Here is a 224,715-nt window from a genome sequence, read left to right as displayed (position 1 = left end):
GAAGCCGGCGCTGGCCAGCTATCTGGCGCGCATGAATCCCCATATCCAGGCGGGCCTGGGGGATTGGCCGGTGGGCGATACCTTCACTTTCTTCGACCGCATCAAGGCGCTGCTGCTGGACGTGGGGGCGCAGATCTTTTTCGGCCTGGACATGGGGCCGGAGGCGGACCGGGTGAACCGCTCCTTTATCGATGCGGCGGACGCCTCCCTGGCGGTGTTGCGGGTGCCGGTGCCGGGCACCCTGTGGCATCGCGGGCTGAGCGGGCGCCGCTATCTGGAGCGCTTCGTCACCGACCTGATTCCGGAGAAACGCCGGGCGGCCACGCCGGATTTCTTCAGCCAGCTTTGCCAGGCGGCGGCGGAGGAAGGCGGCCTGACCGACCAGGACGTGGCCAACCATATGATCTTCCTGCTGTTCGCCGCCCACGACACCACCACCAGCACGCTGTGCTCGCTGATCTATCTGCTGTGCCGGCACCCGGAGTGGCAAGCGCGGCTGAGTGCCGAGATGGAGCGGGTGGCGGCCACCCTGGAGGACGGCGAGGCACTGGGCTATGAGCATCTGGAGGCCATGGTCGAGACCGGCTGGGTGTTCCGCGAGACCCTGCGCATGCGGCCGGCGCTGACCACCTTTCCACGGCGTACGGTGGAGGACGTGGACTTTCAAGGTTACCGGATTCCGCGCAATACGCTGGTCAATCTGTCGCCGTTGTTCACCCATTACATGCCGGAGTACTGGAGCGAGCCGGAGCGGTTCGATCCGGAGCGTTTCAGTGAGGGGCGCGCCGAGCACAAGGGCCATCATTTCCAGTGGATTCCGTTCGGGGGCGGGCAGCATAAGTGTTTGGGGCTGAATTTCGCGGAGATTCAGGCGAAGGCGTTTCTGTTCCATTTCCTGCGGCGGTATCGGGTGTCGGTGCGGGAGGGGTATGAGATGCCGGTGCAGTTGGTGCCGTTGGCGATGCCGAAGGATGGGTTGCCGGTGCGGATTGAGCTGCGGTAGGTAAGTTTCTCTCCAGCTGGGGCGCGGAGCTGTGTTACGCCCTGCCTCCAGGGGCCCACCGCGCCTCCGGCCTCTGGAGCGTTGGCCGGGCTCAAGTGTTTGAGGGGGTGGGGGTTGGGGGTAGACTGGGCTCTTTTCTGAGTCTGGTTCGTTGTGATGTCCACGTTTCTGGTGAAGCTGTTGTTGTCCCTGGCGGTAGTGGTGGGGGCGTTGGTGTTGTCGTCGCTGTTGCGGGGGGTGACCCGGCGGCTGGCCGCCCGGCGCGGTTTGGCGCGGGGGCGGGTGTTCCAGGTGGCGGTGCTGATCAATGTGCTGTGCCTGGTGCTGGGCATGTTGCTGCTGGGCGTGATTTGGGGGCTGAGCGGCGACGGCTTCATGGTGTTCACCACTTCCCTGGTGGCGTTGCTGGGCGTGGCGCTGTTCGCCAGTTGGTCGATGCTGAGCAACGCCACGGCGGCGGTGATCCTGTTTTTCAGCGCGCCCTATCGAATCGGTGACCGCATCCGGTTCCTCGATGGCGACAATACGGTGACCGGCTGCATCCGCCATATGGGGCTGGTGTTCGTGGTGCTGGAGGACCAGGAGGGCCATCATTACACCCTGCCCAACAATCTGCTGCTGCAGAAGACGGTGATCCAGCTGCGCGGCGAGGGCATTCCCTCCGACCAGAAGCACTGCCGTTGAAGCGTTGCCATTGAACCCACCGGGACCCCCGCCATGCCGCCGATTCTGACCACCGTCTGTCTGCTCACCCTGAGCAATATTTTCATGACCTTCGCCTGGTACGGCCATCTGAAGAACATGGCGCACAAGCCGTGGATCGTGGCGGCGCTGGTCAGTTGGGGCATCGCCCTGTTCGAGTATTTGCTGCAGGTGCCGGCCAATCGCATCGGCCATCAGGTGCTGAGCGTGGGGCAGTTGAAGATCACCCAGGAGGTGATCACCCTGGCCGTGTTCGTGCCTTTTTCGGTTTTTTACCTGAAGGAAAAGCTCAGTTGGGACTACCTGTGGGCCGGGCTGTGCCTGATGGGCGCGGTGTTTTTCATCTTTCGCGGCCGTTTGATGGGCTGAGCCCGGACGCCGGGGCGGGTATAGTAAGCGGCGACCACCAAGGAGGAAGACGCATGCGCACGTTGATGATGGGGTTGCTGGCGGGATCGCTGGCGCTGACCGGCTGCCAGAGCGGCCGCACCGCTCACCCGCTACCCGACGCCTGTTTCCAGGCCCCGGACACCGGCCAGTGCCGGGCGGCGATACCGCGCTACTATTACGACGCGGACGCGGACCGTTGCGAGCAGTTCACCTGGGGCGGTTGCGAAGGCAGCGTTCCGTTCGAAACCCTGGATGCCTGCATGGCCACCTGCTACGCGCCGGCACCGGATTTGCAAGGTGATTCGCAACAAGGTGATTCGCAAGACGGAGACGGCCAGGGCGGTGAGATGCCGTGAACGAGCACAGCCGGCAAATGCTGAGGGTGGTGTACGCCCTGCTTTTGATCGGCCTGCTCACCGGCGGCCTGACCGCTCTGGTGGGCGCCGTGATCGCCCACCTGAACGCACCCGAGGCGGGGGAGCCGGAGCGCTCCCATTACCGTTTCCAGTACCGGACGTTCTGGATCGGCTTGCTGTATTACCTGATCGCCGGCGTCACCACCCTGGCGCTGATCGGCTGGTTGCTGCTGGTGATCATCGTGATCTGGTGGCTGGTGCGCTGCGTGCGCGGACTGCGCGACGTGGGCCGCGACCGGCCGCCGGCCAACCTGACCACCTGGGGGTTCTAGCCGACGGCGGCACCCGGGGACTTTGTCATAAAATCTTTATCGGAGCCGGTCACACTGCCGGGTCCGCCAATCGGGAGACCTTTCATGGCTTTACTGCGTTCGTTCGTATTGATTCTGGGTGCCACGCTGCTGCTCTCGGCCTGCGCCCGCAGCCCGGTGGTGCAGCTGTATGACGGCGCCGCGAAACCGGACGCCCAGGTGCTGACGGTGCGCGTGCCGTCGGATCTGGAGGTGTTCACCATCAACGGCCAGGAGGTGGACGGCGTGAACACCTTCTTCAGCAGCGGTTACAAGGACCTCAAGCTGGCTCCGGGCCGCTATGAAATCATGGCCTACTACAAGCGCCTGTGGGATCTGGACGCGGACAACCACGAAGTGCTCAAGTCCGATCCGGCCAGGTTCACCGTGGACGGCAACGCCGGTGAGTTCTATCGGCTGGCCTTCGAGCGTCCGGAAAACGTGGATCAGGCCCGCGTGCTGGCGGACGACTTTTCCGGCCGGGTGGAGAACGTGACCACCGGCGAGAGCACCCCGTCCGAGCCCAGCGGCCTGGTGCTGAACCGGGGCATTCTGGCGCCGATCACCGGCACCGAGGTGGAGCAAAAAAGCTCCCGGGCGATCACCCCGCAGGGCGGCGGCGGCACCGAGCAACCGGCCTTCGCCGGTCGCGCCAAGGTGACCACCGTGGCCCCCGCAGGCCAACCGCCGGCCACTCCGGCCCAGCCGGCACCGGCACCTGCGCCCGCGCCCGCCGGCAAGAGCGCCAGCTATCTGGACACCCTGAAGGCGCAATGGAACCAGGCCACCCAGGAAGAGCGCCGCCAATTCCTGCAGTGGATTTCTCAATAACGCTTTGAGCCGCAATCTGTAGGGGCGCCCCTATTCCCCCTGCAGCGTCGCCACGATCCGCCGGCCACCGGCGTGATCGCGGTGCTCGCAGAGATAAATGCCCTGCCAGGTGCCCAGCGCCGGTGCGCCGTCGCGGATGGGCACCGTCAGGCTCTCGCCGATCAGTACCGTCTTGATGTGCGCCGGCATGTCGTCCGGCCCTTCCAGGGTGTGCGCATAGTAGGGTGCGTTCTCCGGCACCATCACGTTGAAGTGCCGCTCCAGGTCACCGCGCACGTCCGGGTCCGCGTTTTCGTTGATCGCCAGGGACGCGGAGGTGTGCTGGATGAACAGGTGCAGCAGGCCCACGCTCAGCTCGCCCAGTTCCGGCAGTTCGCCGAGCAACTCCCGGCTGATCAGGTGAAAGCCCCGCGGGCGCGGGGCCAGGGTCACGATCCGTTGATGCCACATGGCCGCTTTCCTTTAACGCTCGTTCCTTTACGGTGATGGCCGTTCAGGCGCTGGTCAGGCCGTTGACCACGTTCCGTGGCTGGCCGTCGCGCCAGGCACGCAGATTGGCCACCACCCCGTCCAGCAGGCGCTGGCGGGATTCGGTGCTGACCCAGGCGCTGTGCGGCGTGATGATCAGGTTGGGCAGATCGTCCGCCAACAGCGGGTGGTCCGCCGGCGGCGGCTCCTGACTGAGCACGTCCAGGGCGGCGCCGCCCAGGGTGCCCTCGCGCAGCGCCCGGGCCAGGGCCGGCTCGTCCACCAGCCCGCCCCGGGCGGTGTTGATCAGGCCGGCGCCGGGCTTCATGGCGGCCAGAAAATCCGCGTTCACCAGCTTGTCGGTTTCCGCGGTCAGCGGGCAATGCAGGCTGACCAGATCGGAGCGGGCCAGCAGCTCGTTCAGGGGCACGCGCTCCGCCTGCGCGGCGGCGCCGGGGCGCAGCGATTGCGCCACCAGCACGGTCATGCCGAACGCCTTCGCCAGCGCCTCCACCCGGCGGCCCAGATCACCGTGGCCGATCAGCCCCAGGGTCTTGCCGTTGAGATCAAACACCGGATGGTCCATGCGGCAGAACATGGACGAACGCGGCCAGTCCCGGCGCGCCTCGCGGTCGTATTGGTGCCAGCGGGTGGCCAGGCCGAGCATCAGCGCCAGGGTGTGCTGGGCCACCGTTTCGGTGCCGTAGCCGCTGACGTTGCAGACCACCACGCCTTGCCGGCGGGCGGCCTCCAGGTCCACATTGTTGATGCCGGTGGCGGAGATGCAAATCAGCTTGAGATCCGGCGCCGCCGCCAGCGCTTCCGCATCGATCACCACCTTGTTGGTGACCGCCACGGTGGCGTCCCGCAAACGGTTTTTTACAGCGTCCGGGCCGGTTTGCTCGTAGTATGTCCAGTGTGACAGTTGGCGCTCCAGGGCGGAAAAATCCAGCTCTTCGAGCTTCAGGGTCTGACTGTCGAGAATGACGCCTTTCATGAAAATACCATCGCCGTCGGTGGTCAGCAGGGGAGACCCATGCTACCGGATTTGCTGCAGGAAATGGGCTTTCTCGCCCCCGGCCGTGACGCCGATCGGCCGGTGGTGGGAGTGAGTGCCTGCCTGATGGGCAAACCGGTGCGCCACGACGGCGGCCATCGGCGCCATGCGCGCGTGCACGATGAACTGGCCGGCCTGCTGCGGCTGGTGGAGGTGTGTCCGGAAGTGGCCGTGGGCCTGCCGGTACCGCGCCCGCCGATCCAGGTGGTGGAGATTGAAGGCGCCCGCCGGGTCCGTCACGTAACCGCGCCGCGCCGGGATCTCACCGAAGCGCTGGCCGACCAGGCCCGCGCCGTGCCCCCTGGCCTCAGCGGCTTCGTGGTAAAAAGCCGTTCGCCCAGCTGCGGGCTCGGCACCACCCCGGTGCACGATGAACAGGGCCGCCCCTTCGCCCTCGGCGACGGCGCCTTTGCCGGCACCCTGAGCCGGCACCACCCCCATCTGCCGATGGCCAACGACACCGACCTGGACGCGCCGCTGTTCACCCAGGCGTTTCTGTTGCGGGTGTTCTGTCACCACCATTGGCGTACCCATGGCGCGGACGGCCTGGCGGCCCTGCGCGCCCGCAGCGGTCGTCTTGACGAGCCGTTGCTGTCCGGTACGCAACGCTTTCTCGACCGGCTCGCCGCTATCGAAAAGCCATTAACGCCAGCGCGGTAATCAATCCAAAAAGCAAGGAAAGACCCACCAGCGTTTTCCACGGAAACGGCTTCTTCTCCTCCCGTCCCAGTTCGCGCAACAACTCCGCGCGCAGCAGGCGGGTGTTGCGGGTATTGGCTTTGTAGATGGCGTCGAAGGCGTCGCCCACCACCGGCACCAGACCGCCGACGAAATCGATCAGCATGTTACGCAACATGCGGCGCTGGGTGGTGCCGCTGGCGCCGGCCCGGCGCGCCTCCACCAGCACATAGCCGGACAGTACGAACCCGGCCAGGTCGCCGATCCCGGGGACCAGGCCGATCAGGGCTTCGGCGCCCAACTCAAAACGGGTGAACGGAATACGGATACTGGAATCGGTGAAGCGGCTGAAGCGGTCCAGGCGCCGCAGCACCGCCTCCTGTCGGGCCCGTCGTTGTTCATCCATGGTCTGTGTTTTCCGCCTTCATTCCAGATAGGTGTAGCCGGCGAGACCATCACGGATCTCACCGAGAAAACGCTGCCGCTCGTCGTCGCGCAGCTGCGAATGGTGACAGCGTTCCTCCAGGGTGGCGAGCAGCCGTTCCGGATCGAAGTTCACATAGCGCAGCACCGAGCTGACGGTGTCGCCCTGGATCGCGTGGGTCAGTTCGATCTCGCCGCGCGCGTTCAGGTTCACGTCCACGGAATCGGTGTCGCCGAACAGGTTGTGCATGTCGCCGAGAATTTCCTGGTAGGCGCCCACCATGAAAATGGCCAGATGGCCGTTCAGGGTCTCGGGCAGCGGCAGGGTGGCCTCCACGCCCTCGCCGTCCACGTACTGGTCGATGCGGCCGTCGGAGTCGCAGGTGATGTCCTGCAGAACGCCGCGCCGGGTGGCGGGCTGGTCGAGGCCGGACAGGGGCAGCACCGGAAACACCTGGTCGATGCCCCACACATCCGGCACCGACTGGAACACGGAGAAATTCACGAACAGTTTGTCCGCCAGCAATTCGTTGAGGCGGTCCAGCAGTTCCCGCTGCTGACGCCGGCGCGGGTCAAGCCGGTCGCGCAGGGCCAGCAGGCCGTTGATGTAGAGCTGTTCCCCGGCGGCGCGGCCGCGGATATCCAGCTCGCCGTTCAGGTAGCGCCGGTGCAGATCCTGCCAGGCGCCCACCAGCTCCGGATAGATCTCCAGCAGATTGACCCCGCCGCTCTCCAGCAGACCGTTGAGCCGCCACAGCTCGCGCAGCTCGATGCAGGCGTCCGCCGCCGGTTCCGCCACCGGCGCCGCCGCCATGCGTTCCTCGTCGGTGATATTGAGCAACAGCACGGCGTGGTGGGCGGTGAGGGCGCGCCCGGACTCGGAGATCAGATGCGGCTCCGGCAGGTCGTGGCGGGCGCATTGCTCGGCCAGGGTGTGCACGATGTGCCAGGCGTAATCCGCCAGGTTGTAGTTCATCGAGCAGTAGGAGCGGGAGTGGGTGCCTTCGTAGTCCACGCCCAGACCGCCGCCCACATCCACGGTGTCCAGCGCCGCGCCCAGGCCGCGCAGCTCGGTGTAATAGCGGGCCGCCTCGCGCATGCCGGCCTTGATATCCTGGATGTTGGCGATCTGCGAGCCCAGATGGAAATGCAGCATGCGCAGGCAGTCCAGCTTGCCGGCGCGGCGACAATGTTCCACCGCCTGCAGCAGCTGGGGCGCGCTCAGCCCGAACTTGGATTTCTCGCCGCCGGTGTTCTGCCAGTTGCCCTTGCCGATGCTCATCAACCGCACCCGCAGGCCGATGCGCGGCGCCACTTCCAGGGCTTCCGCCTCCTCCAGCAACATGGGCAGCTCGGACAGTTTCTCCACCACGATCTGCACCTGCAGGCCGAGCTTCTCGCCCATCAGCGCCAGGCGCAGATACTCCCGGTCCTTGTAGCCGTTGCAGACCACCGTGTCGCCCGGGTTGGAGAGCGCCAGCACCGCCAGCAGCTCCGGCTTGGAGCCGGCCTCCAGGCCGACCGGCTCGCCCTCCTCCCGGGCGCGCAGGATCTCATGCACCACCCGCCGCTGCTGGTTGACCTTGATCGGATAGACCGGCGTGTAATGACCCCGGTAGCCGTGGTCGGCGATGGCGTCGCGGAAGGCCCCGGCCAGGCGTCGCACGCGATCGCGCAGGATGCCCGAGAAGCGCGCCAGCACCGGCGTGCGCAGGCCCGCCGCGCGGCAGGCGGCGAGCACCGCTTCCAGGGTCGCCTCGCCGCCGTCCCCGCCCTGGGGCCGCACCCGCAGATGGCCATCGCCGCCGATCCTGAAATAGCCGTCGCCCCAGCGGTCCACATTGTAGATGGCATCGAACGGGGTGGGGGTCTCACTCATGGGCTTTCCTTCGGCGACGAATGACGGGCGGCTAACGCGGTTATCGGCATTATGCCTGGACGGGCGCTGGCAAATCATCCTTGCCGCCGTACAATGCCGGTCTTTGAGACTTTCACGCAGCGGACCCCGAGTTATGGCTACCCAAGACGACAACTGGTTCATCGAACGTTTCGACTCCGCCGGCACCGCCTTCGGCCTGCGCCTCAAGCGCAAGCTGGAAGAGGCGCGCACGCCCTACCAGCACATCGAGATGTGGGATACCGACACCTTCGGTTATCTGATGACCATCGACGGCGCCACCATGCTCACCACCCGGGATAACTTTCTCTACCACGAGATGATGTCCCACCCGGCGCTGTTCAGCCATGCCGGGGCCCGCAACGTGCTGATCATCGGCGGCGGCGACTGCGGCACCCTGCGCGAGGTGCTGCGCCACGGCGGCGTGGCCAGCGCCATCCAGATCGACATCGACGAGCAGGTGACCCGCTTCTCGGAGAAGTATTTCCCGGAGCTGTGCGAGTCCAACGACGACCCGCGCGCGGAGCTGCGCTTCGAGGACGGCGTCAAGTTCATGCAGGAGTGCGAAGCGGAGCGCTTCGATGTGATCATCGTCGATTCCACCGACCCGGTGGGCCCGGCGGAGGGCCTGTTCAAGGCCGAGTTCTTCCGCCACTGCCACCGCGCGCTGGCGGACGGCGGCGTGCTGGTGCAGCAATCCGAATCACCGCTGCTGCACAGCGACACCATCATCCGCGATCTGCACCACAACATGCGCGAGGCCGGCTTCAGCCACACCCGCACCCTGCCGTTCCCGCAGCCGGTCTATCCCAGCGGCTGGTGGAGCTGCACCCTGGCGGGCAAGAACCGGGATGTGGGCGCGTTTCGCGAGGGCGACGCCGCCGGCAAGGACTTCGCCACCCGCTACTACAGCGCCGACATCCACCGGGGCGCGCTGGTGCTGCCGCCGTTCATGCAGGACGCGCTGTCCTGATCGCGGCTTCAGCCGCGATCAGACCGGCTCACCGTTGAGGGCCGCCTCGACGAAGTCCAGGCGGTCCTGGCCGAAGAACATTTCCTCGCCGACAAAGAAGGTGGGCGCGCCGAACACGCCGCGCGCCACCGCCTCCTCGGTGGTCGCCTTGAGGGCGTCCTTGACCGCCGGTGTCTGGGCGCGGGCCACCCAGTCCGAGGCGTCCAGTCCGGCCTCCGCCAGGGTGCGGCCGAGCACCTCCGGATCCGACAGATCCCGCTCTTGCCGCCACAGCCCCTCGAACAGCGCGCGCAGCAGGGTGTCGTTCCGGTCGCTGTCCAGCGCCGCCGTGGCCAGCCGCATGCACATCAGGGTGTTCACCGGGAAATGCGGGTTCATGGTCAGGGTGACGCCATAGCGGCGGGCGAAACGCTGCATGTCGTGGCGGCTGTAGCGCCCCTTGGCGGGTACCGCCGCCGGTGACGCATTCCCGGTGGCCTTGAACACGCCGCCCAGCAGCATCGGCCGGTAGCGCAGGGTGGCGCCGGTGCGTGCCACCAGCGCCGGCGCCTGGGTCCAGGCCAGGTAGGAGGCGGGGCTGCCCACGTCGAAGAAGAATTCCAGGGTCTGGCTCATCCGTTGTCCTCGCGGTTCGCAATCGGGTTCAGAAGGTTTCCATCCAGGGCCGCAGATCCAGCTCGTGGGTCCAGGCGTCCCGAGGCTGGTTGTGCAGCATCCAGTACTGGTCGGCGATGTGCTCCGGATCGAGAATGCCGGCGCGGTCCTTGAGCGCGTAACGGTCCGGGAAGTTATCGCGGATAAAGGCGGTGTCGATGGCGCCATCGATCACCGGATGGGCCACATGGATGCCCTCCGGCCCCAGCTCCCGGGCCAGACTCTGGGCCAGCGCGCGCAGGGCGAACTTGGCGCCGGCAAAGGCGCTGAAGCCCTTGCCGCCGCGCAGGGACGCGGTGGCGCCGGTGAAGATCAGCGTGCCCCGCTGCCGTGGCACCATCACCCGCGCCGCCTCGCGGCCGGTAAGAAAGCCGGCGAAGGCGGCCATTTCCCAGACCTTGCGGTAGACCCGGGCGGTGGTGTCACGGATCGGAAAGTTCACGTTGGCGCCGATGTTGAAGACCACCGCCTCCAGCGGCCCCACCTGCTCCTCGATGGTGTCGAACAGCGCCACCATCTGCGTTTCGTCGCGGGCGTCGCAGCCGAAGCCGTGGGCCTGGCCGCCGTCCGCCCGGATGGTTTCCAGCAGAGGCGCCAGCTCCGCTTCGCGGCGCCGGGTCACGCAGGCGGTGTAACCCTCGCGGGCAAAGCGCCGGGCAATGGCGCCACCGGTGGCGTCGCCGGCCCCGATGACCAGCATGGCGGGATTGGGCATGGCGCTCTCCTTAATAGTGGGTTCTTTTTTAGAACTTATCGGTTCGCCCGATAGTGGGTTCTTTTTTGGAACCTGTCAAACTCGTACACTGAAGACGAATGGAACAATGGAGAAGCCCGTGCGCTGGCAAGAACTGGATCAGCAACCCTGCTCCCTGGCACGCAGCCTGGCGGTGATCGGTGACCGCTGGACTCTGATGGTGTTGCGCGACTGCTTTTTAGGGGTGCGCCGTTTCGAGCATTTCCAGAGCCGCCTGGGGGTGACCCGCCATGTGCTCAGCGACCGGCTGCGCAAACTGGTGGAAGAGGGCGTGCTCAAGAAAACGCCCTATCAGGAGCGACCCCGCCGCGAGGAATACCGACTCACGGACATGGGCCTGGCGCTGCATCCGGTGATCGTCCATCTGGTGCAGTGGGGCGACCGCTATCTGGCCGACTCGCGCGGCGCGCCGCTGATTCATGAGCATCGGCAATGTGGCGAGCGGTTACAGGCACGGCTCACCTGCGACGCCTGTGGCGAGGCGGTGGAGCCGTACGACGTGCGGGTACTGAGGAATCCGGCGTTCGACGACGACGGGTCGTTACCCGACGTCGCCTTTACCTGATGCGGCCTTTACCTGACGTGGTGGCGTCAGCCGCTGACGATGATCGCCAGGGAACAGGCGGCCACGCCGAGCACCACAATCAACAGGGCTCGCCGCGTCACCAGGTTCCAATCCACCAAGGCCAGTTCTTTGAACAGGCTCATTCTGTGTCCCCCCCGGGATCGTTTACGCATTGTTACGCACAACCAAAACTGTGATACAAATCACGTTCAGCGATGCTGCTCCGGGGGTCGCCTTCACGCAATACGGCGAAGGCGTGAAGAGCCCGTCAGGGCGCTACGAATAAAGAGCGAACACCGGGATCGGCGAGCTGCTGCTCCGCCAGCATGGCCATCACCCTTTGCCGCAGCCAACTGTGGCCCGGGTCCGCGCTCTGATCGCGGTGCCAGTACAGGTGCAGCTCCAGGCCAGGAACGTCCGCCGGCAGCGGTTCCAGGTGACTGCCGGCCGGCGCCAGCTGGCGGGCCAGCAGGCCGGGCAGCGTGAGCAGCAGATCGGTGCCCATCACCGTCGCCAGGGCCGCCATATGGTGCTGGCAGCGCAGGCGGATGTTGCGCCGGTAGCCGAGCCGCGACAGCCCGAAATCCTCCATGCCCGGCCCCTCCCGCCGGGACGACACCAGCACATGCTGGGCGGCCAGATAGGCGGGCAGATCCAGCTTGCCGGCCAGCGGGTGCCCCTCGCGCATCAACACCACCAGGGGGCCGCTCATCACCGGCCGGTGCTCGATGGACTCCGGCAGCGGCAGCAGCACGTCGGCGGCCATGTCCAGGCGCCCGCTGGCCAGCTCTGTGGCCAGTTGTCGGCGGGCCACCGTCATCGACTGCAGTTTCACCCCCGGCGCTTCGTCCACCAGGCCGGCCAGCAACGGCGGCAGCAAGCAGCCTTCCAGCCCGTCGCGCAGACCCAGCACGAAGGTGCGTTCCGCCTCGTCCACATCGAAGCCGCCCTCGTCACTCAGACAACGCTGCAGCCCGCCCAGGGCATGCCGCACCGGCGTGACCATGGCCCGCGCCCGGCTGGTCGGCACCATGCGCGCCCCCTGGCGCACGAACAACGGATCGTCGAGGCGATCGCGCAAGCGACCCAGAGCGTGGCTGACCGCCGGCTGGGTCAGGTTGAGCACCCGCGCCGCCCGAGTCAGGGACCCCTCGGTGTAGATGGCGTCGAAGACCACGAACAGGTTCAGATCGAAGCGCGATACATGCATGCGATTTATTCCAGATTATTTCCAAGATTCATTCGATTTATTCAAAACCGCTCCCTAGCATGAGGTCAAGCTGCGCTTCAGGAGGCTTGAATGCCCGTCGTTTACTTGATCCGCCATGGCCAGGCGAGCTTTGGCGCGGAGAACTATGACGCCCTGTCCGACCTGGGCTGGGAACAGAGCCGGGTGCTGGGGCGTCATCTTCGCGAGCAGAACCTGGGTGCCCCCCGGGTGCTGTGCGGCGCCATGCAGCGACACCGGGAAACCGCCGAGGCGGCGCTGGATGCCCTGACCCTGCCCCGCGAATGGCACACTGATCCCGGCTTCAATGAGTATGATCATCAGAGCCTGATGCGGGTGCACTGGCCGGAGTCCCAGGACCGCGCCGCCCTGGCCACCTGGATGGCCACCCAGAGCCAGCCCCGGCGTGCCTTCCAGGCGCGTTTCGAGGAGGCCCTGCGGCGCTGGCAGCGGGGCGAGGACGACTACCCGGAAACCTGGGTGGCGTTCCGCGAGCGCGTGCTGGCCTCGTTGTACAGCCTGGCCAATGGTCTGGAAAAGGGCGACAGCGCCCTGGTGTTCACCTCCGGCGGCGCCATCAGCGTGGCCATCCAGCATTTGCTGGGGCTGGACGACGAGGCGCTGATCACCTTCAACCGGGGGTTGATCAACACCAGCGTCACGCGGCTGCTGGTCAATACCGGGCGGCTGCGGCTGGCCACGCTCAACGAGCACCTGCATCTGAGCGGCGATCTGCTGACCTACCGCTGAACGAGGATTCGCGATGACCACCCGCTCCAACATTCTGATCACCGGCGCCAGTTCCGGCCTGGGCGCCGGCATGGCCCGCCTGTTCGCCGCCAAGGGCCGCAACCTGGCCCTGTGCGCCCGGCGCCTGGACCGGCTGGAGGCGCTGCGCGACGAACTGCTGGCGATCAACCCGGCCATCACCGTGGCCATCCAGCCTCTGGATGTGAACGATTACGACCGGGTGTTCGAGGTGTTCAGGGGGTTCCAGCGGGAACTGGGCCGCCTGGACCGGGTGATCGTCAACGCCGGCCTGGGCAAGGGCCAGCCGCTCGGCACCGGCTATTTCCACGCCAACCGGCAGACCGCCGAAACCAACTTCGTGGCGGCGCTGGCGCAGTGCGAAGCGGCCATGGAGATTTTCCGCGAGCAGAACAGCGGCCATCTGGTGATGATGTCGTCGATGAGCGCCATGCGTGGCATGCGCAAGAACATCAACACCTACGCCGCCACCAAGGCCGGCGTGGCCAGTCTCGCGGAAGGGCTGCGCATGGAGATGCTCGGCAAGCCGATCACCGTGAGCACGATCTTTCCGGGCTACATTCGTTCCGAGATCAACGAAAAGGTGGAAAAGGCGCCCTTCATGGTGGACACCGAGACCGGTTGCCGGGCCCTGGTGGCCGCCATCGAGAAGGAGCCGGCCAAGGCCTGTGTGCCGTCCTGGCCCTGGGCGCCGCTGGGCTTCGCCATGCGGGTGCTGCCGCTGTCCCTGGTGCGGCGCATGACCTGATCCGCGCGCCTCACTGCCAGCCGAGGATCGGCGCCCATTCGGTCCATTCGTCCTCGGCTTGCGAATTCAACTCGAAGCGCTGGCCGGCCCCGGCCAGCGGCCCGGCCTGATCCGGGGTGGCGAAGCTGACGCCGCCGCGCAGCAGGTTCTCCACCGAGCTGGCGCGGATATCGGCGCCGGTGAACAGGCCGAAGTCCACATCCAGCCCGGAGCTGTTCCAGAATTTCGAATTGGTGCGCACCAGCTTGGCGTAGCGAGGCTGGATCACCACCTCGATTTCCACATGGCGGGCGTCCCGGGACAGCTGGCTGTCGCCGATGGTGCCCACCGCCAGGTCCCGGTAGAACACCTGCCGTCCCGGCTTCAGGGAACCCAGGGTGTCGGCCACCAGGGTCAGCTTGAGGCCGGACTCCGGCTGCTGGTCCGGCGGCGCCGACAGGCCCTGGAAACGGCTCGCCGGTTCGCCCTCGCCGGGCTTCACGGCGATGTATTTGCCCTCCACCAGGGTGTCCAGATTGCGCGCCCCGGCCACGCCGATCTCCGGCTCCACGATCCAGAAGCGGCTGTTCTCCCGGGCCAGCGCCCGCGCATCCCGGTTCAGGCTGGCGTGCACCTCCACCTGATCAAGATCGTCGCTGAGGCGGATTTCATCGATCTGCCCCACCGGCACCCCCCGGTACTTCACCGGCACCCCGGGTTTCAGGCCACTGCCCTGTTCGAAGGTGATCACCACGGTCTGATCGCTGCTGAGAAATTCCTGATAGAGCAGCCAGCCGGCCAGCGCGATGCTGATCAACGGCACCAGCCAGATCGGCGAGGGCCAGCGGGTACTACGGGTTTGCACCTGATCCATGGTCGGGTTCCCAGAGTTGCGAAGTGACGAAGGCGTGGGCGGACAGCATGGTCAGCACCACGGCCAGGGCGAAGGCGGTAATGCCCGGCTCCGGCACCGCCCGGGCCAGCACGCCGAAACGCATCAGCCCGGCCAGCAGGGCCACCACGAACACGTCCAGCATCGACCAGCGGCCGATCCAGTAGACCAGCCGGTAGGCGCGGATGGCGCCGCGCGGGCGCGGGTGCGCCGGAGTGCGCCAGTAGATCACCGCCAGCACCAGAATCTTGAGAATCGGAATCAGCAGGCTGGCGGTGAACACCACCAGAGCCAGGCCCGGCATGCCCGATTGCAGCAGCCGCAACACGCCATCGGCGATGGTGCCGGCCTGCTCCCGGCCCAGGGTTTCAAAGGTCATGATCGGCAGCAGGTTGGCCGGTATCAGCCACACCGCGGCGGCCACCAGCAGCGCCCAGGCCAGCGGTCGCCGCCGGCCCGCCTTCGGCGGCTCAGCCACGGTGGTCATCGCCGGCCTCGCGCCGCCGTTGTTCCAGCAGCCGGTCCAGGGCCGCCGGGTCCGCCAGCCCCTCGGCGATCCAGCGGGTGACCACCAGACCGATCAGACAGAACAGGCCGGTGCCGAGCCGCAGGCTGGCGTTGCCGCCCAGTTCGGTGGTGGCGATCAGCGCGCCGAGCAAAAAGATCTCCGGCATCGCCCACTCACGGCCCTGGCGGTACCACCACAACCAGCGGCCCGGCCGCCCGCCGGCGCGCAGGCGCGCCATGGCCACCAGCAGCGCCAGCATCTGCGCCGGCGGCATCAGCACCAGGGTGACGAACACCACCGCCGCCACCAGCCCGTGGCGGTCCTGGAACAGCGCCGCCACGCTGGACAGGATCGACACCGAACCGCCCACGCCGAACTGGTCCACGTACACCAGCGGCAGACTCACGGCCGGCAGCCACAGCACCAGGGCGGTGGCGGCCAGGGCCAGCACCGTCTGGGTGCGCAGGCGATGACGCGAGCCCAGCCGGGCGCCGCACCGGGGGCAGTACCAGTGGCCCCGGGGGGCCGCCGGAGGCGCCAGACGCAGGGCGCAGTCGTGGCATATCAGCGCCGGCGCGGCGCGGGAAGGCGAAAGTGAATCGGACATCCAGGCACTCTAGCCAGCCGCGCCCCGCCGCTCCATGCACGGAACGTAACCAGGCGGTAAAAGAGCGCAAAAAAATCGTCAGGAACGATTTTTGGCGTCGCGCTAGCGACGGCCCGAAGGGTGACCGCCAGGGATGGTGGTCACAAAAACAAGTCAAAAAAAGGGCGCCCGAAGGCGCCCAGCAACGTTCCAAGGAAGGAAACAGAATCAGCTTTTCACGAATTCCGGGTAGGCTTCCATCCCGCAGTCGATCAGGTCCATGCCTTCGTACTCTTCCTCTTCGCTGACACGGATACCGACCACCGCCTTGAGCACACCCCAGACGATCAGGCTGGCCACGAACACCCACACGAAGATGGTGATGGCGCCGACGATCTGACCGAGGAAGGTGGAACCGTCGTTGGTGAAGGGCACCAGCAGCAGACCCAGCAGACCGACCACACCGTGCACGGAGATGGCGCCGACCGGATCGTCGATCTTCAGTTTGTCCAGGGCGATGATGCTGAACACCACCAGCACGCCACCCATGGCACCGAACAGCGTGGCGGTCAGGGCGGTGGGCGTGGACGGCTCGGCGGTGATGGTCACCAGACCGGCCAGGGCGCCGTTGAGCAGCATGGTCAGGTCGGCCTTGCCGAACAGGAAGCGACCGACGATCAGCGCGGCCACGGCACCACCGGCGGCGGCGGCGTTGGTGTTCAGGAACACCATGGCCACGGAGTGCGCGTTGGCGGCGTCGCCCAGTTTCAGCACGGAACCGCCGTTGAAGCCGAACCAGCCCATCCACAGGATGAAGGTACCCAGGGTGGCCAGCGGCAGGTTGGCGCCGGGGATCGCGTGGATCTGACCGTTGGGGCCGTATTTGCCTTTACGCGGGCCGAGCAGCAGCACACCGGCCAGGGCGGCGGACGCACCGGCCATGTGCACGATGCCGGAGCCGGCGAAGTCGGAGAAGCCCAGGTCGCCCAGGTTGTACATGCCGAACACGTCGGCACCGTTCCAGGTCCAGGAGCCTTCCATCGGGTAGATGAAACCGGTCATCACCACGGCGAAGGCCAGGAACGCCCACAGCTTCATGCGCTCGGCCACGGCACCGGAGACGATGGACATGGCGGTGGCCACGAACACCACCTGGAAGAAGAAGTCGGACGCGGCGGAGTACACGGAGTCGCCGTCAAAGCCGTTGGAGGCGGAGTCCGCCAGCACACCGGCCAGATCGAAGGACTCGATGCCGTTCAGGAAGATGCCGCCGTCGTACATGATGGCGTAGCCGCACACCAGATACATGATGCAGGCGATGGCATACAGCGCCACGTTCTTGGTAAGAATTTCCGTGGTGTTCTTGGCACGCACCAGACCTGCCTCAAGCATGGCGAAGCCGGCGGCCATCCACATTACCAGCGCGCCACACACCAGGAAGTAAAAGGTGTCGATGGCGTACTGAAGCTCGAAAATTTGATTTTCCACGTTGCAACCCTCCGAGAATTTGGAAGCGTGATCAGGACCTTGGCATGGGTCGTTTTACACGTTGCTTGACTTAGATCGCGTCCTCGCCGGTCTCGCCGGTGCGGATACGAATGGCCTGTTCCAGGGTGGTGACGAAAATTTTGCCGTCGCCAATCTTCCCGGTGTTGGCCGCCTTGGTGATGGCTTCGATCACCTGATCCAGGCTGGCTTCCGCGATGGCCACTTCAATCTTTACCTTGGGCAGGAAATCGACCACGTATTCCGCACCGCGGTAGAGCTCGGTGTGCCCTTTCTGACGCCCGAAGCCCTTCACCTCGGTGACGGTGATGCCCTGGACGCCGATCTCGGACAGTGCTTCACGCACGTCGTCCAATTTGAACGGCTTGATGATGGCTGTAACCAGTTTCATTTCTATCTCCTTCAAACGCTTATGCTGCGTCCGTTGACGCGTCCGCCGGGTTTCAGGCCCCGCTTTGGTTCCCGATCCGTCCACATGATCGAACGCTCTAGCCCGTTTTCTGCACGACCCATGCCAGTTTTAAAAAGTCACGCATTTTCAGAGGGTTGGAACCTGGATCCTGGCATCCTGCCGGGTCGGTAGCGGCTTTATGGTGCACCGCTTTGGAGCACACCCCAAAACGGTGCATGCCGATGCGGTGCTCCGCATCCCGGCCGCCATGCTACCATCGGACTCCTTTTCGCCCGACCCGCAAATAGTGGAGCTTCCGGCCATGCAAAGCCAAGCCTTTATCGACCGCCTGATGGCCGACATCAGCCGCCATCTGCCCGCCGACCTGGGCCGTCTGCGTCAGGACGTGGAGCACAGCGTGCGCGCGGTGCTGGGGGAGACCGTGACCCGCCTGGATCTGGTCAGCCGGGAGGAATTCGAGGTGCAGCGGCAGGTGCTGGAGCGCACCCGCGCCCGTCTGGAAGCGCTGGAGAAGCAGGTGGCGGCGCTGGAAAGCGCCGCCGACCCGTCTTGATCCAAGAAGGCATCAGGAAAGCAATCAGAACGACCAACCGAAGCGGGCCTGACCACCGTGGTCAGCCCGGCCATCGCCGGTCTCGCCCAGGTAACCCAGGGTCAGGGTGGCGCGCGGTGCCAGCAGCCAGCTGAAGCCGACCTCCATCACCAGGGTATCGCGGGCCAGCGGCGCCCCTTCCACCGTGAACGACTCGCCACCGGCAAAGCGCATTGACGCTTCCGGGGTGGTGTCGCCCAAGGCGTGCCGCCAGCCCAGGCTGCCGTACAGACGGGTGGTGGGCTCGCCGGCCAGGGTGGTGAACAGCCGCGTCCCCAGCGTGCTGAAGGTGGTGTCCAGGGTTTCCCGGGCCCCGTGCAGAGCGGCGTCGCCGCCCTTCTCGTCGCCACCGTGCAGCACCGTGCGCACCTGCGCCAGCCGCACGAACGGCTCCACGCCACGGGTGGCCCCGAAACGGTGCGCCGCCTCCACGAACGTCTGCCAGGTGTCCGCGTCCCGGTCGCCGGTCAGGGATTCATCAAGGCCCCCGAGTACCGCCCGGCGCCGGGTATCGATGCGGTGGTGGCTGTAGAACAGACCGCCGCGCAGGGCACCGGGCCCGTGGCGGTACTCGCCGAACAGGCCGGCGTGGACGCTGTCGATGTCGGCGCTGCCGCGCCGGTCCGCCAGGTTCAGGTCGGTACGCCCGGCGCCGAGCAGAACGCCGGCACGGCCGCCGCCGGTGAACACCCGATCCACGCCCAGCAGGGCGCCCTGGGTGTCACGGTCACGATCCGCGGTGCCGGGTTCGCCGTCGGTCTGACCCACGTTGCCGTAGGCGCGCAGCCAGGCGGTGATGCCCTGGCCCCGGGCCAGGGTGGTGCCGGCGGCCAGCCGGTCGTCGTCGCCGAAGCGCTCCAGGGCCGTGTCCCGCAGCAGCCGGCTGTCTTCCAGCAGCGCCCCGGCGGCACTGGCGTGCACCTCACCGCTGAGGCTGTCGTAGGCAGCGGCCAGCGCCGCCGGCGAGCCGGTCTGCAGCGCCACCGTATCGTGCAGGGCGTTGCCGGCACCCAGGCTCTGCACGCCGCCGGCCACCGCCCGCTGGTTGTCGGTGGTGGCGACGGCGGCGAAGTCCAGGTCGTTGCGGCGCAGTTCCAGGTCCACGTTATTGGCGTCATAGAGCAGCGCCGCGTCCAGGAACAGAAAATCCGAGGCCACCTGGTCGAAGCGGTCCACCAGACCGTCGTCGGCGGTGAGAATGCGGTAGCGGCTGATCGGCCGGTATTCACCGGCGTCGCCGATGTGCACCACGGAGCCGGCCAGGGTCGCCTGGCCGGTGACGTGCAGATGATCGGCGGCGCTGCCGGCCGGGTCCACCTCCACCTCGAACGCGGCACCGTCCAGCAGGGTCAGATCCCCGTCCACGGTCAGGGCGCCAATGGAATTGCCCGGTGCCAGGGTGCCGCCGGCGCGCACTTCGGTGCTGCCCACCCGGCCATTGCCCTGCAGGCGCCCGCCGCTGAACACGGTCAGTTCGCCACCGAGCGCGCCGTCCACCGCCAGCACGCCATCGCGTACTTCATGCAGGCCGGCGTAGGCGCTGGCATCGCCGAGCAGGGCCAGGCGGCCGCTGCCCACTTTCTCCAGGGCACCGGCGCCGGCGCTGATATCGCCCTGGAAGACGGTATCGCCGTCACCGTCCACGGTGAGCAGGTAATCGCCCAGGTCCAGGTCCCCGGTAAAGGTGGCGGTGCCCGCCCCGGCCCGCAGCGTGGTGTCGGCGAGCTGGCGCAGGGCGTTGCCCAGGGTCACGGTGCCCCGGGTGGCCAGGGTGCCACCGTCCAGTTCCAGGGTGCCGCTGCCCAGGGCCTGGTCGGCGGCCAGCGTCAGGGTGCCGCCGGTGAGCCGGGCGATGCCGCTGAAGCCGCCGGACTGGCCATTGAGAACGGTGTCGCCGGCCCGGTGTTCGATCAGCCCGTTGCCGTTGAACACCGGCAGGAACTCATAGCCCTGGTCGGTGTGGTTGAACACCAGGCCGCCGTCGCCGCCGGAGAAACGCACTTCCTGAACGTCCAGAAACCCCGCGCCGGTGGCGGTGGTCTCGCCACCCAGGTAGAGGCGCCCGCGGGCGTCCGGATCGCCGCCGATAATCACCAGCGACGGCGTCTGCCCCGCCGGGGCGATACGTACGGTGGCGCCGTTGGCCACGGTGGCCAGGCCCTCGCCCTGGTAGCCCACGAACAGATAGCCCTGGCCGGACCAGAGGGTGTCGGCGCCGGTCATATGAAGCTCGCCACGGGCGGTGCTTTCCCAGCCGAGCAGGCCCTGGGCGGTGTCCACCCGGGCGCCATTGCTCATGGTGATCACGCCCTCGCCGGCCTGGCCCACGGCGGCATAGAAGGCATTGCTCAGGCGGCCGCCGTCCAGGTGCACGGTGCCTTTCCCGGGGGCGTAGCGGCCCAGCACCAGATAACTGTCGGAGTGAACGTCGGCATCCTGGATGGTCAGGTCCGCCTGGCCGCGCAGGCCCACGGTCAGGGTGGCGGCCACGTCCCAATCGGTGTCCGCGCCTTCCACCCGCATCACCGCCTCGCCGCCTTCTTCCTGGCCCAGGGTGGAGCCGTTGGACGAGATGGTGGCGCCGTCGGCGAACAGCACATCGGCGGAGCCGAAGGTGCCGAATACCATGCCGTCGTCACTGGTGAACCGGGTTTGCGGCCCGGTCACCGTGAGAGTGCCCGCCGAATCCTCGAAGTTGCCGAGAATGGTAAAGCCGGCGTTGACCTCGGCGCCGCCGGCCACGGTCAGTTCGCCGGCGCCGTCAAAGCCGACGAACAGATGGCCGCCGGTGTCCCAGGGATCCGGTCGGTCGCCGGGCAGTTCGACCACCGCGCCGTTGTCGATCATGTAGTCCGCCGGAACCGCCAGCGCCGGGCCGGCCAGTGCCAGCCCGGCCATCAGCGTCAGAGCGCCCGCCCCCGGCCCGCGAGTATGGAATGGTTTCACCGCCTTCCCCTTATAACGCACAACAAAAGCGCACCGACTCTGGCATCGGTTTTGCGATCAATTTCACATCATTTTTGTGCATTATTACCGGGGAATCACTCCGGCGCTATCAGGCCATACTCGTAGTGGGCGGCGTGACGATGTCGAAGCCCGGGGCGAACTCGTCGAGCAGGCCGAACAGGCGCTCCAGAGCGCCGGCGTCGCCCTGCACCTGAATGGTGCCTTCCTCCAGGGCCGCTTCCAGGGTCAGGCGGCCCATGGCCACCCGGTCCAGATCGGTCTTGTTCATGGTCGCCGACACCCGGGGGCACGGGTGGTGGCGGCCGGCCAGGTGGGTGAGCACGCCGTTGCGCAGGGTCAACGCGAAGCGTTGCTGCTCCGGCGCGTCCAGGTCCGGGAAGGTCCAGTTCAGCGCCAGTTCCTCGCCCGCCGCGCGCTCGCCGTTCAGCCGTACCGCCAGGAACGAGAAAAACAGATCCGGCGTCATCGAGCGCACCAGATCCGGGGCCTGGCCGCCGCCCACCCGACGCACGCCCAGGCGCAGCTCCTGGGCACCGGTGAGGTAGGCGTTGCGCCAGGTGGTGTTTTCGCACTGATAACCGAGCTGTTCCAGGGCGTCGGCCTGCAGCTCACGGGCCGCCCGGTTGGCCGGTTCGGCGAACACCACCTTGTTGACCACCTCGGCCACCCAGCGGTACTCGCCGCGCTCGAACTCCGCCCGCGCTTTTTCCAGCACCGCCTCGGCGCCGCCCATCCAGTCCACCGTGCGGCGGGCGCTGTCCACCGGCGGCAGCGGGTTCAGGTGGGCCGGGTTGGCGTCGTAGAAGCCCATGAAGCGCTGGTAGACGGCGCGCACGTTATGGCTCACCGACCCGTAGTAGTCGCGGGCGTACCAGCGGCTGGCCAGGGGCTCCGGCAGGCGCTTGAGACGGTCGGCGATGTCCAGCGGGGTCAGGCCGTGGTTGAGCAGGCGCAGGGTTTCGTCGTTGAGGAAGGCGTACATATCGCGCTGGTCGGCCAGGAACTCGCGGATGTTGTCGCCGCCCCAGGTGGGCCAGTGGTGCTGGGCGAACAGCACATCGCTGCGGTCGCCATAGCGGTCCAGGGTTTCGCCCAGGTAGTAGGACCAGATGCGCGGATCGCGTACCAGGGCACCGCGAATGGTCAGCACGTTGTGCATGCACTGGCAGGCGTTCTCGGCCACGCACAGGGCGCGCAGGGTCGGGAAATACAGGTTCATTTCCGCCGGCGCCTCGGTGCCCGGGGTGAGCTGGAACTCGATCTCCAGGCCGTCGATCACATGAGTCTCGAACGGCTCGACGATGGAATCCGTGGGCGGGATCAGGGTCACGGTGCCCCGCGAGGTGCCCTTGCCCAGGCCGGCGTCCACCTGGCCCCGTGGGCCACGCGGCAGCAGGCCGCCGTACATGTACTGGGCGCGGCGCTGCATGGCCGGGCCGGCGAACACGTTTTCGCTGACGGTTTCTTCCATGAACCCTTCCGGCGCGTAGATGCGCACCCGGCCGGCGCGCACGTCCTCCTCGCTGGCCACGCCCTTGACGCCGCCGAAGTGGTCCACATGGCTGTGGGTGTAGATCACCGCCACCACCGGCTTGTGCGGCCGGTGCCGGTAGTAGGTCTCCAGGGCGGCGGCGGCCACCTCGGCGCTGACCAGGGGGTCCATGATGATCAGACCGGTATCGCCCTCGATCACGTTCATATTGGACAGGTCGAAGCCGCGGATCTGATAGATCCGCTCGCACACCTTGAACAGGCCCGCGTGGTTGTTGAGCCGGGCCAGCCGCCACAGGCTCGGGTGCACGGTGTCCGGCGCCACCTCGGTGTCCTGGAAATCGTAGGCCCGGAAGTCCCAGACCGCGCGGCCGTCCCGGTCGCGGCGAATCACATCGGCATGGAAGCCGTCGATAAAGCCGCGGGCGGCGTTGTCGTAATCGCGGCGGTCGTGGAACGGCAGGCTGTCGCAACAGCCCCGGTTGTGCGCCACGGTGGCGGGCTGGGCGGGTTTGGCGTGCTCTTGCATGGCGGGCTCCGTCGTCAGGATCAAACACCGGCCCGTTGTACGCCGCTGGCCGCCATGCTTCCAATGCATTAAATTCAGCTTTTCCATGCAATCGGTGCAATTATGAATCTGCGTCGCCTGGAGCACCTGGTCGCGCTCGCCGAGGAGGGCGCCTTCGCCGCCGCCGCGCGCCGCTGCCATCTCAGCCAGCCGGCGTTCAGCCGCAGCATCCAGGGCCTGGAAGAGGAACTGGGCGTGGCGCTGTTCGACCGCACCCGTCAGGGGGTGGTGGCCACCGCCGCCGGCCGCCATCTGGTGGACCGGGCCCGGCGGGTGCTGCGCGAGGCCCGCGGCCTGCGCCGGGACGCGGACCTGATCCGCCAGCAGGACCTGGGCGAGGTGCGTTTCGGCGCCGGCGCCTTTCCCTCGGCGGTGCTGTTGCCCGGGGTGCTCGCCGACCTGATGAACGCCCACCCGCGCCTGAAGGTGCGGGTGGAAGTGGGCGAATGGGCCGGCCTGCTGCGCAAAGTGGAGGCGGAACAGCTGGACTTCGCGGTGGTGGAACGGCGTACGGTGCCCCCGGAATCGGCGCTGGAAACCCGCCTGCTGGCGGTGGAGGCCGCCGGCTGGTACGTGCGCGGCGGCCATCCGCTGGCGGCGCGCCGAAGCCTGGCGGTGAGCGATCTGCGCGCCTACCCGCTGGTGTCGGTGCCGCTGCCGGCGGCGGCCCGGGAACGGCTGGGCCGGGAGCTGGGCCTGGCCCACGGCGAGGCCTTGCCGCTGGCCCTGGAGTGCAACGATCTGATCGCCCTGCGCGAGGTGGTGACGCGCACCGACGCGGTGCTCAGCGCCACCCCTTCGGTGTGCCGGGAGGAGGTGGCGCGCGGTCGCCTGGTGCGGCTGGACCTGGATCGGGTACGCCCCAAGGTGGAGTTCGCCGTGGCCCGGCTGGCCCAGCGCACCCTGTCGCCGGCGGCGGAGAAAGCCCTGGCCCTGATCGAGCGCAGCGTGGGGCGCCTTTAACCGCCGACGGGCAAAACACCTACAGCACGACAGGCACATCTCGCACAGGCCGACCCGGCCCGCCGCGCTAGGCTGGGCCCATGAACATCACCAGCCTCAACAGCCGCGCCGCCCGTGGCGTCGACGCCGTGCCGGTGCGCGTGGAAACCCACCTGGCCCCGGGCCTGCCCGGCTTCACCATCGTCGGCCTGCCGGACACCGCCGTGCGCGAAAGCCGCGACCGGGTACGCTCCGCCCTGGTCAACGCCGGCTTCGACTTTCCCCAGCGGCGCATCACCGTGAACCTGGCGCCGGCGGACCTGCCCAAGGACGGCGGCCGCTTCGACCTGCCCATCGCCCTGGGCATCCTGCTGGCCAGCGGTCAGTTGGGCCGGGTGGACACCGACGGCCTGGAATTCGTCGGCGAGCTGGCCCTGAGCGGCCGCCTCAATCCGGTGCCGGCATTGCTGCCGGCGGCCCTGGCCTGCGCCCGCGCCGGCCACACCCTGGTGGCGCCGCCGGACAACGCCGACGAAGCCGCCCTGGCCGGGGCCCACACCTTGGCGCCGGCCAGCCTGGCGGCACTGTGCGCGCACCTGCGCGGCGCCACGCCCCTGACACCGCACCCGGCCCCGGCGGTGCCGGACGCGCCCCTGGACACCCTGCCCTGCCTGGCCGACGTGCGCGGCCAGCCCGCCGGCAAGCGAGTGCTGGAGATCGCCGCCGCCGGCGGCCATTCGCTGTTGCTGTGCGGTCCGCCCGGCGCCGGCAAGAGCCTGCTGGCCTCGCGCCTGCCGGGCCTGCTGCCGCCGCTGAGCCGGGCCCAGGCGCTGGAGGTGGCGGCGGTGTATTCGCTGCGCGCGGCGCGGCCGGCGGCGGCCTTTCTGCAGCGCCCCTACCGCAGCCCGCACCACACCATTTCCGCCACCGCCCTGGTGGGCGGCGGCAGCCGCCCCCGGCCCGGGGAAATCTCCCTGGCTCACCACGGCGTGCTGTTTCTGGATGAACTGCCGGAGTTCGGCCGGCAGGTATTGGAGGTACTGCGCGAGCCGCTGGAAACCGGCGAGGTGCACATCGCGCGCACCGCCGAGCAGCTGCGTTTCCCGGCCCGCTTTCAACTGGTGGCGGCCATGAACCCCTGCCCCTGCGGGTATCTGGACGACCCGGAGCGGGGCTGCGGCTACCGCTGCGACAAGGCCCGCCGCTACCAGCAGCGGCTGTCCGGTCCGCTACTGGACCGCATCGACCTGCATCTGAACGTGCCGCCGGTGGCGGCGGACACTCTGCTGGGGGAACCGGACGGCGAGCCCAGCGCGGCGGTGCGCCCGCGGGTGGCGGCGGCGCGGGAGCGGCAGTGGCGGCGCCAGGGCCGGCTCAACCGGGAGCTGCCGGCGGACGCCCTCGGCGCCACCCTGCGCCCGCACCGGGACTGGTTGCGCACCGCCATGGAACGGCTCGATCTTACCGCCCGGGGCCTGCACCGCAGCCTGCGGGTGGCGCGCACCATCGCCGACCTGGCCGGCAGCGACGAGATCCAGCGCGCCCATCTGCGCGAGGCACTCAGCTATCGGGCGCCGCCGGAGTAGCGCGGCGGCGCCACAGCTCCGCCAGCATCACCCCGGTGAGGGTCAGCATCCCGCCGAACAGGTGGGCCAGGGTGAGCTGCTCGCGCAGCACCACCGAGGCGATGGCGGCGGTGAACAACGGCACCAGATTGAAGAACCGGCTGACCCGGCTGGGGTCGAGCCGGGTGATGCCGTTCATCCACAGCCACGGCGCCGCCAGGGACGCGGCCACGCCGGCGTAGAGCACCAGCGGCACCGCTTCGGCGCTGAGGCCCTGGCGCGGCGACAGCAGCATCAGCGGCAGCAGCACCACGATGCCGACCAGGATCTGCAGATACAGCATCAGCAGCGGCGACAGGGTGGGCTTCCAGCGTTTCAGCAGCACCCCGTAGGTAGCGTAGGCAAGGGTCGCCAGCAGCATCAGCAGGTCACCGAAGTTGACGCCGTGGGCGATCAGCGCCGCCGGGTCGCCGGACGACACCAGCACCACCACGCCGGCCAGGGAAATCACCGCGCCGACCACCGCCCCCAGGGTCAGCGGCTGGGCCAGCAGCACGGCGGACAGCAGCAGCACCAGCAGCGGCATCAGCGACAGGATGATGCCCATGTTGGTGGCGCTGGTGGTGGTGCCGGCGTAATAGGCCAGGGTCTGGTAGGCGACCATGCCGAGCAGGCCGAGCACCACGTTGTGCCAGAACCAGGGGCGCACCGCGCGGCGCTGGCGCCACAGCGGCACCAGCATCACCGGCGTCAGCAGAACGCCGGCCAGCAGCCAGCGGTAGAAGCCGATCTCCGCCGGGTAGAGCACCCCGGCCACCAGCTTGTTGACGACATTGTTGCCCGACCAAAGCATCACCGCGGCCAGCGGAAACAGGTAGGCCAAAACGGACTCCTTGTGGCGGACGCCGACGGCGCCCGCGGGATCAGGGAAAGCCTCAGAGGCTGTTGCAGAGGTGGGCGCCGTCCACCGGAATGGCGGCGCCGCTGATGTAGGACGAAGCGTCCGAGGCGAGCAGCAGCAGCGGGCCCACCAGCTCATCGATCTGGCCGAGCCGCCGGAACGGAATGCGCTTGATCAGCTTCGCGCCATGGGGGCCCTGGAAGAAGTCCCGGTTGATATCGGTTTCCACGTAGCCCGGGCAGATCGCGTTGCAGCGGATGCCGTGGCGGGCGTAGTCCAGGGCGATGGATTTGGTGAGCTGCACCACCGCCGCCTTGGAGGCGGTGTAGGGGGCCAGCAGCGCGCCCACCCGCAGGCCCAGGATGGAGGCGATATTGATAATGTTGCCGGGGCGCCCGTCGCGGCGCCATTGCTGGATGGCGAACTTGCTCACCGCCCAGACGCCGTTGAGGTTGGTGTCGATCACCGCGTTCCAGTCATCTTCGCTGAAGGTGTCCAGGGTGCCCTCACGGCTGATGCCGGCGTTGTTGACCACCACGTCCAGGGCCGGCATTTCCGCGAACGCCTTTTCCACGCTGGCCGGGTCGGACACGTCCATGGGCACCACCACCGCGTCGCGGCCCTGGGCGCGCACCGCCTCGGCGGTCTCCCGGAGCTTGTCCACCCGGCGCGCGGCCAGCACCAGGTCGGCGCCATGCTCCGCCAGCACCCGGGCGAAATGGGCGCCGAAGCCACTGGAGGCACCGGTGATCAGCACCCGTTTGCCGGTCATATCGAAACGCGAGTCACTCATGCTCTCTCCTCTTGCACCACCGCCTCTGGCGGGCGGCTGACGATTCAAAAAAGGGAAATTCAGTCAAAGGACTTTACTGTAACGGAAAGCGGGTCGGGCGGGGAGCCGGCGTTCCGCCATGGCGGGCCGGTCACCACGGGATCCGTGGTCAGTGCCGATAGAAGCTGGGCGGGTGCCCGGTCCAGCGCCGGAAGGCGCGGGTGAAGTTGCTGGGGTCGGCGTAACCGAGCAGATCGGCGACCTTCTGCACCGGCAGGTTGGCCTGCAGGTAGCGCACCGCCCGGGCCATGCGCACCTCCTCGAGAAGATGCCGATAGCTGACCCCCAGCGCCGCCAGATGCCGGCGCAGGGTGCGCGAGGTGAGGTGGAAGCTGGTGGCCAGCTGTTCCAGGGACGGCAGCATGCCCTCCGCCTGCATCAGGCGGGCACGCACCCGGGACGCCCAGTCCTGGTCCGCCTCCAGCCGCTGCAGTTCCTCTTCGCATTTCTGTGCGGCCATGCGCCGGGAGGCCGGGTCCGACAGGGCGAAGGGTTCGCGCATCAGCGCCGCCGGAAAACGCAGCGCCGCCACCTCGCCCCCGAACACCACCGGCATATCGAGCACGGCGGCGTAGCGGTCGGCATGGGCCGGCGCCGGGTACGGCAGAATCAGGGTGGCGTCACGGAAGCGATCGCCGAGCAGATACCGCAGCCCGCCCACCAGGGCGGCGGTGACCACCTCCAGATAGGGCACGCGGATGTCGCCCAGGTCGTAGGGCTCCGCCAGGCAGAAGCGCACCCAGGGGCCGTCCACCCGCAACCGGGGCAGGCACAGGCGGGTGCGGGTGCGGAAGTAGCGCTCCAGCAGCTCCAGGGCCTCGCCCAGGTCGGCGCTGCTGATCGCCGCGTAGCCGAGCAGGCCGTGGGCGGTGACCGTGAGCTGACGGCCCAGGGCCAGGCCGATGGCCGGGTCGCCGCCCATGGCGCGGGCGCCTTCCATGACACGGCGGAACTGGTCGAAACGCAGCGCCGGCTCCGGGCTGTACACGGCCGCCGCGTCCAGTCCGACACGGGCCAGCAGCCGGTCCGTATCGAGGCCGAAATCCTCGATCAGTTCCAGCAGATTGCGTACGTAGTTCACCGGCATCGGGGTGCGGTCGTCCACACACTGCCCCTGGCCGGTCCCGGTGGTGTCCATGGGGGGAGGATACGCCGGTTCCCGGTTGTGTCCGAAAATGACAGGCCGCCAGTCTACCCGCCGCGGCGCTGCAAAGCCCGCCGTGCTTCGGTACCATGGCCGCTTTCGTTCCGTTGGGAGCCGGCCATGGCCCGCGTTCAAGCCCTGTTTATCGCCGCCGAGAAGCGCGGCCCGGTGAGTCGCCATGAGGCGCTCAAGGTGGAAGCCGGTCGCGGCATCGTGGGCGACCGCCGTTATCGCCGCGACACCCCGCCGGCGGAACAGATCACCCTGATCGAAAGCGAACAGGTGGCGGCCTTTAACCGGGAATTCGGCCTGGCGGTGGACGCCGGCGCGCTGCGCCGCAACGTGATCACCGAAGGGGTGGACCTGAACGCCTTGGAAGGCCGCACCTTCCAGGTGGGCGGCATCCTGATGCGCGGCATCGAACTGTGCGAACCCTGCTCCGTGGTGGGCCATCTGCTGGCCGGCCCGGACCTGAGCCCGGCGCGGGTGGTGCGCGGCCTCACCGGCCGCGGCGGTCTGCGCGCCGAAGTGCTCGGCTCCGGGGTGCTGCGCGAGGGCGACCGGATCCGCACCCACCTGGAGGATCGATCCGCTTGAACGAACCGGAACGCCGCGTGCGCGCCTGGCTGGAAGGGGCGGTGCTGGGCCTGAAACTGTGTCCGTTCGCCGCCCGCCCCTACGCCGACGGCCAGGTGCGCCTGGTGATCAGCGAGGCCACCGCGCCGGAGGCGGTGCTGGACGCCCTGCAGCGGGAATTACAGTACCTGGACCGGACCCCGGCGGTGGAAACCACCCTGCTGGTGACGCCCCACGCGCTGGCCGACTTCCTGGACTACAACGACTTCCTGGACCCGGTGGACGCGCTGCTGGCCGAACACGGCGGCGGCGGGGTCTACCAGGTGGCCAGTTTCCATCCGCACTACCAGTTCGCCGGCACCCTGGCGGAGGACCCGGAGAACTACAGCAACCGGGCGCCCTACCCGATCCTCCATGTGCTGCGCGAGGACAGCCTGGAACGGGCGCTGGACGCCTACCCGGACGCCGAGGCGGTCCCGGAGCGTAACATCGACACCCTTAATCGCCTGGGTGCCGACCGTCTGCGCCGGCTGTTCGCCGACTGGTCCTGAGCTCGTCGTCGGTGAGCGGCCGGTACTGCCCCGGCCCCAGGGCCGGGTCCAGGCGGATCCCGGCCACGCTCTCCCGGTGCAGGGCCACCACCCGATTGTTGAAATGGCCGAACAGCCGCTTGATGTGATGGTAGCGGCCCTCGCGCAGGGTCACCCGCGCCTCCCGGGGGCCGAGAATTTCCAGCTCGGCGGGCCGCGTGGTCAGGTCCTCATAGCGAAAATACAGCCCCTCACGAAACACCGCCGCGTAATGCTCGCCGATGGGGTCCTCGGTGCGCACGTGATAGACCTTTTCGCCGCTGCCCGGATCGGTGAGCCGCCGTGACCAGCGGCCGTCGTTGGTGAGCAGCAGCAGGCCGGTGGAATTAAAGTCCAGCCGCCCGGCCAGATGCAGGTCGGCCTTGACCGGCTCCGGCTCGTCGATCAGGTCGAGCACGGTGGGGTGGCGGGGGTCGCGGGTGGCGCTGACGCACCCCGCCGGCTTGTGCAGCATCAGGTAACGGGGCACGTCGCGGCGCAGGGACACGCCGTCCAGGGTCACCGCGCTGAACGCATCCACCGGGTACAGGCCATCGCCCACCGGCTGCCCGTCCACGCGGACCCGGCCAGCGGCCAGGGCCAGACGCACGCCACGGCGGCCCAAGTCGGTCTCCCGGGCCAGAAAACGGTCCAGTCGCATCGCAGCCTCGTGCAGGAATCGCGGGGTTTCGCTGGTATGATACGCCTTTTCACGATCCCTTCGCCGGAGCCCTATGTCGACGCTCAATCCCCGTCAACAGGAAGCGGTGCTGTACACCGACGGCCCGCTGCTGGTGCTGGCCGGCGCCGGCTCCGGCAAGACCAGCGTGATCACCCGCAAGATCGCCTGGCTGATTCAGGAGCGCGGCGTGCCGGCGCGGCGCATCGCGGCGGTGACCTTCACCAACAAGGCCGCCCGGGAAATGAAGGAGCGGGTGCAGACCCTGGTGCAGCGCGGCCAGACCCGCGGCCTGATCGTTTCCACCTTCCACAACCTGGGCCTGCGCATCCTCAAGCAGGAGCTGGCCGCCAGCGGCCTGCGGCGCGGCTTCTCGATCCTCGACCAGGCCGACAGCAAGGAGCTGCTCAAGGAGATCCTGCGCCAGGGGGAGTCCGAGGACGACCTGAACGCGGTGGACGCGGTGCAGAAACGCATCTCCGACTGGAAGAACGAACTGATCCTGCCCCAGGAGGCGGTCAGCCACGCCGAGGACGCCGGCACCCTGCGCGCCGCCATGGCCTACGAGGGCTACAGCCGCATGCTGCGGGCCTGTAACGCGGTGGATTTCGACGATCTGATCCTGCTGCCGGCGGTGCTGTTCCGGGAGCAGCCGCGCATCCTGGAGAAATGGCGGCACCGCCTGCAATACCTGCTGGTGGACGAATACCAGGACACCAACGGCGCCCAGTACGAACTGGTGCGCATGCTGACCCAGCCCGAGGGGCGCTTCACCGTGGTCGGCGACGACGACCAGTCGATCTACGCCTGGCGGGGCGCCCGGCCGGAGAACCTGGCCCGGCTGCAGGAGGACTGGCCGGCCCTCAAGGTGATCAAGCTGGAGCAGAACTATCGCTCCACCGGCCGCATCCTGAAGGCCGCCAACACGGTGATCGCCAACAACCCCCACGTGTTCGAGAAAAGCCTGTGGTCGGACCACGGCTACGGCGAGGCGATCCGGGTGGCGGCGCTGCGCGACGAGGACGCCGAGACCGACTGGATCGCCGGCGACATCTTCCACCGGCGCCTGCAGGGCAACCGGCGCTGGAAGGATTTCGCGGTGCTCTACCGGGGCAACTTCCAGTCACGGATTCTGGAAATGAAGCTGCAGTCCCTGCAGATTCCCTACAAAGTGTCCGGCGGCACCAGCTTTTTCGCCCGGGGCGAGATCAAGGACCTGATGTGCTACCTGCGGCTGCTGGTCAATCCCGACGACGACAACGCCTTCCTGCGCGTGATCAACACGCCGCGCCGGGAGATCGGCCCGGCCACCCTGGAAAAGCTGGCCGGCTGGGCGGCGAAACGGGACCAGGGGCTGTACCACGTCTGCGACGACTTCGCCCTGGGCGAGGTAATGCCCGGCAAGGCGGCGGAAAAGCTGCGTGGCCTCAAGCAGTGGCTGGACGAAAAGCGCCGCGCCTGCTTCGGCCACAACAGCCTGCAGGCGATCCACGAACTGATCACCGAGATGGACTACGAGGGCTGGGTGATGCAGAACGCCTCCAGCCCGCGCATCGGCGAAAAGCGCATGGAAAACGTCTGGCAGCTGGTGCGCAACATCCAGCGCATGCTGGAAAAGCAGGAAGAGGAAGACGATGGCGCCTCCGACCTGGAAGCGGTGATCGGCAAGCTGGTGCTGATGGACATGCTCGAGCAGCAGGACGAGGAGGACGATTCCGACCGGGTCCAGCTGATGACCCTGCACGCCTCCAAGGGGCTGGAGTTCCCCCACGTCTACATGATGGGCGTGGAGGAGGAACTGCTGCCGCACCGGGCCAGCATCGAGGACGACAACATCGTCGAGGAACGGCGACTGATGTACGTGGGCATCACCCGCGCCCGGGAAAGCCTGTCGCTGACCCAGGCCCTGACCCGCAAGCAATACGGCGAGAAGGTGGACACCATCGCCAGCCGTTTTCTCGACGAACTGCCGCTGGACGACCTGCTACGCATCGGCGAGGGCGTGGAGAAGGACCAGGAAAAAGAGGATCAGGTGGCGGAAAACAGCATCGCCAATCTGAAGGCGCTGCTCGGCTGAACGCCGGCGCCCGGCTCGGGCCCGGGCGAACCCGGGCCGAAGGGGTGTTCGCTACGACTACTTGCTGTGGTCGACGATGTATTCCACGGCGGCGTGGATTTCGTCTTCCGAGCAGTTGGAGCACATGCCCTTGGCGGGCATGGCGTTGAAGCCCTCGTAGGCGTGCTTGACCAGGGTCTCGATGCCCTTGTCGATGCGCGGTGCCCAGGCGGCGGTGTCGCCCAGCTTGGGCGCGCCGGCGGCGCCGGAGGCGTGGCAGGCGGCACAGCCGGTGTTGTACACCTGTTCCCCGGAGCGGGGTTCGCCGGACCCTTCGGCGGCGGCCACCTGGCTGCCGCATTCCTCGCCTTCCACGCACACGCTGCCCACCGGCTTGAGGCGTTCGGCGGTGGCGCGGTCACTGAAGATGGAGCGTTGACCCAGGGGGTAGGAGGAATTCTCGGCGGCCGAAGCCATTCCGGCGAACAGGATAGCCAGAAGGACCAGGCTGGCGGACAGCATTTTCTTCACGATGACACCTCTTATAGCTGTGACTTGCCCCGGGGGCGGCGGGATTATACCCGTAGAGAACACGGGGAAAAAGGCACTCGCGCCCGGGGTCAAAGATGATCCACCTGAATCCGGGGCAGGGAGAGGATAAAACAGCTGCCTTCGCCGGGGGTGCTGCGCACCTCGATGTCGCCGCCGTGGCGCTCGGTGACCACCTTGACGAAGCGCAACCCCAGGCCGGCGCCACGGGTGCGGGCGCCGCCGCTGGTGCTGGCGCGGCTGAAGCGTTCGAACAGTTTGTCCTGGAATTCCTCGGGGATGCCCACCCCATGGTCGCGGACCTGGCAGACCACCTTGTCCTCCTGCGCGGACAGGACCACCTCCACGGCGCCGCCTTCCTGGCTGTATTTGATGGCATTGGTGAGCAGGTTGACCACCAGCCGCTCCAGCAGCTCGTTGTTGCCGCGCACCCACACGTCCACGTCCTGGTCGTAGTCGAAGCTCAGCCCGATGTCCCGGGTCTGGGCCTGGATCTGCACCTGGTCGATGGCCGACTCCACCACATCGAGCATGTCCTGCTCGATCATTTCCACCGCTTCCTCGGATTCCACCCGGGCCAGTTGCAGGAACTGCTCGGCGATGTTCAGGTTGCGCTGGGCGTAGTGCTCCACGTTGTCCAGAAAGTCGCGCAGGCGCTCGCCGTCCTCGCCGTGGCGCATCTTGCCGATCAGTGCCAGCACCGAGACCATCGGTGAGCGCAGATCGTGGGACAGGAAGTCCAGCATCTCGGTGCGGGTGCGCATCGCCTGCTTCACGTCCGAGATGTCCTTGAGACTGATGATCAACATGCGCCCGGGCTGGTCGCCGGCGTGCACCAGGATCATGTCCAGATACAGATCCATGCCGCGCCGGTTGCGGCATTCCTTCTGCACACGGCCGTCGGCGAGCACGTTCTGCACCAGTTCCACCCAGTGGCGGTCACCGCTGAATTCCAGCTCCCGGCCGATGTCCGCCAACCCCAGGGTGTCCTGGCCCACGCCTTCCAGGCTGAGCAGGTAGGCGGCCTGGGGATTGATGAACACCACCCCGCCGCAGGCGTCGCAAATCAGCACGCCCTCGCTCATCTGCGCCAACCCCACCTGGAAGAAGCGGGTCAGCGCCTGCTGGCGCTGTTCCTCGTTGCGCAGTTTCTCCACGTGCTTTTCGATCACTTCGTAGCGCGGGCCGGTATTGCGGGCCCGGGCCTCGGTGCGCGACAGCATGGCGCGGATCCAGTAATCGTAGGTGTCGGCGTCCAGACCCTGGCGCCAGGCCACCCACAGCTCGTAGCGCCGACCGTCATGGCGGAACGGGTAACGGCGCGCCAGCTGGCCGCGCCAGTCCACCGGCGCCAGCTGCTCGCCGCCGGTGACCGGCGAGCCGCCCTGGGTCTGCAGCCGCCAGGCACGCACCGGCAGCACCTGATCCAGCATGCGCAGCATGCGCGACATGGGCGCCGGCTCGGTGAGGCGCCGGTTGAGGTCGCTGTATTCCGCCAGCCGCGCCAGGGCGTTGCGCATATAGGCCATGGAGTATTCCAGGCGCCGCCAGGTCCACAGCGGGTAGGCAACGATGGCGGCCAGCAACGCCGCCGCCGGCGGGAACCACAGATTGAACAGCGCCAGCAGCCCGTAGCAGACCGCCAGGGTCAGCCCCAGGAAGCCGAGTACCACCGGAATGCTCCAGCGCGGCAGCACCAGGGGCAGGCACAGGGGCGCCAGCAGCGCCAGCACCACCCCCAGCAGCAGGGTCCAGACCTGACCCATGGCCTCGATCAGCTCGCCCCGGCGCAGGGCATCGAAGATATTGGCGTTGATCTCCACCCCGGCCATCAGTTCGCCCTGGCCGGCCAGCGGAGTGGGCAGCACGTCGCCCAGACCGGCGGCGGTGGCGCCGATCAGCACGAACTGATCCTTGACCAGCTGATCGGGCACCCGGCCTTCCAGCAGGTCCACCGCGGACACCTGGGGGTAGGTTCCGGCCGGACCGGCGAAGGGGATATAGCGTTGGTATTTACGCACGTTGGCGAGCCCGGAGAAGCCCTCGTCCTCGCCGGCGGGGTATTTGTCCGGGGACAACAGGCCCTCGCCTTCCAGCAGCGCCTGGGTGATGTGCGGCCACCAGGGCTGGCCGATGCCGGAGCGCATGTACACCGAGCGGGCCACGCCGTCGCCGTCCAGCTCCAGGTCCACATGGCCCAGGCCCTTGGCGGCGCGGGCAAAGAAGGAATGCGGCAGCACCTCGATCAGCTGGCCGCCGGAGCGCAGCTGCTCCACGTGCACCGGCAGATAGACGTTGCCGGCGTCCTGGATGGCCTGGACCAGGGCCTGGTCGGACTCCGGCCGGGCCCGGTCCGGCTCGGACAGGATCAGGTCCATGAGAATGGCCCGGGCGCCCTGCTTTTCCAGTTGCTGGATGATCTGGGCGTGGACGCGACGGTCCCAGGGCCAACGGCCGATCTCGCGCAGGCTGTATTCGTCGATACCCACGATCAGCACGTCGCCGGAGGGCTCCATGGGGAGCCACTGCATCATGCTGTCGTAGACGTAGCGATTGAAAAAGGAGAGCGAGCCGCTGATCGAGAGCAGTACACAGAGGCCCGCCACGACCAGCAGCACTGACAGATGTTCGACAAAGTAGCGTTTCTGCTCGGAACCCGAGTTCGCCATGGTGCCCCTAGAAATTTATTACTGCGCAGCCGTCAACCGTTTGTTATTCGCCCGCGCGGCGCGCGGGCACCCCTTGCCGGGGAAGCATCGACAATAAACGGACGGCCCGACCAGGCAGGCACCTCGGACTGGTCAGGCGGACAGGTCCACCCGGGTCGGCGACGGCTATTCGTCCACCGGTTCCAGGCGGTAGCCGTGCTGATACACCGTTTTAATCCGATAGCCCCGCTCGGGCCGGATTTGCAGACTACGACGAATACGGCTGATATGCACGTCCACCGTGCGGGATTCGATCGGGGTCATAATGCCCCAGACCTTTTCCAGCAAATGGGCACGGGACATCAGCTTGCCCACGTTCTGAAACAGATAGCAGGCCAGCTCGTAGTCCTTGTCGGTGAGCTTGACGGGTTCCTCGTCGAGAAAGATCTGGCGCCGACCGCGATCGATCGTCCAGGGTCCCACGGTCATCATTCCTTGATCGTCCATGTCGGCCACACCCGCCCGGCGCCCCAGCGCGGTAAGACGAGCCAGCAGTTCCGCTTGTTTCACAGGCTTAACCATATAGTCGTCGGCCCCCTGGCTCAGCGCACCGACGATGGAGGATTCATCGTCACGCTGGGTCGCGAACAGCACCGGCGTTTTGTTGCCGCTGGCGCGCACTTCGCCCAGGACGGCGTAGCCGCTCATGTCGGGAACCTCCCAATCGAGCACCAGCAAATCAAAGGTATCCCTGCGCAGCAGACTCATGAACTCCCGCCCACTGGAGAGATGCGTGCAGGTATGCCCGGCCTCGCGGAGCCAGTGCGTGACCAGCTCGGCCTGGGCGTGATCGTCTTCTAGGTAAGCAATACGCACCGTGTGTTCTCCATCCTTTGCCGCAGTGAGGGTAACCAAAGCGTGAGGGCTTGGCGGGAAAAGATTGTAAAATGCCGGATCCCGCCGGGTCCATGGACTCCCCCGGCACAACCCGGTATTATGCGCGTCCCGCATCGGGGCACCCCGTTCGGAACCACAAGTTTTGCGCCCGTAGCTCAGCTGGATAGAGCGTTGCCCTCCGGAGGCAAAGGTCAGAGGTTCGAATCCTCTCGGGCGTGCCAAATAAAAAGGGCCACCCTGTTTGGGGTGGCCCTTTTTATTTGGCCATGTCTGATCGGAAGCGAACCTCTCCAGGTTCGACCAACTCGCTTTAAAAGCGAGTTGGCGACGAGCGGCCAAAGGCCGCGAAGCCCCGCAGGGGTGGAAACGGCCAAAAGCCGTTTCCATCAATCCTCTCCCCCACACCCCCACCAAACCGTCACCATTTTTTGCCACAATAGCGTCATCGTTCATCGCCCCCGGGAAACCCGCATGTTCCGCCGTACCAAAATCGTCGCTACCCTTGGCCCCGCCTCCTCCGACGCCGACACCCTGGCCGCCCTGATCGACGCCGGCGTCAACGTCTTCCGACTCAATTTCTCCCACGGCAGCGCCGACGACCATCGCGCGGTGGCCGCCCGGGTCCGCCAGCAGGCCGATGCCCGTGGCCGCACCGTGGCCCTGCTGGGCGACCTGCAGGGCCCGAAGATCCGCGTGGCCCGCTTCCGTGACGGCCCGGTGATGCTGCGCGGCGGCGAGCCCTTCGCCATCGACACCGCCCTGGACAAGGACGCCGGCGACGCCACCGTGGTGGGCACCGACTACGCCGGCCTGGCGGACGACTGCCGCGAAGGCGACATCCTTCTGCTCAATGACGGCCTGATCCAGCTTGAGGTCACCGCCGTGGAGGGCAGCCGGGTGCAGTGCCGGGTCAAGGTGGGCGGCGAGCTGTCCAACAATAAAGGCATCAACCGCCTGGGCGGCGGCCTCAACGCCGAGGCCCTGACCGAAAAGGACCGCCGGGACGTGCGGCTGGCCGCCGAACTGGACCTGGATTTCCTGGCCCTGTCCTTTCCCCGCCACGCGGACGACATTCACCAGACCCGGGCGCTGTACCGGGAGGCCGGCGGCCAGGGCGCCATGGTGGCGAAGATCGAGCGGGCCGAGGCGGTAGCCGACCCGGACACCTTGGATGCCCTGATCGAGGCGTCCGACGGCGCCATGGTGGCCCGCGGCGACCTGGCGGTGGAAATCGGCGACGCGGAACTGGTGGGGGTGCAGAAACACATCATCCGTCGCGCCCGGGACCTGGACCGGTTCGTGATCACCGCCACCCAGATGATGGAGTCCATGATCCACAGCCCCCAGCCCACCCGCGCCGAGGTGTCGGACGTGGCCAATGCGGTGCTGGACGGCACCGACGCGGTGATGCTGTCGGCGGAAACCGCCGTGGGGGACTACCCGGTCGCCACCGTGGAGGCCATGGACCGCATCATTCGCGGCGCCGAACGCACCTATCAGAATCGCCCGCCGGCGCACCGGCAGGAACAGGCCATGGCGCGCACCGACGAGGCCATCGCCCGCGCCGCCATGCACGTGGCCAACCATCTCGAAGGGGTGCGCGCCATCATCGCCATGACCGAGACCGGAACCACCCCGCTGTTGATGTCACGGGTGCGGTCCGGGCTGCCGATCTTCGCCTTCACGCCCAATGCCCGCACCCTGCGGCGGGTGGCTCTCTACCGGGGGGTGGAGCCTCTGCTTTTCGACACCACCCTGCCCGCCGACCAGGCCAACCGGGCGGCGGTGGCCCACCTGAGCGAAGCCGGCGTGGTCGGCCCCGAGGATCGGGTGATCCTGACCAAGGGCGACGCGGTGCGCGAAGGCGGCGGCACCAATACGCTGAAAATCGTTACCGCCGGGCAGGTGTGAATGTTCCCGGCGGACATATCTTGCAACATTTTTCCCGTGGCACGGCCCCCGGCTCCGGGGGCGCCCCGCGCCAACCTGAATGTGTGAACATTTGTTTTCGTTCTGAAAAAGATCACTTTCTTTTTTTCGGTATTCGATTTCAAAAAATCACGCCCAGCGCTTGTATGGCGGATTCAGGGGGCCTCAAAGGGGCAGAAACAAAATCAGCTTTTCATGTATACCGCGAAAAGATCGCGGGCTCGGCGAATTAATTAACACCTGTTCACATTAGGCGGAAAAGCGGCTCGCGGGCACCAGCGGGCGCCGACATACCCCCCGGTATTTTGGTTCTTTGCAGTATTGCTTCGCCGACAAAAGGGGCTCTAAGATAGCTCGTGACGACCGGGTGAAGCCTGTATTTTCGCGGCCTTCGCCGAAAGTCTAGTGGACTTGTTCGATGCGAACGTGTCCGCTCGGGAGACGATGCCCTGGGAAGGGCATACGAGAGGGGTTCATCGTTCATCGCCCGAAACGGGTCTGTCACCCCGGGGGTGGTGGCCGGTTCCAGGGATGACCGGATTACGGCCCTCGCAATACCAAAACTTCGAAGAACAGGACAAAAACAATGGCACTTAAGTGGACCAAAAACGCTTCGGGAGCGCTGAACAGCAGTGCTGATCAACCCCAACTTTCCAAACTGACCAAAGCCATCGGCGTGGCCACCGTCTTCGGTGCCATGACCGCTCTGTCTCCGGCTGCCCAAGCACTGAAAACCGATTTCGGCATGGAATACCGCGCCACCGCCTTCGCCAACCAGATCGATGAAGATGGTCAGGCAAACGGCGGCACCTCGGACAGCGACACCGGCTTCGGCCACCTGATCCGCATCAAGGGCAACTTCCTGGACGAAGACACTGGCATCTCCGTTTACACCAGTGTGGAAGTGGCCGGCGACCGTTGGGTCGGCGACAACCACGGCGGCGCCAACAACGCCTCTTTCAACAGCACCAGCCGCGGCGACAATGTGCGTCTGGACCTGGGCTATGTGCAGATCCCGGTGGGCCACACCGTGTTCCGCGTGGGCCGTCAGGCCACCAGCTACAACAACTGCTTCCTGGTGTGTGACGACCGCCGTGACCGGATCCTGGTGGTTCAGCCGTTCAGCAAGACCACCAGCGTGGTAGCCGGTTACGACCGTCGCTCCGACACCAGCGGCTATCGCAATGAAGACAACGGCGACATGAGCCTGCTGGGTCTGACCACCAAGATCAGCGACTGGAGCGCTGGCGTGCTGTGGGTTCAGTGGTACAACAACTACGAAGGCGCGCGGAATGCCGGCACGAACCCCGATGCCTACCCGCTCTCCAACGTAAGCCTGTTCTCCGGTTACCTGGACGGCAGCCTGACCGAAGCGCTGGACATGGCCGTGGGCTTCAACCTGTTCACCAACGGCAATGTGGAAACCGGTGCCCCGGGCGACGACCGCTTCTTCCAGGAAGACGCGCCGTCCGCCTACCTGCGCCTCGGCACCAGCCTGGGCCTGGTTGATCTGGGCGTGCAGTACGCCGCCACCCGCGACGGCGGCCTGATCTCCCCCGGCTTCGACACCTGGTCCAGCCTGATCAACTCCAACCCGGAATCCACCCAGAGCGCCAGCAGCATGTACCGCATGGGCGGCACCCTGGGCCTGAAGGACTTCGATGAGGATCTGCTGATCGCGCGCGCCAAGTTCAACGTGACGCCGAAGTTCTCCATCACCGGCGCCGTCGGCCAGCTGTCCATCGACAACGGCACCAACGACGACGACAGCATGGTCTACGACCTGCAGTTCGCCTACCAGGCCAACAAAGCACTGCGCACCTGGCTGTCCGTGGGCATGATCGAAGAAAACGAAGTGGGCACCCTGGCCGGTAACGACCTGGTCGGTGGCGGCCTCGGCACCTTCGCCAACGACGACGTGAAAGCCGCCAGCCTGAACATGACCGTGAACTTCTAAGTTCACCAGGCTGTCACTTTCCGACGTGGATAACGGGGCGACCTTGGTCGCCCCGTTTTCTTTTGGCGATCCGTTTTTTCGAAGCGTCGTACGGTACTGGACAAGGTCTCCCTTCCTTGCCCACACTCTTTTGTCCGCGCTACCGGTTCTTCTGATACGGAAACCCTTTCATGATCAAGTTTAATTCCCGCACCGTTTTGCTGTTCGGCGCCCTCGCCGGATTCGGTCTGAGCGGCTGCGCGCTCACCGACACCGAGGCGCAGCAGGCACTCGACATCGCCGATGGTCCCGCCGCTCTCAACACGCCGCAAGCCGACTGGGACACGCCGTTCTGGGAACAGGGCAACCGCGCCGCCCCGGCCGGCGAGGAGCGGCAGGCACCCAGCTTTACCCGCCGTGACGCGCCCCTGGCGAACGTGGCCATCACTCTGGGCGACGCGGTCGACGACACTCTGCCGGAGGCACTGGCGGCCCGCGGCTCGGACCACGGCTTGCTGGTACTGCCCAAGGGCATGGTCCAGGACGCCCTCACTCACACCCCCGGCTGCGACGACCTGGCCGGCGAAACCTGCCGCTCGGCGCTGGCGGTCTATCCCGGCGCGCGCCTGGTGGTGAAAATCGACGCCGCCGGTGGCGACCAGGTGGCGGTGCGCGTGTGGGACACCGCGCTCAACAAGGAACTGCAAGAGCGCGTCGCCAATAACGACCAGGGCGCCGCCCGATTGCTGGAAAGCCTGGGCAATCAGGTGTCCGCCGCGGAGTGGTCGGTGCGCCCGTTCGTGGGCGAGGGCGATGCCCTGTACATCGCCACCGGCCGGGTCAACGGGCTGGCGGAAGGCACCGAACTGGAAGTGCGTGAACCCGGTCGCGCGGTGCGCACCCCCACCGGTCAGGTGGTGGGCTGGCGGGCCGGCGAGGTGATCGGCAAGGCACGGGTGGCCGAGTGGGTGGGCGCCACCCTGTCCCGGGTGGAGCCGGTCAGCGGCACCGCGCCGACCCCGAACCACCGCCTGTCCCTGGCGCCCTGAGCGGCTAACGCCCGGCGCCGGGCAACTGCTCCAGCCGGGCCAGCCAGCGCTGGCCCCGGTTGGACGCCAGGCCGTCCGCCCAGCGGGTGGTTTCCGGCAGCCGGTAACGGGTGGTGCAGTGCATCACCCGTTCCAGGGCCCCATCCAGATCCATCCGATGCCCCGGTGATATGAACAGCGGCTTGAAGCCCGGTCGCGTGCGCAGCACCGCCCCCAGGGTTTCATTACCCTTACCCGCCACCAGGGGCGTCCATTCGCCGCGCCCTTCCGGCACCGGCCCATGGCGCCCGTACAGTTTCTTCTTGGCCACCCCCACCGTGGGCAGACCGGTGAGCACGCCCAGGTGGGCGGCAATGCCGAGCCGGCGCGGGTGGGCCACGCCATGGCCGTCGCACAGCAGCAGGTCCGGCGGCGTCCGCAATTGCTCCAGGGCCTTGAGAATCACCGGGCACTCGCGGAACGACAGCAGGCCCGGCACATAGGGAAAGCGCACCGGCAGGCGCGCCAGGGCATAGTCCACCGGCTCCAGGTCCGCGTAGCGCAGCACCACGATGGCGGCGCGGGCGGTGTCGCGGTTCTCGAAGCCCACGTCCACCCCGGCCACGGTCACCGGCGCCGGGCCGTCCGGTTGCAACCGCACCTGGCGGGCGGTCTCCACTTGCAGGGCTTTGGCGCGGGCCGGCGTCATCGCCGCCCAGTCACGCTCCAACTGCTCCGAGCTGAGGGTCATCGGCACACTCCTTTGCCCCCTCGCCTTTGCCGTTAGCGGTGGCGGGGGAAGACACCAGCCTAACACGGGACGCCGGCGGCGCCCGTCAGGCCGGGTCCGGATCCGCCCCGGCCGGTGCCCGGGCGGCGGACCGCACGGTGCCGGTCCACAGCGGATGGGGCGCGGCTCGCCGCAGGCGGCGCACGCGCAGCCGCTCCACCAGCAGCAGGCCGGCGGCCACCGCCCACAGCGAGCCGTTGACCAGCAGGATGTCCGGCTCCCGCCAGGTGGCGAAGCCTTCGTAGGCACCCTGCACCAGCGGCGCCGCCCCATAGAGCAGCGCGCACAGGGTCGGCCACAGCCGCGCGGTGGTCAGCGGCGGCGCGCGGAAGGCGGCGGCCAGGGCGATCAGCAAGGTAATCAGAAAAGCGATCTTCTCCGCCGGCGCGGTCCAGGCGGACCAGGGTGAATGGAGCACCGGCTTGCTGACCAGGAAACTCACCGCCAGACCGGCGATCACGCCGAAGGTCACGCCCAGAGTCAGCCTCAGCATGACGGCGGCGGCGCGGCTCGGGCCCTGGCGGTCGGTACGCCGCTCGCACCAGAGAATGTTCCCCGAGAAAAACAGCAGGCAGCCCAGCAACGCCAGCACGAAATACAGCACGCGCACCAACAGGCCGCCGTAGTCACCGAAGTGCAGCGAATAGACCGGCGTCAGGAAAGCGTCGTTGAGGGTGCGGTTGCCCGGCCCGGTGGTGGTCAGCAGGGCCGCGTCGTCGCCGCGCATCACCACATGGGCGTAGTGGCCCACATTGCCGTGCACCGAGCCGCCCACGTCCACCACGGCGTTTTCGTCGCCGTACTGCTGCAGCTCGATCCAGCCCACCTCCAGTTCCGGCAGGGCCTGTTCGGCCCGCGCCAGGTAACGGTCCACCCCGGCCATGGCCACCGGGTTGCCGCTGGCCTGGGGCGCCGGCCAGGCTTCCGTGGCATCGGTGAAGGCACTCTGAAACTGTGGCCCGAACACCAGCCCGCTCATCACCACCGTCAGCAACGCCAGACAGCACATGGCGGCGCCGGTCCAGGCGAAGATCACATGGAAGGGGTAGCTGAGCACACCCACCAGATTGTGCAGGTTCTTCCAGTAGCGGCGCAGGTTGCCCTGGTGCTTGAGCGCGAAAAACTCTTTTCTGAGCCGCGACCAGTGGATCACCAGGCCGCCGATCAGGGCGGCGCCGTAGAGCACCGAGACGATGCCCATCAGATGGATACCGACCTTGGGCAGGGCCAGTTCGTAGTGCAGCTCGTTGACGAACTCGGACAGCCCCGAGCCCGCCGCCGCCACGTTCTCGCCGGCGTCGTTGAAGTCGGCGGCGTGTTCGGTGTTCCAGACCGGCTTGCCGTCGACCATTTCCTGCCAGATCGCCGAGGGGTCGTCGCCGGGAATCAGGAACATCCAGTTGCCGGCCTCGGGATGGTTGGCCAGCACCGTGTCCAGCAGCGCCTGCAGGTTGGCGTCCGGCGCCGCGCCCGCCTCATGGGCGGGCTCCTGCCAGTGATGCAGTTCATGGTGGAACATGTTCAGGGCGCCGGCGAAGAACGCCACGAACAGCGCCAGCCCGGCGAGGATCCCCACCCAGGCGTGCAGATCGATGTGTCGCTTCAGGGTCGCGGCGCGCATCAGGCTCCCCCGTAAAGATGGGTGGTTTGCAGCAGCAGCCAGGCCAGGCCGTTGGCCGCCAGCAGACCGGCGCCGAGCCGCCAGGGCCGCCGCGCCAGGCCCGCCAGCACGATCAGCGCCGCCCAGATCACCAGCGACAGCAGCATCAGCGGCACCAGCCACTGGCGCCAGTCCACCGGCACCGCCGCCGCCAGCAGGCCGCACAGCATCATCGCCAGGGGCAACCCCAACAGCGTGCCCAGCAACCCCCTCATGAACGGCCTCCCGTGCCCTGGCGGCGGCCGGGACGGTAGCCGTCCACCCAGTGACCGACGATCAGGGCCGGCACCATGGCGCCCAGGGCGAACAGCCACAGCGCGGTGAACAGCCCGACCCCGGTGCCCAGCAACCAGGCCCAGCCGGCGGCGGCGCCGGCCACCAGCACCCAGCCGGCCAGGCGGGCCGCCGGCGGCAGCGCACGCCGCAGCAGCCGCTGCTGGCGATCGGAGAAGTACAACAGGAAGCAGCCGGCAAGCTGCACCACGAACAACAGAAAAGGCATGAGGGCGCGCACATAACGAGATTGACAACGATTCGCATTTATACGCGCCCGGCCGGGCCCGGTCAATGCGGGGGCGTCGCGCTCAGGGGTCTTCGCGCAGGGTGGCCAGCTGTGCCTGGGCGGCGGCCACGCCTTCCGCCGCCAGGCGATCCGGATCCAGATGCTCCCGGTCCGGGACCCAGACATCGGCGAACAGGGCGGCGTCGGCCACCGCCATCTCGGCGCTGAGCAGAGGCAATTGATGCAGGTGGCCGCGCAGGCCGCCGGCGCGGGACACCGCTTCCAGCCAGCCGGCGGGCCGCCGGTGCAGGCGCACGCCGGGCAGCGAGCAGCCGTCCACCGACTCCGCCACCGCGCAATGCAGCAGGGCGTCGCGCTGCCGGCTGACGCCCTGGCGCCACAGCGCCGAGCCACCCACCACCACCACCGACGGGAAGGTGCGTGCCAGCGCCAGGCACAGCTGGGCCTCGTCGGGGGGCTCGGCGCCATTGAGACGAATGAACACCGGCCGGGGCGGCGCCACCTGGCGCACCTGGCCGCTCTCCAGCCAGCGGCCGGCCAGTTCCATGGCGGCCTGCTCGTCGCCGTTCAGTTGCTGCTTGAGGTCGGCCAGGGTAAAGACGGCGGGAAGCGGGGCGTGCCCGGGAGGGGCGTTCATGGGTCCATGATCCCGGCGCGCGGCTCGCTGAGTCCCAGCCAGCCGCGCACCAGCACCACCCGGCTCAGCACCCAGCAGACCACCGCCACGCGACCGGCGTCGGCGGCCAGCAGGCGGCGCTCCTGCTGCAGACGTTCCACGCTGCCCTGCAAGCGCTGGCGGGTGATCAGCAGCTCGTCGACCAACGGTCCGCGCGCCAGGCTCAGGGTCAGCAGGCGCCCCTGGTAATCCTCCAACTGCGCCGCATAGGCGCGATCCACCACGCTGAAGGCACTGAGACGCCGCACGCCGGCGCGATGGGGCCGGCGACGTCCCGGGCGGGCGTGCCGTTCCCCGCCGAACCACACCCCCAGGCGCCGCAGCAGGCGCCACCACAGCGGGCGCCGGACGGCGCCACGCAGGTAATGACTCCAGGCGCGCAGCCGTGCGATGTCGTGACGCAGCTCGCGGATGCGCTGGTGCCGGGCCCGGCCCGGCGAGCCGGCGCCGGCACGGTATACCGTCAGGTACTCGTTGAGCGCCAGGATGCGATTGTCCACCGCCTCCAGGGCCAGCCGTGACGGCGCTGCCGGGCCTGACCACTTCGCCTGCGAACCCATCGAACGACTCCTTCATTCATTGCCTCGGCGGGTCGGGCGGGTGCCGCCGGCTCGGACCTTCTACTCTAGCCAGCCAGCGGCCAGGGCCCAAAGAGGCAATGCGTCAAATTTGAGTGAACGGATGTAGTGGAATGTATCAGCCGGCCGGCGGGAACATGGGTCATTCGGCCGCGCAATAAAAAGGCCGCCGGGCGTATTACCCCCGGCGGCCTTTTCCCATCGTCCCTGATTTCGCTCGCCGTCCCTGACGAGAGTCCTTCAGCCGGCGTTACCGGCGTGGACCATGTCCCTATGGTCCCGTGGCGAACCGCCTTCCGTGGCGGTATGCGGAAGCAACAAGGATTACTTGTTGTCGCCGTCCATGGCTTCGCCCATTTCGTTACCGGCGTCCTTGGTGTCTTCCCAGGCGTCATCCACGTTTTCGCCCGCTTCTTCCATGGGTCCCTGACCGGTCACTTCGTCGACGGCTTCATCCGCCTTCTCACCGGCTTTCTCCATCGGTCCCTGCTGATCACAGCCTGCCAAGCCAAGCATGGCGCCAAACAGAAGTACCACAAGTCCTTTGCTGAACGTACGCATAGTCACTCCTCGACGTGTCGTGAACGTTGGAGTGAAATCTATCGTCGTCAGCGCCGCCTGACCAGAGTGTGCCCCCTTGATTTTCCTCTATTTTACGAACCACATCGGAGCACGGGGGCGTCATTTCACGTCGGCTTCGCCGATCACTTAGTGGATAGGTGTTCGCGCCCGGACTTGCTATGATCGGGTGAAAAAACAAGGAGCGGCCGTGAAAACAATCAGCCGGACATCGGGGGGACTGGCCCGTTTGCTCACCCTGCTGGGCGGGGAAATCACCGACACCGTGCAGGAAATGCACGGCGCCATCGCCCACCCTCTCGACCGCGGCCGCCTGCCGGCCACGCTGGTCTATGACATGATCCGCTACGGCTTCCGCCAGGCCGGCAACGCCGTGCATCTGACCCGGCACGCCCTGCGCGACGAGCCGTCACCGGCCGAGCATCCGGACCTGCAAAGCATCGTCAACGGCGTGTTCGGCCAGCTGCTGGCGGCCCGCGACAGCCACTACGCACTGCCCATGACCCTGTTGCCCGGGCCGCCCTCCCTGGAGCGCGGCACCCTGGTGCTGATGGTGCACGGCCTGTGCCTCAACGAAGCCTGTTGGGACAACCCGGCCGCCGAGGCCTTCCGCCAGTGGGCGGGGCCGGCACTGGACGCGCACACCCGCACGCTGCGCTACAATACCGGCCTGCACATTTCCGAGAACGGCCGCGACCTGGCGGACCTGCTGGCCGCCACCGCCCTGCCGGAGCGGGTGGTGCTGGTGGGCCACAGCATGGGCGGCCTGGTGGCCCGCAGCGCCCTGCACCAGGGCCGCGCCCGGGGCGACGCCTGGGTGAACCGGGTCAGCCATCTGGCCTGCCTGGGATCGCCCCACCAGGGCGCCATGCTGGAACGGCTGGGCAACCAGGCCAACCGGCTGTTGGGGCTGACGCCCTACTCCCGGCCGCTGATGCGCCTGGGCAACCTGCGCTCCGACGGCATCCGCGACCTGCGCTTCGGCTATGTGGTCGAGGACCAATGGCGGGACCGGCCCCTGGACGAAGCCCGCCCCAGCCTCAAGGTGCCGCTGGACGACCGGGTGCGGCAGCTGTTCCTGGCCGGCAGCCTCAGCGACGAGGGCAGCGGCGCCCCGGTGGGGGACTGGCTGGTGCGGGTGGACAGCGCCCTGGCCGAACGGCTTTACCCGGACGCCGCCAATCTGAGCCGGCGGCTGCTGTACCGGCTCGGCCATATGGCCATGCTGGAGGACCCGCGGACCTACGACTGCCTCAAGGAGTGGCTGCTCGCCCGATGACTGTTTGCTGTTTGTGCGGCCACGCCGGCGTGAGCCTGTTCGCCACCGTGGAAGGGCAGCGTTATCTGCGCTGCCCGCAATGCCGGCTGACCTTTCTCAGCCGCCCGCAGTTGCCCGCCCGCGACGAGGAAAAACGTCAGTACGACCTGCACGAGAACGACCCGGACGACCCGGGCTACCGGCGTTTTCTGGAGCAGCTGGCGGCGCCGCTGAAGGCACGGCTGGAAAGCGGCGCGCGGGGGCTGGACTTCGGCTGCGGTCCGGGGCCGGCGCTGGCCCGCATGATGGAGGAGGCGGGGTTTTCCATGCGTGTGTGGGACCCGATCTACGCCGCCGACACGGAGGTACTGGCGGAGCGCTATGACTTCGTCACCTGCACGGAGGTGCTGGAGCATCTGCACCAGCCGCAGCGCGAGTGGGCGCGCTTCCAGTCGCTGGTGGCGCCGGGCGGCTGGCTGGCGGTGATGACCCGGTTTCTGACCGACGACGGGCACTTTCCGCGCTGGCATTATCGCCGCGATCCCACCCATGTGTGCTTCTGGCAGCCGCACACCTTCCGGTGGCTGGCGCAACGGGACGGCTGGCAGGTGGTGTTACTGGATAATCCGGTGGCTCTGCTGCGCCGGCTCTGAACGCCGGGCGCCGGCCACCAACCTATCCGGCCACCAAAAGGGCCACCGCCACGGCCAGCAGGGCGAGGGGAATCACGATCAATAAGCCGCGCAGCATGCGGCCCAACCAATAGCCACAGTCCATCGTCAACAACGGTCCGTCGGTAGCTCAGCGAGCCCCCACTGTAGACCGGTCTTCACACGCTCTTCATGAGCCGAACGGCGTAAAAGACGACCTATTTTGCGGACCGCATCACGGGTCTTCGACGGTGGTCACATCGCGCAACCAGAACTGCATGGTTTTTTCGGTCTGCTGCTCATCGCCCAGGTCGCGCCATGGGAAGCAGGTGGTCAGGGCCGGATCGGGGCGGTATCCCCGTTTTTGCCAGAACGGTTCCAGGGAGCGGTAGTCCCGCGGCCGTTGCGGGTGGTTGTCGTCGCGCACCACGGCGCAGAAGGCGGTGTAATCGAACCCGAAATCCCTGGCGTACAGTTCGCGCAGATCGAAGAACCGGTGGCCGACGCCCTCGCCCCGGTACGCCGGCAACAGCACCGACTCACCGAAGTAGAACACCCGCTCGGCATCGGGCCCGTGCTCGGCGAACGGAACCCGGAACTCCGGGTCGGCGTCGAGCAGCGGCAAGGCGGTGGCGGCGCCGATCAGGCGGTTGTATTCCAGCGCCAGCACGAACAGGCTTTGCTCGGAGCGGGCATAGCGGTCCAGGTAGTCGCGCTCGTAGGAAGGGGAGCCGTCGTAGAGATAGGGATAGTCGCGGAACACCTGAATGCGCAGGTCCGCCAGTTCATCCAGCCAGGGCTCCACCGCGATGCCGCTGACCGGTCGAATTTCCACTGCCGACATGATGTTCTCCCGGAACCCGCCGATGATGATGGCCCGATGCTAGCCGGATCGCCGGGCGCGGTCACCCATCCAGGTCAACCTTTAGCGAACCGGCGGGCTTCAGCGAACCCGCTCGCATCAACGAACCAGCTCGCATTAACGAACCAACAGGGCCACCCCGGCCAGCAGCAGCACCGAGAACACCACCTGACGAAAGCGGTGCTCGTCCACCCGATGATGCAGCGCCTCGCCGAGCACGATGCCCACCAGCACCACCGGCACCAGCGCCAGCAGGTGCGGCCATTGCGCCCGCAGCGCCCCGTTCAGTAAAAACCCCACGGTCAACAGCAGATTGAGGCTGAACCAGACCAGCACCAGGGTGGCGCGAAAGCGGCTCTTATCCAGCTCCACCCCGCCCAGGGCGTACACCAGCAGCGGCCCCCCGGACGCGAACAGCCCGTGGGTGAGGCCCGCCATCAACATCCAGAAGCGACTCCACAGCGGACCGTGGGCGACCGCCGGCGTAGCCCGCCGCAGCCGCCACAGCTCACGGACGCTGAAAGCCACCACCAGAGCACCGAACAGCCGTTGCGCGCCCGGCCCCAGGTCGGAGCGCAGCACGAACCCGGCCAGGGTGCCCAGCGCCATCATCGGCAGAATGCCGGTGAGCAGCAGCCGCCAGTGCACCCGCCGCCAATAACGCAGGGTCAGGTAGCCGCTGAGCACCAGATTGAGCGGCACCAGCACCGGCATCAGCACCTCCAGCGGCAGCACCAGGGCGCTCAGGGACAGGGCGATGACGATGGAGCCGAAACCAGTCATCGCCTCGGTGGTGTAGGCCAGCAACACGAACAGGGCCACCAGGGCCCAGGGCGAGCTCAGAACATCCAGCATTCAGTGATCCAGTTCCCCGGCGAAACGACGACGCATCAGGCGATGATACAGGTCCGGCGCCAGCCGCCACAGCAGACTGGCGAACAGGGTGAAGCGGTCCGGAAACAGGCGCCGCCGGCCGGCGGCTTGGGCATCGAGAATGCGTTCCGCCATCCAGTCGGCGTCACGCACCCGGCCTACCGAAGAGCGCGCGTGGGCGGCGGGCCGACCGTCAAAGCCCAGCGCATTGCGCTCGATGGGGGTGGCCAGAAAGCTGGGGTAGACCATCAGCACGCCCACCCCGTCGTCGGCCAGTTCGCCGCGCAGCACTTCGAAGAATTGCGCCAGCGCCGCCTTGGCGCTGCAGTAACCGGCGCGGCCCAGCACCGGCATCCAGCCCGCCATGGAACCGATGTTGACCAGGGTGCCACGGCGGGCGCGCAGCGCCGGCAGCAGGGCCAGGGTCAACGCCACCGGCGCGTCCCAGTCCACCGCCATGACCTTGCGGAACACCGCCAGGTCGGTGCGCGCCACCGAGGAACGGTGGGTGATGCCGGCGTTGTTGATCAGCACGTCCAGCGGCTCGTCGCGCAGGGCCGCCACCAACCCGTCGCGGGCCGCGTCGTCGGTGAGATCGAGGGCGAAGTGGCGCACCCGCTCGGTATCGACGCCGGCCAGGCGCGCCGCCTTGTCCGCCAGGGCCTCCCCGTCCCGGTCCACCAGAATCAGGCGCCAGCCGCGTTGCCAGGCGGCCCGGGCCAGGGCCCAACCCAGCCCGGACGCGGCCCCGGTGATCAGCATGGTCTTCATAATTGCCCTTGCGCCCGCGCCTGTTCGATGAAAAAGCGAAAGGTCTCCTCGGAGGTTTTTCTCGGCCGGTAGCCGAATTCCTCCTTGAGACGCCGATTGTCGAGCACCGGCCGGTAGCGCAGAAAGTTCACCTTCTCCGGCGCGTGGGCGGTGAGGCCCAGGCGTTTGCCCAGCGCCAGGGCGCCGGTCAACAGACCCGCCGGCACCACCAGGACGCGCTTGCCGAGCAGTTCCGCCACCCGCCGGATCGGCAGCGCGCCGTCACCGGCCAGGTTGTAGATGCCCCGGGCGTCGGTCTCGATGCCGTGCAGAATGGCGCCCACCACGTCCTGGTCCCAGATGAACACGAACGGCGAATCGGAGCCGGCGATGGCCAGCACCCGGCGGCCCTCGAACAGGGCGGTGATCTGATTGCGGGTGGTGGCGCCCAGCACCGTGCCCGGCCGCAGGATCAGCTGCCCGAGCCCGGGCGCCTCCTGACGATAGCGGGCCAGCAGTTCCTCCACCTGCCGCTTGTGGTCGGAATAGGCGAACTCCGGGTTGCCGCGCAGCGGCGCGTCCTCGTCGAGCCAGGCCGGGTTGTCCGCGTGGTAGCCGTAGGCGGCGCCGGAACTGGTGACGATCAGCTGGCGCACGCCGCCGGCCACGCAGGCGGCCAGCACATTGGCGGTGCCGTTCACGTCGATATCGTGGTCGCGGGCCCGGTCTCCGGAGTCCTCCAGCACGGCGGCCAGATGCACCACCACCTCGGTGCCATGGTCGGCCACCCAGCGGGCCAGGGCCGGGTCGCGGATATCGCCCTGCCGGCACTCGAACGGCAGGCCGTCCGGCACCCGCACATCCAGCCCCAGCACGTGGTGATCGGCGGCCAGCCGCTCGGCCAGCTGACGACCGATATAGCCGGCGGCGCCGGTGATCAGGATGCGGCTCATGGCGCGCCCTCCCCCGGCCGCGCGGGTCGCCCGGCGCTACGGGCCCAGATCAGCGACAGCAGCAGGCCGCTGACCAGATGCCAGACACCCCAGAAGCCGGCGATCAGAATCATGCCGGCGGCCTGCGGAAAGAAGGTGAACAGAATCGACAACCCCAGCCCGGAATTCTGGATGCCCACCTCCAGGGTCACCGCGCGCCGGTCGGCGCGGCTGAGTCCCACCGCCAGGCCGGCCAGGGCGCCCAGGGCCAGGGCCAGGGCGTTCTGCCCGATCACCAGGGCGACGATGCGATCCGCGTTGGCCAGGAACACGTCCATGTTGTTGCCAAAGGCGATGCCCACGAAGGCCAGCAGCACCAGCAGGGTGAACACCCGCATGGGCTTCTGGGCGGCGTCGGCGAAGCGGGGAAAATGCCGCCCCACCACCATGCCCAACAGCAGCGGCACCGCCAGCACCGCCACCACCAGCAGCAGGATGTTGGTGCTGTCCAGGGCGATGTCGGTGACCAGGCCACGGGTGTTCGGGTTGAGCCAGCCGTAGAACGCGAAATTGAACGGCGTGAGCACCGTGGCGGCCAGGCTCGACACCGCCGTCATGCTCACCGACACCGCCACATTGGCGCGGGCCAGCCAGGTCATGATGTTGGAGAAGGTGCCCCCGGGGCAGGAGGCCACCAGAATCATGCCCAGCGCCAGTTGCGGGTCCACGTCCAGCCACCAGGTGGTGGCGCAGGTGAGCGCCGGCAGCAGCAGGAACTGGGCCAGCAGGCCCGCCGCCGGGGCCGCCGGTTTGACCAGCACCCGTTTGAAATCGTCGACGCGCAGCGACAGGGACACGCCGAACATCATGCAGGCCAGGATCGCGTTGAGCGCGATCAGGCTGCCGGTATTGAAGTCGATGGTGGTCTGCATGTCGCCTCCTTACCCTTGCCCGGCCAGGTCGCGCCGGCGCGCGGCCAGTTCCGCCCGGTAGCTGTCCTTGTGCACGTAGTAGGCCATGCGCGCCAGCTTCAGATAGCGGTAGCCGCCGTCCGGGTTCACACCCGCCCGTTCCCGTTTGAGACGGCGCAGGGTATCGGCGGAGGGATGACCCTCTCGCACCCGGCGCAGGTACAACGCCGCCAGCGCCGCCTGTTCGTTGCGCCCTTCCCAGCCCAGGCCGGCGGCCTCGATCATGCCCATCATCAACAGGTCGTCGCGCTCCGGGTGAAACATATTCAGGTACAGCGACGGGGCGTCGCCGCGCCAGTTCAGGTGGGCCGGGTCGATGAACGGATAATCCAGACGGTAGCCGGTGGCCAGCAGAATCAGGTCGTAATCGGCCCGTTCGCCATCGGTGAAGGTGACGGTGTGGCCCTGGACGGCGGCGACGTCCGGGCGCGGGCGGATATCCCCGTGGCCGAGATGATGCAGCACCAGGGAATTGACCACCGGGTGGGATTCGTACATCCGGTAATCCGGGTCCGGCAGGCCGTAGTCACTGGGCCGGCCCACGATCAGACGGATCAGCCGCGCGTCCAGCCACTGCTTGAGGCGGCGCGGCAGTTTCAGCTTGCCGCCCAGGGTGTCCGCGGGCCGGCCGCCGATGAACTTGGGCAGGAAGTAGTAACCCCGGCGCACGGACAGGTCCACCCGGGCGGCCTGATGCACCGCGTCCACCGCCATGTCGCAGGCGGAGTTGCCGCACCCGACGATCAGCACCCGCTGGTCGCGGAACTGCCCGGCCTCGCGGTACTGGCTGGCGTGCAGCACCTGGCCGGCGAACCGGCCGGGCAGCGCGGGCAGATTGGGGGTGTGCAAGGTACCGCTGGCGATCAGCACCGCGTCGAAATGCCGGGTATCGGCGACCCCATCAGTTTCGGCGGTGAGCAGCCAGCCGCCGTCCGGCGCCGGCTCCAGCGCCGTGACCCGGGTGCCGAAGCGGTAGTGCCGGCGCAGATCGAAGCGGTCGGCGTAGGCGCGGAAGTAGCGTTTCAGTTCCGAGTGGTGCGGGTAGCTGGCCACCGCCTCGTCCATGGGGAATTCGCGAAACTCGGTCATTCGCTTGGAGGAGATCAGGTGGGCGCTCTGGTAGACGGTGCTGTGCGGGTTGTCGATGTCCCACAGGCCGCCCACGTCGTCGTGCAGCTCATAGCCGACGAAGGGCAGGCCCTGCTTGTCCAGATTGCGGGCGGTGGCCAGGCCCATGGGGCCGGCGCCGATCACTGCGTACATATGCGGGTTCCTTTCTTGTTATGCTCCTTACGCTAACCGCCGGGCCCGCCGCCGGCACGGCTGATTCGCGACCCGCCACCGGTTAATTCAGGACCCGGACCACAGACCATGACCCACACCCCCACGGTGACCGTGCATTTTTCCCAGGCCATCCTCCAGGCGGCCCAACGCCTGGGCCTGCGCCTGCCGGAGGAATGGGCGGCGCCGACACACCGGGACCGGGTGGATCTGGCGCAGCAGGATCGGCTCTGGGAGCACTTTTGCCGGGCCGCCGACGATCCGCTGGTGGGGCTGGAATTGGGGCTCGCTTTGCAGGTGGGCCATCTGGATACCGCCGGCATGATCCTGATGAGCTGCGAGACCGTGGGCGAGGCGCTGGAAAGCCTGCTGGATTACCACCCCATCGTCGGCGAGGGCGGCGACTTTCTGGTGGCCGACGACGGCCCGCGGGTGGCGGTGCGTTACCGGCCCCACTATGCCACCCGCCGCCCGGAGCGGGTGGAGGCGGTGCTCGCCAGCCTGCTCAACCTGACCCGCTGGAGCACCGGCGATGCCTTCCGGGCGCAGTCGCTGACCCTGCGCCACGCCGCTCTGGGCGCGCCGGAACGTTACCGGGAACGGCTCGGCGTGCCGGTGGTGTTCGAGGCACCGCACAACGCCCTGGTGTTCGACGCGGACCAGCTGCGTGTGCCGCTGGTGCACGCCAACCCGGCGCTTTGCCGGCACCTGCGCGGCCTGGCCGATGAACTGCTGGCGCGGCTCGACCACCGCGCCTTGAGTGCCCGGGTGGGCGCGCTGATCCGGGAGCACCCCGGCTGGGGCAAAGAGCGCATCGCCGAACGGTTGGGCATGAGCGGCCGGCACCTGATCCGCCGGCTGGCCGACGAAGGCACCAGCTTCAAGCTGCTGCGCGATACGTTGCTGCGGGAACGGGCTGAACAGGCCCTGCGCGACGGCCGCCGGGTGGCGGACCTGGCCGCGGAGCTGGGGTTTTCCGACGAAAGCGCCTTTACCAAGGCGTTCAAACGCTGGACCGGCGAAACGCCGGCCCGTTTTCGCGGTGATCGCGCCGGTTAAACCGCCGCCAACGCCTGTTCGATATCCGCCAGAATGTCGTCGATGTGCTCAATGCCGATGGACAGCCGCACCAGGTCGGCGCTGACGCCGGCGGTGCGCAGTTCGTCGTCGTTGAGCTGACGGTGGGTGGTGGTGGCCGGGTGGCAAGCCAGGGACTTGGCGTCGCCGATGTTCACCAGCCGCTTGATCATGCCCAGGGCATCGATAAAGCGGGCGCCGGCCTCGCGGCCCCCGTTAATGCCAAAGCTGAGAATCGACGCCGGCATGCCGCCGTCCATGTAACGCTGGGCCAGGGCATGGTCCCGGTCGCTTTCCAGCCCGGCGAAATTGACCCAGGCCACCTTGGCGTGCCCTTTCAGATAAGTCGCCACCTTCATGGCGTTCTCGCAATGCCGCTCCATGCGCAGGCTGAGGGTCTCGATGCCCTGCAGCAGCAGGAAGGCGTTCATCGGCGACAGGGCGCCGCCGGTGTTGCGCAGCGGCACCACCCGGGCCCGGCCGATAAAGGCCGCTTCGCCCATGGCCTCGGTGTAGACCACGCCGTGGTAGCTGGGGTCGGGCTCGTTGAAGGCCTTGAAGCGCGGGTTGTCCTTCCACGGGAAGCGGCCGGAGTCGACGATGGCGCCGCCCACGGTGGTGCCGTGGCCGCCCATGTATTTGGTCAGCGAATGCACCACGATGTCGGCGCCGTGCTCAAACGGCCGGCACAGAGCCGGGGTGGCCACGGTATTGTCGACGATCAGCGGCACGCCGGCGTCGTGGGCCACCTTGGCCAGGCCGGCCAGGTCCACGATGTTGCCCGCCGGGTTGCCCACGGACTCGCAGAACACCGCCTTGGTGTCGTCGTCGATGGCGGCGGCGATGGCGTCCAGATCACGGCCGTCGGCCATGTGTACGGTGATGCCCATGTTGGGCAGAGTGTGGGCGAACAGATTGTAGGTGCCGCCGTACAGCTGGCTCACCGAAACGATGTTGTCGCCGGTCCGCGCCAGGGTTTGAATGGCGGCGGTGATGGCGGCCATGCCCGAGGCCATGGCCAGGGCGCCGATGCCGCCTTCCAACTGCGCCACCCGCTCCTCCAGCACCGCGTTGGTGGGGTTCATGATGCGGGTGTAGATGTTGCCCGGCACTTTCAGGTCGAACAGGTCGGCGCCGTGCTGGGTGTCGTCGAAATAGTAGCTGGTGGTCTGATAGACCGGCACCGCCACGGCATGGGTTTCCGGGTCGCCGGCGAAGCCGCCGTGGATGGCGATGGTTTCTTTTTTCATGAGGTCCTCGTCCTGTTGTTATTTGAGCGGGGGCTCCGGCCAGAAGCCGAAGTCGCGGGGCAGATCGTTGAGATCGGTGTCGAACACCGGGTCGCGCTTTTCCAGAAAGGCGGGGAAGCCGTCCTTGCCGTCCCAGAACTCATTGGACCGGTAGATCAGGCGGGTTTCCACCGCGTGGGCACGCATCGGGTGCTCGAAAACCGGGTTGCGCCACAGCATCTGTTTGGCCAGGGCCACCGACACCGGGGAGCTTTTGGCCACCAGCTTGTGGGCCAGTTCGCGGGCGGCGTCGAGCACCGTTTCCTTGTCGTGCAGGCTGCTGAACAGGCCCGCGTCCAGGCCTTCCTCGGCCAGGAAAATATCGCCGCTGTAGACCCACTCCAGCGCCTTGTGCATGGGCACCAGGCGCGGCAGGAACCAGGACGAGCAGGCCTCCGGGGTGAGCCCCCGCTGGCTGAACACGAAGCCGATCTTGGCGCCGTGGGCGGCCAGCCGGAAGTCCATCGGCAGGGTCATGGTGATGCCGACGCCCACGGCGGCGCCGTTCAGGGCGCCGATCACCGGCTTGCGGCAGTTGAAGATGGCCAGGGAGACCTCGCCACCGGAATCGCGGATGGTGTCCAGGGGCGGGGTCTCGCCCTCGGCGTCGTCGTAGCCGAATACGTGACCGCCGTCTTCCGGCTGCATTTCCATGCCGGCGCAAAAGGCGCGGCCCGCTCCGGTAACGATCACCGCGCGAACGTCGTTGTCGCGGTCCGCCTCACCGAAAGCGTGCACCAGCTCGTCCTTCATGCGCAGGGTAAAGGCATTGAGGCGGTCCGGGCGGTTCAAGGTAATGGTGAGAAGGGGCGCCGCCCGCTCCACACGGATGTGCTGATACTCCATGATGAGTCCCGAGTCTGCTTTTGTTATGCCCGGTCCAGGTGCTCCACCTGGACCGGGAAGGCCCTAGCATAGCGGGAAGGCAGGGTGTCGAACATGGCACGCAGGGTGCGATTGAGATGCGGCTGGTCATAGAAGCCGGCCGCCAGCGCCAGGTCGGTCAGGCTCATGCCGTCCCGCCACAGGGTCAGCGCGCGCTGACATTTGAGGTGCAGTTGGAAGCGTTTCAGATTGACGCCCAGTTCCTGCCGGAACAGGTGGCGGAAGCGGGATTCGGACAGACCCACCGCCGCCGCCAGCTCGGCGCCGCCTACCTCGCCGTCGCCACGCCGCAGGCTCAGACAGGCGGCACGCACCCGATCGTCCAGCGGGCGCGGCTCGCCGGCTTGCAGGGCGTCACGCAGGGCCAGGGCACCCGGCACCGACGGCGCCGCCGCCAGGGCCCGCAGGGCCGCCGCGAAATCCGGGTGGGCGGCGAGCGGGAATTCGCCCCCCGGGCCTTGCAGGCGCAGCGCCCGCCAGGCGCGGTGGTCCGGGTCCAGATGCAGCACCGCCACCGGGCCGTCGCTGCTCAGGGCCTGGTCCACGTCCGGCGCCGCCCACACCGCGTCGGCGGTCACGCCGTGCCCGGCCAGCTGCACCTGAATCGGCGCCGCCAGCCCCACCAGCAGCGAGGCGGCCACATGGCGGTGGGGCCGGTTGTGCAGGTGCGGCGCCAGCATGCACCACCCACCTTCCCACAGGTACAGCGGCGAGCGGGGAACCGGCTTGCTCATCGGCTCAGGACGGCCGGCCGTGGCCCGGCGTGCGGCTGAACCCCAGTTTGTAGCGCACCTCCAGGCTGACGAAGATCGGCCCCACCAGCAGGAACACCAGATCGTCCACGAAGGAGGGTTTCTTGCCTTCCACCTTGTGACCCCAGACCTGCACCGCCCAGGCCACCAGCCACAGGGTCAGGGCGGTCCAGCCCAGCGGCAGCGGGCCCCGGTCCAGGGCCACGATCAGCGCCATGGACACCAGCAACCACCCCAGCATCAGCAGCGACACCCCCAGGGACAGGCGCAGGTAGAAGGGCATGCAAAGCAGCGCCAGCAGGGTGCCGCCGTTGACCCAGTAGGCGGCGGCGCCGTCCAGGCCCAGCCAGTGGCCGATGGGGATCAACCAGAACAGCCCCAGCGTGGAAAAGAAAATCACCGGCACACAAACGATGTGCACCCACTGATTGATCGGGTGGCGATGGCTTTCGCCGTAGTCGCCAAGAAAGGTGGCCAGATCACGCATGGCGGTCACTCCTTTTTTATTCTTCAGGGAAACCAACACTAGCGTGCCGGGTGCCCGCAAACTTGTACGAAGCGGTCAGTTCCAATGGCTGTCGTTGAGCGCGCGCAATACCATGCGCCGTGTCAGCATGCCCACCAGCCGGCCGCCGTCCCGGTCGAGCACCGGGTAGATCTTGGGCTTCTGCTTGATCATCATTTCCGCGATGTCCACCACCGAATCGCTTTCCCGCACGATCAGGGGCTGATCGTGCATCAGTTCCTCCACCCGCACCGAGCCTTCCTGGTGGTAACTGGACACCAGCAGACGGCGCAGGCAGTCCTGTTCGGAAACGAAGCCGATCACCCGGCGTTCCCGGTCCACCACCGGCAACCCGGAATAGCGGCTCTGCAGCAGCGTCGCCACCACCGTGCTCAGATCGGTGCCCGCCTGGATCGCCATGGGATGGCGCACCATCAGATCCTTTACCAACAACGAAGCCATTGCCGCTCTCCTGATTTTTCCGCCCGGGTTTCAATTCCTATACGATTTTGACTATAGCACCGGCGCCGCGCCGGGTGACGCTCCGCTGTTCGATTCATACAATAACGCCTTTGCCTGGCAAGGAACGCAACATGGGGTTTTCCTGGCCGCGGGCGCCGCGGGAACTGGCCGAGGCCCTGCTTGCCGTTTACGGGGCACCGGAGACCACCGGCCATCTGGCCGGCAACCTGCTGTCGTTGCTGGCCGCCGGGCTGGTGTTCTGGCTGGCGGCGCGCCTGGGCCGCCGCGCCCGCGCCGGCCTGCTGGCACTGCACGACCGGGTGCTGCGCCTGGGCAGCGAGAAACGCTGGCTGTGGAACCTGAGCCGGCTGGTGGCCGGCCTGGCGCCGCTGCTGCCGTGGCTGATCCTGGCCGCGCTGCTGGCCCTGGCCACCCCGCTACTGGCCACCTCCCCTGCCACCCGCTGGGTGTTCCTGGCCCTGCCTCTGGCCTGGCTGTACGTGTTGTTCGGCGTGCAGTGGCTGGCCGGGGAATGGCTGGTGCTGCGCGTGGCCCAGGCCGCCGGCGAGTACGTGCAGGGCGACCAGGCGCAAACCGCCGGCCTGCGCGCCCGGCGGCTGTCGCAATTGCTGCTGGTGCCCTGGGCTCTGTTTCTGGTGGCCGCCCAGGCTCAACCGCAAGGTGCCATGCACACCGTGCTGGCGGCCCTGGTGGCGGTGTCCCTGTACGCCGCCGTGGCCCGCCTGCTGGCGCCGCGGGCCCGTGAATACGTGCTGTGTCTGCAGTCCATTCTGCCGTCCTCCCTGGACCCGCTGGCCGAGCGCCTGCTGCGCCCGCGCTGGTTCCACTGGACCGCGCCGCTGCTGCTGCCGGTGGCGCTGGTGTACTTCGTTACCCGCTACCTGGACCGGCTGTTCGCCGGCTTCGACGGCTACCTGCGCCTCAAGGCGCGCTGGTTCCGGCTGCGCAATCGCGGTGACGAGGACGAGGACGGCGCACCGCTGGACGAAAGCGAGGCGGCCCGGGCCTACCAGTCCTGGTTCGCGGCGGAGCTGCCCGGCGACGAACCGGCGCCGTTCATCGACACCGGCCTGGAGGAGGCCATCGCCAAGGCGGTGCAACGCTGGCGGGACGACCGCAGCGACGACAACACCCTGCTGGTCACCGGCGAGAAAGGCAGCGGCAAGAGCCTGACGGTGGCGCATCTGAGCGAGCGCCTGGCCGAATCGGATCCGGCCTTGCGGGTGGTGCGTCTGGCGGTGCCGCCGCGCACCGTGGCGCCCCAGGCGGTCACCGCCCTGGTCGCCGAGGCCCTGAACGAGGCACTCGACGAAGGCCCCGCCAGTCTGGTCCGCAATGATAGTGAACGCCCACCCACGCTGCTGGTGCTGGACGAATGCCAGAACACCTTCCTGTCGCGCATCGGCGGACTGGACGGCTGGCGCGCCTTGCTGCGGCTGACCAATGCGCGGCTGGACAACCTGTTCTGGCTGGTGCTGATCAACAACCAGAGCTGGGCCTATCTGTGCAATGTGTTCGGCCGGGAATACCAGTTCCGCAACATGGTGCGGGTGAAGCGCTGGAGCCCCACGGAAATCCGTTCACTGATCCTCTCCCGCCACCATCGCAGCGGCCTGAAGCTGCGCTATGACGAGGTGCTGCTGTCATCCCGGGGCCCGGAAGCGGGCAACGTGCGCAACGCGGAACAGCGCTATTTCAGCCTGCTGTGGGACGCCTGCCGGGGCAACCCGATGACCGCGCTGAAACTGTGGCTGAGCTCGGTGAAGGTGGGCCGCCGCGAGGTGCTGGTGGGGCTGCCGTCGCTGCCGCCGTCGGCGGCGGTGGAGAAATCCGGCGAGAATCTGCTGTTCGTGTACGCCGCCATCGCCACCCACGAAAACCTGTCCGGCGATGAAATCGTCACCGTCACCAACCTGCCGGAGAACGTGGTGCGCTATGCGCTCAAGGCCGGCTTCGACGCCGGCTTTATCCGCTCCAGCGAGGACGACGGCCGCTATCGGCTGGTGCCGCTGTGGTACCACACGGTGATCCACCTTCTGACCAGGAAGAATCTGCTCCATGAGTGACAGCGGCGACCTCGTCAACGACCTGGCCACGGTCATGGATCTGTTCGACGTCTATGTGATCCTGCTCCTGATCGTCGGCATCACGGTGCTGTGGGCGCTCAATTGGGGCGTGCAGCGGCTGGGCCGCAATCTGATGGAGCGGGTACCGGCCCGACGCTTTCTGATTCTGCAGTTCACCACCCTGGTCGGTTTCGCCATCTACACCCTGGGCACCGGCGCCCTGCTGATCGGCGTGCTCAATCCGCCCCGCGAGTTCGTGCTGGCCGCCGCCGGCTCCCTGGCGGTGGCCCTGGGTTTCGCGCTCAAGGACGTGGTGGCCTCGCTGGTGGCCGGCCTGCTGCTGCTGTTCGACCGGCCGTTTCAGGTGGGCGACCGCATCACCTTCGGCGACACCTACGGGGAGATCGTTTCCATCGGTCTCCGCGCGGTGCGGGTGCAGACGCTGGACGACAATCTGGTGACCATTCCCAACGCCCTGTTCATCACCGACGTGGTCGCCTCCGGCAACGCCGGGGAGCTGGACATGATGGTGGTCACCGATTTCCATGTGGGTCTGGACGCGGACCTGCAGGCGGCCCGGGACATCATCGAGGAGGTGATCGTGACCAGCCGCTTCGCGTTCCTGAAAAAGCCGGTCACCTTCGCCATCGAGGAGGTGCCGGTGGCGGAATACCTGGCGGTGCGGCTGCGCGCCAAGGCCTATGTGCTGGACGTGCGTTACGAGAAAGCGTTCCAAAGCGACGTGGTGCTGCGTGTCACCGGGCTGTTCCGGGAGCGGGGCATCGCCCGCCCCCGGGAACTGCGCGGCGGAGAGTGATCCGCCTCAGGCGGCTTCGGCCAGCTCCGGCCGGTCCAGCATCACCGCCAGTTTCGCCAGCGCCCGCTGACGCACCGCGCGGCTGTCTTTCTTCTCCGGGTGAAAGCCGGGTTTGTAGTAGGCCAGATAGGAGCCGCCCAGGCGGCGCAGCCAGCCGGGCTTGCCGAGCAGCCAGTTGACGCCGTTGAGCACCGAGCGCAGGTCGCGCTTGTCGTCCATGCCCTGGCGCAGCTGGATGTAGTGGAAGATGGTGAAGCCGATGAACTCCACCGTGGTGAGCGCCATCTCCGAGGTGCGCACCCAGTAGCTGTCCACCTGATCACGGTAGACGTCGAACGCCACCGCCTTATGCTCGCTTTCCTCCACCGCGTGCCACAGCCACAGCGGCAGCATGCGCTCGTCCATGCCTTCCAGGAATTCCGGCTCCTCGAGCATCAGCTCGGCCAGCATGGCGGTGAAATGCTCCAGCGCGCAGGTCTTGGCCAGTTGCCGCTCCGGAGAAAATTTCTTGGCGATCCACTTCATCCCTTCGTGCACATAGTCGTGAACCTTCTGGGTCGGCACGCCCTTGCTTTCCATGAAGGTGTTGAAGTGTTCGTGCTCGTTGCCGTGGTGCGCTTCCTGACCGATGAAGCCCTTCACCCGTTCACGCAGGTCCGGATCAGTGATGTTCTTCTGGTAGTGGCGCACGGACCGCACGAAAAAGCGCTCACCTTCCGGGAAGGTGCAGGACAGGGCGGTCAGCAGCAGCGTCTTGAACTGGTCGTTGGCGAACCAGTAACGGGGCATGTCCGGATCAAAGGTGAAATCCATCCGGCGCGGTTGGATGTCGCTGCGGTTGGTGCGGCGCAGCGTGGCCTTGGCGTTCATAAAGCACTCTCCTGGTCATGGAGCGGCGGAATATGAGCGTCAATATGGGCCACGCCGGTTCGCACAGGCCAGTTCCGGCTGTGCCATTTTGCGCGCCGGGACTGGCCCCGCGGGCCGCCGGTTCAGTCGCCCAGATGGGCGGACAGCATCCAGGCGGCTTTTTCGTGCAGCTCGATGCGGTCGCTGGCGATGGCGGCGGTGCCCTCGTCCTCATGCTGGCCGGCCAGCTTCAGTACCTTGTTGGCACGTTCAGCCACGGCGCGATGGTCGGCGGTCAGGGTCTTGAGCATTTCCACGGCGTCCGGGTCGCCTTCCGCGTCCTTCACGGTGGACAGTTTCGCGAAGGCGGCATAGCTGCCCGGTGCCTTGCTGCCCAGGGCGCGAATACGCTCGGCGATGGTGTCCACGGCGGTGGCCAGCTCCGTGTACTGCTCCTCGAACAGAAGATGCAGGCTGTGGAACATGGGGCCGGTCACGTTCCAATGGTAATTGTGGGTCTTCAGGTACAGGGTGTAGCTCTCGGCGAGCAGTTTGCTCAGCTCGTCGGCCACTTCTTTACTGTGTTCGATCATCGCGATACCTCCTTCAGCGGTTAAGCGTATACCCGAATAGAATGCCTCCGTTTTCGGATTAAACAAGACCCGGGTCCGGCTATCGCAACGATACCTTGATCTCATGACGGACGGCGGCTTTACAAGCCGGCGGGCACCGGCAATGATGCGCCCTTCGGAGCATCCCCCCAGGGTCGACCAACAAGGAGCGATCATTGACCTCACAGCAGGCCGCCGCGGTTGCCGACTATTCGCCGTTCGAGGAATTCCTCAACAGCCTGACCCATGGCATCGGTCTGGTACTCAGCGTGGCCGGCACGGTGTTGCTGGTGGTCACCGCCAGCCTGCTGGGCGACCCCTGGAAGATCGTCAGCTTCAGTGTGTTCGGCGCCACCCTGGCGCTGCTCTACGCGGCCAGCATGCTCTATCACGCCAGCCGCGCGCCGCGCTGGCGGGCGATTTACAAGATGCTCGACCATTGCGCCATCTTCGCGCTGATCGCCGGCACCTACACCCCCTTCCTGCTGGTCAACATGCGCGGCCCGGTGGGCTGGACCCTGTTCGGCGTGATCTGGGCGCTGGCGGCCACCGGTATCGCCCTCAAACTGATTTTCGGCAATCGCTACAAACTGGCCCGGGTGGGCATTTATCTGGCCATGGGCTGGCTGGTGCTGTTTGCTTCCCGTGAGCTGCTGAACAGCATCGACCCGCTCGGCTTCCGCCTGATCCTGGCCGGCGGCATCACCTACACCGCCGGCGTGGTGTTCTATCTGGCCGACCGGCTGCCTTACAATCACGCCATCTGGCACCTGTTCGTGGTGGGCGGCAGCGTGTGCCACTTCTGTGCGGTTTACTTCAGCGTTTTGCCCGCCTGATTGCTTGCTTGCGGAGGCCTGGCAGTGAACGTGGACTGGTCTGTTTTCACCCCCTGGAGCGCCCTGGCCGGCGGTTTGCTGATCGGCGCCGCCGCCGGCGGTCTGTGGTTATTGATGGGCCGCATCGCCGGCATCAGCGGCATTCTCGGCGGCCTGCTGACCCCGGTTCCGGGAGACCGGCGCTGGCGGTTGGCGTTCCTCGCCGGCCTGCTGCTCTCTCCCTGGCTGTATCTGGCGGTGGCCGGCCCGGCGCCGGTGCGGGTCAGCGCCTCCTTGCCGGTACTGATCCTGGCCGGCCTGCTGGTCGGCTACGGCACCCGGCTGGGCTCCGGCTGCACCAGCGGCCACGGTGTCTGCGGCCTGTCGCGCTGGTCGCTCCGCTCGCTGGTGGCCACCGTGCTGTTCATGGGCGCCGGCTTCGCCACGGTCTATGTGACCCGGCATCTGCTGGGAGCGGCCTGATGAAAACCCTGGTGGCGTTTCTGGTGGGGCTGGTGTTCGGCCTGGGGTTGCTGATCTCACAGATGGCCAACCCGGCCAAGGTGCTGGGTTTTCTGGATCTGGCCGGCGCCTGGGACCCGTCCCTGGCCCTGGTCATGGGCGGCGCCGTGGCGGTGGGGGTGGTGGCGTTCGGGGTCTCCCGACGCTGGCGGCAATCGCTGCTCGGCGAGCCCATGCGCGGCCCCACCGCCACCCGCCCGGACCGGCGCCTGGTGATCGGTGCCCTGCTGTTCGGCGCCGGCTGGGGGCTGGCGGGCTTCTGCCCGGGCCCGGCCCTGGTGGCCGCCGGCGCCGGCCACGGCGAAGCGCTGATCTTCGTGGCCGCCATGCTGGCCGGCATGGGCCTGTTCAGGCTGCTCGGGCCCCGCTGACCGCTACCGGCCTCAACCGCTTCTACAGCAGCGCCTCGATGTCATCGGCCAGCTTTTCCGGCTTGTCCTTGGGCGCGTAGCGCTTCACCACCCGGCCGTCCCGGTCCACCAGGAACTTGGTGAAGTTCCACTTGATGCCCTCCGTGCCCAGCACGCCGGGGGCCTCCGCCTTCAGGTACCGGAACAGCGGATGGGCGTGTTCGCCGTTGACGTCGATCTTCTCGAACACCGGGAAACGCACGCCGTAATTCTTCTCGCAGAAGGCGCCGATCTCTCCGGAATCACCGGGTTCCTGATGGCCGAACTGGTTGCAGGGGAAACCGAGCACTTCCAGGCCCCGGTCGGCGAAGTTGTCGTACAGCTTCTGCAGCCCCTGGTACTGGGGCGTGAAGCCACACTTGCTGGCGGTGTTGACGATCAACAGCACCTTGCCCTTGAAGTCGGACAAGGGCCGCGGCTGGCCGTCCAGGGTCCGGGCTTCGAAATCGTACAGGGTGGTCATGGCAGGCTCCTTAATGGGTCGAATCCGAGTATAGCCCGGCGCCGGTGCTACCGGCCTACTCCGAATACAGCACCTCGACCAGGGCCTCGGCGGTGACCTTGCTGGACGGCGGGTTCTGGCCGGTGACCAGGCGCCCGTCGGTAACCGCGTGGGCTTCGAACTTGCCTTTGTTTTCGATGCGCGCGCCGAGCTCGGAAAGGCGGGTTTCGAGCAGGAAGGGCATTACTTCTTCCAGGCCCACTTCGCGCTCTTCCTCGTTGGTGAAGCAGGCCACCTTACGGTCCTTGACCAGCGGCACGCCGTCTTCATCGCGGGCACCGACCAGCGCCGCCGGCCCGTGACACACCGCGCCGACCACGCCGCCCTGGGCCCAGGTGCGCTGCAGCACGCCGGCCACCAGCGGGTTATCGGGCATATCGAACATGGCACCGTGGCCACCGGGCACGAACACCGCCACGAAGCCGTCTTCCCAGATTTCTTCCAGCGGGCGGGTGTCCTGCAGCGCCTCGATGGCCTCCTGCCAGGCCGCCTTCTGATCATCGTCGGGCACCGAGCGCGGGTCGATGGGAATCTTGCCGCCGGACGGGCTCGCCACCCGCACCGGAATGTTGTTGTCCTTGAACACCTGCCAGGGCACGGCGAACTCCTCCAGCCACAGGCCGGTCTGCTGCCCCTGCCCCATTTGCGATGCGCTGGTCACCAGCATCAGTAGCGGTTTATCCAGATTCATAACAACTCCTTGAGCGATCTCGATGGCCGTGACGGCGCCCGGCCAGCTTTAACTTGACGCTGACAGATTCGGCATCAAGATGGGATCAATACCCACAGCGTTGGGGGCGGCGGTGCTGATTTCAACCGGCCCGCCTTGTGAAGACCGGCCACGAACCAGGGACGCCGATGAACTGGGAACAACTGCTCAACAAGGCCCGCCTGGGCGGGCGCGATGCCAAGGACGAAACCGGCCGCACCGCCTTTCTCCGCGATCACGACAAGATCATTTTCTCCGGCGCCTTCCGACGGCTGGCCCGCAAAACCCAGGTGCACCCGCTGGCCACCAACGACCATGTGCACAACCGCCTGACCCACTCCCTGGAGGTGTCCTGCGTGGGCCGCACCCTGGGCATCCGCGCCGGCGAGCGGCTGGCCGGGCTGGGCCACCTGCCGGACAGCGCCAACGCCACCGACCTGGGTGACATCGTGCAGTCCGCCTGCCTGGCCCACGACATCGGCAATCCGCCGTTCGGACACACCGGCGAGCGCGCCATCCGTGCCTGGTTCCAGGAACGCGGCCAGCGCTATCTGGAACTGCTGTCGCCGGAGCAACAGAGCGATCTGATCGACTTCGAGGGCAACGCCCAAGGCTTTCGCATTCTCACCAAGAGCGAGTACCACCAGTACGACGACGGCATGCGTCTGACCTACGCCACCCTGGCCACCTTTCTCAAGTACCCGTGGCTGTCGTCCCGGGCCGGGGAAAGCGGCACCAAGCCGGGCAAGTACAGCGCCTTTCTGTCCGAGGCGGCGGCCTTCGACGAAGTGTGCCGGGCCACCGGCCTGCGCGAGCTGGCCCCGGGCCGCCATTGCCGGCACCCGCTGGCCTATCTGATGGAGGCGGCGGACGACTTCTGCTACGCCATCATCGATCTGGAAGACGGCCTGGAAATGGACCTGCTGCATTGGGACGAGGTCTACGCCCTGCTGCTGCCGGCCCTGCCGGACAGCGCCGAGGTGCGGCGGCTGGTGCAGTCGGAGATGCGCGACGGCCGCAAGGCGGCGCTGCTGCGCGGCAAGATCATCGAGCGGTTCATCGAGGCCGGCGTGGAGGCCTTCGTGGCCAATCACGAGGCACTGCTGGCCGGACAGATGGAGGGCGACCTGCTGCACCATTGCGAACCGGCGGTGCACGATGTGGTGGAAAACGCCAAGCAGCTGGCCCGGGGCAAGGTGTTCGAGCACCCGCGCAAGATCGAGCTGGAGATCGGCGCCTTCGAGGTGATGGGCGCGCTGCTCGATGGCCTGGTGGAAGCCGCCCTGTCCCACGCCCGCGGCACCGTGCGCAACTACCGCCACGAGCGCATTATCGACCTGATCGGCCGGCACAGTTTTCCGGATGGACTGGACCGGCTGGATGATCGGGAACGGGTCTATCAGTGCATCATGCGGGCGCTGGATTTTCTGTCCGGCATGACCGACAACTACGCCACCTATCTGGCCAAGCAGTTCTCCGGCATGGCCGAGACCCGCTACTGAACCCGCCACAGGATGAAGGTGCCGTCCAGGGCGCGATTGTGCGCTTCCAGCATCGCCCCTCCCATGCGGCGGAGGCCCGTCATCGGGGGGTATCGGAATGTTAACCGGCGCTGACGGCGCGTAGCGTTTTGCTACCCGGCTCTCGTGGCGACGATCATTTCGTGACATAGTCGACACTGGGGAACGAGGCAATATCGGGGATTTCATGGAAGCGTCAAGACTCCTTCCATATAGCGGCGCGGCTTACGACGAACTGCTGGACACCCTCTATGCCACACCGCTGAACCAGGAATGCTGGCCCGCATTCCTGGAACAGCTGGTGCGCATCAGTCGCTCTCGCTCGGCGCGCATGCTGGTGCTGGACCGGGCGGCCGAGCAGGTCACCTCCAGCGCCAAGGTGAACATCGACGACGGTTACCACCGCCAGTATGTGGACTACTTCGTCAACGCCTGCCCGTGGCGACCGGAACTGCGTGAAAAAGCACCCGGGCGCCTGTACTCAACCTATCTCGATTTTTCCTGCCACCAGAAACGCTTTTACCGCACCGAATTCTACAACGACTGGGCGCGGCAGCTGGATATTCACCACGGCGTGTGCGGCACCGTCTATCAGGGCAGCGACCACACCATTCAACTGCTGGTACAGCGCACCGGCGGCCAGGGGCCCTACGATCAGCCGGATACCGTCTGGTTCAACCATCTGGTCCCCCACGTGCGCCGCGCCATCGAACTCAACCGCCACGGTGAACGGCTGCGCTGGCGCGGCGAGGCCGGTTCGGTGGCCGGCAGCCGTCCCTACGCGGTGGTGGGCGCGGCGGGCCGAGTGGACTATCTGTGCGAGCGAGCGCAAATCCTGATCGCTCACGAGCCGGCGCTGAGTCACCACCACGGCCGGCTGATCCTGCGCTCGACCGAGCTGCGTGGCCGCTTCCAGCAGCTACTCGACAGCGTACTGGCCAGCGCCGGCCGGGGCTGGGAGCATGCCGGCGGCGCCCTGGCGGTGCCACGCCCCGGAAAGCGACCGCTGGTGTGCGTGGTCAGCCCGCTGGCGCCGGAAGTGGCTCGCGCCCTGCTACCCGGCGGTGGCCGGGCGCTGGTCTATTTCCACCTGCCAGAACAGGAGGGGCGGGTGGACGAATCCCAGGTGGCCATGCTGTTCGACCTCACCCCGGCGGAAGCCCGCGTGGCCCGTGGCGTGGCGGAGGGCCGCGACCTGGCCTCCCTGGCCGGGGACCAGGGCGTCTCGGTGCAAACCGTGCGCGGCCAGCTCAAGGCGGTGTTCCGCAAGACCGACACCTCGCGTCAGAACGAGCTGGCCGCGCTCATCCTCAAATCACCGGCCCTGCGGCCCGCCGAACCGGCACCGATCACCCTTGGCCTGCCACTCTAGCCACTTTGCTGCTTGGCCAGATGGGGACAGTGAGAGCCGGCATGGGAGGCCGGCCATGCTCTCCAACAGAAAATGGCGCCGTTACATGAAGAATCCGTAAACGCTCTTACTCAATCAGGGGGAGACGGTGTTCCAGGGTGGCAGCCCGCACCGCGTCGGGGATACGGATCTCGGTGGCCAGCGGCAGATGATCGGACAGGCGGCAATCGGTGAGCACGCGGGTGTGGCGCACCTCCAGGCCGGGGGACACCAGAATATGATCGATGTGCCGGTCCGGCGCCCAGCTCGGGAAGGTGAACAGCTCGCCTTCCAGGGGCCGCAGCTCCAGCTCCGCCATGGGCGAATGGGTGAGGTGCTCCAGCCGGCAGTTGAAGTCCCCCATCACCACCGTATAGCGGTAGGGGCGCAACAGGGCGCCCACATAGGCCAGCTGGGTGTTGCGGATCTTCTCGCCCAGGGCCAGATGCACCACCGCCACCACCAGGGGTTCCACCGGGTGTCCGAACTTGATCAGGATGGCACCCCGGCCGGGCAGGCCCGGCAGGGTGTGGTCCTCCACCGCGAACGGCGTGAGGCGGCTCAGGAAGCCGTTGCTGAACTGGCCCAGACGACCCAGATTACGGTTCAGCTGCTGATGCCAGAACGGGAAGTCCGCCAGCGACGCCAGGTGCACCAGCTGGTTCACATTGCGTGAGCGCAGGCTGCCGCCGTCCACCTCCTGCAGGCCGACCACATCGAAATGACGCACCACATCGGCGATCTGTTCGATGGTCTCGACGCTGCGCGGGTGCGCCACCAGGTGCTTCCAGCTGCCGGTCACATAGTCGCGGAAACGACTGGTGCCGATGCCCGCCTGGATGTTGAAACTGAGCAGCTTGATGCTGTCGTCCGGCAGCGTCACCTCGCGGATACGGCGGGTGCGCCGGTGGCCCTGACGGGCGAAGGAGAAGCCCGCCGGGCGGGCTCTCCAGCTTTGGTAGGCGATACGGGCGCGGTCCAGCAACATCGGGGTTGGCTGCCTATTTGCTCTCTTTCGCAACCAGATAATCGATGACGTCGAACATTTCCGCGTTGCTCTTCAGGCCTTCGCGCAGCACCAGGTACTTGCCGTTGACCACGAAGGACGGCACGCCGCGAATCTCGTGATCGCGGGCCAGGGCGTCGCCCTGACGCAGCTTGGTGGAAACGCCGAAGGAGCCGTACAGCTGATTGAATTCATCTTTGTCGACGCCGTACTTGGCGAAGAAATCCGCCAGCGCGGTGGGGGTGAACAGCGGCTCCCGGTGCTTGTGGATGGCGTCGAAGATCGGCTTGTGCACCTCGCCCACCATGTCCAGCACCTCGGCCACGTAGTAGGCCCGGGCCAGCGGCTCGGCATTACGCAGGAAGGTCACCGGGGTACGCACGTAGTCCACGTTTTCCGGCTTGTTCTCCAGCCAGTCGTCCACCAGCGGTTCCAGAGCGTAGCAATGGGGGCAAATGTAGGAGAAGAACTCCCGCACTTCCACCTTGCCGGGCTCGGCCACGTTACCCTGGGTGTCGAGCACCTTGTAATGGGTCCCTTCCGCGTAGCGAGCGTGATCGCCACCGGATTCCGCCGCCACGGACGTACCGGCCAGAACCAGCCCCACCAGCAGCGCCATCGCCGTCATCAGCTTACGCAGCATGCAATTCTCCTTGTTGTCCACTTGGTCCACTCTGTGACCGCGCGGGGCGGCAAACGCTCCCGGCGGCACGATCTTTCATTATGACGCCATAGGCGGGCTCTTGCCCACGGCGGGTTTTCGTAAAAATCGTGCAAAAAAAAGGCAGCCATCGGCTGCCTTCTTTCGATCGGACCAGCGCCGCGATTACTCCGCCGCGGCCTGATCCTCGGACAGACCCGCCACGAAGCTGGCCACCGCCTTGATCTGAGCGTCGCTCATCTTGCCGGCCACGGTGCGCATCATCGCCTGCGGATCATTGTCACGTTTGGCCATATCGCCGATGGACTCGTTGCCGGCGGCGCGGAACGCCTTCAGCTGCGCTTCCACATAGTCGGCGTGCTGGCCGGCCAGGGCCGGGAAGCCGGCGGCGTCGATGCCCTGACCCGCCGGGCCGTGACAGCCGGCGCAAGCAGGGACGTCCTTGCTCACGTCACCGCCCCGGTAGAGGCGCTCGCCCTGCTCCACCCAGTCGGCGCTGGCCTGACCGGTGGTGATCTCCTGCTCGGCGAAATAGGCCGCCAGGTCCTGCATGTCCTGGTCGCTCAGGTTCGCCACCTGGCCCTGCATGATGGCGTTCTCGCGGGCACCGGATTTGAAGGCGTGGAGCTGTTCCACCAGGTATTTTTCACCCTGGCCCGCCAGGCTCGGGTACATGCCGGACGGAGAATTGCCGTCGGGGCCGTGGCAGGCGGCGCAGGGCTGGGATTTTTCCTTGCCGGCTTCCGGATTACCCTGCGCCAGCGACAACGGAGCGACCGCCAGGGCGGTCAGCAGCACGATCAGCTTGAAACACTTCATGGCCTTTCCTTCAAAAACAGCGACTTACTTCGACATGTATTCGATAAGAGCGCGGTATTCCTCGTCGGAGCAGTCCCCGCACATGCCACCGGGCGGCATGGCGTTGTAGCCCTCTTTGACATGCTTGACCAGCGTGTCCATGCCTTTCTCGAGGCGCGGTTTCCAGGCGGCCTGGTCACCGGTCTTGGGGGCGCCGGCGGCACCGCTGGAATGGCAGTAGGTACAACTTTGATCGTACCGTTCCTTGACGGCGTCGGCCTGGACGCCGGAGGTCAGGCTCAAGGTAAACACCAGGGCAAGCCCTGCGATCAAACCTTTCATGCGGTATCTCCCCGTGGAGCTGGCGACATGCTGGCTTTTATTCTGCGTTGAGTTCCTGTAGAACGTCGGCCACGCGGCGAACGCGCGACGGCGCGCATTATATACCAGAGGTCCGCTCCCGTCATATGCCTTATTAAGGGTGCGGGTTTTCCGCCCTCCCGGACCATAGCGAGACCACCATGCCCCAGGATCCCACCCAGCGCCTGCTGCACCAGGCCCAGTTTCTGAAGAGCGCCCAGACCGTCGAGCAATGCCCGCCGGACGAGGGGTTCGAGGTGGCCTTTGCCGGGCGCTCCAATGCCGGCAAGTCCAGCGCCATCAACCGGCTCACCGGACAGCGCTCCCTGGCGCGCACCTCCAAGACCCCCGGTCGCACCCAGCTGCTCAACTTCTTTGAGCTGGACGAACAGCGCCGCCTGGTGGATCTGCCCGGCTACGGTTACGCCAAGGTGGACAAGCAGACGCGGATGCAGTGGCAGCGCCACCTGGACGACTATCTGGCCCGCCGCCGCTGCCTCACCGGGCTGGTGCTGCTGATGGACATCCGCCACCCGCTCAAGGAATTCGACCGGCTGATCCTGGACTGGTCCGCCCAGGCCGGCATGCCCCTGCATCTACTGGTCACCAAGGCGGACAAGCTCAAGTTCGGCGCCGCCAAAAGCACCCTGCTGCAGATCCGGAAGACCCTCAAGGACCACCCGGCGCCGCTCACGGCCCAGCTGTTCTCCGCCACCGCCGGCACCGGCTGCGACGAAGCCTGGGCCCGCCTGGGCGACTGGCTGCGGGTGCCGCCGGACGAAAACCCCTCCGCCTGACCCGTTCTGTCACACGTTCGACGTTTTTCGGCACTATATTGATGCCCGTCAACTCGCCCCCGCATCGAACCGGGACAATGCAAACCATTGATTCCAGGGCACTTTCGTTCGATGTGCGCCTTGATGCCGGGCGATGACCGAATAACGGCACGGCCTTTGCACTACTCATTACGTAAGAAAGAAGGAAAGGGGAAAAGCCCGGCCCGGAGCCGGCACCTGCTTTTCAGCAGGCAAAAAAAATCCCTGGCAGCAAGTGGGGGGAAGGGAACGACTGCGCTGCCAGGGAGGCTTGCCGCCCCGGCCTCCTGGGGGAGAGGCCGGGGTGTCCAGAAGCTACGAACCGGTGAGGGTACTGGGGGATCGGGGGTACCGGTCCGTAGCCATTAGTTAGGACTGGCCGCCATTCAAAAAAGTTTCCCGGTGGTTTCACCTTTTACAAATTTGATCTTTCTACTCAATTTACGCCTCGGCGCGCTTCCGCGCCATCCTTTCCGTGGACCGGCCCCGAGGGCCGGTTTTACTGTTTCCTTCACTGCTTCCAGGGCCGACCGCGGGTGTCTTCCCGGCGACGCAGCTGCCGGTGCATGGCCGCCTTGGCCAGCATATGGGCGGACACCGGCGCGGTGATGAACAGGAACAGCACGATCAGCAGCTCCTGGAGCTGCAGGGCCTGCTCCTGCCAGGAAAAGAACAGCAGGGAGGCGAAGATGGTGCCGCCCACGCCCAGGGTCGACGCCTTGGTGGGGCCGTGCAGGCGCAGATAGAAGTCGGGCAACCGCGCCAGCCCGAACGAGCCCACCAGGGCGAACACGCCGCCCACCAGAATGGCGGCGCTGACCAGAAACTCAACCAGAGTGTCCATAATCTCCTCCCGCCTACTCGATGATGTCGCCACGGGTCATGTATTTGGCCACCGCCACGGTGCTGACGAAGCCGATCAGGGCGATCAGCATGCCCGCCTCGAAATACAGCTTGCTGTCGTTGGCGATGCCGTACAGAACGATCAGGGCGATGGCATTGATGTACATGGTGTCCAGGGCCAGGGCCCGGTCCGGCAGGGTGGGGCCACGCAGCAGCCGGTACAGATTAAGCACCAGGGCCACCACGATCAGGCCGAAGCCGATGGGCAAAGCGATCTCTAGCATTCGAAAATCTCCTTCAGTGGCCGCTCGTAGCGCTGTTTGATCTGCGCCACCAGCTCCGCTTCGTCGTCCATGTCCAGGGCATGGATCAGCAGCGTGCGGCGGTCCTCGCTGACGTCGGCGCTGACCGTGCCCGGCGTCAGGGAAATGGTGCTGGCCAGCAAGGTGATGGCGAAATCGTCCTCCAGCTCCAGCGGCATCTCCACGAACGCGGGCCGCAGCTTGCGCGGCGAGCCCAGGATCAGCCGCGCCACCGCCAGATTGGCGGTGAGGATGTCCCAATGCACGACCAGCACGAACCGCACCAGCTTGGGAAAATTGCGCAGGTGCGGCACGTTCGGCCAGAACGGCCGGGTGCCCAGCGGCAGCACCACCGCCAGCACCAGCCCCAGCAGCCCGTGGCCCCAGGAGAAACCGTTCAGCAGCAGCCAGGTGAGCCACAGAAACAGGCTCAGCAACGGAAACGGCAACAGTTTTCTCATGCCCCACCTCCCAGCACCGCATCGATATAAAGCTGCGGCTGAGCCCATTGCGCCGCCACCGCCACGGTGGCCTCCAGTACCGGTTCCGCCCAGATCGCCAGCGCCGGCGCGGCGGCCAGCAACAGCACCGTGGCCAGCAGCCGGACCCGGTCCAGGCGCCGTTCCGCGCCGTCGCCGGTGGCGCGCCAGAACAGGGTGGAGCCGGCCCGGCTCAACCCCACCAGGGCAAGCAGGCCGCCGCTCAGCAGGAACAACCAATAGAGCGGCGCCGGCACGGTTTGCAGCAACGCCACCTTACCCATGAACCCGGACAGCGGCGGCAGGCCGATCACCGCCACCGCGCCGACAAAGAACAACAGGCCCAGACCGGCGCGCCCGGTGGGGGCCGGGCCGGCCACCAGCTGGTCGCCGAGCTTGCCGCGCCCGCGCGCCACCAGATCGGCCAGCAGGAACAGGCCGCCGCTGACCAGGGTGGTGTGAATCAGGTAGTACAGCATGGCGCCGAACGACTCCGGCGAGCTCCAGGCCAGCCCGGCCATCAGGGTGCCCACCGACATCACCACCATGTAAGCCACCATCTCACCGAGGCGGCGGGCGCCGAGCACGCCGATGGAGGCCAACGCCAGGGTCAGCAGCGCCATCACCCACAGGGCGTCGCGGCCCAGGCCGGCCAGGGCACCCTGCTCGAAAGCCAGCCCATAGATCCGGGCCACCGAGTAAACGCCCACCTTGGTCATGATCGCGAACAACGCCGCCACCCCGGCGGTGGCGTTGGCATAGGTGGCCGGCAGCCAGAAATAAAGCGGGAACAGCGCCGCCTTGAGCCCGAACACCACCCACATCAGCAGGCCGGCGACCCGGGCCAGCTCCAGCGCGCCACCGTCCAGCTGGTTCACCTTGACGGCGAAGTCGGCCATGTTGAGGGTGCCGGTGGTGCCGTACACCAAGCCCAGCGCCACCAGAAACAGGGCGGAGCCGATCAGGTTGAGCACCACGTAGTGGATGCCGGCGCGCACCCGCGCCGGGCCCCGGCCGTGCAGCGCCAGCCCGTAGGAGGCGATCAGCAGCACCTCGAAGAACACGAACAGGTTGAACAGATCGCCGGTCAGGAAGGCGCCGTTGATGCCCATCAGCTGCAACTGGAACAAGCCGTGGAAATTGGCGCCTTTCTTATCGTCGGCGCGACAGGCATAGAGCAGCGCCGGCACCGCCAGCACCGCGCACAGCAGCACCATCAGGGCGCTGAGTTTATCGAGCACCAGCACGATGCCGAACGGCGCCGCCCAGTCGCCCAGGCGGTAGACCTGGATCTCGCCGCCGGCGGCCTGCTGGTACAGCGCCCAGGCCACCGGCAACAGCGCCAGCACCGAAAGCATGCCGGTAAAGCGACGCAGCGGCTGACGCTCGCGCACTTCCAGCAACAACAACATGCCAGCGAAGGCGGGGATCAGAATCGGCGCGATGATCAGATGTTCCATCAGGCCTTCCCTCCGTCGTCGCGCTTGCCGTCCACGTGGTCGGTGCCGGTTTCACCCTGGCCGCGCAGGGCCAGCACCACCAGGAAGGCGGTCATGGCGAAGCCGATGACGATGGCGGTCAACACCAGCGCCTGGGGCAGCGGGTCGGAGGCCGGCCCGTTACCGACAATGGGCGGCTGGTTCAGCGCCAGCCGGCCGGAGATGAACACGAACAGATTGACCCCGTAGCTGAGCAGAGTGATGCCCAGAATCACCGGGAAGGTGCGCGCGCGCAGCACCAGGTAGACGCCGGTGCCCACCAGCACCGCGATCATGACGGCGACCATGGCTTCCATCAGGCACCCTCCTTCGCTTTGTCATCCAGCAGGGACAGCTTGCCCAGATTGGCCAGCATCAGCAGGGTGGCGCCGACCACGGTGAGGAACACGCCGATGTCGAACAGCAGCGCGCTGGCCACCTCGAATTTGCCCACCAGCGGCCAGTGCAGGTAATCGAAGGTGCTGGTCAGGAACGGGTGGCCGAAGAACCAGGAGGCCACGCCGGTGATCCCGGCCAACAGCAGCCCCACCGCCACCACCGGGTGGTAATCGCCGGGCATGCGCCGGTGCACCCAGGCCACCCCGGACGCCACGTACTGCAGCAATAGCGCCACCGAGGTGATCAGCCCGGCGATAAAGCCGCCGCCGGGCAGGTTGTGCCCGCGCAGGAAGATGTACACCGAGATCAGCAGCGCCAGCGGCAACAGCGGCCGGGAAATGGTCACCAGCACCAGGGGGTGGGCGTCCCGGGCCCAGGGCCGGCCCAGCGAATCGCTGGGCGCGGAGCGCAGGTCCAGGTCGCGCAGCATGGCATAGATGCCCATGGCGGCGATGCCCAGCACGGTAATCTCGCCGAAGGTGTCGAAGCCACGGAAGTCCACCAGGATCACGTTGACCACATTGGTGCCGCCACCACCGGGCTTGGCGTTTTCCAGGAAGTAGCCGCTGATCGATTGGAAGTCGCTGGTCATCATGGCGAACGCCATCACCCCGACGCCACCGCCGATGATCACCGACAGCAGCAGGTCACGGAGGATTCGTGGCCAGCCGGACTCCATGCGCGTGCGCACCGGCAGAAAGTACATGGCCAGCATCAGCAGCAACAGGGTGACGACTTCCACCGACAGCTGGGTCAGCGCCAGGTCCGGCGCCGACAGCCGCACGAACGCCAGCGACACCACCAGGCCGACCACGCTCAGGGACATGATCGCGGTCATCCGATGGCGGTGCAGAATAGCGGTGATCAGCGCCGCCACCACCAGCATTACGCCGGCCAGCAGCGACACGCCGTCCAGCGGCAACAGGGCCCGCTGCCCGTCCAGCACCGCCGGCGACAGATGGACCAGCAGCACCAGCGCCACCAGCGTCAGCAGCCAGGCCGCGTAGCTTTGCAGGGAGCCGTTGCGCAGAAAGTCACTGAGCGTCGCAGCGGCACGGGCCAGGCCCTGGATACGGCGCTCGAAAATCAGGTTGGCGTTGATCTCCGGCAGGCGTGCGTACTGTCTGAACAGCCAGTTCCGGGAGCTGTAGACCAGCACGCCACCCACCAGCGCCACCACGCTCATCATCAACGGCAGATTAAAGCCGTGCCAGATCGACAGGTGATACTCGGGCAGCTCGCCGCCCAGGGTGGCGGTCGCCGCCACCGCCAGCAGGCCGGCCACGGTGATCGAGGGCAGCACGCCCACCGCCACGCACAACGCCACCAGAATCTCCACCGGCACCTTCATATAACGGGGCGGCTCATGGGGCGGAAACTTAGGCAGATTGACCGGCTCGCCGTTGAAGAACACGTCGTGGATAAAACGCGCCGAGTAGGCCACCGAGAACACCCCACCCAGGGTGGCGCCCAGCGGCAGCACCCAGCTCATGGCGCCAAGCCGGCTGGACTCCAGGGTCTCGGCGAAGAACATTTCCTTGGACAGGAAGCCGTTGAGCAGCGGTACCCCGGCCATGGCCGCCGACGCCACCATGGCCAGCACCGCAGTGTAGGGCATGTATTTCCACAGCCCGTTGATGCGGCGCATGTCGCGGGTGCCGGTCTCGTGATCGATGATGCCGGCGGCCATGAACAGGCTGGCCTTGAAGGTGGCGTGGTTGATGATGTGGAACACCGCCGCCACCGCCGCCAGTTCGCTGTTGAGACCGAACAGCAGGGTGATCAGGCCGAGATGGCTGATGGTGGAATAGGCCAGCAGCCCCTTCAGGTCGTGCTGGAACAGGGCGGCCGCCGCCCCCCACAGCAGGGTGGTCATGCCGGCCAGGGTGACCACGTCGAACCACAGATTGGTGCCGGCCAGCATGGGATAGAAGCGGGCCAGCAGGAAGACCCCGGCCTTGACCATGGTGGCGGAATGTAAGTAAGCGCTCACAGGCGTGGGCGCCGCCATGGCATGCGGCAACCAGAAGTGGAACGGGAACTGGGCGCTCTTGGTGAAGATGCCCAGCAGCACCAGGCCCAGAATCAGCGGGTACAGCTCGCTGGCGCGGATCAGATCACCGCTGGCCAGGGCGTCGCCGAGGGAATAGCTGCCCACGATCTGGCCAATCAGCAGCACCCCGGCGAGCAGCGCCAGCCCGCCCATGCCGGTGATGGTCAGCGCCATGCGCGCGCCCTTGCGGGCGGCGCTCTGGTGCGACCAGAAGCCGATCAGCAAAAAGGAACTGAGGCTGGTGAGCTCCCAGAACAACACCAGCAGCAGCAGGTTGTCGCTGGTGACCACCCCCAGCATGGCGCCCATGAACAGCAGCAGGAAGGCGAAGAAACGGCCCGCCTTCTCCTTGGCGGACAGATAATAGCGGGCGTACAGAATCACCAGCAGCCCGATGCCCAGCACCAGCAGGGCGAACAGCAGCGCCAGGCCATCCAGACGGAACGACAGGGCCAGCCCCAGGCTCGGCACCCAGGGCAGCGAGGCGTGGACCGTCTGGCCATCGAACACCTGCCCCGCCGGAGCGATCAACAACACCAGGGCCAGGGCCGGCATCAGGGCGGCGCTCAGCGACAGCACCGTGCGCGACGCGCGCAGGCGTTCGGCCAGGAGGGGCAGTGCCGCGCCGACAAAGGGCAGCAGTACCAGAACAGCGAGAGTCATAGAATTTCCGTTATCCGTCGCGGCAAAGCCGCTTTGAGCTTAACAGGTCGAGGCTCAGCGACAACGGGGCGGATCGGGGAAATAGGGGCGACGCCCGCGGCGGGGACAGTGCGCGGGCGTGATCATCATCCGGTTGTGGGGCGAACGGCGCTCCATGGATGGGACTCTGACGAAATGAACCGGCAGTATGCCACGAGTGCCGCGCCGTGTCAGAACTCGCCGATGAACTGGTTGTAAAACTGGCGCGCGGTACGCCCGGACCGCACGCCCCGCTCCATGGAGAAGCGGCGCGCGCGAATGTGCAGTTCATGACGGTCGGCCACCGGGCCGAACAGGTGGTCCACCATCTCGAAGTAGCGTTCCTCGTTGATCGGGTAGAAGCTCAGCGACAGCCCGAAACGGTCCGCCAGGGAGATCTTCTCCTCGACCACGTCGCCGTGGTGGATCTCGGTGCCCACCACCCGGCTCTGGTCGTTGTCCGACAGGTATTCGCTGACCAGATGGCGACGGTTGCTGGTGGCGTAGAGTTTGACGTTGGCCGGCGGCAGCTCCAGGGAGCCTTCCAGCACGCTTTTCAGGTGCTTGTACTGGTTGTCGCCGTCCTCGAAGGCCAGGTCGTCGCAGTAGATCACGAAGCGCTGGGCGCGCTCGCGGATGTCGTCGACGATTTCCGGCAGGTCGATCAGGTCGTGCTTTTCCACCTCGATCACGCGCAGGCCCTTGGGCGCGTAAGCATTGAGCAACGCCTTCACCAGCGAGGATTTGCCCGTGCCACGGCTGCCCCACAGCAAGGCGTGGTTGGCGGGCTTGCCGGCCAGAAAGCGTTCCGTGTTCTGGATCAGCTTGGCTTTCTGCGTGTCGATGCCGAGCAGATCGTCCAGGCGCACCGGATCCAGGTTGCGCACCGGCCGCAGCCGCTGCTGGCGTGGCCGCCAGATGGCCGCCACTTCGCTTCGCCAATCCACCTCGTTCATGATCCGCAATCCTCTTTGCCTGGGTATCGGGGCCCAATGATAAGGTCAACGGGCTTGTCTTGGCACCCGGGCGCAAACGGTGGCCCCAAACGTCCGCCCACGCGGTACCATGGATGCCTGATCGCAATAAGGAGAGTTCGATGCCCCGTTTCATGCCCCCGCTGCTGCTCGCACTGGCCGCCCTGGCCAGCGGCTGTGCCCAACAGCCCGCCGCTCAGTTGCCCGAGGAAGCCCGGGTCTGCCCGGATTCACGCCCGCAGATGTGCACCATGGAATACCGCCCGGTGATCGGCTACGACCGCACCGGCGAACCGGTGGGCAAATTCGGCAATGCCTGCCACGCCTGTGGCCAGGAAAACGTTCACTACACCCTGCCCGAGGGCAAGGAGCCGCGCTAATTGTCCTCGTCACCGCTGCGTCTGCTGCTGGACTTCGACGCCCAATACCGCCGTGATCGCGACCAGACGCCGGCGTTTCTGCATCGCCGGGACCGGCGCCTGGCGCTGGTGCGCGAGCAGGCCGGCGCCACGCCGCCGTCGCTGGCGGAATGGCTGCACGCGGTGGGCGACGGTCGCCACCACACCGCGCCCCTGCGCCACTGGCGCCGCCTCAACGGCGGCCTGGTGCTGGCCGGCGGTGTGCTCGGCGTGCTGACCATGCTCGGCCTGCTCTACGTGACCGGGCCGGCGCGCATCAATGTCACCCTGTTTCTGGCCCTGGTGCTGGTGCAACTGCTGCTGGCCCTGCTCACCGCCGGTCAGGCCCTGGCCGGCTGGCGCCCCTGGGGCGCGCTGTTGGACCGGTCCGACCCGGAGCAACCGGCGCCGGCGCTGCGGCCCCTGCAGCCGCAGCTGGCCGGACGGGCCGCCCAGGCCGGCGGCCTGGCCTTCGCCATCACCGCCCTGCTCACCCTGCTGGCGCAGATTCTGGTGCGCGACCTGGCGTTCGGCTGGAGCACCACCCTGCAAACCTCGGCGCCCGCCTACCATGGGCTGGTGGAGGCCCTGGCCTGGCCATGGCGCGACTGGCTGCCCGCCGCCGTGCCGGACCTGAATCTGGTGGCCCAGTCCCGCTATTTCCGCCTGGAAAACGGCCAGCCGGCGGACCCTGCCCTGCTCGGCGGCTGGTGGCCGTTCCTGGTGATGACCTGGCTCTGCTATGTGGTGCTGCCTCGCTTGGTCCTGCTGATGCTGGCCCAGGCCCACCTGCGCCACCGGGCCCGGCGCCTGCTCCGTGACCACCCCGGCGTGGCCGCCCTGCGCGAACGGTTCGTCACCCCCTGGGTGGACAGCGGCGACGACGCCCCCGCCGGCGTGCCGCTGACCACCCCGGCGCCATGCCCGGCCCCGGAACCGCCGCCGGATACCGGCACCCTGATCCGCTGGGCCGGCGCCGACGATCAAGGCCGGCTGCGCCCCCGGCTCGGCGAGGTCAGGGTGCTGGACGCCGGCGGCGCCGCCAGCCTGGAGCAGGACCGGGATACCCTGAACCGCGCCGACCGCGCCCGGCCGGTGGTGATCCTGGTGCGCGCCTGGGAACCGCCCACCGGCGATCTGGCCGACTTTCTCGACGACGCTCGTGCCCACTGGGGCGCGACCACGCCGATCCTGCTGCAGCCGCTGGCCACCGACGACCACGGCCTGGCGCCCTGGCAGCGCTTCGTGGCGCGCCGCCAGGACCCGGCGCTGCAACTGTGTCCGCCGCTGACCCCGGACCGGGAGCCCGCCGCGCCATGACCACCCCGCCCCGCTTCGCCGTGGTCGGCCACCCCAACAAGGGCAAGTCGAGCATCGTCGCCACCCTGGCCCAGAACGACGGCATCGCCATCGCCCTGGAACCGGGCACCACCCGGGACAGCCACCGCTATCCGCTGAGCGTGGACGGCCACGCTCTCTACGAGCTGATCGACACCCCCGGCTTCCAACGCCCGCGCAAGGTGCTGGCCTGGCTGCAGGCGCACAGCGCCAGCGCCTCGGACCGGGCCGACACGGTGCGCGCCTTCGTCACCCAGCACCGGGACGACCCGCGCTTCCACGACGAGTGCGAACTGCTCACGCCGATCCTGGACGGCGCCGGCATTCTCTATGTGGTGGACGGCGCCGTGCCCTACAGCCCGGAGCAGGAAGCGGAAATGGAAATTTTGCGCTGGACCGGCCGGCCCAGCCTGGCGCTGATCAACCGCATCGGCGAGGGCGATCATCTGGCCGATTGGCGCGCCGCCCTGGGCCAGTACTTTCAGATCGTGCGCGACTTCGACGCGGTCAACGCGCCCTTCGACACGCATCTGAGTCTGCTGCGCGGCTTCGGCCAGCTGGCGCCGGACTGGGAAGCGCCGCTGGAAGAAGCGGTGAACCACCTGCGCGACCAGCGCCGCCACCGCCAGCACCGCGCCCTGGGCCTGATCGCCGAAGCCCTGGCGGACATGCTCACCCACGCGGAAAGCGCCCGCTTCAACGAACACGACAACCGCGACGCCCTGGAGCACGACCTGGCCCGCCGCTGGCGGGACCGTCAGCGGCAACGCGAACAACGCCTGCGCCGGGACGTGGAAGCCCTCTACCGCCACCGCCACCTGCACCGCCGCGAACAGCAACTGGACTGGGACGCCGGCCACGACCTGTTCAGCGAACAGGCGCGCCGCGCCTGGGGCGTAAGCCGCACCTACCTGGCCACCGCCGGCTTCGGCGCCGGCGCGCTCGGCGGTGCCGGCATCGACGCCCTGGCCGCCGGCCATTCCCTGGGCACCGGCGCCCTGATCGGCGGCGTGCTGGGCGCCGCCGGCAGCCTCTATTACGGCGGCAAGTACGCCGACAAACTGGGCACCATGAAGCTGCTGGCGCCGCTGGCCGGCGGCGGCCGCCGGGCGGAATTCGGTCCGGTGCGCGACCCCCAGTTCGGCTATGTGGTGCTGGGCCGCGCCCTGGAGCACTGGTTTCAGGTCAGCCACCGCAACCACGCCGGCCGCGACCCGCTGACCCTGGACCACGGCGACCGCCACTGGCTCGAACAGCTGCCCCGCGGCGACCGCCAGCGCCTGCAAAAAGCCCTGCAAAACCCGCCCCGCCACCCCAGCGACGGCAAACGCCGCCAGGCCCTGGAACAGGCCGTGGAAAACGCCGGCGGCGCCTTTCTGGAATGGCGGGAAGGTGCGCCAACCTGACGCCGGCGTTTTCTAAAGGTAGTCGCGAAGCAGCCGGTACAATTCCGGGTGTTTTTTGCTGAACCCGGGGGCTTGAATATGGCGAATCTGATCCGGTTCAGGTCGATACCCCAATGCGAGCAGGGCGCGAACCGTGGGCGCGTTCCGGTCGGTTCGAAAGCCCTTCCAGTAGCGGTCGGAAACCGGCCTGACTCCCCGGGCATCCAGATAGTAAAGCACCTGATCCAGTCCGAGCATCGCGGCGCGATCAAAAACACCCTCATTGCCTTCCAGGCCACCGGCCGTCACGTCCGGCCGGTACGCCCTGGTGGCGTGTAGCGAATAACCCGCCGCCGACAGCAGAGTAATTTTATTGATCAATTCCGTCTGATCGATGCGCGATTCCGGCCCATCGGCACGCCGCAACACATCCACGATCACCGACTCCTGCAATGCAAAACGACCAGACTCGACCAACCGCTTAAGCTCATCCGGCGAGGACACCATCACCAGAAACCGTGTCATCCGGCGCCGCCCATCCGGCGTCATGGTCGCGAACGGTAAATCGCCACGGTCAATCGCATCCAGCACACCATCCACTCGCCCCTCACGAAGGAACGCCGCCATCCGGCTCAGAATATCGTGGTCGTTTCTGTCGATCGGTGGCCGTCCGGAAACCGGTTCTTCCTCCGGCGCCACCGTTATCGGATCCGCCAGCGCAACCGCCTCCGCGGCCGTGTCGAGCGGATTCCCGGCTATCACTGGAGGGACATCATTGGCCGCCTTGTGCGCCGGCGCCCGCGACCATCCGGCCCAGATCACGGCCACCAGGACAACAATACTTAAAAGCCAAGCGCTCCATTTCGTCGTTTTTTTCATCCTTGTTTTCCTCATCGCTTCTATCGCGGCAAATCCGGAATCTTGAAGTACGGTGTTTTTTGGTTGTCCAGGCTGTGCAGAAACGCTTCCAGGTCGGCCAGGTCCGCCTGACTCAGGCGGAGCGGTTTGAGCAATGGGCTGGTCACCGGAAACAAGGGGTCGTTTTGCTGCGCCCCCTTCGGACGTGGACGGGGGCCACCGGCGTTGTAGATAGAGAGGACGCCGTGCATCTTTCCGAACTTGCCGCTGTGCATCCAGGGGCCCGTTTCCATCACATTGCGCAGGCCCGGAGTTCTGAACGCACCCACATCTTCTGAGCGACCGGTCACGGTATAACGCCCCAGGTCCTCGTTCTTGCCGCCGTAAAAATGCAGGCCCAGATTGTGGAATTCGCCGTCGGTGAACAACGGGCCATGGTGGCAGTTCATGCAACCGGCGCGGGTGCGGAACAGATCCAGGCCGCGAATCTCCGCCTCGCTGAGCGCATCGGGGTTGCCTTGCAGGAAAAGGTCGAAGCGGGTGGTGCCGGTGACGATGGTGGTGAGATAGGCACCCAGGGCATCGGCCAGGCGTTGTGGATCGAGCGTGGCGGTGCCGAAGGCATCACGGATCAAGCCGGCGTAGCCGGGCACGGCGTTGACCGCCGCCACCGCTTCGTCCGGGCTGCCGTGCATCTCTTCCGGGTTGGCGATGGGCATCAGCACCTGGTCTCGCAGGGTGGCGGCGCGGCCGTCCCAGAACTGGGCACCCTGGAAGGCCGCGTTGGCGACGCTGGGCGTGTTACGCCGGCCACGCTGGCGATTGTGTCCGTAGGGCACCTCGCGGCCGTCGGCCCAGCCCCATTCCGGATCGTGGCAGGACGCGCAGGCGATCTGTCCGGAACCGGACAGCCGCGGATCAAAAAACAGGGTTTCGCCCAGATCGCGCAGCGCTTGATCCACTTTGGGTGTCGGCGGCAACGGCCCCAGCGGCCGCGCGTCCACGCTGTCGTCCACCTGGAACGCCGGCCAGCAGGCCGGCCCGGCGCGGTAACGATCCAGCCGATCCGCGTTGGCATCGGGGCAGGCGCCGCCGGCCAACGCCGATGCCGGCAACGCGACGCAGAGCAGAACGCCCACCGCCATCCAGCGCAACGTCACAGCCGCACCTTCATGCCGAGCCAGTAATTGCGGCCGATTTCGATGCCGGAATCGTAGGTATCCGGGTTGCCGTCGTCGGCGGTGTAGGTACGCGCGTTGAAGACGTTATTGATCTGCGCGTCCAGCACCAGACCCGGCTCGCGGGTCACCTGCCAGGTCAGTTTCAGGTTGCTGATCCAGGTGGCGGGCCGGTCCCGGTCCTCGTACACCGGCAGGGATTCCGTCACCGTCTGCCCGTTCGGCAAGGTGATGGTTTCGCCCTCTTCGGAGCGGCCGGAGTTGGCGATGTAGCGTTGCTCGTCCCGCCAGGTGGTAACCAGGCTGGCGCGCAGGTTGCGATGCAGATCCGCCGCCAGGCTCACGGTGGCCACCAGAGGGCGGTTGTAGTCATAGCGCACCTGCTCCAGTTCGCCCTGGCGCATGCGCTTGCCCTGGTAGTAGATGTACTCATCGGCCAGCGGGTTGTCGGCGCTGACGTCGTAGTCCGAGTTGGAGGTTTCCGCCTCCGACCAGGTGGTACTGAGCCCCAGATGGTAACGGCCGAAGGTGCGGTACCAGGCTAGGGAAATGCCCTGGTAACGACTGCTGCCGTCGTTGGTGAGCCGGTACTGTTCGAAACCGTCCTGCTGAATCTCGGTTCGTTGCTGGGAGAGTTCGTCGTGCCCTTCCCGGTGGATGTAGCGAACATCCAGAATGCCGCCCAGGAAGCTCTGTTTAACGCCCACGGTAAGCTCGTCGCTGTAGGGCGTATTCAGGTCCGAGAACACATAGCGGGTGCGGGCGCCGCCGGAATCGCTTTCCCAGTCGCCCACCACATTGGCCACCGAACCCCGGTATTCCGTGTAGTGGGGGATGCGCGCCTCGCGCAGCTTGTAGGAAAGCAGCGGCGCGCTGTGATAGCGGTTGGCACCAAAGGTCAGATGCGTGCGGCCGTTGCCGAATACATCGAAGGCGCCGCGAAAACGGGGTGACAGGTTCAGGTTGCCGAGGAAATCATCGTAATCGTAACGCGCCCCGAACACGGTCTTGACCCGCCCCCAATAGGTGGAGACTTCGGTATAGGCGGCGGCCTGGGCCAGACCCACGTCCAGGTCATGGGCCTGGTACACGTTACGGGTGGAGAAGAACTGTTCGCCTTCCACGCAATCCAGGCCGATGCCCCGGCACTCGATGTCGGTGTTGACGATGCCGTTCTGATAGATGTACGAAGTGGCGGGCCGGTCCTCCAGCACCCGCACGTAACTCAGGTCCAGACCGTATTCCAGATTCCAGCCGCGCCCCAGCCACTGGAACGGTTGGCGCTGGGCGTCCAACCCGAAGGTGTAACGACGCTGCTGGCGATCCAGGTCGCCGAAACCGCCCTGGCGGCTGAACGCCAGATCGTTCTCGATGCCCCAGTGGCGGCTCGGACTGTTTTGCCAGTTGAAAAAATGCTGCGGGGAACGGCGGCTGTTTTCGCTCAATGACACGGCCAGACGGGCGGTGATGTCGTGCCGGTCGGTGAGCCAGGACAGTTTGCCGTTGCCGGTCAGGCCGCCGCCCCGCACGCTGAATTCGCTGTCCTTGGCGTCCTTGATAAAGTACTCGCCCTCATAGGGCGCCACCGCCAGGCCCAGGTCCAGCCAGCCCTGGTCCCACACCGGCGTGTAGAAGCGGCCATTAAGGCCCAGATTTTCCTGTTCCTGATCCTTGATCTCGCCCAGGGACACGTCCGGATTACGCGAATAGGAACGACTGGCGCCCAGATAGACGCCGCGCCCGCCGGCCAGCGGCTGGTCCACACTGATGCCCATGCGCTCGCGCTTGAAGGAATCCGGCTCCGGCGGCGCCGAGGGGTTCTCCGCATCGTCCGGCACGTGGTGGAATACCCGGTAGTCCACCCAATCGGATCGGGTGGTGCTGTAGGACAGATTGACCCGGCGTGGCCCCTGGCCGGCGCGCCGGGTTTTCATGTCCACCACGCCACCGGTGAAATTACCGAAGCGCGCCGGCACATTGCTGTCGTAAACCGTTACCGATTCCAACATGTCCTCGTCGATGAACAGCGACTGCTCATGGCCGGGTACATCGGTGATCGAGTTGGGATTGTCCGCCAGCGGGTCGAGCCGGCTGTTGATGTCCACGCCGTCGAGCTGGAAGTTGTTTTCGTAGGCGCGCCCTCCGGAAATGGAAATCGACGCCGGCTTCAGGTCGTACAGACTCTCCGGTTCATAGCGATCCTCGCTGAACTGGATATTGGGCAGCACCTCCAGGGCTTCGGTGACACTGCCGTTGGCGCTGCCGTAATCGTCCAGCATGTGCCGGTCCAGGCGATAGCTGCCTTCCGGTTCGGTGGTCACCGGCTGGGCCGCGCCGTCGCCGTGCACATAGACCGGGTTGAGGGTTTCCACGTCGTCCTCGGCGTGGGCCGCGAGCACACAAAAAAAGAGGCCGACGGTCAGTGCCGCCGGCCAAAGAGGGTAGTCAGTCATGATCAGCCATCACAGGACGCGCAGAAAGGCGTGGAATCCTCATCGTCCGTGATGCCATCTCCGTCCAGGTCGTCGTCCAGTTGCAGGGCGCTGGCCGCGATGTCCTCCGCGTCGACCCCGAGATTGAAGAAGTCCGGGCGGCCATCGCCATCCGTATCGCGGACCGCGACGGCACCCTTGGCGAAATCGTTTTCGCCGGTCATTACCGTGGCGATGCTTTGCAGCATCAGATTGCGGTCGTTGTTGGAGAGGCCATCCTTCTCGGTGAGCGCCACCGCCTCGTCGTAGTAACGGGCACCCGCCAGCACCAGTACGGACTGGTTCAGATAGGTCAGCCGCGAGCTGTCGGACAGCTGCGCGTCCGCCAGGTTGGCCACGCCCAGCTGGTTACCGTTACCCAGAATCAGATCCCGCGCCGCCGCCCGGGCGTCCGCCACGTTCTGCTGGTCGGTAACGGTCAGCGCACCGGTTTGCAGCGCCATGTGCCCGGCCTGTTGGGCCACCTGATTGAGGCTGGTGGCCAGCGACAGGCCACCGGACATGGCCGCGCTGCGCGTGCTGTCGTTGATGGCGCCCGCCGCTTCCTGGAAGTAGCGCGTTTGCGCTTCGCGGCCGTAGTCGAGTGCCAGGCTCAGGTTGTCGTTGCCCAGCGCCAGGGAGACCAGATCTCGTAACGCACCGTCGTACTCGTCATCCTGTATGCCACCGGCTTCGCTTTCCGCACGGGCGATGGTGATGCCACTCTCGGCGGTGAGCCCCAAGCGACTCTGGGCGCCGGCGATGCGAGAAAGAAGTTCGAATCGTTCATCGGTGTCCGTGACACTTTGGAGAATTTCGTCCGCGATTGACGCACAATCGCCCATCCAGCCGCGTGCCGTATCAATGTCGCCCCAATCTTCCGCGAACTGAACCAACCTTAAACAGCCGCTACCAAGCAAAGCGTCGGCGTCGTTGGCATATGCGCCCTGATATTCATCGGAAAGGTAAAAGTTCCAGGCTGCGTCTCTTACCTGATCACCAAGCAGTGCATAGCCATTGCTGTATAGAGCCTCCGAAAGCCCAGGCACTGTGTCCGACTGATCGATCAGATACGCCAGATACTCCTCCGGCTCCGGATAGTTCTGCCGTAAGCCGTCGAGTGCCTCTTGCATCTCGCCGTTCACGACGTCCTGGAACGCTATTCCGACATTGATATTCTGCAAAGCATCTTCAATCTCTCGGGGATCGGTAATGGTTTCATCTACCTGCTGAAGATAACGGTCCACCTGATTGGTCGCGACATAGTACGCAGCCATCCGCTCCACATAGACATCCGTCTGCTCCAGGTTACAGGGCGTCAAAGCTCTGGTTTGCTCGAAGAGATCAATGACGTTGCTGAGTTCCTGGTCCGCGCCCAACGCGTAGTAGTAGCCGGCTGAATAGGTGAGATAGAAAGCGCGTAGCTTATAGTGCGTGCAACCACTGCTGGTCTGGTATCCGGTGCCAAGGACAAATCGGGTAAAAAGATCAACGCTTTGTATGGCGTCACCCAGGAAAGGCTCTACCCGATTTTCTTCAAGCGCTACTTCTACCGATAATTCCGCGTTATCACGTATCGCCGTCAGCAACTTCCCGTATACCGACTGGTAGGGGCGTCCCTCATAGAGAGAGACATAATCGATCACGTTATCGATGGCCCTCTGCGACGCTTCTATCTCCCCCAACCGCCGATAGTCGAGCACCAGCGAGTTGTACAGGTCCGCTTCCTGCGCCGTCATGTTTTCCAGGCCCTTTGCCTCGATAATGCTGTCCAACTCGGAAAGGGAAGTATCAACCAGTGCTTTCGCTTCGTTATGCGACCCCGTGTCGATAAGCCTGTACGCGATCCCTTGAGCCGTCTTGGCGCGCAATAACGGTTGGAACACACGCGTTCGTAGAATGATCTTTGCCTCGTCAACCTGACCGGCAAAGGCCAATCCTTCAGCAATGTCTTCATAAACCGGATCCAGAATCAGATCGTCGAGCACATCATCGAACAACCGTTCGGCGCGGTAGAACGGCGACAGGTCGGAGGCGTAGAAGTATTCGCGGCGGGCGTCGCTGTCCATGCCGAGCTTTTCCGCGTCGGTCAGTGGAATGCGGTGGTCCAGGGCGCGCAGGCCGGTGAGGCGGGCGATGTCGTTGTCCGCGCCGAGGCCGGCGGGCACGGTGAAGTCGCTTTGTGCCAGCGTGGCCGGGTCCAGATCGTAGCTTTGCAGCACATAGCGCATCAGGTTACGAATCTGCGCACTGCCGGCGGGGACGCCGGCGCCGCCGTTGGCGCTGATCAAGGTGTCGGCCAGGGCGGCGATGTTGGTCTGGCTGGTCTCATCCTCCGCTTTTTGTCCGAACGCATCGCGCAGGTAGAGTGCGATGCCCCGGCGCACCGCGATGCGGTTGGCGGCGCCCACCACCGCGTCCGCGCCCTGGTCGGTGGCGACCCCGGCCACCGCCTGGAATTCCGGCTCCAGTTCATTGATGCGCTGACGGCTGGCGTCGGTGAGAGCGGGGTCGGTGGCCAGCCATTCGCGGGCGGCGTCCAGGTCGCCGGTGTCGCGCAGGGCGTCGACCAGCCAGGTCATCGGCCCGCTTTCCCGATTGAGCGCCACGCCCAGCAGGGTCAGCCGCAGGGATTGGCGCTGCAGGTCGCCGTCCGTGGCGGGATCGTCCAGCACCCGATCGGCGTCCAGGCCCAGCCAGCCGGCCACCGTCTGCCGGGCGTCGTCCAGGTCGGCGCCGTCGTCCACCAGGGCCATCACCAGGGTACTCACCGGTGTGGCCAGACCGCTGCCGCCGGACACGGGCCCCACCAGGGTCAGCCCGGTGAAGTCCTGCCCGGTTTGCGAATCCACGCCGCCCTGTGCCACCACCCGGGCGCCGATCAGATTGGCACCGGACGACACCGCGAAGCGAAAGCCCCCATCCGCGTCGCTGCGCACCGGCACCGCCAGGGCGTTGCCGTTGGCGTTTTGCAGTTTGACCAGGGCACCGGCGATGCCCGGGTCGGTGACCCGGCCGGACACGGCGCCACCGCCGCCGCTGCCTCCGTCACCACCACTACCGCCACCGCCTCCGCCGCCACAGGCGGCCAGCAGGCCAACAAAAAGAGCCACGGCCACGGGCCGTGCCCAGCGTGTGCATCGCTGATACATGACGGGTTCCCCCAGATTCGCTTCGGTGTAAGGACGCCGGGGAAGATAATCTAAGTGATAATGATTCGCAATATTATGTAGGAAGTTGACCGCCGGCCAGATGCTCCCGCCGGTAGTCCCGGGGCGCCATGCCCATCACTTTCTTGAACATCCTGGAGAAGTAGTAAGGGTCGTCGAAGCCCAGTTGCTGGGCGATGTCGACCACGCTCAGATCGGTGATGTCGAGCAGGTAGCAGGCGCGGCTGATCTTCAGGTGCTGGAACGCCTGCATCGGGGTCTGGCCGGTCTGGCGCTTGTAGGCGCGAATGAAGTGGTAGCGCGACAGGTCGCTGGTGGCCGCCACCAGGGTGTCCAGGTCCACCCGCTGATGGAGCCGGGCGCGCAGCCAGGCCTGCACCCGGGCCACGTCCAGGGCGTCGTTGCGGTCCTCGCGCTGGCGGCGCATCAGGGCCATGTAGCTGAGCAGGCTTTTCAGCAGGTTGGCGGCGTAGATCAGGTGGTGGCCGCGAAAGCGGGTGACCGTGGCCAGCAGGGCGTCCAGGTCCTCGGTGAGGCGGGGATGGCGACCCACCGGCGCCACGAAGGCGTCCGGCCCGTCCAGCACCGCGTCGAAATAGTCGTCCACCCGGTCGCCGCCCAGGTGCGCCCAGTAGATGGTCCAGGGGTCGTCCGGGTTGGCCCGGTAGCGGTGGGGTCGGCCCTCGCGGAACAGCAGCACGTCGCCGGCGCCCACCGGTTGGCGCCGGCCCTCCAGTTCCGCGTCGCCGGAGCCCGCCAGGCAGTAGATCAGCAGGTGGTCCCGGGGGGCGCTCCGGTCCATATGGTGGCCGGCGGCGCTGGGGTAGAACCCGGCCCCGTGGGGCAGGCAATCCCGGCACAGCGGGTGCGCCGCCAATTCCGTCACCAGTGCCGGCGGAATCACCACCCGCCGGCCGCTTTCCGGCAACGGCCACTGGGAGGTTTCCACCTGTGATCCGGTTCCGCGCATCGCAATTTTGTCCATCATCTATCAATTAAAGCCATCTTATCCGCCAAAAGCCTGTGGTACACCATAGCAATAATTGAAAAACACGCTGGCGTCGATGTGGGCGCCACCGTCAAAACAACAACACAAGAAACAGGGAGAGCTCATGCTTGTAGCCAGCTTCCTCGGGCTGTTCGCCGGCCTGGCCTTACTGGTGGTGCTGACCATGCGCGGCGTTAACATCATCATCTCCGCGGTGCTGTGCGCCATGCTGGTGGCGGTGTGCAGTGGCCTGCCGTTAAGCGACGCCATGCTGGACAGTTACATGGCCGGCTTCACCGGCTTTTTCACCTCCTGGTTCCCGGCGATTCTGCTGGGTGCCCTGTTCGGTCAGTTGATGGACGACAGCGGCGCCGCCAAGGCCATCGCCCGCCAGTCCAGCCGCTGGTTCGGCGAGAAGCGCGCCATCATGGCGGTGGTGGGGGCCTCGGCGATCCTCACCTACGGTGGCGTCAGCGTGTTCGTGGTCGGCTTCAGCGTGTACCCGATCGCCTTCGAGCTGTTCAAGCACGCCAACCTGCCGCACCGCTTTATTCCCGGCGCCATGGTGTTCGGGTCGATCTCGTTCACCATGACCTCGCCGGGGTCGCCGGAGGTGCAGAATCTGATCCCCACCGAGCATTTCGGCACCACGGCGGTGGCCGGTGGGATGATCGGGGTGATCTGCGCGCTCACCATTCTGGTGCTGGGTGCCTGGGCGATCCGCCGCTGCGTGCGCCGGGCGGTGGACGCCGGCGAAACCTTCGACCCGCCGGCGGCGGCGGCGCGCCAGCACGACCGGGACGACGGCGCGCCGGTGCCCACCTGGGCGGCGCTGTTGCCCCTGCTGGTGCTGGTGGGCGGTTTCAACGTGCTGTCCCTGGCCCTGGGCATGCGCCCGGTGGAGGCGCTGCTGGTGGCCATGGGCGCCAGCCTGGTGCTCGGCTTCGTCCTGTTCCATCGCCATCTGCACGAGCGCGTGCGCACCCTGGGCACCGGCGCGGACAACGCCCTGGTGGCCACCGCCAACACCTGCGCGGTGGTGGGCTTCGGGGCGGTGGCGGCGCTGACGCCCGCGTTCAAGGAAATCGTGGCGGTGCTCACCGACCTGCCCGGGCTGGAATACGCCGGCCTGGCCATGGCGGTGACGGTGATCGCCGGCATCACCGGCTCCGCCTCCGGCGGCCTGGGCATCGCCCTGCCGATCCTGGCACCGATCTATCAGGGCATGGGTCTGGACAACGGCGCCATGCACCGGATTTCGGCGCTCGCCTCCGGCGGTCTGGATTCGCTGCCGCACAACGGCTATGTGGTCACCACCATCCGCGCCATCTGCAAGGAAACCCACCAACGGGCCTACCCGACGGTGTTCATCGCCAGCGTGCTGGTACCTTCGGTGGTGCTGGTAATGGCGGTGGTTCTGTATACGCTGGTGTAACGACGCCGGCATCCGAATAGGGCTAACAATTTTAGGGAGAAAGCGTTATGAGCAATCGACTGCCCCAACTGATTCAGGGCGAGTTCCGGCAAAGCGGCACCGACACCTGGATTCCGGTGACCAACCCGGCCACCGGCGAGGTGCTGTGCGAGGCGCCGGCGGCCACCGCCGAGGAAATGGAACGCGCCATCGCCGCCGCCAAGGCCGCCTTTCTGGAGTGGCGCGAGGTGCCGGTGTCGGAGCGGGCCCGCTTGATGCTGCGCTATCAGCATCTGCTCAAGGAACGCCACGACGACATCGCCCGGGTGCTGGCGAAGGAAACCGGCAAGGTGTTCGCCGACGCCAAGGGCGACGTGTGGCGGGGCATCGAGGTGGTGGAGCACGCCGCCAACATCGCCTCTCTGATGATGGGCGAAACCGTGGAGAACGTGGCCCGCGGCATCGACAGCCATTCCTGGACGCAGCCGCTGGGCGTGTGCGCCGGCATCACGCCGTTCAACTTTCCGGCGATGATTCCGCTGTGGATGTTCCCCATGGCCATCGCCTGCGGCAACAGCTTCGTGCTCAAGCCTTCCGAACAGGATCCGATGACCCCCAACCTGCTCGCCGAGCTGTTCCTGGAGGCCGGCGCGCCCAAGAATCTGCTGCAGGTGGTGCACGGCGGCAAGACCCAGGTGGACACCCTGCTCACCCATCCGGAGATCAAGGCGGTGTCGTTCGTCGGCTCGGTGCCGGTGGGCCAGCACGTGTACCGCACCGCCACCGACCATCTGAAACGCGCCCAGTGTTTCGCCGGCGCCAAGAACCACATGGTGGTGATGCCCGACGCCCGCAAGGATCAGGTGCTCAGCAACCTGGTGGGCTCCGCCTGCGGTGCCGCCGGGCAGCGTTGCATGGCGATCAGCGTGGCGGTGTTCGTGGGTGACTCGAAACAGTGGCTGGACGAACTCAAGGACCAGTTCGCGGCGGTGCGCCCGGGCGCCTGGGACGACGACCAGGCCGCCTATGGCCCGCAGATCAGCGCCAAGGCCCGGGAGCGCGTTCTCACCCTGATCCAACAGGGCAAGGAAGAAGGCGCCACCTGCCTGCTGGACGGCTCCGAGTGCACCGTGGACGGCCTGCCGGATGGCCACTGGGTGGGCCCCACCCTGTTCTCCGATGTGACGCCACAAATGGCGCTGTATCGGGAGGAGATCTTCGGCCCGGTGCTGTGCTGCCTGTGCGTGGACACCCTCGACGAAGCCATCGAGCTGGTCAACAACAGCCCCTACGGCAACGGCACCTCGATCTTCACCGCCAACGGCGCGGCGGCGCGCAAGTTCCGTCATGAAATCGAAGTGGGCCAGGTGGGCATCAATGTGCCAATCCCGGTGCCGCTGCCGTTCTTCAGCTTCACCGGCTGGAAGGGCTCGTTCTACGGCGACCAGCACGCCTACGGCAAACAGGCGGTGCGCTTCTACACCGAGACCAAGACGGTCACCAGCCGCTGGTTCGACGACGATATCCCGGACGCCACCCACGGCGGGCCGAACATGACCATCAACCTGAAATAAGTATCGCGGCTGAGCGAGGATCAAACGTGGATTTCGCCCTCAATGACGAGCAGCAGGCGTTCCGCGATACGGCGCGCCAGTTCGCCGACAAGGAACTGGCGCCGTTCGCCGCGGAATGGGACGCCGGCAGCGTGTTTCCCAAGGACACCATTCGCCGTGCCGGCGAGCTGGGGTTCTGCGCGCTGTACTGCGACGAGGAACACGGCGGCCTGGGCCTGAGCCGGCTGGACGCGGCGCTGGTGTTCGAACAACTGGCCGCCGGCTGCACCTCCACCACCGCCTTCATCACCATCCACAACATGGCCACCTGGATGCTGACCCGCTTCGGCGGCGACGCGGTGCGCGCGCGTTGGGCGGCGCCGCTGATCAGCGGCGAGGCGCTGGCTTCCTACTGCCTCACCGAGCCCAACGCCGGCTCCGACGCCGCCTCGCTGAGCACCACCGCCAAGCGGGACGGCGACAATTATGTGATCAACGGCGCCAAGGTATTCATCTCCGGCGCCGGCGACACCGACGTGTTGGTGTTGATGGCGCGCACCGGCGGGCCGGGGGCCGGCGGCATTTCCTGCTTCGCGATCCCGGCGGACGCGGCCGGCGTCAGCTATGGCCGCAACGAGGAGAAGATGGGTTGGAAGAGCCAGCCCACCCGGGCCATCACCCTGGAGGACGTGCGGGTGCCGGCGGATCAGCGCATCGGCGACGAGGGCCAGGGCTTTCGTATCGCCATGGCCGGCCTGGACGGCGGGCGCATCAATATCGCCAGCTGCTCCCTGGGCGCCGCCACCGCCGCGCTCAAACAGGCACAGGGTTACGTGGGCGAGCGCAAACAGTTCGGCCAGGCCATCGCCGAGTTCCAGAACACCCAGTTCAGCCTGGCGGACATGGCCACCCATCTGGTGGCGGCCCAGCAGATGGTGCGTCTGGCGGCCTGGAAGCTGGACCAGGGCGACGCGGACAAAAGCACCTACTGCGCCATGGCCAAGCGGCTCGCCACCGACCTCTGTTTCGACGTCTGCAACCAGGCGCTGCAATTGCACGGTGGCTACGGCTACATCAAGGAATACCCGCTGGAACGCTATGTGCGCGACAGCCGGGTGCATCAGATTCTGGAAGGCACCAACGAGATCATGCGGGTGATCATCGCCCGCCGCGTGCTCAAGGATTTGTCGTTTTTATAAGGAGAAGAACATGAAGATCGGCTTTTTCGGCGTCGGCAACATGGGCGGCCCCATGGCCGCCAACCTGGCCGCCGCCGGCCACAAGGTGACCGCCTTCGACCTGGTGCCCGCCCTGCGGGTGGCCGCCGAGGAAAGCGGCGTGCACACCACTGACACGCCGGCGGACGCCCTGGCCGGCGCAGAAGTGGTGATCAGCATGCTGCCCTCGGCGGCGGCGGTCATCGGCCTGTACCTGGGCGACGACGGCATCCTGCCGGGTATTGAGCCGAACGCCTTGATCATCGACTGCTCCACCATCGATGCGGCCACCAGCCGGCGGGTGGCGGAGGCCGCCGCCGAAACCGGTCTCGCAATGATCGACGCGCCGGTGTCCGGCGGCGTGGGCGGCGCCCGCGCCGGCACCCTGACGTTCATTTGTGGCGGCAGCGAAGAGGCGGTGGAACGGGCCCGGCCGATTCTCGACGTGATGGGCAAGAACGTGTTGCGCGCCGGCCCGCCGGGGGCCGGCCAGGTGGCGAAAATCTGCAACAACATGCTGCTCGCCGTGCACATGATCGGCACCGCCGAAGCGCTGCAGATGGGCGCCGACCATGGCCTGGACCCGAAGGTGCTGTCCGAGATCATGCGCGTCAGTTCCGGCGGCAACTGGTCCCTGGAAGTCTACAATCCGTGGCCGGGTGTGATGCCCAACGTGCCCGCGTCGAACAACTACGACGGCGGCTTTGGCGTCAACCTGATGAACAAGGATCTGGGCCTGGCCCTGGAGGCGGCCCTGGCCACGCGCTCGGCCACGCCCATGGGGGCGCTGGCGCGCAGCCTTTACGCCAGCCACGCCAACCAGGGCTACGGAAACAAGGACTTCTCCAGCATCCTGGCCCAGTTCAAACGCAAGGACGGGGCCTGATCAACCGTCCTGAATGCGCCGCCAGGGACGGGCGGCCTCCAGCTCGAAGGCCAATTCCAGCAGGGTGCGTTCGCCGCCCTGCACCGCCGCCAGCTGCACGCCGATGGGCAGCCCCTCGGCGCTGACCCCCAGCGGCAACGAGATCGCCGGACTGCCGGAGGCGTTGTTGGCCGGCGTGAAGCTGGCGTACTTGATCAGCCGGTCGATCAGCGTCTCGAACGGCAGGGTCGGGCTCAGATAACCCAGTTCCGGTACGGTGCGCGCCAGCACCGGCGACAGCACCACGTCGTAGTGGCGGAAGCTGTCCGCGTACTCCTGCCAGGTGCGGCGCAAACGGTAGAGCACCGCCGGCGTCTTCCACAGGCGGCGCCGGTAATAGCCGGCCAGCCCCACGGTCAGGTCATCCAGCCGCTCCGCGTGAAAGCCCGGCCCGAACAGCCGGGCGCCGAAGCGGCTGACCATGAACGCCATCATCCCGTAGTAGGTCACGAAGTCGTCGATGAACGAGGGCTTCAGCGGGATCGGCGCTTCTTCCACGTGGTGGCCCAGGTCCGCCAGCAACCGGGCGGTGTCCTCCACCGCCGCGCGGGTATCCCGGTCGGTGGCGCTGCCGGTGATGGAATCCACCACCAGCCCCACTTTCAGGCGCCGCCGCCTGGGGCCGGTGACCTCGCCCAGGGCCGGCAGTTTGGGGTTGCGGTAATAGCGCTCGGCGGCGGCGAAAAAGCGGGCGGTGTCGCGCACGCTGCGGGTCAGCACGCCCTCGCTGATCAGGTCCACCGGCAGCGCCTGGGAGGCTTCCGACTTCACCAGCCGACCGCGGGTGGGCTTGAGCCCCACCAGACCGCAACAGGCGGCGGGGATGCGGATCGAGCCGCCGCCGTCATTGCCGTGGGCGATGGGCAGCGCGCCGGCGGCCACCAGGGCGGCGGCGCCGCCGGAGGAGGCGCCGGAGGAATAGCCGGTGTGCCAGGGGTTGCAGGTGGGCGGCTGGTCCATGAATTCGGTGCTGGCGCTGAAGCCGAAGTCCGGCAGCCGGCTCTTGCCCAGCAGGGTGAAACCCTGGGCGAGAAACTGGCGGGCGAAGTCGCTGTCTTTTTCCGCCGGCCGCGTGTGCACCGCCGCCGAACCGTGGCCGGTGGCCAGGCCGGCCACGTCGATGTTGTCCTTGATCAGGGTCGGCACGCCGGCGAAGGCGCCGCCGCCGGGCCGGGCGGCCTCGCCGCGTCCCCGCTCGAAGGCCGCCAGGGCCACGGCGTGCAATTGTGGGTCGACCCGGCCGATGCGCTCGATGGCGGCTTCGGTCACTTCGGCGGCGCTCAGCGCCCGCTGTTCGATCAGCGTGGCCAGGCCGGTGGCATCGTGATCGCCCAGGGCGTCGTCGGTAAAGGCGTGCAGGCGGCGGCGCGGATCGCTTATCGGGGTGCCCATGATGGCCCTCCTGTTGTTCTGTAGCGGCAGCTGTTCTGTAGCGGCAACGACACGAATGTACCATGGTGCCATATTCAGCACGGGCCAATCCCGGGCTGCCGGCGGTTCCGGTTAGGGGTAAAGTCGGGCTTTCTTGGAACGGGAGAGATCTGATGAACTTCGACTTCAACGGTCGGCGGGTGATCGTCGCCGGCGGCAGCAAGGGCATCGGCCGCGCCATCGCCCTGGGCTTTGCCCGGGCCGGCGCCCGGGTGTCGGTGTGCGCCCGCGGCCAGACCGCCCTGGATTCGCTGCGCGAGGACGCCGCCGGCGACGGCCTGGCCCTGCACACCGCGCCCTGCGACATCGGCGATAAAGCGTCCCTGGAAAGCTACCTGGAGGCCGCGCTGGCGGAACTGGGCGGCGTCGACGTGCTGGTCAATTGCGCCTCCGCGTTCGGTCGCGACGACAACGAGGACGGCTGGATGCGCAGCGTGGAAGTGGACCTGATGGGCACCGTGCGCGCCGCCCACTATTGCCTGTCCCATCTGAAACAGACGCCGGGGGCCTCGATCATCAACATCGCCTCCATCGCCGCCCTGCACGCCTCCACCCGCACCGCGCCCTACGCCGCCATCAAGGCGGCGGTGGCCCATTACACCGGCAGCCTGGCGGTATCCATGGCGGCCCACGGGGTGCGCGTCAACGGCCTGGCGCCGGGGTCCATCGAGTTTCCCGGCGGCGTCTGGGATCAGGCCCGCCAGCACAACCCGGACCTCTACCAGCGAATACGCGGCGGCATTCCGTTCGGGCGGCTCGGCACCCCGGAGGAGGTGGCCAACGTGGCGCTGTTCCTGGCTTCCGATCTGGCCAGTTGGATCACCGGCCAGACCCTGGTGGTGGACGGCGGCCAGGTTCTGTCCTGAGCCCCGCCCCGGGGCGCAATATTCCGCTTAACAGGCCGTCCGCTTTACGGCACCATGGCGGCTCTTGAAGGGGAGTATCCCCCGGCGACCACGGTCGCCGGACCCGCCGTCGTCAGCACGGGCCCAACGGCCCCGGCGGCGGGCAGCGCCCCGGGCGCGGGAGAGACCTTCGGGTGTGATCCGATCATCAACCCGGAGGTTTTCCCGTGCACGTTCCCGTCTGGATCTGGCTGGCCACCATCGCCGGCATCATCGCCCTGTTCCTGTTCGACTTCGTCGCCCATGTGCGCAAACCCCACGAGCCCACCTTCAAGGAAGCGGCCTGGTGGTCGGCGTTCTTTATCGCCATCGCGCTGCTGTTCGGCGCCGGCCTTTGGTGGGTCTGGGGGCATCAGCACGGCGCCGAGTACTTCGCCGGCTTCGTCACCGAAAAGAGCCTGTCGGTGGACAACCTGTTCGTGTTCGTCACCATCATGGCGCGCTTCGCGGTGCCGCCGGTCTACCAGCAAAAGGCGCTGCTGATCGGCATCGCCATCGCGCTGATTCTGCGCGGCCTGTTCATCGCCGTGGGCGCGGCGGCCATCGCCCAGTTCAGCTGGGTGTTCTACATTTTCGGCGCCTTTCTGCTGTACACCGCCGCCCATCTGACCTGGGAGTTTTTCAACAAGGATGAGGACGAGGGGTACAAGCCCGGGCCCGGCGTTCGACTGCTGCAACGGCTGCTGCCGACCACCGACGACTACCATGGCCAGCGGTTGTTCGCCCGCCAGGGCGGTCGCTGGATGGTGACGCCGTTGTTCATCGCGGTGGCGGCCCTGGGCTTCACCGATGTGCTGTTCGCGTTGGATTCCATTCCGGCCATCTACGGCCTGACCAAGGAGCCCTACATCGTGTTCACCACCAACGCCTTCGCCCTGCTCGGTCTGTTGCAGCTGTACTTTCTGCTCGGCGGGCTGCTCGACCGACTGGTGTTTCTGGGGCTGGGGCTGTCGGCGATTCTCGGCTTTATCGGCGTGAAGCTGGTGCTGGAGGCACTGCACGAAAACAGCCTGCCGTTCATCAACGGCGGCCAGCCGCTGCACGGCATTCCGGAGGTGCCGATCTGGCTGTCGATCTCGATCATTCTCGGGGTGCTGGTGGTGACCACGGTGGCCAGCCTGATTCACAGCGGCTTCCAGGACCGCAACGCGCGGCTCTAGACAAACAGACGGCGGGGGCCGGCTCAGGCCCGCGCCCGTTCCACCCGTTTGCCATTGGCCAGCATGCGCCGGGCCAGCCGGGTCAGCCCGCCAATGCTCTCCACCACCGCGTCCGGCCGGTGCGGGTGGCTGACGGTGCCGGGGAAGATTTTGTCCAGCCAGCTTTGCGACCAATGGGCGCCGTTGTAGAAGATGGCGGTGACGCCGGCGTCCTTGGCGGCGATCACGTCGGTGGTGCTGTCGCCGGCGTACCAGCAATGTTCCCCGGGCGTCAGACCCAGCTGGTCGAGGGCCTTGAGCAGCATGTCCGGCGCCGGCTTGCGGTTCTCCACGTCGTCCCCGCACACGGTGACATCAAACAGATCTTCCCAGCCGGTGCCGTCGACGATGCGCAGCTCATGCTCGAAGAAATCCCGTTTGCGGTTGGAGATCACCCCCACCGGCACACCGGCGGCGCGCAGCCGCTCCAGCTGCGGGCGAATGTCCGGCTCCAGCGGGTGGACCTCGTCCACGTAATTCTTGTAGCAGGCGTCGAACGCCTGATGGACGCGCCGCTTGGCGTCGCCGTCGGCGCCGAACAGCACCTCGAAAATATCGGTGCGCGAAATCTTGCGCTGGGCGGTGATCTTGGGGTGCAGCTTGTGATGCTCGCGGACGTACTTGACCAGCTTGGCGTCCTCCAGGGTCTTGGACGCTTCCGGTTCCAGCAGCCGGTCCCACAGGCCCAGCTCCTCCAGGCGCGGCAGCACGTCGTCCACGGCGTGGTACATGGCGTCGTGGGTGTCCACCAGGGTGGCGTGCCAGTCGATCAGCACCGCCGACGGCGGCGCATGGGGCAGTTGCAGAATGCTCACGGTAGCGCGTCTCCTCGCTGTCCCTCACTCGAATGACCTTAACGCAAACCGGCGGGCGGCGCGCGGGATTGAAAATTTTTTACGCTTGGCCGCTGATTCCCTCGCCGCGCCGGCGCTATGCTGGAGATTCCGCCCTGGACCGGGAGGCACCATTGGTCATGAGTAAGGACACGCTCGGCGACTACCGCCGCAAACGGAACCTGGATGCCAGCCGCGAACCCTCCGGTGGCGAGGACACGCGGCCCGTTTTCGTGATCCAGAAACACGACGCCAGCCGGCTGCATTACGATTTCCGGCTGGCCTTCGGCGGCACCCTGAAATCCTGGGCGGTGCCCAAGGGGCCGTCCACCGATCCCCGGGACAAGCGTCTGGCGGTGCAGGTGGAGGACCACCCCCTGGACTACGCGGACTTCGAGGGCGTGATCCCGGAGGGCCACTACGGCGCCGGCACCGTGATGGTCTGGGACCGGGGCGGGTACCGCAATCTGCGCGCCGACAAGGACCCGCCGGTAAGCATGGCCGACGCCTGGCGGGAGGGCCTGCTGGAGGTCTGGCTGGACGGCGAAAAACTGCAAGGCGGCTACGCCCTGAAGCGGTTCCGCGACGGCGACAAGCCCCAATGGCTGTTGATCAAAATGAACGACGAACATGCCGACGCCCGCCGCAATCCCACCTCGACCCAGAACCGGTCGGCGAAGAGTGGCCGCACTCTGGCGCGCATCGCCCGCGACGAGAAGGCGGCCGGCCATGAATGATGCGGTGCTGAAGGTGGACGGCGAACACATCGCCCTCTCCCACCCGGACAAGGTGCTGTTCCCGGACGACGGCCTGACCAAGGCGGATCTGGCCGATTACTACCAGCGGGTGGCGCCGCTGATGCTGCCCCACCTGCGCGGCCGGGCGCTGACCCTGCACCGTTTTCCCGACGGCATCGGCGAGAGCGGTTTCTACCAGCAGAATCGCGGCGACTATTTCCCGGACTGGTTGCCGGCGCGGCGCATCGACCACGGCGGCGACACCGGCGAGGTGACGCACATCTTTTGCGAGCGGGCCGCGGATCTGGTGTATCTCGCCGGCCAGGCCACGCTGACGCTGCACGCCTGGTTGAGCCAGGCCGCCCGGCCGCACCATCCGGACCGGCTGGTGTTCGACCTGGACCCGCCCGACGATGATTTCGCGCCGGTGCGCCGGGCCGCCCATCAGGTGGGCGACGCCCTGCGCGAGGCGGGGCTGACACCGTTCGTGAAGACCACCGGCTCCCGGGGCCTGCACGTGGTGGCGCCGCTTGAACCGAGCGCCGATTTTGATCGGGTGCGCCGGGCGTGCCGGCGGCTGGCCGATCATCTGGCCACGCGCCACCCGGACGCGCTGACCACCGAGCAGCGCAAGAACAAGCGCCGGGGTCGGCTTTATCTGGACATCATGCGCAACGCCTTCGGCCAGACCGCGGTGGCGCCCTACGCGGTGCGCGCCAAACCGGGCGCGCCGGTGGCCATGCCGCTGGATTGGGACGAGGTGAACGATAGCGCCATTGGCCCGCGCCGTTACACTCTGCAGAACGCCTTCCGCCGCCTGGGGCAGAAGCACGACCCCTGGGCGGAGATGGACCGCGCGGCGGCGGACATCGGCAAACTGGAGGCGGCCCTGGAAGCGTGGGAGCAGGGCTGACCCCGGCCCCACGCCAGGCTCACCGGCGGCGTTATTTGGCGGCCGCCATCTCCTCCCGGTAGGTACCGGCCAGGCGCGTCTTGTCCTGCTCGTTCAGCGCGCGGCCGGCAAGCTGGAACACTTCCTGTTCTTCTTCATCCAGATGGTGGGTGACCAGTTCCTTCAACTTTTTGGCGGTGGCCAGCCAGCCCGGTGAGCTGAAGTCGGTGCTTTCCAGCTCCTCCACCAGTTCATCGATCTCATGGTGTTCGGCCACGCTGTGGCGGGCTTTTTCCTGGGTCAGGTCCTGCTCCATCATCGGCACGTACAGGGCCCGCTCCTCGGCGGCGGCGTGGGCGGTGAGTTCCTGCTTCACCTTGGCGAACAGCTCTTCACGGCCTTCACTGTCGCCGTGGGTTTTGACCAGCAGGTCCAACAGGGTCCGCTGGGTGTCGTGGTCCTGGCGCAGCGCTTCGAACAGATTCATGGTCGGGCTCTCCTTGATCTTGCGTTCCGGTGGTTCCTTGGGGGTATTACACCTTACCGCCAAACCGGAAGTTTGCCGCCGGTGCTTTACCGGAATTTACCCTTCTCCGTCGCCCTCCCAGCGGCGCGCCCCGGCACCGGTTTCCGCCAGGGTGTCGCCGGGGTTGCGCAGCCGGCAGGCGGTGAGCGACAGACAACCGCAGCCGATGCAGTCGTCGAGCTGGTCACGCAGCTGGCTCAGATGGAGGATGCGCCCATCCAGATCCTGCCGCCAGCGCGCCGACAGGCGCGACCAGTCCCGGGCGGTGGGGCTGCGCCCGGACGGCAGCGACGCCAGCGCGCCCGCCACCTCCGCCAGCGGAATACCGATGCGCTGCGCCACCTTGATCACCGCCACGCGGCGCAGCACATCCCGGTGGTAGCGGCGCTGGTTGCCGGCGCTGCGGTGACTTTTGATCAGGCCCTTGCGTTCATAAAAATGCAGCGCGGACACCGCCACGCCGCTGCGTCTGGCCACCTCGCCCACGGTCAGGGCCTTGCCAATATCGATGGAGGGTACCGGGTCCATGATTACCTCTATTGACCTTAAGCTTGGTTGAGCTTTTATGCTGCCTTCCCCTTTTCCCCGGCACAAGTCGTAGAATGGCGTTTTCGCGGTTCGCGCCGCCGTTTCCAGCAAGGAGCCTTCGTGTCCGACATCATCGCCATCGACGGACTCAGCAAGACCTACGAGTCCGGTTTCACCGCCCTGCGCGATGTGAACCTGCACATCCGCAAGGGCGAGATCTTCGCGCTGCTGGGGCCGAACGGCGCCGGCAAAACCACCTTGATCAGCATCGTCTGCGGCATCGTCAACCCGGGACCGGGCACGGTGGTCGTGGACGGGTGCGACATTCGGCGCGATTACCGGGCGGCCCGTTCGCGCATCGGGCTGGTGCCCCAGGAGCTGTCCACCGACGCGTTCGAGACGGTCTGGGCCACGGTGAATTTCAGCCGTGGTCTGTTCGGCAAGCCGGCCAATCCGGCCTACGTGGAAAAGGTGCTGCGTGACCTTTCCCTGTGGGACAAGCGCAAGGACAAGATCATGGCGCTGTCCGGCGGCATGAAACGCCGGGTGATGATCGCCAAGGCACTGGCCCACGAACCGGACATTCTGTTTCTCGACGAGCCCACCGCCGGCGTCGACGTGGAGTTGCGCCGGGACATGTGGAATCTGGTGCGCGGCCTGCGCGAGCGGGGCGTGACCATTATCCTCACCACTCACTATATCGAGGAGGCGGAGGAAATGGCCGACCGGGTCGGCGTGATCAGCGGCGGCGAGATCATTCTGGTGGAGCACACCCGCACCCTGATGGAAAAACTGGGCCGCAAGGAACTGCGGCTGCAACTGGCCGCGCCCCTGGACAGCGTGCCCGCGGGCCTGGCGGATCTGAATCTGGTGCTGGAGGGCGACGGCCACGAGCTGGTGTACGGCTTCGACGCCCGCCACGATCAGGCCGACGTGGCCGGCCTGCTGCGACGCCTGGCCGAGCAGGGTATCGAGTTCCGTGACCTGCGTACCCGCGAGAGCTCGCTGGAAGATATTTTCGTGGACCTGGTCCACCACCGTCGCACGGGAGAGCAATGATGAATCTTCATGGCGTAAAGGCCATCTACCTGTTCGAGATGGCACGCACCTGGCGCACTCTTTTGCAGAGCATCGCCTCGCCGGTGATTTCCACGTCGCTTTATTTCGTGGTGTTCGGCTCGGCGATCGGCTCGCGGATGGTGGAGATCGACGGCATCAGCTACGGCGCCTTTATCATTCCCGGGCTGATCATGCTGATGTTGCTCAACGAGAGCATTTCCAACGCTTCGTTCGGCATCTACATGCCCAAGTTCACCGGTACCATCTACGAGGTGCTGTCGGCACCGATTTCGCCGTTGGAAATCGTCTTGGGCTATGTGGGCGCGGCGGCCAGTAAATCGATCATCCTCGGGCTTTTGATTCTGGCGACGTCAAGGCTGTTCGTGGACTTCAGCATCGCCCATCCGTTCGCCATGATCGGCTTTCTGGCGCTCACCGCGGTGACCTTCAGCCTGTTCGGTTTCATTATCGGGGTGTGGGCGGACGGCTTTGAAAAACTGCAGATCATACCGATGATGATCGTGACACCGCTGACGTTTCTGGGCGGGACTTTTTACTCGGTGAACATGCTGCCGCCGGTGTGGCAGACGGTGACCCTGTTCAATCCGGTGGTGTACCTGGTGAGTGGCTTTCGCTGGAGTTTCTACGGCGTGGCCGACGTGCATGTGGCGGTCAGCCTGGGCATGACGCTGGTGTTCATGCTGGTGTGCGTGGGGCTGATCACCTGGATCTTCAAAACCGGCTACCGGCTGCGGACCTGAGCCCGCCGTCACACCGCGCCCGGCCGGGCGCGGTGTTCGGTGCGTGGCTGAACAGGTCGCTTACTTCTTCTCGGCGCGCACCTTTTCCTCGATGCGCTTGCCGATGGTTTCGTCCACGTTGCGCCAGTATTCGAACACCCGGGACAGCACCGGCTCTTCCACGCCGTCCAGCACGTGGCCGGCCACGTTGTTCACCAGCCGGTCGCGGGCGGCGTCGTCCATCACCTTGTTGACCAGATCATTGGCCTGGTTGAAGTCGCCGTCGTCCGGGCGCAGTGTGTAGGCGGCGCGCACGAACTCGCCGTCTGCGGCCCACACCGCCTGCTCCGGGTAACGTTCCGGGTCCGCCGCCGGACCACCCTTGGAGTTCAGGGCGTAGACCGGATCGCTGGCGTTACGCATGCGCATGGCGCCGCCCTTGCTGTAGCTGTGCACCGGACACTTGGGTTCGTTGACCGGAATCTGACGATAGTTCACGCCCAGCCGGGCACGGTGCGCATCCGCGTAGGAAATGGCCCGCGCCAGCAGCATCTTGTCCGGCGACAGGCCGGTGCCCGGCACGAAGTTATTGGGTTCGAAGGCGGCCTGCTCGATCTCGCTGTGGAAATCGCTGGGGTTGCGATCCAGGGTCAGCTTGCCCACTTCGTGCAGCGGGTAATCGTCGTGGGGCCACACCTTGGTCAGGTCGAACGGATTGATGCGGTAGGTCTTGGCGTCCTCGAACGGCATGATCTGCACGTGCAGGGTCCAGCTGGGGTGCTCACCGCGTTTGATCGCCTGGAACAGATCACGGCGATGGTAATCGGCGTCGCTGCCGGCCATCTCGTCGGCCTGTTCCTGGGTCATGCACTTGATGCCCTGGTCGGTTTTGAAGTGGTACTTCACCCAGAACCGCTCACCGCCCTCGTTCACCCACATGTAGGTGTGGCTGGAGTAGCCGTTCATGTGCCGCCAGGTGGCGGGCACGCCCCGGTCGCCCATCAGCCAGGTGACCTGGTGGGCGGACTCCGGCGCGTTGGTCCAGAAATCCCACTGCATGTCATTGTCACGCAGACCATTGTCGGCCCGGCGTTTCTGGGAATGGATGAAGTGCTGAAACTTCATCGGATCGCGGACAAAGAACACCGGCGTGTTGTTGCCCACCATGTCGAAGTTGCCCTGCTCGGTGTAGAACTTCACCGCGAAACCGCGCGGGTCACGCCAGGTATCCGGGCTGCCGGCCTCGCCGGCCACGGTGGAGAAGCGAATCAGCACGTCGGTCTTCTTGCCCGTCTGCAAAAAATCCGCCTTGGTGTATCGGCTCACGTCCTGGGTCACCTGGAAATGACCGAAGGCGCCGCCGCCCTTGGCGTGGGGCTGGCGGTCCGGAATCATCTCCCGGTTGAACGCCGCCATCTGCTCCATCAGATAATGATCGTGCAGGACGATCGGGCCGTCGGGCCCGACCGACAGGGAATGTTCATCGCTGGCGACCGGAATCCCGGCATCGGTGGTGGTTGGCTTGCGATTGTCGCTCATTGCTGGCTCTCCCTCCTGGTGTCCGCGGGCCGGCGTCGTCAGGCGGCGCGGAACGAAAAAACGGTCAAGGCGCGCTCCCAGGGGTTGGGGGCCCGCTCCGATACCGTCGCTCTTTGCCGTTACAGTCGCAGGGTGCGGCCACCACGGATAGACACCGGTGGGCGAACTTTACAAAAATTGATGGAAGGGCGATGGCGCTCCGTGACGCCGGCGTGAAACGGCGGGCTGGCCGGCGCCGATGGCCAACCGGCGCGGCGCCGCTTACCATGACCGGACCTTTGAACGGAACGAAGACCCTGGCTTTGAACCTCGCTCTCACCGACCTTCTGCTGCTGGCCGCCCTGGTGCTCGGCGCGGCCCTGTTCTGGCGGGCCCAGCGCATCCGCGAGACCGCCCTGCGCGTGACCCGCCGGCACTGCGAGCGCGAGGAGGTGCTGTTGCTGGACCAGACCGTGGGTCTGCGCCGCCTGCGGCTGCGCCGGGACCACGGCGGCCGGTTGCGCCTTTGGCGCCTCTATGAGTTCGAGTTCACGGTCACCGGCGGCGAGCGTTACAAGGGCGAAACGGAAATGCTCGGCGAGCGGGTTCAGCGCGTGGTGCTGCCACCGCACCGCTTCACCCGGGAACCGGATCAGCTGCACTGACCCCACAAGATCAGCCCGGCGACACCGGTACAACGTCCTCAAAAAAAAGCCCCGGCAAAGCCGGGGCACTGGCACTTACGGAAGAAAAGAGGTGCGCTCAGGTCCAGCCGAACAGACCGTCCAGCAGACCGCCGAGCAGATCGCCCAGGCCGGGGATGCCTTCCAGCACGTCGGCCACCGGGGCCAGGATGCTTTCCAGCAGACCGTCGTCGCCGGCCACGGTGTCCAGCACCATCACCAGCGGTTCGCCCAGGGCGGGAATCTGTTCCAGCAGATCGCCCACCGCCGGGATCAGCGCGAAGTCCTGATCGAGCAGACCGCCGAGCAGATTTTCCAGGCCGGCTTCGCCGTCCAGGGGGCCGCCGCTGAGCAGGCCGCCGAGCAGTTCGTTGGTCAGGTCGCCGAGCACCGGTACTTCATCAAGCAGGCCCAGAGCCGGGTTGAGCAGGTCGCCCGGGTTGCTCGGGTCGACACCGCCTTCGCCGCCCAGCAGGGTGCCCAGCACTTCGTTGAGCAGCTCACCGGCCACCGGCAGCTGGTCCAGCGCGCCGGTCAGGTTGGCCAGCGGGTCGCCGCCTTCACCCCCCTCGACCGCGCCCATCAGGGTGCCGATCAGCGGGTTGAGCAGGTCACCCAGCACCGGCACTTCGCCGAGCAGGTCGGAGAACTGGCCAAGCTGGTCACTGGCGGAGGTCAGGCACTGCAGCGGGTCACCGGATTCGCAGTTCACGGCGCCCAGCAGCTGACCCACCAGCGGGCCCAGTACCGGCACCTGGTCCAGCACTTCCTGCACCGGCGCGCTCAGTTGTGACAGGTCGCCACTGGTCAGTGCTTCGGACAGGGCTTCCAGGTCCAGGGCATCCAGGGGCAGGCCACCGGCGTCGCCACCGGCCAGGCCGTTGAGCAGGTCGCCCAGCACCGGCACTTCGGCCACCATCTCCGGCAGACCTTGCAGTTGTTCCAGCAGGGCGAACAGCGGGTTGGCGTCTTCGCCGCCGCCGTTTTCCAGCGCCTCGCCGATCAGGTCACCCACCACCGGGATGCCGGCCAGCAATTGCGGCAGGGTTTCCAGCAGGTCCAGGTTGCCCGGATCGCTTTCGATGGCGCCCAGCAGGCTGTTCACCAGCTCGCCCACCACCGGCACGCCGCCCAGGGCGTCGGTCACCGGGGACAGCAGGTCGCCGGCTTCCAACAGACAGGTCAGCGGGTCCGCCTGATCGCCACAGATTTCGCCCACGCCCGGCAGGCCGGCCACGTTGAGCACGCTGCCCACGCCGGTGAGCACTTCGGTGAGGCAGTCCTGCGGGTTGAAGTCGCCGGCGTTGGAGGCCACCGGGCAGACCGCGGTGGACAGGGTGTTCAGGGTGCCGATCAGCAGTTCGCCGCTGGCCAGATTATTGGCCACGCCGGTGAGACAGGTCTGCGGATTCAGCGCGTCCTCGCAGCCCAGCACGGTGAGTGCGCTCTGCAGGGTGTCCGGGGTGGTTTTCAGCACGTCCACCACGCACAGCACCGGGTTGTCCGCGTCCGGGCACAGTTCCTGGGTGATCGGGCTGGTGCCGTCCAGCAGGCCGGTGATGGTGTCGCGCAGGTAAACGGTGCTTTCCATCACGCAGTTGGGCAGGAATTCCACGTCGGACAGGCTTTCCACCAGGGCGGTGTCGGTGCCGGCCACCGTATCGGCGCACACCAGGCCGAGCAGGTTGTCATTGCCCAGGGAAATGTTGGTGAGCGCTTCGTTTTCACAGGTCACCACGTCGATGGCGTTGCCCAGCGGTACGTTCAGCACGGTGCTCGGGCATACGGAAGCGGTGAAATGGTTGTTGGTGTCGATCAGGCCGAGGGTCGCTTCACGCTCCTCGTCGTCCATGTCGTCACCGGGGTTACCGGGTTCGTCCGGGTTATCCGGATCGTCCGGGTCACCCGGGTTGTCCGGGTTGCCGGGTTCATCCGGATCGCCGGGGTTATCCGGGTTGTTCGGCGTTTCCGCGCCGCCATTGCCGGACGGGCCGCCGCTGCTGCCACCGCCGCCGCCACAGGCGGCCAGCGCCGCCAACATCATCATCAATACCAGTGTTTTCGCCAGGGACCGGAACATGATCCACCCTCCTTGAGTTTTATCCGCATCAGTCGCTGCCCCCTCCCCCCACAACCGGAATCGAAGGGCGGCAGTGCACAGATGGAATGTACAAAGGGTGGCAATGAAAAAATGTCGGCCTTGCTTTAAGAGCTGTTACGGCAGCACTCAAACGCAACCGGGGCGCTTCAGAATGTGTGCGGCCTGTAACGAATTCGTGATCTTTTACGTTCCGGACGGGCCAAAAGAGCGGAATGTGCTGAATGTCTTGTTATTTATAACCAAAAGCATGCTATGCGCGCATGGGTGGCCAGCACCCGCCGCGTGTCGCAAAAAGACAACCCGAAATAAACCGGGGCGCACCGGCCTGCTGGCCGGCGCGCCCCGTAAAGTCCCGCGCGTGGCACGGGCCGGTGGCCTCAGAGGTGCTTGAGCACGGTCTCGGCGCTGCTTTCCTCCACGCCCTTGGCGTCCACGCCCAGGTATTCCACCACGCCATCGTTGGCGATCAGCGCGAAGCGCTTGCTGCGGATGCCCAGGCCGGCGCCACTGGCGTCCAGTTCCAGCCCCAGCGCCTTGGTGAACTCGGCGTTGCCGTCGGCCAGCATGGTGATCTTTTCGGCATTCTGGTTTTCCTGCCAGGCGCCCATCACGAAGGCGTCGTTCACCGCCATGCAGCCGATGGCGTCGGCTTTCTCAAGAATCTCGTCCGCGTTCACCACGAAGCCCGGCATGTGGGTGTTGGAACAGCCCGGCGTGAACGCGCCCGGCACCGCGAACAACACCACCTTGCGGCCTTTGAAGAAGTCGCCGGTGGACAGGTCCTCGGGGCCTTTGGCGCCGTTGGTCTTGATGGTGACGTCGGGCAGCTTGTCGCCTACGGCAATGGTCATGATCGTATCCTGTGGGTGTTGAAAAGGACCTCGAATGTACCAGACCCGGCGGCACGGCGCCGAGCGCAACGGTACCCATCCAGGACACCGGCAACGTAAAAGAGTGTTGCCATTGCCGCCGCCGGTTTGATCCCGCCGGCGCGGGTCCCCAGGCTGGATGGCCAGCAACGTCGATCAAGACCATCCACTGACACGAAGAAGGAGATTCGTCATGAGTCAGACCATCGTCATTACCGGCGCCAATCGCGGTATCGGCTATCACATGGCACGGCTGTGGAAGGAACGCGGCAACCAGGTGATCGCCGTGTGTCGTAGCTCGGCCACCCGGGAAGGCCGCGAGGATCTGCACGACCTGGGCATCCGCGTGCTGGAAGGCTACGACGTGAGCAAGGACCAGGATGTGGCGGCGCTCAAGAAGGAACTGGGCGACACCCCGGTGGACGTGCTCTACAACAACGCCGGCATGATGGAAAACGAGACCCTGGATGACCTGAACCTGGACACCATGCGCCAGCAGTTCGAGGTGAACACCCTGGGCCCGTTGCGCGTCACCCACGCGCTGCTCGACAATATGCGCGAGGGCAGCCGGGTGGGCCTGATGACCTCGCGCATGGGGTCCATCGAGGACAACGACTCCGGCGGTCGCTACGGTTACCGGGTCAGCAAGGCCGGCCTCAACGCCGCCGGCAAATCCCTGGCCGTGGACCTGAAGGACCAGGGCATCCCGGTGGCGATCCTGCACCCGGGCTTCGTGAAAACCGACATGACCGGCAACAACGGCGACATCACCGCCGAGCAGGCCGCCCACCGCCTGGTGCAGCGCATGGACGAGCTGAACCTGGACAACACCGGCACCTTCTGGCACTCCGACGGCAGCGTGCTGCCCTGGTAAGCGATGATACCGATCGGGAAGATTATGTACCTGCCAAGCGCTGACGCTTAAATTCTTCCCGTTCGGTAATTTTTCTTGGGTGGCGGCTCTTTTTTGACCATAATATTCCCGATCAGGAATATCCGGAGCAAACAATGTCGCCCTCCCTCTCACCCTACGTCGTGGAAAGCGCGAACGAATTGGGCGCTCGCATTAGAGCGGCACGCAAAGCCCAAGGCCTGACTCAGGTGGATTTGGCGGAAATCGCCGGGGTCGGTCCGCGTTTCGTGTCGGAGTTGGAGCGCGGCAAGCCTACCGCCCGACTGGAGCTGACCTTTCGTATCACCCGGTTGCTCGGCCTGGATCTTTTCGCCATACCACGAGGTGTCCGGCCATGAGCCGCGACCTCAATGTCTGGTATCAGGGCCGTCTGGTCGGTCGCCTCCTGGACAGCGGCGCGGGGCGGATGGCCTTTCTTTATGGCGGGGATTGGCTGTCTCACGGCTGGGCGATTTCCTGCAGTCTGCCTTTGAATGAGACCGGAGATTTCCTGCCCCCCGATCTTCGGGGTCACCATTTTTTCGCCAATCTGCTGCCCGAAGGCAACGCCAGGGACCGACTGGTCCGGCAATTGGCCGTCGCCGACGACGATCTTTCCCTGTTGGCAAAGCTGGGCGGCGATTGCGCCGGCGCGTTGCAGTTGCTGCCCTCGCAAGAGTCGCCGGCCACGGAAGATGCTCCAAAAACGTCGCGGGTTCTCGACGAATCAACCTTGATCACCGCCATCGAACAGGGCCGCTCGGCCTGGCTGGACGGCGATACCGCGCCGCGCCTTTCTCTTGCCGGGGCACAGGATAAGATACCGGTCCTGGCCACTCCGACCGGCGAAGGCGGCTGGTGTTTCGATCTGCCTGAAGGCAACGCGCCGTCCACGCACATTCTCAAGCTGCCGGTTCGGGATCTGAAGCAGGTTCCCTTGCTGGAAATCTATACCACACATATTGCAGCGCAACTGGGCTTGCCGGTGGCACCGGTGAAACTGGTAAAAATCGGCGAGCATATTGCGTCGCTGGCGGAGCGCTATGATCGCCATGTGCAACCCGGAAGGGTACGGCGTCTGCATCAGGAAGACTTCTGCCAGGCCCAAGGGCTTTCACACCGACAGAAGTACGACCTCAACGACGGCGGCTTTGCCCCGCTGGCGACAATTATAAAAAACCATTGCCGGCAGCCGGCTGCGGATCTACAGGCGCTGGCCCAATGGCAAATCTTCAATGCACTGGCGGGTAACGCGGACGGCCATATCAAGAACCTGTCCCTGCTATCAGAAGGCGAAGGGGTATGGACACTGGCGCCTTTCTACGATCTGGTTTGTACACTTGCCATCGACCAGGTCAGCCATAAACTGGCGTTGCCGGTGGGCAAACAGATCGACCCCGGCAATCTGCACCACACCCATTGGGCGGCATTCGCAAGACAGCTCGGTATGGCGCCCAAACGGGTTCAACGGCTTATCAAGATCCAGGTGACGCACCTGGAAGCCCATCTGGACGACCTGCATCAAGCCTTTATTGAACAACACCGCCTCGGCCACGAACTGGATAAGGCCAAGGCGGTGATCAAGCAGCAGGTTAAACGCGCGAGACAGAACTGGCTCGCCTAGCGCGCAGCAGACCGGCCGCGAACAGGATCAGGAACGGCAGCAGTGACCAGGGGCCGAGGGCACCGCCGCTGCCGCCCCCACCACCGCCCATGGACGGGCGCGCTTGCTGGAACATGGGCTGGCCCTGGTCGGCGCGGTGGGACGCCGGGGCTTGCGACTCCCGTTGCGCCTTGGCCAGTTTTTCCAGGTCGCGGCGGTCCGCGTTACGGCGGTCGATGCCGTATTTCTCGAACATTTCCTCACGCAGCACCACCATGGAGGTGTAGTCGGTGACCAGGCCGTATTCCAGGGCCAGGTCGGTGATGCCCTCCTCCAGGTCCGCGTCGGCGCCGAAATTGTCGCGCTGGCGCTGCAGGTCCTGGATGGTGGCATAGGCCCACAGCCGTTCCAGTTCCGGGTTGGCGCCGCCCTCGGCGGGGAACGGGAAGCGGGTTTGATAGCGGCGGGTTTCGCCGCCCACCTTGGCGCTCAGGGTCACGTCCGCCGGACCGTCGCCCCAGTAATGGCCCAGCACCACGATGCGCCCGCCCCGGTAGATCGTGCCGAGGCGCCCGGGGGTCAGATCGGCGGTTTTCACGCCGTCGATGTCCAGGGTCACGTCGTTCATGGCCCGGTGGGTGAGCTTGCCGGTGGCCTGCATCAGCCGGCCGACGATGTCGTCGCTGTTGGAGACGCTCAGGGCGAAGCCGTTGCTGGCGTCGGTGAGGGCCGTGAGCAGCGGCCGGTTGGCGCTGTTGCCCATGATGAAAGTGAACAGCCGCACGTCATAACGGTCCAGCAATTCCAGAAAGCGTTTCTGCTCGGTGACGCCCACGTTGGCCACCCCGTCGGTGACCAGGGCGATGCCGGTGGGGCGGTCCGTGTCCAGGGACTTCAGACCGGTTTTCAGACCGTCGTAGAGGTTGGTGCCGCCGCTGGATTGCAGCGTCGCCACGCGGTTCACGTAGTCACTCACCGCCTCCGGGGTCACCGCCACGAAGCCGGAGGTCAGCTCCCGGGCGCCGTCGTTGAACAGCACGATGCGGAAGCGGTCCTCCGGTTGCAGCCGGCCCAGGGCCTTGCCGACGCCGTCCGCCAGGGTCGCCAGCTTGCCGGCCATGGAGCCGGACACGTCGAGCACGAACACCCAGTCGCGGCCGCCGGTCACCGCCGGCAGGTCATCGCCGGGGGTCAGGCTCATCATGAAGGTGCCCCGGTCGCTGCCCGGCGCCTTGTAGGCCACCAGGTCCACGCTGCCGGGCAGGTCCGGCGGGTAACGCCAGTACACCGCGATGTCCTGGTTCAGCTGGAACGCCGGCTGCCCGCCGGTGGTACCCGGGCGTTCCGCTTCGCCGCCACCCTGGTTGTCGCCGTGCGGCTGACCGCCGGCCCGGTTATCCAGTACCACCCGCCACTGGGTGGGGCTGGTTTGCGTCACCGCCGCGCCGGGCTGGTCCGGCACCCGCACCGCCGCCACCGGATAACCGGTACGCAGATTCAGGGTAAAGGTGAAATGCTCCTCGACCCGTTCGTTGGCGGTCCAGAAATCCAGCTGGCGCTGGTCCACCCCGCCCTCTTCCAACGGGTACAGATAGCGGCCCACGCCGGTGTCCTCGTCCACCGGCTGCATGTACACCAACCGCACGCGGGTGTCCTGGCCGGCCCGCACCGGGCTCACCTGTACATCGAAAGCTTTGTAGCCGTCCTGCTCGGTCAGACCGGCCTCCCGGCCGGCCGCCTTCTCCTGCTCGTAGACCTGGCGGGCCTTCTGCTTCTCCAGTACCTCACCCACCACCGGCTTGCCGTCGATCCAGACGGTGAATTCCGCCACGCTGCCCTTCTCCGGCACCGGGAAGCGGTAATGGGCCTCCAGATCGCGGTCGTGGGGATTGTGGAAAACCTGCTCCACCTCGGTGATGGCGTACCCGTCTTCCACGTCCACGGTGACGTGTTGCTGGTTCAGCGAGAGCGGCGGCAGGCCGCCGTCCGTGGGGGTCATCAGCCCGGCCGCCCGGGCACCGGTGGCGGCCAGCGCCAGCATCAGCGCGCCGGCCAGCCAGCGGCTTCGGCAAATCAGGGAAGTCATGTCGTTCTCCTGTCTCTTATTGGAACGTCCTTTAAACGCCGTTCAATAGATACAGGAGAAGCGCCGGATTATTAAACGCTGTTCATTAACAAGACTTTTCCGGGGGTGTTCAATAGCGCCGCGCACGGCGGCTCAGAGATCGCAGCTCAACCCGAATACCGCCAGCCCCTCCACCAGATACTCCGCCAGCAACGGGTGACCGAGCAGGTAGTCCGCGGTCTCCGGGGTCCACTCGTCCCGGGCCAGCCGCAGGGCGCCCTCCCAATCGTCTTCCTGGAAATCGCCGCGCCCCAGCCACATCAGCGCCACCACCTCGGTCTGCTGGTCCGGCTCCAGGTCGGCGATGATGGTGCGGAACTCAGCCTGGGAAGGCTCACCGGCACCGGTGGCCGGCATCGGCGCGTCGCCGGGCTGGTCGATGGGATTGCTGCCGTCGTCCGGCAGAATAATGGCTTCCTGGGACTGGAACGCCTGGGCCAACTCCACCAGCCGGCACACGGTCTCGCCGCTCACATTGAGCATGGGATTCTCCTTCTCCGGGTCGGTTACCGCCGGCCGCGGCCGGCGTTCTCTGTATAGGAAAAGGGTGGCATGCCCGGCCGGGATCACAAGGTGAAGGACGTAAAAGAGGGTCTCAGTGTGGAAGGAGTTTCCAGGCGACCTGCACGAAGGCGGTGACGCCGGCGTCCTTGAAGCGGTCCTGGCTGTCGATCACATCCTGGCGGGACAGCTCTTCCAGGGTATAGCGGTCGCCGTACAGCCGCTGGATCTCGTCGGGCCGCACCGGGAACGGCGGGCCGTCCATTTCGGCCGGGTCGTATTCGAAGCTGATCAGCAGTTGCGGGGCGTTGCCGGTGAGGGTGGCGACGTGGGGGGCGTAGCGGGCGCGCAGCGCTTCCGGCAGCGCCACCAGGGCGGCGCGGTCGTAAACCCGGTCAACCGGGCCCGGGTCGGCGGCGGTGAGCGCGAACAGGTCGCCCTGGAACACGGTCAGGTCGCCGTGGCGCCAGCGGTGGCCGCCGTCCCAGGACGTTACCTCGGGCTCGAATCCGAGTTCCTCGAACAGCTCCCGCACCGCCCGTTCGCTCAGTTCCGCGCCCACCACCTTGAAGCCCTGTTCCAGCAGCCAGCGGATGTCCAGGGTCTTGCCGCACAGCGGCACGAACACCCGGGCGCCGGGGGCCGGATTGAGGGCCGGCAGGTTGCGTTTGAGCACCGGGTTAACGAACGGCAGGTGCCAGCCCAGCTCCTGGTTCTGCCATCTTTCCCGCCAGAATTGCTTTTCCATGTTTGCCTCCCGGGCTCACTGGCCGCGCCGCAGAATCTGCTCGGTCTGTTGCAGAAGATGGGAAAAATCCGGTTTCGCCACCACCGCCAGCACCAGGGTATAAACGCCGTTGAGCAGGCCCAGGGCGGCGTCGGCGTGCATAAAACTGAGCGCCACGATCATGAACGCCACCGCGTCCAGCATTCCCAGAAACGCGAACATGGAGGTCTGGGTTTTGACCGCGGCCAGGGCCGCCGGGCCCTCCGGCGCCACGCGACCGGCCAGCGAGCGGCGGGCCACCGCTTCCGGTTTCATGATCAGGTTGCGCAGCGGACGCGCCATCAGCAGAGTCAGGGCCATGGCCCCCAGCGACAGCTGCCAGAGGGTTTCCTGGGGCAGCAGCTCGGCGACGGGCAGGAAGGCCCCGAACCGTACCGCCAGCCACAGGGCCACGCCGATGAACATGGGCGCGGACAGGGTCACGAACCACAGCAGGTTCAGGGTTTTGGGGGACGGTACGCGCGCGCCGGCTGCCTGGCCCATAAACGGTTTCCTTTTTAGTGTGCTTCTTCCCAGTTGTCACCGATGCCCACGTCCACGATCAGCGGCACCTTCAGGTCGGCGGCGGCTTCCATGCGTTGTTTCACTTCCCGGATCAGGGCGTCCACCTGGCCTTCCGCCACTTCGAACACCAGTTCGTCGTGGACCTGCATGATCATCAGGGCGTCGAAGTCGCTGTCGGTGAGCCAGGCGTCCACGTCGACCATGGCTTTCTTGATGATGTCCGCGGCGGTGCCCTGCATGGGCGCGTTGATGGCGGTGCGTTCGGCGGCCTGGCGGCGCTGGCCGTTGCTGCTTTTGATTTCCGGCAGGTAGAGGCGGCGGCCGAACAGGGTTTCCACGTAGCCGTTTTCGGCGGCGTCGGCGCGGGTGCGGTCCATGTAGCGTTTCACGCCCGGGTAGCGGTCGAAGTAGCGGTCGATGTATTGCTGGGCTTCGCCACGGGGGATGCCGAGCTGGCGGGCCAGGCCGAAGGCGCTCATGCCGTAGATCAGGCCGAAGTTGATGGCCTTGGCGTTGCGGCGTTCGTTGTCGGAGACCTGGTCCAGGTCCTTGTCCCAGACTTCCGCGGCGGTGGCGCGGTGAATGTCCAGATTATTGGCGAAGGCGTGCAGCAGGCCTTCGTCACCGGACAGGTGCGCCATGATGCGCAGCTCGATCTGCGAGTAGTCGCAGGCCACGATCTTGCGACCTTCAGGCGCCGAGAAGGCGAGCCGGATCTTGCGGCCCTCTTCGCTGCGCACCGGAATGTTCTGCAGGTTCGGGTCGCTGGACGACAGCCGGCCGGTGGCGGCCACCGCCTGGTGATAGGAGGTGTGCACGCGGCCGGTGCGGCGGTTGATCAGTTCCGGCAGCTTGTCGGTGTAGGTGTTCTTGAGTTTGGAGACACCCCGGTACTGCATGATCACTTCCGGCAGGGCGTGGCCGTCCAGGGCCAGTTCCTGCAGCACCGCCTCGGCGGTGGAGGGCGCGCCCTTGGGGGTTTTCTTGATCACCGGAATGTCCAGTTTTTCGTAGAGGATTTCGCCCAGTTGCTTGGGCGACCCCAGATTGAATTCCTGACCGGCGACTTTGTAGGCTTCTTCCTGTAATTCCATCATGCGCTTGGCCAGGGACTGGCTTTGCTTGCGCAGCATATCGGCGTCCACGTAGGTGCCGTTGCGTTCGATGCGGCTGAGCACCGGCAGCAGCGGCAGCTCGATGTCCTCGAACACTTTTTTCAGGCCGTCGATGCCTTCCAGTTGCGGCCACAGGGTCTGGTGCAGGCGCAGGGTGATGTCGGCGTCTTCCGCGGCGTATTCGGCGGCTTCGTCCAGGCCCACCTGATTGAAGGTAAGCTGCTTGGCGCCCTTGCCGGCGATCTCCTCGAAGCTGACGGTTTTGTGGCCCAGGTATTTGAGCGCCAGGGAATCCATGTCGTGGCGGGTGGCCACCGAGTCCAGCACATAGGATTCCAGCATGGTGTCGAACTGAACGCCGCGCAGGGTGATGCCGGCGTTGGCCAGCACGCTCATGTCGTACTTCAGATTCTGGCCCACTTTTTTCACCGCCTCGTCTTCCAGCAGCGGCTTGAGTTTTTCCAGTACCAGGGCCTCGGGCAGCTGCTCCGGGGCACCGGCGTAGTCGTGGCCGAAGGGGATGTAGGCGGCTTCGCCGGCGGCGGTGGCGACGCTGACGCCCACCAGGGCGGCGTCCATGTAGTTGAGGCTGGTGGTCTCGGTGTCGAAGGCGAACAACGCCACCGCCCGCAGCTTCTCCACCCAGGCATCGAGGTGCGCTTCATCGAGCACCATTTCGTAGCTGTCGCGGGCGATGGGTTGCTCCGGGCTCAGGTCCACGGCGCCGTCGGCGGCCGGGTCCTGGCCGTCCAGCAGCTCCACCAGCCAGCCTTTGAATTCCAGGTCGCGGTAGTATTCGGCGAGCTTTTCCACTTCCGGCGGGCGCAGCTTGAGTTCATCCAGACCTTCGTGGAGTTCGCAGTCCACCTTGATGGTGGCCAGCTGATAGGAAAGAAACGCCTGGTCCCGGTGCTCCTCCAGTTTCTTGCCCATGGTCTTGGCGCCCCGGAATTCCAGCTCCGCCACTTTATCCAGGTTGTCGTAGATGTTTTGCAGCGAGCCCAGGCCGGTGAGCAGGGCCAGGGCGGTTTTCTCGCCGACGCCGGGCACGCCGGGGATGTTGTCCACCTTGTCGCCCATCAGTGCCAGGAAATCGATGATCAGTTCCGGGCCGACGCCGAATTTTTTCTGTACGCCTTCGATGTCGTAGAGGGCGTCGTTCATGGTGTTGATCAGGGTGACGTGCGGGTTGACCAGCTGGGCCATGTCCTTGTCACCGGTGGAGATCAGCACCGCCTTGTTCTCGGCGCTGAACACCCGGGCGAAGGTGCCGATCACGTCGTCCGCCTCCACCCCGTCCTCGATGATCAGTGGCAGGCCCATGGCGCGGATCAGGTCGTGCAGCGGCTGCACCTGGGCACGCAGGTCGTCGGGCATGGGCGGGCGGTTGGCCTTGTACTGCTCGAACAGTTCGTCGCGGAAGGTCTTGCCCTTGGCGTCGAACACCACCGCCATGTACTCCGGGTCATAGTCCTTGATCAGCTTGCGCAGCATGGCGGCCACGCCGCGCACCGCGCCGGTGGGCCGGCCGTCGGAGGTGGTCAGCGGCGGCAGGGCGTGGAAGGCGCGGTACAGGTAGGAGGAACCGTCGACAAGAATGATCGGTTTGCGGTCGGCCATGGGGGTCCTTGGTCGGAGCGTGTTCGGGAGGACATAGTGTAGCGCCAGGAAGGGGCGGGGTCAGGGGGCGAACCAAGCTGCAAGCCACAAGCTACAAGACACGCCCTCCAGCGCCCCGATCGTGCCGCCGCTTGTGGCTTGTAGCTTGCAGTTTGAAGCTGTTAAAGCCGCTCGCGGGCGTGGGCGAGGATTTCGTCCACCGCCCGCCGCGCGGCGGGCAGGGCCCCGCCCATGGTGATAAAGCCGTGCACCAGCTTCGGGTAGTCCAGGTTGGTCACCGGCACGCCCGCTTCGCGCAGCCGCTCACCGTAGGCCAGGCCCTCGTCGCGGAGCGGATCGGTGGCGGTGATCAGCAGGGTGGCCGGGTGGCCGGCCAGATCCGGGTTGCGCAGCGGCGATACCCGGAAGTCCGCCACCAGACTTTCGTCCTGCATGTAGTGGTTGTGGAACCAGTCGATCATGTCCCGGTCGAGACCGCCCTGGCCGCCGCCGAGCACGGTGGCGGAGGGCATTTCGTTGGCGCCGTCGGTTTTCGGGTACACCGCCACCACCAGTTTCGGCACCGGCAGGGCGTGCAGCGCCGCCTGCTGGGCGGTCACCAGGCTCAGGTTGCCGCCGGCACTGTCGCCCATCACCGCCAGCCGGTCGCGGTCGATGCCCAGGTCGCCGGCCTGTTCGGTGAGCCAGCGCCAGGCGGCCAGCACGTCCTCGGCGGCGGTGGGCGCGGGGTGCTCCGGCGCCAGCCGGTAGTCCACGTTGACCACCACGGCACCGGTCTGGTTGGCGATGTGGCGGCAAAGGCGGTCGTACTGCCTGGCACTGCCGATGGTGAAGCCACCGCCATGGGCGAACAGAATCGCCGGGGCGCCGCCCGCCGGCGCCGGGCCGACCCGTCTGGCGGGGCGGTACAGCCGCACCAGGATGTCATCCCCCTCCACCGGGACGCGGATATCGCGCACCTCGGACACCGCTTCCTCGGACACGTCGAGCATGCGGATCATCTGACCGTACAGGGAGCGGCCCCGGGGCAGCGGCAGTTCATGGAAGCCCTTGCGGCCGTCGGAAAGCGCCAGCAACAGGCGCAGCTTCGGGTCCAGGGTGGAACGGTCCACCTTTTCCAGCAGCCCGGCCAGGCGGCCGGCGACACCGGCGGGCAGGGCCATCAGGGCGCGCACCGACGTGCGCTCGATCTTTTCTTGCAGCGACATGGGATTCCTCGAGAAACGGCCTGTTCAGCGAATCCCCGGGGTTATACCATCGCCGGAAGTTTCAGGCCCGGTCATCCCCGGCCTTTTTTCCACTCAGGGTGGATGCATGTCCGTTTATACCCGCCTCGACGACAGCGAGCTGGCCTCGCTGCTGGACGAGTACGATCTGCGTCTGGAGTCCGCGCAAGCGGCCCCCCACGGCATCGAGAACAGCACCTGGCTGATTCAGGCGCGGGATCGTTACCAGTATCCGCGAGCGGTGGTACTGACGGTGTTCGAGCGCTTCTCCGAGGCCACGCTTTCCCCCTACCTGACATTGCTCTCCACGCTGGCACAGGGCGGCCTGCCGGTGCCGGCGCCGCTGCTGGACCGGGCCGGGCGCTCTCTGCGGAAGGTGGCCGGCAAACCGGCTGTGCTGGTGCCCCGGTTGCCCGGCCAGCATTGCTTTCGGCCCGATTCGGAACATTGCCGCCAGGTCGGCGCCCTGCTCGCCGCCCTGCACCGGCAGCCGTCGGCGCCGGCGCGCACGCTGCCGGACGAACGGGCGCGGCTTGCCGGCTTCGCCGAGCACCTGTGCCGGCTCGGCGATGACGATCGGCGCCACGCCCGGCGCCTGCTGCAGCACTGGCGCAAGGTGCCCCCCGGCGAGGTGCTGATCCACGGCGATCTGTTCCGTGACAATGCCCTGTTCAACGACAGCGGCCGGCTGACCGGGGTGCTGGACTTCTACAACGCTTGCCTGGAACGGCCGGAGTACGACCTGGCGGTGGCGCTTAACGATTGGGCGGTGTCCGCCGAAGGGCGCCCGGTGCCACGCCGCGAAGCGGCGTTGCTGGCCGGCTACCGGGAGGCCGACGGGGTCTACGAGCCGGCGGTGCTGGAACTGGCGCTGGCGGTGGCGGCGCTGCGTTTCTGGCTGTCCCGGCTGATCGGCCCGGTGTCCGGCGATGCCGAAGGCCAGGGCAGCAAGGATCCCGCCGAGTACTCCCGCATCTTCGGCTACCGCTTCGAGGCGCTCAGCCAACGCTACGACGTATGAACCGCTAGCGGCCCGGGCCGGTGAGAATCAGATGGTTGAGGTGGGCCAGCCAGTCGCTTTCCGCCCACAGCCAGGGATGATGGGGGTTGGCCAGGCTGGTGGGCGTCAGCGCCTGCACGCCGTCCGCCACCGCCCGCGCCACCAGGGCCTCATTGAATCGGGCCCAGCCCGCCGGTAACCCCTCCGGCTCGCCGGCGGGCGTCAGCCAGCCCTCCCCGAGCACCGGCTGCAGCCGCCGCACCCGGGCAAACGCCAGCCGCCGATTGAGCAGGTCGTACAGGCGTCCGCGCCAGTGGTCGCCGGTGGCGTTCAGCAGGGCACCGCGCAGCGGCCCCAGCCGCCGCTCGAGCAGCCCCGGCACCGGCAGGTCGGCGCCGGTGGCCAGCCGGAAGCGCGGGTCGTCGTCCAGCCACAGCCCGTAATCGAGAAAATCCAGTTCACTGGTGTCCAGCTGGCGCAGGTATTCGCTGTGGCCGGCGGCGGCGCTCAGCCCCACCCGCAGGGACGGAAAATGGGCGCGCAGCGCGCGCGGCACCTCCAGCAGATAGCGTTCCACCTCCGCCTCCTGCTCCGGGCGCCAGCGGTCGGGCAGCGGCCGGTGGGGCGCCTGGCCGAACACCCGCCTCAAGGCCCCGTGGCTCCAGGGAGGAAACGGAAAATGGTGGCAGAAATCCAGCGCCACCACCCGTTCCAGGTGGCCCCACTGGCGCACCAGATCCAGGGTCTCCGCCCAGACGTCGACGAAGTCGCCGGGGCGGCGTACGAAGGAGCGGCGGGCGCGGCTGTCGGGGACGAAAAAGCCGGAGAACCAGAGGCTCAGGTCGCGCTCGGCGGCGGCGTCCAGGAAACGCCGCAGGGCCTTGCGGATGGGCACGGTGTGGGCACCGCCGGGCAGCCCCCGGCGCGGGTCCGGCTCGGCGAGAATGTCACAACGGTCCAGGTGCACGCTGTTGGCCGGGGTGGCCACCAGATGCGGATAGGGGTCCAGGCGCACGGCGTTGAAGCCCCGCGCCACGGCCTCGTCAAGACGGGCTTCCACGGCGCCGGGCACGGCGCCGTAGTCCCGGCCCAGCGGCCAGGCATAATCCCAACAGGTGATGGCGAGTCGCTGGGTCTCTCCCTGACGCTGCCCCATGAAAGCACCTCAACCCGATAAACGACTCAGGATAACGGTTTCGGCCCATGTCTCAATGGGACCGGGGGACAATAATGTCGGTGGACCGGCCAATCAGGGGCTCAGGCAGCGCTCGAAGCCGGCGGCCACCACCTGGTCCAGCCAGGCCGGGTAGTCCAGGTCCGGGTGGTCCCGGCCCAGCGGGTCCAGGGCCACCGCGCGGCAATCCGGGCACAGCCGCTGGATCAGACCGCGCTGCGCCTCCGGCTCCAGCACCGCGCAGGTCACGTCCCCCCGGGCCACCTGTTCCGCCAGGACCACGAAGCGGCGGCTGCCCGGCCCGGCACCCAGCTGGGCGCTGACGGTCACCGGCGCACTGAGGCCCAGGCGCTGTTGAAAATAACCCCAGGGGTTGTGGTAGCTGAGCCAGGGGCGATCGGCCAGGGGCGCCAGCCGCTGGGCGGCCGCCTGCCGGGCGATGTCCAGCGCTTCCAGGAAACGTCCCGGCTCACCGTCCGGCAGGTGATCGCCGTCGCGGGCCGCCACACCCCGGGCCAGCACCGCCATGTTGTCCGGGTCCAGCCATAGATGGGGATCGAGGGCACCGGCGTGATCGTGCTCATGGCTATGGTCATGGTCATGCTCGTGGCCGCCCTCGCGGCGGGTCACGCCGGGCAGCGACAGCAGCGCCACCGACGGCCCATCGCGGCGTGCCATCAGGTCCGCCACCGCCGGCTCCGCCTCGGCACCCAGCCACACCACCAGGTCCGCCTGGCGCAGGGTGAGCATCTGGCGCGGCGACAGCATCGGGTTGTGGGGGCTCTGATTGGGGGCCAGCAGCGTGACCACCTCGGCCTGCTCGCCATAGAGGGCACGCAGGGTCATGGCCACCGGCTCCACGCTGGCCACCACCACCCGGGCGGCGGCCGGGGCGGACCACAGCACGCTGGACATCAGCAGCAGGGCAAACATCATCGGGCGCATGGCGTCTCCGCGACTATCAGGCAAAAAAATCACGCCCGGAGCGGCGTTACCCCGGGCGTTGGACGAACGATATAGTATATCATTACTCTTTTGCTCCGAACCGGATTTCTCCTGCTATGACTGACGCGCTGGTGGCGGTGGACCACGCCGCCCTCACCCTGGGTGGCCAGGCGGTGCTCGAAGACGTGTCGCTGACCCTGGCACCGGGCCGCATTACCACCCTGATCGGACCCAACGGCGCCGGCAAAAGCACCCTGGCCCGGCTGGTGCTGGGCCTGGCCCGGCCGGACCGGGGCCGGGTGGTGCGCCGGCCGGGCCTGACCCTGGGTTACATGCCCCAGCATCTGCGCGTGGACGAAAGCCTGCCGCTCACCGTGGACCGCTTTCTGTGGCTGGCGGCGCCGGGCCGCACCGGCGCCCGCCGCGACGCCCTGCAGCGCACCGGGGTGGCCCATCTGCGGCGGCGCGCGGTGCGCCAGCTGTCCGGCGGCGAAATGCAGCGGGTGCTGCTGGCCCGGGCGCTGCTGCGCCGGCCCGACCTGCTGGTGCTCGACGAGCCGGCCCAGGGCGTGGACGTGGCCGGCCAGGATGCCCTCTACGGATTGCTGGGCCAGGTCCGCGACGAAACCGGCTGCGGCATCCTGCTGATCTCCCACGACCTGCATCTGGTGATGGCGCGCACTGATGAAGTGGTCTGCCTGCATCACCACGTGTGCTGCTCCGGCACCCCGGAAGCGGTCAGCCGCGACCCGGCCTACCAGCGCCTGTTCGGCACCCATGGCATGGCCAACCTGGCGCTCTACACCCACCAGCACGATCACGACCACGACCTCAGCGGCGATGTGCACGGCGGCCATGCCCATGACGGCCATCACCCGGGAGGCCACCACCATGATTGAACTGCTCGCGCCGGCGCTGCTGGCCGGTCTGGCGGTGGCGGTGGTCGCCGGCCCCATGGGTGCCTTCGTGGTGTGGCGGCGGATGGCGTTCTTCGGCGACACCATGGCCAACAGCGCCCTGCTCGGCGCCGCCCTGGCGCTGGCCCTGCAGGTCAATCTGTACCTGGCGGTGAGCGCCGCCTGCCTGACCGTGGCGGTGGTGCTGGTGGGCCTGCAGCGCCAGCGGCAGATCGCCGACGACACCCTGCTGGGCATCGTCGCCCACATCACCCTGGCCCTGGGCGTGATCGCCCTGAGCCTGCAGGACAGCGTGCAGGTGGACCTGTTCGCCTACCTGTTCGGCGACCTGCTGGCGGTGGGCTGGGCCGACGTGCTGGCGCTGTGGGCCGGCGCGGTGCTGATTCTGGCGCTGCTGGTCTGGCAATGGCGGCCGCTGCTGAGCATCACCGTCAACGAGGACCTGGCCCGGGTGGAAGGCGTGGCGGTGACCCGCACCCGCCTGCTGCTGATGCTGCTGCTGGCATTGCTGATCACCGGCGCCATCCGCACCGTGGGCGTGCTGCTGATCACCTCCCTGCTGGTGATGCCCGCCGCCGGCGCCCGCCGGCTGGCGCACACCCCGGAGCAGATGGCCCTGTTCGCCAGCCTGATCGGCCTGGCGGCGGTGACCCTGGGGCTGACCCTGAGCTGGTACGCCAACACCCCGGTGGGCCCGTCCATCGTGGTCACCGCCGCGCTGCTGTTCGGCCTGACGCTGCTGCGCCGGCCCGCGTCCTAGCCGCCCCTTCGTTCCGCTTTCCCTTGTCTTCCACGCCATCGGCGGGGCCATGCCCGCCGGTGGCGGCTCCGTGGCTCTAACCATGATCGTATACGATTTGATGTTTTAGAAACATTATCGTATTTTATATATCAGATTTCCCCGGGAATGCAGTTCCAATGCAGCCCCGATGCAGCCTTAATGCACCGCCCGTGCCAGAAAAATGGAGCCAACGTGACTCAATCCGAAGGCAGTTTCTTTGCCCTGCCCCAACCCTCCCTGCCGGTAGCCGGCGACCGACGTCGCTTCCCGGTGCGCCGCATCTACTGCGTCGGCCGCAACTACGTGGCCCACATTCGCGAGATGGAAGAAGGCGATGAACGGGATCCGCCGTTTTTCTTCCAGAAGCCCACCGACGCCATCGTCACCGACGGTGCCGCCGTGCCCTACCCGCAGGACACCGACGACTTTCAGCACGAGGTGGAACTGGTGGTGGCGATCGGCGGGGGCGGCCGCGATCTGAGCCGGGAGCAGGCGCTTGAGCAGGTGTTCGGCTACGCCGTCGGCCTGGACATGACCCGTCGCGATCGCCAGTTCGAGGCGCGGGATATGCGGCGCCCCTGGGAAATGGGCAAGTCGTTCGACCACTCCGCCCCCTGCGGTACCCTGCGCCCGGCCGCCGAAGGCCACGTGCTTTCCGGGGCCATTTCCGTGGAGGTGAACGGTACGCCGCGCCAGACCGGTGAACTGGAGCTGATGATCTGGAACGTGGATGAAATCATCGCCAACTTGTCCACGCAGTACGAACTGAAACCCGGCGATCTGATCTTCACCGGCACGCCGGCCGGCGTCGCCGCGGTGTCCCCGGGCGATCAACTGGTGGCGCGCATAGACGGTCTCGATGATCTGCGCGTACGCATCGACCCGCCTCTCAGCCAAGGAGCCTGACATGGAGCCGAAACAACGCATCGAGTATTCCGCCATCACCGACCGTCCGCGCCTGTCGCTGCCCGATGGCAAACGAATGGCGGTCTGGGTGATCGTCAACATCGAGGAGTGGGACATCAACTCACCGATGCCGCGCACCGTGCTGACGCCGCCCGCCGGCGGCGCGCCCTCGCCGGACATTCCCAACTGGGCGTGGCACGAATACGGCAACCGGGTGGGTTTCTGGCGCCTTCTCAAGACCCTGGACCGGCTGTCGATCCGTGCCGTACTGGCCATCAACGGCACCGCCGTGGGCAGCTACGCGCCGATCAGCCAGGCGGCGCTGGATCGCGACTGGGAATTCATGGGCCATGGGTACACCCAGCGCAACATGCAGAAGGTGGAGAACGAACACGAGGACATTCGTAAAACCACCCGGGCCATCGAGGATTTCACCGGCAAGCGGCCACGGGGCTGGCTCGGCCCCGGCCTGACCGAAACCTGGGAGACACCGGATCTGCTGGTGGAAGAAGGCTACGACTACGTGTGCGACTGGGTGCTCGACGACCAGCCGGTGGTGTTGAAGACCCGCACCGCCCCCATCGTCAACGTACCGTACACCCAGGAATGCAACGACGTGGCGATGATGCTGATCCAGCACCACCCGGCGTCGGAGTATGCCCAGCGGGCCATCGACCAGTTCGAACAGATCTACGAAGACGCCGAGGACGGCGCCCGTGTGATGGCACTGGTGGTGCACCCGTACATCATGGGCGCGCCGCACCGAGCACCCTACTTCCGCAAGGCGCTGGAGCACATCGCTGCTCGCGAGGACGTGTGCTTTATGACCGGCGAGGAGATTTTCGACTGGTACCAGCAGCAACGCTGAGGTCTGGTCCGCTGAGTCCCCTGAACAAGCCCTTCCTCTGGAAGGGCTTTTTTTTGGGGTTTTCGCGCCCCGCAACGGGGCAGAAATCGGCCATGGGATGCAATCCGGCACCACAATAACGCAAGCGGATACGAGGCGTGCTACTTGGCCTCAAACTGTATTCAATAAAACTTTACAGGCCATCCTGTCGCTGCTATTACTTGAAACACCACCAAAACGTATACAATTTACGTTTTTCTGAAATGAATGTAATACAGTCAATGCACGCAAAAGGGGGATAACCCGTGAATCGCGATTGTTTGCTTCGCACCGCCCGCATCCTGCTCGCCACTCTGCCCGTCTGGGCCTGCCTGTCCGGTACCGCTCAGGCGGCCACGCCGATGAAGATCGCCCACCTGGTGCCCGGCGAGGCGCCGCGCGGCCAGGGTGCCACCTTGATGGCCAAGGAAGTCAGCAGCGATGACCGTTGCAATATCGATGCCCGGGTGTTCCCCAACTCCCAATTGGGTGGCACCACGGATCTGATCGAGAATCTGCAAACCGGGGCGCTCGAGGTGGCGATTCTGCCCGGCTCGTTCCTGGTCGGCTTTCAGCCACTGATCGGCATCATGGACTTCCCGTACTTCTGGCCCACGGATTACAACGACCTGAAGACCGTGATCGAAAGCGATGCCATGCGCGCGCTGCTCGACACCACCGAGGAGAAAGGCGTGGTGTCCCTGTCGGTATGGCACACCGGTTACAAATCCTGGACCGCCAACAAGCCCCTGGACACGGTGGCGGCCTACAAGGGGCTCAAGGCCCGGGTGATGCCCTCCGCCATCATTCGTGAACAGGACAAACTGCTGGGCATGCAACCGGTGGCCATGCCGTTCTCCGAAACCTATGTGGCCCTGCAGAACGGTGCCATCGACACCCAGGAAAATCCGGTGGTCACCAACTATCTGATGCGGTTTCAGGAGGTTCAGGATTACCTGACCCTCAGCAACCACGGCACGCTGGACCAGGTGATCATGGTGTCCAAGCTGTGGTGGGACAAGCTGGACGAGGGTTGCCAGACCGCGGTGCGCGAAGCGGTGGCCGACGGTGGCGACCTGACCGCCGAGCTGGTCTACAAGATGATCGACGAGAAGGCCCTGCCGGCGATTCGTGAATCCGGCACTGAAGTGGTGGAGGTCAGCGACGAGAATTTCGCGGCCATGCGCGATCAGGTGCTGCCCGGCGTCAAGCAATTCTATATCCAACAGAACGGCGATCGGGGCAAGGCCATCGTCGACGCTTTCGAAGACACCTTCTCCAACCTGTAAAGGCGCGCCATGAGTGCTCTGGTCCGAACCCGCCGCGCCTTTGGCATTGCCGCCCAAGCCCTGGACACGCCACTCACCCTGATTGATCGGGTGCTGGGCGTGGCCATGGCCCTGGCCTTGTTGCTGGTGGCGGCGATTCTGTTCTTCAACGCCCTGGGCCGGACCTTGGGCTTCTCCTATGAAGGCGGCTCTTCGCTGGCCCGCCTGCTGGTGATCTGGCTGACCTTCGTCGGCAGCTATCTGACCGCCCGCTCGGGCAGTCACATCGTCGTCGACATGGTGCCCCGGCTGGTGCCGGCGCGCTGGTACGGCGCGCTGATGGCCGTGTCGGGCACGCTCTCCATGGTCACCACCGGCTATCTCGCCTGGCTCGGCTACACCTATACGGTGCTGCGCTTTCAGTCCGGCCAGATGGACCAGCTGCTGCCCATCAAAACCGCTCATTTTTACCTGCCGGTACCGGTGGGTTGCGGCCTGATCACGCTGGCCTTCGCGTGCGCCACGCTGCGCGCGCTGGCCGGCGACGAACACGCCCCGGAGCGGGAAAACGACAACAATGAGGGAACGCTCTGATGCCGTTCGTACTTCTGATCGGCGCCGCCGTATTGCTGGCCGTGGGCGTACCGGTTTTCGTCGCCATTCTGGCGCCCACCCTGCTCACCTTCGATCTGTTCGGCCCGGGCCTGCCGGCTTTTACCCTGGTTCAGAAAATGGTTCAGGGCATCAACAAGTTCAGTCTGCTGGCGGTGCCCCTGTTCATCTACGCGGCCTCGATTATCTCCAACGGGCAGATTGGCAAACGGCTGGTGGCGCTGGTGGAAAGCTGCCTTGGCCACCTTACCGGCGGGGTGGCCATCGCCACCATCGTCAGCTGCGGTCTGTTCGGCGCGCTCTCCGGCATCGGCCAGGCCGCCATCGTCAGCATCGGCCCGATCGTTTATCCGCTGCTGATTCGCCAGGGCTACAGCCCGGGCTTCTCGGTGGGTCTGCTGCTTTGCGCGTCGACCTTGTCGATGCTGATCCCCCCGGGCATCGCCATGATTCTTTATTCGCTGCAATCCATGAGTTCGGTGGGCGATGTGTTTCTGGCGGGGCTGGCCGCCGGCCTGATCTTTATCCTGGTGATGTCGCTGTACGCGTACGGCTACGCCCGCTTCAAGGGGCTGCGCGGCGCCGAACGGCAAAGCTGGGGGCAACGCCTGGAGGCCTTGCGACGTTCCGGCTGGGCGCTGGGGTTGCCGCTGATTATCTTCGGCGGCATTTATTCCGGCGTGTTCACCCCCACCGAGGCCGCCGCCAGCGCCTGCGTGTACGCCATCTTCGTGGAGTGCGTGGTATACCGGAACCTGGACCTGAAAAGCCTGCTGAACGTCTCCACCGGGTCCGCCGGCATTATCGCCGGCATCATGATTCTGCTGACCGCCGGCGCGGCGCTCAGCTACTACCTGACGCTGGAGAATATTCCGGGGCTGGTGGCCGATCTGCTGGCCGGCCGGTCGCCCTTCGAGGTGATGCTCTATCTCAATCTGGTGTTCCTGGTCACCGGCATGTTCATCGACCCCAACTCCACGGTGATCGTGCTCACCCCGATCGTCTATCCGGCGGCCATGCAGTTGGGCATGGACCCGGTGCATCTGGGCGCGGTGGTCACCATGACCATCGCCATCGGCATGATCACGCCCCCCTTTGGCATCAATATTTTTGTTGGCATGGTGACCTTCAACGTGAGTTATATGGAAGTGGTGAAAAGCGCCTTGCCGTTCATCCTGCTGGCTCTGGTCACGCTGCTGATCATCAACCTCAGCCCCGGCCTGATTTTGTGGCTGCCCGCGCATTTGGGGTGAGCGAAGGGGCAGGCCCGGTGATCGAATCTTGGCCGTGCTTCCATTATCATTCGCCCGGCGCAAAGGGACGGCCCCGCCACCGGCGCCGTCCCGACCACCATGGAGAGCAACCGCATGACCAAGGAGCCGAACAATCTCCCCTCAGTACCCGCGCGGCGTGACCGCCGGTCCGGCATGGGCGAGCTCCCCAACGATCATGTGATTGAAACCATTCGCAATGCCATTCTGGATGGCGACATCGCCGCCGGATCGCGCATCAACGAGGGCCAGCTGGCGCAACGCCTGGCGGTATCGCGCACTCCCATCCGGGCGGCCTTGCATGTGCTGGCCGGTGAGGGCCTGATCACCTATATCCGCAATCGCGGCTATTTTGTGCGCGAGTTCGACCTGTCCGAGGTGCTGGACGCCTTCGAGATGCGCGCGCTGGCGGAGGCGTTTTCGGCTCGCCTGGCCGCCGAGCGCGGTCTCTCCGCCCACCAGGAGGTGGAACTGGATGAGTCGCTCCAGCTCACCGAGGAGGCCCTGCAATGCACCGACATCGAGCAGGCCCGCCACCTCTACAGCCGCTCCAACGAGCTTTTTCACACCGTCATTCAGTCCGCCGCCGGGTCGCGGCTGGTGTCCGATGTGATCGCCCTGTGCCACCGCATTCCCCAGACCCTGACCCGCAACGTGATGGCCTTCACCTTGGAGGACGTGCGCAAACGCGGCCAGGAGCACCGCCTGATCTATGAGGCGATTCTGGCCCGCCGTCCCAAGGAAGCGGAGGAGCGCATGTTCGATCACGTGATCGGCGTGCGGAAAGGCATCGTCCGGGCCCTGGCCGCCAAGGACCAGCCGCCGCGCGACGGCCGCCCGCTCTGACCGGGCTTTGCCCGTGCACACCCACCCCACCCTGAACCGCCGCATCTGGGCCCTGGCCTGGCCGCTGCTGTTGTCCAATATCACCGCGCCCCTGCTGGGCCTGGTGGACACCGCCGTGGTGGGGCATTTGGATTCGCCGGTCTATCTGGCGGCGGTGGCGCTGGGCGCCAACTTCTTCATGTTCCTGTATTTCTCGTTCAACTTTCTGCGCATGGGCACCACCGGGTTCACCGCCCAGGCGCGGGGGGCCGGCGAGGCCACCCTGGTGGTGGTACTGCGGGCATTGCTGCTGTCCACGGTGCTGGGCGGGCTGCTGATTCTGCTGCAGCCGGCGCTGCGCGAGGCCGGGCTGTGGCTGCTGGGGGGCAGCGCTGAGGTCCAGGATCTGGCGCGGGACTACATCGCCATCCGCGTGCTGGGGGCGCCGGCGGCGCTGGGCAATTTCGCGCTGATCGGCTTCGCCATCGGCCTGCACCGCACCAGCGTGCCGCTGAAAATGACGGTGCTGATGCACGCCAGCAACGCGCTGCTGGATTTTCTGCTGGTGCAGGTGTGGCATTTCGACGTGCGCGGCGTGGCCACCGCCAGCGCCCTGGCCGAGTACCTGGGGCTGGCCGGCGGGCTGTTCTGGCTGCGCCGGGAGATTTTCGGCGACGCCTGGCGGGCCCTGCCGGCCGGCGCCCTGCGCCAGGTGGCGCCGATGCTGCGGCTGCTGGCGGTGAACCGGGACATCTTTCTGCGCAGCCTGGCCCTGCTCAGCGTGTTTTTCTTCTTCACCGCCCAGGGCGCCCGGCTGGGCGACACGGTGCTGGCCGCCAACGCGGTGCTGATTACCTTCCTGCTGCTGCTCAGCAATACCCTGGACGGCTTCGCCAACGCCGCCGAGGCGCTGGTGGGCGACGCCACCGGGCGCCACGACCGCCGGCAGCTGGACGCGGCGGTGCGCGCCACCGGCCGCTGGACCCTGGTGGTGGCGCTTTTGGCGCTGGCCGGCTTCGCGCTGGGCGGCGCGCCGCTGATCCGCCTGCTCACCGACCTGCCGGCGGTGCGTGACACCGCCATCCACTACCTGCCCTGGATGCTGCTGCTGCCGCTCACCGCCAGCGCCGGCTTCTGGCTGGACGGGGTGTTCGTGGGCGCCACCCTGGCGCCGCAAATGCGCAACACCATGATCCTGGCCACGGTGCTGTTCTTCCCCGTGTGGTGGCTGACCCGGGACTGGGACAACCATGGCCTGTGGCTGGCCATGAACGTGTGGATGGCCAGCCGGGGGGTGCTGATGGCGCTGGTGTGGCGGCGGGTTCGCGGCTAACCGGGACGGTGATAACCTGACCGGGCATTGATCCTCACCACGGACTTCGGAGTCGCCCATGGACAAGGCCCTTACCCGTTTCTCCCTGCTTACCCTGGTCGCCGCGATCACCGCCGGCGCGGCGTGCACCACCATGGCTTCCAGCGAACAGGCCTGGCAAACCTTCCGCGCCGACGTGGAACGCGGCTGCCGGGCCGCCGCCGAAGAAGGCGGCTTTGAGGTGGAGACGGTGACGGTGGACCCGTTCGGCTCACAAAGTTATGGCCTGGCCCGGCTTATCGGTCACGAGAACGGCCAGGACCGCCAGCAGCTGCTGTGCGCCTATGACAAGCAGCGCCGGCAAGCGGAAGTGGGCACGCCCATGGCGATCGACCCCGGCGCCTAGCTCTTTGCCCCGGCACCTTGCCGGCTATGGACCGGCGCGGGCGGGCGCCTCTGCCGCCTGCCAGCCGGCTCAGCGGCTCAGCGGCTCAGCGGCTCAGGGCGCCGTCTTCCTGCAGCCGTTTGGCCAGGTCGCCGGCGAAGCCGCGCACCGCGTTGGCCAGGCTGGTGGGGTTGATCACCCGGGACTGGGCCTGCCACACCGGGCTGTCCCGGCCCACCTGATAGAGCGTGCTTTGCAGGTAGTAGTCGCGGTTTTCCACGTAGTAGCCGGGGGAATAGACGGTGTCGTAGCCGGCGCCCAGGGACGGGCCGTAGCCCTGATTGAGGCGGGGCGGCACATAGTCGGCGCGCACTTCGGCCTTCAGGAAGGACACTGCCAGCACGCCGTCGGCGCCGCTGCGGTCCACCGCCTTTTCCACGCGCCGGCGCAGGTCGTCGCCGTCGGCGGCGCCTTCCAACCGGCGGTGGGCCAGGTACACATGGCGCACCCGGTCGCGCAGGGCCTCGCCCAGGGCGTTCTCCACCGCCACCCGGTCCTGGTCATCGTTGATCAGGGCGATCACGAACAGGCTTTCGAAGCGCGGCTGCGCGGCGTCCGGCGTGTTCCAGCCGGACACCACCTCGGTGGGGGTGGCGCAGCCGGCCAGGGCGAGAGCGAGGGCCAGGGAGAAAAGTATCGAAACGGTGCGTCGCGGCGCGGTCATGGGGCATCCTTTCGGTTGGCGGGGGAAAATCCGTATCCCCATGCTAACCGGCCCGGCCGGTGACGCAACCGACACGGATCAAGACCCGGGGCGGTCAGGCCTTGCCGGCGATGAATTTCATCAGCGTCATGAACCACATCAGGTGGCCCGGGTCGCCCTCCACCTTGATGTCACCGGCCTGCATGCCTTCCATGAAGGCCATCTGGTTCTTGCCGGACGCCTTGAGGGTACGAAACGCGTAGTCCGCGTCCTTGAAGTTGAGCGTCACCGACGGGGTCGGGTGCAGGCCACCCTTGCTGGCCACATGCCCCGGCCGGAAGTGGTACCAGCGGGCGGCGCGCCCGTTGAAGGTGCGCCACTGCATCACCACGTCACGATGCTCGAGCTGTTTGCGAAAGCCCGGGTGGCGGCGGGCCAGCCAGGCCAGCCGCCAACCCAAAACCAGCAGGATCAAACGGAATTTCATCGGGTCTCCAGCCGGCCGCCGTCAGGGCATCAGCGCGGGCAGTTCCTTGTTGAGTTTGAGCTTTTCCTTAACCGCTTCGCCGGTGAGGGCGTAGCCGCGCAGGGCGCCTTCCTGATCGCGGAACAGGGCCTGCACGTCGTTGCCGTCGGCCTGGATGTCCCATTCACCGTCCAGTTCTTCCGGCGGCGGGCACACCACCACCGGGCAGGCCGGGGTCTTGATGGTCACCGGCATCACGCCGTAGCTCACCGGGGTGGGCTCGCCGGCCAGGGTTTTGGCCAGGGCCCGGGCGCCGGCCATCAGCGGCAGCACGTAGGGCAGCACATGGCCTTCCACCTCGGCGCAGTCACCCAGGGCATAGACGTTGTCGGCGCTGGTGCGCAGGGTACGGTCGGTGAGGATGCCACGGTTGGTGCGCAGGCCGGCGTCCTTGGCGATGTCGATGCGCGGCCGCAGGCCGATGGCGGACAGCACCAGGTCGGATTTCAGGTGGGTGCCGTCGGACAGCTCGGTGACCAGGCCGGCGCCGTCCCGGTCGTGGTGCACCGCTTTGGCCAGCGGGCCGAAATGAAACGTCACGCCCAGGCTTTCCAGGCCGCGCCCCACGGCGGCGGAGGCCGGCTCCGGCAACAGCATGGGCAGGCAGCGGCCCAGGGGTTCCACCAGGTTTACCTGGAAGCCGCCGTTGGACAGGTCGTTGGCGAACTCGCAGCCAATCAGGCCGCCGCCCAGAATGGTGACGCTCTTCTTGCCGTCCAGGGCCTGGCGGAAGCGGGCGTAATCCATCAGGTCGTTGACCGAGAACACCTCGCCCACCGCGTCGCCTTCCAGCGGCGGCGTCCAGGTGTCGGCACCCAGGGCCAGCACCAGGGCGCTGTAATCCAGGTGGTCGTCCGGCAGCAGCACCCGTTGCTTGTCGGTGTCGATGCCGGCCACGTGGACGCCGGTGCGCACGGTAACGTTGAACTGCTCGGCCACCTGCTCCGGCGTGGCCATGGCCAGGTCGTCGGCGCTTTTTTCCTTGGTGAAGCCGGTGGAGAGCATGGGCTTGGAGTAGTTGCGCCCGTCGTCGGCGGTGAGCACCACCACCGGCGTTTCCTTGTCCAGCTTGCGGAATTCCTTGACCGTGTTGAAACCGGCCAGGCCGGATCCGATAACGACGATGGGGTTCATGGCGGGTCCTGGGTCATCTTGCGGTGAGTGGCGAACAGAAAAACGGGCCGGGGTGGTTCAGATTTCGATCATCTCGAAGTCTTCCTTGCCCACGCCGCAGTCCGGGCACACCCAGTCTTCCGGCACATCTTCCCATTTGGTACCGGGCTCGATGCCTTCCTCGGGCAGGCCTTCTTCTTCATCGTAGATGAAGCCGCACACCACGCATTCCCATTTCTTCATGCTTAAACCTCGTTTCGTCGGAAGCCGGGCCCGGGTAGACGGGCCGTTCCAGGGGCCCGCTAACGTAGCCACGGCCGCCGTAAAAATCAATGACAGTGGATAATGGCACCTTTGCCGGGCGGCCATGCCGCGCCGCCCCGTGGGGGTAAGCAGGGTTCGTGCCGACCCTTGATCGAACGGTCATCCTGGGCCATAGTCCCCGCGCCCGCCGCGATTGAGCGAACACCATGCCCGATACCGCCCTGCGCGCCGATACCCGCTGGCGCGCCCAGGAACGCCTTGTTCTGCCTCCCCTGATCCGTGATTGGCTGGCGGACCCCGGTTCGCTGACCGCCCGGCTGCGCCGCCACGGTCCATTCCGGGTAGCCCCGCGTGATGGCGCCATCGAACGCCCGACCCTGGAAGAGCAGGCCCAGCTGGGGCGCATCGGTCGCCAGTACGCCCTGATCCGCGAAGTGACTCTGTATGTCCACGAGCAGCCGGTGGTGGAAGCGCGCAGCGTGCTGCCGCTGGCCACCCTGGCCAACGCCAACCGCAGCCTGGGCCATATGGGCAGCCGTTCCCTGGGCAGCGAGCTGTACCGCCGGCCCCTGGCGCACCGCGATCAGGTGTGGGTGCGCTTCGGCCTCAGCCCCACTGGCCAGGGGCCCTGTTGGGGGCGACAATCCCGGTTCGTGAAGCGTGGCCGGCCGCTGCTGGTGGCCGAGCACTTTCTGCCCGCGCTGTGGGAACTGATAAGGGACTGACCTATGCTCGCCTTCGTGGAGCACCGCTGGCCCTCGCTGTGGCCCTGGATTCAGCTGATGCGGCTGGACCGGCCGATCGGCAGCATGCTGCTGATGTGGCCCACGCTGTGGGCCCTGTGGATCGCCGGCGACGGGACCCCCAGCCTCAAGCACATCGTGATTTTCGTGCTCGGTGTCTATGTGATGCGCGCCGCCGGCTGCGTGATCAACGATTTCGCCGACCGCGACTTCGACGGCCACGTGACGCGCACCCGGGAGCGGCCGCTGGCCACCGGCGCACTGAGCGTCAAACAGGCGCTGCTGCTGTTCTGCGGCCTGGGCCTGCTGGCCTTCGTGCTGGTGCTGTTCCTGAACCGCTTCACCCTGCTGCTGTCGTTCGGCGGCCTGGCCCTGGCCATGCTCTATCCCTTCACCAAGCGCTTCACCTATCTGCCACAACTGTTTTTGGGCGCCGCCTTCAGCTGGGCGATTCCCATGGCGTTCGCGGCGGAGACCGGCGCCGTGCCCGAGATCGCCTGGCTGCTGTTCGTCACCAACCTGCTGTGGACGGTGGGCTACGACACCGAGTACGCCATGTGCGACCGGGAGGACGACCTCAAGATCGGCGTGAAGAGCACCGCCATCCTGTTCGGCGACCTGGACCGGCTGATGGTGGGCGTGCTGCAGGCGCTGACCCTGGTGGCGCTGTGGCTGGTGGGCCAGCGGCTGGGGCTGAGCGGGCCCTGGTACCTGGGCCTGGCCGGCATGGCGGCCGGATTCGTGCACCAGCAGTGGCGCATCCGCTACCGCCAGCCGGGGCCGTGCTTTCAGGCGTTTCTCAGCAACCACTGGGCCGGCGCCAGTGTGTTCGCCGGCCTTTATTTTCATTACCTGATCAGCGCCTGAAAAGGTGCTAATTTGTCATCAGGATGTCATAAAAAGGCAATCTAATAGGGGCACTTCAACGGGAAAACCCAGAGAACGCCAATATGTCCCGCAACCGCATTCTGATCGTCGACGATGAACCCGCCATCCGCGAAATGGTGGCGGTGGCCCTGGAATTGGCCGATTTCGATGTGCTGGAGGCCGAGAACGCCCAGCGCGCCCATGAACGCATCGTCGATGAACGCCCCGACCTGGTCCTGCTGGACTGGATGCTGCCCTCGGTGAGCGGTATCGAGCTGGCGCGTCGCCTCAAGCGCGAGGACGCCACCGCCGAGGTGCCGATCATCATGCTCACGGCCAAGAGCGAGGAAGACAACAAGATCCAGGGCCTGGACGTGGGCGCCGACGATTACATCACCAAGCCGTTTTCCACCCGCGAGCTGATTTCGCGGATCAAGGCGGTGCTGCGCCGGTCCTCGGCGGCGGCGGCGGAGAAGGCCATCGATGTGGAGGGGCTGTGTCTGGATCCGGTGAGCCATCGCATCAGCGCCCATGGCGATCCGGTGGACATGGGCCCCACCGAGTACCGGCTGCTGGAGTTCTTCATGAGCCATCAGGAGCGCGCCTATTCCCGGACCCAGTTGCTGGATCAGGTGTGGGGGGCGAACGTGTACGTGGAGGATCGCACCATCGATGTGCATATCCGGCGGTTGCGCAAGGCGTTGGCGCCGCATGGGTTTGACGGGTTTATTCAGACGGTGCGGGGGACGGGTTATCGGTTCTCGGTGAAGACCAGCCAGGCTTCGTAACTCCAGATTGAGGGGCGCGGGAAGAGCAGGCCCGGTCCCGGACACGCCGCGAGTACATCCTTGTAGGCTCGAGCTGGCCATCCCTGGCCAGCTACGGTCCGGGACCGGGCCTGCTCTTCCCGCTTCGCGTTAACCGCCGTGACGCCTTGCTGGTTTGGGGTTAGTGTGCGGTTAGGTATTTTGAGACGTTTTTCATGAAGCATCCCTCCGGTATGCGGGCCAGTCTGGCCAAGGAAGTGAATCGGATTCTGATTCTGGTGGCGGCCGGGGTGGCGTTGTGTGTGTTGTGGCGCAGTGTGTGGCCGTTGGTGGCGGTGCTGGGGTTGTACATTGTGTGGAGCACGCGGCAGTTGTTCGCGTTGTACGTGTGGCTGGTGCGCGAGGAGCATACCGATCCGCCGGACAGCGTGGGGCTGTGGGGCGAGTTCTATACCCGGCTGGAGCATCTGTTCCGCCAGGAGCGGCGGGCGCAGGACAACCTGCAGGGCATCATCCAGCGGGCCCAGGCGTCGGTGAACGCCCTGGAGGACGTGGTGGTGATGATCGACCGCCATGGTCATCTGGAGTATTGGAACCACGCCGCCGAGCGGCATCTGGGGTTTCGGCCGGATAAGGATCTGGGCCAGCCGCTGACCAACCTGATGCGCCATCCGCGCTTTACCGATTACCTCAGCCAGGGGCGCTTCAACGAGCCGCTGGAAATTCCTTCCCCGGTCAACGACAGCCGCATTCTGCAGTTCCGGATCACCGAGTTCGGCGAGGGGGATCAGTTGATCCTGGCGCGGGATATGACCCGGCTTCATCACCTGGAAGAGATGCGCAAGGACTTCGTGGCCAACGTGAGCCACGAACTGAAAACGCCGCTGACCGTGCTCAAGGGGTATCTGGAGACGCTGCAGGATACGGTGCCGGAGGAGCAGACCCGGTTACGCCGGGCGCTGCAGCAGATGAGTACGCAAAGCCACCGCATGGAGGCGCTGGTCAACGATCTGCTGCTGCTGTCACGGTTGGAGAACACCAAGGCGGACAACACCGGTCAGGCGGTGGCGGTGCACGGCATGCTGCACCGCATGCGCGAGAGTGCCCTGGCGCTGATGCCGGAGAAACACCACCGGATCACGCTGACCGTACCGGAGGACGCGCGGCTGCTGGCCAATCCGGCGGAGCTGGAAAGCGCCTTCGGCAATCTGATCACCAACGCGGTGAAGTACACCCCGGCGGAGGGCCACATTCATATCCAGTGGTGGCGCGACGACCAGGGCGGGCATTTGTCGGTGACCGACGACGGCGTGGGCATCGACCCGCAGCACATTCCGCGCCTTACCGAGCGCTTCTACCGGCCGGACAACAGCCGCGTCACCCAGACCGGCGGTACCGGGCTGGGGCTGGCCATCGTCAAACACGTGATGCTGCGCCACGACGGCAAGCTGGAAATCCAGAGCGCCCTGGGCAAGGGCAGCACTTTCACCTGCCACTTTCCGCCGGCCCGGCTGGTGGACAAGCCCGCCGTGGCGAACACCTGACGCACCCGATCATCGACCACCGCCGTAGCAGCGGCCGGGCGGCATTCCGCTTAAGCCGCGATCAGTAGTGCGGGGGCGGCGCGTCCTGGATGCGCAGGGCCGCCAGCTCTTCACCCTGTTCCACCACCCGGTCGACCAGTTTGCGGCAGGCGGTTTCCAGCTCGTCCAGCTTGCGCTGCTGGTCGGCGACCACCTGGTTAAGGCTGGCCACCAGATCTTCCTGGTAGGCCAGCTTGGTTTCGATATCGAGAAAACGGTCTTCGCTCATGGCACCTCCTGAACCGGAGCGGCAGTATAGCGCTCCACCGCCTGGCGCTACACGGCGCCGGCCAGCACCGACTGCGCCAAATCCAGCGGGTCCTCTTCCAGCCAGTCCAGCTGCCCGTCCAGCGACAGTTGCGACAGGCCATGGACCAGCGCCCAGGCGCGCAGGGCCGCGCGGGTGACCCGGGCCGGCTCCGGCGCCTCGCCGGGCCAGCCCCGCACCACCGCCTGACGCAGGGCCTCGAAGGACGCCCGGGACGCCTCGCTCAATTCATCACCGCGCCGGTGCGGCGGAATCACGCTGAACATCAGCCCGAACAGAGCCGGATGCTGGTGGGCGAAGCGGATATAGCTGCGCCCGGCGGCCAGCAGCTGGTCACCGTCGGCGGCGCGGGCCTCCGCGTCCTGCTGGGCGGCGCTGAGGCGCCGGAACCCTTCCGACGCCAGCGCCTGCAGCAGCGCCTCCTTGTTGGCGAAATGCCGGTAACTGGCATTGGCGGTGACGCCCACCCGACGGGCCAGTTCGCGGAGACTGAAGCCGTTGTCGCCATTCTCCGACAGCAGCGCCAGGCCTTCTTCCACCAGGGCGCGGCGCAGGTCGCCGTGGTGATAGCGGGCGGCTGGCATTTTCGTTGATGAGGGCACCGTGCAACTTCCTTCCGTTCGTATGTTTACAACATACACATGAGGTCACGGGGAGCCCAGCGTTGCGCGCTTGATTTAAGCCCCTGCCGCCGCTAAGGTTATCGCCGTCTTGGGGGAGTAGTCGCCGGGCCACCCCGCCCTGACGGTCGTCAACATATTTGCGCCTCAATGCGCATGGCGGCCGTGTCCCGCACGCGAAGCCTTTCGCGCCGCGGTATCGACGAGACCTGAGGCATTGTCCGTATTCCGCGGGGGCGGGATCGACGGGCGATGTCTCTGGTTATTGGTCGATCCCGCCCCCCTAAGGAACTCCGTTGGACGCTTTTCTCTCTTCCACCCTGCTGGTCGCCCTGGGCGAAATCGGCGATAAAACCCAATTGCTGTCCCTGGCCCTGGTGGTGCGCTATCGCAAGCCCTGGCCGATCCTCGCCGGCGTGATCGTCGCCACCCTGGTCAACCACGGCATCAGCGTCTGGTTCGGCGACTGGCTGGCCGGCGCCATTCCGACCCACTGGCTGCGGTGGATTCTGGGTTTGAGCTTTATCGCCCTGGGCCTGTGGATGCTGATTCCCGACAAGGACGAGGAAGTCGGGGATAAGTACCGCTTCGGCCCCTTCCTGACCAGCCTGGTGCTGTTCTTCATCGCCGAGATCGGCGACAAGACCCAGGTGGCCACGGTGGCCCTGGCGGTGCGTTTCCAGGAATTCTGGCCGGTGCTTCTGGGCACCACCACGGGTATGATCGCCGCCAATCTGCCGGTGATCTGGGTGGCCCACCGTCTCGCCAGCGAGCGTTTCGAGGTGTGGGCCCACCGGATCAGCGCCGCCCTGTTCATCGCCTTCGGTGTCTGGGCACTGATCTGACCTGGGGAGAAACCCGCATGGCGCTGACCGCCACCATCCACAAAGCGGAACTGACCGTCTCGGACATGGACCGGGATTACTACGCCACCCACAACCTGACGGTGGCGTTGCACCCCTCCGAAACCGAGGCGCGCATGATGCTGCGGCTGATGGCGTTCGCCCTGAATGCCCACCAGGATCTGTCCTTTACCCGTGGGCTTTCCAGCACCGAGGAACCGGACCTGTGGCAGCACGAGCCGGATCAAACACTGACACACTGGATTGAACTGGGCATGCCCGACGAAAAGCGGCTGCGTAAAGCCTGCGGCCTCGCCCGCCGTGTCACCGTTTACGTCTACGGGCAACGCGGCCCCCAGGTTTGGTGGGAAGGCATGCGCGACAAGGTTCGGCGTTTTGGGAATCTGCGCATTATCAACGTGGACCCGGCCAGCGAGGCCGCTCTGGCCGAATGCTGCCAACGCCAGATGCAATTGCAGGCGATGATCCAGGACGGGCAGCTCTGGCTCGGGGATACCGGCCACTCCGTCGAGATCCGACTGACTGCCTGGCATGTGGGCGACGCGTTCTAAAAAACGGCTACAAGCTTCAAGCGGCAAGCTACAAGCGAAAACCTGTCCGCTCCGCCGGACCTGCTTGCGGCTTGTAGCTTGAAGCTTGCAACTATTCTTCCTCGAACCAGCCCCGGGTGCGATTAACGATCGCCACCAACGACAACATCACCGGCACTTCCACCAGCACGCCCACCACCGTGGCGAGAGCGGCGCCCGAGGACAACCCGAACAGGCTGATCGCCACCGCCACCGCCAGTTCGAAAAAGTTGGAGGTGCCGATCAGGCAGGCCGGGCCGGCCACGTTATGCGGCAGGCGCAGCCAGCGGGCGGCGACGAAGGCGATCACAAAGATGCCGTAGGTCTGGATCAGCAGCGGAATAGCGATCAGCACGATGGCCTGGGGCTTGGCGAGAATGGTCTCGGCCTGGAAGCCGAACAGCAGCACCACCGTGGCCAGCAGGCCCAGCACGCTCACCGGCTTGAGGGTATGGACGAAATCATCCACCGCCTGTTCGCCGCCGCGACCGCTCAGCCAGCGCCGGGTGAACGCCCCGGCCATCAGAGGCAGCAGCACGTACAGCACGGTGGACAGCACCAGCGTGTCCCAGGGCACGGTGATGTCGCTGACCCCAAGCAGCAGCGCCGCGATGGGCGCGAAGGCGAACACCATGATCACGTCGTTCACCGACACCTGCACCAGGGTGTAGTTGGCGTCGCCCTTGGTGAGGTGGCTCCATACGAACACCATGGCGGTGCACGGCGCCACGCCCAGCAGGATCATGCCGGCGATGTACTCGCTGCCGGTCTGCGGGTCCACCAGATCGGCGAACAGCACCTTGAAGAACAGCCAGCCCAGGGCCGCCATGGTGAACGGCTTGATCAGCCAGTTCACCACCAGGGTGAGCAGCAGGCCCTTGGGCTTGTCGCCCACCCGCTTCATGGCGGCGAAGTCGATCTGGATCATCATCGGGTAGATCATCACCCAGATGAACACCGCCACCGCCAGGTTCACATGGGCCACCTCGAAGGCGGCCACCGCCTGGAACAGGCCCGGTGCCGCCAGCCCCAGGGCGACGCCCGCGACGATCGCCAGCCCCACCCAGACACTCAAGAAGCGCTCGAAGAATGGCATCAGTGGTCGCCCTGGTCCCGGTGAATCTTTTGCAGCGCCGCGGTCAGGCCGAGCGGGTTAAGGGATTCAAGGTCCAGCGCCACCACGTCCTCCAGGCGCGCCCGCAACCGCGCGTAGGTGTCCTCGAACACCGCCTGGATGTGCGCCTCGTCGCCCTCCGCGGCGGCCGGGTCCGGAATCCCCCAGTGCACCTTGGCGGACTCGGACAGCCACACCGGACAGGCTTCGCCGGCGGCGGCGTCGCACACCGTGATGACCACGTCGAACCATGGGTCTTCCAGGTCGTCCATGGATTTGGAGGTGGGCCGGCCCACCGGCACGCCGTGGCGCTCAAGCACCGCCAGGGCGTGGGCGTTGACCCGGCCGGAGGGGTGGCTGCCGGCGCTGCGGGCCACCAGGCGGCCCTCGCCCAAATGATTGGCCAGCGCCTCACCGAGGATCGAGCGGCAGGAATTGGCGGTGCACAGAAACAGCAGTTTCAGCGGCATTTTCACGGTCGTCTCTCCGGTGAACGTTCGGCGGTTAGCAGCATTGTCCTTGCAGAGGTCGCAGGCCCAATTGGCGCCGGCCCTGCCGCACAAGGCTTTCAATGATAGTAAGCGCCCACTCTGGCAGGGCGCCGTTGATCCTGTAATGCATCCAGGTGCCCTGGCGCCGGGCCACCACCAAGCCGCACTGGCGCAACTGGGCCAGATGGCGGGAGATGGTGGACTGGGGCGCGTCCAGGGCCGCCACCAGGTCGCACACACAGACCTCCCGGTCCGTCTCCATCAGGCACACCAGGCTGAGTCGCAGCTCATCGCCCAGGCACTTGCACAGGCTGGCGACGGACACTTCGGCGGGGGCGGTCTGGACAGCGTGCATGGCGGTTCCTCGCGGTCGCACTCTTGATCGGGGGTCGGACTTTGATTTCGTATATCCGGATTTACGGATATATTAGCGTGAAAAAAGCCCGGCGCAAGGCCGGGCCCATGAAGGTTTTATGGCAGAAAACCAAGCCCAGGGTACGGATCCCTCAGGGTTTTTTCACCTCTTTCTCCATCTGGTCGATGGAGATGTGCCGTACATCGGTGCCCTTGACCAGGAAGATCACCTGCTCGCCGATATTGCGGGCGTGGTCGCCGATGCGCTCCAGGGCGCGCAGCGACCAGATGATGTTGAGCACCCGGGAAATGGCCCGCGGGTCCTCCATCATGAAGGTCACCAGAGCACGCATGGCGGAGCGGTATTCCATGTCCACCTCGGTGTCCTCGGCGGCCACTTCCACCGCCTTGTCGGCGTCGAAGCGGGCGAAGGCGTCCAGGGTGTCGCGCAGCATATTGCGCACATGGTTGCCGATGTGGCGCACCTCCACGTAGCCGCGCGGGGATTCGCCTTCCTCGGCCAGTTGCAGGGCCATGGCGGCGATCTTGGCGGACTCATCACCGATCCGTTCCAGGTCGGACACCGCCTTGGACACGGCGATGATCAGACGCAGGTCGGAGGCCGCCGGGTGGCGCAGGGCCAGTACCCGGGCGCATTCCTCATCGATCTGGATTTCCTGCTGGTCGACCTTTTCCTCGGTCTGCAGCACCTTCTCGGCCAGGCCGGAGTCGGCGCGCAGCAGAGCTTCCAGGGCGTCGACCACCTGCTTTTCCACCAGGCCACCCATTTCCATCAGGTGGTTGCGAATCGACTCCAACGCTTCGTTGAACTGCGAGGAGCTGTGCTGACCAAAATGCATGCGATCCATGTTTGTTCTCCTTGGACCTCTGGCCTTAGCCGAAGCGGCCGGTGATGTAGGCTTCGGTGAGTTCGTTTTCGGGTTTGGTGAACACCGTCTCGGTGTCGTTCACCTCGACCAGTTCGCCCAGATGGAAGTAGGCGGTGCGATGGGACACCCGCGCCGCCTGCTGCATGGAGTGGGTAACGATGACGATGGTGTAGGCCTCGGTGAGCTCATCGATCAACTCCTCGATCTTGGCGGTGGCGATCGGGTCCAGCGCCGAGCAGGGCTCGTCCATCAGAATCACTTCCGGGCTCACGGCGATGGCCCGGGCGATGCACAGCCGCTGCTGCTGGCCGCCGGACAGGCCGGTGCCCGGCTTGTCGAGACGGTCCTTCACCTCGTCCCACAGACCGGCCTTGCGCAGGCTGGTCTCGACGATCTCGTCCAGGTCGTACTTGCGCCTGGCCAGGCCGTGCAGGCGCGGGCCATAGGCGATGTTGTCGTAGATCGACTTGGGGAACGGGTTGGGCTTCTGGAACACCATGCCCACCTTGGCGCGCAGCAGCACCACGTCCAGGGACGGATCGTAGATGTCCTCGCCATCCAGGGTCACGGTGCCTTCCAGGCGGCAGCCCTCGATGGTGTCGTTCATGCGATTAAGCGCGCGCAGGAAGGTGGACTTGCCACACCCGGACGGGCCGATGAACGAGATCACCTCGTTTTCCATGATGTCCAGATCGATGCCCTTGATCGCCTGCGTCTCGCCGTAATAGATCTTGACGTCCCGGGCATTGATCTTGACGGCTTGCGACGCCGGCGACTGGGATTGCCGGTCGTCCCTGTGCTGGACCATCACTTCCGGATCAACCATCTTCATTGTCACCACCTTCTCTCGAATTTCTTGCGCAGCCAAATGGCGAATGCGTTGAGGGTGATCATCATCAACAACAGCACGATGATCGCCGCCGAGGTGCGCGCTTCGAAGAAGTTGCGCATCTCATTTCCCTGCCAGAGATAGATCTGGACCGGCAGGGCCGTGGATTGTTCAAACGGCGTGGTCGGGATGTTGGCCACGAAGGCGTTCATGCCGATCAGCAGCAGCGGCGCCGTTTCCCCCAGGGCCTGGGCCACGCCGATGATGGCCCCGGTCAGGATGCCCGGAATCGCCAGCGGCAGCACCTGCTGGAACACCGTCTGCACCCGCGAGGCGCCCAGGGCCAGCGCCGCCTGACGGATCGACGGCGGCACCGCCTTGAGCGCGGAACGGGTGGTGATGATCACCGTGGGCAGGGTCATCAGGCTGAGCACCAGCCCCCCCACCAGCGGCGCCGACAGCGGCAGCCGGAACCAGTTGATGAAGATCGAGGCGCCCAACAGGCCGAACACGATGGACGGCACCGCCGCCAGGTTATTGATGTTCACCTCGATCAAGTCGACCAATCTGTTCTTGGGCGCGAACTCTTCCAGGTAAATGGCGCTGGCCACGCCCACCGGCACCGCCAGCACGATCACCACCAGCATCATGAACAGCGAGCCCATGAAGGCGCCGGCCAGGCCGGCGGAGGCCGGCGAGCTGCGCGAGTCCGAGTTGGTGAACAGCGTGGTGCTGAAGGTCACGTCGAGCAGGCCGTCCTCGTGCAGTTCATCGGCGATGCGGCGCAGCTCCGGGCTGAGCTGAAGGCGCGCGTCCGGCAGACTGCGGTCGATATTGCCGCGAATCCAGACGTCCACCTCCGCGTCGGCGAGCAGCGTCACTTCGCGGCTCTGGCCAATCAGGGACGGGTTCTCCGCCACCATGTCGCGCAGCCGGTATTTGGCGCCGCTGGTGAACAGCTTGCGCAGCTGCCGGCGGTGCTCTTCCAGCGCCGGCTTCTCGGCGATCAGGGCGTCTTCCAGAATGGTGTTCCAGCTCGCCATGGTGAGCTGGAAGTTCCAGGCGTTGAGGCGCTGCTGGAAGTCCCGGGGCGACTCCTCGGGCTGCTGTTGCGGCGGCGGGCCCATGTTCAGCACCGCCGGATCAAAACGCACGTCCAGGGTCAGGGTGGACTGCCAGAAAGCCGGCAGCCCCCGGGAGAAGATGCTCACGAACAGCACCGCCACGAACGCCAGCCCCAGCATCACCGCGGTGAGGCCGAACCGGCGGAAGCGCTTTTCCCTGGCGTGGCGGCGGCGCAGGCTTTGCTCCACCTGACTCTGGATCCGCGCACGCGGGTCGACACCGGACTCCATCGTACTGTTGGCCATCAGTCGTATTGCTCCCGGTATTTACGGACGATGTACAGGGCCACCACGTTCAGGCCCAGGGTGATCACGAACAGGGTCAGACCCAGCGCGAACGCCACCAGGGATTGCGGGCTGGCGAAGTCGGTGTCACCGGTGAGCTGGTTGACGATGGTCACCGTCACCGTGGACACCGCCTCGAACGGATTGGCGTGCAGCACCGGGCTGTTGCCGGCGGCCAGCACCACGATCATGGTTTCGCCGATGGCGCGGCTGGCGGCCAGCAGAAAGGCGCCGACGATGCCCGGCAGCGCCGCCGGCAGCACCACCTGGCGGATGGTTTCCGACTTGGTGGCGCCCATGCCCAGGGAGCCGTCGCGCAGCGACTGGGGCACCTGGGAAATGATGTCGTCGGACAGCGACGATACGAACGGGATGATCATCACGCCCATCACGAAACCGGCGGTGAGGGCGCTGGTGGAGCGAATCTGGATGCCGACCAGGTCACCCACACTGGAGAAGAACGGGCCCACCACCATCAAGGCGAACACGCCGTAGACGATGGTGGGGATGCCGGCGAGCACTTCGATCACCGGCTTGGCGAAGGAACGCAGCCAGGAGGGCGCGTACTCCGACATGTAAATGGCGGTCATCAAACCCACCGGCACCGCCACCAGCAACGCGATGATGCTGATCATCAGCGTGCCCCAGAGCAACGGCAGCAGACCGAAATCGCCGTAGTTGCTGTGGCCGGTACTGCTGAAACGTGGGTTCCAGTTCAGACCGAAAAAGAAGTCCAGTGGATTGACGAACGAAAAGAAGCGCATCGCTTCCCCGAACATGGAGAACACGATGCCCACGGTGGTGAGGATCGCCACGCCGGAACACAGCAGCAGGCCGACGTTGACCACCTTCTCCACATGATTGCGTGCCCGCAGTTGCGGGCGGATCCGGCCACGGGCGATGAACAGCCCGCCCAGGGCCAGGGACGCCATCACCGCGATCTTGGCCAGCTCGCCGATGCCGCGCAGCCGCGCCAGCGTTTCCGCCGCCGCCACCTCGTAGGGCGCCGGCTCCCCGGAGACGCCATAGCCACTGGCGATATCGCCGAGCCGCTGCATCAGGTTGCCGACCTGCTGCGACGACAGGTTGGACATTTCCGGCGGCAGTTGCGAGAACACCACCGAGCGGATCACCGCGGGTTCCAGCAGGGTCCAGAGCACGAACACCAGTAACGCCGGCAGACCGCACCACAGCGCCACCAGCCAACCGTAGTAGCCGGGCCGGGAGTTCATGCGCCCGGTGGTGGTGGTGGCGACCGAGCGGCTCCGGGTGAGACCCAGTTGATAGGCCACGCCCATCAGGATCAGGAGCAGAACGATCAGCGTCATGTTGTCCATCGTGACTCCATTTGAGCGTACCCGTTGACCGTATTTAAACAACGACCCCCGAAGGCGTGGGACCGACGGGGGCCGTGGTTGGCAATGGCTGCCTATGTTACTTGCTGACGACCTTGCGGTCTTTGAAATCAGCGATCGCCTGCTCGCGCTCTTCGTCGTTCAGCGGAATCAGACCGATCTCTTCCAGCTGGCTGCCGAAGCCGGACACGTCTTCGCTCAGGAAGTACTGCACGTATTCCTCGATGCCCGGGATGGAACCGATGTGCTCGCCCTTCACGTAGAAGAACAGCGGGCGGGATACCGGGTATTCGCCGGAGCCGATGGTTTCCAGGGTCGGGGTGATGCCGTTGATGGTGGCCACTTTCAGGCGGTCACGGTTCTGCTCGTAGAAGCCCAGGCCGAACACACCCACCGCGTCGGCTTGCGCCTGCAGACGGGCCAGGGTTTCGGTGTAGTCACCGGAGATCTCGATCACGCGGCCGTCCTGACGGAACTTCAGGCAGGCTTCCTCGTCGTCCGCCTTGCAGCCGTCCAGCACCACTTTCTCTTCGAACACTTCACGGGTGCCGTGGTTGGAGGCCGGGATCACCAGCACGATTTCCTGGTCCGGCAGGGACTTATCGATCTGCGACCACTTGGTGTAGGGGTTGGCCACCATTTTGCCGTCCTTCGGTACCTGGGCGGCGATCGCCTTGTAGACGTGCTCCGGCTTCAGCTTGAAGGTGCCCTTGCTGGCGTTGGAGGCGAACACGATGCCGTCGTAGCCGAAGCGCACTTCCAGGATTTCCTTCACGCCGGCCTTGCCGCAGCTCTCGATCTCGCTGGATTTGATGGCGCGGGAGGCGTTGGCGATGTCGATGGTGTTCTCACCGACGCCCTGGCAGAACTGGCGCAGGCCGCCGCTGGAGCCGCCGGAGCCGACCACCGGGGTGTTGAACGGGAAGGCGTTGCCGAACTGCTCGGCCACGATGCTGGCGTAGGGCAGCACGGTGGAAGAACCGGCGATCTGAATGGTGTCACGGGCCATGGCCGGCGCCGCGGCGGCGGTCATGGAAACGGCGGCGAAGGCCAAACCAAGAGCTTTCTTGAAACGCATTGTTGAATCCTCGTCTGCATCTGCGAATGGAGCGACATCGCCCTCGATGCCGCCCTTGCCCGGGCTCGCTGATCCGGATCCCCCGACGGTGCCCGGGCCAGGGGAGGTCGATTGTGGGCAAGGACCATTGCAACAATGTGACACGTTGGAACTGTGACACGGTTCGCGACGGCCCGCCGCCCGGTTTTCCAGTCGCGAGGCAGTATGAAACCGCTAAATGACACTAAGATGACAAATTCACCCCGAACCGCCGCCGGGCGCCGAAAGGGGCACGAAAAAGTGATACAAAAAGGCCGCGCAGCCCGCGTGTTTGCTGACCTGACGGCCCATCATCCGTATAATTCGCGCCGGACCCGGGATCCGGCGAGGCAATTTTGATTTCACGACAACAACAGGCGCTGATGCGCTGGCAGCGGCGGCTCACCGCCTTTACCTGCGGAGTGGGCCACTGCTGCGCCTGGTTCGCCATCGCCATGGTGCTGCTGATGGTGCTGGTGGTGGTGCTGCGCTACGGCTTCGGCATCGGCAATATCGCCCTCCAGGAGAGCATCACCTACCTGCACGGGGCCCTGTTCATGCTCGGCGCCGCCTACACCCTGGCCCTCGACGAGCACGTCCGCGTCGACGTCTTCTATCAGCATTTCAGCCCCCGCCGTAAGGCCCTGGTCAATCTGCTCGGCACCCTGTTGCTGCTGCTGCCACTGTGCGTCGCCATCTTCACGCTCTGCCTGCATTACGTGCTGAACAGCTGGGCCGGCCTGGAGGCCTCCGACAACGGCGGCCTGCCGCTGGTGTTCGTGCTCAAGAGCCTGCTGCTGGCGCTGCCGGCGCTGCTTACCGTGCAGGCGGTGGCCGAGCTGATCCACGCCGGCCTGACCCTGGCCGGCGCCCACGCGCCGGAGCCGGTGCAGCACGATGAGGGGGACGCATGGAGCTGATCCAGCTGATCCCGCTGCTGATGTTCCTGGCGGTGGGCGTGGTGCTGCTGAGCGGCTACCCGGTGGCCTTCTGCCTGGGCGGCGTGGCCCTGATGTTCGGCCTCGGCGGCCTGCTCACCGGCGCCGTGGAGATGTCCGAGCTGACCTTTCTGCCCGGGCGCCTGTTCGGCATCATCGAGAACACCAGCCTGATGGCGGTGCCGTTGTTCGTGTTCATGGGCGTGATGCTGGAGAAATCGCGGGTGGCGGAGCGCCTGCTGGCCAGCATGGGCCGGCTGCTGGCGGTGTTTCCCGGCGGCCTGGGGCTGGCCATCGTACTGGTGGGCGCGCTGCTGGCGGCCAGCACCGGCATCGTCGGCGCCACCGTGGTGACCATGGGCCTGCTGTCGCTGCCCACCATGCTGCGCCACGGTTACGACCCGCGCCTGGCCACCGGCCTGATCTGCGCCACCGGCACCCTGGGCCAGATCATCCCGCCGTCCATCGCCCTGGTGCTGCTGGGCGACGTGCTCTCCACCGCCTATCAGGAAGCGCAGCTGGCCCAGGGCCGCTGGGCCCTGGACACGGTGTCCGTGGGCGACCTGTTCGTGGGCGCCCTGGTGCCCGGCCTGGTGCTGGTGGCCATGTATCTGATCTATGTGCTGGTGATTTCCAAGCTGCGCCCGGAGATGGCGCCGGCCATGCGCGCGGAGGACGCCCGGGTGGACGGCGTGGACGACAGCTCCCTGCTGCGCGGGCTGCTGGCACCGCTGCTGCTGATCGCCGCGGTGATGGGCTCGATCCTGGCCGGTTTCGCCACCCCCACCGAGGCCGCCGGCGTGGGCGCCTTCGGCTCGCTGCTGCTGGCCGCCATCAACCGCCACCTGGACCTGCACATTCTGCGCGAGACGGTGCGTGGCACCACCCGCGTCACCGCCATGGTGTTCATGATCCTGATCGGCGCCAGCCTGTTCTCACTGGTGTTCCGCGCCTACGGTGGCGACGAGACCGTGGCGCACCTGTTCGACGCCCTGCCCGGCGGCGTGGTCGGCGCCATGCTGGTGGTGATGCTGATCGTGTTCCTGCTGGGCTTTATTCTCGATTTCATGGAGATCACCTTCGTGGTGGTCCCCATCGTCGGGCCGGTGCTGCTGGCCATGGGCGTGGACCCGATCTGGCTGGGGGTGATGATCGCCCTGAACCTGCAGACCTCGTTCCTGACGCCGCCGTTCGGCTTTGCCCTGTTCTATCTGCGGGGCGTCACACCCCCGGAGGTACGCACCGCGCATATCTACACAGGCGTGATACCCTTTATTCTGATTCAACTGACCATGCTCGGCATCCTGGCCCTGTTTCCCGACCTGGCCACCTGGTTGCCCGGGCTCCTTAATGGATAAGGATTTTCGGATTCCAATAACATGACCAACGACGACACTCCCCGGCCGCAAGGCACCCTGGCACTGCAGACCATCGCCATGCCCGAGAACGCCAACTGGAACGGCGACATCTTCGGCGGCTGGCTGGTCTCGCAGATGGACCTGGCCGGCGCCGTCACTGCCCGGGCCCGGGCCCGCGGCCGGGTGGCCACGGTGGCCATTGATTCCATGGCGTTCCTGCGCCCGGTGCCGGTGGGCGCCGTGGTGAGCTGCTACACCCGCATGCAGGACATCGGCCGCAGTTCCATGCAGATTCTGGTGGAGGTGTGGATCGTGGAGGACAGCGGTGCCCTGGCCAAGGTCACCGAGGGGCACTTCACCTTCGTGGCCATCGACGAGAATGGCCGCACCCGGTCAGTGCCGCGGGACTGAAAAGGCGCCCGAAGGGCGCCTGCTCTTCAGGACGTTTTCTGGCCCAGCACCATGGAGCGGACGTTGAGCGCGGACTGTTCGGCCACCGCCACGTAGGGCACCACGGAATCGCGGAAGTCCCGGTAGGATTCATAGATCCGCCGGGCCTGGTCGTTGCCGGCCACCAGATCCTGGATCACCTGCTCGCTGGTTTCGTGCAGCTTCATCAGCACCTCGTCCGGGAACCGGCGCAGCTGGGTGCCGTGCTCGTCCACCAGTTGCTTGAGGGCCTCCGCGTTGCGCGCGGTGAACTCATCGTAGATGTGCTGGTTCTCCGCCTCGGCGGCGTTCTTGACGATCTCCTGGAGGTCGTCGGGCAGCGATTCCCACTTCTCCTTGTTGATCATCATTTCCAGCATGGCACCCGGCTCCGCCCAGCCCGGGTAGTAGTAGTAGTCGGCCACCTTGTGCAGGCCGAAGGCCAGGTCGTTGTAGGGGCCGACCCAGTCGGCGGCGTCCAGGGCGCCGGTCTGCATGGAGGTGAACACCTCGCCGCCGGGCATCTGCACCGGGGTGGCGCCGATCCGCTGCATGATCTCGCCGGCCAGGCCCGGGGCCCGGATCTTGAGGCCCTTGATGTCCGCCAGGCTGTTGATTTCCTTACGGAACCAGCCACCCATCTGGGTGCCGCTGTTGCCGCAGGGCAGCGGTTTGATGCCGAAGCCGCCGTACAGCTCGTCCCACAGTTCCTGGCCGCCGCCGAAGTTCATCCAGCTGTTGATTTCCTGGGCGGTGAGGCCGAAGGGCACGGCGGTGAAGAACGGGGTGGCCGGGTGCTTGCCCTTCCAGTAATAGGAGGCGGAGTGGCCCATGTCCGCGCTGCCGTCGCGCACCGCGTCGAACACGCCCATCGCCGGCACCAGCTCACCGGCGCCGTAGACCTTCACGGTCAGGCGGCCGCCGGACATGGCGGTGACCCGCTCGGCGAAGCGGTTGGCGCCGGTGCCCAGGCCCGGGTAGTTCTTCGGCCAGGCGGTGACCAGCTTCCATTCCAGGGTTTTCGCCGGTTTTTTGGCGGCGGTATCGGCCTGGGCCGCGCCGGCGGCCTCACCGGATTGAGCGTTGTTGCCGTTGTCCTGGCCACAGCCGGCCAGAGCGACGCCGCCGAGCCCCAGACCCAGGGCGGAAACGAATTTACGACGATCCATTGAAATCTCCCGATCGTGTTGTTGTTGTGCACGGATTAACAAAGTGCGATTCATCGCGCAGTTTATTCAGATCACTTCCAGGCGCGCGTACTGGCTCACCAGCCATTTGGTGCCGGCGCCGTCGAAATTGATCTGCAGGCGGGCGTTGGGCCCCTGGCCCTCGAAATGCAGCACCGTCCCCTCGCCGAACTTGGGATGCAACACCCGCGCCCCCAGCACAATACCATTGGCGTCTTCCTGGCGCAGCGTCCCGCCGCCGCCCACCGGGCGGGTGACGCCGGCGCGGGCGCGCACCTCCTCCAGCAGTTCGCCGGGGATCTCGCGCAGAAAGCGGCTCGGCGGGTTGAACGTCTCGTTGCCGTAGAGCCGGCGGCTCTCCGCGTGGGTCAGGTACAGCTCGCGCATGGCGCGGGTCACACCCACGTAGCACAGGCGCCGTTCCTCGGCGAGCCGGCCCGGTTCCTCGGAGGACATCTGGTGCGGGAACAGGCCCTCTTCCAGGCCGGTGATGAACACCACCGGAAACTCCAACCCCTTGGCGGAATGCAGCGTCATCATCTGCACCGCGTCTTCATGGGCGTCGGCCTGGCCTTCGCCGGCCTCCAGGGCGGCGTGGTCGAGGAAGGCGGCGAGCGGGTCGTCCTCGCCGTCCTCGTCGCCGAACTGGCGGGTGGCGGAGATCAGCTCGCGCAGGTTTTCCTGCCGCTGCTGGCCCTTTTCGCCCTTCTCCTGGCCGTGGAAATCGAGCAGGCCGCTGGCGGCGATCACGTGCTCGGCGGTTTCCGCCAGATCCAGGTCGGCGGTTTCCTCCGCCAGCCGGTCCACCAGCTGCAGGAACGCCAGCAGGGCGTTGCCGGCGCGGGCGCTGAGCAGCCGCTCGTTGATCATCGCCGCCGCCGCGTCCCACAACGGCAGGCCGCGCTCCCGGGCGATCTGGCGCAGGGCTTCCAGGGTCTTGGCGCCGATCCCCCGGGTCGGGGTGTTGACCACCCGCTCGAAGGCGGAGTCCGCGCGCCGGTTGCTGAGCAAGCGCAGGTAGGACAGCGCGTTCTTGATCTCGGCGCGCTCGAAGAAGCGCTGGCCGCCGTAGATGCGGTAGGGAATGCCGGCCTGCAGAAAGGCTTCCTCCAGCACCCGGGACTGGGCGTTGGAGCGGTACAGCACCGCCACCTCCCGGCGCAGGCCACCCTGCTGCACCAGGTTCTCCACCTTGCCGGCGATAAAGCGCGCTTCGTCCACCTCGTTGAAGCCCGCGTACAGCCGGATCGGGTCGCCGTGGCCGCCGTCGGTCCACAGTTCCTTGCCGAGCCGGTCGCTGTTGTTGCCGATCACCGCGTTGGCCGCCTGCAGGATGGTGCCGGTGGAGCGGTAGTTCTGCTCCAGGCGCACGGTGCGGGTGTCCGGGAAGTCGCGGCTGAACTTGTGGATGTTCTCGATTTTGGCGCCGCGCCAGCCGTAGATGGACTGGTCGTCGTCGCCGACGATGGTGACCGCGTTGTCGTCGCTGGCCAGCAACCGCAGCCAGGCGTATTGAATGGCGTTGGTGTCCTGGAACTCATCCACCAGCAGGTGCCGGAAGCGGCGCTGGTAATGGCCGCGCAGGCCGTCGTTGTCGCGGAACAGCTCCAGCACCCGCAGCAGCATTTCGTTGAAATCCACCAGGCCGCCGCGCCCGCAGGCTTCCTCATAGGCCAGATAGATCGTCTGCATGGTCTTAAGAAAGAGGTCGCCCTCGCCGATATCCATGTGAGCGGCGCGCAACCCCTCGTCTTTCTGGCCATTGATGAACCAGGTGGCCTGGCGGGCCGGCCAGCGCTGCTCGTCGAGCCCCAGCTCGCGGATCACCCGCCGAACCAGCCGCTGCTGGTCCTCGGCGTCGATGATTTCGAAGTTCTGGGGCAGGCCGGTCTCCTGCCAGTGGGCGCGCAGCAGTCGGTGGGCAATATTGTGGAAGGTGCCCACCCACATGCCGCCGGCGGGCATCTCGAGGAGCTGTTCGATGCGGCCGCGCATTTCGGCGGCCGCCTTGTTGGTGAAGGTCACCGCCAGCACGCCGAACGGCGAGGCCTGGCCGGTGGCGATCTGCCAGGCGATGCGGTGCACCAGCACACGGGTTTTGCCCGAGCCGGCGCCGGCCAGCACCAGCAGGTGGCGGTCCTCGGCGGTCACGGCGTCGCGTTGGGCGGCATTGAGGCCTTCGATCAGGGGGGTGATGTCATCCATGGCGGCGAAGTTTATCAGAACCGCCGGCCGGACGCGGTAGATGTGAACGGCAACGCGCTATCCGGTTTCCCTATTCCGTGGGGCTGGGTAAACTGCCAAACAAAAAGCCGGGCGACCCACGCGACGGCGCCCGAGGCCCAGAGCCTGGAACGAACCTGTGTCGACTTCATCCGAGCCACATACCAGCAAGCAGCAGACGGCGGTGATCCGCGCCCAGTGCCAACACCTCACCAGTGGGGTGAAGAGCATGAACGTGCTGGAAGCCCTGGCCGCGATTGCCGCCCTGTGGGCCTATTGGAGCACGCCCACGCCGCGCCCCTGGCTGGTGGGCTGGGTGCTGGTGGTGCTGACCGTCCTGGTGGCGCGGCTGGCCTGGCTGCTGACCGCGCGGGCCGGCTACGGCGGCGGCCGCCGCGACCTGTGGCGGGTGTCCCTGTCGATCCTGCTGTCCGCGGTGTGCATGGGCGCCGCCGGTTTTCTGTTCAATCCCGCCGACAGCCTGCTCTCCGATTCCATGCTTTATGCCCAGCTCACCATGAGCTGCCTGGGTATCGGCCTGAGTATTCTGGCGCTGGCCGCCTACAGCAGCCACCTGCCCACCGTGGTGCTCTACCAGGCCTGCCTGCTGGGGCCGGCCTGCGCGCAGCTGGTGGTGACCCACGACAGTGAGCCGGCGCTGGCGGCCATGCTGGTGGCCACCCTGGGCTTTCTGATCATCGCCGCGCGGCGCATCAACCAGACCACCCACCAGGCCCTGGATCTGCAGACCAGCAACACCGCCCTGATCGATTACCTGGACCGGGCCCGGGCCAACGCCGAGGCGCTCAACGAGAAACTCGCCGAGGAGATCATGGAGCGCAAGGAAGCCCGCCGCCGCCTCCAGGAGGCCAACGACCGGCTGGAGTCCATGGTCAGCGACCGCACCCATGCCCTGGAGCAGGCCAACAAGGAACTGAGCGCCGCCGGCGAGCGCCTGCAGCTGGCGCTGGACGCCAGCAACATCGGCCTGTGGGACTGGGACCTGCAGAGCGGCACCAACTACCACACCAATTTCGACCGCATCCTCGGCTACGAGAGCGAGTACTTCCGCAACTTCTTCGGCGACCTGCAGCAACTGGTCCACCCGGACGATTTTCCCGCCATCCGCCGCGCCATGGTGGGCCACTTCAAAGGCGAAACCGACCGCTACCACGCCCTCTACCGGCTGCGCCACGCCAACGGGCCCTGGTGCTGGATCGAGGACGAGGGCCGCGTGGTGGAGTGGAGCGACAACGGTCGCGCCCTGCGCATGATCGGCACCCGCCGGGACATCACCGCCACCCGCGAGGCCCAGGAGCAACAACGGCTGGCGGCCACCGTGTTCGAGAACGCCCCGGAGGGCATCTTTATTCTCGACCGCCATTTCCGCTTCCTGGCGGTGAACGCCCGCTTCGAGCAGATCACCGGCTTCCGCGAGTCCGAGGTGCTCGGCGAGAGCATGACCGACAACCCCCATGTGGAGCGCAACCGGGACATCTACCGCAGCATCACCCTGGCGCTGCGCCGTACCGGTTTCTGGGAGGGCGAGATCAGCGAGCGCCGGCGCAATGGCGAGCCGTTCCCGGAGTGGCTGCAGATCAGCAGCGTGCTGGACGAGAAGCAGCGGGTGATCCGCTATGTGGGCATGCTCTCGGACCTGACCTCGCGCAAGGAAACCGAGGAGCGGGTCCAGTTCCTGTCCAACTATGACCGCCTCACCGGCCTGCCCAACCGCACCCTGTTCCGGGAGCGGCTGCAGCGCGCCCTGACCCTGGCGCGGCTGAATCGGGAAAAGGCCGCCCTGCTGATGATCGACCTGGACCGCTTCAAGCCGATCAACGAAAGCCTGGGCCACGAGATCGGCGACCGGCTGCTCAAGCAGGCCGCCGAGCGCATCTGCTCCTGCGGCGTCAACGACGAGAACCTGGCCCGAGTGGGCGGCGACGAATTCACCCTGGTGCTGGAGGACTGCGGCGGCGAGTCCCAGATCGGCGTGCTCTGCCAGAAGCTGATCAACATGATGAAAAAGCCGTTCCTGATCGATGGCCATGAATTGCTGCTCGGCGCCAGCATCGGCATCAGCGTGTTCCCGAGCACCGCCCAGGAAGCCCAGGCGATGATCAACCAGGCGGAAATGGCGGTGCACCAGGCCAAGCGCGGCGGCGGCAACAACTTCCAGTTCTACCGCATGGGCATGCAAATGGCGTCGGTGGAGCAGCTGGCCCTGGAAACCAGCCTGCGCAAGGCGATCTTCAAGAACGAATTCGTGGTGCACTACCAACCGAAGATGGACCTGGCCAGCGACACCATCTCCTCGGTGGAAGCGCTGGTGCGCTGGCAGCATCCCACCATGGGCCTGCTGGCGCCGTCCGAATTCATTCCCCTGGCGGAGGAGTCCGGGCTGATTTCCGCAATCGGCGAGCTGGTGCTGGAACGCTCCTGCCGGCAGGCCCGGCAATGGCACCGGCGCGGCCTGGGCGACATCCGCGTGTCGGTGAACCTGTCCGCCCACCAGTTCCGCAAGGGCAATCTGGCGGACGTGGTGGACCGCATCCTGCACCTCACCGAGCTGCCCGCCCATCTGCTGGAGCTGGAGCTCACCGAAAGCCTGATCATGGAAGACATGGACCAGAACATCGCGCTGCTGGAACGCTTACGGGAGCGGGGCGTGGGGCTGTCCCTGGACGATTTCGGCACCGGTTATTCGTCGCTGAACTACCTGAAACGCTTCCCGGTGGACACCCTCAAGATCGACCGCACCTTTATCACCGACCTGCACAAGAGCGAGGAAGACGCGGCCATCACCCGGGCCATCATCGACATGGCGCACAACCTGAACATGAGCGTGGTGGCGGAAGGGGTGGAAACCGAGCAGCACCTGGAGATTCTGCGCGATATGGATTGCGACAGCATCCAGGGCTATCTGATCAGCCGGCCGGTGGCCGAGGATCAGCTGCTCGCGCTGCTCAAGCGGCAGCACAACCGGGCCGGCGACGGCCCGGCGTAGGCCGCTACTCGTCGAGGATCGCCAACGTCTCCGGCTTGGCGAAGAAGGGTTCCAACTGCCGGCGCAGCCACGCCTCGAGCATGCCCCGTTCTTTCAGCAGCTGTACCGCCGGCGGGCCGAAGCGCAGGGCGTCGTCCAGCAGATGCTCGCGGGTCAGGCCCACCTCGTCGATCAGCTCACGCAGGGTCAGCTCGGCGTATTTGTCGAAGAAGGCGTCCACGCCGGCATCCAGCAGTGCGGCGAAGTAGTCGCTGTGGCGGAACTCCCGCCAGAAGTCGTAGCCGATCACGAACAGTTCCTGGATGTCCTCGCTGTCCAGCAGATCGCGCAGATCTTCCAGGGGGCGCTCGGCGAACTCCTGCCAGGCCACCAGCACCAGCTCGCGCAGGGCCCCCAGATTGTCGTCGCTGTACAGCCACGGGTCCGCCAGCAACGCCGCCATGCGCTCCTGCAGCCAGTCCTGCACGCGCAGCTCCAACCCGGCCCGCCAGCGCGGCGGCACGCGGCGGTCGATCAGCCCGCGCACCGGCCCGGGCATGCCCTGGTGCAGCCAGGTCTTCAGGCCCAGTTGGGTGCCGCCGGCCAGCACCGCCAGCAGCACCGGATTACGGCTCAACCAGCCGATGCCCTGCCGCGACAGGGGCACTTCCAGCAGCTTGTCCACCAGCGCCACCACGGTGGCCTCGTCGACCACCTCGCCCACCCGGCGCCGGGTCTGGATGCCGTGCTCGTAGAAGCGCTCCACCATTTCGCCCACCAGCTCGGGGATGCCGCCCCCCAGCTCCACCTCGATGGCGTACTTGCGGGCGGTGATCCGCACCTGTTCGGCACTGACCACCTCGCCCAGGGTCAGGCGCTCCGCCTGGTCCAGCAGGAAATCCAGCTCCCCTTCCAGCCAGGCGTCGATACGGCCGGGCTCCAGGGTTTCATGGACATGGGCCACCAGGGCATCGAGTAAACGATCCGCCTTCTCTTGTTTATTCGCCATCACGACATCCGTTCCTTCCTGTAAAGCCAACCGCGTTTGGCGGGCAGAATGTATCATCGGTCAATGTAACAATCATCAGAGGTACATCGCCATGGCGATCAACATTCTGCCCACGCGCCGTAATCTGCGTTTCCACCTGAACGCCGACAAGGCCCTGTCCTGGCATCGGGACGGGCGCAACGTGAGCCAGTTCCTGAACACTCTGAGCCTGTTCTTTCCGGTGGGCGAACGCTTCTTCATCGATAGCGTGCGTCACTATCGCGACCTCGTCCAGGACCCGGACCTGAAAGCGGCGGTGACCGCGTTCATCGGTCAGGAAGCCATGCACGGCCGCGAGCACGAAGAGTACAACGAATTCGTCAACCAGGCCGGGGTGCCGGTGGCCGCCCAGGAAAAAATCGTGGCCGCGCTGCTGGCGCGCCTGCAGAAGACCACGCCCAAGGCCTTCCAGCTGTCCGGCACCGTGGCCCTGGAGCATCTGACCGCGATCCTCGCCGACGGCCTGCTGAGCCTGCCGGAGATCCTGGAAGGCGCCGATGACGACTACAAGGCGATCTGGAACTGGCACGCCCTGGAGGAAACCGAGCACAAGGCGGTGGCCTTCGACGTCTATCAGCTGGCGGTGGGCAGCGACGACCAGGCTTCCGCCTACGCGCTGCGCTGCTTCGCCCTGGTGCTCTCCACCAGCGTGTTCTTCGCCCTGTTCCTGCCCTTCTATCTGCACAATGTGCGGGTCAGTGGTGGCCTGTTCGACCGCCGGGGCTGGCGCGCGGTGTGGCGCCACAGCCTGGGCCGCAAGGGCATTTTCCGCTACACCGCCAAGGCCTGGCTGGACTGGTTCAAGCCCGGCTTCCATCCCTGGGACCACGACAACCGGGAATACCTGGAACAATTCGAAGCGCTGTTGGGCGACGCCCTCAAGAAGGCGGCCTGAGCGCCCCTTCCCGATCCCCCGGAGATCGTCCCCCCCGGCGATCCCGCTTTCAGGCCGGCAACCCCTTGCCGGCCTTTTTTTATGGTTCATCGCGCCCTGAGCCGCGCCCCGGCTGAAGGGAACAACCCCACCACCATAAAAAAGGCCCCGCGAGCGGGGCCTTTCGGGTCGATGGAGGCAGGCGCCGGCGTCAGCCGGCGGGGTCGTTGCCCTTGCCATCCTGGGTGTCCACCACCCGGTCGTCGTTGAGCACCTTGATGTAGGCCGGCGGTGCCTTGCCGTCCTTGTCCTCGCCGAAGTACAGCGTGGTATGCGGGAACGGAATCTCGATGCCGGCCTGGTCGAAGTACTTCTTGACCAGACGGTTGTAGGCACGGCCCACCGCCCACTGCATCCCCGGGGACGCCTTGATCACCACCCGGATGTTCACCGAGCTGTCCGCCAGGGCGGTCACCCCGGCCACCGTCATCGGCGCCAGGATGTTGTCCTTCATGGGACCTTCCTTGAGTTCCTCGAAGGCCGCTTCCAGCTGGGTGATGGCATCGTCGATGCTCTCGCGATAGGCAATGCCGTACTCGCCCACGTGGTTGCCGAACTCGCGGGTGTAGTTGGACACCGCGCCCACCGCCGAGAACGGCACGATGTGGTAGGTGCCGGACAGGTCGCGCATGGCCACGGAGCGAATGCCGACCCGCTCCACGGTGCCGGAGTTGCCGCCGGCGCTGACGAAGTCGCCGGTGTTGATGGCGTTTTCCAGCTGGATGAAGACCCCGGTGATCACGTCCTGCACCAGCTTCTGGGCACCGAAACCGATGGCCAGACCCAGCACCCCGGCGCCGGCGATCAGCGGCGCGATGTCGATGCCGATCTCCGACAGCACGATCATCGTGGTCATGATGATCAGGGCGATGGCCAGGGCGGTATGGAACAGCCCCAGCAGGGTCTCGGCCCGGGCGGCGGCGGCCGGATCGGCGCCTTCGCGGGGGCTGAATTTGTGCTCCAGCAGGCTCGCCAGGCCGATCCAGACGGCCGCGGCCACCAGCAGGATCAGCAGGATATCGACGATCGCGCTGACCACGCTGACGCCGGCTTCGGTGGCGTACCAGGCGGCCAGGTCGTAGACCTCCCAGGCGTCCAGCGACAGCACCACCACCAGAATCAGGATCATGGCGCGGATCACCTTCAGGCCGGTGGGCACGTAGGTATTGACCCGCGACTGCAGCCTCGGCATGGAGTGATTGAGCCGCTCGGAGAAGCGGATCTCCTTACCGATCAGCTGGGTCAGAATCACCGACACCAGCATGCCCACCCCGGCGTACACTACCGTCAGCAGGGTGGCGGAAGCGACGAACGGCAGGGCCGTGTCCGGGTTGATCACGGTGACCGCGAATACCAGGAACGCATAGGCCAGGGCCAGCACGTGCCAGAGGCGACCGAGCAGGCGCATCAGCACCCGGCCGGGCCCGCTGGTCTGCTCGGCCCGGGCGAACAGGCGGTCGCGCACCACGGTGCGCTTCTTGAGAATCACGATCGCCGCGTAGATCAGGGCCAGCAGCATGATGATGGTGCCCACCGCGGAGCCCAGCGACGGTGACAGGTTGAAGTTCAGCACCGGCACCAGCACCAGCATGCCGTAGCCGATGAACCCGGCCAGGTTGGCCAGGAAGCGGTTGCAGTAGCCGGCCTGATCGGCGCCCACCGGCACCAGCCGCAGACCTTCGTAGCCGGAGGAAAACAGCATGCGCAGGCCGGCCTTGAACAGCTCCACCACCAGGAAGGCGTTCAGGAACAGGGCCAGGCGGGTGGCGTCGGCGTCCACGTTGTTGACCAGCGCCGAGGACACGGCGCCACCGGCCAGATAGGCCAGCGCCACCACCACCACGTCGACGAAGGCGGCCACCGCCACCGCCACCACGGTGCGCAGCATGGCGAATTTTTCCGAGCCGCGCAGGGCCCAGCCGCTCAGCGCCCGAAACGACGGTTTGGCGATGGCGCGCAGAATAAAGAACACCACGAAGGTGGCGATCACCAGGATGGCGAGGTTGATCGCCGCGGCGCCCAGGGCCTGGCTGTCCACGCTGGCCATGCCGCCGGTGTCCGCCTCGGCGGCATCGACGCCGAAAATACCGCCCAGGGCCACGCCCAGGGCGGTGAACTGGTCACCCACATTGCTCAGCATATGGCCGGTGGTGGCGGCCATGCGCCGGGCGAAGGACACCTGCTCCGGGCGCTGGCCACTGGGGGCTTCCGCCGCGATCTGTTCCGGCGGCGGAGCGCCTTCCACCGGCGCCGGTTCCGTCGTTTTCTCGTCGGCGGCGGCGGCATCACCGGCGCGGGCCGCTTCCAGACCGCGCAATTCCTCGATGAGGGCGTTTCGCGAACTCTCGTTTTCGAGCAGATCCGCCAAAGTGCCGTAGGCGGGCTCGCCGCTGGCTGCGGTGTTTTCCTGGGCCAGCGCGGGAGGCGCGAACAGCATAACCAGCAAGGTCAGCAGGCCGGCCAGACCCGAATACGCAAAACGTTGTTTAGGCACTCTACCCTCCTTTCTTTATTCATCACGCCATCCAGACGCGGCGATGCCGCGCACCCTAAGCAGGGGCACGAGATTAACGGGTGAAGACTACGGCAAGAAAGTCGCGGACTCCACCGGCCATCACCCTGCATAACAAGAACATACCGGCGGTAACGACGCCGCCGTCGTGGCGTAAAAAAGCGCAAAATTGACAGTGCCCAATGGCTTCTTCACGGAACCCCGGGGGCGCCGGGGCGAATGGTGGTTCGCCGGCCAGCGCGCACAATGCGGGTTCGCGATAACGTTCGTTCGCTCAATCGGCAGAGGGTTTCTCATGAACCAGTGGCAACACCGCACCGTGGTCCGCGAGGGCGTCAACCTGGCCACCCGTCGCCGCGGCGACCCGGACGCCCCCACGGTGCTGTGCGTGCACGGCTACCCGGACAACGGCGAGGTCTGGGACGGTCTGGCCGAGGCCCTCGGCGATGGCTACCAGGTGATCACCTACGACGTGCGCGGCGCCGGCGCCTCCTCGGCGCCCACCGCCCTGGCCGCCTACCGGCTGGCGGAGCTGCGCGATGACCTGTTCGCCGTGATCGACGCGCTCAGCCCGCACCGGCCGGTGCATCTGGTGGCCCACGACTGGGGCTCGATTCAGAGCTGGGAGCCGGTCACCGAACCCGGCGCCGAACGCCGCATCGCTTCCTACACCACCCTCTCCGGCCCGTGCCTGGACCATGTGGGCCAGTCCCTGCGCCGGCGCGGCGCCGGCGATCTGGCGGCCAGCCTGCGGCAGCTGGCGAAGAGCTGGTACATCGGCGCCTTCCATCTGCCCGGTCTGGCGCCCCTGGCCTGGAAGCTGGGGCTGGGCGACGCCTGGCCCGGGGTGCTGCGTCGCACCGAGGGCCTGCGGGTGGCCCCCAGCGCCACGCAAAGCCGCGACGGCGCCCAGGGCGTGGCCCTGTACCGCGCCAATATGCTGCCTTGCCTGCTGCACCCCCGCGAGCGCCGCACCACCATTCCGGTGCAGCTGATCGTGGCCACCCGCGATCGCTATGTGGGGCCCGGCCTGCTGGAAGGGCTGGAGCAATGGACCGGGGCCCTGTGGCGCCGGGAGATGAACACCGGGCACTGGGGCCCGCTGCTGGGTCATGCCGCCGTCACCGCCGACTACCTGCGCGAATTCATCGACCACATCGAGGGGGGCCCGGAGACCCCGCGGCTGGCCCGCGCCCGGGTACGCGCCGACGCCGGCCCGGACGCCGGCAAGCTGGTGGTGATCACCGGCGCCGGCTCCGGCATCGGCCGGGAGACCGCCCTGGCGTTCGGCGCGCGCGGCGCCACCGTGCTGTGCACCGACATCGATCCGGAGTCCGCGGCCACCACCGCCGAGGCGGTGCGCGCCGCCGGCGGCGACGCCCTGAGCCGCAAGACCGACGTGGCCAACGCCCGCTCCATGGAGGCCCTGGCCCGTTATCTGGACAAGGAACTGGGCGCCCCGGACGTGGTGGTCAACAACGCCGGCATCGGCCTGGCCGGCCCGCTGCTGGACACCAGCGTGCAGGACTGGAAGCAGGTGCTGGACGTGAACCTGTGGGGGGTGATCCACGGCTGCCGGTTGTTCGCCCGGCAAATGATCGACCAGGTCAAGGCCGGCCATATCGTCAATGTGTCCTCGGCCTCCGCCTATCTGCCGTCCCGGGCGCTGCCCGCCTACGCCACCAGCAAGTCCGCGGTGCTGATGCTCACCGAATGCCTGCGCGCGGAACTGGCCGACCAGGGCATCGGCGTCTCGGCGATTTGCCCGGGGCTGATCGATACGCCGATCACCGGCCGGGCCCGCTTCGTGGGGGTGGACGAGGACGAGCAGAACCGCCGCCGGGCGGCGGCGCAGCGCCTTTATCATCGGCGCGGCTTCACCCCGGACCGGGTGGCGCGGGCCATTGTCGGCGCGGTGCGGGACAACCTGGCGGAAGTTCCGGTCAGCGCGGAGGCCAGCGGCATGCGCTGGCTGGGCCGGCTGGCGCCACCGCTGGCGCGGCGCCTGGCGCGGCTGGACGTGACGCCCTGAGCGGCCGCCGCGCATGGCGCGTGAACACGAACCGGACTATGATTCCGTCATGAGTGCTTCCCGCAAATCCCCGGCGGCGCTGCTGCGCCGCCTGACCCAGAACGCCCCCGACGCGCCCGAGCTGGACCCCGCCCTGCGGGCCCGTCAGGAGTTCACCATCGACAAGCTGGCCCGCGAGGCCGGCTCGACGGTGCGCAACGTGCGTGCCTACCAGGACCGTGGCCTGCTGCCGCCGCCGGAAAAACGGGGCCGTACCGGCATCTACACCGACGTGCACCTGGCGCGGCTGAAAATCATCGGCGCCCTGCTGGAGCGCGGCTACACCCTCAACAACATCCGCGACCTGCTCAGTGCCTGGGAACAGGGCCGCGACCTCAACGATATTCTCGGCCTGGAAGTGGCGGTCACCTCCTGGCAGAACCCCAGCGTGCCGTCCTATCTGGACTACCAGGATCTGATCGACGACTTCGGCGAGGACATCACCCCGGAAGTGATGACCAAGGCGGTGACGCTGGGCTACATCATTCCCGAAGGCACCCGCCTGCGGGTGCCCTACCCGCGCATCTACAACGCCGGCAAGGAGCTGGTGGAGAACGGCGTGCCGCTGGACGCGGTGCTCACCCATGTGCGGCTGGTGCGCGGCGAAGTCGACAAACTGGCCGAGCGTTTCATCGACATGATCGTCGAGCATCTGGTGGACGAGAAATACGGCCCCAACAGCCTGCCCGAGGGTGACGACGTGGCCCGTCTGGCGGAGTTCATCACCCGCATCCGCCCGCTCGCCGAGGCGGTGGTCAACGACGAGCTGGGCCGGGTGCTGGAAAAGAGCATCAACAAGGTGCTGGTGGACCGGCTCGAAAACGTGCTCGATCACCTGGAACAAAACGCGGATCGCGGTTAATCCGCCCGCGCCTCACTCATCACCCCATCGGGGTATCCCAACGGTTGGCGTTTCGCTGGAGTTTTGTAGCGGCGCCTCCCGCTAGTCGTACGTTCGTGCAAATCTAATTGACCTATCCGATCCTCCTTCCAAAACAACAAATCCGGAGGCGTTTATGAAATACGCGAATGTGCTGTTGGGTCTGATGCTGGCGGGCGTACTCACCGCCTGTGGTGGTGGCGGCGGCGGCGGGGGCGATCCGGCCCCGGGCAACGACCCCACGCCCCAGGAACCGGAGCAGCCGGAAGAACCGGAAGAACCCGCCCTGCCGCAAGACCGGCCGGCGGCAGTGACGGCGCCCTACGCGGACTACGGCCGGGTGCTCAATATTCTGCCGCCGGGCCAGGACGACAACGGCGGCCTGAGCAACCTGGCGGCGGACGTGCCCGGGCTTTCCGATCTGATCAGCGGCGTGCTCGATGACCTGGTGGCGGAAACCGGCCTGGTGCCGGCGCTCAGCAAGGAACCCCACTTCGACGACCAGCTGGGCCTGTACGATGCCCTGGTGCGCAGCCCCGAGGGTCTCACCGACAACGACCTGACCGGTTACTTCAAGGCGGCGCCGCTGCGCGCGCCGGACGCCGGCGGCTGGGAAAGCGAGATCACCGTGCAGGGCGCCGGCCGCACGGTGACCATCAAGCGCGACGACTTCGGCGTGCCGCACATCTTCGGCGAGCAACGGGCCGACGCCCTGTTCGGCGTCGGCTATGTGACCGCCGCCGACCGGCTGTTCCTGCTCGACGTGCTGCGCCGGGCCGGGCGCGGCGAGCTGTCCCGGTTCCTGGGGCCGGCGGATTTCTCCTTCGACCAGGACATCGCCCTGGACGCCCCGTATCGGGAAGAGGACCGCACGCAACAAATCGCCAACGCGGTGGCCCGCTTCGGCGACGACGGCGCCCAGATTTACCAGGACGCCACCCATTTCGTGGACGGCCTCAACACCTACGTCACCAAGGTGCGGAGCGGCCTGCTGGAAGCGCCCATCGAATACCTGGGCCTGGGCGTGCAGCTGGAACCCTTCGTGATCGAGGACGTGGTCGCCATCGCCACCCTGATCCAGGGCATCTTCGCCGGCGGCGGCGGCAACGAGCAAGCCAACGTGCTGCTGCTGCAGGCACTTCGGGAAGAAACCGGCTCCGACCAGGCGGCCTGCGACCTGTGGCGGGACCTGCGCCACGCCACCGACCCGGATTCCACGGTCACCACCGACCGCTCGTTCGCCACCCAGTCGCCGCCGACCATCGATGAGGACCTGTGCCCGCTGTCCGGCGAACTGGCCGGCCGCTTCCCCGGCGCCGTGCTGTTCGACGCCGGCAGCTATCAGGATTACCGGCCGCTGACCACCGAACCCTGTGGCCGGCCCGGCCAGGCCCAGTGCCCCACCGCCACCGGCAATCTGCCGGCGCTGCCCGGCACCGGCGTGGTCGGCGGCCTGCTGGAGTCGGTGGGCGAACTGCTCGGCGGCCTGCTGTCCCTGTCGTCCCTGGACGACGGCGAGATGGCGGCGCGCTGGGCGCGGGTGCGCATCGAAGCGGACAAGCTGTTCCGCGCCACGCCGCCGGCGACGGCGGTCCCCGGCGCCCTCAGCGACGAGCAACGGCTGGCGATCCGTCAGCGGGTCACGCGCCTGGCCACTGGCATCGCCGGCCTGCGCGAGGGCTTCCCCAACGCCATCTCCAACGCCCTGCTGCTGACCGGTGAGCACAGCGCCAGCGGCCGGCCGCTGGCGGTGTTCGGTCCGCAGACCAGTTATTTCGTACCGCAGCTGCTGCTGGAAATGGCGGTGCACGGCGGCGACATCAACACCCGTGGCATGACCTTCACCGGCCTGCCCTATGTGGTGATCGGCCGTGGCCCGGACTTCGCCTGGAGCGCCACCTCCGGCAGTTCCGATCTCACCGACGTGCGCGTGGTGTCCCGTTGCCAGCCCGCCGAGGCGCCGGCCCACGGCGAGGGCGGCTACCGGGTCGGCGGCCAGTGCCGGCCCTTCGACGTGATCGAGGACGACTGGCCGGCGCGCTGGAATCTGGCGGTGCCCACCGACGACCCGGCCAGCATCGGCCAGAACTTCGCCGTGCACCGGCGGGTGATCCGCACCGCCGAATACGGCCCGGTGATCGGCTTCGCCACCGTGGCCGGCCAGCCGGTGGCGCTGACCCGCCAGCGCAGCACCTATTTCGCCGAGCTGGATACCGCCCTGCCGTTCATGCTCGCCACCCGCAACGACGTCCATGACGTGCGCAGCTTCCAGGAGGTGTTCAACTTCACCACCGGCAGCTTCAACTGGTTCTATATCGACGACCGGGACATCGCCTTCTTCCATTCCGGCCTGTATCCCCAGCGCGCCCCCGGCGTGCATCCGGAGCTGCCGAGCTGGGGCAACGGCCAGTTCGACTGGACCGGCTTCCTGCCCCTGGAGGCCCACCCCAACGACGCCAACCCGGCCCGTGGCTACCTGGCCAGCTGGAACAACCGGCCGGCCCGGGACTGGTGGGCCGCCGACGCCAACGCCAGCTACGGCCCCACCCATCGCAACGACATGCTGGAAGTGCGCCTGCGCGACCTGGTGGACCAGGGCGGCGTGACCCTGGCTAATCTGGTGGAGGCGATGGGCGACGCGGCGGTGGTGGATCTGCGCGGCCAGGAGGTGCTGCCCCGGGCGCTGGATCTGCTGGAGGACGGCACCCTGACGCCGGAGCAGACCGAGGTGGTGACAATGATGCGCGACTGGGTGGCCAACGGCGCCTTCCGCCGGGACCGGGACGGCGACGGTGCCTATGACGAAGAAGCGGCGGTGGCGCTGATGGACGCCTGGTACCCGCGCCTGATTGAGGCGCTGCTGCCCCAGCTCACCGCCATGGAGGATGTGAACGGACGCAACCTGTCGCTGATGGAGCGTGACAACAAGCCCGGCGACATGGGCTCCGCCTACCAGAAGGGCTACTACGGCTACCTGGAACGGGTGCTGAAGCAGGCCCTGGGCACCGCCGAGGCGCCCTACCTGGCCCTGCGCTGCGCCGACAGCGACCAGGCCGGCGCCTGCCGCGACGCCCTGGCGGACAGCCTGACCCTGGCCCTGGACGACCTGGGCGGCCTGGCCGACCGGGACACCTGGAACGTGGACGAAAGCGCGGACAACATCCAGCACCGCGCCATCGGCCTGTCCTCGGTGCCGGGCATCCACTGGCAGAACCGGCCCACCTTCCAGCAGGTGGTGGAGTTCACCAACCATCGATAGACCCTGACCGGCAAGCTGCAAGCCAGGAGGCTTGTAGCTTGCGGTTAATTCATTTCATTCATGCCCTCTAATGAGCCTTATGCATTTGTTTAATTCCGGGCCCCGGTTTAGCGTGTTTGTCCCACATTATTCGGGAGAGCCGCATGCGCGCCATTCTCTGCAAGGAACTGGGGCCGGCCGATAAGCTGGTCATCGAGGACGTCCCGTCACCGCAAGTGACCGGCAGCGGGGTCAAGGTGAAGGTGAAGGCCGCCGGCCTGAACTTCCCGGACACCCTGATCATCGAGGGCAAGTACCAGATCAAACCGGAACTGCCGTTCTCCCCCGGTGGCGAAATGGCCGGCGAGATCGTCGAGGTGGGCCCGGACGTGAAGCACCTGAAGCCCGGCATGCGGGTCATGGGCCTGACCGGCTACGGCTCCTTCGCGGAAGAAATGGTGGTGGCGGAAAACCGGGTGATCCCGGTACCCGACGCCATGAGCGATGAAACCGCCGCCGCCTTCAGCATGGTCTACGGCACCAGCTACCACGCCCTCAAGCAGCGCGCCAATATCCAGCCCGGAGAAACCCTGCTGGTGCTCGGCGCCAGCGGCGGCGTGGGCCTGGCCGCGGTGGAACTGGGCAAGGCCATGGGCGCCACCGTGATCGCCGCCGCCAGCACCGACGACAAGCTGCAGGTGGCCAAGGAAGCCGGCGCCGATGACCTGATCAACTACAGCGACGAGGACCTGAAGCAGGCCCTCAAGAGCCGCTACCCGAACGGCATCGACGTGATCTACGACCCGGTGGGCGACCGCTTCACCGAGCCGGCTCTGCGCAACATGGCCTGGAACGGCCGCTTCCTGATCGTCGGCTTCGCCGCCGGTGAGATCCCCAAGATCCCCGCCAACCTGGCCCTGCTCAAGGGCTGCAGCATCGTCGGCGTATTCTGGGGTGCCTTCACCCAGCACGAACCGAAAGAGCACATCCAGAACGTGAAGGAACTGATGCAGCTGTTCGCGGACGGCAAGATCAACCCGCGCGTCAGCGAGGTGTTCCCGTTCGAGCAGTATGAGGACGCCCTGGCGGCCCTGACCTCCCGCCGCGCCAAGGGCAAGGTGGTGCTCAAGGTCAGCGACTGAGCGCCGCCGCCTGGCCCTCCCCCTCGGGCAGGGTCAGGGTGGCACAGAGACCGCCGCCGGGGCGGTTGCTCAGCGTCAGGCTCCCGCCTTCCTCGCTGAGCACGGCCCGGGCGGTGGCCAGCCCCAGACCCACCCCGCCGGTACTCCGGTTGCGGGACCCTTCCAGCCGGTAAAACGGCTCCATGACCTTTTCCAATTGCGCCTCGGGCAGCCCCGGCCCGCGATCACAAACGCGGATCAGAATCCGCCCGTCGGCCCGGCCCAGGGTCACGGTGGCGGCGCCCGCGTACTTCAACGCATTGTCGATGAGGTTCGTGAGTGCTCGCTTAAGCGCCATCGGCCGACCCACGTGCACCCGCTTGCCGGCCTCTTCATAGCGGACCGGCAGGCCCTGATCGGTGTAATCCTCCACCAGGGTCAGCAGCAGCTCGCCCAGATCGAAGGGCGTGGGCGACTCTTTCAGAGTGTCATCACGGAAGAACACCAGCGCGGCGTTGATCATCGCCTGCATTTCATCGATATCCCGGAACAACCGGCTTTGCTGCTTGCGGTCGCGGATGAACTCGCCGCGCAACCGCATACGGGTCAGCGGCGCGCGCAGATCGTGGGAAATGGCCGCCAGCATCTGGGTGCGGTCCGACACCAACCGCTGAATGCGCGCCTGCATGGCGTTGAAGGCCAGGGTGGCCTCGCGCAGTTCGTAGGGTCCCTGGGGGTCGATGGGCGGCGCCCGCATATCGGCGCCGAAGCGCCGCGCGGCGCGGGTAAACGCCTGCAGCGGCCGGGCCAGCCGGCGGGTCGCCACGGCGGCCACCAGCAACGTGGAGATCAGCACCAGCCCCAGGCTGATCAGCATTCGCGGCAACGGAGCGAGCCCCCAGCTGCGGTAGGGGGCATCGAACGCCAGCCAGCTGCCATCGCCCAGTTGGATGGCGAGCAGGTAGCCCCGCTGGCCGCCGTGCGCCGGCCATTGGTCCGGCTGCACCACCAGAATCCTGGTGTCCGGGCGACTCAGATGGGCGCGCAGTTCCCCGGCGCCATCGTGCAGATTCAGGTCGATGCCCTCCGGCAGCCGCAGCTCGGCAAGGCGTGCCGTCCACCTGACCCGGTACGCCGGGTCGTGGCTGGCGGCGGCCTCGGCCAGCCGGGGTCGCAGGGCCGGCGGGGCGGCGTCCATCACCCGGGTCAGCGACGCCACTTCGCGCAGCAGGTTGCTGCGATCCAGGGCCGGCCGCGCCCACACCCCGCCCAACTCGATGAACAGCATATTGAGTGCCAGGGAGACCGCCATCGCCAGCACGATGGTGAGCGCGATCCAGCCCACCACCCGGTCACGCCGGCGCGGCCGCATCAGCCGCGCTCCACGGTACAGGCGAACAGATAACCGCCGTTACGCACGGTGCGGATGATGTCCGGATTGCGGCTGTCCCGCTCCACTTTGCGCCGCAGCCGGCTGACCTGCACGTCGATGCTGCGATCAAAGGCGTCGTGACCGCGACCACGGGCCAGGGTCAGCAATTGCTCCCGGGTCAGCACCCGCTGGGGGTTCTCCAGGAACACGGTCAGCAGGGTGAATTCGCCGTTGGACAGCGGCACCATGACGCCCTCCGGCGAACGCAGTTCCCGGCGGGTCTGATCCACGCGCCAGCCACAAAACACCAGCGCGGCGCCGGCGGCCACCGGCGCCGCGCTGCGCCGCAGCACCGCGCGCACCCGCGCCAGCAGCTCCCGGGCGTCGAAGGGTTTGGCCAGATAGTCGTCGGCGCCCAGCTCCAGACCCACGATGCGGTCACTCAACTGGCCCATGGCGGTGACCATGATGATCGGCGTGGGATAACGGCTCCGCAGCCGGCGGCACAGGTCCAGCCCGCTGTCACCGGGCAGCATCAGATCCAGGATCACCAGATCCGGCGTGCTCCGGCCCATGGCCCGCCACAGGGCATCGCCGTCCCCGGCCAGTTCGACCCGGTAGCCTTGCTGCACGAAGAAGCGCTTCAGCAACGCGCGGATTTCGGCATCGTCGTCAACGATCAGCAGCGTCTGCACAGTGGGGCGGCCCCGTCGAGTGGCAGCGCCGGGAGGGCGCGCCCTGGCGGGAAAGTTACGAATTGGCGGCGATGAACACAAATATTTCACCGCTGAAATAAAGCGTCAGCGGTGACACCAGACGGACATATCCAGGCAAGACCGGCGCCGTACCGTTGCGCCAGTCCACCCTGGAGCGAAACGCCATGCCCTCCCGCCGTCTTTCCACCCTGTTCCGAGTGAGCCTGACCGCCGCCCTGCTGTTGTTGCTGGGAGGCTGTGCGCACACAGCGCCGCCGCCGGCGGGCCCGGTCGACGCCGAGGGTCCGGCCACCGTGGTCGTGCATGATCCGGCCGAGCCGGTGAACCGGGTGGTGTTCGGCTTCAACCGGGTACTCGACACGGTGCTGCTGAAACCGCTGGCCACCGCCTACGGCTGGCTGCCGGAACCGGTCAACGATGGGGTGCGCAACGTCGTCAACAACCTGGGCGAGCCCGAGGTGTTCATCAACGATGTGCTGCAGGGGAACGGCCGACGATCCGCGAATACACTGGGACGCTTCGTGGTCAACAGCACCGTGGGCCTGCTGGGGCTCTTCGATGTCGCCAGCCACTGGCATATGCCCTACCACGATGCGGATATGGGTCAGACGCTGGGCGTATGGGGCGTGGGCAACGGGCCCATTGTCGAACTGCCGCTGTTCGGTTCCAGCAACAGCCGTGACGCGGCGGGCCGGGTGATCGGGCTGTTTCTGGATCCGTTCGGCGGTACCGACAGCGACACGGTGAAGGACATCAAAACCGGCAAACGGGTGGCCGGCACCGTCGACGGACGCTACCGGGCGCTACCCTTTACCGAGCGCCTGGAGCAGAGCCCGGATTACTACCGCGCCTTACGCGATGCCATTGCCCAACGGCGCGCCGGACTGGTGGAACAGGGCCGCGCCGGCGAGGTACGACCGGAAGCACCGCCGGCCGCCCCTGAAACCGCGCCTCAGCCGCCGCTCTGATCGACGAGCACCCCCGGCGCGCCCTCCTCCAGAGTGGCGCGCAGGTCGTCGGGTACCCGTGTTTTCTCGAACGGCTCGGTGGTCATCATCACGTACACCACCTCCGCCCGGCACAGCACGGTGCCATCGGCGGCGCGCACCATTTCGTGCTCCAGCACGAACGAAGTGTTGCCCACCTTCAGTGTCCGCACACGCACGTCGATGACGTCATCGAACAGGGCGCTGGCCTTCCATTCCAACGTCAGCTTGACCACCTGGTTGTCCAGGCCGCGCGCCAGCAGCGCGTTGTAGTCGCGGCCCAGGGCGCGCATGAATTCGGTCATGGCCAGGTCGACGTAGTCCGCGTAGCGGGCGTTGAACACCACTTTCTGGGCGTCGCATTCGTTGTAGCGCACCCGCAGGCGGAAGCGGAACGGATCGGTCATGAAAACTCCTATTGCAACTCAAGGGGCCGGTCGTGCCGTCGTCGCTCCGCGATCCACTGGTCGTGGGTGGGGGCGGCGGCGTCGCCGGACAGGGTATTGATGATCTCGAAGAAATTCTGCCGGTAGGTGTCCTTCATCACCTGGTCGCGGGACTTGATGCGCACCGCGTACACGCTTTGCACGTTCTGGTGATCGAAGCCCCGCCAGTACTGTTCGTCCTTGAGCAGGCTGTAACGGTGGCCTTCCAAAGCGCGGCGCACCGAGGCGCTGTTAAAGCTGTTGGCCCGCTCCACCGCCTCCTTCCATTGATAGACGATGCTGTAGGCGGACGCCGCCGAGGTGGAGGGCCGGGTGCGATAACGTTCCGAGAAACCTTCCACGAAACGCTGGCCGCGCGCGTAGTCGAATTCGTAGGGCACGTTCCAGGTCCAGGGGGCGGCGCCGATCACGCCGGCCATGATGAACGGACCGGTCTGCTCCACCATACTCAGGGTCAGGTTGGGCACCACGATCTGCATGCGCTCGGGCAGTTTCATCTGCTGCGCGATGGTCATGCCCTGCACCATCTGCTCACCGAACAGCACCAGCACCAGCACCTCCGCGTCGCTGTCGGCGGCGGCTTTCACCGCTTCCTCGATCTGGTGGTAGCGGGCGCCCGGGAACGGCACCCGCACCGACCGGTGCCGGTCGGTGTCGGTGGTATCGGTGAACTCGCGCATGGAGGCCTCGGTGGTGTGGCCCCAGGTGTAGTCGGCGGTGACGTAGAAGTAGGATTTGTCCGCGTACTCGCGCTTCAGGTAATCGCCCAGTACCCGCGCCGCCATCCAGGCGCTGTAGCACTCGCGGAACATGTTCAGGTGGCCGTCCTTGCCGGTGGTGTCGTTGGAATAGGTGAGCGTGCCGAAGTACAGCAGATTGTGACGGCGGGCCTGATCGCTGGCGGCGATGGCCACGCCGCTGGAGGCGCCGCCGAACAGCATCGCCACCCCTTCGGCGGCCAGCTCGTCCACGTTGCGGCGGGCCCGGTCCGGCTGCGAGGCGGAGTCCCGGTCGACCAGTTCCAGGGGCCGGTCGAACAGGCCGCCGGCGGCGTTGATTTCTTCCACCGCCATCAGGGCGCCGCGCTTCTGCATCAGCCCTTCTTCGCGGTATTCTCCGGTGTGCGGATAGTTGAGACCCAGCTTGATCGGCGTGGCCGCCCGGGCCACCGAGACCAGCAACACCGCGGCCAGGACCGCGCAACCCCAGTATTTCAAACCCTGCTTGCTCATGGCTCCCTTCCCCCCTGTTATTGTGATGTAGAGCTATTGTGATGTAGCGCTATTGCAATCTAGGGCGACGATTAGCATAGACCCTCTGGGGAGGTTATTAGCCTTTGGTCGATTGCGCCGATCAATTTGTGACCGGCCGGTATTGAGCCCGAACATACCGCAGAGTATGCTCACGGCCCTAATTTAAAACAAAATTCCATTAAGGGCGCGCCTGTCCGGTTTGACCGGGCGGGACGCCGGGAGAGTGCCATGACCTCGATCAGCGATGCCATGCCGGTTTACGCGCCGGCCCTGCCCGAAGACGGCTTTGTGTCGGTTCCCGAACGTCTGCGGGAAATGGCGGCTCTGCAGCCGGACCAGCCGGCGGTGTACGACGAACAGGGCATGCTCACCTGGCGGCAGTTCGTGGACGGCGTCAACCAGGTGGCCAACCGGCTGCGCGCCGCCGGCCTGCGGCGCGGCGACACGGTCGCCGGGCTGGCCGAGAACAGCGCCCGTTACCTGACCCTGTTCATGGGCACGCTGAGCGCCGGCGGCTGCATGGTGCCGCTGTCCGGCATGGCCGCCGGCGAGACCCTGGCGCTGATGGTCAACGACTGCGACGCCCGCTTCCTGTTCGTGTCCGCCAAGCACCGTGATCTGATCGAACCCCTGCTCGGCAGCCTCCACAACGTGGACCCGGCGCAGCGCGTGGCCCTGGACTTCCAGGCGGACGGCTGGCAGCCCTTCGAGACCTGGCTGGGTGACGCCTCCAGCGAGGCGCCGGACCATGTGCCGACCCTGGACGATCCCTTCAACATCATCTACAGCTCCGGCACCACCGGCGTTCCCAAGGGCATCCTGCACGATCACCGCCTGCGTGCCCGTCATGTGGAACGGGGCGAGCGGCTGGGCTACACCCGTGAGGCGGTGACCCTGGTGTCCACGCCGCTGTATTCCAACACCACCCTGGTGGCGGTGCTGCCCACCCTGTTCGGCGGCGGCACCATCGTCAGCATGGCCAAGTTCAACGCCCATCGCTTCCTGGAGCTGGCCCAGGAGCACCGCGCCACCCACGCCATGCTGGTGCCGGTGCAGTATCAGCGGATTCTGGCGGAGCCGGATTTCGACCGCTTCGATCTGAGCAGCTTCAAGATGAAGTTCTCCACCAGCGCGCCGCTGCGCGGTCATGTGATCGCCGACGCCATGAAGCGCTGGCCGGGCAACATCATCGAGTTCTACGGCCTCACCGAGGGCGGCGTCACCACCACCCTGAACTGCGCGGACAACCCCACCAAATGGGACACCGTGGGCCAGGCCAGCCCGGGCTGCGAGCTGCGCATTATCGATGAGGACCTGAAGGAAGTGCCGCCCGGTGAGATCGGCGAGATCGTCGGCCGCAGCGGCGCCATGATGCGCGGCTACTACAAGCGCGACAGCAAGACCAACGAGCTGCTGTGGACCAGCCCGGAAGGCGAGGTGTTCTACCGCACCGGGGACATGGGCCGGCTCGACGAGGATGGCTTCCTGTCGGTGCTGGATCGGCGCAAGGACATGATCATTTCCGGCGGTTTCAACATCTACGCGGAAGATCTGGAGCGGGTGCTGCTCAAGGATCCGGAGGTGGCGGACGCCGCGGTGATCGCCATTCCCAGCGAACAGTGGGGCGAGACGCCGCTGGGCCTGGTGGTGCTGCGCGATGGCAACGGCGATCTGGAGGCGATCCTGGCCCGCGCCAACGAGCAGCTCGGCAAGGGCCAGCGCCTGTCCGGCCTGGAGCGCCGCGACGAACTGCCGCGCAGCACCATCGGCAAGATTCTCAAGCGCGAGCTGCGCGATCCCTACTGGCAAAAGCAGGCCCAGACCGAGCGGGGCTGACGCGCAACTCAGGCTAGAGCAGGTTCTCGATCGGCAGCAGCCCGAAGAACCGCGACGCCAGCCAGCGCGCCTTACTGACACGGGGTTCCCGGTGATAACGCACCGGGCCCCGCTCGTCGCCGGCGCCCCATTCCAGCCGGCCCTGGTCGTCCAGGCCCACCCGATAGCTGTTCTGCGGCGCCATGCCTTCCTCGATGAACGCCGCCACCCGGGCCGCCAGCGCCTCGGAATTCACGTAGTAGCCCATTTCCGTATTCAGGTTCGCCGAGCGCGGGTCCAGGTTGAACGAGCCGACGAACAGTTCACTGCGGTCCAGCACCATGGCCTTGGTGTGCAGGGCGGACATGGAGCGCCCCGGTTTGAGGCGGGCCAGGTGCCGGCGGGCGCGGGCGTTGGGCTGCAGTTCGTGCACTTCCACGCCGGCCTCGATCAGGTCGCGCCGGTAATGGGCGTAGGCGGCGTGGGCGGCGATCACGTCATTGGTGGCCAGCCCGTTGGTGAGCAGGGCGATGCGCCCGCCGTTGGCGTGCATGGCGCCCAGGGTACGCACGAAATCGTCGCCGGGGATGAAGTACCCGGCTTCGATCAGGATCTCGCGCAGGGAGCGACGGCTGAGTAACTCCGCCAGCTGGTCGCCCATCAATCGCTGGGTGACGCCCTTGGCCTTGTCCGGGGTATCGAACAACAGCGCCGCCGGCGCGGTGATCTGGCGGGCGTCCGCGTCGCGCACGATCTGCTCGAAGCGCGCCGGATCCTGCTGGTGATGATAGGGAAAGTCGTCCAGCGCCTGGCACCACTGATTCAACTCTTCCCACAACCGATCGGCGTCCTCCAGGGAACGGCGTTTGAGCGTGCGCAGATGCACGGTGACGTCACTGTTCCAGTAGCTCTCGAAGGCCTCGCGGGTTTCCTCGACGATGGGGCCGCGGGCGTACAGATCCAGATCACGGAAGTTGGCTTCCGGGTGCACCCCGAAATAGTGGTCGGAAATATTGCGGCCGCCGACGATGGCGTGCTCGCCGTCGGCGATCCAGGCCTTGTTGTGCATCCGATGGTTAAGACGCGGGGCGTGATAGAGCCACTGCACGATGTGCTTGTAGCGGCCCCGGAACGGATTGAACAGGCGGATTTCCACATTGGGGTGGGCGTTGAGCGCCGCCCACTTCACGTCCCGCCCCAACTGGTTGGCGTGGTCCAGCAGCAACCGCACGCGCACGCCACGCCGGGCCGCTTCCAGGGTCCGGTAGACCAGCAGCTTGCCGATGCGATCGTCGTCCCAGATGTAGTACTGCAGGTCCAGGGTCTTCTCCGCCAGCCGCGCGGTGGCGGCTCGCAGGACGAAGGCTTCCTCGCTGTCGGGCAACAGGCAGAACCGGGATTGGCGAACCCGCGAGGTGGGCGCGTCGGCGCCTTCCTGATCGGCGCCTTCGCTCATGCTCGGGGCTTCAGGCTGTCGCGAATTTCTCGAAGCAGGATGATGTCTTCCGGAATCTCGGGGGTGGGCGGCGTGGCCACCGGCGCCGCTTCCTCTTCCTTGCGTTTCATGCGGTTGAGGGAGCGCACCAGCAGGAAGGTGGCCCAGGCCACGATCAGAAAGCTGATCACGTTGTTGATGAACAGGCCGTAGTTGAGGGTCACCGCGCCGGCGGCCTGGGCTTCCGCCAGGGTGGCAAAGCTGCCCTGGCCCTTGAGCACCACGAACAGATCCGCGAAATCCACATCCGCCAGCAGCAGGCCGATGGGCGGCATCAGCACGTCGGTCACCAGACTTTTGACGATGGTGGTGAAAGCACCGCCGATGATGATCCCCACGGCCATGTCCACCACGTTGCCACGCACCGCGAATTCGCGGAATTCCTTCATGATCGCCATATCGTTCCCTTCCTGTTCAGGGCCCGGTATTCAGCGCCCGGGCCGGGCCAGAAATCATCTTAGCCCGGATGGCGCCGCCGGCAAATCATGGTCACGAAAACAACGTAAACGATTATTCCACGGTCACCGATTTGGCCAGGTTGCGGGGCTGGTCCACGTCGGTGCCGCGCAGCACCGCCACATGGTAGCTGAGCAACTGCAGGGGCACGGTGTAGACGATCGGCGCGATGCTCTCGGGTACCGCCGGCAGGTGCAGCACATGGATGCCCTCGCCATCGGCCACCTTGGCGTTCTTGTCCGCGAACAGGTAGAGCTCGCCGCCCCGGGCGCGCACTTCCTGCAGGTTGGATTTGAGCTTTTCCAACAGCTCGTCGTTGGGGGCCACCGCCACCACCGGCATTTCCTTGTCCACCAGGGCCAGGGGGCCGTGCTTCAGCTCACCGGCCGGGTAGGCTTCCGCGTGGATATAGGAGATTTCCTTGAGCTTGAGCGCCCCTTCCATGGCCACCGGGAACTGCACGCCACGGCCCAGGAACAGGGTGTGGTGCTTCTCCACGAAGGCGCGGGACAGGGCTTCGATGGGCTTGTCCAGAGCGGTGGCCTGCTCCAGCAGATTGGGCAGCTGGCGCAGTTCGCCGAGGATCTGCTCGATGCGCTCATCGCTCAGGCCATGGCGACGGCCCAGCGCCAGCACCAACATCATCAGGCCCGCCAGCTGGGTGGTGAACGCCTTGGTGGAGGCGACGCCGATTTCCGGACCGGCCTTGGTCAGGAAGGTCAGCTCGGATTCACGCACCAGGGAGGAGCCGTCCACGTTGCAGATCGCCAGACGGCCCACATAGTTGTTCGAGCCGGTGTCGCGCAGGGCGGCCAGGGTGTCGGCGGTTTCACCGCTCTGGGAGATGGTCACGAACAGGGTGCCTTCCGGCACCACGTGCTGGCGGTAGCGGAATTCGCTGGCCACCTCCACCTGGCAGGGAATGCCGGCCAGGGCTTCCAGCCAATAGCGGGCCACCATGCCGGCGTGGTAACTGGTGCCACAGGCCACGATCTGCACCGACCGGACCCGATCGAAAATGGCCATGGCCGGCTCACCGAAGGCGGCGCTGACCGCGTCCGGTGAATCGATGCGGTCCTGCAGGGTGCGCTGGATGGCCGCCGGCTGCTCGAAGATTTCCTTCTGCATGAAGTGGCGGTACTCGCCTTTCTCCACGTCTTCGTGGGCGCCGTCGAATTCGTGCACCGCCCGCTCCACCGGCTCGCCGTGGCGGTCGAAGACGCGCACCCGGTCGGTGGTCAGTTCCACCAGGTCGCCTTCGTCCAGAAAGATAAAGCGGTTGGTCACCGGCAGCAGGGCGAGCTGGTCGGAGGCCACGTAGTTCTCGTCGATCCCCAGGCCCACCACCAGCGGCGAGCCGGAACGCACCGCCACCAGCCGATCCGGTTCACGCTGGTCCACCACGCCCAGGGCGTAGGCGCCGTGCAGCTGCGGCACGACTTTCTGAAGGGCGCGGCGCAGGTCTCCGCCGCACTCCTCCAGGCTACGGTGCAGCAGATGGGCCACTACTTCGGTGTCGGTCTGACTCTGGAAGCGGTAGCCGTCCTGCTCCAGCTCGTCCTTGAGTTCCTGGAAGTTCTCGATGATTCCGTTGTGGACCACCGCCAGGCCATCGCCGGAGAGGTGCGGGTGGGCGTTTTCCTCGGACGGCCGTCCATGGGTGGCCCAGCGGGTGTGGGCGATGCCCAGAAAACCGGCGGTGTTCTGCTCGCGGACGGCCTCTTCCAGGGCGGCCACCTTGCCCTGGCGGCGTACCCGCTGCAGGCCATTGGCATTGATCACCGCCACGCCGGCGCTGTCGTATCCACGATACTCGAGCCGCTTGAGGCCCGTGATCAGAATATTGGTGACGTTACGATGGGCGATGGCGCCGACGATTCCACACATGGGTGTTTCCTTTTTCCAATCACCAGATAGCTATTTCTTGGCGGGTCGCGGCCAGTTCTCGATATTGCGCTGCTGACCACGCGCCACCGCCAGACCATTGTCCGGCACGTCCTTGGTGACCACGCTGCCGGCGCCGACGGTGGCATTCTCGCCGATGGTCACCGGCGCCACCAGGGAAGAATTGGAACCGATAAAGACACCGTCCTTCATCACGGTCTGGAATTTATTGACCCCGTCGTAGTTGCAGGTGATGGTGCCCGCGCCCACGTTGACGCCCTTGCCGATGCGGCTGTCGCCGATATAGGTGAGGTGATTGACCTTGGAGCCCTCGCCGATGCGCGCCTTCTTGGTCTCCACGAAGTTACCGATACGCGCCTTGGCGGCCAGTTCGGTGCCCGGGCGCAGCCGGGCGAACGGCCCCACGTTGCAGCCTTCGCCGACCACCGCGCCGTCGATCACCGAGTTCGCCTCGATCACCGCGCCGGCGGCGATGTCCGCGTCGCGGATCACGCAATTGGGGCCGATGCGTACGCCCTCGCCCAGGGTCACCTTGCCTTCCAGCACCACGTTCACGTCGATGGTTACGTCGGTGCCGGTGCTCACCGAACCACGGATATCCAGGCGGGCCGGGTCCAGCAACGTCACGCCGTCGCGCATCAGCGCTTCCGCGCGCACCCGCTGATAGACCCGTTCCAGCCGCGCCAGCTGGACACGGTCGTTGACGCCGTCCACTTCCCATGCGTCGGCGGGCTGCTCGGTGACCACGTCCATGCCGGCGTCCACCGCCATGGCAATCAGGTCGGTAAGGTAATATTCGCCCTGGGCGTTGCGGTTGGAGAGCTTCGGCAGGCTGTCATTGAGGAAGCGGCGGCCGCAGGCGAGGATGCCGGTGTTGATTTCGCGGATGCGCTTCTGGTCGTCGCTGGCGTCCTTCTGCTCGACGATGCGGGTCACCTGGCCCCGATCGTCGCGCACGATGCGCCCGTACCCGGCGGGGTCGTCCAGTTCCAGGGTCATCAGCGCCAGGCTGCGGTCGCTGACCCTCGCCACGAAGTCACGCAGCGTCTCCGGGCGGATCAGCGGCACGTCGCCATAGAGCACCAGCACCACGTCCTCGTTCAGGTGCGGCAGCGCCTGGGCCACCGCGTGGCCGGTGCCAAGCTGCTCGGCCTGTTCCGCCCAGCGCAGCCGCTCGCCGTTGACCGCCTCGCGCACCCGCTCGCCACCGTGGCCGTACACTACCACGGTATTGGCCGGCGACAGCGCCGCCGCGGCGTCCACCACGTGCTGGACCATGGGCCGGCCGGCGATCGGGTGAAGCACCTTCGGCAGCGCCGATTTCATGCGGGTGCCTTTGCCCGCGGCCAGAATCACAACCGCCAGAGTCATATCCTTCGATCCTCGAATTGTCGTCCTGATTAGGGTGGGGGCCCCTTATCAAACAAAAAGGGGCGGCTCCAAGCCACCCCTTTTCGTAATCCGGCCGTTCACGGTGTGTTACCGCTTGGCCATCTTCTTGATTTGCTCGATGGTGCGCAGGCGCGCGGTCGCCTCGGCCAGGGCCGCGGCAGCGCGGGTGTAGTCCATTTCCGCGCTCTTGCCTTCCAGGGCATCCTTGGCGTGCTGCTTGGCGCGCTCGGCGTCGGCCGCGTCCATGTCCTGGGCGCGCTCGGCGGTGTCCGCCAGCACGGTGACCAGTTTCGGCTGCACTTCCAGGAAGCCGCCGGACACGTAGAACACGATCTCTTCGCCGTTCTGGGTTTTCACCCGTACCGGGCCCGGCTTGAGGCGGGTCAGCAGCGGGGCGTGACCGGGCATCACGCCCAGGTCACCTTCCACGCCGGCGGCCACTACCATTTCCACCAGACCGGAGTACAGCTGTCTTTCGGCACTAACAATGTCGCAATGCACGGTCATCGCCATTTGGGTTCCTCCCCGTGCAGGTTACTTGTCACCGCGTTTGTTGTAAGCCTCTACAACTTCGTCGATGGAGCCCTTCATGTAGAAGTCCTGCTCGGGGATGTGGTCATAGTCACCGTTCAGGATACCCTGGAAGGAGCGGATCGTCTCCTTCAGCGGTACGTATTTGCCCGGTGAGCCGGTGAACACTTCCGCCACGAAGAACGGCTGGGACAGGAAACGCTCGATTTTCCGGGCGCGGGAGACGGTGGTTTTGTCTTCCTCGGACAGCTCGTCCATGCCCAGAATCGCGATGATGTCCTTGAGCTCCTTGTAGCGCTGCAGCACGGTTTGCACGCCGCGGGCCGCTTCGTAGTGCTCATGGCCGATCACCAGCGGGTCCAGCTGGCGGGAGGTGGAGTCCAGCGGGTCGATCGCCGGGTAGATACCCTTGGAGGCGATGTCCCGGCTCAGTACCACGGTGGCGTCCAGGTGGGCGAAGGTGGTCGCCGGGGACGGGTCGGTCAAGTCATCCGCGGGCACGTAGACCGCCTGCACGGAGGTAATGGAGCCGGTCTTGGTGGAGGTGATCCGCTCCTGCAGAACGCCCATCTCTTCCGCCAGGGTCGGCTGGTAGCCCACCGCGGACGGCATACGACCGAGCAGCGCGGATACTTCGGTACCGGCCAGGGTGTAACGGTAGATGTTGTCCACGAAGAACAGTACGTCGCGGCCTTCGTCCCGGAACTTCTCGGCCATGGTCAGACCGGTCAGCGCCACGCGCAGACGGTTACCCGGCGGCTCGTTCATCTGGCCGTATACCAGGGACACTTTGTCCAGTACGTTGGAGTCCTTCATCTCGTGGTAGAAGTCGTTACCCTCACGGGTACGCTCACCCACGCCGGCGAACACGGAGAAGCCGGAGTGCTCGATGGCGATGTTCCGGATCAGCTCCATCATGTTCACGGTCTTGCCCACGCCGGCGCCGCCGAACAGGCCGACTTTACCGCCTTTGGCGAAGGGGCAAACCAGGTCGATCACCTTGATGCCGGTTTCGAGCAGTTCGTTGGAGGCTGCCTGATCCGCGTATGAGGGCGCTTCGCGGTGAATGGCCATGCGCTCGTCTTCGCCGATCGGGCCGGCTTCGTCGATCGGGCGACCCAGCACGTCCATGATCCGGCCGAGGGTCTTGGTGCCCACCGGTACCTGAATCGGCTCGTGAGTGTCGGTCACTTGGAGGCCCCGCTTGAGACCTTCGGTGGAACCCATGGCGATGGTGCGCACCACGCCATCGCCCAGCTGCTGCTGAACTTCCAGGGTGGTTTCGGTACCGTCCACGGTGAGTGCGTCATACACCTTGGGCACGGACTCGCGCGGGAATTCGACGTCGATCACAGCACCGATGATCTGAACAATACGACCGCTACTCATGCTTGCATCCTCTTAACTTGCGTTTCTCGCCGCTTGCTTTTCGCACACCCTTAAACAGCGGCGGCACCACCAACGATTTCGGAAATTTCCTGCGTAATGGCAGCCTGGCGCGCCTTGTTGTACACCAGTTGGAGATCGTTGATGATCTCGCCGGCATTGTCGCTGGCGGCTTTCATCGCCACCATCCGCGCGGCCTGTTCGCAGGCATTGTTCTCAACCACACCCTGATACACCTGGGACTCGATGAACCGCACCAGCAGCTCGTCGAGCAGCTCCTTGGGCGCGGGCTCATAAATGTAGTCCCAGTGACGCTTGAGCTCGTCGTCCTCGCCCGGCTCCAGCGGCAGCAGGCGGATGGTCTTCGGCTTCTGCGTCATGGTGTTCACGAATTCGTTGTACACGATGTACAGACGATCGATCTCACCGTTTTCGTAGGCATCCAGCATCACCTTGATGGACCCGATCAGGTCGTTCAGGTGAGGCGTGTCGCCGAGGCCGCTGACCGAGGCCTCGACCTTGCCGCCGACACTCCGGAAAAAGGCCAGCCCTTTGGAACCCACCACGCAGTGCTGGACCTTGGCGCCCTTCTCTTCCCACTCGCGGGCACTCTTCACCACGCTTTTCAGCAGGTTCACGTTCAGGCCACCGGCCAGACCCCGGTCCGAGGTCACGACGATATAGCCGACGTTCTTGACGTCCCGTTCCTGCAGGTAGATGTGCCGGTATTCCAGATCAGCATTGGCAAGATGGGCCACCACCTGACGCATGCGCGTGGCGTAAGGCTTGCTCGCCTCCATACGCTCCTGCGCTTTACGCATCTTGCTGGCCGCCACCATTTCCATCGCACGGGTGATCTTCTTCGTGCTCTGGACGCTGGCGATCTTGCCCTTGATCTCTTTACCGCTAGCCATAGGACTGATCCTTTCTCAGCGAATTACCAGGTTTGGGTGGCCTTGAACTGCTCGATGGCCTCCTTGATGCCGGCCTCGATCTCGTCGTTGTAGTCACCCTTCTCGTTGATTTTGTCCATCAACGCTTTCTGTTCGCTGTTCATGTAATCCAGCAGTGCCGCCTCGAAGGAACCGATCTTGTCGATCTCGATACCTTTCAGGTAGCGGTTGTTGGCGGCGTAGAGAACCACGCCCATTTCCGCCACGGACATCGGGCTGTACTGCTTCTGCTTCATCAGTTCGGTCACGGCCTGACCGTGCTCGAGCTGCTCGCGGGTGGCTTCGTCCAGGTCGGAGGCGAACTGGGCGAACGCCGCCAGTTCCCGGTACTGGGCCAGTGCCAGACGGATACCGCCGCCGAGCTTCTTGATGATCTTGGTCTGGGCGGCACCACCTACACGGGATACCGACACACCGGCGTTCATCGCCGGACGGATACCGGAGTTGAACAGGCTGGTTTCCAGGAAGATCTGACCATCGGTGATGGAGATCACGTTGGTCGGTACGAAGGCGGATACGTCACCGGCCTGGGTTTCAATGATCGGCAGCGCGGTCAGGGAACCGGTCTTGCCTTTCACTTCGCCATTGGTGAAGTTCTCGACGAATTCCTCGTTGACCTTGGCGGCGCGTTCCAGCAGACGGGAGTGCAGGTAGAACACGTCACCGGGGTACGCTTCGCGGCCCGGCGGGCGGCGCAGCAGCAGGGAGATCTGGCGGTAGGCCCAGGCCTGCTTGGTGAGGTCGTCATAAACGATCAGGGCGTCTTCGCCGCGATCGCGGAAATATTCACCCATGGTGCAGCCGGCGAAGGGCGCCAGGAACTGCATGGAAGCCGGGTCGGAGGCGGAGGCGGCAACGATGATGGTGTTGTCCATGGCACCGTGCTCTTCGAGCTTGCGCACCACGCCGGCGATGGTGGACTGCTTCTGGCCGATGGCCACGTAGATACACTTAATACCAGAATCTTTCTGGTTGATGATGGCATCCACGGCCACGGCGGTCTTACCGATCTGACGGTCACCGATGATCAGCTCACGCTGGCCACGGCCGATCGGGGTCATCGCATCGATGGACTTGAAGCCGGTCTGTACCGGTTCGTTCACCTCACGGCGCCAGATTACGCCGGGGGCCACTTTTTCCACCGCGTCGGTGACGTCGGTCTTGATCGGACCTTTGCCGTCCACCGGGTTACCCAGGGCGTCGACCACGCGGCCGAGCAGTTCGGGGCCCACCGGCACTTCCAGAATGCGGCCAGTGCACTTCACCTTCTGACCTTCGGCCAGACCCAGGTAGTCGCCGAGTACCACGGCGCCAACGGAATCCTGCTCCAGGTTGAGGGCCATGCCGTAGATGCCGCCCTCAAACTCGATCATCTCGCCGAACATCACGTCGGCCAGACCATGAATGCGCACGATACCGTCGGATACGGATACCACCGTACCTTCGTTCCGTGCCTCGGTGGAGGTATCAAGTTTCGCGATGCGCGACTTGATAATCTCGCTGATTTCGGACGGGTTGAGTTGCTGCATCTCTAATCCCTCAAACTCAAGAGTTCAGTTGCTCGGCGAGGCGGGAAAGCCGGCCGCGCACACTGCCATCAATTACCGTATCGCCGGCTCGTACCAGCACGCCACCAATGAGTGACTCGTCCACGGAAGTGGACACCTGCACGTCCCGGCCCAAGCGCTCCTTGAGCGCCGCCACCAGCTTGTCGGTTTCGGCGTCTTCCAGCTCGAACGCGGCGATCAGTTCCACATCGGTGATGCGCTGATCGGCGGCCAGCAGTTCGTGGAACAACGCGCGAATGGTGGGCAACAAATCAAGACGTTTGTTGGCCGCCAGCTGGGCGATGAAATTGCGGGCGCCTTCACTGAGCTCGTCACCGCAGACCTGAATAAAGGCTTCGGCCTGCTGGGCACGATCCAGCTCCGGCTGGTCCAGATAGGCGCGCACGGTGGCGTCCTGCGCCACGGTCGCCGCCAGATCCAGCATCTGTTCCCATTCCGCCAGGCCGTTGTTTTCCTTCGCGAAAAGGAACGCGGCTTTGGCGTAGGGACGTGCGATGGTGGTCAATTCAGCCATGGGGTGCCATCCGTATCACTCAGAGTTGAGCCGCCAGCTCGTCGAGCAGCTGCTTGTGACTGTCGCGGTTCACTTCGCGGGCCAGCACTTTCTCGGCACCGCTCAATGCCAGGGCGGACACCTCTTTACGCAGCTCTTCGCGGGCGCGGTTGATTTCCTGATCGATCTCGGACTGGGCCTTGGCGATCAGGCGCTCACCTTCGGTACGGGCCTGATCCTTGGCTTCCTCGACGATCTGATTGGCGCGCCGGTTGGCCTGCTCAATGATCTCGGACGCCTTGTCCTTGGCTTCCTTCAGATTGGCGGAGGCTTTTTCCTGCGCCAGCTCCAGATCCCGTTCGGCACGGTCAGCGGCGCTCAAACCTTCGGCGATCTTCTGTTTGCGCTCGTCCAGGGCCCGGGAAATGGGCGGCCAGACGAACTTCATACAGAAGAAAACGAACAGAGCGAACCAGATGGCCTGGCCGATCAGTGTCGCATTAATGTTCATGCCAACACCTCAGCATTACGTGGATTTCCCTGAACCGGGGCTCGGTTTGAATCCCGTCTTACTGGAAAATCAACAGGAAGGCGATGGCGATACCGATAATCGGCACGGCGTCCAGCAGGCCCGCGATAATGAACATGCGGGTTTGCAGCATAGGACCCAGTTCCGGCTGACGTGCCACGGACTCCAGGAAACGACCGCCCATCAGACCGAAGCCGATACCAGCGCCGATACCCGCCATGCCAGCAACCAGCGCCGCCGCGAGAAGGTTTACATCTTCCATCTTTACACTCCCGTTAAGTGCTTCAGTTGAGTTAGGAAACGTTGCTTAGTGCTCTTCCACCGCCATGCTCAGGTAGACGATGGTCAGCACCATGAAGATAAACGCCTGCAGGGTGATCACGAGGATGTGGAACACCGCCCAGGGCCAGGCCGCCACGGCCTGCCAGGTGCCCATCATCGCGGCCACCAGGATGAATACGAATTCGCCGGCATACATGTTGCCGAACAGCCGCAAGCCCAGGGACACCGGCTTGGCCAGCAGGGCCAGGACTTCCAGTACCAGGTTGATCGGCAGCAGGATGATTTTGCCCAGCGCGCCCTTGGCTTCGAACGGCTTGAAGCTCAGCTCCGCCATGAAGCCGCCCACGCCCTTCACCTTGATGCTGTAGAACACCACCAGGAAGAACACGCAGATCGACATGGACATGGTGATGTTGGGGTCGGTGGTCGGCACGATGCGGAAGTACGCTTCGTGGGCGGACCAGCCGAAGAAGGTGGTCATGATCCACTGGAAGGTGAGCGGCACCCAATCCACCGGGATCAGGTCCATCAGGTTCATCAGGAACACCCAGCAGAAGATCACCAGCGACAGCGGGGCGATCAGTTTGCTCTTGCCGTGGAACGAGTCGCGCACCTGGGTGTCGATGAACTCGATGATCATTTCCACGAAGTTGAGCATGCCGGAAGGGGTATTGGGGCTGGCCTTGCGGGCCATCAGCCAGAACAGCAAACACATCAGAATGCCGAGACCGCCGGACCAGGCCAGGGAATCCACGTGGAAGGCGGCGAAGCCCATGTCGCTGGCTTCCTGGGCGTTACAGGCGAACGTCCAGGTGGCGTCGTTCAGGGTCTGGTCGTGACCGTGACAGGTCCGCTCATAGCCGGCGGGCAATTGGCCATAGGTGAGATTTCCCAGATGGTGCTTGATGTACTCGCTGGCGGAGCTCGCTGCCATATCAATACCTACAGTCTAGTCGTCTTGCCCGTCCCGTTCCGCTCCCAGGCGGTGGTCCAGGCGCGCCACCTGAACCCAACCGGCGATCTGCGCCAGCAGGAACCCCAGAAACAGAACCACTACATGTGTCAGTTCGCGCGACGCCGGCACCTTCGCGAAGGTCAGGCCGAACAGCGCCACCATGATCACCACCTTGCCGGCTTCCGCCCGCATGGCGGCGCCCGCCATGCGTTCAGGCGCGCGGTTGCCCGGGTGTAGCCACACTTGGAAGCCACCCCAGGCGTATGCGATCAGGCTGATAGTGCCGCCCCAGGCGGCCGCGAGGCCCAGACTGGCGCCGGCGATGACGACGACCAGTACGGCGAAGGTCATGGCGCTTAAAATCTGCGCGCGCATCAAGCCCCAGAACAGTGTTCTGCGGGCTCGTTCGTCGAAATTGGCCACCGTGCTCCCGTGTGTCGCTGCTGACGCCGCCGGAGCGTGTCAGGAGAAGGTCGCGGGTACCCCCTGATCTTTGGCGCGGGAAGTATATGGGGAAGGTATATCGGTATCAACCGGCGAGGGTCGATTGTTTGGCCCGAAAGGACCGGATTCGGCGTAAAATTTGAACGGACGCTCTACTTAGGAGGGAATCTATACAAATCAAGTGGTTTTGTGGCCGGAGATAAACCGTATTGATACGCCTCTCCGACCACTGCGTCAAGCGAGTTGATAAATAGGCAAGCAAAAACGTCCACCCGTTGAAGAAAGACGCTTATTTGATGTGGGCGAGAATGCCGTCCAGTTCATCCAGGTTGTTGTAGCTGATCACCAGCTTGCCCTTGCTGCCCGTGCCCTGCTGGATCTGCACCGGCGCGCCCAGGCGCTCGGACAGGTCATTGAGCAGATGACGCACATTGGGGTCTTCCCGGGGGGGCGCGGTCCTGGCCGGCTTCTCTTTCTCGAACTCGCGCACCAGGGCCTCGGTCTGGCGTACCGAAAGCCCCTTGGCCACCACCGCCCGCGCCGCTTCCACCTGTTTCTGGCCGGTCAGCGCCAGCAGCGCCCGGGCGTGGCCCATCTCCAGGTCGCCGTGTTCGAGCAGCTTCTTGACGTCCGCTTCCAGGCTCATCAGGCGCAGCAGGTTGGTCACCATGGCCCGGGACTTGCCCACCGCGTCGGCCACCTGCTGGTGGGTGAGGCCGAATTCCTCCTTGAGCCGGGACAGCGCCAGCGCCTCTTCCATGGGGTTGAGGTTCTCGCGCTGGATGTTCTCGATCAGCGCCATGGCGATGGCGGCTTCGTCGGGCACATCGCGGATCACCGCGGGAATCGTGTCCAGCTCGGCCATCTGCGCGGCCCGCCAGCGCCGTTCGCCGGCGATGATCTCGTAGCGGTCCTCACCCAGGGGGCGTACCACGATGGGCTGCATCACGCCCTGGGCGCGGATCGATTCAGCCAGCTCTTCCAGGGCGTCGGGGGACATGTCGCGGCGCGGCTGATAGCGGCCCCGCTGCATGAACTCCACCGGCAGGTGGCGCAGTTCGCCGTCCCGGGGCGGACGCTGGCCACGGTCGGCGGCGGCCTCACCGCCCTCCAGGCTGACCTCGTCCGGATGGTCCTGGTAGGCCGCGTTGCTGCTCAACAGAGCATCCAGCCCCTTGCTCAGCCCGCGTTTACGCTTTGCCGCCATAATCGGATCTCACTTCAGTCGGTTCGTGCGGAGGCCTGCGGGGTCTTCTGCATGGCCTGTTCGCGGCGCAGGATTTCGCCGGCCAGGGCCAGGTAACTGACCGCGCCCCGGGACTTGGAATCATAGGTGATCACCGGCGCGCCATGGCTGGGTGCCTCCGCCAGCCGCACGTTACGCGGGATGATGGTGCGGTAGACCTTGTCGCCGAAATGGCTGATCAGCTGATTGGAGACATCGTTGGAAAGACTGTTGCGCGGGTCGTACATGGTGCGCAGCAGGCCACCGATATGCAGCTTGGGGTTCAGCACCGAGCGGATCTTCTCGATGGTGTTCATCAGCGAGGTGAGCCCTTCCAGAGCATAGTATTCGCACTGGATCGGCACGATCACCGAGTCCGCCGCGGTGAGCGCGTTGACGGTGAGCATGTTCAGCGATGGCGGGCAGTCGATGATGATGTAGTCGTATTCGTCGCGGATTCGCGCCAGGGCGTTACGCAGCCGGAACTCGCGCAGCTTCATATCAAGCAGCTGCACCTCGGCGGCGGTCAGGTCGCCATTGGCGGCGATCAGTTTGAAGCCGGACGACTCCGGGGTCTCGACCACCGCCTGTTCCACGTCCACCTCGCCGGTGAGCACTTCGAGGATGGTGTAGTCCGGCTCGTACTTGTCCACCCCGGCGCCGCTGGTGGCGTTGCCCTGGGGATCGATGTCCACCAGCAGGACCTTTTTGCGCGTGGCCGCCAGGGAGGCGGCCAGGTTGACGCTGCTGGTGGTCTTGCCCACTCCGCCTTTCTGGTTGGCAATGGCAAAAACGGTGGTCACTGCGATCTCCTTATGATCACCAGCACACGGGTCTCGTCCAGCCCCGGCACGGACAGAGGTTCCACGCGCGCGGTCCAGCCGGCCGGCAGCTCGGCCAGTTCGCGCTCCGCGGCGGCGGCTTTCATAGCCAGAACGCGGGTATGCGGCGCGATCAGCGGCTCCGTCACCGCCAGGATGTCGGGCAGGGCGGCAAAGGCACGGCTGATAATCTGCGATGGAGCATTACGGTACTGTTCCACGCGGGCATGCACAACCTCCACGTTGTCCAGGCCCAGCTCCCGCCTGGCCTGGCGCACGAAGCGCGCTTTCTTGCCGTTGCCGTCGAGCAGAACGAAGCGCTGCCCGGGCCGGGCGATGGCCAGGGGAATGCCGGGCAGGCCGGCGCCGGTGCCCACGTCCAGGGTGTCGCCGTCGTCCAGATGGGGCAGCACCGCCAGGGAATCGAGCAGGTGCCGGGCGACCATCTCGCCGGGCTCGCGCACGGCGGTGAGATTGAACGCCCGGTTCCATTTCACCAGCAGGTCACGGTAGCTGAGCAGCGCCGTGACCTGGTCCGCGTCCAGGGCCACGCCCAGATCGCGCAGGCCGTCTTGCAGACGGTCCCGGTCGGTCATGCCTGGCGGGCCGTCTGGTGCCGGTGCTTCTTCAGGTAGATCAGCAGCAGGGAAATCGCCGCCGGGGTCACGCCGGGGATGCGCCCGGCCTGGCCCAGGGTGGCCGGCCGCACCTCGCCCAGCTTCTGTTTCACCTCATTGGAGAGGCCCTTCACCGCGCCGTAATCGAAGTCCTCCGGCAGGGGCTGGTCCTCGGCGGCGCGCAGCTTGGCGATCTCCGCTTCCTGGCGGTCGATATAGCCGGCGTACTTGGCGGCGATTTCCACCTGCTCCACCACCGCGTCCGCCATCGGCGCCAGGCCGGCGGCCTCGGTCAGCGGCCGGTAGCTCAGCTCCGGGCGCTTGAGCAGGTCCATCAGGCTGTATTCGTGGGGCAGCGGTTTGTCCAGCAGGGCATTGACGCGCTCCGCCTCGGCGGTGCCCGGGCGCACGAAGGTGGCCTTCAGCCGCGCCTGTTCCTGCTCCATGCCCTCCCGTTTGGCCACATAGGCGGCCCAGCGGGCGTCGTCCACCAGACCCAGCTGGCGGCCTTTTTCGGTGAGGCGCAGGTCGGCGTTGTCCTCGCGCAGCAGCAGCCGGTATTCAGCACGGCTGGTGAACATGCGGTAGGGCTCCCGGGTGCCCATGGTGATCAGGTCGTCCACCAGCACGCCCAGGTAGGCCTCGTCACGGCGCGGTGCCCAGGCCTCTTTTTCCTGACTCAGCAGGGCCGCGTTCAGGCCCGCCAGCAGACCCTGGGCCCCGGCTTCCTCGTAGCCGGTGGTGCCGTTGATCTGGCCGGCGAAGAACAGCCCGGGCATGTGCCTGGTTTCCAGGCTGTGCTTGAGGTCCTGCGGGTTGAAATAGTCGTACTCGATGGCGTAGCCGGGGCGCGTGATGCGGGCGTTCTCGAAGCCGCGGATGGAGCGCACCGCCGCCATCTGCACATCAAACGGTAAACTGGTGGAAATACCGTTGGGGTACAGTTCATGGGTGTCCAGCCCTTCCGGCTCGACGAAGATCTGGTGGCTGTTCTTGTCCGGGTAGCGGTTGACCTTGTCCTCGATGGACGGACAGTAGCGCGGGCCGGTGCCTTCGATGACACCGGTGAACATGGGGCTGCGGTCGAACCCGGAGCGGATGATGTCGTGGGTGTGTTCGTTGGTGTGGGTAATGTAGCAGCACACCTGGCGCGGGTGTTCCTCCACCTTGCCCAGGTAGCTCATCACCGGCACCGGGTCGTCGCCCCACTGCTCTTCCATCACCGAGAAGTCCACGGTCTTGCCGTCGATGCGCGGCGGCGTGCCGGTCTTCAGGCGGTCGACCCGGAACGGCAGCTCGCGCAGGCGCCGGGCCAGGGCGTTGGACGGCTGGTCGCCGGCGCGCCCGCCCTGGTGGTTGTCCAGGCCCACGTGGATCACGCCGCCCAGGAAGGTACCGGCGGTGAGCACCACCGCGTCGGCGTGGAAACGCAGCCCCATATTGGTGACCGCGCCCACGCAGCGGCCGTTTTCCACGATCAGGTCGTCCACCGCCTGCTGGAACAGGGTCAGATTGGGCTGGTTTTCGAGGATGCCACGGATCGCCGCCTTGTAGCGCACCCGGTCCGCCTGGGCGCGGGTGGCACGCACCGCCGGGCCCTTGCGGGCGTTGAGCACGCGGAACTGGATGCCGCCCAGGTCGGTGGCGCGGGCCATGGCGCCGCCCAGGGCGTCAATCTCGCGCACCAGGTGGCTTTTGCCGATGCCGCCGATGGCCGGGTTGCAGCTCATCTGGCCCAGGGTTTCGATATTGTGGGTGAGCAGCACCGTATCCACGCCCATGCGCGCCGCCGCCAGGGCCGCCTCGGTGCCGGCGTGGCCGCCGCCAATCACGATAACGCCGAATCGATGGGGGTATTCCATGGGATGCTCTACCTTCGCCCGGGGAGGGGCGTCTAAAATATGACCAGATCGGGCGCGCTAGTATAGTCTCAATGTGGCTAAAATAAAGGCCGGCGCACATGTAGGCGGCTCCACCTTCCTATATAATGTTCCAACCTTAACCCGCTGTTTCATATTCCAGGAGCGCATTTGGATTCATTGAACCTTTTCTTGCTGGTGGGAACCGGGCTGATGTTCACCGGCCTGCTGCTCGGGTCGATCAGTTCCCGGGTGGGCGTTCCCTCCCTGCTGGTGTTTTTGCTGGTCGGCATGTTCGCCGGCGAGGACGGCATTGGCGGCATTCGGTTCGATGACTTTTCCCTGGCCTATGTGGTGAGCAACATCGCCCTGGCGGTGATCCTGCTGGACGGCGGCCTGCGCACCCGGCTCAGTACCTTCCGGCTGGCGCTGCGCCCGGCGCTGACCCTGGCCACCCTGGGCGTGGCCCTGTCCGCCTCCCTGGTGGGCGCCTTCGCCACCTGGGTGATCGGCGTGGACTGGCGGCTGGGGCTGCTGCTGGGCGGCATCATCGGCTCCACCGACGCCGCCGCCGTATTCAATGTGGTCAAGGGCGCCGGGGTCACGCTCAACGAACGGGTGGCCAGCACCCTGGAGATCGAGTCCGGCCTCAACGACCCGATGGCCATCTTCATCACCCTGATGCTGGTGGAAGTGCTGGTGAACCCGGAGATGGGCCTGGGCCTGAACATGCTGATCACCCTGGTGCAGCAATTCGGCCTGGGCATCTTGATGGGCCTGAGCCTGGGCGCCCTGCTCAGCGAGATCCTGCTGCGCGTGCGCAGCAACGAGGGACTGCATGCCTTGCTGCTGTGCAGCGGCGGCGCCATGGTGTTCGCGCTCACCAACCTGGCCGGCGGCAGCGGCTTCCTGGCCATCTACCTGGCCGGCCTGGTGGCCGGCAACCGGCGCGGCGGCACCGGCGATAACGTGCTGCGTTCCATGGACTCCATGGCCTGGCTGGCCCAGTCCGGCATGTTCCTGATGCTGGGGCTGCTGGTGACGCCCTCGGAAATGGGCGACAGCCTGGTGGACGCCCTGATGGTGGCGGCCTTCCTGATGATCGTGGCACGCCCTCTGTCGGTGTGGGTGAGCCTGCGGCCGTTCCGCTTCAGCTGGCGGGAGGAGCTGTTCATCGCCTGGACCGGCCTGCGCGGGGCGGTGCCCATCGTGCTGGCGGTGTTCCCGCTGCTGGCCGGGGTCGGCCAGACCCGGCTGCTGTTCGACATCACCCTGGTGGTGGTGCTGATTTCGCTGCTCGCCCAGGGCACCAGCCTGCGCTATGTGGCGCGCTGGCTGAAGGTGTCGGTACCGGCCACCACACCGCCCCGGCAAATGGTGCCCCTGGCCGCCTCCGGCGACCGCTACCTGATGCAGTTCGAGGTGGACGCCGGGGCCAAGGCCGAGGGTCAGCACCTGGGCGCCATCACCAGCCCGCGCATCACGCCATTGCTGATCATCCGTAATCAGGAGTTCCGCAACCTGGCGGAGGATCCGGTGATCGAAGCCGGCGATCTGGTGACCTGGCTGGCGCCGGTGGCGGAGAAGGATTATCTGTCGGATCTGTGTCACCGCCTTTCCAAGGACGAGAAACGCTATTACGGTGAATTCTTTCTGCGCGGCAGCGTGCCGGTGGACCAGCTGGTGGCGGTGTACGGGATGGAAAAACCGGACCCGGCCCTGGAAGGGCTCACCGTGGAAGCCCTGTTCGAACGTCGGTTCGGCCACCAGGCGGTGGTGGGCGACACCCTGCGTCTGAGCGGCCTGAAGCTGCGCGCCCGCACCGTGGAACAGGGCCGCGTGGTCCTGATCGGCATCAAATTGCCCAAATAAAGAGGATGGACCCATGCCCCGTTTCGACAACCACCGTGTCCTGATCACCGGCGCCGGCGCGGGCATCGGCCAATTAATGGCGGAGAAGTTCGCCGCCCACGGTGCCGAGGTGATCGTCACCGCCCGGCGCATCGCCGCCGCCCGCGAGGTGGTGGATCACATCGCCAATGCCGGCGGCAACGCCCATGCCTACACCCTGGACGTCAGCAAGATCGCCTCGATCGCGAAGTTTCGCGACCAGCTGCATGAGGAACGGGGCCCGATCAGCATCCTGGTGAACAACGCCGGGGTGGTGCACGGCGGCGAGTTCGAACAGGTCGACCTGCAGCAGCACCTGGACACCTTCAAGGTCAACGCCGAGGGCCTGATGGCCTGCAGCCACGCCTTCATGGCGGATCTGCTGGCCGCCGACCGCGCCCATCTGGTCAACATCGCCAGCGCCTCCGCCTTTATCGGCCTGCCCTATGGCAGCACCTACGCGGCCAGCAAGTGGGCGGTGGTGGGCTTTTCCGAATCCCTGCGCCTGGAACTGGCGGAACGGGGCCAGCGCCACGTCAAGGTCACCACCGTGTGCCCGAGCTACATCGCCACCGGCATGTTCAAGGGCGTGAAGACCCCGCTGTTTTCTCCCATGCTCACCCCGGACCGGGTGGCCGACAGCATTCTGCGCGGCGTCGCCAAGGGCGAGGCATTCGTGATCGAGCCGCCCATGGCCCGCTCCGTGGAACTGCTCAAGGGCGTTCTGCCCCGCCGCGTGTGGGATCAGGTGGCGCGGCGCACCGGCGTGTCCACCTCCATGTACAGCTGGAAGGGCAAGCAGGGCTGACCTTTCCATTTTGTGCATACCTGTTCGCAAGCGAAGGCATGACCGGCGATTCACCCTACAGCCGGCGGCCTTCGCTTCGCCGTCAATGTCAGTCAACGCTCGTTCGCTAACATTGCCTGCCATACGACGACCCCGCCCGACACGGGCGCGGCCCGCATTGCGAACAGAGAGTGTGCTATGCCGACCTACAAGGCTCCCCTGCGCGACATGCGCTTCCTGATCAACGAAGTGTTCGACTTCGAGAGTCACTACAAGACCCTGCCCAACGGCGAGGAAGCCACCCCGGATATGGTGGAGGCGATTCTCGGCGAACTGGCGCGCCTGTGTGAAAACACCATCGCGCCGCTCTACCAGAGCGGCGACGAGGAAGGGTGCAAGCTGGAAGACGGGCAGGTGACCACGCCCAAGGGCTACAAGGAAGCCTACCAGGAGTACGTGGCCGGCGGCTGGCAGGGCCTGTCCCACCCCACCGAGTACGGTGGCCAGGGTCTGCCCATGTCCCTGAACCTGTTCAAGCAGGAAATGCTGGGCGCCGCCAACTGGTCCTTCGCCATGTACCCGGGCCTGTCCCTGGGCGCCATGAACACCATTCAGCTGCACGGCGATGAAGAGCAGAAACAGACTTATCTGAGCAAGCTCACCGAGGGCACCTGGGCGGGCACCATGTGCCTCACCGAGCCCCAGTGCGGCACCGACCTGGGCCAGGTGAAAACCAAGGCCGAGCCCCAGGACGACGGCTCCTACAAGCTCACCGGCACCAAGATCTTCATTTCCTCCGGCGACCACGATCTCACCGAGAACATCGTGCACATCGTGCTGGCCCGCCTGCCGGACGCGCCCAAGGGCACCAAGGGCATCTCCCTGTTCATCGTGCCCAAGTACCTGCCCGGCCAGATCGGCGAGGACAACGGCGTGACCTGCGGTTCCCTGGAAAAGAAAATGGGCATCAAGGCGTCCGCCACCTGCGTGATCAACTTCGACGGCGCCACCGGTTACCTGATCGGCCCGGCCAACCAGGGCCTGGAGTGCATGTTCACCTTCATGAACTCGGCGCGCATCGGCACCGCCTGCCAGGGCATCGCCCACGCGGAACTGGCCTACCAGGGCTCACTGCCCTACGCCAAGGAGCGCCGCTCCATGCGCGCCCTGTCCGGCAAGAAAGACCCGGACGCGGTGGCCGACGCCCTGATTCACCACGGCGACGTGCGCCGCATGCTGCTCAAGCAGAAGGCCATCGCCGAAGGCGGCCGGGCGATGATCTACTTCGCCGCCCAGTACGCCGACCACATGATTTCCGGCATCCTGGAAGACGACAAGGACAAGTACGACCGCTGGGACAGCGAGCTGGGTTTCCTGACCCCGATCCTCAAGGGCTTCCTCACCGAGAAAGGTCTGGAAGTGGCCAACGACGCCATGCAGATCTTCGGCGGCCACGGCTACATCAAGGAACACGGCATGGAGCAGATCGTGCGCGACGCGCGCATCGCCACGCTCTATGAAGGGACCACCGGGATCCAGGCCCTGGACCTGCTGGGCCGCAAGGTGCTGCTGTCCAGTCGTGGCAAGTGCGTGCGCGATTTTTCCAGGAAACTGCTCGATTTCGGTCGCAAGCACCTCACCGACGGCGAACTGCGCCCCTATGCCTGGAAGCTGCTGAAGATCGCCGCCGAGTGGAATTACCTGACCACCCGCATCATGCTGATCGCCGCCAAGGACCGGGAGATGGTCGGCACCGCCAGCTACGATTTCCTGATGTATTCCGGCTACGCCATGATGGCCTACTTCTGGGCCCTGCAGGCCAAGGTGGCGCGGGACAAGCTGGCCCACGGCGGCAACGAGCCGAAGGAGTTCTACCAGGCCAAGCTGGCCACCGCGGAGTTCTTCTTCGAGCGCATGCTGCCCGCCGCCAAGGGCCACGCGGACGCCGCCCTCAAATCCACCAAAAGCACCATGCAGCTGGCGCCGGAGCATTTCTCGTTCGACTACGAGTAAGCCGTGTGATCCAGCAGTTCAACGAGATGGCCGACCACCAGGTCGGCCTGATCGGCGAACTGTCCGTTGCCCCCGTTGAGCAGTAATCCCGCCGCCATACCGGCGTTTCGCGCCGCCTGCAGATCGTAGACGAAATCCCCCACATACAGGCACTCCGCCGGCACCAGCCGTAGCCGGTCGGCGATCCGCAGCAGTCCTTCCGGATGCGGTTTGGGCGCGCAATCCTCGCGGGTCAGAATCAGGTCCACCGGCAACCCCAGCACCTGATCGGTACGCGCCACGGCGGCGCGGCTGTTACGGGTAAGAATGGCGGTGGGCACGCCGTGGCGGCGCAGCGCCGCCAGCAACGCCTCGGCACCGTCGATCCAGGTGGCGGCCTCGGCGCCGGCCATTTCATGGCGATGGATCACCCGCCGGGCGTGGCTGGCCTGCTCCGGCGGCAGGGTCTCCAGGTGCTCCAGCAGGCCGATGCCTTCCGGAAAACCCAGCTCCCCGCGCAGGGCGGCGAAATCCAGGCGGGTATCCACCAGGGTACCGTCGAGGTCGAACAGCAGGGCCTGAAAACGGCGCGGTGGCATGGACGTCTCCTTGGCGATCATGACAAGCGCCAAGGGTACCCGGCCACCGCGCAACGGTCAGTGACGGCGGCGCAGCAGGCCCGCCAGCACCACCAGCAGCCCGTAGCCCAGGCCGCCGCCGTTGCTGCCGCTGTCGCCGCCGCTATCGCCATCGTCCCCATTGTCCTGGTCCGGCTGATCGCCGCCGGCGTTGGCGGACAGCGCCATATCGATCACCACCGGATCGTGGTCGGAGGCCCGCCAGGCGTCCGCGGCGTAGTAGCGCTGGTGTTGCTCTTCACTCTGGTAATCCGGCAGCTGATAGGAAAACGCCACCGGTTCATCCGCGTTGATGTGCCATTCCAGGGCGGCCAGCACCTTGCCATTAAGGCGTTCGGAAGCCAGGGCATGGTCCAGATAGCCGGCTTCGCCTTGGTAGGTGTAGCTGTAGGCGTCCTCGCCCTGGAAACGCTGGATCAGATCCACCAGGCCGGCGTCGCGCAGGGTGGTGATCGGGTCTTCCTGGGCGTAACTGTTGAGGTCGCCCATCACCAGCCAATGGCCATCGCCGGTACCGGTGGGATCGTCCCGCATCCAGCTCAACAATTGCTCGGCGGCGGCCACCCGCTCCGCGTTCCAGCAGCCCTGGCCGTCGCCCTGGGCGCTGTTGATGCCGTCATCCGGGCAGCTGCCCTTGGACTTGAAGTGGTTGACCACCACGGTGAGGGTCTCGCCGCCGTTCAGGGGTTGGAAGGTCTGGGCCAGCGGCTGGCGGTTGCTGGCATTGCCGAAGGCGCCGGCGTCGGTGGTGGCGGCGGTGCCCGCCTCCTCGACCACATCGCCCCGGTAAATCAGCCCCACGGCGATGGCATCACCGCCCAGGCGCTCAAGGCCCGGGTCCACGTAGCGCCAGGCCGGCCCCAGGGCGGCGGTGAGCTGGGCGATGGCGGAGTCCGGGCCATAGCCGTCGTTCTCCACCTCCATCAGGCCGACCACATCGGCGTCGATGTCGTTGAGCGCGGCCACCAGCTTGTCCTGCTGCCGGCTCAGCTCCTCGCTGCTCTTCGCCCCCCGCGCGGTGGGGAAGCCGCCGCCGTTGCCGTCGCCGTTGAAGTAGTTGAGCACGTTGAAGGAGGCCACCCGAAGGTCGCTGCCGGCGGCCCGGTCCGGCACCGGGGCACGGGGGTTGGCGGTGGCGTCGAAGCGCACCTCGCCCACCGGCTGCAGCCGCCATTGGCTGAAGCCGTAGGTGAACACCGCCTGGAACGGCCGGGTGCGATAGCCGGCACGCAGGGTATTGTCGGCGGCCAGACCGCCCTCCGGATAGATCACCGTGGCCGGATTCTGGGCGTTGGAGGCATCGTCCAGCAGCACCTGGTTACGGGCATTGGCTTGCTTCACCGCCCGCGCCGGGTCGCCCGGGGCCGCCACGTTGGTGGGGTTGAACAGACGGCCGTTGCTCAGCGTCATGCTGCCGTAGCGGGCCAGCTCGTAATTGTCGCTCACGGTGAGCGGTTGCTCCACGCTCACCAGCATGCCTTCCAGGGCTTCCCGGTCGGCCAGATCATCGAACGGCAGGGTCAGCACCACCGGCGTCACCGTCACGCCCTGCTCGCAGACCGCCCGCTGGTCGGCGCTGATCTGGGTAAGGCCGTAGTACTCGCTGACCGTGCCGCTCACCCGCACCCGGTCACCGGCGCTCACGTCGGCCTCCGGTTGATAGATGAACAGGCCCTCGGACGTGGCCGGGTCGTCGTCCCGGTGGGCCTCGGTTTCCATCACATAGAAGCCGTCGAAGGCCGGGTACAGGGCGGTGACCACCGCCTCGATCACATGGCCCTCGCCGTCCAGCGGGGAGCTGTCGCCGTCGCCCTGAATGGCGGCGATGCGGGTCACCGGCTCGCCGCAGGCGCCCAGGGGCACCGGCTCCTGGCCGCCTTCACCGCCGCCGGTGCCGGGCTCACCCAGACCGTCCAGGGTATCCGAGGGGAAGCCCACCCACTGCGCCGACGGGTCGAAGGCATCGTCGATCACGGTATCGCCGCCGGTGACGCTGTCCTTGCGGCGCAGAGTCCGGTCCGCCGTGCTCAGGCCACCCCCGGTCCAGGCGCTGCCCGGGTCCTCGCCGACCCGGCCGAAGCTGTCCACCACGCCGTCGGCGTTACGCAGCACATAGGCGTCGTCGCCATTGTGGTTGATGGTGGCGCTGGTGATGTCCGCCAGCCCGGCCAGGGTGCCAGTGGCCTGGCTGGTGACGATCACCAGCACATCACCGCCGGCCAGGTTCTGGCCGTCCAGGGCCAGGCTGCTGCTCGCCGTGGTGGCGCCGTTGCTGTAGCGCTCCAGCACGTAGCCGTTCAGGCTCTGGCTGGTATCCCCGGAGTTGTACAGCTCCAGCGCTTTGTTCTGGCCGCTGCCTTCCACGTACTCACTGATCAGAATATTGCCCTGGGCGCTGCAGGCCATTGCCAGCCCGGCCAGCCCCATGATGAAGATGCGCATAACCCTCTCCGCGAACGATGATCGGAGTACCCTGACAAGGGCCCGTGACCAAACCATTTCATGGGGATGGCAACCTTCTTGCAGGCACTTTGGCATCGGCCATTGCAGCGGCATTGGCAAGTGCCGAAAACGTGAAACATCGCACATAGTGGTGGGCTCCAGGGCCAAGCCCGGTTTACCGCAAGGCACATTCAGGACCCGGGCCGCTCTGCTAAGATGGCCCGTAACGCCAAGGAGATAGCGCGTCCTGTTCCCGAGCGGGACGGCGATAAAAAGTGAGGATGGCATGAAAACCCTGAGTCCGGTGGATCAGTTGTTCCTGTATCTGGAAAAACGACAGCAGCCCATGCACGTGGCGGGCCTGCAATTGTTTTCTTTCCCCGAGGGCGCCGGCCCCAAATACGTCAGTGAGCTGGCGCAGTCGATCCGTGATTATTGCCGTCCCGAACCGCCCTTCAACCAACGCTTGCGGCGCCGCTGGGGCCAGTGGCACTGGGATGAGGACAAGCAGTTCGACATCGATCACCATTTCCGCCACGAGGCCCTGCCCAAGCCGGGCCGCATCCGTGAACTGCTATCGCTGGTGTCCGCCGAGCATTCCAATCTGCTGGACCGGGAGCGCCCACTCTGGGAGGCGCACCTGATCGAAGGCATTCGCGGCCGCCAGTTCGCTCTCTATACCAAGGTCCACCATTCCATGGTGGACGGCATCTCGGCCATGCGCATGGGCATGCGGGCGCTGTCAACGGACCCGGACGAACGGGACCTGCCGCCGGTGTGGGCCTACAAACCCAATAAGCGCGGACGGGGGGTGAGCAGCCCGGTGGACGCGGTCAGCAGCCTGGCCCGCCTGACCGCCGGCGCCAGCCGCCAGCTCGCCACGGTGCCGGCGCTGACCCGGGAAATCTACCGGGTCACCCAGAAAGCCAAGGACGATCCCAATTTCGTGTCCATCTTTCAGGCCCCGGACACCATTCTCAACCAGTGCATCACCGGTTCACGGCGGTTCGCCGCCCAGAGCTATTCCCTGCCGCGCCTGAAAAAGCTGGCCAGCGCCTTCAATTGCACCCTTAACGACGTGGTGCTGAGCATGTGCGGCCATGCGCTGCGCGAGTATCTGATCAGCCAGAATGCCCTGCCCGACCAGCCACTGATCGCCATGGTGCCCATGTCCCTGCGCAAGGACGACAGCGCCGGCGGCAACCAGATCGCCATGATCCTGGCCAACCTGGGCACCCATGTGTGCGATCCGGCCAACCGGCTGCGCGTGGTGCAAGCCTCGGTGAAGGAGGCCAAGCAACGGTTCGCGCAGATGAGCCCGGAGGAAATTCTTAATTTTACCGCTCTGAGCATGGCGCCCACCGGGCTCAACCTGCTCACCGGCCTGGCACCGCGCTGGCGGGCGTTCAATGTAATCATTTCCAACGTGCCCGGCCCCAAGGAGCCGCTGTACTGGAACGGCGCCCAGCTCAATGGCCAGTACCCGGTGTCGGTGGTGCTGGACCGCATCGCCCTGAACATGACGCTGACCAGCTACCGGGATCAGATCGAGTTCGGATTGATCGCCTGCCGCCGTACCCTGCCCTCCATGCAGCGCCTGCTGGACTACCTGGAACAGTCCATTCGCGAGCTGGAGATCGCCGGCGGCCTGCGCTGAGCGGGCCTCCGGCGGGGCCCCAAAGGCCCGCCAAAAAAAGGTTGGTGTAGCGGCATAAAGGGGGTAAAGTCAAAAAGGCTGCAGATTGTGGCAGTGGTCTGTTTTGGTAGTTGCCTTCCTCCGCGTGAAGCTCAAGAAGTCTCCGAACACCCCTCCCCTGGTTTGCATGCATCACCCTATGAAAAGTTTTGAGGTATAGATTCACATGGCTACTGGTACCGTTAAATGGTTCAACGAATCCAAGGGTTTCGGTTTCATTTCCCAGGATGACGGCGGCGCGGATGTCTTCGTTCACTTCAGCGCGATCACTGGCTCTGGCTTCCGTACTCTGGCCGAAGGCCAGAAAGTAAGCTTCGATATTCAGCAAGGTCCGAAAGGTCCGCAGGCGGCCAACGTCGTCGCTGAATAAGACCTGAACGTACGGGCCGGGGCCGGCTCCCCGCCCGCCGTTTTCAAGGTCGGAAAACCCCGCCTCGGCGGGGTTTTTTTATGGCCCGCCTTCCCTGGCGCGGGCAGCTCAGGTCAGAGGATGCCCTGCCCGACCATGGCTTCCGCCACCCGCAGGTAGCCGGCCATGTCCGCTCCCACCAGATAATCCGGCCGCTCCCCATCGCCGCCGTGATCCAGACAGCGTTGGTGCACCCGGGCCATGATATCGCGCAGCCGGCGATCCACTTCCTCGGCGCTCCAGCTTTCCCGGCGGCTGTTCTGGCTCATTTCCAGACCGCTCACCGCCACGCCGCCGGCGTTGGCCGCCTTGCCCGGGCCGAACACCACACCGGCACCTCGCAGCCGTTTCACGGCGGCGCCGGAACAGGGCATGTTGGCGCCCTCCACCACCCAGCCGCAACCGTTGTCGATGAGCCGGTCGGCATCGTCTTCTTCCAGTTCATTCTGGGTGGCGCAGGGTAAGGCGATGTCGCAGGGGATGTCCCAGGGACGTTCGCCGTCCCGGTATTCCACCCCGTCGAAGCGGTCCGCCAGGTCACCAACCTTGCCGCCGTCGTTCTTGATCTCCGCCACCGCCTCCAGGTGGTCCCGGGTAAAGCCCTTCTCGATGTACACGCTGCCCCGGGAGTCGGACAGGGTGACCACCCTGGCGTCGCATTCCAGCGCCTTCTCCAGGGCGTGACGGGCCACGTTACCGGCGCCGGAGATCGCCACCGTGCGCCCGTCCAGGGTCTGATCGCGCTGGCGCAGCATCGCCTCCAGAAAGTAGATCAGGCCGTAGCCGGTGGCCTGCACCCGCAGGGCGCTGCCGCCGAAGGAGAGCTGCTTGCCGGTGAAGCCGCCGTCGTGGCGGCGACCAAGCTTGCGGTACATACCAAACAGGTAGCCGATTTCCCGCGGGCCCACGCCCATGTCACCGGCCGGCACGTCGGTATCGGCGCCCATGTGGTGATGGAACTCGGTCATGAACGCCTGGCAGAAGCGCATCACCTCGGCGTCGCTGCATCCCTTGGGATTGAAGTCCGAACCGCCCTTGCCGGCGCCCAGTGGCAGGCCGGTGAGCGCGTTCTTGAGGGTTTGTTCCAACGCCAGAAAGGTGAGCACATCCAGGTTCACCGAGGGGTGGAACCGCAGGCCCCCTTTATAGGGGCCCAGGGCGCCGTTCATCTGCACCCGGAAGCCGCGATTCACCCGGGTACGGCCGTCGTCGTCCACCCAGGGGACCCGGAACACCAGCGTGCGTTCCGGTTCCAGCAGCCGCGCCATCAGCGCGTCGTCGTCGAAGTCCGGGTGGTCCCTGAGGGGCCCCTCGATGCTTTCCAGCAGCGACCGGGCGGCCTGCTGAAAATGTGTGTGGTGGGGGTCCCTTTCCTTGATGCGGTCGAGTATCGATTGAGTATCCATGGGCCCCATGAAACCGGCCCGGCCATCAAAGACAAGTCATGGCCGCTTCAAAAAAAGTAAAAAGCCGAGCGGGGCGGACGCGGATTCAGCCCTCGAGCAGTGCCTTGCGGCGGCGCCAGTCGGGCATGCGGCGGTCCATCAGGGCATGGAATTCCGGCCCGTGGTGCATATGTTCCAGGTGGCAGAGCTCGTGCATCACCACATAGTCGATGGCCGTCGGCGGGTACTTCATCAGCAGCAGATTGAGGTTGATGTAGCCGCGCGGCGACAGGGAGCCCCAGCGGGTGCGCATCTTCTTGACCCGCAGCGTGGGGCGGCGGTGGCCACGCTCCTCGAACCAGGGAAACTGGCGCTCGATGCTGTCATGAAAGAAGGCGCGCGCCTGGGCGCGCCACCATTCGTAGAGCGCATCGCGCACCTGGCCCTCATCGTCGGGCCGGGGCACGGCGACGCACAGACGATCGTCCCGCAGGTCCACCCGGCCCCGGGCCGGGCCGGTGGACAAGGCGCGCACGTCCAGCGTGCGCGGCGTCCCCAGGTGCGGGCAGGGCTCGCCGTGGCGCCAGTGCTGACGCGGACGATGGGCCATGTCGCGACGCTGGCGTGCAATCCAGTCGCGGCGCTCGTCAACGAACGCTTCGATATGGCGGCCGGCCAGGCGCAGCGGCGCGCGCACCTGGACACGCCCGTCCGGGAAAACCCGCACCTCCAGGGAACGGCGCCGTGAGCGGACCAGTTCGTACTCCAGCGGCGAGTCCATCAGACCGGCTCTTCCAGCGACCTTCTCCAGGACGGCAGCAGCGCGCCCCGGTTCAGGCTGCCCGGCAGGATGGTCACCGGCGCACCGCTGCCCAGCCCGTCATGGCCGCTGACGATGACCGCCTCCGCCTCGCTCAGGCCGGCGACCACTTCCACCCAGCCGTCCCGGCGGCCACCCAGTTGCACCGCGCGGCGCTCGGCGCGCTGCGCCGCGGTGATGGTGAATACGAAGCTCTGCGCCCCATAGGTGACGATGGCCTGCTCCGGCACCAGCAGGGCCGGATGCTCGCCGAACAGCATCGAGACCCGCAGAAACTCGCCGGGGCGCAGCAGCGCCTCGCCGTTGTCCAGGCTGGCTTTGACGGCAAGGCCGGGGCCGTCGGCGTCGACCTGACCGTTGAACACCATCACCTTGCCGCTGAATTGCTTGTGCGGATGGGCATCGCTGCTGAAGGTCACGTCCAGGCCCGGGCGCAACACCACCCGGTAACGCTCCGCCACCTGGAAGCTCACTTCCAGGTGGCGCACGCTGTCCAGGGTGGCGACGGGTTCACCGCGGCGCAGATAGACGCCCGGGTGCACCGGGCGCAGGCGCCCCATGATGCCGTCGAACGGCGCGCGAATACGGTGATCCTCCAGCGCCACCCGGCTCGAATCGAGACCGGCTCTGGCCGCTTCCATGTCGACCTTCAGATGATTCACCGCGGTCTGGGACAGGCCCTGGCTGTCCGCCTGCCGGGCCGCGCTCTGGTAGTCGGACAGGGCCCTCTGATAAACGGTCCGCGCCCGTTCCAGATCCGCCCGCGCCTGGCGATCGTCCAAAGACACCAGCAGGGTGCCCGCGTCCACGCTCTGGCCCTCGCGAAAATGCAATTTGCTGACCCGCCCGTCCACCGCCGTGAGCAGTGTGATGGTCCGGCTGGCCCGGGCGGTGCCGACCACATCCAGACGGTCGGTAAGCGGGCGGACGATGGCCGCCATGACATTCACCGCCGTGGGCGGTCCCTGGGCCCTGTCCCTGACCGATTGCCAATGCGCCCACCCGGCGAAGCCCAACAGGCCCACGGCGGCCACAATCAGCAGGCTGGCGATCACTCGCAGCATGGTTTTCTCCAGGATCGGGAGCACACCGGTTGCGCGCAGGGCCAGCCCGGCGCGGGGGGAACACGGAGTGTAAGCGTTGTAGGGGGCCGATCGGAGGGATCACCGGGCGGCTCCCGGCAGGGTACACGCTTGTCGGGCAGCGGGATATATGGCGGGGAAAGAACGGGGCCGGGTTGCCCGGCCCCGTGGGATCACACCAGTTCGGCGCGCATTTTCTTCTTGTCCAGTTTGCCCACCGAGGTGCGCGGCAGTTCGTCCACGAACACCACCCGGTCGGGCACACCGTAGCGGCTGATCACGCCCTCGTCGGCGTAGCCGCTGAGCAGCGTCTTGATGGCGTCCTCGTCCACCTCGCCACTCTTGACCACCAGCGCCACCGGACGCTCGCCCCATTTTTCGTCGGCCACGCCGACCACCGCGCACTCGGCCACCGCGTCGTGCTGCAGGATCAAACCTTCCAGGTCCAGGGACGACACCCACTCGCCGCCGGTCTTGATCACGTCCTTGATGCGGTCGGTGATCTTCAGCCAGCCGTCCGCGTCGATCACGCCAATGTCGCCGGTGTGCATCCAGCCACCGCGCCACAGCTCCTTGGAGTTGTCCTCGTCCTTCAGGTAGCCCTGGGTCAGCCAGGGGGCACGCAGCACCAGTTCACCCTGGCTTTTGCCGTCGTGGGGCTGGTCGTTCATGTCGCTGTCGACGATGCGCCACTGCACCATGGGCACCGGCCGGCCGGTGCGGCTGCGGTAGTCGGCCTGGGTTTCCGCGTCCGCCTTCTCCAGTTCCGGAGTCAGCAGCGCCACGGAGATCAGCGGGCAGGTTTCGCTCATGCCGTAGCCGGCGTAGATGTCGATGCCGCGGGCCAGGGCCGCCTTGGCCAGGGGCTTGGGCAGCGCCGAGCCGCCGATGATCACCTTCCAGCCGCTCAGGTCGATGCTCTTGGCGGCTTCCGCCTGCAGCAGCATCTGGATGATGGTGGGCACGCAGTGGGAGAAGGTGACTTTCTCGGTGAGCAGCAGCTTGAGCAGGGTTTCCGGCACGTAGCGGCCCGGGTACACCTGCTTCACGCCCAGCAGCGTCGCCACGTAGGGCACGCCCCAGGCGTGCACGTGGAACATGGGCGTGATCGGCATGTACACGTCGTCCTGGTTGAACCGGCCGTGGCCGGAACCGGACAGCGCCGCGCGGCCGGCAAAGGTGTGCAACACCAACTGGCGGTGGGAGAAATACACACCCTTGGGCAGACCGGTGGTGCCGGTGGTGTAGAAGGTGGTGGCGCGGGTGTTCTCGTCCAGCAGCGGGAAGTCGTACTGATCCGGTGCCTTCCCCAGCAGCGCCTCGTACTCGCCGGCCAGCTCCAGCTTGCTGTCCAGATTACCGCCTTCGTCGTCGAGCAGGATAAAGGTCTTGGCGGTCTCGATGCGGTCCTTGAGCTCTTCCAGCACCGGCAGGAACTCGCGGTTCACCAGGATCACGTCGTCCTCGGCGTGATTCAGGGTATAGAGAATCTGCTCCGGGCTGAGACGCACGTTCACGGTGTGCAGCACCGCGCCCATCATCGGGATGGCGAAGAAAGCTTCCAGATAGCGGTGGCTGTCCCAGTCCATCACCGCCACGGTATCGCCGGGTTTCACGCCACAGCCGGCCAGGGCACCGGCCAGCCGGTGCACCCGCTGCTCCAGCTCGCGGTAGCTGTAGCGGCGCTGATCGGCGTAGACGATTTCCTGATCGGGGGCGGAACGGACGCCGGATTCGAGGATGCCGTGGATCAGCAACGGCGACTCCACGGCCTCCGGGGTGCGATCAATGGTCAGGTCTTTGCTCATGCTTGCTCTCCATCACCAAAAAAAGTTCCGAGCCGAAGCGGAGCCGCGCGCGGCGCCGGATAGGCACCGGCGACCCTCGCCGTCCGGTCGGAGATTGCTTTGTTATAGCAGACCGCTGAAGAACCCTTTGCGTGCTCAGCGTGGCCTGCGGGGCGGGCAAAAGATTGGCACAGCCCGCCGCCGGCGTCACCCCGGCGGCGTGACCGGTGCGTCGAGCACTCAGTCGCCGGACGGACCGGTGAGTTTGAGCGGGTCGAGCAGCTTTTCCAGTTCGTCGCGGCCCAGGTCGGTGTGCTCGGCGGCCACGTCGATCACCGCCCGGCCACTGGCGAACGCCTCCTTGGCGATGGCGGCGGCTTTCTCATAACCGATCACCGGGTTAAGGGCGGTCACCAGGATCGGATTGCGGCCCACGCCCTCGGCCAGGCGCTCCTTGTTCCAGGTCATGTCGCGGATTGCCTGATCGGCCAGGTTGCGGCAGCTGTTGGCCAGCCATTCGGTCATATCCAGCAGATTGGTGGCCACCAGGGGCAACATCACGTTGAGCTGGAAGTTGCCGCTCTGGGCGGCCACCGTATTGGCCTGGTCGAGACCGATCACCTGGGCCGCCACCATGGTGGCGGATTCGCAGATCACCGGGTTGACCTTGCCGGGCATGATCGAGGAGCCGGGCTGGGTGGCGGGCAACTGCAGCTCCCCCAGGCCGTGGATCGGGCCGGAGTTCATCCAGCGCAGGTCGTTGCTGATCTTCATCAGCACCACCGCCAACCCGCGCAGGGCGGCGGACAGATGCAAGGGTGCGTCCACCGCGCTCTGCGCCAGCGCCGGGTGCGGCAAGGCGGTAAAGGGCCGTCCGGTGTCATCGGCGAGCGCCGCGGCGAACCGCTCCGCGAAACGCGGATCCGCGTTGATGCCGGTGCCCACCGCGGTACCGCCCTGGGGCAGCGCCTGCAGGTCGTCCCGGGCACGCGCCAACCGCTCACTGGCGTTCTGCAGTTGCAGCACCCAGGTACGCAGCTCCTGCTCCACGGTCACCGGCATGGCGTCCATCAGGTGGGTGCGACCGGTCTTCACCAGGGTTTTGCCCTCGCCGGCGCGCAGCCCCAGGGTGGTGATCAGATGTTCCAGATCGGGCAGCAGCTGCTCGGTGACCGCCATCACCGAGGACAGGTGCAGGGCGGTGGGGATGGTGTCGTTGCTGCTTTGCCCCAGATTGACGTCGTCGTTGGGGTGGATCTCGGTGCCGGCCTCCCGACAAAGATGGGCCACCACCTCGTTGACGTTCATATTGGTGCTGGTGCCGGAGCCGGTCTGGAACACATCCACCGGAAACTGATCCAGGTGATGGCCGTCGAGCAGCTCGTTGCAGGCGCCGACGATGGCGGCGCGCTTTTGTTCATCGAGCAGTTCCAGGTCCGCGTTGGTCTGCGCCGCGCAGCGCTTGATGCGAACCACCGCCTGGATGAAGCGCGCCGGCAGGCCCCGGCCACTGATCGGAAAGTTGTTCACCGCACGCTGGGTCTGGGCCCCCCAGCGCGCTTCCACGGGCACTTCGATTTCACCCAGGGAATCCTTTTCCACTCGTGTGTCGCTCATCACCGTTCTCCTGCGCCGCGATCGGGTCCATCAGTATCGGCAAGCACCGGGAGGCCGTCCAGGCAGACGGCGATGGCAAGGCGGCGGACGATGCAAAATAACGAAAAAGGCGCGCGTCAGCCTTCCGCGATCACCTGATTGCGGCCCTGCTGCTTGGCGATATAAAGACGCTGATCGGCGGCCTCCACCAGCTCATCCAGGCTGTCGCCGTCCGTCCCCCATTCCGCCACGCCAATGCTGCACGACAGCGGCACGCTCAGGCGGCCGCCTTGATAGGGTTGGCTGGCGATCAGTTCACGCAGGCTTTCCGCCACCAGTATCGCCTCGTCGCGGTTGGTATCCGGCAGCAGCACGGTGAATTCCTCGCCGCCCACCCGGCAGGGCAGATCGGTGGCGCGCAGGCGTTCGCGAAGACGCTGCGCCACGTGAATCAGCACCAGGTCACCGATGCGGTGGCCGTGGTTGTCGTTGACCGCCTTGAACAAATCCAGATCCAGCACCAGCAGGCTCAACGGCGTGTCGAGCCGTTGTGAGCGGCTGCGTTCATGCACGAAGGCCTCGCGGAACCGGTACAGGTTGGCCAGCCGGGTGAGCGGATCGGTGGAGGCCATCACCACCAGATCGGAACGGGAGCGGTGGCTGCCACGTTCATAGATATAGGCGAACGCCAGGGTCACCGACAGGGACAGAACGATATTGGCGATTTCGGCGAAGCCGCTGCGGTAGAGGTAATCGGGATACTTATAAAGAAACAATCCCAGCGCCACGAGAATAAAGAACACCGACACCGAAAGGCCCAGGCGCGGACCCAACAGAAGATGACACAACACCGGCACGATGTAGATCCACAGGAACACCGTGGGGGAGGCCCCGGGCAGATAGAGCGCGGCCATCATGATGGTGAGAAAGGGGATCAGGTAAATCAGGGTCCAGAAGCGCAGACGGGGCGTGCGGCGCACCACCACATACAGCAACAGCGACGCGATGGCGGCACCCAGCTCCAGATAAGCCAGCACCATCACCCCGCGTCGGATGTTGATAACGTAGAACAGAGCGCCGCACAGCGCGGTGAGAATCAGCAGCGCCTTGAGCAAAGCCCGGCGCTGCGACTGACCGCTGTGGTCGCCGACCTGAAAATCAGTCCCCATGCGATATACACCGGATCGTTTTTTGTCGACTTCTTCCGGAGAGCTGCTAGCAAATTGCCAGCAGGCACCATACCCGATTTCAGACGATTTACCGATACGTGGCAACGAAAAAAAGCCTGCCCGCGTACGTTGGAGGGGAACCAAAAAGACGGCCCCGACGGTTCATCGGGGCCCAAATGGAGGGTGTCTCGGAACAGGCTGCCTAGGCGGCCTTGCGCAATGGCGTGGCCACGCGCTTGGGCGCGGTCTTGTAATGGGTGGTGTAAAGGGTCAGCCCGGTGAAGGCCAGGCCACCGATCAGATTGCCCAGGACGGTGGGAATCTCATTCCAGAGAAAGTAATCCATGATCGAAAAGTTACCGCCCATGATCATCGCGGACGGAAACAGAAACATGTTCACCACGGAGTGTTCGAAGCCCATGAAAAAGAACAGCATGATCGGCATCCACATGGCCAGCACCTTACCGCTGACATGGGTGGAGATCATCGCGCCCACCACACCCATGGACACCATCCAGTTACACAACATGCCGCGAATAAAAATGGTCATCCAACCGCCCAGTCCGTATTCCTCATAACCCAGGGTTCGCGCCTCGCCGATGCCGGCGATCTTGGTGCCCACCGCGCCGGGGTCGGTACTGAATCCCATGGTGAAGACAAACGACATCATCACCGCCACCGTCAAAGCGCCGGCGAAGTTGCCGAGAAAAACCCAGCCCCAATTGCGCAGAATGCCGCGTGGCGTTACCCCGGGGCGTTTATCCAATAGCGCCAGCGGCGTCAGCATGAACACGCCGGTAAGCAGGTCGAAGCCCATCAGATAAAGCATGCAGAAGCCCACCGGAAACAACAGGGCGCCAATCAGAAACACACCGGTCTGCACCGCCACGGTGACGGCGAACACCGCCGCCAGCGCCAGGATGGCACCGGCCATGAAAGCACGGATAACGGTGTCACGGGTGGACATGTTCAATTTCGATTCGCCAGCGTCCACCATTTTGGTGACGAACTCGGTAGGAACGAGATAAGCCATGATGGTCTTTCCTCTTCGGATCACACAAACAAAAACGGCGCCCATCGCGCCGCCCCGCGTAATGCGGAGCGAAGCAAATGGACGCCGTTATCCAGGGTTCGCGTATTGTCGAATCGAATGACGCAAGGTCGATGCCAACCTGAAGAATTTATGGAAAGACTTTTTTATTCAAACGTTTAACCGTTCCTGAAAGAAGCCGGTCGGCGGCGCGGATCGCGATTCATGTTCCGATCCGGTGCGCCCGATGCACCAAGGCACGGCAGAAGCCCGCTGTCGAGGCTCCGGGCGGTGCCGTCCAGGCCGCCACCATCCCTCGATACCCGGCGGCTTTACGCGCGCGTTACGGAACCTGGAACGTAAATTGCCTGGACCCCTTCAGGCCACTCCACCAGAGGGATTCCGCCATGTCTTCCCGCGCGCCCACTTCGGACGCTTTCATACTGGCCGCCAAGCAATGCGAGATCGGCATTCTCGAGGAGCTGACGGAAACCTGCGACGTGGTCACCGCGATCAGCGAACTGGTGCATGAGCTGCAGCGGGAGCGGGCGCTGTCCAATATTCATCTGGTGTCCCACGGCGAGCGCCTGGTTCCGCAGCGCCGGCAACAGATTGAACGTTGTCAGCATCAGGAAGAGCGGCTGCGCCATTTGCTGAGCCGCCGCTACCTGAACCGCCCGCCGGATCACACCACCATGCCGCTGCTGAATACCATTGCCCTGGTGTTGCAAGGCATGGACGGTTTGCCGGCGCTGCGCCGCGAGATCAGCGATCTGGCCATGGGTCCGGAGGACGCCACCTTTGCCTTTCGGCGGCTGATCGCCGGCCTGCTGTCGGTGGTCTTCCATGCGGCGGACGTAGCCAGTGAACCGATCATTACCCGGACGCTGGTGGCGCTGTTCAATTTCATGCAAGGCAAGGAATACGCCGGCCAGGAACGGGCCTGGGGTTCCATCGGCTTCGCCACCGGGCAGTTCAATCGCGAATGGGGCGAGCGCATCGACCAGCTGCAGGAACTGCAGAATCGCAGCTTCGAGGATTTCCTTCGCTTCGCCGGCGACGCCCTGGAGACGCAGTGGCGGCGCCATGAAGCGGATGCCTGCAACACGGATCTGAACCGGCTGCGCGCGCTGATCGAGCGGCTTTGTCAGGGCGATTCGATCGATTCGGAAATCAGTGAAGTCTGGTACGAGGTGGCCACCCGGCGCATCGACGGCCTGCGCGCCATCGAGACGGCGTTGACCACGGCACTACAGCAAACCTGCCGGGAGCAATTGACGCGGGCGCGCCACGATCTTCGCTTTCAACAATCCCGTCTTTCCGACCTGGTCCATCATCAAACGCCGCTGACGCTGCTGTTCGACACCCGGGCCCTGCCCTTCACCGATCATTTCCAGCGCCGGGACATCGCCTCACCGGAACAGGCCCGTTCGGTCTACGAACTGATGCTCGGCCAGGCGGAGCAGATCAAACAAATGGAAGAGGCCCTGGAGGACGCCCGCCGCGCTCTGCGCGAACGCAAGCAGATCGAAAAAGCCAAGGGCCTGCTGATGAGTCAAATGGGGTTGAGCGAAGAGCAGGCCTATGCGCGCATGCGGGAGAAAGCCATGCAAAACAACCAGAGGTTGGCGGAACTGGCCGTCACCCTGATCAACGCCGCGGAGGCCGCCCGCGAGAGAGCGGGCAACCTGAAACGCTGAACAGCGCCCGGTCAGACCGGACGTTTGAGAATCAGGTTCATGCCCTTGAAGCTGGCCACCACCTCGCCGTTCTGATTGACGCTTTCCATCAGCGCGAAGATCACACCCCGGTCCGCCTTCGACCGCGACGGCCGCGCCTCCAGCACGGTGGCGCGCAGGGTCAGCCGGTCGCCGGGCCGTACCGGCCGCAGCCAGCGCACCTCGTCGACCCCCGGCGAGGCCAGCCCGGCCCCCTTTGCCACATAGTGGTCCACCATCAAACGCATCATCAGGCTCAAGGTGTGCCAGCCACTGGCGATCAGCCCGCCGAACGGCCCCGCCGCTGCCGCCTCCGGATCGATGTGCATGGCCTGGGGGTCGAAGCGCCGCGCGAACGACAGCACTTCCTCTTCCTCCACCTCGATGGGGCCGAACTCATAGACCGCCCCTTCCGGGTAATCCTCGAAGTAACGGTCGCTCTGCGGCACCGCGAAGGTCGTCACGGCCATGGTCTCTCTCCGATCCGGTGAAAAGCACGATGATAACGCCCTCCTCCATGGAATAACGAGAGCCGCCGGACTGCGCTATGCTGAGCCCGGCGAGAAAAAAGGAGAAAGCCCGGATGTTTTCAAAATGGCAGTGGTGGTTGATGCAGTTTTCCCGGGCCCTGTGGGTGCGCGCCACCGGCTTCGCGATCCTGGCCGTGGGCACGTCGCTGCTGGCCATCGTCGGCCAGCGCTGGCTGCCCGCCGATCTGCCGGTCACCGTGGGCGCCGACGCGGTGGACACCATTCTCAATGTGCTGGCCTCCAGCATGTTGGCGGTGACCACCTTTTCGCTGAGCGTGATGGTCACTGCCTACGGCGCCGCCACCAGCAACGTGACGCCGCGAGCCACCAGGCTGTTGATGCAGGACAGCACCACCCACAACGCCCTGGCCACCTTTATCGGTTCGTTTCTGTTCAGCCTGGTGGGGCTGGTGGCGCTCAGCACCGGCGCCTACGGCGAAGGCGGCCGGGTGATTCTGTTCCTGGTCACGCTGCTGGTGATCGTACTGATCGTGGTCACCATTCTGCGCTGGATCGATCACCTCTCGCGGCTGGGTCGGGTGGGCGAAACCACCGACCGGGTGGAACAGGCCACCCGCGCCGCCCTGCGACAGCGCGCCGCCCATCCCACCCTGGGCGGCCATGCCCGGGACCCGCGCCAGCCGCCGCCGGCGGACGCCCGGCCGGTGTACCCGGATCGCATCGGCTATGTGCAGCATGTGGACGGCGACGCGCTGTCGGAATGGGCGGAGCGCCATGACGCCGATCTTTACCTGGTGGCATTGCCCGGGCATTTCGCCCACCCGCGCCAGCCCCTGGCCTGGGTGGTCGGCGGCGGCGCCGACATTGAGACGCCGGTGCGCGACGGCTTTACCGTGGACGACGAGCGCACCTTCGACGAGGACCCGCGCTTCGGCCTGGTGGTGCTTTCGGAAATCGCCTCCCGGGCCCTGTCTCCGGCGGTGAACGACCCGGGCACCGCCATCGACGTGATCGGCCGGTCGGTGCGCATCCTGGCGGAGTGGCGGCGGGTCGGCGAACAGGCGGCCGCCGAGCGCGGCGGCGAGGCGGTGCGCCGCCCGCGCCTGTGGGTTCCGCGGCTCAACGAGGAGGAGTTCTTCGACGACCTGTTCAACCCGATTGCCCGGGACGGAGCCTCTCTGGTGGAAGTACAGATCCGTCTGCAGAAGGCCCTGGCCGCCCTGGCGGCGCTGGGCTTTCCGGAGCCCGCCCGACGTCACGGCCGGCTGGCCCTGGTCCGGGCGGAGGCGGCGCTGGTGTCGGAGGAGGACAAAGCCAACCTGCGCCAACGGACCGATTGGCTGGACTCTTAGCGGTGCGGGTCGGCGGCGCTATTTACCGATGCAGAAGGAAGAAAAAATGCGCCCGAGCAGATCGTCGGCGGTGAAAGCACCGGTGATTTCTTCCAGGGCCTGCTGGGCGGCGCGCAAGTCCTCGGCCAGCAGTTCGCCGGCGGCGTGTTGGTGGAGCTGGTCGCGGCCTTTGGCCAGGGCGGCCAGGGCCTGCTCCAGAGCGGTGATATGGCGGCGCCGGGCGGAGAAGCGGCTCTGGCCGGTGCCCTGGTAGCCGGCCACGGTCTTCAGGTGATCGCGCAGCGCCTCCAGGCCCTCGCCAGTGGCGGCGGACAGGGCGAAGGTATCCGCCGGCGCCGGCCGGGCGCCCGGCTCCAGGCCGCTCAGGTCCGCTTTGTTGAGCACCCGGGTCACCGGCAGGTCCAGATCGTCCAGTTCCTGCTGGCTGCGCGGCAGCAGGGACGCCAGATCGGTGAGGTCCACGTCCGGCTCCTGGGAATCCACCACCACCAGCAACCGATCCGCCTTGCGGATTTCATCGTAGGCCCGGCGGATGCCTTCCTGCTCCACCCGGTCCGGGCTCTCGCGCAGCCCGGCGGTGTCGATCAGGTTCAGGGGCAGGCCGTCCAGTTGAATGGCTTCGCGCAGCACATCCCGGGTGGTGCCGGCCACCTCGGTGACGATGGCCGCCTCGTGGCCGGCCAGGACGTTCATCAGTGACGACTTGCCGGCGTTGGGTTTGCCGGCGATCACCAGGGTCAGGCCCTCGCGGATCAGCCGGCCCTGGCGCGCGCTGGCCAGCACCGCGTCGGCCTGGGCGATCAGGTCGGTGAGATCGTCCGCCACGCCCCCTTCGGAAAGAAAGTCGATTTCCTCCTCCGGGAAATCGATGGCCGCCTCCACGAAGATGCGCAACTGGATCAGCTGCTCCACCAGGGTGTTCACTTCCCGGGAGAAGGCGCCCTGCAGGGAGCCCAGCGCGGCGCGGGCGGATTCCCGGGTGCCGGCGTCGATCAGGTCGGCGATGGCCTCGGCCTGGGTCAGGTCCATCTTGTCGTTGAGAAAAGCGCGCTGGGAGAACTCCCCGGCCAGCGCCGGGCGGGCACCGTGGTGCACGCAGGCGGCCACCAGCGTGTCCAGGATCACCGGGCCGCCGTGGCCCTGCAGCTCCACCACGTCCTCGCCGGTGAAGGAGCCGGGGCCGGGAAACCAGAGCACCAGCCCTTCGTCGATCAGCTGGCCGTCGGCGTCGCGGAAGCGGGCGAAATGGGCGGTGCGCGGCGTCAGTTCGCGGTCGCCGATGAGGGCGCCGGCAATGCGCCGGGCATCCGGGCCGGACAGGCGCACCACGCCCACCCCGCCCCGGCCGGGGGCGGTGGCAACGGCGACGATGGTATCCGGAGCGGTTAAAGGCATGCTGGGAGTATACGCCGTAGGAGCGGCTTTAGCCGCGATCAGCAAGGTACATCTTCATGACCTGCTTGGCTGATCGCGGCTAAAGCCGCTCCTACGGTATCGGTCAGCTTTCGCTTTCGATCTTGCGGGTGATCACGTACTGCTGGCCGATGGACAGCAGGTTGTTGGTCAGCCAGTACAGCACCAGACCCGCCGGGAACCACAGCATGAACACCGAGAACACCAGCGGCATCCACTTCATTACCTGGGCCTGGGTGGGGTCCGCCGGGGTCGGGTTGAGGCGGGTCTGCAGGAACATGGACGCGCCCATCAGGATCGGCAGCACGAAATAGGGGTCCATTACCGACAGGTCGTTGATCCACAGGAAGAACGGCGCCTGGCGCAGCTCCACGGATTCCAGCAGCACGTAGTACAGGGAGATGAACACCGGCATCTGCACGATCATCGGCAGACAGCCCCCCAGCGGATTGATCTTCTCGCGCTGGAACAGCTTCATGGTTTCCTGTTGCTGCTTCTGGCGATCGCTCTTGTACTCTTCCTTGATGCGCTGCATCTCCGGGGCCACCTTGCGCATCTTGGCCATGGAGCGGTAGCTGGTGGCGCTGAGCTTGAAGAACAGCATCTTGATGATGAACGTCAGCAGGATGATGGCCACGCCCCAGTTGCCGACGCCCATGCCCAGATCCATATCCAGGCCGAACAGGTCCAGCTCGCCGCTCTGCAGGAACACCAGCACGTGGAAGATCGGTTGGGCGATGAACCACAGCCAGCCGTAATCCACGGTCATGTTCAGGCCGGGGCTGATGGCGCCCAGGTTGTCCTGGATTTTCGGGCCGGTGTAGAACTCGGCGTAGAACACCTTCTCTTCGCCGGGGGCCACTTCCTGGTTGGCGCCGACGAACCGCAGCAGGTACTCATTGCGGTTCTGGCGGTACAGGGTGGAATAGGTATAGCGCCCCTGGGCATCGGGTACCCAGGCGGACACAAAGTAATGCTGCAGCATGGCGATCCAACCGCCATCCTGGGTCAGCTTCAGCGGCTCTTCCTGAATATCGTCGAAGGGCAGCTTGTTGTAGGGCTTGTCGGCGCTCCAATAGGCGGCGCCCAGGTAGGTGGGCATGGGGATGATGCCCTGGCTGCTCTTGCCCGGGTCGTCGCTGCCGTCGCGCTTGATCTGACCGTACAGGGCACCCTGCCAGGTCTCACCGCTGTTGTTGCGGACGATGTGGCTGACCCGTACCAGGTAGCTGCCGCGCTCGAAGGTGTAGCGCTTGATGATCTGCACGCCGTCGGCCTGACTCAGCGTCAGGTCAACGTTCAATTCCTTGTCGCCGTCACTGAGCTGATAGCTGGATTGGGATGCCTGCCAGGTGGGGCGGCCGTCCTTGGTGTCGGTGCCGTTGCGACCCACCAGGCCGCTTTGCGCCACGTAGGTCCGCGCCTGGTCGTTCTCCAGCAGCACGAAGGGCTGATCCGGGGTGTCGGCATGGCGAGGGTACTTCGGCAGGGCCACCCGCACGATATCGCCCCCCACCGGATTGATTTCCAGATTCAGCACGTCGGTGTTGACCTGGATGCGCTGCCCGGGATTAGCCGGCGTGTCCGCGGTGGCCGGGGCCTGCGGTTGTTCACCACCGGTGTCGGGGACGCCGCTGTCATTGGCGACGTCGGGCTCGGGCAGAGGATGGGCGGAATCCTCGTCGCCGGAGGGTCCGGCGTTCGCCGGGGCCTGCTGCTGGGTCACCGGCGTCGTCGGTGCCATGTAGTCCTGTTGCCAGGCCTGGATGAGCAGGTAGGAGACAACGGCAATGCCGGTGATCACTAACGCGCGAGGGATATCCATAGTCAGATTTAATTCTGGCGAGAAAAAGCGGACGGCAGTTTCTCAGTCTTGCTGGCGCTTGGCAAGCAGCTTGTCCAGCAGCGAGGCCAGCAATGGCGTGGCGGAACGGCCGCCATCCGGCGGACAGGGCGCCCGCAGCAGGACGATAAGATCCAGGCCGGCCAGGTCATGTTGGCGCAATCGGAATTGTTCGCGGGCACGCCGCTTGATGGCGCCGCGGTCCACCGCCCGACGGGCGCGACGGCGGCCCACCACCAGACCAAGACGGGCCTGCGGCAAGTCATTGCGACGGGCGAGAATCAGAATATAGCGGTCGGAGACCCGGAAATCCGGCGCGTCGAAGACGGCCCGGAACTGATCTCCGCCGAGCAGGCGATGATCACGGGTAAAGGAAAGCGGGGAGGAATCTGGAAGCGCTGACCGATGCACCATCGAGAAAAAGCAGTGACAGAACGGTCAGCGCCGGCGGCCGACTCAGACGGTCAGCCGCTTGCGACCCTTGGCGCGACGGGCGGCCAGCACCTTGCGACCGTTTTTGGTGGCCATGCGGGCACGGAAACCGTGGTTGCGCTTGCGCTTCAGATTGCTCGGTTGGAATGTCCGTTTCATGGCGTCATCCCCAAAAGTGGATTCAGGTGTCTGTAAGAGGGCGCGGATAATAGCCCTGGCCGGGGTGGCTGTCAACCGATCCGCGAACCGGGTCGAATCGGGCCGGCACGGCCTGGGTGGCCGGTTATCAATAGATTTAAGAATTTAAATTTCTTTTTAGAAGCAGTGGTAGTAATAGGGGAAAGCCTTTTCTGTGGAAAAGCCTGAAAACGTCCACGAATTCAATGAGTTGGCATGTTGGTAACTGCCTTATAACTGTGTGTAACCCCTGGTGACGACACGCGGACAGCCTGTCGATGACTGTGGAACAGATTCATGCACGAGGTTATCCCCAGGGTTATCGCCCCGCCCGCGCACAGGGTTGTGGACCCACTTATCCACAGCCGGCGCAAAAAGAAAAACACCGGTCAAGCTGTGGATAATTGGGCGTGTGGGGGTATAGAATGCGCAGTCTTATTTCATGGATTCAGGCAAAGGCGGGGACGTGTCCGAGGAGCTTTGGCATCGCTGTTTGACGCGGCTGGAGGACGAATTGCCTTCGCAGCAATTCAATATGTGGATCCGACCGCTGCAGGTGTCGGCGTCCGCGGACGGGGGAGAAATGACCCTGTTCGCGCCCAATCGCTTCGTGGTCGACTGGGTTCGCGACAAATACCTGGAACGCATCGGCGAGGTGCTGGGCGAGTTGCAATCCGGTCCCCTGCCCCAGGTGCGTCTGGAAGTGGGCAGTTCCCGGTCCCGCCCGGCGCCGCCGGCCCAGCCCTCCGCCCCTTCACCGGAGCGGCGTGCCACGCCGTCGGTGGAGCCGCGCCCGCGGGCGGTCTCTCCGGAGCTGGGGGGCGCCGCCAAGCACCGCAGCAACCTCAATTCCAGCTTCACGTTCGTCACCTTCGTGGAAGGCAAGTCGAACCGCATGGCCAGCGCGGCGGCCCAGCAGGTCGCCGAGAACCCGGCCAGCCACGGCTACAACCCCCTTCTACTTTATGGCGGTGTGGGGCTCGGTAAGACCCACCTGATGCACGCGGTGGGCAATGAGCTGCTGCGGCGCAATCCCAACGCCAAGGTGGTCTATCTGCACAGCGAGCGGTTCGTGGCGGATATGATTTCGGCGCTCCGCAACAAGACCATCAACGAGTTCAAGCGTTTCTACCGGTCGGTGGACGCGCTGCTGATCGATGATATTCAGTTTTTTGCGGGTAAGGAGCAGTCCCAGGAGGAGTTCTTCCATACCTTCAACGCCCTGTTGGAAAACGGCCAGCAGATCATTCTGACCTGCGACAAGTTTCCCAAGGAAGTGGACGGCCTGGAAGAGCGTCTCAAGAGCCGGTTCGGTTGGGGGCTCTCCCAGCCGCTGGAACCGCCGGAGCTGGAGACCCGGGTGGCGATCCTCAAAAAGAAGGCCGAGGAAGCCCGGGTGGAGCTGCCCAACGACGCGGCCTTCTTTATCGCCCAGCGCATCCGTTCCAACGTACGCGAGCTGGAGGGCGCCCTGCGCCGGGTGATCGCCCATGTGCGCTTCACCGGTGCCCAGATCGACATCGGTCTGATCAAGGAGGCGCTCAAGGACCTGATTGCCTTGCAGGCCCGGCAGATCAGTATCGACAATATCCAGCGGACCGTGGCGGAATACTACAAAATCAAGGTGCCGGACCTGCATTCACCGCGACGCACCCGGTCCGTGGCCCGGCCTCGCCAGGTAGCGATGGCCCTGTCCAAGGAATTGACCAGTCACAGCCTGCCGGAGATCGGGGAAAGTTTTGGCGGCCGTGACCACACCACCGTGCTGCACGCCTGCCGCAAGGTGGCGGAATTGCGGGAATCCAACCCGGAAATAGAAGAAGATTACCAGAACCTCCTGAGGACCCTGACGTCCTGACGGATCCACTGATAACGGGAAAGCGAGACATGAAATTCTCCATCAACCGTGAACAACTGCTCAAGCCGCTGCAGCAGGTGGCCGCGGTGGTCGAAAAACGCCAGACGTTGCCGGTCCTGTCCAATGTGCTCATGGAAGTGGGAGACGGTCAGCTTTCCCTGACCGGTACCGATCTTGAACTGGAGCTGGTGGCCCGGTTGCCGCTGGAAGGCGAGCACCAGGGTGGGGAAACCACGGTACCCGCCCGCAAGCTGGTGGACATCGCCAAGAGCCTGCCGGCGGAGGCGGACATCCGCTTTGAGATGGACGGCGAGCGCATGCTGGTGCGCTCCGGCCGCAGCCGCTTCTCCCTGACCACCCTGCCCGCGTCCGAGTTTCCCAACCAGGACGAGGACAACGCCGGCTCGGTGCTGGAGATCGCCCCGTCCGCCCTGCGCGACCTGATCGACCACACCGCCTTCTCCATGGCCCAGCAGGACGTGCGTTACTACCTCAACGGCATGTTGTTCGAGCTGCGCCCGGGCATGCTGCGGGCGGTGTCCACCGACGGCCACCGGCTGGCCCTGTGCGACGCCGCCATGGAAGGCCAGAGCGAGGAAGCCTCGGTGATCCTGCCGCGCAAGGGCGTGATGGAGCTGGCCCGCATTCTGTCCGACGCCGGGGAGAACGTGCGCCTGACCCTGGGTCGCAATCATGTACGGATCGTAGCGGGCTCCATTACCTTTACCTCCAAACTGGTGGACGGCAAGTTCCCCGAGTACGAGCGGGTGATTCCCAAGGACGGCTCCCGCGTGGTGCTGGCCGACCGGGAAACCCTGCGCCAGGCCCTGGCCCGGGTGGCGATTCTTTCCAACGAGAAGTACCGCGGCGTGCGAGTGCAGCTCTCCGAGGGCAGCCTGCGTATCGTCGCCAATAACCCGGAGCAGGAAGAAGCGGAGGAAGAAGTGTCCGTGGATTTCGACGGCGGCCCCCTGGAGATCGGCTTCAACGTCAGCTATCTGCTGGACGTGCTGAATACCATGGACGGCACCCAGGCCCGGCTGGAACTGGGCGACAGCAACAGCAGTGCCCTGGTCACCGATCCGGAGCACGAGGCGGCCCTTTATGTGGTCATGCCCATGCGTCTCTGATTTTCTCATTACCCGGCCCGGCGGCTCCGCCGGGCCGTTGCTCCCCTTCTCTTCGCCCTCGCCCCTGCCCCGTTCATGCTGACCGATCTGCGACTGACCGACTTCCGTAATTATCGGGAAGCCGAGCTGGCTCCCGCGCCCGGCCTGAATCTGATTTTTGGCGATAACGGCAGCGGCAAGACCAGTCTTCTGGAAGCGATTTATTTTATCGGCAGCGGCGGCCGTTCGTTTCGTGGTGGCCGTCTGTCGCGGCTGGTGCGGGACGGCGCTCCGGCGGCCACGCTGTTCGCGCGGGTGGCCCAGGGGGAGCATGAGCACCGGCTGGGCGTGCGCCGCTCCCCGTCCGGCATCGACTCCCTGAAATTGAACGGCGCCACCCCGGGGGCACTCAGTGACGTGGCCGCCCTGCTGCCGGTGTTGGCGTTGCATCCCCAGTCGGTGGAGCTGGTCTTCGGGGCGTCCGCTCTGCGCCGGCGATTCGTGGACTGGGGAATGTTCCACGTGGAACATTCTTTCCTTCCCGCCTGGAAGGAAGCGAACACGGCCCTGAAACATCGCAATGCCCTGCTCCGCAGCCGCCGGATCAGCCCCCGGGAGCTGACATACTGGGACCAGAAACTGGCGGCGACTTCTGGTAGTATTGAAGGGTTACGCAGTGGGTATTTGCAGCGTTTGAAGGTGGAATGGAAAGCGGTCCTCGCACTGCTGGCGCCGGAGTTGAAAGGTGACCTGACGCTGCAGACCGGCCTTCGGGATGGGGAGTCCTATCTGGACGCTCTGACCCGCACCCGCGAAGACGATCTGCGTCGCGGGTTCACCCAAACCGGGTTTCATCGCTCGGAGCTGAAGATCACCGTGGGCGGCACCCTGGCCCGGGATCGGGTATCCCGTGGGCAGGCCAAGATACTGGCCTATGGCCTGATGCTGGCCCAGCTGCCGCTGATCGCGGCGGCGGGGAAAGTCTGCACCCTGCTGGTGGATGATCTGGGCTCGGAGCTGGATCAGGACCATCGGGCGACCCTGCTGGCTTTTCTGGCCCAAGGCACGCACCAAACATTAATTACCGCGGTGGACCGGGAGCAACTGGGCCCCGCGGTGGTGGAAACGGGCGAAGCGGCAAGAATGTTC

General features: G+C 66.2%; 214 protein-coding genes, 1 tRNA gene and 1 riboswitch (2 of these 216 cut by a window edge). Of the genes, 87 read left to right on the top strand and 128 right to left on the bottom strand.

Annotation, left to right across the window (positions count from 1 at the left end):
* From ACLD0W_RS06155 to ACLD0W_RS06130, 6 genes are all read left to right on the top strand, one after another.
* On the top strand, nt 1-1,003 hold the 3' portion of the coding sequence (locus ACLD0W_RS06155) for a cytochrome P450 (protein WP_410306598.1). Its footprint begins 377 nt before the window's first position; the window shows 1,003 of its 1,380 coding nt (coding positions 378-1,380); the start codon falls outside the window, past its left edge; its stop codon occupies nt 1,001-1,003.
* A gap of 156 nt (nt 1,004-1,159) precedes the next feature.
* Entirely contained in the window at nt 1,160-1,687 is a 528-nt protein-coding gene (locus ACLD0W_RS06150; RefSeq protein WP_410306597.1) for a mechanosensitive ion channel domain-containing protein, read from the top strand.
* A 33-nt stretch (nt 1,688-1,720) separates the two neighbouring features.
* Entirely contained in the window at nt 1,721-2,074 is a 354-nt protein-coding gene (locus tag ACLD0W_RS06145) for a DMT family protein (protein WP_410306596.1), read from the top strand.
* Nucleotides 2,075-2,127: 53 nt separating this feature from the next.
* Nucleotides 2,128-2,451, top strand: coding sequence for a BPTI/Kunitz domain-containing protein (locus tag ACLD0W_RS06140; protein ID WP_410306595.1), 324 nt, complete (start codon nt 2,128-2,130; stop codon nt 2,449-2,451).
* A complete protein-coding gene (locus ACLD0W_RS06135; protein WP_410306594.1) occupies nt 2,448-2,783 on the top strand; it encodes a DUF4870 family protein in 336 nt (111 codons plus the stop codon). The genes ACLD0W_RS06140 and ACLD0W_RS06135 overlap by 4 nt, the downstream gene beginning before the upstream one ends.
* Nucleotides 2,784-2,867: 84 nt before the next feature.
* A complete protein-coding gene (locus ACLD0W_RS06130; protein WP_410306593.1) occupies nt 2,868-3,632 on the top strand; it encodes a DUF2057 family protein in 765 nt (254 codons plus the stop codon).
* A 30-nt stretch (nt 3,633-3,662) separates the two neighbouring features.
* On the opposite strand, the gene ACLD0W_RS06125 is transcribed toward ACLD0W_RS06130, so the two are convergent.
* Nucleotides 3,663-4,082, bottom strand: coding sequence for a secondary thiamine-phosphate synthase enzyme YjbQ (locus tag ACLD0W_RS06125; protein WP_410306592.1), 420 nt, complete (start codon nt 4,080-4,082; stop codon nt 3,663-3,665).
* A 43-nt stretch (nt 4,083-4,125) separates the two neighbouring features.
* Complete coding sequence (locus tag ACLD0W_RS06120) at nt 4,126-5,097, bottom strand: D-2-hydroxyacid dehydrogenase (RefSeq protein ID WP_410306591.1); 972 nt, start codon at nt 5,095-5,097, stop codon at nt 4,126-4,128.
* A gap of 39 nt (nt 5,098-5,136) precedes the next feature.
* On the opposite strand from ACLD0W_RS06120, the gene ACLD0W_RS06115 reads away from it, so the two are divergent.
* Nucleotides 5,137-5,817 (top strand): DUF523 domain-containing protein, encoded by a 681-nt coding sequence (locus ACLD0W_RS06115; RefSeq protein ID WP_410306590.1) that lies wholly within the window; start codon nt 5,137-5,139, stop codon nt 5,815-5,817.
* Here ACLD0W_RS06115 and ACLD0W_RS06110 read toward each other — a convergent pair.
* Together ACLD0W_RS06110 and speA are read right to left on the bottom strand one after the other, a co-directional pair.
* The gene (locus tag ACLD0W_RS06110; RefSeq protein WP_410306589.1) at nt 5,786-6,241 is read right to left on the bottom strand and encodes a DUF4112 domain-containing protein; all 456 of its coding nucleotides are present in this window, start codon (nt 6,239-6,241) and stop codon (nt 5,786-5,788) included. The genes ACLD0W_RS06115 and ACLD0W_RS06110 overlap by 32 nt on opposite strands.
* 18 nt (nt 6,242-6,259) lie before the next feature.
* Complete coding sequence (gene speA, locus ACLD0W_RS06105) at nt 6,260-8,137, bottom strand: biosynthetic arginine decarboxylase (protein ID WP_410306588.1); 1,878 nt, start codon at nt 8,135-8,137, stop codon at nt 6,260-6,262.
* A 133-nt stretch (nt 8,138-8,270) separates the two neighbouring features.
* Here speA and speE point away from each other — a divergent pair, with 133 nt between their 5' ends.
* Nucleotides 8,271-9,128: a polyamine aminopropyltransferase gene (gene speE / locus ACLD0W_RS06100; RefSeq protein WP_410306587.1), complete on the top strand. Its 858-nt coding sequence runs from the start codon at nt 8,271-8,273 to the stop codon at nt 9,126-9,128.
* An 18-nt stretch (nt 9,129-9,146) separates the two neighbouring features.
* Here speE and ACLD0W_RS06095 read toward each other — a convergent pair whose 3' ends face one another.
* Nucleotides 9,147-9,743: a 2-hydroxychromene-2-carboxylate isomerase gene (locus ACLD0W_RS06095; protein WP_410306586.1), complete on the bottom strand. Its 597-nt coding sequence runs from the start codon at nt 9,741-9,743 to the stop codon at nt 9,147-9,149.
* Nucleotides 9,744-9,771: 28 nt separating this feature from the next.
* Nucleotides 9,772-10,497 carry an SDR family oxidoreductase gene (locus ACLD0W_RS06090; RefSeq protein WP_410306585.1) on the bottom strand — a complete coding sequence of 242 codons (726 nt, stop codon included), beginning with the start codon at nt 10,495-10,497 and terminating at the stop codon, nt 9,772-9,774.
* A 118-nt stretch (nt 10,498-10,615) separates the two neighbouring features.
* Between ACLD0W_RS06090 and ACLD0W_RS06085 the strand changes: the two genes are divergently transcribed.
* A complete protein-coding gene (locus ACLD0W_RS06085; RefSeq protein WP_410306584.1) occupies nt 10,616-11,101 on the top strand; it encodes a winged helix-turn-helix transcriptional regulator in 486 nt (161 codons plus the stop codon).
* 268 nt (nt 11,102-11,369) lie between these two features.
* On the opposite strand, the gene ACLD0W_RS06080 is transcribed toward ACLD0W_RS06085, so the two are convergent.
* The gene (locus ACLD0W_RS06080) at nt 11,370-12,311 is read right to left on the bottom strand and encodes a LysR family transcriptional regulator (RefSeq protein WP_410306583.1); all 942 of its coding nucleotides are present in this window, start codon (nt 12,309-12,311) and stop codon (nt 11,370-11,372) included.
* A gap of 90 nt (nt 12,312-12,401) precedes the next feature.
* Between ACLD0W_RS06080 and ACLD0W_RS06075 the strand changes: the two genes are divergently transcribed.
* Both ACLD0W_RS06075 and ACLD0W_RS06070 read left to right on the top strand, forming a co-directional pair.
* Entirely contained in the window at nt 12,402-13,079 is a 678-nt protein-coding gene (locus ACLD0W_RS06075; protein ID WP_410306582.1) for a histidine phosphatase family protein, read from the top strand.
* Nucleotides 13,080-13,092: 13 nt separating this feature from the next.
* Nucleotides 13,093-13,845, top strand: coding sequence for an SDR family oxidoreductase (locus ACLD0W_RS06070; protein ID WP_410306581.1), 753 nt, complete (start codon nt 13,093-13,095; stop codon nt 13,843-13,845).
* A gap of 10 nt (nt 13,846-13,855) precedes the next feature.
* On the opposite strand, the gene ACLD0W_RS06065 is transcribed toward ACLD0W_RS06070, so the two are convergent.
* From ACLD0W_RS06065 to glnK, 5 genes are all read right to left on the bottom strand, one after another.
* Nucleotides 13,856-14,698, bottom strand: a complete 843-nt coding sequence (locus ACLD0W_RS06065) for an intermembrane transport protein PqiB (protein WP_410306580.1) — start codon at nt 14,696-14,698, stop codon at nt 13,856-13,858.
* Entirely contained in the window at nt 14,676-15,203 is a 528-nt protein-coding gene (locus tag ACLD0W_RS06060) for a paraquat-inducible protein A (protein WP_410306579.1), read from the bottom strand. The genes ACLD0W_RS06065 and ACLD0W_RS06060 overlap by 23 nt, the downstream gene beginning before the upstream one ends.
* On the bottom strand, nt 15,187-15,831 hold the full coding sequence (locus ACLD0W_RS06055; RefSeq protein ID WP_410306578.1) for a paraquat-inducible protein A: 645 nt from the start codon (nt 15,829-15,831) through the stop codon (nt 15,187-15,189). Before ACLD0W_RS06055 ends, ACLD0W_RS06060 begins: the two co-directional genes overlap by 17 nt.
* A gap of 207 nt (nt 15,832-16,038) precedes the next feature.
* Nucleotides 16,039-17,298: an ammonium transporter gene (locus ACLD0W_RS06050; RefSeq protein WP_410306577.1), complete on the bottom strand. Its 1,260-nt coding sequence runs from the start codon at nt 17,296-17,298 to the stop codon at nt 16,039-16,041.
* Nucleotides 17,299-17,368: 70 nt separating this feature from the next.
* Nucleotides 17,369-17,707 (bottom strand): P-II family nitrogen regulator, encoded by a 339-nt coding sequence (gene glnK / locus ACLD0W_RS06045; RefSeq protein ID WP_067612559.1) that lies wholly within the window; start codon nt 17,705-17,707, stop codon nt 17,369-17,371.
* Between the two features lie 322 nt (nt 17,708-18,029).
* Between glnK and ACLD0W_RS06040 the strand changes: the two genes are divergently transcribed.
* On the top strand, nt 18,030-18,281 hold the full coding sequence (locus tag ACLD0W_RS06040) for an accessory factor UbiK family protein (protein WP_410306576.1): 252 nt from the start codon (nt 18,030-18,032) through the stop codon (nt 18,279-18,281).
* Between the two features lie 24 nt (nt 18,282-18,305).
* On the opposite strand, the gene ACLD0W_RS06035 is transcribed toward ACLD0W_RS06040, so the two are convergent.
* Both ACLD0W_RS06035 and ACLD0W_RS06030 read right to left on the bottom strand, forming a co-directional pair.
* Nucleotides 18,306-21,266 (bottom strand): autotransporter domain-containing protein, encoded by a 2,961-nt coding sequence (locus ACLD0W_RS06035; RefSeq protein WP_410306575.1) that lies wholly within the window; start codon nt 21,264-21,266, stop codon nt 18,306-18,308.
* 109 nt (nt 21,267-21,375) lie between these two features.
* Entirely contained in the window at nt 21,376-23,307 is a 1,932-nt protein-coding gene (locus ACLD0W_RS06030; protein WP_410306574.1) for an alkyl/aryl-sulfatase, read from the bottom strand.
* Between the two features lie 102 nt (nt 23,308-23,409).
* Here ACLD0W_RS06030 and ACLD0W_RS06025 point away from each other — a divergent pair, with 102 nt between their 5' ends.
* Together ACLD0W_RS06025 and ACLD0W_RS06020 are read left to right on the top strand one after the other, a co-directional pair.
* Nucleotides 23,410-24,309 carry a LysR family transcriptional regulator gene (locus ACLD0W_RS06025; protein ID WP_410306573.1) on the top strand — a complete coding sequence of 300 codons (900 nt, stop codon included), beginning with the start codon at nt 23,410-23,412 and terminating at the stop codon, nt 24,307-24,309.
* A gap of 80 nt (nt 24,310-24,389) precedes the next feature.
* Entirely contained in the window at nt 24,390-25,874 is a 1,485-nt protein-coding gene (locus tag ACLD0W_RS06020) for a YifB family Mg chelatase-like AAA ATPase (RefSeq protein WP_410306572.1), read from the top strand.
* On the opposite strand, the gene ACLD0W_RS06015 is transcribed toward ACLD0W_RS06020, so the two are convergent.
* From ACLD0W_RS06015 to ACLD0W_RS06005, 3 genes are all read right to left on the bottom strand, one after another.
* On the bottom strand, nt 25,849-26,736 hold the full coding sequence (locus ACLD0W_RS06015) for a DMT family transporter (protein WP_410306571.1): 888 nt from the start codon (nt 26,734-26,736) through the stop codon (nt 25,849-25,851). The genes ACLD0W_RS06020 and ACLD0W_RS06015 overlap by 26 nt on opposite strands.
* Before the next feature lie 52 nt (nt 26,737-26,788).
* The gene (locus tag ACLD0W_RS06010; protein WP_410306570.1) at nt 26,789-27,547 is read right to left on the bottom strand and encodes an SDR family NAD(P)-dependent oxidoreductase; all 759 of its coding nucleotides are present in this window, start codon (nt 27,545-27,547) and stop codon (nt 26,789-26,791) included.
* Between the two features lie 148 nt (nt 27,548-27,695).
* Entirely contained in the window at nt 27,696-28,724 is a 1,029-nt protein-coding gene (locus ACLD0W_RS06005) for an AraC family transcriptional regulator (RefSeq protein ID WP_410306569.1), read from the bottom strand.
* A 126-nt stretch (nt 28,725-28,850) separates the two neighbouring features.
* On the opposite strand from ACLD0W_RS06005, the gene ACLD0W_RS06000 reads away from it, so the two are divergent.
* Both ACLD0W_RS06000 and ACLD0W_RS05995 read left to right on the top strand, forming a co-directional pair.
* The gene (locus tag ACLD0W_RS06000) at nt 28,851-29,327 is read left to right on the top strand and encodes an MOSC domain-containing protein (protein WP_410306568.1); all 477 of its coding nucleotides are present in this window, start codon (nt 28,851-28,853) and stop codon (nt 29,325-29,327) included.
* A complete protein-coding gene (locus ACLD0W_RS05995) occupies nt 29,324-29,857 on the top strand; it encodes a DUF1415 domain-containing protein (RefSeq protein WP_410306567.1) in 534 nt (177 codons plus the stop codon). Before ACLD0W_RS06000 ends, ACLD0W_RS05995 begins: the two co-directional genes overlap by 4 nt.
* Here the strand turns inward: ACLD0W_RS05995 and ACLD0W_RS05990 are convergent.
* A complete protein-coding gene (locus tag ACLD0W_RS05990; protein WP_410306566.1) occupies nt 29,805-30,536 on the bottom strand; it encodes a pseudouridine synthase in 732 nt (243 codons plus the stop codon). The genes ACLD0W_RS05995 and ACLD0W_RS05990 overlap by 53 nt on opposite strands.
* 73 nt (nt 30,537-30,609) lie before the next feature.
* On the opposite strand from ACLD0W_RS05990, the gene rep reads away from it, so the two are divergent.
* Nucleotides 30,610-32,631, top strand: coding sequence for a DNA helicase Rep (gene rep, locus ACLD0W_RS05985; protein WP_410306565.1), 2,022 nt, complete (start codon nt 30,610-30,612; stop codon nt 32,629-32,631).
* A 57-nt stretch (nt 32,632-32,688) separates the two neighbouring features.
* Here the strand turns inward: rep and ACLD0W_RS05980 are convergent, their stop codons facing one another.
* The 3 genes from ACLD0W_RS05980 to ACLD0W_RS05970 all read right to left on the bottom strand — a co-directional run bounded on the left by ACLD0W_RS05980 (nt 32,689) and on the right by ACLD0W_RS05970 (nt 36,683).
* Complete coding sequence (locus tag ACLD0W_RS05980; protein WP_410306811.1) at nt 32,689-33,132, bottom strand: c-type cytochrome; 444 nt, start codon at nt 33,130-33,132, stop codon at nt 32,689-32,691.
* A gap of 98 nt (nt 33,133-33,230) precedes the next feature.
* Nucleotides 33,231-35,828, bottom strand: a complete 2,598-nt coding sequence (locus ACLD0W_RS05975) for a CHASE2 domain-containing protein (RefSeq protein ID WP_410306564.1) — start codon at nt 35,826-35,828, stop codon at nt 33,231-33,233.
* Nucleotides 35,829-35,993: 165 nt separating this feature from the next.
* The gene (locus tag ACLD0W_RS05970; RefSeq protein WP_138773419.1) at nt 35,994-36,683 is read right to left on the bottom strand and encodes a response regulator transcription factor; all 690 of its coding nucleotides are present in this window, start codon (nt 36,681-36,683) and stop codon (nt 35,994-35,996) included.
* A gap of 165 nt (nt 36,684-36,848) precedes the next feature.
* Between ACLD0W_RS05970 and ACLD0W_RS05965 the strand changes: the two genes are divergently transcribed.
* The 4 genes from ACLD0W_RS05965 to ACLD0W_RS05950 all read left to right on the top strand — a co-directional run bounded on the left by ACLD0W_RS05965 (nt 36,849) and on the right by ACLD0W_RS05950 (nt 41,618).
* Nucleotides 36,849-36,925 (top strand) — tRNA-Arg (locus ACLD0W_RS05965).
* A 250-nt stretch (nt 36,926-37,175) separates the two neighbouring features.
* Nucleotides 37,176-38,615, top strand: a complete 1,440-nt coding sequence (gene pyk, locus ACLD0W_RS05960) for a pyruvate kinase (RefSeq protein ID WP_410306563.1) — start codon at nt 37,176-37,178, stop codon at nt 38,613-38,615.
* A 604-nt stretch (nt 38,616-39,219) separates the two neighbouring features.
* Complete coding sequence (locus ACLD0W_RS05955) at nt 39,220-40,590, top strand: hypothetical protein (RefSeq protein ID WP_410306562.1); 1,371 nt, start codon at nt 39,220-39,222, stop codon at nt 40,588-40,590.
* A gap of 170 nt (nt 40,591-40,760) precedes the next feature.
* Nucleotides 40,761-41,618, top strand: coding sequence for a hypothetical protein (locus ACLD0W_RS05950; RefSeq protein WP_410306561.1), 858 nt, complete (start codon nt 40,761-40,763; stop codon nt 41,616-41,618).
* A gap of 4 nt (nt 41,619-41,622) precedes the next feature.
* Here the strand turns inward: ACLD0W_RS05950 and nfi are convergent, their stop codons facing one another.
* The 7 genes from nfi to ACLD0W_RS05915 all read right to left on the bottom strand — a co-directional run bounded on the left by nfi (nt 41,623) and on the right by ACLD0W_RS05915 (nt 46,385).
* Nucleotides 41,623-42,348 carry a deoxyribonuclease V gene (gene nfi / locus ACLD0W_RS05945; RefSeq protein ID WP_410306560.1) on the bottom strand — a complete coding sequence of 242 codons (726 nt, stop codon included), beginning with the start codon at nt 42,346-42,348 and terminating at the stop codon, nt 41,623-41,625.
* Nucleotides 42,349-42,433: 85 nt separating this feature from the next.
* Nucleotides 42,434-44,008 carry a PepSY-associated TM helix domain-containing protein gene (locus tag ACLD0W_RS05940; RefSeq protein WP_410306559.1) on the bottom strand — a complete coding sequence of 525 codons (1,575 nt, stop codon included), beginning with the start codon at nt 44,006-44,008 and terminating at the stop codon, nt 42,434-42,436.
* On the bottom strand, nt 44,008-44,262 hold the full coding sequence (locus ACLD0W_RS05935; protein ID WP_410306558.1) for a hypothetical protein: 255 nt from the start codon (nt 44,260-44,262) through the stop codon (nt 44,008-44,010). The genes ACLD0W_RS05940 and ACLD0W_RS05935 overlap by 1 nt, the downstream gene beginning before the upstream one ends.
* Entirely contained in the window at nt 44,259-44,549 is a 291-nt protein-coding gene (locus tag ACLD0W_RS05930) for a hypothetical protein (RefSeq protein WP_410306557.1), read from the bottom strand. Before ACLD0W_RS05930 ends, ACLD0W_RS05935 begins: the two co-directional genes overlap by 4 nt.
* 82 nt (nt 44,550-44,631) lie before the next feature.
* On the bottom strand, nt 44,632-45,207 hold the full coding sequence (locus ACLD0W_RS05925) for a hypothetical protein (RefSeq protein WP_410306556.1): 576 nt from the start codon (nt 45,205-45,207) through the stop codon (nt 44,632-44,634).
* Nucleotides 45,204-45,806, bottom strand: coding sequence for a hypothetical protein (locus tag ACLD0W_RS05920; protein ID WP_410306555.1), 603 nt, complete (start codon nt 45,804-45,806; stop codon nt 45,204-45,206). The genes ACLD0W_RS05925 and ACLD0W_RS05920 overlap by 4 nt, the downstream gene beginning before the upstream one ends.
* A 342-nt stretch (nt 45,807-46,148) precedes the next feature.
* Nucleotides 46,149-46,385 (bottom strand): hypothetical protein, encoded by a 237-nt coding sequence (locus ACLD0W_RS05915; RefSeq protein WP_410306554.1) that lies wholly within the window; start codon nt 46,383-46,385, stop codon nt 46,149-46,151.
* Between the two features lie 208 nt (nt 46,386-46,593).
* Between ACLD0W_RS05915 and ACLD0W_RS05910 the strand changes: the two genes are divergently transcribed.
* Both ACLD0W_RS05910 and ACLD0W_RS05905 read left to right on the top strand, forming a co-directional pair.
* On the top strand, nt 46,594-47,682 hold the full coding sequence (locus ACLD0W_RS05910; protein WP_410306553.1) for a lipase family alpha/beta hydrolase: 1,089 nt from the start codon (nt 46,594-46,596) through the stop codon (nt 47,680-47,682).
* Nucleotides 47,679-48,314 carry a class I SAM-dependent methyltransferase gene (locus tag ACLD0W_RS05905; RefSeq protein WP_410306552.1) on the top strand — a complete coding sequence of 212 codons (636 nt, stop codon included), beginning with the start codon at nt 47,679-47,681 and terminating at the stop codon, nt 48,312-48,314. Before ACLD0W_RS05910 ends, ACLD0W_RS05905 begins: the two co-directional genes overlap by 4 nt.
* Before the next feature lie 232 nt (nt 48,315-48,546).
* Here ACLD0W_RS05905 and ACLD0W_RS05900 read toward each other — a convergent pair whose 3' ends face one another.
* The 6 genes from ACLD0W_RS05900 to ACLD0W_RS05875 form a co-directional block, all read right to left on the bottom strand.
* The gene (locus ACLD0W_RS05900; protein WP_410306551.1) at nt 48,547-49,155 is read right to left on the bottom strand and encodes a GNAT family N-acetyltransferase; all 609 of its coding nucleotides are present in this window, start codon (nt 49,153-49,155) and stop codon (nt 48,547-48,549) included.
* A gap of 135 nt (nt 49,156-49,290) precedes the next feature.
* On the bottom strand, nt 49,291-50,028 hold the full coding sequence (locus tag ACLD0W_RS05895; RefSeq protein WP_410306550.1) for a sulfite exporter TauE/SafE family protein: 738 nt from the start codon (nt 50,026-50,028) through the stop codon (nt 49,291-49,293).
* Entirely contained in the window at nt 50,029-50,817 is a 789-nt protein-coding gene (locus ACLD0W_RS05890) for an SDR family NAD(P)-dependent oxidoreductase (protein WP_410306549.1), read from the bottom strand.
* Nucleotides 50,814-51,749, bottom strand: a complete 936-nt coding sequence (locus ACLD0W_RS05885; RefSeq protein ID WP_410306548.1) for an SDR family oxidoreductase — start codon at nt 51,747-51,749, stop codon at nt 50,814-50,816. The genes ACLD0W_RS05890 and ACLD0W_RS05885 overlap by 4 nt, the downstream gene beginning before the upstream one ends.
* Nucleotides 51,746-52,660: a bile acid:sodium symporter family protein gene (locus ACLD0W_RS05880; RefSeq protein WP_410306547.1), complete on the bottom strand. Its 915-nt coding sequence runs from the start codon at nt 52,658-52,660 to the stop codon at nt 51,746-51,748. The genes ACLD0W_RS05885 and ACLD0W_RS05880 overlap by 4 nt, the downstream gene beginning before the upstream one ends.
* Nucleotides 52,661-52,669: 9 nt before the next feature.
* The gene (locus tag ACLD0W_RS05875) at nt 52,670-53,962 is read right to left on the bottom strand and encodes a flavin-containing monooxygenase (RefSeq protein WP_410306546.1); all 1,293 of its coding nucleotides are present in this window, start codon (nt 53,960-53,962) and stop codon (nt 52,670-52,672) included.
* Nucleotides 53,963-54,070: 108 nt separating this feature from the next.
* On the opposite strand from ACLD0W_RS05875, the gene ACLD0W_RS05870 reads away from it, so the two are divergent.
* On the top strand, nt 54,071-55,039 hold the full coding sequence (locus ACLD0W_RS05870; RefSeq protein WP_410306545.1) for an AraC family transcriptional regulator: 969 nt from the start codon (nt 54,071-54,073) through the stop codon (nt 55,037-55,039).
* On the opposite strand, the gene ACLD0W_RS05865 is transcribed toward ACLD0W_RS05870, so the two are convergent.
* From ACLD0W_RS05865 to ACLD0W_RS05845, 5 genes are all read right to left on the bottom strand, one after another.
* Nucleotides 55,036-56,307 carry an O-acetylhomoserine aminocarboxypropyltransferase/cysteine synthase family protein gene (locus ACLD0W_RS05865; protein WP_410306544.1) on the bottom strand — a complete coding sequence of 424 codons (1,272 nt, stop codon included), beginning with the start codon at nt 56,305-56,307 and terminating at the stop codon, nt 55,036-55,038. The two genes, ACLD0W_RS05870 and ACLD0W_RS05865, sit on opposite strands and share 4 nt — an antisense overlap.
* 18 nt (nt 56,308-56,325) lie before the next feature.
* Nucleotides 56,326-57,192 (bottom strand): crotonase/enoyl-CoA hydratase family protein, encoded by an 867-nt coding sequence (locus tag ACLD0W_RS05860; RefSeq protein WP_410306543.1) that lies wholly within the window; start codon nt 57,190-57,192, stop codon nt 56,326-56,328.
* Between the two features lie 23 nt (nt 57,193-57,215).
* Entirely contained in the window at nt 57,216-57,965 is a 750-nt protein-coding gene (locus ACLD0W_RS05855) for a helix-turn-helix domain-containing protein (RefSeq protein WP_410306542.1), read from the bottom strand.
* A 4-nt stretch (nt 57,966-57,969) separates the two neighbouring features.
* Nucleotides 57,970-58,470, bottom strand: a complete 501-nt coding sequence (locus ACLD0W_RS05850) for a DUF962 domain-containing protein (protein ID WP_410306541.1) — start codon at nt 58,468-58,470, stop codon at nt 57,970-57,972.
* A gap of 75 nt (nt 58,471-58,545) precedes the next feature.
* Nucleotides 58,546-58,950, bottom strand: coding sequence for a CBS domain-containing protein (locus tag ACLD0W_RS05845; protein ID WP_410306540.1), 405 nt, complete (start codon nt 58,948-58,950; stop codon nt 58,546-58,548).
* Between the two features lie 131 nt (nt 58,951-59,081).
* On the opposite strand from ACLD0W_RS05845, the gene ACLD0W_RS05840 reads away from it, so the two are divergent.
* Together ACLD0W_RS05840 and ACLD0W_RS05835 are read left to right on the top strand one after the other, a co-directional pair.
* On the top strand, nt 59,082-61,037 hold the full coding sequence (locus ACLD0W_RS05840) for an AAA family ATPase (protein ID WP_410306539.1): 1,956 nt from the start codon (nt 59,082-59,084) through the stop codon (nt 61,035-61,037).
* The gene (locus ACLD0W_RS05835; RefSeq protein WP_410306538.1) at nt 61,030-61,854 is read left to right on the top strand and encodes a mechanosensitive ion channel family protein; all 825 of its coding nucleotides are present in this window, start codon (nt 61,030-61,032) and stop codon (nt 61,852-61,854) included. Before ACLD0W_RS05840 ends, ACLD0W_RS05835 begins: the two co-directional genes overlap by 8 nt.
* A 6-nt stretch (nt 61,855-61,860) precedes the next feature.
* Here ACLD0W_RS05835 and ACLD0W_RS05830 read toward each other — a convergent pair whose 3' ends face one another.
* Nucleotides 61,861-62,724 carry a metal-dependent hydrolase gene (locus ACLD0W_RS05830; RefSeq protein WP_410306537.1) on the bottom strand — a complete coding sequence of 288 codons (864 nt, stop codon included), beginning with the start codon at nt 62,722-62,724 and terminating at the stop codon, nt 61,861-61,863.
* Nucleotides 62,725-62,846: 122 nt separating this feature from the next.
* Entirely contained in the window at nt 62,847-63,296 is a 450-nt protein-coding gene (locus tag ACLD0W_RS05825) for a Dps family protein (RefSeq protein WP_410306536.1), read from the bottom strand.
* Nucleotides 63,297-63,490: 194 nt separating this feature from the next.
* On the opposite strand from ACLD0W_RS05825, the gene trhA reads away from it, so the two are divergent.
* The 3 genes from trhA to ACLD0W_RS05810 are packed head-to-tail and all read left to right on the top strand — an operon-like array spanning nt 63,491 to nt 65,022.
* Nucleotides 63,491-64,150: a PAQR family membrane homeostasis protein TrhA gene (trhA, locus tag ACLD0W_RS05820; protein WP_410306535.1), complete on the top strand. Its 660-nt coding sequence runs from the start codon at nt 63,491-63,493 to the stop codon at nt 64,148-64,150.
* A 24-nt stretch (nt 64,151-64,174) separates the two neighbouring features.
* Nucleotides 64,175-64,612 carry a YeeE/YedE family protein gene (locus ACLD0W_RS05815; protein WP_410306534.1) on the top strand — a complete coding sequence of 146 codons (438 nt, stop codon included), beginning with the start codon at nt 64,175-64,177 and terminating at the stop codon, nt 64,610-64,612.
* Complete coding sequence (locus tag ACLD0W_RS05810) at nt 64,612-65,022, top strand: DUF6691 family protein (protein ID WP_410306533.1); 411 nt, start codon at nt 64,612-64,614, stop codon at nt 65,020-65,022. Before ACLD0W_RS05815 ends, ACLD0W_RS05810 begins: the two co-directional genes overlap by 1 nt.
* A 22-nt stretch (nt 65,023-65,044) precedes the next feature.
* Here ACLD0W_RS05810 and ACLD0W_RS05805 read toward each other — a convergent pair whose 3' ends face one another.
* Complete coding sequence (locus ACLD0W_RS05805; RefSeq protein WP_204426588.1) at nt 65,045-65,524, bottom strand: glutathione peroxidase; 480 nt, start codon at nt 65,522-65,524, stop codon at nt 65,045-65,047.
* Between the two features lie 55 nt (nt 65,525-65,579).
* Nucleotides 65,580-66,254, bottom strand: coding sequence for a type 1 glutamine amidotransferase domain-containing protein (locus ACLD0W_RS05800; protein WP_410306532.1), 675 nt, complete (start codon nt 66,252-66,254; stop codon nt 65,580-65,582).
* Nucleotides 66,255-66,421: 167 nt separating this feature from the next.
* On the opposite strand from ACLD0W_RS05800, the gene ACLD0W_RS05795 reads away from it, so the two are divergent.
* Together ACLD0W_RS05795 and ACLD0W_RS05790 are read left to right on the top strand one after the other, a co-directional pair.
* A complete protein-coding gene (locus tag ACLD0W_RS05795) occupies nt 66,422-67,774 on the top strand; it encodes a deoxyguanosinetriphosphate triphosphohydrolase (RefSeq protein WP_410306531.1) in 1,353 nt (450 codons plus the stop codon).
* A gap of 205 nt (nt 67,775-67,979) precedes the next feature.
* Nucleotides 67,980-69,164 carry a helix-turn-helix transcriptional regulator gene (locus tag ACLD0W_RS05790; RefSeq protein WP_410306530.1) on the top strand — a complete coding sequence of 395 codons (1,185 nt, stop codon included), beginning with the start codon at nt 67,980-67,982 and terminating at the stop codon, nt 69,162-69,164.
* Between the two features lie 106 nt (nt 69,165-69,270).
* Here ACLD0W_RS05790 and ACLD0W_RS05785 read toward each other — a convergent pair whose 3' ends face one another.
* The 4 genes from ACLD0W_RS05785 to ACLD0W_RS05770 form a co-directional block, all read right to left on the bottom strand.
* Nucleotides 69,271-70,170, bottom strand: coding sequence for an endonuclease/exonuclease/phosphatase family protein (locus tag ACLD0W_RS05785; protein WP_410306529.1), 900 nt, complete (start codon nt 70,168-70,170; stop codon nt 69,271-69,273).
* Between the two features lie 13 nt (nt 70,171-70,183).
* Complete coding sequence (locus ACLD0W_RS05780; protein ID WP_410306528.1) at nt 70,184-70,831, bottom strand: thiol:disulfide interchange protein DsbA/DsbL; 648 nt, start codon at nt 70,829-70,831, stop codon at nt 70,184-70,186.
* A gap of 183 nt (nt 70,832-71,014) precedes the next feature.
* Entirely contained in the window at nt 71,015-71,668 is a 654-nt protein-coding gene (locus ACLD0W_RS05775) for a c-type cytochrome (protein WP_410306527.1), read from the bottom strand.
* A 24-nt stretch (nt 71,669-71,692) separates the two neighbouring features.
* The gene (locus ACLD0W_RS05770) at nt 71,693-71,989 is read right to left on the bottom strand and encodes a c-type cytochrome (protein WP_204426595.1); all 297 of its coding nucleotides are present in this window, start codon (nt 71,987-71,989) and stop codon (nt 71,693-71,695) included.
* Nucleotides 71,990-72,168: 179 nt separating this feature from the next.
* Between ACLD0W_RS05770 and yihA the strand changes: the two genes are divergently transcribed.
* Nucleotides 72,169-72,804, top strand: coding sequence for a ribosome biogenesis GTP-binding protein YihA/YsxC (gene yihA / locus ACLD0W_RS05765; RefSeq protein ID WP_410306526.1), 636 nt, complete (start codon nt 72,169-72,171; stop codon nt 72,802-72,804).
* Nucleotides 72,805-73,333: 529 nt separating this feature from the next.
* Here yihA and ACLD0W_RS05760 read toward each other — a convergent pair.
* From ACLD0W_RS05760 to ACLD0W_RS05730, 7 genes are all read right to left on the bottom strand, one after another.
* On the bottom strand, nt 73,334-73,666 hold the full coding sequence (locus tag ACLD0W_RS05760; RefSeq protein ID WP_410306525.1) for a Na+/H+ antiporter subunit G: 333 nt from the start codon (nt 73,664-73,666) through the stop codon (nt 73,334-73,336).
* Between the two features lie 13 nt (nt 73,667-73,679).
* On the bottom strand, nt 73,680-73,949 hold the full coding sequence (locus ACLD0W_RS05755; RefSeq protein ID WP_410306524.1) for a K+/H+ antiporter subunit F: 270 nt from the start codon (nt 73,947-73,949) through the stop codon (nt 73,680-73,682).
* Complete coding sequence (locus tag ACLD0W_RS05750; protein WP_410306523.1) at nt 73,943-74,428, bottom strand: Na+/H+ antiporter subunit E; 486 nt, start codon at nt 74,426-74,428, stop codon at nt 73,943-73,945. Before ACLD0W_RS05750 ends, ACLD0W_RS05755 begins: the two co-directional genes overlap by 7 nt.
* The gene (locus tag ACLD0W_RS05745; protein WP_410306522.1) at nt 74,425-75,906 is read right to left on the bottom strand and encodes a monovalent cation/H+ antiporter subunit D; all 1,482 of its coding nucleotides are present in this window, start codon (nt 75,904-75,906) and stop codon (nt 74,425-74,427) included. Before ACLD0W_RS05745 ends, ACLD0W_RS05750 begins: the two co-directional genes overlap by 4 nt.
* On the bottom strand, nt 75,906-76,241 hold the full coding sequence (locus ACLD0W_RS05740; RefSeq protein ID WP_410306521.1) for a Na+/H+ antiporter subunit C: 336 nt from the start codon (nt 76,239-76,241) through the stop codon (nt 75,906-75,908). Before ACLD0W_RS05740 ends, ACLD0W_RS05745 begins: the two co-directional genes overlap by 1 nt.
* Nucleotides 76,241-79,039 carry a monovalent cation/H+ antiporter subunit A gene (locus tag ACLD0W_RS05735; protein WP_410306520.1) on the bottom strand — a complete coding sequence of 933 codons (2,799 nt, stop codon included), beginning with the start codon at nt 79,037-79,039 and terminating at the stop codon, nt 76,241-76,243. The genes ACLD0W_RS05740 and ACLD0W_RS05735 overlap by 1 nt, the downstream gene beginning before the upstream one ends.
* Before the next feature lie 209 nt (nt 79,040-79,248).
* On the bottom strand, nt 79,249-80,013 hold the full coding sequence (locus ACLD0W_RS05730) for an ATP-binding protein (RefSeq protein ID WP_410306519.1): 765 nt from the start codon (nt 80,011-80,013) through the stop codon (nt 79,249-79,251).
* A gap of 140 nt (nt 80,014-80,153) precedes the next feature.
* Between ACLD0W_RS05730 and ACLD0W_RS05725 the strand changes: the two genes are divergently transcribed.
* The 3 genes from ACLD0W_RS05725 to ACLD0W_RS05715 are packed head-to-tail and all read left to right on the top strand — an operon-like array spanning nt 80,154 to nt 83,173.
* Nucleotides 80,154-80,411 (top strand): hypothetical protein, encoded by a 258-nt coding sequence (locus ACLD0W_RS05725; RefSeq protein WP_410306518.1) that lies wholly within the window; start codon nt 80,154-80,156, stop codon nt 80,409-80,411.
* Nucleotides 80,412-81,749: a DUF2868 domain-containing protein gene (locus ACLD0W_RS05720; RefSeq protein ID WP_410306517.1), complete on the top strand. Its 1,338-nt coding sequence runs from the start codon at nt 80,412-80,414 to the stop codon at nt 81,747-81,749.
* The gene (locus tag ACLD0W_RS05715) at nt 81,746-83,173 is read left to right on the top strand and encodes a GTPase/DUF3482 domain-containing protein (protein WP_410306516.1); all 1,428 of its coding nucleotides are present in this window, start codon (nt 81,746-81,748) and stop codon (nt 83,171-83,173) included. The genes ACLD0W_RS05720 and ACLD0W_RS05715 overlap by 4 nt, the downstream gene beginning before the upstream one ends.
* A gap of 12 nt (nt 83,174-83,185) precedes the next feature.
* On the opposite strand, the gene ACLD0W_RS05710 is transcribed toward ACLD0W_RS05715, so the two are convergent.
* The 5 genes from ACLD0W_RS05710 to ACLD0W_RS05690 all read right to left on the bottom strand — a co-directional run bounded on the left by ACLD0W_RS05710 (nt 83,186) and on the right by ACLD0W_RS05690 (nt 91,778).
* Nucleotides 83,186-84,031: a hypothetical protein gene (locus tag ACLD0W_RS05710; RefSeq protein ID WP_410306515.1), complete on the bottom strand. Its 846-nt coding sequence runs from the start codon at nt 84,029-84,031 to the stop codon at nt 83,186-83,188.
* Nucleotides 84,032-84,051: 20 nt separating this feature from the next.
* Nucleotides 84,052-85,170, bottom strand: a complete 1,119-nt coding sequence (locus ACLD0W_RS05705; protein ID WP_410306514.1) for a cytochrome-c peroxidase — start codon at nt 85,168-85,170, stop codon at nt 84,052-84,054.
* Nucleotides 85,167-87,641: a hypothetical protein gene (locus ACLD0W_RS05700; RefSeq protein WP_410306513.1), complete on the bottom strand. Its 2,475-nt coding sequence runs from the start codon at nt 87,639-87,641 to the stop codon at nt 85,167-85,169. Before ACLD0W_RS05700 ends, ACLD0W_RS05705 begins: the two co-directional genes overlap by 4 nt.
* 2 nt (nt 87,642-87,643) lie before the next feature.
* Nucleotides 87,644-90,811 carry a carboxypeptidase-like regulatory domain-containing protein gene (locus tag ACLD0W_RS05695; RefSeq protein ID WP_410306512.1) on the bottom strand — a complete coding sequence of 1,056 codons (3,168 nt, stop codon included), beginning with the start codon at nt 90,809-90,811 and terminating at the stop codon, nt 87,644-87,646.
* A 73-nt stretch (nt 90,812-90,884) separates the two neighbouring features.
* Nucleotides 90,885-91,778 (bottom strand): helix-turn-helix domain-containing protein, encoded by an 894-nt coding sequence (locus ACLD0W_RS05690; RefSeq protein WP_410306511.1) that lies wholly within the window; start codon nt 91,776-91,778, stop codon nt 90,885-90,887.
* A gap of 163 nt (nt 91,779-91,941) precedes the next feature.
* Between ACLD0W_RS05690 and ACLD0W_RS05685 the strand changes: the two genes are divergently transcribed.
* From ACLD0W_RS05685 to mmsB, 4 genes are read left to right on the top strand one after another with little or no spacing between them, the layout of a single operon-like run.
* On the top strand, nt 91,942-93,252 hold the full coding sequence (locus ACLD0W_RS05685) for a GntP family permease (protein WP_410306510.1): 1,311 nt from the start codon (nt 91,942-91,944) through the stop codon (nt 93,250-93,252).
* Nucleotides 93,253-93,299: 47 nt separating this feature from the next.
* Nucleotides 93,300-94,805: a CoA-acylating methylmalonate-semialdehyde dehydrogenase gene (locus tag ACLD0W_RS05680; protein ID WP_410306509.1), complete on the top strand. Its 1,506-nt coding sequence runs from the start codon at nt 93,300-93,302 to the stop codon at nt 94,803-94,805.
* Nucleotides 94,806-94,831: 26 nt separating this feature from the next.
* Nucleotides 94,832-95,983 (top strand): acyl-CoA dehydrogenase family protein, encoded by a 1,152-nt coding sequence (locus ACLD0W_RS05675; RefSeq protein WP_410306508.1) that lies wholly within the window; start codon nt 94,832-94,834, stop codon nt 95,981-95,983.
* 10 nt (nt 95,984-95,993) lie between these two features.
* Nucleotides 95,994-96,887, top strand: coding sequence for a 3-hydroxyisobutyrate dehydrogenase (gene mmsB / locus ACLD0W_RS05670; RefSeq protein WP_410306507.1), 894 nt, complete (start codon nt 95,994-95,996; stop codon nt 96,885-96,887).
* Here mmsB and ACLD0W_RS05665 read toward each other — a convergent pair whose 3' ends face one another.
* On the bottom strand, nt 96,888-98,318 hold the full coding sequence (locus ACLD0W_RS05665; protein ID WP_410306506.1) for an amidase: 1,431 nt from the start codon (nt 98,316-98,318) through the stop codon (nt 96,888-96,890). It abuts the gene before it with no gap.
* Nucleotides 98,319-98,470: 152 nt separating this feature from the next.
* On the opposite strand from ACLD0W_RS05665, the gene ACLD0W_RS05660 reads away from it, so the two are divergent.
* Together ACLD0W_RS05660 and ACLD0W_RS05655 are read left to right on the top strand one after the other, a co-directional pair.
* Nucleotides 98,471-99,223, top strand: coding sequence for an SDR family NAD(P)-dependent oxidoreductase (locus ACLD0W_RS05660; protein ID WP_410306505.1), 753 nt, complete (start codon nt 98,471-98,473; stop codon nt 99,221-99,223).
* A 206-nt stretch (nt 99,224-99,429) separates the two neighbouring features.
* Nucleotides 99,430-100,422 (top strand): TerC family protein, encoded by a 993-nt coding sequence (locus ACLD0W_RS05655; protein ID WP_410306504.1) that lies wholly within the window; start codon nt 99,430-99,432, stop codon nt 100,420-100,422.
* Nucleotides 100,423-100,445: 23 nt separating this feature from the next.
* On the opposite strand, the gene ACLD0W_RS05650 is transcribed toward ACLD0W_RS05655, so the two are convergent.
* The gene (locus tag ACLD0W_RS05650) at nt 100,446-101,276 is read right to left on the bottom strand and encodes an HAD family hydrolase (protein ID WP_410306503.1); all 831 of its coding nucleotides are present in this window, start codon (nt 101,274-101,276) and stop codon (nt 100,446-100,448) included.
* 158 nt (nt 101,277-101,434) lie between these two features.
* On the opposite strand from ACLD0W_RS05650, the gene ACLD0W_RS05645 reads away from it, so the two are divergent.
* Both ACLD0W_RS05645 and ligD read left to right on the top strand, forming a co-directional pair.
* Nucleotides 101,435-102,031 carry a DNA polymerase ligase N-terminal domain-containing protein gene (locus ACLD0W_RS05645; protein WP_410306502.1) on the top strand — a complete coding sequence of 199 codons (597 nt, stop codon included), beginning with the start codon at nt 101,435-101,437 and terminating at the stop codon, nt 102,029-102,031.
* Nucleotides 102,024-102,944 carry a non-homologous end-joining DNA ligase gene (gene ligD / locus ACLD0W_RS05640; RefSeq protein ID WP_410306501.1) on the top strand — a complete coding sequence of 307 codons (921 nt, stop codon included), beginning with the start codon at nt 102,024-102,026 and terminating at the stop codon, nt 102,942-102,944. The genes ACLD0W_RS05645 and ligD overlap by 8 nt, the downstream gene beginning before the upstream one ends.
* A gap of 31 nt (nt 102,945-102,975) precedes the next feature.
* Here the strand turns inward: ligD and ACLD0W_RS05635 are convergent, their stop codons facing one another.
* Nucleotides 102,976-103,410 carry a hemerythrin domain-containing protein gene (locus tag ACLD0W_RS05635; RefSeq protein ID WP_410306500.1) on the bottom strand — a complete coding sequence of 145 codons (435 nt, stop codon included), beginning with the start codon at nt 103,408-103,410 and terminating at the stop codon, nt 102,976-102,978.
* Nucleotides 103,411-103,506: 96 nt separating this feature from the next.
* Nucleotides 103,507-103,977 (bottom strand): redox-sensitive transcriptional activator SoxR, encoded by a 471-nt coding sequence (gene soxR / locus ACLD0W_RS05630; protein WP_410306499.1) that lies wholly within the window; start codon nt 103,975-103,977, stop codon nt 103,507-103,509.
* Between the two features lie 120 nt (nt 103,978-104,097).
* On the opposite strand from soxR, the gene ACLD0W_RS05625 reads away from it, so the two are divergent.
* Nucleotides 104,098-105,036, top strand: coding sequence for an ABC transporter ATP-binding protein (locus ACLD0W_RS05625; RefSeq protein WP_410306498.1), 939 nt, complete (start codon nt 104,098-104,100; stop codon nt 105,034-105,036).
* Nucleotides 105,036-105,797 carry an ABC transporter permease gene (locus ACLD0W_RS05620; RefSeq protein WP_410306810.1) on the top strand — a complete coding sequence of 254 codons (762 nt, stop codon included), beginning with the start codon at nt 105,036-105,038 and terminating at the stop codon, nt 105,795-105,797. Before ACLD0W_RS05625 ends, ACLD0W_RS05620 begins: the two co-directional genes overlap by 1 nt.
* Before the next feature lie 60 nt (nt 105,798-105,857).
* Here ACLD0W_RS05620 and ACLD0W_RS05615 read toward each other — a convergent pair whose 3' ends face one another.
* On the bottom strand, nt 105,858-107,315 hold the full coding sequence (locus tag ACLD0W_RS05615; RefSeq protein WP_410306497.1) for a catalase: 1,458 nt from the start codon (nt 107,313-107,315) through the stop codon (nt 105,858-105,860).
* Between the two features lie 266 nt (nt 107,316-107,581).
* On the opposite strand from ACLD0W_RS05615, the gene ACLD0W_RS05610 reads away from it, so the two are divergent.
* A complete protein-coding gene (locus ACLD0W_RS05610; protein WP_410306496.1) occupies nt 107,582-107,959 on the top strand; it encodes a DUF3301 domain-containing protein in 378 nt (125 codons plus the stop codon).
* 97 nt (nt 107,960-108,056) lie between these two features.
* Here the strand turns inward: ACLD0W_RS05610 and ACLD0W_RS05605 are convergent, their stop codons facing one another.
* Nucleotides 108,057-110,057 (bottom strand): hypothetical protein, encoded by a 2,001-nt coding sequence (locus ACLD0W_RS05605; protein WP_410306495.1) that lies wholly within the window; start codon nt 110,055-110,057, stop codon nt 108,057-108,059.
* Nucleotides 110,058-110,455: 398 nt separating this feature from the next.
* Complete coding sequence (locus tag ACLD0W_RS05600) at nt 110,456-110,929, bottom strand: peroxiredoxin (RefSeq protein ID WP_410306494.1); 474 nt, start codon at nt 110,927-110,929, stop codon at nt 110,456-110,458.
* Between the two features lie 211 nt (nt 110,930-111,140).
* On the opposite strand from ACLD0W_RS05600, the gene ACLD0W_RS05595 reads away from it, so the two are divergent.
* The 3 genes from ACLD0W_RS05595 to ACLD0W_RS05585 all read left to right on the top strand — a co-directional run bounded on the left by ACLD0W_RS05595 (nt 111,141) and on the right by ACLD0W_RS05585 (nt 113,463).
* Nucleotides 111,141-111,821 (top strand): SDR family oxidoreductase, encoded by a 681-nt coding sequence (locus ACLD0W_RS05595; RefSeq protein ID WP_410306493.1) that lies wholly within the window; start codon nt 111,141-111,143, stop codon nt 111,819-111,821.
* Nucleotides 111,822-111,955: 134 nt separating this feature from the next.
* On the top strand, nt 111,956-112,198 hold the full coding sequence (locus ACLD0W_RS05590; protein WP_410306492.1) for a helix-turn-helix transcriptional regulator: 243 nt from the start codon (nt 111,956-111,958) through the stop codon (nt 112,196-112,198).
* A complete protein-coding gene (locus tag ACLD0W_RS05585) occupies nt 112,195-113,463 on the top strand; it encodes a type II toxin-antitoxin system HipA family toxin (protein ID WP_410306491.1) in 1,269 nt (422 codons plus the stop codon). The genes ACLD0W_RS05590 and ACLD0W_RS05585 overlap by 4 nt, the downstream gene beginning before the upstream one ends.
* Here ACLD0W_RS05585 and ACLD0W_RS05580 read toward each other — a convergent pair.
* The 6 genes from ACLD0W_RS05580 to ACLD0W_RS05555 all read right to left on the bottom strand — a co-directional run bounded on the left by ACLD0W_RS05580 (nt 113,432) and on the right by ACLD0W_RS05555 (nt 121,302).
* A complete protein-coding gene (locus tag ACLD0W_RS05580; protein ID WP_410306490.1) occupies nt 113,432-115,528 on the bottom strand; it encodes a VIT and vWA domain-containing protein in 2,097 nt (698 codons plus the stop codon). The two genes, ACLD0W_RS05585 and ACLD0W_RS05580, sit on opposite strands and share 32 nt — an antisense overlap.
* 132 nt (nt 115,529-115,660) lie before the next feature.
* Nucleotides 115,661-116,050 (bottom strand): DUF3775 domain-containing protein, encoded by a 390-nt coding sequence (locus tag ACLD0W_RS05575; RefSeq protein WP_410306489.1) that lies wholly within the window; start codon nt 116,048-116,050, stop codon nt 115,661-115,663.
* 112 nt (nt 116,051-116,162) lie between these two features.
* Nucleotides 116,163-116,816 carry a thiopurine S-methyltransferase gene (tmpT, locus tag ACLD0W_RS05570; RefSeq protein WP_410306488.1) on the bottom strand — a complete coding sequence of 218 codons (654 nt, stop codon included), beginning with the start codon at nt 116,814-116,816 and terminating at the stop codon, nt 116,163-116,165.
* Nucleotides 116,817-116,831: 15 nt separating this feature from the next.
* Nucleotides 116,832-117,338: a hypothetical protein gene (locus ACLD0W_RS05565; RefSeq protein ID WP_410306487.1), complete on the bottom strand. Its 507-nt coding sequence runs from the start codon at nt 117,336-117,338 to the stop codon at nt 116,832-116,834.
* A gap of 14 nt (nt 117,339-117,352) precedes the next feature.
* Entirely contained in the window at nt 117,353-120,094 is a 2,742-nt protein-coding gene (polA, locus tag ACLD0W_RS05560; RefSeq protein WP_410306486.1) for a DNA polymerase I, read from the bottom strand.
* Nucleotides 120,095-120,255: 161 nt separating this feature from the next.
* Complete coding sequence (locus tag ACLD0W_RS05555; protein ID WP_410306485.1) at nt 120,256-121,302, bottom strand: alpha/beta hydrolase; 1,047 nt, start codon at nt 121,300-121,302, stop codon at nt 120,256-120,258.
* Nucleotides 121,303-121,408: 106 nt separating this feature from the next.
* Between ACLD0W_RS05555 and ACLD0W_RS05550 the strand changes: the two genes are divergently transcribed.
* Nucleotides 121,409-122,341 (top strand): homoserine kinase, encoded by a 933-nt coding sequence (locus tag ACLD0W_RS05550; protein ID WP_410306484.1) that lies wholly within the window; start codon nt 121,409-121,411, stop codon nt 122,339-122,341.
* 4 nt (nt 122,342-122,345) lie between these two features.
* Here ACLD0W_RS05550 and ACLD0W_RS05545 read toward each other — a convergent pair whose 3' ends face one another.
* The gene (locus ACLD0W_RS05545) at nt 122,346-123,476 is read right to left on the bottom strand and encodes a cellulase-like family protein (protein ID WP_410306483.1); all 1,131 of its coding nucleotides are present in this window, start codon (nt 123,474-123,476) and stop codon (nt 122,346-122,348) included.
* 93 nt (nt 123,477-123,569) lie between these two features.
* The gene (locus ACLD0W_RS05540; RefSeq protein ID WP_410306482.1) at nt 123,570-124,439 is read right to left on the bottom strand and encodes a metal ABC transporter solute-binding protein, Zn/Mn family; all 870 of its coding nucleotides are present in this window, start codon (nt 124,437-124,439) and stop codon (nt 123,570-123,572) included.
* 116 nt (nt 124,440-124,555) lie between these two features.
* On the opposite strand from ACLD0W_RS05540, the gene znuC reads away from it, so the two are divergent.
* From znuC to ACLD0W_RS05490, 10 genes are all read left to right on the top strand, one after another.
* A complete protein-coding gene (gene znuC, locus ACLD0W_RS05535) occupies nt 124,556-125,338 on the top strand; it encodes a zinc ABC transporter ATP-binding protein ZnuC (RefSeq protein WP_410306481.1) in 783 nt (260 codons plus the stop codon).
* On the top strand, nt 125,331-126,116 hold the full coding sequence (znuB, locus tag ACLD0W_RS05530; protein ID WP_410306809.1) for a zinc ABC transporter permease subunit ZnuB: 786 nt from the start codon (nt 125,331-125,333) through the stop codon (nt 126,114-126,116). Before znuC ends, znuB begins: the two co-directional genes overlap by 8 nt.
* 213 nt (nt 126,117-126,329) lie before the next feature.
* Nucleotides 126,330-127,043 carry a fumarylacetoacetate hydrolase family protein gene (locus ACLD0W_RS05525; protein ID WP_410306480.1) on the top strand — a complete coding sequence of 238 codons (714 nt, stop codon included), beginning with the start codon at nt 126,330-126,332 and terminating at the stop codon, nt 127,041-127,043.
* Between the two features lies 1 nt (nt 127,044).
* Nucleotides 127,045-127,911, top strand: a complete 867-nt coding sequence (locus tag ACLD0W_RS05520) for a polysaccharide deacetylase family protein (RefSeq protein WP_410306479.1) — start codon at nt 127,045-127,047, stop codon at nt 127,909-127,911.
* Between the two features lie 284 nt (nt 127,912-128,195).
* A complete protein-coding gene (locus tag ACLD0W_RS05515; RefSeq protein WP_410306478.1) occupies nt 128,196-129,218 on the top strand; it encodes a TRAP transporter substrate-binding protein in 1,023 nt (340 codons plus the stop codon).
* A 9-nt stretch (nt 129,219-129,227) separates the two neighbouring features.
* Complete coding sequence (locus ACLD0W_RS05510) at nt 129,228-129,791, top strand: TRAP transporter small permease (protein WP_410306477.1); 564 nt, start codon at nt 129,228-129,230, stop codon at nt 129,789-129,791.
* Entirely contained in the window at nt 129,791-131,062 is a 1,272-nt protein-coding gene (locus ACLD0W_RS05505; protein ID WP_410306476.1) for a TRAP transporter large permease, read from the top strand. The genes ACLD0W_RS05510 and ACLD0W_RS05505 overlap by 1 nt, the downstream gene beginning before the upstream one ends.
* A gap of 114 nt (nt 131,063-131,176) precedes the next feature.
* Complete coding sequence (locus ACLD0W_RS05500) at nt 131,177-131,926, top strand: GntR family transcriptional regulator (RefSeq protein WP_410306475.1); 750 nt, start codon at nt 131,177-131,179, stop codon at nt 131,924-131,926.
* Between the two features lie 13 nt (nt 131,927-131,939).
* Nucleotides 131,940-133,238, top strand: a complete 1,299-nt coding sequence (locus tag ACLD0W_RS05495; RefSeq protein ID WP_410306474.1) for an MATE family efflux transporter — start codon at nt 131,940-131,942, stop codon at nt 133,236-133,238.
* A 58-nt stretch (nt 133,239-133,296) separates the two neighbouring features.
* Nucleotides 133,297-133,623: a hypothetical protein gene (locus tag ACLD0W_RS05490; protein ID WP_410306473.1), complete on the top strand. Its 327-nt coding sequence runs from the start codon at nt 133,297-133,299 to the stop codon at nt 133,621-133,623.
* An 85-nt stretch (nt 133,624-133,708) separates the two neighbouring features.
* Here the strand turns inward: ACLD0W_RS05490 and ACLD0W_RS05485 are convergent, their stop codons facing one another.
* The 4 genes from ACLD0W_RS05485 to rd form a co-directional block, all read right to left on the bottom strand.
* Nucleotides 133,709-134,326 carry a hypothetical protein gene (locus tag ACLD0W_RS05485; protein WP_410306472.1) on the bottom strand — a complete coding sequence of 206 codons (618 nt, stop codon included), beginning with the start codon at nt 134,324-134,326 and terminating at the stop codon, nt 133,709-133,711.
* A 94-nt stretch (nt 134,327-134,420) separates the two neighbouring features.
* A complete protein-coding gene (locus ACLD0W_RS05480) occupies nt 134,421-134,792 on the bottom strand; it encodes a hypothetical protein (RefSeq protein ID WP_262730975.1) in 372 nt (123 codons plus the stop codon).
* 21 nt (nt 134,793-134,813) lie between these two features.
* Nucleotides 134,814-135,965 carry an NAD(P)/FAD-dependent oxidoreductase gene (locus ACLD0W_RS05475; RefSeq protein ID WP_410306471.1) on the bottom strand — a complete coding sequence of 384 codons (1,152 nt, stop codon included), beginning with the start codon at nt 135,963-135,965 and terminating at the stop codon, nt 134,814-134,816.
* Between the two features lie 57 nt (nt 135,966-136,022).
* Nucleotides 136,023-136,187: a rubredoxin gene (gene rd / locus ACLD0W_RS05470; RefSeq protein WP_138773523.1), complete on the bottom strand. Its 165-nt coding sequence runs from the start codon at nt 136,185-136,187 to the stop codon at nt 136,023-136,025.
* A 227-nt stretch (nt 136,188-136,414) separates the two neighbouring features.
* Here rd and ACLD0W_RS05465 point away from each other — a divergent pair, with 227 nt between their 5' ends.
* The 4 genes from ACLD0W_RS05465 to phoR all read left to right on the top strand — a co-directional run bounded on the left by ACLD0W_RS05465 (nt 136,415) and on the right by phoR (nt 140,129).
* Nucleotides 136,415-136,933 (top strand): chorismate--pyruvate lyase family protein, encoded by a 519-nt coding sequence (locus ACLD0W_RS05465; protein WP_410306470.1) that lies wholly within the window; start codon nt 136,415-136,417, stop codon nt 136,931-136,933.
* A 3-nt stretch (nt 136,934-136,936) separates the two neighbouring features.
* Nucleotides 136,937-137,818: a 4-hydroxybenzoate octaprenyltransferase gene (gene ubiA / locus ACLD0W_RS05460; RefSeq protein ID WP_410306469.1), complete on the top strand. Its 882-nt coding sequence runs from the start codon at nt 136,937-136,939 to the stop codon at nt 137,816-137,818.
* An 83-nt stretch (nt 137,819-137,901) separates the two neighbouring features.
* Entirely contained in the window at nt 137,902-138,606 is a 705-nt protein-coding gene (gene phoB / locus ACLD0W_RS05455) for a phosphate regulon transcriptional regulator PhoB (protein ID WP_410306468.1), read from the top strand.
* Between the two features lie 212 nt (nt 138,607-138,818).
* Entirely contained in the window at nt 138,819-140,129 is a 1,311-nt protein-coding gene (phoR, locus tag ACLD0W_RS05450; protein WP_410306808.1) for a phosphate regulon sensor histidine kinase PhoR, read from the top strand.
* 61 nt (nt 140,130-140,190) lie between these two features.
* Here phoR and ACLD0W_RS05445 read toward each other — a convergent pair whose 3' ends face one another.
* Nucleotides 140,191-140,397, bottom strand: coding sequence for a SlyX family protein (locus ACLD0W_RS05445; RefSeq protein ID WP_410306467.1), 207 nt, complete (start codon nt 140,395-140,397; stop codon nt 140,191-140,193).
* A gap of 47 nt (nt 140,398-140,444) precedes the next feature.
* A complete protein-coding gene (locus ACLD0W_RS05440) occupies nt 140,445-141,038 on the bottom strand; it encodes a TetR/AcrR family transcriptional regulator (protein ID WP_410306466.1) in 594 nt (197 codons plus the stop codon).
* A gap of 100 nt (nt 141,039-141,138) precedes the next feature.
* A riboswitch (yybP-ykoY riboswitch) is annotated at nt 141,139-141,299 on the top strand.
* Nucleotides 141,300-141,352: 53 nt separating this feature from the next.
* Here ACLD0W_RS05440 and ACLD0W_RS05435 point away from each other — a divergent pair.
* Nucleotides 141,353-141,901: a TMEM165/GDT1 family protein gene (locus ACLD0W_RS05435; protein WP_410306465.1), complete on the top strand. Its 549-nt coding sequence runs from the start codon at nt 141,353-141,355 to the stop codon at nt 141,899-141,901.
* Nucleotides 141,902-141,918: 17 nt separating this feature from the next.
* The gene (locus ACLD0W_RS05430) at nt 141,919-142,470 is read left to right on the top strand and encodes a YaeQ family protein (protein ID WP_410306464.1); all 552 of its coding nucleotides are present in this window, start codon (nt 141,919-141,921) and stop codon (nt 142,468-142,470) included.
* Between the two features lie 91 nt (nt 142,471-142,561).
* Here the strand turns inward: ACLD0W_RS05430 and arsB are convergent, their stop codons facing one another.
* The 8 genes from arsB to ACLD0W_RS05390 all read right to left on the bottom strand — a co-directional run bounded on the left by arsB (nt 142,562) and on the right by ACLD0W_RS05390 (nt 150,008).
* The gene (gene arsB, locus ACLD0W_RS05425; protein WP_410306463.1) at nt 142,562-143,584 is read right to left on the bottom strand and encodes an ACR3 family arsenite efflux transporter; all 1,023 of its coding nucleotides are present in this window, start codon (nt 143,582-143,584) and stop codon (nt 142,562-142,564) included.
* Nucleotides 143,584-144,072: an arsenate reductase ArsC gene (locus tag ACLD0W_RS05420; protein WP_410306807.1), complete on the bottom strand. Its 489-nt coding sequence runs from the start codon at nt 144,070-144,072 to the stop codon at nt 143,584-143,586. The genes arsB and ACLD0W_RS05420 overlap by 1 nt, the downstream gene beginning before the upstream one ends.
* Nucleotides 144,073-144,106: 34 nt before the next feature.
* Nucleotides 144,107-144,448: an ArsR/SmtB family transcription factor gene (locus ACLD0W_RS05415; RefSeq protein ID WP_410306462.1), complete on the bottom strand. Its 342-nt coding sequence runs from the start codon at nt 144,446-144,448 to the stop codon at nt 144,107-144,109.
* A gap of 151 nt (nt 144,449-144,599) precedes the next feature.
* Nucleotides 144,600-145,316, bottom strand: coding sequence for a phosphate signaling complex protein PhoU (gene phoU / locus ACLD0W_RS05410; RefSeq protein ID WP_204426657.1), 717 nt, complete (start codon nt 145,314-145,316; stop codon nt 144,600-144,602).
* A 25-nt stretch (nt 145,317-145,341) separates the two neighbouring features.
* Nucleotides 145,342-146,145 carry a phosphate ABC transporter ATP-binding protein PstB gene (gene pstB / locus ACLD0W_RS05405; RefSeq protein WP_410306806.1) on the bottom strand — a complete coding sequence of 268 codons (804 nt, stop codon included), beginning with the start codon at nt 146,143-146,145 and terminating at the stop codon, nt 145,342-145,344.
* A gap of 26 nt (nt 146,146-146,171) precedes the next feature.
* Nucleotides 146,172-147,536, bottom strand: a complete 1,365-nt coding sequence (gene pstA / locus ACLD0W_RS05400) for a phosphate ABC transporter permease PstA (RefSeq protein ID WP_410306461.1) — start codon at nt 147,534-147,536, stop codon at nt 146,172-146,174.
* Nucleotides 147,536-148,912: a phosphate ABC transporter permease subunit PstC gene (gene pstC, locus ACLD0W_RS05395; protein WP_410306460.1), complete on the bottom strand. Its 1,377-nt coding sequence runs from the start codon at nt 148,910-148,912 to the stop codon at nt 147,536-147,538. The genes pstA and pstC overlap by 1 nt, the downstream gene beginning before the upstream one ends.
* 97 nt (nt 148,913-149,009) lie before the next feature.
* On the bottom strand, nt 149,010-150,008 hold the full coding sequence (locus ACLD0W_RS05390) for a substrate-binding domain-containing protein (protein ID WP_410306459.1): 999 nt from the start codon (nt 150,006-150,008) through the stop codon (nt 149,010-149,012).
* 374 nt (nt 150,009-150,382) lie between these two features.
* Here ACLD0W_RS05390 and ACLD0W_RS05385 point away from each other — a divergent pair, with 374 nt between their 5' ends.
* From ACLD0W_RS05385 to ACLD0W_RS05375, 3 genes are read left to right on the top strand one after another with little or no spacing between them, the layout of a single operon-like run.
* A complete protein-coding gene (locus tag ACLD0W_RS05385) occupies nt 150,383-150,946 on the top strand; it encodes a TRAP transporter small permease subunit (RefSeq protein ID WP_410306458.1) in 564 nt (187 codons plus the stop codon).
* Nucleotides 150,937-152,322: a TRAP transporter large permease subunit gene (locus ACLD0W_RS05380; protein ID WP_410306457.1), complete on the top strand. Its 1,386-nt coding sequence runs from the start codon at nt 150,937-150,939 to the stop codon at nt 152,320-152,322. Before ACLD0W_RS05385 ends, ACLD0W_RS05380 begins: the two co-directional genes overlap by 10 nt.
* 21 nt (nt 152,323-152,343) lie before the next feature.
* On the top strand, nt 152,344-152,733 hold the full coding sequence (locus ACLD0W_RS05375) for an acyl-CoA thioesterase (RefSeq protein ID WP_410306456.1): 390 nt from the start codon (nt 152,344-152,346) through the stop codon (nt 152,731-152,733).
* A gap of 26 nt (nt 152,734-152,759) precedes the next feature.
* On the opposite strand, the gene ACLD0W_RS05370 is transcribed toward ACLD0W_RS05375, so the two are convergent.
* The gene (locus ACLD0W_RS05370; RefSeq protein WP_410306455.1) at nt 152,760-153,920 is read right to left on the bottom strand and encodes a TRAP transporter substrate-binding protein; all 1,161 of its coding nucleotides are present in this window, start codon (nt 153,918-153,920) and stop codon (nt 152,760-152,762) included.
* A gap of 66 nt (nt 153,921-153,986) precedes the next feature.
* On the bottom strand, nt 153,987-156,143 hold the full coding sequence (gene uvrD, locus ACLD0W_RS05365; RefSeq protein ID WP_410306454.1) for a DNA helicase II: 2,157 nt from the start codon (nt 156,141-156,143) through the stop codon (nt 153,987-153,989).
* Between the two features lie 157 nt (nt 156,144-156,300).
* On the opposite strand from uvrD, the gene ACLD0W_RS05360 reads away from it, so the two are divergent.
* On the top strand, nt 156,301-159,168 hold the full coding sequence (locus tag ACLD0W_RS05360) for an EAL domain-containing protein (RefSeq protein WP_410306453.1): 2,868 nt from the start codon (nt 156,301-156,303) through the stop codon (nt 159,166-159,168).
* 4 nt (nt 159,169-159,172) lie between these two features.
* Here the strand turns inward: ACLD0W_RS05360 and ACLD0W_RS05355 are convergent, their stop codons facing one another.
* A complete protein-coding gene (locus ACLD0W_RS05355) occupies nt 159,173-160,156 on the bottom strand; it encodes a hypothetical protein (protein ID WP_410306452.1) in 984 nt (327 codons plus the stop codon).
* A 91-nt stretch (nt 160,157-160,247) separates the two neighbouring features.
* Between ACLD0W_RS05355 and ACLD0W_RS05350 the strand changes: the two genes are divergently transcribed.
* Nucleotides 160,248-161,090 (top strand): metal-dependent hydrolase, encoded by an 843-nt coding sequence (locus ACLD0W_RS05350; RefSeq protein WP_410306451.1) that lies wholly within the window; start codon nt 160,248-160,250, stop codon nt 161,088-161,090.
* 190 nt (nt 161,091-161,280) lie between these two features.
* Here ACLD0W_RS05350 and ACLD0W_RS05345 read toward each other — a convergent pair whose 3' ends face one another.
* The gene (locus ACLD0W_RS05345) at nt 161,281-163,623 is read right to left on the bottom strand and encodes a mechanosensitive ion channel domain-containing protein (protein WP_410306450.1); all 2,343 of its coding nucleotides are present in this window, start codon (nt 163,621-163,623) and stop codon (nt 161,281-161,283) included.
* A 313-nt stretch (nt 163,624-163,936) separates the two neighbouring features.
* On the opposite strand from ACLD0W_RS05345, the gene ACLD0W_RS05340 reads away from it, so the two are divergent.
* From ACLD0W_RS05340 to ACLD0W_RS05325, 4 genes are all read left to right on the top strand, one after another.
* Nucleotides 163,937-165,673, top strand: a complete 1,737-nt coding sequence (locus tag ACLD0W_RS05340; RefSeq protein WP_410306449.1) for an SDR family oxidoreductase — start codon at nt 163,937-163,939, stop codon at nt 165,671-165,673.
* Nucleotides 165,674-165,722: 49 nt separating this feature from the next.
* A complete protein-coding gene (locus tag ACLD0W_RS05335; RefSeq protein ID WP_410306448.1) occupies nt 165,723-166,574 on the top strand; it encodes a MerR family transcriptional regulator in 852 nt (283 codons plus the stop codon).
* 154 nt (nt 166,575-166,728) lie between these two features.
* Nucleotides 166,729-169,851, top strand: a complete 3,123-nt coding sequence (locus ACLD0W_RS05330) for a penicillin acylase family protein (RefSeq protein ID WP_410306447.1) — start codon at nt 166,729-166,731, stop codon at nt 169,849-169,851.
* Nucleotides 169,852-169,994: 143 nt separating this feature from the next.
* The gene (locus ACLD0W_RS05325) at nt 169,995-170,972 is read left to right on the top strand and encodes an NADPH:quinone oxidoreductase family protein (RefSeq protein WP_410306446.1); all 978 of its coding nucleotides are present in this window, start codon (nt 169,995-169,997) and stop codon (nt 170,970-170,972) included.
* Here ACLD0W_RS05325 and ACLD0W_RS05320 read toward each other — a convergent pair.
* The 3 genes from ACLD0W_RS05320 to ACLD0W_RS05310 are packed head-to-tail and all read right to left on the bottom strand — an operon-like array spanning nt 170,962 to nt 173,205.
* Nucleotides 170,962-172,323: an ATP-binding protein gene (locus ACLD0W_RS05320; protein WP_410306445.1), complete on the bottom strand. Its 1,362-nt coding sequence runs from the start codon at nt 172,321-172,323 to the stop codon at nt 170,962-170,964. The genes ACLD0W_RS05325 and ACLD0W_RS05320 overlap by 11 nt on opposite strands.
* Complete coding sequence (locus ACLD0W_RS05315; protein WP_410306444.1) at nt 172,323-173,018, bottom strand: response regulator; 696 nt, start codon at nt 173,016-173,018, stop codon at nt 172,323-172,325. The genes ACLD0W_RS05320 and ACLD0W_RS05315 overlap by 1 nt, the downstream gene beginning before the upstream one ends.
* A gap of 55 nt (nt 173,019-173,073) precedes the next feature.
* Nucleotides 173,074-173,205 (bottom strand): hypothetical protein, encoded by a 132-nt coding sequence (locus tag ACLD0W_RS05310; RefSeq protein WP_410306443.1) that lies wholly within the window; start codon nt 173,203-173,205, stop codon nt 173,074-173,076.
* Between ACLD0W_RS05310 and ACLD0W_RS05305 the strand changes: the two genes are divergently transcribed.
* A complete protein-coding gene (locus tag ACLD0W_RS05305; protein ID WP_410306442.1) occupies nt 173,204-174,007 on the top strand; it encodes a VacJ family lipoprotein in 804 nt (267 codons plus the stop codon). The genes ACLD0W_RS05310 and ACLD0W_RS05305 overlap by 2 nt on opposite strands.
* Here ACLD0W_RS05305 and ACLD0W_RS05300 read toward each other — a convergent pair.
* Entirely contained in the window at nt 173,992-174,432 is a 441-nt protein-coding gene (locus ACLD0W_RS05300; RefSeq protein WP_410306441.1) for an acyl-CoA thioesterase, read from the bottom strand. The two genes, ACLD0W_RS05305 and ACLD0W_RS05300, sit on opposite strands and share 16 nt — an antisense overlap.
* An 8-nt stretch (nt 174,433-174,440) precedes the next feature.
* Nucleotides 174,441-175,703, bottom strand: coding sequence for an ABC transporter substrate-binding protein (locus ACLD0W_RS05295; RefSeq protein WP_410306440.1), 1,263 nt, complete (start codon nt 175,701-175,703; stop codon nt 174,441-174,443).
* Between the two features lie 249 nt (nt 175,704-175,952).
* Between ACLD0W_RS05295 and ACLD0W_RS05290 the strand changes: the two genes are divergently transcribed.
* Nucleotides 175,953-177,560 carry a class I adenylate-forming enzyme family protein gene (locus ACLD0W_RS05290; RefSeq protein WP_410306439.1) on the top strand — a complete coding sequence of 536 codons (1,608 nt, stop codon included), beginning with the start codon at nt 175,953-175,955 and terminating at the stop codon, nt 177,558-177,560.
* A gap of 13 nt (nt 177,561-177,573) precedes the next feature.
* Here the strand turns inward: ACLD0W_RS05290 and ACLD0W_RS05285 are convergent, their stop codons facing one another.
* The 17 genes from ACLD0W_RS05285 to mnmG form a co-directional block, all read right to left on the bottom strand.
* On the bottom strand, nt 177,574-178,995 hold the full coding sequence (locus ACLD0W_RS05285) for a phospholipase D family protein (protein WP_410306438.1): 1,422 nt from the start codon (nt 178,993-178,995) through the stop codon (nt 177,574-177,576).
* Complete coding sequence (gene mscL / locus ACLD0W_RS05280; RefSeq protein WP_410306437.1) at nt 178,992-179,432, bottom strand: large conductance mechanosensitive channel protein MscL; 441 nt, start codon at nt 179,430-179,432, stop codon at nt 178,992-178,994. Before mscL ends, ACLD0W_RS05285 begins: the two co-directional genes overlap by 4 nt.
* Nucleotides 179,433-179,544: 112 nt before the next feature.
* Entirely contained in the window at nt 179,545-181,377 is a 1,833-nt protein-coding gene (gene glmS, locus ACLD0W_RS05275; protein WP_410306436.1) for a glutamine--fructose-6-phosphate transaminase (isomerizing), read from the bottom strand.
* Between the two features lie 30 nt (nt 181,378-181,407).
* On the bottom strand, nt 181,408-182,766 hold the full coding sequence (gene glmU, locus ACLD0W_RS05270; protein ID WP_410306435.1) for a bifunctional UDP-N-acetylglucosamine diphosphorylase/glucosamine-1-phosphate N-acetyltransferase GlmU: 1,359 nt from the start codon (nt 182,764-182,766) through the stop codon (nt 181,408-181,410).
* A gap of 108 nt (nt 182,767-182,874) precedes the next feature.
* Nucleotides 182,875-183,300 (bottom strand): F0F1 ATP synthase subunit epsilon, encoded by a 426-nt coding sequence (locus ACLD0W_RS05265; RefSeq protein ID WP_228232678.1) that lies wholly within the window; start codon nt 183,298-183,300, stop codon nt 182,875-182,877.
* Between the two features lie 21 nt (nt 183,301-183,321).
* Nucleotides 183,322-184,707, bottom strand: coding sequence for a F0F1 ATP synthase subunit beta (gene atpD / locus ACLD0W_RS05260; RefSeq protein ID WP_410306434.1), 1,386 nt, complete (start codon nt 184,705-184,707; stop codon nt 183,322-183,324).
* Between the two features lie 50 nt (nt 184,708-184,757).
* Nucleotides 184,758-185,618: a F0F1 ATP synthase subunit gamma gene (gene atpG / locus ACLD0W_RS05255; protein WP_204426682.1), complete on the bottom strand. Its 861-nt coding sequence runs from the start codon at nt 185,616-185,618 to the stop codon at nt 184,758-184,760.
* A 23-nt stretch (nt 185,619-185,641) separates the two neighbouring features.
* Nucleotides 185,642-187,186 (bottom strand): F0F1 ATP synthase subunit alpha, encoded by a 1,545-nt coding sequence (gene atpA, locus ACLD0W_RS05250; protein WP_410306433.1) that lies wholly within the window; start codon nt 187,184-187,186, stop codon nt 185,642-185,644.
* A 16-nt stretch (nt 187,187-187,202) separates the two neighbouring features.
* A complete protein-coding gene (locus ACLD0W_RS05245; RefSeq protein ID WP_410306432.1) occupies nt 187,203-187,739 on the bottom strand; it encodes a F0F1 ATP synthase subunit delta in 537 nt (178 codons plus the stop codon).
* 19 nt (nt 187,740-187,758) lie between these two features.
* A complete protein-coding gene (locus ACLD0W_RS05240) occupies nt 187,759-188,229 on the bottom strand; it encodes a F0F1 ATP synthase subunit B (protein WP_410306431.1) in 471 nt (156 codons plus the stop codon).
* Nucleotides 188,230-188,287: 58 nt separating this feature from the next.
* Entirely contained in the window at nt 188,288-188,509 is a 222-nt protein-coding gene (gene atpE / locus ACLD0W_RS05235) for a F0F1 ATP synthase subunit C (protein WP_067607387.1), read from the bottom strand.
* A gap of 45 nt (nt 188,510-188,554) precedes the next feature.
* Nucleotides 188,555-189,463 carry a F0F1 ATP synthase subunit A gene (gene atpB / locus ACLD0W_RS05230; protein ID WP_410306430.1) on the bottom strand — a complete coding sequence of 303 codons (909 nt, stop codon included), beginning with the start codon at nt 189,461-189,463 and terminating at the stop codon, nt 188,555-188,557.
* A 15-nt stretch (nt 189,464-189,478) separates the two neighbouring features.
* On the bottom strand, nt 189,479-189,907 hold the full coding sequence (locus ACLD0W_RS05225) for a hypothetical protein (RefSeq protein ID WP_410306429.1): 429 nt from the start codon (nt 189,905-189,907) through the stop codon (nt 189,479-189,481).
* 310 nt (nt 189,908-190,217) lie between these two features.
* Nucleotides 190,218-191,135 carry a ParB/RepB/Spo0J family partition protein gene (locus tag ACLD0W_RS05220; RefSeq protein ID WP_410306428.1) on the bottom strand — a complete coding sequence of 306 codons (918 nt, stop codon included), beginning with the start codon at nt 191,133-191,135 and terminating at the stop codon, nt 190,218-190,220.
* Nucleotides 191,136-191,149: 14 nt separating this feature from the next.
* On the bottom strand, nt 191,150-191,956 hold the full coding sequence (locus ACLD0W_RS05215; protein ID WP_410306427.1) for a ParA family protein: 807 nt from the start codon (nt 191,954-191,956) through the stop codon (nt 191,150-191,152).
* Nucleotides 191,953-192,570: a 16S rRNA (guanine(527)-N(7))-methyltransferase RsmG gene (gene rsmG / locus ACLD0W_RS05210; protein ID WP_410306426.1), complete on the bottom strand. Its 618-nt coding sequence runs from the start codon at nt 192,568-192,570 to the stop codon at nt 191,953-191,955. The genes ACLD0W_RS05215 and rsmG overlap by 4 nt, the downstream gene beginning before the upstream one ends.
* Nucleotides 192,567-194,453: a tRNA uridine-5-carboxymethylaminomethyl(34) synthesis enzyme MnmG gene (gene mnmG, locus ACLD0W_RS05205; RefSeq protein ID WP_410306425.1), complete on the bottom strand. Its 1,887-nt coding sequence runs from the start codon at nt 194,451-194,453 to the stop codon at nt 192,567-192,569. The genes rsmG and mnmG overlap by 4 nt, the downstream gene beginning before the upstream one ends.
* 168 nt (nt 194,454-194,621) lie before the next feature.
* Here mnmG and ACLD0W_RS05200 point away from each other — a divergent pair, with 168 nt between their 5' ends.
* The 3 genes from ACLD0W_RS05200 to ACLD0W_RS05190 all read left to right on the top strand — a co-directional run bounded on the left by ACLD0W_RS05200 (nt 194,622) and on the right by ACLD0W_RS05190 (nt 199,140).
* Complete coding sequence (locus ACLD0W_RS05200; RefSeq protein WP_410306424.1) at nt 194,622-196,322, top strand: potassium/proton antiporter; 1,701 nt, start codon at nt 194,622-194,624, stop codon at nt 196,320-196,322.
* A 13-nt stretch (nt 196,323-196,335) separates the two neighbouring features.
* Nucleotides 196,336-197,148: an SDR family NAD(P)-dependent oxidoreductase gene (locus ACLD0W_RS05195; RefSeq protein ID WP_410306423.1), complete on the top strand. Its 813-nt coding sequence runs from the start codon at nt 196,336-196,338 to the stop codon at nt 197,146-197,148.
* 177 nt (nt 197,149-197,325) lie between these two features.
* Nucleotides 197,326-199,140 carry an acyl-CoA dehydrogenase C-terminal domain-containing protein gene (locus tag ACLD0W_RS05190; protein WP_410306422.1) on the top strand — a complete coding sequence of 605 codons (1,815 nt, stop codon included), beginning with the start codon at nt 197,326-197,328 and terminating at the stop codon, nt 199,138-199,140.
* On the opposite strand, the gene ACLD0W_RS05185 is transcribed toward ACLD0W_RS05190, so the two are convergent.
* Both ACLD0W_RS05185 and ACLD0W_RS05180 read right to left on the bottom strand, forming a co-directional pair.
* Entirely contained in the window at nt 199,131-199,718 is a 588-nt protein-coding gene (locus ACLD0W_RS05185; protein WP_410306421.1) for an HAD family hydrolase, read from the bottom strand. The genes ACLD0W_RS05190 and ACLD0W_RS05185 overlap by 10 nt on opposite strands.
* Before the next feature lie 57 nt (nt 199,719-199,775).
* Nucleotides 199,776-202,199, bottom strand: a complete 2,424-nt coding sequence (locus tag ACLD0W_RS05180) for an ExeM/NucH family extracellular endonuclease (RefSeq protein WP_410306420.1) — start codon at nt 202,197-202,199, stop codon at nt 199,776-199,778.
* Between the two features lie 286 nt (nt 202,200-202,485).
* Here ACLD0W_RS05180 and ACLD0W_RS05175 point away from each other — a divergent pair, with 286 nt between their 5' ends.
* Together ACLD0W_RS05175 and ACLD0W_RS05170 are read left to right on the top strand one after the other, a co-directional pair.
* The gene (locus ACLD0W_RS05175) at nt 202,486-203,856 is read left to right on the top strand and encodes a WS/DGAT/MGAT family O-acyltransferase (protein WP_410306419.1); all 1,371 of its coding nucleotides are present in this window, start codon (nt 202,486-202,488) and stop codon (nt 203,854-203,856) included.
* Nucleotides 203,857-204,061: 205 nt separating this feature from the next.
* On the top strand, nt 204,062-204,265 hold the full coding sequence (locus ACLD0W_RS05170; RefSeq protein WP_204426697.1) for a cold-shock protein: 204 nt from the start codon (nt 204,062-204,064) through the stop codon (nt 204,263-204,265).
* Between the two features lie 113 nt (nt 204,266-204,378).
* On the opposite strand, the gene gdhA is transcribed toward ACLD0W_RS05170, so the two are convergent.
* From gdhA to ACLD0W_RS05135, 7 genes are all read right to left on the bottom strand, one after another.
* A complete protein-coding gene (gdhA, locus tag ACLD0W_RS05165; RefSeq protein WP_410306418.1) occupies nt 204,379-205,710 on the bottom strand; it encodes an NADP-specific glutamate dehydrogenase in 1,332 nt (443 codons plus the stop codon).
* Between the two features lie 85 nt (nt 205,711-205,795).
* Entirely contained in the window at nt 205,796-206,470 is a 675-nt protein-coding gene (locus ACLD0W_RS05160; protein ID WP_410306417.1) for a M48 family metallopeptidase, read from the bottom strand.
* Nucleotides 206,470-207,573 (bottom strand): efflux RND transporter periplasmic adaptor subunit, encoded by a 1,104-nt coding sequence (locus ACLD0W_RS05155; RefSeq protein WP_410306416.1) that lies wholly within the window; start codon nt 207,571-207,573, stop codon nt 206,470-206,472. Before ACLD0W_RS05155 ends, ACLD0W_RS05160 begins: the two co-directional genes overlap by 1 nt.
* Before the next feature lie 191 nt (nt 207,574-207,764).
* Entirely contained in the window at nt 207,765-209,399 is a 1,635-nt protein-coding gene (locus ACLD0W_RS05150) for a fatty acid--CoA ligase (protein WP_410306415.1), read from the bottom strand.
* A 219-nt stretch (nt 209,400-209,618) separates the two neighbouring features.
* Nucleotides 209,619-210,995 carry a class II fumarate hydratase gene (locus ACLD0W_RS05145; protein ID WP_410306414.1) on the bottom strand — a complete coding sequence of 459 codons (1,377 nt, stop codon included), beginning with the start codon at nt 210,993-210,995 and terminating at the stop codon, nt 209,619-209,621.
* A 116-nt stretch (nt 210,996-211,111) separates the two neighbouring features.
* Nucleotides 211,112-212,143, bottom strand: coding sequence for a GGDEF domain-containing protein (locus ACLD0W_RS05140; protein WP_410306413.1), 1,032 nt, complete (start codon nt 212,141-212,143; stop codon nt 211,112-211,114).
* Between the two features lie 202 nt (nt 212,144-212,345).
* The gene (locus ACLD0W_RS05135; RefSeq protein ID WP_410306412.1) at nt 212,346-213,176 is read right to left on the bottom strand and encodes a formate/nitrite transporter family protein; all 831 of its coding nucleotides are present in this window, start codon (nt 213,174-213,176) and stop codon (nt 212,346-212,348) included.
* Nucleotides 213,177-213,580: 404 nt separating this feature from the next.
* Here ACLD0W_RS05135 and ACLD0W_RS05130 point away from each other — a divergent pair, with 404 nt between their 5' ends.
* Nucleotides 213,581-214,873, top strand: a complete 1,293-nt coding sequence (locus tag ACLD0W_RS05130; protein ID WP_410306411.1) for a nitrate- and nitrite sensing domain-containing protein — start codon at nt 213,581-213,583, stop codon at nt 214,871-214,873.
* An 11-nt stretch (nt 214,874-214,884) separates the two neighbouring features.
* Here the strand turns inward: ACLD0W_RS05130 and ACLD0W_RS05125 are convergent, their stop codons facing one another.
* Complete coding sequence (locus ACLD0W_RS05125) at nt 214,885-215,361, bottom strand: MaoC family dehydratase (protein ID WP_410306410.1); 477 nt, start codon at nt 215,359-215,361, stop codon at nt 214,885-214,887.
* A 113-nt stretch (nt 215,362-215,474) separates the two neighbouring features.
* On the opposite strand from ACLD0W_RS05125, the gene ACLD0W_RS05120 reads away from it, so the two are divergent.
* Complete coding sequence (locus tag ACLD0W_RS05120; RefSeq protein ID WP_410306409.1) at nt 215,475-216,734, top strand: DUF2254 domain-containing protein; 1,260 nt, start codon at nt 215,475-215,477, stop codon at nt 216,732-216,734.
* Between the two features lie 18 nt (nt 216,735-216,752).
* Here ACLD0W_RS05120 and mnmE read toward each other — a convergent pair whose 3' ends face one another.
* From mnmE to rpmH, 4 genes are all read right to left on the bottom strand, one after another.
* Nucleotides 216,753-218,129: a tRNA uridine-5-carboxymethylaminomethyl(34) synthesis GTPase MnmE gene (gene mnmE / locus ACLD0W_RS05115; RefSeq protein ID WP_410306408.1), complete on the bottom strand. Its 1,377-nt coding sequence runs from the start codon at nt 218,127-218,129 to the stop codon at nt 216,753-216,755.
* A gap of 103 nt (nt 218,130-218,232) precedes the next feature.
* The gene (gene yidC / locus ACLD0W_RS05110) at nt 218,233-219,972 is read right to left on the bottom strand and encodes a membrane protein insertase YidC (protein WP_410306407.1); all 1,740 of its coding nucleotides are present in this window, start codon (nt 219,970-219,972) and stop codon (nt 218,233-218,235) included.
* Between the two features lie 42 nt (nt 219,973-220,014).
* Nucleotides 220,015-220,404, bottom strand: a complete 390-nt coding sequence (gene rnpA / locus ACLD0W_RS05105; RefSeq protein WP_410306406.1) for a ribonuclease P protein component — start codon at nt 220,402-220,404, stop codon at nt 220,015-220,017.
* A 42-nt stretch (nt 220,405-220,446) separates the two neighbouring features.
* Complete coding sequence (rpmH, locus tag ACLD0W_RS05100; protein ID WP_204426710.1) at nt 220,447-220,581, bottom strand: 50S ribosomal protein L34; 135 nt, start codon at nt 220,579-220,581, stop codon at nt 220,447-220,449.
* A gap of 484 nt (nt 220,582-221,065) precedes the next feature.
* Here rpmH and dnaA point away from each other — a divergent pair, with 484 nt between their 5' ends.
* The 3 genes from dnaA to recF form a co-directional block, all read left to right on the top strand.
* Nucleotides 221,066-222,457, top strand: coding sequence for a chromosomal replication initiator protein DnaA (gene dnaA, locus ACLD0W_RS05095; RefSeq protein ID WP_410306405.1), 1,392 nt, complete (start codon nt 221,066-221,068; stop codon nt 222,455-222,457).
* A gap of 29 nt (nt 222,458-222,486) precedes the next feature.
* Nucleotides 222,487-223,587 (top strand): DNA polymerase III subunit beta, encoded by a 1,101-nt coding sequence (dnaN, locus tag ACLD0W_RS05090; protein WP_410306404.1) that lies wholly within the window; start codon nt 222,487-222,489, stop codon nt 223,585-223,587.
* Between the two features lie 75 nt (nt 223,588-223,662).
* Nucleotides 223,663-224,715, top strand: partial view of a DNA replication/repair protein RecF gene (recF, locus tag ACLD0W_RS05085; protein WP_410306403.1) — the 5' portion only. Its footprint extends 45 nt past the window's final position; 1,053 of the gene's 1,098 nt are visible here — the first part of the coding sequence; it begins with the start codon at nt 223,663-223,665; its stop codon lies beyond the right edge, outside the window.

Source organism: Alloalcanivorax sp. C16-1, from assembly GCF_046507805.1.
GTDB lineage: Bacteria > Pseudomonadota > Gammaproteobacteria > Pseudomonadales > Alcanivoracaceae > Alloalcanivorax.
Note: the sequence above shows the minus strand (reverse complement) of the source record. Positions and strands in the feature narration are given on the sequence as shown.

Coding starts and splice junctions, on each gene's coding strand:
- ACLD0W_RS06150 (WP_410306597.1), top strand. CDS start 1,160: ATGTCCACGTTTCTGGTGAAGCTGTTGTTGTCCCTGGCGGTAGTGGTG.
- ACLD0W_RS06145 (WP_410306596.1), top strand. CDS start 1,721: ATGCCGCCGATTCTGACCACCGTCTGTCTGCTCACCCTGAGCAATATT.
- ACLD0W_RS06140 (WP_410306595.1), top strand. CDS start 2,128: ATGCGCACGTTGATGATGGGGTTGCTGGCGGGATCGCTGGCGCTGACC.
- ACLD0W_RS06130 (WP_410306593.1), top strand. CDS start 2,868: ATGGCTTTACTGCGTTCGTTCGTATTGATTCTGGGTGCCACGCTGCTG.
- ACLD0W_RS06125 (WP_410306592.1), bottom strand. CDS start 4,082: ATGTGGCATCAACGGATCGTGACCCTGGCCCCGCGCCCGCGGGGCTTT.
- ACLD0W_RS06120 (WP_410306591.1), bottom strand. CDS start 5,097: ATGAAAGGCGTCATTCTCGACAGTCAGACCCTGAAGCTCGAAGAGCTG.
- ACLD0W_RS06115 (WP_410306590.1), top strand. CDS start 5,137: ATGCTACCGGATTTGCTGCAGGAAATGGGCTTTCTCGCCCCCGGCCGT.
- ACLD0W_RS06110 (WP_410306589.1), bottom strand. CDS start 6,241: ATGGATGAACAACGACGGGCCCGACAGGAGGCGGTGCTGCGGCGCCTG.
- speA (WP_410306588.1), bottom strand. CDS start 8,137: ATGAGTGAGACCCCCACCCCGTTCGATGCCATCTACAATGTGGACCGC.
- speE (WP_410306587.1), top strand. CDS start 8,271: ATGGCTACCCAAGACGACAACTGGTTCATCGAACGTTTCGACTCCGCC.
- ACLD0W_RS06095 (WP_410306586.1), bottom strand. CDS start 9,743: ATGAGCCAGACCCTGGAATTCTTCTTCGACGTGGGCAGCCCCGCCTCC.
- ACLD0W_RS06090 (WP_410306585.1), bottom strand. CDS start 10,497: ATGCCCAATCCCGCCATGCTGGTCATCGGGGCCGGCGACGCCACCGGT.
- ACLD0W_RS06080 (WP_410306583.1), bottom strand. CDS start 12,311: ATGCATGTATCGCGCTTCGATCTGAACCTGTTCGTGGTCTTCGACGCC.
- ACLD0W_RS06075 (WP_410306582.1), top strand. CDS start 12,402: ATGCCCGTCGTTTACTTGATCCGCCATGGCCAGGCGAGCTTTGGCGCG.
- ACLD0W_RS06070 (WP_410306581.1), top strand. CDS start 13,093: ATGACCACCCGCTCCAACATTCTGATCACCGGCGCCAGTTCCGGCCTG.
- ACLD0W_RS06065 (WP_410306580.1), bottom strand. CDS start 14,698: ATGGATCAGGTGCAAACCCGTAGTACCCGCTGGCCCTCGCCGATCTGG.
- ACLD0W_RS06060 (WP_410306579.1), bottom strand. CDS start 15,203: ATGACCACCGTGGCTGAGCCGCCGAAGGCGGGCCGGCGGCGACCGCTG.
- ACLD0W_RS06055 (WP_410306578.1), bottom strand. CDS start 15,831: ATGTCCGATTCACTTTCGCCTTCCCGCGCCGCGCCGGCGCTGATATGC.
- glnK (WP_067612559.1), bottom strand. CDS start 17,707: ATGAAACTGGTTACAGCCATCATCAAGCCGTTCAAATTGGACGACGTG.
- ACLD0W_RS06040 (WP_410306576.1), top strand. CDS start 18,030: ATGCAAAGCCAAGCCTTTATCGACCGCCTGATGGCCGACATCAGCCGC.
- ACLD0W_RS06030 (WP_410306574.1), bottom strand. CDS start 23,307: ATGCAAGAGCACGCCAAACCCGCCCAGCCCGCCACCGTGGCGCACAAC.
- ACLD0W_RS06025 (WP_410306573.1), top strand. CDS start 23,410: ATGAATCTGCGTCGCCTGGAGCACCTGGTCGCGCTCGCCGAGGAGGGC.
- ACLD0W_RS06020 (WP_410306572.1), top strand. CDS start 24,390: ATGAACATCACCAGCCTCAACAGCCGCGCCGCCCGTGGCGTCGACGCC.
- ACLD0W_RS06010 (WP_410306570.1), bottom strand. CDS start 27,547: ATGAGTGACTCGCGTTTCGATATGACCGGCAAACGGGTGCTGATCACC.
- ACLD0W_RS06005 (WP_410306569.1), bottom strand. CDS start 28,724: ATGGACACCACCGGGACCGGCCAGGGGCAGTGTGTGGACGACCGCACC.
- ACLD0W_RS06000 (WP_410306568.1), top strand. CDS start 28,851: ATGGCCCGCGTTCAAGCCCTGTTTATCGCCGCCGAGAAGCGCGGCCCG.
- ACLD0W_RS05990 (WP_410306566.1), bottom strand. CDS start 30,536: ATGCGACTGGACCGTTTTCTGGCCCGGGAGACCGACTTGGGCCGCCGT.
- rep (WP_410306565.1), top strand. CDS start 30,610: ATGTCGACGCTCAATCCCCGTCAACAGGAAGCGGTGCTGTACACCGAC.
- ACLD0W_RS05980 (WP_410306811.1), bottom strand. CDS start 33,132: ATGCTGTCCGCCAGCCTGGTCCTTCTGGCTATCCTGTTCGCCGGAATG.
- ACLD0W_RS05975 (WP_410306564.1), bottom strand. CDS start 35,828: ATGGCGAACTCGGGTTCCGAGCAGAAACGCTACTTTGTCGAACATCTG.
- pyk (WP_410306563.1), top strand. CDS start 37,176: ATGTTCCGCCGTACCAAAATCGTCGCTACCCTTGGCCCCGCCTCCTCC.
- ACLD0W_RS05955 (WP_410306562.1), top strand. CDS start 39,220: ATGGCACTTAAGTGGACCAAAAACGCTTCGGGAGCGCTGAACAGCAGT.
- ACLD0W_RS05950 (WP_410306561.1), top strand. CDS start 40,761: ATGATCAAGTTTAATTCCCGCACCGTTTTGCTGTTCGGCGCCCTCGCC.
- nfi (WP_410306560.1), bottom strand. CDS start 42,348: ATGACCCTCAGCTCGGAGCAGTTGGAGCGTGACTGGGCGGCGATGACG.
- ACLD0W_RS05940 (WP_410306559.1), bottom strand. CDS start 44,008: ATGCGCGCCGCGACCCTGAAGCGACACATCGATCTGCACGCCTGGGTG.
- ACLD0W_RS05935 (WP_410306558.1), bottom strand. CDS start 44,262: ATGAGGGGGTTGCTGGGCACGCTGTTGGGGTTGCCCCTGGCGATGATG.
- ACLD0W_RS05930 (WP_410306557.1), bottom strand. CDS start 44,549: ATGCCTTTTCTGTTGTTCGTGGTGCAGCTTGCCGGCTGCTTCCTGTTG.
- ACLD0W_RS05925 (WP_410306556.1), bottom strand. CDS start 45,207: ATGAACGCCCCTCCCGGGCACGCCCCGCTTCCCGCCGTCTTTACCCTG.
- ACLD0W_RS05920 (WP_410306555.1), bottom strand. CDS start 45,806: ATGGGTTCGCAGGCGAAGTGGTCAGGCCCGGCAGCGCCGTCACGGCTG.
- ACLD0W_RS05915 (WP_410306554.1), bottom strand. CDS start 46,385: ATGCGTACGTTCAGCAAAGGACTTGTGGTACTTCTGTTTGGCGCCATG.
- ACLD0W_RS05905 (WP_410306552.1), top strand. CDS start 47,679: ATGACTGTTTGCTGTTTGTGCGGCCACGCCGGCGTGAGCCTGTTCGCC.
- ACLD0W_RS05900 (WP_410306551.1), bottom strand. CDS start 49,155: ATGTCGGCAGTGGAAATTCGACCGGTCAGCGGCATCGCGGTGGAGCCC.
- ACLD0W_RS05895 (WP_410306550.1), bottom strand. CDS start 50,028: ATGCTGGATGTTCTGAGCTCGCCCTGGGCCCTGGTGGCCCTGTTCGTG.
- ACLD0W_RS05890 (WP_410306549.1), bottom strand. CDS start 50,817: ATGAAGACCATGCTGATCACCGGGGCCGCGTCCGGGCTGGGTTGGGCC.
- ACLD0W_RS05885 (WP_410306548.1), bottom strand. CDS start 51,749: ATGAGCCGCATCCTGATCACCGGCGCCGCCGGCTATATCGGTCGTCAG.
- ACLD0W_RS05880 (WP_410306547.1), bottom strand. CDS start 52,660: ATGCAGACCACCATCGACTTCAATACCGGCAGCCTGATCGCGCTCAAC.
- ACLD0W_RS05875 (WP_410306546.1), bottom strand. CDS start 53,962: ATGTACGCAGTGATCGGCGCCGGCCCCATGGGCCTGGCCACCGCCCGC.
- ACLD0W_RS05870 (WP_410306545.1), top strand. CDS start 54,071: ATGACCCACACCCCCACGGTGACCGTGCATTTTTCCCAGGCCATCCTC.
- ACLD0W_RS05865 (WP_410306544.1), bottom strand. CDS start 56,307: ATGAAAAAAGAAACCATCGCCATCCACGGCGGCTTCGCCGGCGACCCG.
- ACLD0W_RS05860 (WP_410306543.1), bottom strand. CDS start 57,192: ATGGAGTATCAGCACATCCGTGTGGAGCGGGCGGCGCCCCTTCTCACC.
- ACLD0W_RS05855 (WP_410306542.1), bottom strand. CDS start 57,965: ATGAGCAAGCCGGTTCCCCGCTCGCCGCTGTACCTGTGGGAAGGTGGG.
- ACLD0W_RS05850 (WP_410306541.1), bottom strand. CDS start 58,470: ATGCGTGATCTGGCCACCTTTCTTGGCGACTACGGCGAAAGCCATCGC.
- ACLD0W_RS05845 (WP_410306540.1), bottom strand. CDS start 58,950: ATGGCTTCGTTGTTGGTAAAGGATCTGATGGTGCGCCATCCCATGGCG.
- ACLD0W_RS05840 (WP_410306539.1), top strand. CDS start 59,082: ATGGGGTTTTCCTGGCCGCGGGCGCCGCGGGAACTGGCCGAGGCCCTG.
- ACLD0W_RS05835 (WP_410306538.1), top strand. CDS start 61,030: ATGAGTGACAGCGGCGACCTCGTCAACGACCTGGCCACGGTCATGGAT.
- ACLD0W_RS05830 (WP_410306537.1), bottom strand. CDS start 62,724: ATGAACGCCAAGGCCACGCTGCGCCGCACCAACCGCAGCGACATCCAA.
- ACLD0W_RS05825 (WP_410306536.1), bottom strand. CDS start 63,296: ATGATCGAACACAGTAAAGAAGTGGCCGACGAGCTGAGCAAACTGCTC.
- ACLD0W_RS05810 (WP_410306533.1), top strand. CDS start 64,612: ATGAAAACCCTGGTGGCGTTTCTGGTGGGGCTGGTGTTCGGCCTGGGG.
- ACLD0W_RS05805 (WP_204426588.1), bottom strand. CDS start 65,524: ATGACCACCCTGTACGATTTCGAAGCCCGGACCCTGGACGGCCAGCCG.
- ACLD0W_RS05800 (WP_410306532.1), bottom strand. CDS start 66,254: ATGAATCTGGATAAACCGCTACTGATGCTGGTGACCAGCGCATCGCAA.
- ACLD0W_RS05795 (WP_410306531.1), top strand. CDS start 66,422: ATGAACTGGGAACAACTGCTCAACAAGGCCCGCCTGGGCGGGCGCGAT.
- ACLD0W_RS05790 (WP_410306530.1), top strand. CDS start 67,980: ATGGAAGCGTCAAGACTCCTTCCATATAGCGGCGCGGCTTACGACGAA.
- ACLD0W_RS05785 (WP_410306529.1), bottom strand. CDS start 70,170: ATGTTGCTGGACCGCGCCCGTATCGCCTACCAAAGCTGGAGAGCCCGC.
- ACLD0W_RS05780 (WP_410306528.1), bottom strand. CDS start 70,831: ATGCTGCGTAAGCTGATGACGGCGATGGCGCTGCTGGTGGGGCTGGTT.
- ACLD0W_RS05775 (WP_410306527.1), bottom strand. CDS start 71,668: ATGAAGTGTTTCAAGCTGATCGTGCTGCTGACCGCCCTGGCGGTCGCT.
- ACLD0W_RS05770 (WP_204426595.1), bottom strand. CDS start 71,989: ATGAAAGGTTTGATCGCAGGGCTTGCCCTGGTGTTTACCTTGAGCCTG.
- yihA (WP_410306526.1), top strand. CDS start 72,169: ATGCCCCAGGATCCCACCCAGCGCCTGCTGCACCAGGCCCAGTTTCTG.
- ACLD0W_RS05760 (WP_410306525.1), bottom strand. CDS start 73,666: ATGGACACTCTGGTTGAGTTTCTGGTCAGCGCCGCCATTCTGGTGGGC.
- ACLD0W_RS05755 (WP_410306524.1), bottom strand. CDS start 73,949: ATGCTAGAGATCGCTTTGCCCATCGGCTTCGGCCTGATCGTGGTGGCC.
- ACLD0W_RS05750 (WP_410306523.1), bottom strand. CDS start 74,428: ATGAGAAAACTGTTGCCGTTTCCGTTGCTGAGCCTGTTTCTGTGGCTC.
- ACLD0W_RS05745 (WP_410306522.1), bottom strand. CDS start 75,906: ATGGAACATCTGATCATCGCGCCGATTCTGATCCCCGCCTTCGCTGGC.
- ACLD0W_RS05740 (WP_410306521.1), bottom strand. CDS start 76,241: ATGGAAGCCATGGTCGCCGTCATGATCGCGGTGCTGGTGGGCACCGGC.
- ACLD0W_RS05735 (WP_410306520.1), bottom strand. CDS start 79,039: ATGACTCTCGCTGTTCTGGTACTGCTGCCCTTTGTCGGCGCGGCACTG.
- ACLD0W_RS05730 (WP_410306519.1), bottom strand. CDS start 80,013: ATGAACGAGGTGGATTGGCGAAGCGAAGTGGCGGCCATCTGGCGGCCA.
- ACLD0W_RS05725 (WP_410306518.1), top strand. CDS start 80,154: ATGCCCCGTTTCATGCCCCCGCTGCTGCTCGCACTGGCCGCCCTGGCC.
- ACLD0W_RS05715 (WP_410306516.1), top strand. CDS start 81,746: ATGACCACCCCGCCCCGCTTCGCCGTGGTCGGCCACCCCAACAAGGGC.
- ACLD0W_RS05710 (WP_410306515.1), bottom strand. CDS start 84,031: ATGAAAAAAACGACGAAATGGAGCGCTTGGCTTTTAAGTATTGTTGTC.
- ACLD0W_RS05700 (WP_410306513.1), bottom strand. CDS start 87,641: ATGACTGACTACCCTCTTTGGCCGGCGGCACTGACCGTCGGCCTCTTT.
- ACLD0W_RS05695 (WP_410306512.1), bottom strand. CDS start 90,811: ATGTATCAGCGATGCACACGCTGGGCACGGCCCGTGGCCGTGGCTCTT.
- ACLD0W_RS05685 (WP_410306510.1), top strand. CDS start 91,942: ATGCTTGTAGCCAGCTTCCTCGGGCTGTTCGCCGGCCTGGCCTTACTG.
- ACLD0W_RS05680 (WP_410306509.1), top strand. CDS start 93,300: ATGAGCAATCGACTGCCCCAACTGATTCAGGGCGAGTTCCGGCAAAGC.
- mmsB (WP_410306507.1), top strand. CDS start 95,994: ATGAAGATCGGCTTTTTCGGCGTCGGCAACATGGGCGGCCCCATGGCC.
- ACLD0W_RS05665 (WP_410306506.1), bottom strand. CDS start 98,318: ATGGGCACCCCGATAAGCGATCCGCGCCGCCGCCTGCACGCCTTTACC.
- ACLD0W_RS05660 (WP_410306505.1), top strand. CDS start 98,471: ATGAACTTCGACTTCAACGGTCGGCGGGTGATCGTCGCCGGCGGCAGC.
- ACLD0W_RS05645 (WP_410306502.1), top strand. CDS start 101,435: ATGAGTAAGGACACGCTCGGCGACTACCGCCGCAAACGGAACCTGGAT.
- ligD (WP_410306501.1), top strand. CDS start 102,024: ATGAATGATGCGGTGCTGAAGGTGGACGGCGAACACATCGCCCTCTCC.
- ACLD0W_RS05635 (WP_410306500.1), bottom strand. CDS start 103,410: ATGAATCTGTTCGAAGCGCTGCGCCAGGACCACGACACCCAGCGGACC.
- soxR (WP_410306499.1), bottom strand. CDS start 103,977: ATGGACCCGGTACCCTCCATCGATATTGGCAAGGCCCTGACCGTGGGC.
- ACLD0W_RS05620 (WP_410306810.1), top strand. CDS start 105,036: ATGAATCTTCATGGCGTAAAGGCCATCTACCTGTTCGAGATGGCACGC.
- ACLD0W_RS05615 (WP_410306497.1), bottom strand. CDS start 107,315: ATGAGCGACAATCGCAAGCCAACCACCACCGATGCCGGGATTCCGGTC.
- ACLD0W_RS05610 (WP_410306496.1), top strand. CDS start 107,582: ATGACCGGACCTTTGAACGGAACGAAGACCCTGGCTTTGAACCTCGCT.
- ACLD0W_RS05605 (WP_410306495.1), bottom strand. CDS start 110,057: ATGTTCCGGTCCCTGGCGAAAACACTGGTATTGATGATGATGTTGGCG.
- ACLD0W_RS05600 (WP_410306494.1), bottom strand. CDS start 110,929: ATGACCATTGCCGTAGGCGACAAGCTGCCCGACGTCACCATCAAGACC.
- ACLD0W_RS05595 (WP_410306493.1), top strand. CDS start 111,141: ATGAGTCAGACCATCGTCATTACCGGCGCCAATCGCGGTATCGGCTAT.
- ACLD0W_RS05590 (WP_410306492.1), top strand. CDS start 111,956: ATGTCGCCCTCCCTCTCACCCTACGTCGTGGAAAGCGCGAACGAATTG.
- ACLD0W_RS05585 (WP_410306491.1), top strand. CDS start 112,195: ATGAGCCGCGACCTCAATGTCTGGTATCAGGGCCGTCTGGTCGGTCGC.
- ACLD0W_RS05580 (WP_410306490.1), bottom strand. CDS start 115,528: ATGACTTCCCTGATTTGCCGAAGCCGCTGGCTGGCCGGCGCGCTGATG.
- ACLD0W_RS05575 (WP_410306489.1), bottom strand. CDS start 116,050: ATGCTCAATGTGAGCGGCGAGACCGTGTGCCGGCTGGTGGAGTTGGCC.
- tmpT (WP_410306488.1), bottom strand. CDS start 116,816: ATGGAAAAGCAATTCTGGCGGGAAAGATGGCAGAACCAGGAGCTGGGC.
- ACLD0W_RS05565 (WP_410306487.1), bottom strand. CDS start 117,338: ATGGGCCAGGCAGCCGGCGCGCGCGTACCGTCCCCCAAAACCCTGAAC.
- polA (WP_410306486.1), bottom strand. CDS start 120,094: ATGGCCGACCGCAAACCGATCATTCTTGTCGACGGTTCCTCCTACCTG.
- ACLD0W_RS05555 (WP_410306485.1), bottom strand. CDS start 121,302: ATGTCGCTGCAAGAAAAGATCGAGCGCACGTCGGTGCGCGCCCTGATG.
- ACLD0W_RS05550 (WP_410306484.1), top strand. CDS start 121,409: ATGTCCGTTTATACCCGCCTCGACGACAGCGAGCTGGCCTCGCTGCTG.
- ACLD0W_RS05545 (WP_410306483.1), bottom strand. CDS start 123,476: ATGGGGCAGCGTCAGGGAGAGACCCAGCGACTCGCCATCACCTGTTGG.
- ACLD0W_RS05540 (WP_410306482.1), bottom strand. CDS start 124,439: ATGCGCCCGATGATGTTTGCCCTGCTGCTGATGTCCAGCGTGCTGTGG.
- znuC (WP_410306481.1), top strand. CDS start 124,556: ATGACTGACGCGCTGGTGGCGGTGGACCACGCCGCCCTCACCCTGGGT.
- znuB (WP_410306809.1), top strand. CDS start 125,331: ATGATTGAACTGCTCGCGCCGGCGCTGCTGGCCGGTCTGGCGGTGGCG.
- ACLD0W_RS05520 (WP_410306479.1), top strand. CDS start 127,045: ATGGAGCCGAAACAACGCATCGAGTATTCCGCCATCACCGACCGTCCG.
- ACLD0W_RS05510 (WP_410306477.1), top strand. CDS start 129,228: ATGAGTGCTCTGGTCCGAACCCGCCGCGCCTTTGGCATTGCCGCCCAA.
- ACLD0W_RS05505 (WP_410306476.1), top strand. CDS start 129,791: ATGCCGTTCGTACTTCTGATCGGCGCCGCCGTATTGCTGGCCGTGGGC.
- ACLD0W_RS05500 (WP_410306475.1), top strand. CDS start 131,177: ATGACCAAGGAGCCGAACAATCTCCCCTCAGTACCCGCGCGGCGTGAC.
- ACLD0W_RS05490 (WP_410306473.1), top strand. CDS start 133,297: ATGGACAAGGCCCTTACCCGTTTCTCCCTGCTTACCCTGGTCGCCGCG.
- ACLD0W_RS05485 (WP_410306472.1), bottom strand. CDS start 134,326: ATGACCGCGCCGCGACGCACCGTTTCGATACTTTTCTCCCTGGCCCTC.
- ACLD0W_RS05480 (WP_262730975.1), bottom strand. CDS start 134,792: ATGAAATTCCGTTTGATCCTGCTGGTTTTGGGTTGGCGGCTGGCCTGG.
- ACLD0W_RS05475 (WP_410306471.1), bottom strand. CDS start 135,965: ATGAACCCCATCGTCGTTATCGGATCCGGCCTGGCCGGTTTCAACACG.
- rd (WP_138773523.1), bottom strand. CDS start 136,187: ATGAAGAAATGGGAATGCGTGGTGTGCGGCTTCATCTACGATGAAGAA.
- ACLD0W_RS05465 (WP_410306470.1), top strand. CDS start 136,415: ATGCCCGATACCGCCCTGCGCGCCGATACCCGCTGGCGCGCCCAGGAA.
- ubiA (WP_410306469.1), top strand. CDS start 136,937: ATGCTCGCCTTCGTGGAGCACCGCTGGCCCTCGCTGTGGCCCTGGATT.
- phoB (WP_410306468.1), top strand. CDS start 137,902: ATGTCCCGCAACCGCATTCTGATCGTCGACGATGAACCCGCCATCCGC.
- phoR (WP_410306808.1), top strand. CDS start 138,819: ATGCGGGCCAGTCTGGCCAAGGAAGTGAATCGGATTCTGATTCTGGTG.
- ACLD0W_RS05445 (WP_410306467.1), bottom strand. CDS start 140,397: ATGAGCGAAGACCGTTTTCTCGATATCGAAACCAAGCTGGCCTACCAG.
- ACLD0W_RS05430 (WP_410306464.1), top strand. CDS start 141,919: ATGGCGCTGACCGCCACCATCCACAAAGCGGAACTGACCGTCTCGGAC.
- arsB (WP_410306463.1), bottom strand. CDS start 143,584: ATGCCATTCTTCGAGCGCTTCTTGAGTGTCTGGGTGGGGCTGGCGATC.
- ACLD0W_RS05420 (WP_410306807.1), bottom strand. CDS start 144,072: ATGCCGCTGAAACTGCTGTTTCTGTGCACCGCCAATTCCTGCCGCTCG.
- ACLD0W_RS05415 (WP_410306462.1), bottom strand. CDS start 144,448: ATGCACGCTGTCCAGACCGCCCCCGCCGAAGTGTCCGTCGCCAGCCTG.
- phoU (WP_204426657.1), bottom strand. CDS start 145,316: ATGGATCGCATGCATTTTGGTCAGCACAGCTCCTCGCAGTTCAACGAA.
- pstB (WP_410306806.1), bottom strand. CDS start 146,145: ATGGTCCAGCACAGGGACGACCGGCAATCCCAGTCGCCGGCGTCGCAA.
- pstA (WP_410306461.1), bottom strand. CDS start 147,536: ATGGCCAACAGTACGATGGAGTCCGGTGTCGACCCGCGTGCGCGGATC.
- pstC (WP_410306460.1), bottom strand. CDS start 148,912: ATGGACAACATGACGCTGATCGTTCTGCTCCTGATCCTGATGGGCGTG.
- ACLD0W_RS05390 (WP_410306459.1), bottom strand. CDS start 150,008: ATGCGTTTCAAGAAAGCTCTTGGTTTGGCCTTCGCCGCCGTTTCCATG.
- ACLD0W_RS05380 (WP_410306457.1), top strand. CDS start 150,937: ATGGAGCTGATCCAGCTGATCCCGCTGCTGATGTTCCTGGCGGTGGGC.
- ACLD0W_RS05375 (WP_410306456.1), top strand. CDS start 152,344: ATGACCAACGACGACACTCCCCGGCCGCAAGGCACCCTGGCACTGCAG.
- ACLD0W_RS05370 (WP_410306455.1), bottom strand. CDS start 153,920: ATGGATCGTCGTAAATTCGTTTCCGCCCTGGGTCTGGGGCTCGGCGGC.
- uvrD (WP_410306454.1), bottom strand. CDS start 156,143: ATGGATGACATCACCCCCCTGATCGAAGGCCTCAATGCCGCCCAACGC.
- ACLD0W_RS05355 (WP_410306452.1), bottom strand. CDS start 160,156: ATGGCGAATAAACAAGAGAAGGCGGATCGTTTACTCGATGCCCTGGTG.
- ACLD0W_RS05350 (WP_410306451.1), top strand. CDS start 160,248: ATGGCGATCAACATTCTGCCCACGCGCCGTAATCTGCGTTTCCACCTG.
- ACLD0W_RS05340 (WP_410306449.1), top strand. CDS start 163,937: ATGAACCAGTGGCAACACCGCACCGTGGTCCGCGAGGGCGTCAACCTG.
- ACLD0W_RS05335 (WP_410306448.1), top strand. CDS start 165,723: ATGAGTGCTTCCCGCAAATCCCCGGCGGCGCTGCTGCGCCGCCTGACC.
- ACLD0W_RS05330 (WP_410306447.1), top strand. CDS start 166,729: ATGAAATACGCGAATGTGCTGTTGGGTCTGATGCTGGCGGGCGTACTC.
- ACLD0W_RS05325 (WP_410306446.1), top strand. CDS start 169,995: ATGCGCGCCATTCTCTGCAAGGAACTGGGGCCGGCCGATAAGCTGGTC.
- ACLD0W_RS05320 (WP_410306445.1), bottom strand. CDS start 172,323: ATGCGGCCGCGCCGGCGTGACCGGGTGGTGGGCTGGATCGCGCTCACC.
- ACLD0W_RS05305 (WP_410306442.1), top strand. CDS start 173,204: ATGCCCTCCCGCCGTCTTTCCACCCTGTTCCGAGTGAGCCTGACCGCC.
- ACLD0W_RS05310 (WP_410306443.1), bottom strand. CDS start 173,205: ATGGCGTTTCGCTCCAGGGTGGACTGGCGCAACGGTACGGCGCCGGTC.
- ACLD0W_RS05300 (WP_410306441.1), bottom strand. CDS start 174,432: ATGACCGATCCGTTCCGCTTCCGCCTGCGGGTGCGCTACAACGAATGC.
- ACLD0W_RS05295 (WP_410306440.1), bottom strand. CDS start 175,703: ATGAGCAAGCAGGGTTTGAAATACTGGGGTTGCGCGGTCCTGGCCGCG.
- ACLD0W_RS05290 (WP_410306439.1), top strand. CDS start 175,953: ATGACCTCGATCAGCGATGCCATGCCGGTTTACGCGCCGGCCCTGCCC.
- ACLD0W_RS05285 (WP_410306438.1), bottom strand. CDS start 178,995: ATGAGCGAAGGCGCCGATCAGGAAGGCGCCGACGCGCCCACCTCGCGG.
- mscL (WP_410306437.1), bottom strand. CDS start 179,432: ATGGCGATCATGAAGGAATTCCGCGAATTCGCGGTGCGTGGCAACGTG.
- glmS (WP_410306436.1), bottom strand. CDS start 181,377: ATGTGTGGAATCGTCGGCGCCATCGCCCATCGTAACGTCACCAATATT.
- glmU (WP_410306435.1), bottom strand. CDS start 182,766: ATGACTCTGGCGGTTGTGATTCTGGCCGCGGGCAAAGGCACCCGCATG.
- ACLD0W_RS05265 (WP_228232678.1), bottom strand. CDS start 183,300: ATGGCGATGACCGTGCATTGCGACATTGTTAGTGCCGAAAGACAGCTG.
- atpD (WP_410306434.1), bottom strand. CDS start 184,707: ATGAGTAGCGGTCGTATTGTTCAGATCATCGGTGCTGTGATCGACGTC.
- atpG (WP_204426682.1), bottom strand. CDS start 185,618: ATGGCTAGCGGTAAAGAGATCAAGGGCAAGATCGCCAGCGTCCAGAGC.
- atpA (WP_410306433.1), bottom strand. CDS start 187,186: ATGCAGCAACTCAACCCGTCCGAAATCAGCGAGATTATCAAGTCGCGC.
- ACLD0W_RS05245 (WP_410306432.1), bottom strand. CDS start 187,739: ATGGCTGAATTGACCACCATCGCACGTCCCTACGCCAAAGCCGCGTTC.
- ACLD0W_RS05240 (WP_410306431.1), bottom strand. CDS start 188,229: ATGAACATTAATGCGACACTGATCGGCCAGGCCATCTGGTTCGCTCTG.
- atpE (WP_067607387.1), bottom strand. CDS start 188,509: ATGGAAGATGTAAACCTTCTCGCGGCGGCGCTGGTTGCTGGCATGGCG.
- atpB (WP_410306430.1), bottom strand. CDS start 189,463: ATGGCAGCGAGCTCCGCCAGCGAGTACATCAAGCACCATCTGGGAAAT.
- ACLD0W_RS05220 (WP_410306428.1), bottom strand. CDS start 191,135: ATGGCGGCAAAGCGTAAACGCGGGCTGAGCAAGGGGCTGGATGCTCTG.
- rsmG (WP_410306426.1), bottom strand. CDS start 192,570: ATGACCGACCGGGACCGTCTGCAAGACGGCCTGCGCGATCTGGGCGTG.
- mnmG (WP_410306425.1), bottom strand. CDS start 194,453: ATGGAATACCCCCATCGATTCGGCGTTATCGTGATTGGCGGCGGCCAC.
- ACLD0W_RS05195 (WP_410306423.1), top strand. CDS start 196,336: ATGCCCCGTTTCGACAACCACCGTGTCCTGATCACCGGCGCCGGCGCG.
- ACLD0W_RS05190 (WP_410306422.1), top strand. CDS start 197,326: ATGCCGACCTACAAGGCTCCCCTGCGCGACATGCGCTTCCTGATCAAC.
- ACLD0W_RS05185 (WP_410306421.1), bottom strand. CDS start 199,718: ATGCCACCGCGCCGTTTTCAGGCCCTGCTGTTCGACCTCGACGGTACC.
- ACLD0W_RS05180 (WP_410306420.1), bottom strand. CDS start 202,199: ATGCGCATCTTCATCATGGGGCTGGCCGGGCTGGCAATGGCCTGCAGC.
- ACLD0W_RS05175 (WP_410306419.1), top strand. CDS start 202,486: ATGAAAACCCTGAGTCCGGTGGATCAGTTGTTCCTGTATCTGGAAAAA.
- ACLD0W_RS05170 (WP_204426697.1), top strand. CDS start 204,062: ATGGCTACTGGTACCGTTAAATGGTTCAACGAATCCAAGGGTTTCGGT.
- gdhA (WP_410306418.1), bottom strand. CDS start 205,710: ATGGATACTCAATCGATACTCGACCGCATCAAGGAAAGGGACCCCCAC.
- ACLD0W_RS05160 (WP_410306417.1), bottom strand. CDS start 206,470: ATGGACTCGCCGCTGGAGTACGAACTGGTCCGCTCACGGCGCCGTTCC.
- ACLD0W_RS05155 (WP_410306416.1), bottom strand. CDS start 207,573: ATGCTGCGAGTGATCGCCAGCCTGCTGATTGTGGCCGCCGTGGGCCTG.
- ACLD0W_RS05150 (WP_410306415.1), bottom strand. CDS start 209,399: ATGAGCAAAGACCTGACCATTGATCGCACCCCGGAGGCCGTGGAGTCG.
- ACLD0W_RS05145 (WP_410306414.1), bottom strand. CDS start 210,995: ATGAGCGACACACGAGTGGAAAAGGATTCCCTGGGTGAAATCGAAGTG.
- ACLD0W_RS05140 (WP_410306413.1), bottom strand. CDS start 212,143: ATGGGGACTGATTTTCAGGTCGGCGACCACAGCGGTCAGTCGCAGCGC.
- ACLD0W_RS05135 (WP_410306412.1), bottom strand. CDS start 213,176: ATGGCTTATCTCGTTCCTACCGAGTTCGTCACCAAAATGGTGGACGCT.
- ACLD0W_RS05130 (WP_410306411.1), top strand. CDS start 213,581: ATGTCTTCCCGCGCGCCCACTTCGGACGCTTTCATACTGGCCGCCAAG.
- ACLD0W_RS05125 (WP_410306410.1), bottom strand. CDS start 215,361: ATGGCCGTGACGACCTTCGCGGTGCCGCAGAGCGACCGTTACTTCGAG.
- ACLD0W_RS05120 (WP_410306409.1), top strand. CDS start 215,475: ATGTTTTCAAAATGGCAGTGGTGGTTGATGCAGTTTTCCCGGGCCCTG.
- mnmE (WP_410306408.1), bottom strand. CDS start 218,129: ATGCCTTTAACCGCTCCGGATACCATCGTCGCCGTTGCCACCGCCCCC.
- yidC (WP_410306407.1), bottom strand. CDS start 219,972: ATGGATATCCCTCGCGCGTTAGTGATCACCGGCATTGCCGTTGTCTCC.
- rnpA (WP_410306406.1), bottom strand. CDS start 220,404: ATGGTGCATCGGTCAGCGCTTCCAGATTCCTCCCCGCTTTCCTTTACC.
- rpmH (WP_204426710.1), bottom strand. CDS start 220,581: ATGAAACGGACATTCCAACCGAGCAATCTGAAGCGCAAGCGCAACCAC.
- dnaN (WP_410306404.1), top strand. CDS start 222,487: ATGAAATTCTCCATCAACCGTGAACAACTGCTCAAGCCGCTGCAGCAG.